This is a genomic window from Aliivibrio wodanis, from assembly GCF_052920805.1.
The window spans coordinates 1,730,139-1,960,824 of record NZ_JBREXA010000002.1; the positions used below are offsets into that span (position 1 = coordinate 1,730,139).

Here is a 230,686-nt window from a genome sequence, read left to right on the forward strand (position 1 = left end):
TTAGGATTGGAAGCGACTTTCTGTAATCGGTTGATAAATTCGGTCAAAATACAATCTCGCTATTAGGTTCGCTCAACATTGTGTTGATTTATATCATGAGATATTAACAAATTTTAATGACTATTGGATACGAAAAACGGCAATATCCACTTGATATTACCGTCTTTCTAACAATAGCTACTTCTTAGGTGCGACTAGTTCAATCGACAACCCTAGTGTCTTGAGTTTTGGCATTAATGATTTTTTATCTCCTACAACAATAATTTGATATTGTGTTGGATCAAACCATTTTGTTGCTAATGCATTTAGTTCATTACGATCTAATGTTGCAACTAACTCATTCTGCTCCTCAATAAAGTCTTCATTTAATGAATAAGTTAATATTTTTCCTAATAAACTTGCTTTCTGACTTGGCGTTTCATACTTTAAAGCATCCTTTTGGCCTACAGCTAAACGCATAAAATTCAACTCATCCATTGTCATACCATCATCTGAATATTTTTGCATCTCTGCAATAAATTCATTTATCGATTCTAACGTCACATCGGTGCGGACTTGAGCATAAAAGATCGACATTCCGAACTCTTTATTGCCCATCAAATAACCACCTGCACCATAGGTATAGCCTTTATCTTCTCGCAAGTTTTGGTTAATTCGGCTGTTAAAATTACCACCTAAATTAAAATTAGCTAGCTGCGTTTGAAATAATTCACCAGTGGCATCAAAAGAAACACCTTGACGAACAAAACGAATAACACTTTGAGGCGCATTTGGTTTATCAACTAAATATACTTTCTGTTGATTTAATACCGGTAGCTTCTGCGGTGCAAGTAGTTGCGGAGCTTCACCTTGCCAATTAGCTAAGAAAGACAGTTTCGATGCTAAATCAGATTTGCTCATATCCCCAACAGATATAACTTGAGTTCCTACTGGTGTGTAGTTTTCTTTATAGAATCGTTTAACGTCGTTGACAGTTAACCCCTCAATCGAAGCTAGAGTACCGTCTGATGAACGAGCAAAAACAGTCCCTTTAAATAGGACCTCACGAGTCGCTTGAGAAGCTAACCAAGATGGCTTCTGGTGAGCATAAACCAGCCCTTCTACGGCTTGTTTCTGTAATCTTTTAAAATCAACGTCTTTAAAAGCCGGTTCAAAAAGCATTTCATTCACTATCGCGAGCGTCTGATCAATATTTTTAGTTAACGACGCAATTGAAATCGTTGTTGTATAATTTCCAGTATTGAATGAGATTGAACTACCTAATTTATCAAGTTGCTTTTGAATCTCTTCTGCCGTTTGTTTTTGTGTTCCCTCTTCCATCATTGCGGCTGTCAGCTCTGCTAGCCCTTCTTTTCCACGAGGAATATAACGATTCCCGGCAGGAATAGATATTTGCAATTGAACTGTAGGTGTTTCAATTGCTTCAGTGCCTAGAACTTCAATACCATTATCCAGTTTAGTACGATAAATATCTGGTACTTTTGCCGTTACCGCTTGCGATGGCTGAGGCATGATCGAACGATCAAAATCATCTATGGCTTTACGTATTTCTAAACTGTTTTCACTTAACTTTCCATAATCAGGAAGAGTACGCTTTGGCGTAGTAAAAGTCGGCAACTTAACTTGAAGCTGAGTTTTACCTTTAGGAATAACGCTTAGTGTTACTTTATTTTTATTTTCAATATAGGCATCAAATACTTGAGATACTTTTTCTGGTGTAACAGAGTTTAGAGCTGCTAACTGCTTTTCTAATTGATTTGGATTACCATAAAACGTTTGATTCGACGCTAACTGAGATACTTTTCCTGATACTGATTGCAAACCAAATATCGCTCCAGCCTCAGTACTACCTTGCACTTTCTTCCAAATCTTCTTGAGAAACACCTTCTTTCCCAAACTTATCCAGAACATCCATCACTTCTGTATATACAGTAGCTAATCCATTATTATCACCAGAATCCGCCATAGCATAAACGTACATAGTACATGACAGTTCAGCACAATCATGAAATGCACCAGCATCGACTACTTTTCCTGTTTTTACCAACTCTTGATACAGTAAACTTGTTTTACCATCACCTAGTAGTGTCGCTAACATATCCAGACTTGCTTCTTTGTCGTTACCACGATAAGTGGTTGGCCAGCCAATCATCACCATTGGTTGCTGAATTCTATCTTCTAAGGTAATAAAACGATCTTCAGCCAAAGTAACAGGTTGCTTAGGTGCATTTTCAACTTCAGGACCACGAGGTATTGAACCGAAGTATTTATTCACCCACTCAAGTGTTTGTTTACTGTCGAGATCACCACCAATAGTAATAACGGCATTATTTGGTCCATACCAACGCAGGAAGAAGGCTTTTAAGTCATTAACATCAACTCGGTCTAGATCTTCAACATAGCCGATTGTTTGCCATGAATAAGGATGATCTTGTGGAAATAAAGCTTCGCCCATACGTTCATAAATTAATCCATAAGGGCGATTGTCATAATTTTGACCACGTTCGTTCTTAACTGTACTGCGCTGAATTTCAAATTTCTTTTGAGAGACAGCATCAATTAAAAAACCCATACGATCAGATTCTAACCAAAGCATTTTCTCTAATTGATTAGCCGGTACAGTTTCAAAGTAATTGGTTCTATCGCGATTAGTAGTACCATTTAATGTACCACCCGCTTCAGTGATAATTTTAAAGTGTTGCTGATCTCCTACATTTTCAGATCCTTGAAACATCATATGTTCAAAAAAATGTGCAAAACCTGATTTTCCAACTTCTTCACGAGCAGAGCCAACATGATAGGTCACATCTACATGAACTAGAGGATCTGAGCTATCAGGGCTCAAAATAACGGTTAAACCATTTTCTAATGTATATTTTTGGTATGGGATGACCACAGAGCCCTCTTGAGGTAGTACTTGCTCAATTAAAGTGACGCCTTGTGGTAAATCTGATAATTTTGGAGCCTCAAATTGGGACTTACTGCAACCAGTAAGAGCCAAAGCTATCGATAGGCTTAATATTTTTTTCATTGTAATCCCTATAAAATCCCATTTACTGCGAGTGACAATAAGAGGTAGCGTAACGCCTTACCTACTCCAATTAAAATAATACATGGCCAGAATTTCATTCTTAACCACCCTGCGGCTAAACACAGTGGATCACCAATCACTGGTAACCAACTAAATAATAATGTCCAGTAACCGTATTTTTTTATCCATAGAATGGCTCTATGACCATGTTTTTGTGAAGAAGTTTTATCAGGGAGTAACAAACCAAGCCAATAATTTGTTATGCCACCAAGTGTATTCCCCAATGTTGCTACAGCAATAACTGTCCACATTGAAAAACTGTCTAATTTTAACGTTGCAATTAAACTGGCTTCTGACGCTCCTGGTAATAAAGTAGCACTTAAAAAACCAGAACTAAATAATACCCACAATGCAGAATCAGCATTAAACCAATCAAACATAATTGCATTAATTCCATTAACTAAAATATATGCAATAAGCATAAAATAAAAAAGGGCGCATCTGCACCCTTTTATTGTTAAGTTTTATTTAGAATTATCCAACAAGAGCTAAAAGGATACCAGCAGCAACAGCTGAACCTAATACCCCCGCCACGTTTGGCCCCATTGCATGCATTAGTAAAAAGTTCTGAGGATTAGCTTCAAGCCCCACTTTATTAACCACTCGAGCGGCCATTGGTACCGCAGATACCCCAGCAGCACCTATAAGTGGGTTAATGTCTTCTTTTGAATACTTGTTTAAGATCTTCGCCATAATTAAGCCACCAGCAGTACCTACACTGAAAGCTACAGCACCTAATAATAAAATACCCAACGTCTCTACATTTAAAAATGTTTCTGCTTTTAGTTTTGACCCAACTCCTAGGCCTAAGAAGATAGTCACTACGTTAATCAATTCATTTTGTGCAGTATTAGATAATCGGTCAACCACCCCTGACTCTTTCATTAAATTACCTAAACAGAACATACCAACAAGTGGTGTCGCTGATGGTAAAAATAAAATGGTCATTAATAAGACAGCCAGAGGGAAAATAATCTTCTCTGCTTTACTTACATGACGTAATTGAGCCATTTTAATTTGGCGCTCTTCTGGTGTGGTTAATGCTTTCATTATTGGTGGCTGAATAATCGGAACCAATGCCATATAACTATAAGCAGCTACCGCAATCGCCCCTAGTAAATCAGGAGACAATTGACTAGCTAAGAAAATAGCGGTTGGTCCATCTGCACCACCAATAATCGCAATTGAAGATGCGTCAGCTAAGGTGAATTCCATTCCCGGAACATAGTTAAGTAAGATTGCACCAAACAACGTTGCAAAAATACCCACTTGAGCCGCGGCACCTAACCATAAGGTTTTTGGATTCGCAATAAGCGCACCAAAATCTGTCATCGCCCCTACGCCCATAAAGATCAGTAATGGAAATATTCCAGTTTCTATCCCTACGTAATAAACGTAATACAACAACCCACCAGGCTCTGTAAAGCCTGCATTTGGAATATTCGCCAATACTGCACCAAAACCAATTGGTAGTAGTAGTAACGGCTCAAATCCTTTTTTAATTGCTAAGAACAAAAGACCACAACCCACTAAAATCATAATAAGTTGTTCAAACTTAAAATTAGCTATTGAAGTTTCATTCCATAATATTAATAAACCATCCATGTTTAACTTACCTTACGCTAGAGAAAGCAACGGTGTACCAACAGCTACCGCATCGCCTTCCTTAGTTAAAATATCCTGCACTGTACCGTTACGTGATGCTCTGATTTCAGTTTCCATCTTCATCGCTTCAAGAATAAGTAATACATCACCTTCTACCACTTCTGCACCTGGCTGAACCAATACTTTAAAAATATTACCGGCTAATGGTGCATCTACAGATTCAGCATCTACCGCTGACAATTGTGCTGATTGAACTGGTACTACTTGAGTTGATATAGGAGAAACAGAAGAAATTACACCTTGAGGTCCAACTTCAACATTATAAACTTGGCCATCAACTTTCACGCTATAAGCCTCTACACTTCCTGTTGAAGGTACAGTTTTAGTGATAGTTTCTTTTGCTTCTTCTAAGCTTGGAGCAGGTTCAAATGCATCAGGGTTATTACGATTACTTAAAAACTTCAGGCCAACCTGTGGAAATAATGCGTAAGTAAGAACATCATCAACTTGTTGTTCAGCTAATTCAATGTTGTCTTCTTTTGCTTTTTCAACCAATTCGTCTGTTAATGTATTTAATTCAGCTTTCAATAAATCAGCAGGACGGCATGTAATTGCTTCTGCACCATCAAGTACCCTTGCTTGTAGTTCTGCATTTACTTGAGCAGGAGCAGATCCATATTCACCTTTAAGCACACCGGCTGTTTCTTTGGTAATACTCTTATAACGCTCACCCGTTAATACATTAATAACCGCTTGAGTGCCTACTATTTGAGACGTAGGAGTCACCAGTGGAATATAACCAAGATCTTTACGAACTTTTGGTATCTCCAGTAATACCTCATCCATCTTATCTGCAGCGCCTTGCTCTTTAAGCTGGCTTTCCATATTAGTTAACATACCGCCAGGAACTTGAGCGATAAGAATGCGAGAATCTACACCTTTCATTTTTCCTTCAAATTTCGCATATTTCTTACGAACTTCACGGAAGTAAGTTGCAATAGGCTCTAGTTGCTCAAGATTAAGGTTTGTATCACGACCAGTACCTTCTAACATAGCAACAACCGTTTCTGTTGGCGTATGCCCATAAGTTTGACTCATCGAAGAGATAGCAGTATCTAAAATATCAATACCAGCTTCTACTGCTTTTAAGGCTGTTGCTGTAGATAAACCTGTCGTAGCATGACTATGTAAAGCAAGAGGCACATCACATGACGCTTTAATTCGCGTGATTAACTCTTCAGCCTCGTAAGGCTTAAGTAGACCTGACATGTCTTTAATACATAGAGAGTGACATCCAAGATCTTCAAGACGTTTTGCAAGATCAACCCACGTATCTGAATTATGTACGGGACTAGTCGTATACGAAAGAGTTCCTTGAGCATGGGCACCAACATCAATTGTCGCTTTCACAGCTGTTTGAAAGTTTCTTACATCATTCATCGCATCAAAAATACGGAAAACATCCATACCATTTGCGTGTGATCGCTCTACAAATTTCTCGACAACATCATCAGCATAGTGACGATAACCCAATAGATTTTGACCACGTAATAGCATTTGCATTGGCGTGTTAGGCATCGCTTTTTTTAATAAACGTAAACGCTCCCACGGATCTTCACCTAAATAGCGAATGCATGAATCAAATGTAGCTCCACCCCAGGTCTCTAATGACCAATAACCGATTTTATCTAGCTGCTCTGCAATTGGCAGCATATCTTCAACACGCATACGTGTAGCGAATAATGATTGATGTGCGTCACGAAGTACCACATCAGTGATAGAAAGTGGTTTAGACATACTTACAAACTCCTTGTAATAAATTTCCTAAAACAGTTTATTTATGCTTTGCTCGATGTAATTTAACCGCAGCAGAAATCGCAGCAATAATTTGAGGTGACACTGTTGTTTGATCGAGATCTTGATTTTTTTGAATAGCTAATGCCGGTTTAGGAGCAAGCTCCACAGGCAACAACTTAGACATGAATTGTACGAGGTAAACGAGGATGGTCAGGAATAAAAATACAACACCCATGCCTGTTAGCATTAGTGTTGCTGCTTCTCCTAATAGACTTCCAATGTCTGTCATCTTAATATTCCTTTTCTGATGAGAGTGACAATGTAAATATAACTAACTAATTATGTTCTTTTATTCTAAAAAGAAAGAGTGATTATCTCGACATCAAAAAATTTGTCAAATACGAAAAGAGCACTATTTATATAAAAAGTGTTTTATGGCGAGATATATCCATACACTGCCATTAATCACTTAAAAATAAACTGATTACAATCAAGTTACCTAATAATAACCTGCAATTCAATCTATTTAATAAAATTATCAATTAATTAACTAGGTTTTCTATAGGCATAAAAAAACCCGATCATAAAGATCGGGTTCTTTTAAAGAATGGTGCGCCAGGGAGGATTCGAACCTCCGACCGCCTGGTTCGTAGCCAGGTACTCTATCCAGCTGAGCTACTAGCGCACAGTAATTCTAATTGTTTTTGTAACTATCGTATTGTAACCAATAAACAGTTACAAAAAGAAAAAATGGTGCGCCAGGGAGGATTCGAACCTCCGACCGCCTGGTTCGTAGCCAGGTACTCTATCCAGCTGAGCTACTAGCGCACAGTTAATTCTGATTGTCTTTGCAACTACGTATCGTAACCGATAAACAGTTACAAAAAGAAATATGGTGCGCCAGGGAGGATTCGAACCTCCGACCGCCTGGTTCGTAGCCAGGTACTCTATCCAGCTGAGCTACTAGCGCACAGTATAATTCTAATTGTCTTTGTAACTATGTATTGTAACCAATAAACAGTTACAAAAAGAAATAATGGTGCGCCAGGGAGGATTCGAACCTCCGACCGCCTGGTTCGTAGCCAGGTACTCTATCCAGCTGAGCTACTAGCGCACAGTTAATTCTGATTGTCTTTGCAACTATGTATCGTAACCGATAAACAGTTACAAAAAGAAATATGGTGCGCCAGGGAGGATTCGAACCTCCGACCGCCTGGTTCGTAGCCAGGTACTCTATCCAGCTGAGCTACTAGCGCACAGTATAATTCTAATTGTCTTTGTAACTATGTATTGTAACCAATAAAAAGTTACAAAAAGAAATAATGGTGCGCCAGGGAGGATTCGAACCTCCGACCGCCTGGTTCGTAGCCAGGTACTCTATCCAGCTGAGCTACTAGCGCACAATAATTCTTTTGTGTTCTTACTGAACTAAATCAACATGAACAAATAATGGCGGTGAAGGAGGGATTCGAACCCTCGATGCGGCTATAAACCACATACTCCCTTAGCAGGGGAGCGCCTTCAGCCTCTCGGCCACCTCACCGTGTTGTTTTGCTTATCCGTAATTGTCTGCAAACAATTACTATTATTGACAAATAAATTCATCAATAAAAAGAATGGTGCGCCAGGGAGGATTCGAACCTCCGACCGCCTGGTTCGTAGCCAGGTACTCTATCCAGCTGAGCTACTAGCGCACTGTAATTCTTTTTTATTCTTGCTGACCAAACTGATCAACATGAATCAATAATGGCGGTGAAGGAGGGATTCGAACCCTCGATGCGGCTATAAACCACATACTCCCTTAGCAGGGGAGCGCCTTCAGCCTCTCGGCCACCTCACCGTGTTGAGGAGGCACATATTACGGTTTACCAAAAATATGTCAATAACTTTTTTAGTAAAAAATAACGCTTTTTGCTCAACAGCTTATGAAACAACCAAAATGAACAAAAATAGAACGTTAACCGTGATTTATACCTCTGTTTCTATTCATTATTATCAAACTAAATCGATAATAATGAATAAGGCTGACAGTGTCAGCCTTATTCATACGGAATTAAAAGTTACCTTGTGAAGCCGCTGGAGCTCCTTTTTCCGCTTGAATGCGCATATAAATCTCTTCACGGTGTACAGATACTTCTTTAGGTGCATTAACACCAATACGTACTTGGTTACCTTTAACGCCTAGTACAGTAACTGTTACTTCGTCACCAATCATTAGAGTTTCACCTACACGGCGAGTCAAAATTAGCATTCGAATGCTCCTTGAGTTATCTCAGTTTTATAATAAATGTATGTATTGTCCGTCATCGCTTATTTTCATAAACGTCTCTGCTCAAGAAACAGCGATCATAAGGTTATTATCTTGTGATTGCTCTGTAATAACAAACGTTTTATGTAAAATTTCGGCCGCTAGTTCTAAATCAGCCTGATTAACGATCACCGACACACTTTTAGGCTCTATATTGTGCTGATAAATATCAACATTATTCGCCATTAGTTGATTGCAAGCAGATTCTGCCATCCCTTCAACTTTATCTCCAACTAACGTCAGAATTGATAAGCTCCTAATATTGCGTATTTTTGTATTAAATGCCAGTTTCAATTGTAAAAAATCTGCTTTTGGCACAACAATTTGAAAACAATCACACCTTTCAGATAACACTCTATACCGTTTGACCAGTTCTATTCGTTCGCTATCTAACAAATTATCGCTTTCAACTAAAAGTAAATCCTGCTTTAAAGCTAACCCTGTCACCGCTTTACTTTTAACTGGTTGTGCACAAATTAAAGTGCCCTCTCCATCTTCAAAAGAAGATAACACTCGCAAAGTAACAGCTTCATCCCAAGCATGAGCAACGGAATGCTCTTGCAGTACTTTTGCTCCCGCTTTTGCCAATATATACATATCAGAAAAAGAGACTTCATTTAAACGCTGAGTAGCGGAAACGTATCGGGGATCTGAAGAATAAATACCATCAACATCAGTAAAGATCTGGCATTCATCTGCATTTAAAGCAGCAGATAACGCAACGGCTGTCGTGTCAGAGCCACCTCTACCTAATGTGGTGATATTACCGTGGACATCACGACCTTGAAAACCAGCAATAATTACCACATAGCCTTTATCAACCCATTGAGTAATTAAATCAGTTTCAATATGCTCAATAGTTGCGTCATTAAAGGTGCAGTTAGTATAAATACCCGCTTGGTCAGCCGTTAGAGAAATGGCTTTAACGCCTTTCTGATTTAAAGACATAGCTAGTAGCGCAATAGAAACCTGTTCACCTGCAGAAAGTAGCATATCTAGTTCACGAGGCTCAGGGGCCTCACTAATTTGATTTGCTAAACTCATTAAACGATTGGTTTCTCCGGCCATAGCAGAAACAGCAACAACGACATCATGCCCTTGTTGCTGCGCTGAAATGATACGTTCAGAAACAGATTGGATCCGTTCAACGGACCCAACTGATGTACCACCATACTTTTGTACGATTAATGCCACTGATACGACCTATTACAGACGCTCAGTTAGCCAAGCTTCAACAGAAGCTAATGCTGCTGGTAATGCATTTGCATCAGTACCGCCAGCTTGAGCCATATCAGGACGACCACCGCCTTTACCACCGACTTGCTGTGCAACCATATTCACTAATTCGCCCGCTTTCACTTGGCCAATAAGATCTTTAGTAACACCTGCAATTAAACCAACTTTACCGTCATTCACATTACCTAGCATGATAACGCAGCTGCCGATTTGATTTTTAAGCTCATCAACCATGCCACGAAGTGCTTTACTTTCTGCGCCATCTAGCTGAGCAATAAGTACTTTTGTTCCTGCAATGTCTTGAACTTGATTGATCAGGCTTGCACCTTCTTGAGACGCTAGCTTATCTTTAAGCTGTTGGATCTCTTTCTCAAGTTGTTTTGCTTTTGATGCAGCTTCATTCAGCTTTTTATCTGCTGATTTTTGTTGTGCTTCAATCGCATCTAATGCTGCTTCACCAGTAACGGCTTCAATACGGCGGATACCAGCGGCAATGCCACTTTCTGACGTAATTTTAAATAAACCAATATCACCAGTGCTTGATGCGTGAATACCACCACATAACTCTGTAGAAAATTCACCCATAGAAAGTACACGAACTTCATCGTCGTATTTCTCACCAAATAGAGCCATTGCGCCTTTTTCTTTAGCAGCATCAATGTCCATTAGGTTTGTTTCAATCTCATGGTTTAAACGTACTTGTTGGTTAACAATACGCTCAACTTTACGTAATTCTTCAGCTTTAACGCCTTCAAGGTTAGAGAAGTCAAAACGTAAACTTTCCGCTTTAACTAATGAACCTTTTTGAGTTACGTGCTCACCTAGTACTTCACGAAGTGCTGCGTGTAATAAGTGAGTTGCTGAGTGATTTAACGTAATCGCAGTACGACGCTCTTCATCAACTTGAGCCATTGCACTATCAGCCGTTGATAATACACCTTCAACTAACTTACCGTGGTGACCAATCGCATTACCTACTTTTTGAGTATCAGTAACAACAAACTTACCCGCCTCTACGGTAATAATACCCGCATCACCAGATTGACCGCCTGACTCAGCATAGAATGGTGTTACATCTAAAATAAGAATCGCATCATCACCAGCAGAAAGAGCTTCAACAGCTTCACCTTCGCGGAAAATTTCTAATACTGTCGCTTTTGCTTCAGTAGAATCATAACCGTGGAATACTGTTTCAGATTCAACTTTAATAACGGCATTATAATCAGTACCAAACTGGCCAGCTTCACGAGCTCGTTGGCGTTGTTCTTCCATCGCCTTCTCAAAGCCATCTTCGTCGATAGTTAATTCACGCTCACGAGCAACATCGTTCGTTAAATCTGCTGGGAAACCGTAAGTATCGTAAAGCTTAAATACTGTTTCGCCATCAAGAACGGTACCTTCTAGGTTATCTAATGCTTCGTTTAGAATTACCATGCCACGCTCAAGCGTACGACCAAAGTTTTCTTCTTCAATCTTAAGTACTTTTTCTACTAGTGCTTGCTGTTTCTTAAGCTCTTCACCAGCCGTACCCATGATTTCTGCCAATGGGCCTACTAATTTATAGAAATAAGAACCTTTAGCGCCTAACTTGTTACCGTGACGTACTGCACGACGAATAATACGACGTAATACATAACCACGACCTTCGTTTGACGGCATAACACCATCAACGATTAAATAAGAACAAGAACGGATGTGATCAGCAACAACACGTAGAGATTGGTTTGAAAGATCATCATAACCAACAACTTTTGCCGTTTCTTTAATTAATGTTTGGAAGATATCGATTTCATAGTTTGAGTGAACGCCTTGCATAATTGCTGCGATACGTTCAATACCCATACCTGTATCTACTGATGGTTTTGGAAGTGGTTCCATAGTTCCATCCGCTTGACGGTTGAACTGCATGAAAACGTTGTTCCAAATTTCGATAAAACGGTCGCCATCTTCTTCAGGAGTACCCGGACGGCCACCCCAAATATGCTCACCGTGATCGTAGAAAATTTCAGTACATGGACCACAAGGACCTGTATCACCCATCTGCCAGAAGTTATCTGATGCGTAAGGTGCACCTTTGTTATCACCGATACGAACGATACGATCTGCTGGAATACCCATTTCTTTATTCCAGATTTCGAATGCTTCGTCATCTGTTTCATAGATAGTCACTAACAAACGATCAGCAGGAAGCTCTAAACGCTCAGTTAAGAATTCCCATGCATATTTAATTGCATCTTGCTTAAAATAGTCACCAAAACTGAAATTACCAAGCATTTCAAAAAAAGTATGATGACGAGCTGTAAAGCCTACGTTTTCTAAATCATTATGCTTACCACCAGCACGAACACAACGTTGTGCTGTCGTTGCACGAGTGTAGTTACGCTTCTCTGAACCTAGGAAACAGTCCTTAAATTGGTTCATACCGGCATTGGTAAATAGAAGAGTTGGATCATTTGCTGGAACTAGAGAAGAACTCTCAACAATTTGGTGTCCTTTGCTTTCAAAAAAAGCAAGAAACGCACGGCGGATCTCGTCAGTGCTCATATACATGTGGATATTCCTGATTGAATCGTAGGTTAACTCACTCTTGTACTCAGTTAAGACAAGCAGTGTTTTTTAGACAGAATTTCGAACATTGTATACTCAAATGAGAGTGAAATATAGATTGAGAACAGCGATCAAGTAAGGAAAGAGAGATAATTCTATTAGTGATTAGGGCTGCCTCTTTTTGTAGGCATAAAAAAGCCAAACATAATAGTTTGGCTTTCTATCATTTCAATAAGAATCGGATTGATTAAAACTCTTCGTTTTCTTCTTCAATTTTCTTATCAGCTTCTTCAAGCAATTCTTCTGCTGGCGTTAATAACATTTCACGTAATCTGCTATCAAGCTCTGCACCAATGGCTGCATTCTCTCGCATAAATTTAGAGGCATTTGCTTTACCTTGGCCAATTTTATCGCCATTGTAGCTGTACCAAGCACCTGCTTTATCTACTAGCTTGTGCTTAACACCTAAATCAATTAACTCACCTTCACGGTTAAAACCTTTGCCATACAGGATTTGAGTTTCTGCTTGCTTAAACGGTGCTGCAATTTTGTTTTTAACTACTTTAATTCGAGTTTCATTACCAACCACTTCATCGCCTTCCTTAACTGCGCCAGTACGACGAATATCAAGACGAACAGAAGCATAAAACTTAAGTGCGTTACCACCAGTAGTCGTTTCAGGATTACCAAACATCACACCAATCTTCATTCGAATTTGGTTGATAAAGATACACATACAATTCGATTGTTTTAGGTTACCCGTTAACTTACGCATTGCTTGAGAAAGCATACGAGCTTGAAGACCCATGTGGCTATCGCCCATCTCGCCTTCAATCTCAGCTTTTGGCGTTAGTGCCGCAACTGAATCGACAACAATCACGTCAACAGCACCAGAACGAGCTAGTGCATCAACGATTTCTAACGCTTGCTCACCAGTATCAGGTTGAGAACATAATAACTGGTCAATATCAACACCCAACTTTTGAGCGTAGATAGGATCTAGAGCATGCTCCGCATCGATAAATGCACAGGTTTTACCTGCTTTTTGTGCTTGAGCAATCGCTTCCAAAGTTAGTGTTGTTTTACCTGATGATTCTGGACCGTAGATTTCTACGATACGTCCCATTGGTAAACCGCCAGCACCTAGAGCAATATCAAGAGATAAAGAACCAGTAGACACAGTCTCAACATCCATTGTGCGGTTATCGCCCAACTTCATGATAGAACCTTTACCAAATTGTTTTTCAATTTGACCTAATGCTGCGGCCAGTGCTTTTTTCTTGTTATCGTCCATTTGATTCTCCAGAATTCTAGATCACTAAATCAGTTAATGAACAGTAGTATACTGTCTATTCATACAGTGTCTATAGGCTTGTGGTATTTTTTATACTTCCTCGACAAAAAACGTCATGGTAAAAGCAAATAACCAATTGAATTAAAATACGTTTTTCAACCTATTCTTTATTGTTAGAAATGCATATTCGATCGCACTTCGTCTTACTTCACTTCGATCTCCAGTAAAATACACAGTAGTTTCTTGATGCCAGTTAGTGGTGTCTGCAAAACCAAAACAGACGGTTCCAACAGGCTTTCCTTCTGTTGCTCCACCCGGACCTGCAATCCCACTAATTGAAACACTAATATCAGCATAACTGTTATTTAATGTTCCTATCGCCATCTCTTTTACTACCGCTTCACTTACAGCCCCAAAAGCAGTTAATGTATCTAGGCTAACACCTAATGACTCTTGCTTCGCTTCATTACTGTAAGTTACAAACCCTCGCTCAAACCATACGGAACTGCCTGCGTTTTCTGTCGCACAAAAAGCAACACCACCACCAGTACACGATTCTGCACAAGCCATAGTTTTACCTTGTTGCATCAATAGTTCGCCAACTTCTTGTGCGAGTTGAGCATTTTTTGTCATATCCATGAAATTCTTCCCATCTTGATTCGAATTTTATTCATTCTATCTTTGATTGCAGTCTTGATTCACGTATTCTTAACGGCAAATATTCTCTCCATCTATTAGGTCTCGTTGTGGCAATAAAATCAACTGAAAAACACACCCCAATGATGCAACAGTACTTGCGTTTAAAATCTGAAAATCCGGATATCTTACTGTTCTATCGTATGGGCGACTTTTATGAGCTTTTCTATGATGATGCCAAACGAGCCTCTCAGCTTCTTGAAATATCTTTAACTAAACGAGGCTCCTCAGCAGGTAAACCAATCCCAATGGCAGGTCTTCCATATCATGCCGTTGAAGGTTATTTAGCAAAATTAGTTCAACAAGGAGAGTCTGTTGCTATCTGTGAGCAAATAGGCGATCCCGCAACCAGTAAAGGCCCAGTAGAACGCAAAGTGGTTCGCATTGTCACTCCAGGCACAGTGACGGATGAAGCTCTTCTTCCTGAGCGCTTTGATAACCTGATTGCCGCTATTTTTCATCATAAAGGTCGCTTCGGTTATGCCACATTAGACATTACTTCTGGCCGATTTAAAGTATCAGAACCAGGCACAGAAGAAGCAATGTTGGCTGAGTTGCAACGAACCTCCCCTACAGAGCTTTTGTTTAGTGAAGATTTCGAACCTGTTCATTTATTAGAGAAACGTAGCGGTAACCGTCGTCGTCCAGTATGGGAATTTGAATTAGAAACCGCTAAACAACAATTGAACCAACAATTTGGTACACGTGACCTAATTGGTTTTGGGGTAGAAAAAGCTGAATTTGGTTTATGCGCGGCTGGTTGTCTTATTCAGTATGTAAAAGATACACAACGTACAACCTTGCCTCACATTCGCTCCATTGTAATGGATCATCAAGATGACTCAGTGATCTTAGATGCCGCAACGCGTCGTAATTTAGAGATAACCCAAAATTTAGCGGGTGGCTTTAATCATACGTTATCAGAAGTTCTCGATCACACATCAACTGCGATGGGTAGCCGCCTTTTAAAGCGTTGGTTACATCAACCAATTCGAACTCATCAAGTACTAAACCAGCGTCTTGATGCGATTGGAGAATTAAAAAAAAGTGGGCTATTTACAGAGCTTGCTCCACAGTTAAAACAAATTGGTGATGTTGAGCGGATCCTTGCTCGCTTAGCATTGCGCTCGGCTCGCCCAAGAGACTTAGCTCGTTTACGTAACGCATTACAGCAATTGCCTGAATTGGCGCAAAGCACTAAAGAATTTGAACAAACTCATTTATTAGAGCTTGCTTCACTTGCACAGCCTATTGACTCTATTTGTGAATTATTAGAACGCGCAGTAAAAGAAAATCCTCCGGTTGTTATTCGTGACGGTGGCGTCTTAGCTGATGGTTATAATGAAGAATTAGATCAATGGCGAGATCTTGCTAATGGTGCCGCTCAATTCTTAGACAAACTAGAAAAAGAAGAACGTGAACGTCATGATATTGATACCCTAAAAGTTGGCTATAACAACGTTCATGGTTTTTATATCCAGATAAGTAAAGGGCAAAGCCACAAAGCGCCAGCTCACTATGTTCGTCGTCAAACATTAAAAAATGCAGAGCGTTACATTATTCCTGAGCTTAAAGAACACGAAGACAAAGTATTAAGCTCAAAATCAAAAGCACTAGCAATAGAAAAGAAACTGTGGGAAGAATTGTTTGATCAACTTCTTCCTCACTTAGAGCAACTTCAATCAATGGCCAATGCGATTTCTGAATTAGACGTACTAAGCAACCTTGCTGAACGTGCTGATACCTTAAATTATTGTCGCCCTACCTTATCATCAGAGATAGGGATGAAAATTGAAGGCGGTCGTCACCCTGTTGTTGAGCAGGTTATGAGCAACCCGTTTATTGCCAACCCAATCAATTTAAACGATAACCGAAAAATGTTGATCATTACTGGGCCAAACATGGGTGGTAAATCAACCTATATGCGCCAAACAGCATTGATTGCTTTAATGGCACATGTTGGTTGTTATGTTCCTGCGGATTCAGCTCAAATAGGTACGTTAGATCGTATTTTTACCCGTATTGGAGCATCCGATGATCTTGCATCTGGCCGCTCAACATTTATGGTTGAAATGACAGAAACAGCAAACATCCTTCATAATGCCACCAAACACAGCTTAGTTTTAATGGATGAAATTGGTCGCGGTACAAGTACTTATGATGGACTATCTCTTGCTTGGGCCAGTGCAGAGTGGTTAGCTACAAAGATTAATGCAATGACGCTATTTGCTACCCATTACTTTGAATTGACTGAATTACCAAACCTATTTAATGGTTTAGCCAATGTCCATCTAGATGCAGTTGAACATGGAGATGAAATTGCCTTTATGCACGCTGTCCAAGATGGTGCAGCCAATAAATCTTACGGTCTTGCTGTCGCTTCTCTTGCGGGCGTACCAAAGACGGTAATCAAAAAAGCAAAACAAAAACTTCAACAACTTGAAAATGGTCAAGCTAAAAACCAACCATTAACGACAACTCAAGTAAAACAAGAGCATCAACTGTCTCTTATTCCTGAGCAAAGTGAAGTTGAAGAAGCACTAGCAAATGTAAACCCAGATGATCTAACACCACGCCAAGCGTTAGAAGAGTTATATCGTCTAAAAGCATTACTGTAATCATACAAAGTAAGGCAGTCACTCTACTGCCTTACTTTTCCTTCACCTCTTTTTCTCCTCCTTGAATCCCCCTAAGCAACTAATGCTTAAACTCACGCTAGAAATAAAACAATAAACAAATCACCTCTCATTATTTCGAACCAAATTTGACTATTTACTCAAAAGGCATTTAACTTAACATAAAATTAACAATAATAATTACAACAACCTGCAGGATGCCGCCATGAGTCAGCCACTATTCGATCACAATACCAACCCTCAACTCCCTCATGAAGCGATGCTTGAATGGGCCGAGAAAAAACCAAATTCAATTTTCCTTCGTCAAATAAAGGAGAGGCACTTTGTTGACTATACCTTCTCTGAAGTGGTTGATAAGGCGCTACGCTTAGTTACCGCATTACAAAGTATGGGGATACAACCAAAAGATCGGGTTGCCTTAATTTCTAAAAATTGTGCAGAATGGTTTATTACTGATTTAGCTTTAATGCTTGGGGATTTTGTTAGTGTCCCTATTTTTCCAACCGCAGGGCTAGATACCATTGAACACTGTTTAACGCACAGTGAAAGTAAAGCTCTCATTGTAGGTAAACTCGATAATAATGAAGCGACTACTCAAGCAATAAAAAATCTTCCTCATCTTTCGACTATTGCTTTTGATTATGACTCTGCGGCTCAATCTCAGTATCAATTTGAAGACCTAATTAAAGAGCATCAGCCTTCAGAATTCAGACCTGACCATAATGACAATACGTTAATGTCTATTGTATATACCTCAGGTACATCAGGGTTACCAAAAGGTGCCATGTTAACCTTTGGTGGCTTTAGCCAATCGTCCAAACATCTAGTTAACCATATTGGGATGCAACCAGATGATCGTTTATTTTCCTACTTACCCCTAGCTCATATAACAGAGCGTGTATACATCTTAGGCTCTGCATTTTTCGGAGGTATTCAAACCGCCTTTCCTGAATCCTTAGATACCTTCATAGATGATGTAAAAATGCACCGCCCTACCTTATTTATATCAGTTCCCCGATTATGGACAGTCTTCCAACAACGAATTCAAGATAAATTGCCTCAGAAAAAACTCAATATATTACTCAAGATCCCATTTGTTAATGGCTTAATCAAACGTAAATTATCTGATGGTTTAGGCTTAGATAAAGCTCGTGTTCTAGGTTGTGGCTCCGCACCCGTCTCTGCTGGATTATTGAAATGGTATGAAAGCATTGGTTTAAATATTACTGAAGCGTGGGGAATGACTGAGACTTTTGCCTATAGCACGCTCAACCATCCTTACCGTTCAGATAAAGTTGGAACTGTTGGCTCAGCAGGCCCTGGAGTTGAACTCAAAATAGCAGCAGATGAAGAGATTTTAGTTCGAGGTGACGGACTCTTTGCTGGCTACTATAAAAATGATGAAGCAACAGCAGAAACCTTTAATCAAGAAGGTTGGTTACATACTGGAGATATTGGCTCCATTGACTCTGAAGGGTTCTTAACAATACAAGGTCGCAAAAAAGATACGTTTAAAACAGCAAAAGGAAAGTTTGTCGCCCCTGTACCTATTGAAAAACGAATTTTTGATCTTAGTAATTTAGAGATGATGTGTCTTATTGGTTCAGGGCTTCCTGGTCCAATTCTATTAGCTATCCCTCACTCATATCCTAATTTTGACCAAGAACGTTACGAAAGAACAGCACTCAAAAACTTAGAGACGATTAATAGTGGTCTTGAATCTCATGAGAAGCTAAAAGGTATCTTAATGATCAAAGAACCGTGGAGTATAGAAAATGGTATTTTAACTCCAACATTAAAGATAAAACGTCATATTCTAGAGAAAAAATACCATGATTTTGCATCTACTTGGCCAAAAGATAAAAAAATTATTTGGGAATAACCTATAGCAGCTTAAAGTTAACAAGTATAAATAGACAACTGATCTAATTAATTGCCTTAAAACCCTATAAATGGGTCCTTAAGGCTTTTTTTTTACTAAAAAATACAAGGTACCATTTCAATTAACAATACTAGACTATAAAAACACCACATCTAACTCTTTAGATTTCATTTAACACTAAGTAACAGGGTTAATATCTACTTAACCTTATAAGAACCCTCTTTTTTATAAAATAAAACAAGAGCAATCGTTTGCTGTTTAAATGAATAAAATAAAATAGATTTACTTAAATTGTTATTTATCAAATAGATAAAATAAAAACACATCAAATAACACAATATCGTTATTGACATTATTGTTAATCCATTTAGACTTCCGTCCGTTTATCAAAATATTGATAAAAAAATTCAATACAGACGAGGGTTCCACATGTCTCATGACAATGATTATAGCTTAGGCGCAGTACCAAAAACCGCAAGGAAAGGAGCGGTATCACTAACATTAGTAATGTTAGGATTAACCTTCTTTTCAGCAAGTATGTGGACAGGAGGCTCTCTTGGTACTGGACTTTCATTTGACGACTTCTTCCTTGCTGTTCTTATTGGTAATTTAATCCTCGGTATTTATACTTCTTTTCTTGGTTACATCGGTGCCTCAACTGGTCTTTCTACTCACCTTCTCGCTCGTTACTCTTTTGGCTCTAAAGGCTCTTGGCTGCCATCACTTCTTCTTGGCGGTACTCAAATTGGTTGGTTTGGTGTTGGTGTTGCAATGTTTGCTATTCCTGTACAAAAGGCAACGGGTATTGATACGAATACATTAATCGTTATCTCAGGCTTGCTAATGACTGTGACCGTTTATTTTGGTATTTCGGCCTTAATGGTACTTTCTATGATTGCGGTTCCTGCTATTGCCATCCTTGGTGGTTACTCAGTGTTTACCGCTGTTGATAGTATTGGTGGTATTACAGAGCTTCAAAAAATCCAACCAACAGAACCAATGGACTTCTCTATTGCACTTGCAATGGTTGTAGGTTCATTCATAAGTGCTGGTACATTAACCGCAGATTTTGTGCGATTTGGTAAAAAACCATTAGGTGCCGTCGCTATCACAATGATTGCTTTCTTTATTGGTAACTCATTAATGTTTATCTTTGGTGCAGCAGGGGCTGCCGTAACAGGTCAGTCTGATATTTCTGAAGTTATGATTGCACAAGGTCTATTAATTCCTGCAATCATTGTTTTAGGCCTAAATATTTGGACAACCAACGACAATGCACTTTATGCTTCTGGGCTTGGTTTCTCAAACATTACAGGGCTACCAAGTAAGTATGTTTCAATGCTTAATGGTTTAATCGGTACTATTTGTGCTCTATGGTTATATAATAACTTTGTAGGTTGGTTAACCTTCCTATCATTAGCAATTCCACCAATCGGTGGCGTTATCATTGCCGATTTCTTCAGTAACCGTAAGCGTTACATGAACTTTGAGAATACAAAATTTCAAACGATTAATTGGGCAGGCATCATTGCTGTTGCCATTGGTGTTGCTGCGGGAAAATTCCTACCAGGTGTCGTTCCTATCAATGCTGTATTTGGTGGTGCTCTTAGCTACCTACTATTAAATCCAATGCTTAACAAAAAAACTCTTTCTGATACAGAAACAGCATAGAAGATATCATTATGACTAATTTATTAATTAAAAATGTAGCACTACGAGATCAAGAAGGTTTATTCCAAATCTTGATCCAAAATGGTCAATTCAAAACTATCGTATCAAATGAACAAGACCTCGATTTTTCAGGTGAAATATTAGATGCAGAAGGTGGTCTTGCCAATGCTCCATTTTGTGAACCTCATGTTCACTTAGATACGACTCAAACTGCAGGTGAACCAAGCTGGAATATCTCAGGTACTCTTTTTGAAGGGATTGAACGTTGGTCTGAGCGTAAAAAACTTCTAACTATTGAAGATGTTAAGAGTCGTGCTAAGCAGACACTTAAATGGCAAATCGCTAACGGCATTCAACATGTTCGTACCCATGTAGACGTATCTGATCCAACATTGATTGCATTAAAGGCAATGCTTGAAGTAAAAGAAGAGATGAAAGAGTGGGTTGATATCCAAATCGTCGCTTTTCCTCAAGAAGGCATTCTTTCTTACCCAAATGGTAAAGAGTTATTAGAAGAAGCGGTTCAACTTGGTGCTGATGTTATTGGTGCAATTCCTCATTTTGAATTTACTCGTGAATACGGTATTGAATCTCTACATTACGTTTTTGAACTGGCACAAAAATACGATCGTTTGATCGATGTTCATTGTGATGAGATTGATGATGAACAATCACGTTTTGTTGAAACACTCGCTGCACTTGCTCATAAATTTAATATGGGTGAAAAAGTAACAGCAAGCCACACCACAGCAATGCACTCTTACAACGGTGCTTACGCTTCGCGCTTATTCCGTTTATTAAAAATGTCAGGCATCAACTTTGTTGCAAACCCATTAGTAAATATTCACTTACAAGGGCGTTTTGATGACTATCCGAAACGTCGTGGGATTACCCGCGTTAAAGAGATGCTTGCAAGCGATATCAACGTCTGCTTTGGTCATGATGATGTGTTTGACCCATGGTATCCACTAGGTACAGCAAATATGCTACAAGTACTGCATATGGGGCTGCATGTATGTCAAATCATGGGTTATGAACAGATTAACCAAGGCCTTGACCTAATTAGCTATAAATCAGCAAGAACGTTAAATATTCAAGATAACTATGGTATTGAAGAAGGTAAGCCAGGTAGCTTAATTATTTTACCTGCAGAAAATGGATTTGATGCACTGCGTCGCCAAGTGCCTGTTCGTTACTCTATTCGCCAAGGTAAAGTAATTTCAGAAACTCAACCAGCAACAACGACCATTACTTTAGATAAGCCAGAAGTGGTTTCATTTAAGCGTTAGTTGAAAGTGAAATAATCAGATCTAGATGGGAGCCTTTGAGCTCCCATTTTTTATGAATATTCTTTAAGGGTGAATGCTATACTTACTCTAATTCAAGATAAATGGCGATATTATGACACAGCAAAATAACCCGCTTCACGGTTTGACCCTTCAGGCAATCTTAACAGAATTAGTTGAACACTACGGTTGGGAGGAATTAAGTTACATGGTTAATATCAATTGCTTTAAATCTGATCCAACCATTAAATCAAGTTTGAAATTTTTACGAAAAACCGAGTGGGCGCGAGTGCGAGTAGAGAATATCTATTTGAAACTTCAACGTCATAAAGAAAAAGCAGAAAAATTAAATTAATCTGAATAATACCATTCTGGATAAGTAGTTGTTCAGATAATTGCGTAGGAAAAATCGATTAGAGCAAGACATAAATTACAGTAACTAGTGGATCTAATTACAAAATTTATAACGCAGATGTAATCGATTTTAACAAGCAAGAATGATCAAATACTTATGTAGATTGGTATAATACCAATTCCAGTAATTATCTAAGCGTTATTACTGGTTTAAACCGCAATCTAAATATTCAATCAATTAAAAACAAAAAGCCCCGTAAGTTTGCACTTATGAACTGACCCCCAATAATTGGACAACCAATTACTGAGGGTCTTTTTTATGTCCAAATATAGTCGTGAGCTAAAACTAATTATTGCTAAGCAGTGCTTAGTTAGTCGTACATCAATTCAATTATCTAAAGAATATTCGATATCTGCTCGTCAGATACGATATTGGACTCAAGTATTTTCTATCCATGGTAAAAACTCATTTTTACCAACTACACATGCCGATAATGCCAAAACAAAATTACAAGCATTGAAATTAATGTGGACTAACAGTTGGTCTCTCACTCACACTAGTGCAGTATTAAACTTATTCCTCCCCTGGCACGCTATCAGTCTGGCTTAAAACATATAATGAAGCGGGGTTTAAGGGACTCAAGAATAGCAATATAGGAAGGCCTTCAATGAAATCATTATCCAATACTACACAAAAATCAGATGACGAAATGACCATTGAAGAGCTAAGAGAAGAGTTAAGTTATTTACGAACAGAGAATGCTGTTCTAAAAAAGTTCGAAGAGCTGAAACAGAAAAAACGCCAACAAACAAAGAAAAAGCGTTAATTGTTTTAGCTCTCAAAGCTAATTACCCTTTAAAATATTTACTTCGTATCACCAGTTTGGCAAAAAGTGTCTTCTATTATCAGGCTCAAATAAGTAGAAGGCCTGATACTTATGAGCATGAGTTAGAGATGATTGAGTCTATCTACCATGAACATAAAGGACGTTATGGCTATCGACGGATCCATTTAGCTATGCGAAGAAAAGGTGTAGAGCTGAATCATAAAACAGTACAAAGGCTGATGGCGCAACTAAACCTAAAATCTATAGTAAGACCCAAAAAATATCGTTCTTATCGAGGAGAGGTGGGTAAATCAGTCCCAAATGTACTTGAAAGGGATTTTAGTGCTACGAAACCAGATGAGAAATGGGTAACCGATGTAACAGAATTTAAAGTTAACGGACAAAAAGTTTACCTATCGCCAGTGGTTGATTTATTCAATCAAGAAGTTATCGCTTATAAAGTGACAAAGAATGCACGTTTACCGCTAGTCACAGATATGCTTAAAGAAGCAATAGGCAAACTAAGTAAGGGCTCGAAGCCAATTTTACACAGTGATCAAGGTTGGCAATATCGACATAAGACTTATCAACAGGAACTTGTAAAGCATAGGCTTCAACAAAGTATGTCTAGAAAAGGAAACTGCTTAGATAATGCAGTAGCTGAAAATTTCTTTGGTTTACTTAAAACTGAAATGTATCATGGATACATCTTCAAGGATGCAGATGAGTTAATAGAAAAGATCGAAGAATATATCGAGTATTACAATACGAAGCGGATTAAGGTAAAACTAAAAGGCCTGACTCCGATAGAATATCGAAACCAGGCCTTACAAGCCGCTTAACTAAAATGTCCAACTTAACGGGGTCACTTCATTACGGGGCTTTTTTAATTAAAGAGCGTTAGCCAGAATTACTTCTTAGCGTTAGCTTCTTTAACGTCAGCAATTACTTGCTCTGCTACGTTCATTGGACAAGGTGCGTAGTGAGAGAACTCCATAGAGAACTGACCACGACCAGAAGTCATTGTACGTAGTGAACCGATGTAACCAAACATTTCTGAAAGAGGGATGTCAGCTTTAACACGAACACCAGTTACGCCAGCCATTTGGTCTTTGATCATGCCACGACGACGGTTAAGGTCACCGATTACATCACCAACGTGATCATCTGGAGTAAATACGTCTACAGCCATGATTGGTTCTAGAAGTTGAGCACCAGCTTTTGGCATAGATTGACGGAATGCGCCTTTCGCTGCGATTTCAAATGCTACTGCAGATGAATCGACTGCGTGGAAACCACCATCAATTAGTTCGATTTCAACATCAAGAACAGGGAAACCAGCAAGAACACCAGTATCCATCATGCCTTTGAAGCCTTTCTCGATTGCAGGCCAGAATTCTTTAGGAACGTTACCGCCCACAACAGAAGACTTGAACGAGAAACCTGAACCAACTTCACCTGGCTTCATAACGTAGTCGATCTTACCGAACTGACCAGAACCACCAGATTGTTTCTTATGCGTGTAGCTATCTTCAACAGGTTGAGTAATAGTTTCACGGTAAGCAACTTGAGGTTGACCAACAGTAAGGTCTACACCGTATGTACGCTTAAGGATATCAACCTTAATGTCTAGGTGAAGTTCACCCATACCTTTAAGGATTGTTTCACCAGTTTCTTCGTCAGTTTCAACTTGGAAAGATGGATCTTCTGCAACCATTTTACCGATAGCAATACCCATTTTCTCAGAACCGCCTTTATCTTTAGGCGTTACTGCGATAGAGATTACAGGTACAGGGAATACCATTGGCTCAAGTGTTACTGAATGCTTAGGATCACATAGAGTGTGACCAGTTTGAACGTTTTTCATACCAACGATAGCGATGATATCACCAGCTTGTGCGCTAGTTAGTTCTTTACGTTCATCAGCTTGCATCTCAACCATACGGCCAACACGCTCAGTTTTACCAGTGAACGAGTTAAGGATAGTATCACCCTTGTTCAGTTTACCAGAGTAAATACGTACGAACGTTAGAGCACCAAAACGGTCATCCATGATTTTGAATGCTAGTGCTTTAAATGTTTCTTCTGTAGAAACGATAGCGTGTTCGCCAGTTTCTGCGCCTTCTTCATCCATTAGAGGTTGTGGATCAACTTCAGTTGGAGAAGGTAGGTAATCAACAACAGCATCAAGGATTAGTTGCATACCTTTGTTCTTAAACGCAGAACCACAGTAAGCTGGGAAGAAATCCATTGTGCGAGTACCCTTACGGATACATACTTTTAGTTGCTCAATAGTTGGCTCTTCGCCTTCCATGTAAGCTTCCATTAGGTCGTCGTCTTGCTCTACAGCAGTCTCAACTAGCATCTCACGGTATTCTTCTACTTGATCAACCATATCCGCAGGGATATCAGTGATTTCGTAGTTTTCTGGAAGACCAGTTTCGTCCCAAACATATGCTTTACGAGTTAGAAGGTCAACAACACCAACGAAATCGTCTTCGATACCGATAGGAAGAACCATAACTAGTGGGTTAGCACCTAGTACGTCTTGAGTTTGCTTAACAACACGGAAGAAGTCAGCGCCCATACGGTCTAGTTTGTTAACGAAGATAATACGTGCAACTTCTGATTCGTTCGCGTAACGCCAGTTAGTTTCTGATTGAGGTTCAACACCACCAGAACCACAGAATACACCGATACCACCGTCAAGTACTTTAAGAGAACGGTAAACTTCAACTGTGAAGTCAACGTGTCCAGGAGTATCGATAACGTTAAAACGGTGATCTTTCCAGAAACAACTTACAGCTGCTGACTGGATAGTAATTCCGCGCTCAGCTTCCTGTTCCATGAAGTCAGTCGTAGATTCGCCGTCATGAACTTCACCAGTTTTGTGGATAGTACCAGTAAGTTTTAGGATACGCTCAGTTGTGGTAGTTTTACCCGCATCAACGTGCGCGAAAATACCAATATTTCTGTATTTAGATAAATCAGTCATTGTTTTACTCTATTAATAGGATAGAAAATGCGCGCAGAGTATAACACAAACTGTCAATTGGTATATGCTTTGTTCTATTTTTGGATAGAATTTAGCCCAATTTGGCTCTGCTTACTTTCTGCTGTTGCAAATTATAGTCGAATTTACACAATTTCAAATACAAAGAATAGTGTAAATCCACAATTATTATAGTTTATAGCTCATCAAAGGCATTAATTGCTTCTGATAATTTCTTTACACCATGTATTTGCATGCCTTCAATACCACCTTTAGGCATATTTGCCGCGGGTACAATTGCACGTTTAAATCCATGTTTGTAGGCTTCCATCAATCGCTCTTGGCCGCTAGGTACAGGGCGAATTTCGCCAGCTAAACCTACTTCACCAAATACCACCACATCTTTGGGTAATGGACGATCTTTAAAACTAGAAAGAAGCGCCATTATTAATGCTAAATCAGCACTGGTTTCCGCGACTTTGACACCACCAACGACATTCACAAAAACATCTTGATCCGCCATTTGCAACCCACCATGCTTATGCAGCACAGCCAGTAACATAGATAATCTATTTTGATCTAACCCTACCGATACTCGACGCGGATTTGATAATTGGGAGTAATCAACTAACGCTTGAATTTCTACCAATAAAGGTCGAGTCCCCTCCCATACCACCATAACAGAGCTGCCAGAGGTCTCTTCCTCGCCACGAGACAAGAAAATAGCGGAAGGATTACTGACTTCTTTAAGCCCCTGTCCTGTCATCGCAAACACACCAAGCTCATTCACTGCACCAAAACGGTTTTTATTACAGCGTAATGTCCTGAAGCGGCTGTCGGCACTGCCATCAAGTAATACAGAACAATCAATGATATGTTCCAGTACTTTTGGCCCCGCAAGTGAACCATCTTTAGTAACATGCCCAACAAGAAATATAGAGACATTATTCTGCTTTGCATAACGCGTTAATGTGGTTGCTGATTCTCTCACCTGAGAGACACTGCCAGGAGAAGACTGTACATCATCAACATGCATTACCTGAATTGAATCGATCACCATAATCTTAGGCTTTTCTTTTTCTGCAATTTGACAAATTCGGTCAATACTTGTTTCAGAAAGCATCTTTAAATTATCTTTTGGCAAACCAAGGCGTGATGCTCTCATCGCCACTTGTTGTAAAGATTCTTCTCCCGTAACGTATAACGTTGGCATTTCAGCAGCTAATCGACACATCGTTTGTAACAATAACGTTGATTTTCCTGCTCCGGGGTTACCACCAATTAAAATAGCGGCTCCAGGTACAATACCACCACCCAAAACACGATCGAACTCTTTAAACGTAGTACTAAACCTAGGGACTTCTTGCAAATCAATACTTGATAAAGACTGTACTTCTGACTCAGTGGCTGAACCAGCATAACCACCGGTTAAACGTTCATTCCTAGCAACTTGAGGCGAAGCAGCTAATCGAACTTCTGTTATCGTGTTCCATGCCCCACAAGCACTACACTGCCCTTGCCAACGAGGGAAGTCTGCCCCACAATCATTACATACGTAGGCACGTTTTGCTTTTGCCATATATCACCGAGATAAAATGTTATTAAAGTGAAGGGGATTACTATTTAACGTATAGCGTTAAATATTTTAGCAAATCTGCCGATAAACCCATTAGATTGTCATTACTGTACCAGAAATCATGCAGCAAGAAGAATATCAAAGCTACGTAGAGCAACTCATCCCTGTTTTTGGCGAACCTGATTTTGAATTGGTTTGCGAACAAGTCATGGCTAATGAACACCCTTCTGTTCACTTGATTGTTAAAATTGAGCTGAAACGTATAATGACACCTTGCACTAAAGCCATTGATTTACGTGGCCGCGTGAAAGGTGAATGTCATCAATACGACTTAGATGGATACAATCATTGGCTAGATGATGTTGCCATCAATACCTATCATAAAAGTATCAAACGTTTTGGAAGCTATACCGAAGGTGTATGGGAAGCATTAACGAACACCCGAAATAATTTTCGTGTTCTACATAAAAATAAAAACATCATCATTGCATCAGGTGATACAAAAGAAAGCAGCCCATTTAATACTAAATTAATTCGATTTGGTCACTATCTCACACGTAGTGAAAACCGCTTACGAATGTCAACTCAGGTCGCTGTTCTATTACCTAATGGTAGCCTGATTCACGGTACAAGCAGTGATTTGTCATCTTCTGGTGCTCGTATTAAAGTGCCAACAGCTTTTGAATATGGCTTAGGGCAAATTATTCAAGTTAGCTTTCCAAGTCTTGCTAAAGATACTGGTATTAAGGAGCTTAATGGTGATTTCCCTTACCGTATACTTGGTGTTCACGACAGTGACGAAAATGACAGCTACCGTTGGCTTCGCCTTAAAATGGAAGCGAATCACGATATCATTGCTACCGCTATTGACGAAAAGTTAAATAAAACTAAGCGCCGAACACTGCATGATCAAAAAGACCAAATAGTTCGCTCGAGAACTCAAGGTTATGAGCACTGTTTTTTAAAACATACCACCAATATTCCTCTATTTTTCTCTAATGACACCCTAAAATATGCAGTCATTACTGATCATAATGAAGCTTTATGGAAACATTGGCACTGATGAAAAAAACCAACTGGTTATTAATCATCTATTTAAACCTGATCGTATGCAGTTTTTAATCAAACCTGGATTAAAAGCCAGTCGCACTCATTTTTATACATTTAAGCACGATCACGAAGACAAAGAGCTCTTCTATTCAATGATGTCATCAGAAGGAACTCAAGAAGAGCGACAGCTATTTTGGCGTATTGGTGCGAAAAGAAAAAGTTGGAAAGTAATTCGACTGTCTTTGTTTGAATTAAATAAAGATGATAAAGAACGACTTTTAACAGTTGCACCTGAGATGGAAGGTGTACTTTCAACGATGACTCATATGGGGATCTTAACCGAGATCAGTTTACCTGAAACTCAAAAAGATTACTTACTAACAGATAAACCGAATCTTTCTGCAAAGGCATTAAATCCATATCGTCATCCACTAACATCAAATAACTCAGCTCACTCTCTTTATTTTGATTCTGCTCCTCGTCGAGCTGAACCAAGATTTAATTACGAAACATCGGTGACTTTATCCCATCCAGCCACTCAAGAAGGGATCATTGGAAAAACCATAGATATTTCAACCAACGGGCTATCTATTACTCTAAGTAAACCAGTGCAATTAACCAAAAAATCTGATGTGAGCATCACGTTTGATGACCTTCAAAATTTAGATAAAAATACACCACTCAGTCGTATTACTTATCATGTACTCAAGATAGATGCTAACGGGTTAAATGTTCAGTTACAGCTCCAAGATAGTTTACATAACCAAAAGAGTAAGGCTTTCTTAGGCCGTCTAATTGAGCACAACCGTGAAAAGCTTTCGATTGATTATGAACAATTACCATCAATGGATATGCTAAGGATAATGCATCAATTATTACTTAATAAATTAACAACAAGTCCATTTTTTATTGAAAAAGATAATCATAAAATTAGGCCTCGTTATATTGGTGTAAACTTTCCACTAAGCCGATTAAATAAAATTTGGCAGCATTTAGGGGATAATGATAGTTTAAATTTAGAGCCTATTTTTAAATCTCGAGTGCAACAATTGCTCGTAGACCCAATACGCTCCTCAGCAAAGAATAGCTCTCAGCATCATGAGATCTACATAGCAATAGTCATTAAAGAAGGGAAGATACGTTCAATCCTAACGCGAATGTTACAAGAGTTCTCCTCTTACAATGATCGTTTAACCTTTATTAGAAAAGCCAAGGAACACGGCGAATTCTTAGCTATTCGCGTGACAACGACAGCTGTGAAGAATGCTTTATCTACCACTTCTGAAATTGAATTAAGCCAACTTGCTCAATCAGCTATTCATTATGCTAGAGCGTTAGAAGATGAGCTATCAAGCATTGTAGGATGTGGTGAAATAGCCGATATCACAGATGAAGTTCTTATTCGTTTAGAGCTCGGGTAAATTTAAGCGTTCATATTTACTAAAGCTCATAAAACATGAGCTTTAGTTTCTTCATTACTACCAACTCAATTTATTATTCAATAACAATGAAGCAGAAAGAATACAAACAACTCCACCTAAATCAGCATGACGAATAGCAGCTTGAGCTTGTTGTTGAACCTTAGGTTTTGCATGATAGGCAATACCAAGGCCAGCAGCCTCCATCATTACCAGATCATTGGCACCATCACCGACAGCGACCGTATTACTGATCTCAATGTCATATTTATCAGCTAGTTCAACTAAGATCTCTGCTTTTGTTTCAGCACTAACAATGTCTCCAATAACTTTCCCTGTCAGCTTTCCATCAAGGATTTCAAGTTGATTGGATTGTGCGTGTACTAAATTTAATTCTTCTTTTAGATAATCGGAGAAATAAGTAAACCCGCCAGAAGCAATTGCGGCTTTCCAACCATACTTCTGCATCGTTGCGACCAATTCTCTAATTTCAGGCATAAAAGGAAGTTCAGACTTTACTTTAGCTAGAATAGTTTCATCTGCACCTTCAAGTGCTCCTACTCGTTGAATTAAGCTTTCTTTAAAATCTAATTCCACCTTGCATCGCTCTCTCTGTCACTTCAGAAACTTGCTCACCGACACCTGCTAATATAGCTATTTCATCGATACATTCGATTTCAATAGCCGTAGAATCCATATCAAATAAAATGACCCCAGGTTTCGATAAATCTGGAATATTCTTTATTTCAGCATAATCTAAGCCAAGTTCATCAATAATTATTTTATGTTCTGGTGTGAGTTCACCAGCAATTGCAGCAACTTCATACGATCCAACTTTCCAAGTACGAACTATTTCGGTATCAGTTCCAACAAAGAAATCTATATCTTTAAAATGAAGAGGAGAAAGATGTGAGCCGTAGATTATCCAACCTACTGATTTTATATCTAATTGAGAAGTCGTCACCGAAGTAATAAATCGGCTAACAAGTGTTATATGTTTCTTAATCGAGAGTGGGGTTATCGTATCCATGATATGTATCCTTACTAATCCTAATTTAAAAATACCGATTGCAGCTCAGATGAGCAAGGCTAAAACGACATAAACTGCTATTTTTATTTAAATTGAGTATAATTCCTTCATTCTAATTTCAGTGGTATTCGCGATGCTATCTCAAAATTTTGCCATCAAAGGTCTAATGCTACTTTCTCTTATGGCATTTAGTTACTTTATTTTAATCAATAGTACGGTGATCAGTGACAGCAACCAAGTGATTCAAAATAAACAATTGCAAGACTTAAGTCGGATTATGGTACGCCAAGCTGCACTTTTTTCTGTTGATAATATTAAGCAAGATAATCATGAAGGCTTACTGCAACTCACCAATAATTTAGCTAAAGAATCATTAGTGTTTGATGCGACGATTTATGATGCAGAAGGAGGTATTTTAGCCAAAAGTGACAATGCGCTTACCGCCTCTCAGATTACAGGATTAAACACCCCGCTTTCTATCGATGGTATTGGCCGCCAACAATTAATAGAGCCAATCATAAAAGATAATCATTTAATGGGCTTTTTAAGAATTACCTTTGAGAAATCAACGCTGACAGGATTTGCTAATCACCACTATCGTAAAAGTGACCGTTTGATGTTTGGTATGCTGGCAATCAGTCTTGTATCTGGAATGCTAATTATGGCTTTACTACGTAAAAAGAAAAAATCAGCTAAACCACCAATTACTACCTTGTTTGGTGGAAAATCATAAAAAAAGGCGATGAAGTTATCCTCATCGCCTTTTTTATTTCTAACTATTGCTACTTAGATTCTATCTAAACATTACTTGTCGCCAAGCAATACTGAATCAAGAGCAATTAACATCATTTCATCAAATGTCGTTGCACGCTCATCTGATGTTGTTTGCTCACCAGTTTTGATATGATCAGATACAGTGCAGATTGCTAATGCTTTTGCACCGTATTCAGCAGCAACACCGTACATACCCGCAGCTTCCATCTCGACGCCTACAACACCGTATTTGTCTAGTAAATCAAACATACTTGGATCTGGCGTGTAGAAAAGTTCAGCAGAGAAAAGATTACCCACTTTTACATCGATACCACGAGCTTGAGCTGCTAACTCTGCATTACGAACCATTTCATAATCAGCAATCGCAGCAAAATCATGGTCTTTAAAACGAATACGGTTAACCTTTGAGTCAGTACATGCACCCATACCAATCACAACATCACGTAGTTTGATGCCATCATTCACTGCACCACAGCTACCTACACGGATCACTTTTTTAACGCCAAAATCTTTAACTAACTCAGTCATGTAAATAGAGCATGATGGAATACCCATACCATGGCCCATTACTGAGATTTTGCGTCCTTTATAAGTACCTGTAAAGCCGTACATATTACGAACGTCACACACTTGAACTACATCATCAAGAAAAGTCTCTGCAATGTATTTCGCACGAATAGGGTCTCCAGGCATCAGTACTACGTCTGCAAAATCACCCATCTCAGCATTAATATGTGGAGTAGCCATAATTTGTATCCTTTCTTTTAACTTTAAATAGAAAAAAAGCAGCAGAGCGAGCTCTACTGCTTATTATTTTTTATAGGAAAGATTTTCCATATTCCATATCAGAGGTTTCAAAGTACTCTGCTAAGGTTTGACCAATATCTGCAAATGTCTCACGACGCCCTAATGAGCCAGCAGGTACTTTATGACCATAAACAATAACAGGAATATGTTCACGTGTATGATCGGTTCCTGGCCATGTTGGATCACAACCGTGATCAGCCGTTAGGATAAGAATATCATCTTCTTTTAGCATATCCATGATCTCAGGAAGACGACCATCAAAATATTCTAACGCTGCGGCATAACCCGCCACATCACGACGGTGACCATACGCTGAATCGAAATCGACAAAGTTAGTAAATACGATGGTGTTATCACCTGCCGTTTCAATCGCATCTTTAGTTGCATCAAATAATGCTGGAATGCCCGTTGCTTTGGTTTTTTGTGTAATACCGCAGCCTGCGTAAATATCAGAGATCTTACCAATTGAGTGAACTTGACCGTTTTTCTCTTCAACTAATTTTTGCAGAACCGTTATTGCAGGTGGCTCTAGTGATAAATCACGACGATTACCTGTACGCTCAAATTTACCTTTACCTTCACCAATAAATGGACGCGCAATTACACGGCCAATGTTGTAATCAGCAAGCTCTTCACGAGCAATCTGACAAAGCGTTAGCAAATTATCTAAACCAAATGTCTCTTCATGACACGCAATTTGGAATACTGAGTCAGCAGAAGTATAGAAGATTGGCATGCCTGTTTTCATGTGCTCTTCACCCAAATCATCAAGTACTTGAGTTCCCGATGCATGGCAGTTACCTAGATAACCAGAAAGATTTGCACGAGCAAGAATGCGATCAGTCAGTTCTTTAGGGAAGCTGTTTGTTTTATCAGAAAAGTAACCCCAATCAAACAATACTGGAACACCAGCGATTTCCCAGTGGCCTGAAGGCGTATCTTTACCTGAAGACAACTCAGCTGCGTGACCATAAGCACCAATGATCTCTGCATTTGCATCTAAACCTGCTGCAAATTGACCTGTTGATTCTTTACCTGCCATCGCTAAGCCAAGCTTAGAAAGGTTCGGAAGAGTTAAAGGACCTTTACGATTACTGTTATCAGCTAGGCCTTTATCACATTGCTCAGCAATATGACCCATAGTATCTGAGCCTACGTCGCCAAATTTTTCAGCGTCGCCTGCGGCACCGATACCAAATGAGTCTAGTACTAAAATTATTGCACGTTTCATGTTTTCTTCCTTACACATCTTCAGGGCGAATTTTGCGATAAACTTCCGGAGTCATTTCTGGTTGTTCATCACTAATCACGATTGCTGCTTTTACAGCATCCGCGGCTTGTTGCCATTGTTCTTCACTGCGAGCATGGATCATCGCTAGTGGTTGTTCTGTATCTGCTGTTTGACCAAGGCGGATCATATCACTTAAACCAACCGCATAATCAATAGTATCGGTTGCAACACGACGACCACCGCCCATACCTACCAACTGCCATACCTAAATCACGAGTATCCATTGCATTAACAAAACCGGCTTTATCTGCAAATACAGGTTTAATAATTTGTGCGCTTTCTAAATGATTATCGTAATTTTCAATAATGTCACTTGGACCGCCAAGACCAAATACCATTTTACCAAAGCATTCTGCTGCTTTGCCATTATCTAATACCGTTTGTAATTTAGCTCGCGCTTCTTTTTCATCTTTTGCTAAGTTAGCAATTACTAGCATCTCTGCACATAGTGCCATCGTTACTTCGTATAAACGAGGGTTACGATATTCGCCAGTTAAGAAACGAATCGCTTCACGTACTTCTAATGCATTACCGGCTGTAGAGGCCAATACTTGGTTCATATCAGTAAGTAATGCTGTTGTCTTAGTTCCTGCACCGTTTGCTACTGCAACTATCGATTTTGCTAACTCTTCTGATGCTTCGTAAGTTGGCATAAATGCACCAGAACCCACTTTAACATCCATTACTAACGAGTCTAAACCTGCTGCTAATTTCTTAGATAAGATAGAGGCCGTGATCAATGAAATATTATCAACCGTTGCTGTTACATCACGAGTCGCATACACACGTTTATCAGCCGGTGCTAAATCACCTGTTTGGCCAATAATCGCCACACCTGCTTCTTTGGTTACTTTTCCAAAGATATCGTTGCTTGGCATAATGTTGTAGCCAGCAATTGACTCTAATTTATCCAATGTGCCGCCAGTGTGACCTAAACCACGACCAGAGATCATTGGAACATAACCACCACATGCCGCCACCATTGGGCCAAGCATTAATGAAGTCACGTCACCAACGCCACCGGTTGAATGCTTATCAACAATAGGGCCATCAAAGTTCATGTGACTCCAATCAATTACCATTCCTGAATCACGCATTGCACATGTTAATGCTATACGCTCAGGCATTGTCATTTCATTAAAGTAAATCGCCATTGCAAATGCTGCAATTTGACCTTCAGATACGGTATTTTTTGCAACACCTTGAATAAAAAAGTTAATTTCTTCAGTTGTTAGTACTTTATTGTCGCGTTTTCTGCGAATAATCTCTTGTGGTAGATACATTAGTGCCTCCCCAATCTTGGTTGGGTAATTAAAATAGGTAGGGTTGAGGTAGATGAGGCGGTAATGCCTCATCTAAGTCGATTTATTTCTTACTTATAAACCGAGTAACAAGAAACTAGTATGCAGTTGGATCTGCAGTTTCTTCTGTTACTTCTAATGTATTTAAAAGATTAGTCAGTAGACTTGATGCACCAAAACGGTAGTGCATGTTATCAGCCCAATCGCCACCTAAAATATCATCAGCCATTGCTAGGTATGCTTGTGCATCTTCAGCAGTACGAACACCGCCAGCAGGCTTAAAGCCAACTGTTTTAGCTACGTCCATATCACGGATAACTTCTAGCATCATGCGTGCATATTCAGGTGTTGCATTAACAGGTACTTTACCTGTTGATGTTTTAATAAAGTTAGCGCCTGCTTCGATACAAATTTGAGATGCTTTCTTGATTAACGCTTCTTCTTTTAGTTCACCCGTTTCAATGATTACTTTAAGAAGAATATCACCACATGCTTCCTTACATTGCTTAACTAGTTCAAAACCAACGGTTTCATCACCAGCCATCAATGCGCGGTATGGGAATACCACATCAACTTCATCAGCACCGTAAGCGACTGCTGCTTTAGTTTCAGCAACGGCGATAGCAATATCATCATTACCATGTGGGAAGTTAGTTACTGTTGCAATGCGTACTTCTGGTGTACCTTGTTCGCGCAGCGTTTTCTTAGCGATAGGAACGAAGCGTGGGTAAATACAAACTGCTGCTGTATTACCTACTGCTGATTTTGCATTCTTACATAATGCAATTACCGCTTCATCTGTGTCGTTATCATTAAGCGTCGTTAAATCCATTAATTTTAATGCACGTAGTGCCGCTGCTTTTAAATCGCTCATTGTTATCTCCAAAATAGAATAAATTTTTTGATAGTTTTGCTGTTCATATATTAAGTTCAACAGCAAATGAGCGGACTTGATTCCTTGAAGACTTGAGCGCATAACGCCCAATCAATATCCATTTTGCCGCCAGTACTTACTTCAATATAATGAATGAGTACCGCTCTAACGTCTCATCATGAGACACCGTTGAAACATGGTTCATCTTATCAATACTTCTTTAGAGGCACTAGTGAAACCATGTTTCCATATAAACACACTGATATTACGAAAAGAAACGCTCAATAATCCATTGATAGCCAACAGCACCAACGTAAACACCGACGATCCCCATTACGCCTGATAATACTGGTGGAGCTGGAATTGGTAATTTAATTGCTGAAAAAACAACGCCAACAATTAAACCTGCAAAGATAGACAATAGAACTTCATTCATAATTTACTCTCAACTTTTCTTTATGTGTATGCATTAACCATAGTTTATTTTCCAAACCTAGCTATTTGTTTTTTTATTATGGATTCATTATATCAATATAATAATTAGGTATTGTTTTTCTCTGGTAACGCAATCGGTTTGCATCTCAATCTTTTTACATAAAAAATGTGAAATTGATTCATTTTTTCATCACAAATTTAAATTTTCTAACAGGTACAAAAAAACCCGCAATAAATGCGGGTTTTTAATTGCCTATCTATACTATTCTATAAAATTACATAGATAAGAATAGACCTGCAATTGTTGCAGACATTAGGTTAGACAGTGTACCAGCAGCAACGGCTTTCATACCCATCTTAGCGATGTCATGACGACGTTCTGGTGCAAGGCTACCAAGACCACCAAGAAGAATTGCTACAGAAGATAAGTTAGCAAAACCACATAGTGCGAATGAAATGATTGCTTTCGTTTTATCAGAAAGAACAACTTCAGCGCCTTCAGCTAGGTATGGTGCAAAGTTTAAGTAAGCAACGAATTCGTTAACTACTAATTTTTGACCTAAGAAAGAACCTGCGATTGTTGCCTCTTCCCACGGTACACCGATAAGGAATGCAAGTGGAGCAAATACGTAACCAAGAATAAGCTCTAACGTAATTTCTGGCATACCGAACCAACCACCAATACCACCTAAGATACCGTTGATTAGAGCGATTAGACCGATGAAAGCAAGAAGCATTGCACCTACGTTTAACGCAAGTTGCATACCAGTTGCCGCACCAGCAGCAGCTGCATCGATAACGTTAGCTGGTTTATCGTCGCCAGTGTTCTCAAGTGCATCAAGTTGATCGATTGGAGTTTCTGTTTCTGGTTTGATAATTTTAGCAAACAGAAGACCACCAGGTGCAGCCATGAATGATGCTGCAATTAGGTATTCTAGAGGCACGCCCATAGAAGCATAACCAGCAAGTACACCACCAGCCACAGAAGCTAGACCACCACACATTACTGCAAATAGCTCAGATTGAGTCATTTTTGGCACAAACGGACGCACAACTAGAGGTGCTTCAGTTTGACCAACAAAAATGTTTGCTGTTGCAGACAGTGATTCCGCACGAGATGTGCCAAGTCCTTTTTGTAGCGCGCCACCTAGGAAGTTAATAACTACTTGCATGATGCCTAAGTAGTAAAGAACTGCTGTTAGTGAAGCGAAGAATACGATTACAGGAAGTACACGTAGTGCGAATACGAAACCGCCGCCACCAAATACTTCAAACATTTTACCTGATACTAGGCCACCGAATAAGAATTCGATACCTTGGTTACCATAGTTGATTACATTCGCAACGGCTTCAGATGCACCGTAAAGTACATCACGACCCACAGGTACATAAAGTACAAATGCGCCAAGGAAGAATTGGATAGCAAATGCACCACCCACAGTACGTAAATTAATTGCTTTGCGGTTGTCAGAAAGAAGTACAGCTATACCTAGCAGTACTACGATCCCAACCAAACTCATTAGCAGGCTCATAGTTAAAGTTTTCCCTAAATTATTTGTTGGCGTGTTTCAAATTAGCGGAGGCGATTATACTCATTGAACCACCAAGAAAGTAATGCTGTTGTCACATATTCGTCGTCCATACATCATGTATTCACTCATAATTGTGAGCTTTATCACTAGTTGAATTCTAAATATTCATCAATTGCACCTAAAGTAATGACTATTAACTCAAATTGAAAACAAAGAGGTGGTATTTTTATAAACAATATTCGCAATCGTTTGCTTAGGTTCTTTTCTAATCACAGATAAATATTCGAACAAATTTACGACATTATCTGGCGTATTTACCTCTCCTTGAAATCCATTTAATGGCATGTCAGGCGAGTCTGTTTCTAATAAAATTTTCTCAAGAGGGATCTTAGATATCGCATTTTTTGTCTTAATTGCTCTCTCATAACTGATCACACCACCAACACCAATGTAAAAACCTAAACGAATAAATTGCTCTGCTTGCTGAAGGCTGCCACTAAAACCATGGATAACACCGCCTTTCTCTGGCTTTATTTCTCGCAATATTTTTAATACATGATCATGACTTTTTCGACTGTGGATAATTAAGGGAAGCTGGTAGTTTTTGGCTAAAAAGCATTGCTCTCGAAATACATCAATTTGAACATCTCGATTGCTTTCTTTATCCCAAAAATCCAAGCCGCACTCACCAATGGCGACACACTTACCTCTATGCTCGCTAACAAGTTGCTTTAAAGAAGTCACTTCAGCTTGATGATCACTTGAAATAAAAAGAGGGTGAATGCCTAAAGCATAATAAATCGATTCATGTTGCTCCGATAAGGAGACAACGTTAGCCCAATTGAATTGATTAACACTAGGAACAATAAATTTGCTGACACCTTTCGCTTGGGCTTTCTGAAGATAATGGGCCTCATTTCCAGAAAAAGGAGAAAAATCCAAGTGACAATGAGAGTCAATAAATTCAAATGACATTATTCACCTTCTTTCTTATATGGAACACAACTGCGTTTATTTTCAGGCGTTAATCCAAGAGATGTGCACCATGCATCATATTTTTTAATCCATTGTTTAATTATTTTCCACATAAGTAACCTTCTAAATTCAAAAAACTAAAAACATCGACTAACTAAACTATAGATACAAAAACGGAGCCCGCTAAGACTCCGTTTCATTTATTTGATAAACACTCTATTAGTGTTCACGAGTTGCTCTGAATTGAACATCAGGGAAACGTTCTGATGCCAAATTCAAATTAACCATTGTTGGCGCAATATACGTTAAGTTATTACCACCATCTAAAGCGAGGTTAGTTTGGTTTTTACGTTGGAAGTCATCTAACATCTTACCGTCAGAGCACTCAACCCAACGTGCTGTTGCTACACTAATGCCTTCGTAAATAGCTTCAACGTTATATTCAGATTTCAAACGAGAAACAACCACGTCAAATTGAAGCACACCTACCGCACCAACAATAAGATCGTTGTTTTGTAGCGGACGGAATACTTGTACCGCGCCTTCTTCAGAAAGCTGAACAAGACCTTTAAGCAATTGTTTTTGCTTTAGTGGATCTTTTAGTCGGATACGACGGAATAATTCAGGAGCAAAGTTTGGAATACCTGAGAACTTCAAGTTTTCACCTTGCGTGAAGGTATCACCAATTTGAATCGTACCGTGGTTATGCAAACCAATGATATCACCCGCATAAGCCGTTTCAGCACGAGCACGATCACCCGCCATAAAGGTTACTGCATCAGAAATACTAACGCTCTTACCTGTACGGACGTGATTCATTTTCATGCTTTGAGTATAAGTACCTGACACGATACGCATGAAAGCAATACGGTCACGGTGTTTAGGATCCATATTTGCTTGGATCTTAAATACAAAGCCTGAGAACTTCTCTTCTGTTGCTTCTACTGGACGCTCAATCGCTTCACGCGTTTGTGGTGCAGGAGCCCATTCAGTCAAACCTTCAAGCATATGATCAACACCGAAGTTACCTAGTGCCGTACCAAAGTAGACTGGTGTTAGCTCTCCTTTAAGGAATAGCTCTAAATCAAACTCATGCGCTGCACCAATAACCAGTTCAAGCTCTTCTCGAACACTGCTCGCAAGTTCGTTACCGATTGCAAGCTCTAGTTCTGGGTTATCAAGACCTTTGATCGTACGAACTTCTTGGATCTCATGGCCATGGCCAGATTGATACAAGATCGTTTCATCACGATGAATATGGTAAACACCTTTAAATTCTTTACCACAACCGATAGGCCATGAAATAGGAGCACAAGCCATACCTAGCTCGCTTTCTACTTCATCAAGCACTTCCATTGGGTCTCGTACTTCACGGTCCATTTTGTTCATAAACGTAACGATTGGCGTATCACGTAAACGCGTTACTTCCATCAATTTACGCGTACGATCTTCGACACCTTTCGCTGCATCGATAACCATCAAGCAAGAATCTACCGCTGTTAATGTACGGTAGGTATCTTCCGAGAAATCTTCGTGTCCAGGAGTATCAAGAAGGTTAACAAGGCAACCATTAAATGGAAATTGCATTACTGACGTAGTTACCGAGATACCACGTTCTTTTTCCATTTCCATCCAGTCTGATTTTGCGTGCTGGTTTGAACCACGACCTTTTACCGTACCCGCTTTTTGGATAGCGTTTCCGAATAATAATACTTTTTCAGTAATGGTTGTTTTACCCGCATCCGGGTGAGAAATGATGGCAAACGTTCTGCGTTTACCCACTTCTTGTAAAAAAGACATAAGCGTTGATAATCCTGTAAGATTTCAGAAAGGATGTAATTAGGCGAGATTATACTCAAAGACGTTGATTATCTAAAGCGCCGAATTAAAAGAATATATAACTCATGATAATCGCGTCTTCTTTACCATTAGTCGTTGGGTAGTAATCGTGGCGTCGAGTCACTTCATTAAACCCTTCAGATTCATATAAAGAAATCGCTTTAACATTACTTTCACGTACTTCAAGCCAAGCTGACTCAGCACTTTGCTCCATACACATATCAATAAAAAACTCAGTCAATTTACGACCAAATCCTTTCCGTTGATATGCAGGATCAATAGCCACATTAAGCAAAGTCACTTCACCTACTACGTTTTGAGCGTAGAAGTAACCCACAACTTGATCATTATCTAGCATCACTCGATGTTGTGCACAGCGACTATTTAGGTCACGGATCATCGACTCTGCCCAAGGGTGAGAATGTGCGGCTCTCTCTATTCGCCAAATATCATCAAGATGTGTATCTGAAATAGGTTGAATATTAATGGTCATAAGAACAAATCTGTCGCCATAAATCACGTCGTGATTGAGTATTTGTATGCATTTCAGAAAGAAGCGGGGAGCTTAATGCTCTAACCCCTTCCAATTCAGTAGGTGCTACACCAGAAAACCAACACCATGTTAAATGATGCTCGCCTAAATACTCTAACGACTCAGAAGGAAGAAATAGCGCCTGCTCTGGAATCAACTTCATACTCGCAAGCACTTTTCCAAATAGAAAAGCATCACGATCTGTTGGAATGGCAGGAGCAATAAATAATAACTGACAAGTTTTAGGCACAGAGAGCGTATTTGCTTCTAATGTTGGAAAATATTGTGTTTGACGTACTTGCCAAACTGAAATATCCATTTCATTTAAAAACTGTAACGCTTGCTGTGGCATATTGATTCACCTGTCAATTTAAGGTAACGGATATTATCAATATTATAGAGTTGATGCTACTTGATGTGCTTTAAATATGCATATAGATAAATAAAATAAAGCCGTAATAATAAATGCTTATTAATGGTAATAAGCATTAATCTAATACATATGATTCAAAAATTACAACGAGTCAAACTCAAAGCAATACTCAATCAAGCCGTGTTTTCCTTCAAGAAACTCTGATGCACAAGCTTTTATCATAAACGCACTTTCAGTTTCTTCCCACTTGCACTTCATACCGTATTTATTCGCTGGCTCAAAACCAAAACGATGATAATAAGCAGGATCACCTAATACCACAGACACTGGATAAACCAAGCTCTGCGAGAGTTTCTAATCCTTCAGTCACCAAAGATTGAGCAATACCTTGCTTTTCAAATTCCTTTTTTACGCATAAAGGAGCTAATCCCTGCCAATGAAGATCTTCACCATTTAAGGTAACAGGACTAAAAAGACAATGACCGACTACTTCACCTTCATCTGTACAGGCAACTAAAGAAAGTGTTAAATGACTATTTTCACGTAAAGACATCACTAATCGAGCTTCTGCTTCCGTTTCAAATGTCTCTCGAACCAATCTATCAATGGTTAAAATATCCGCTGGAGCTTCAGTTCTAATAAGCATTTATCGTCTCTTTTACTTCCGGCTTTTGCAAGCCTTGTTGGACAAAGTTGGCCAACGACATTAATGCTTGGTTTAAAGGTTTTGGTAATGAATCAAGATCAACACTATCCATTAAGTTTTTTACTTCAAGACCAAGCTCTGTATCACCTTCAATTTTAAGGCGACGTTGAAAAAACAGAGTATCAGGATCTTCTTTACGGCCCGCAATTAAAATCAAATCATTAAGCGGTCCACTAAAGCTAACATCTTCGACTTCTGCTTTGTTCGAGACTATCAGTTTTTCATTTTGATAACTGATAAACCAGTGCAATTCGAGATCAATAATTGAAACTTTTAGCCACTTGTCTTCCAAAAACTCAAAATCTCCCTCATCAAGTGCTTCATGAAACACTTGTTTTAGCCCTTCTAATAGCACTTTCTGTTGTACTGATACAGGAACTAATTTAGTAGGTACTTTTAGAATTGATGCCGCATTTTCTACGAGTTTTGAACGAAATTGATTAATCACTCTTAAATTTCCATTACATTTGGCCGATAAGATAGATAAGTATAAATTGATTGAGTGATATCTAACCTGTTTCTTATCAAAAAAAAGACTTATTTTGATTTAGGGTAGAAAATAGGGATTAATTCAATGTATATTTTATTGTTCGACTTATAAATACTGATAGTTATTATTAATTCTGGAAGTTATTTGTCTTCTTTTACTAAAAAGCGGTAACACTATGTCACTTTCTCAAATACAACATTGGCTTCCTTTGCTTACAGACAACAGTCCATTTCTGTTTGCTATTTTGGACACAGAACATAACTACGTTAGCGTCAATAATCGCTACTGTGAAATCAGTGGGTTAACTCGTGAAGAGCTTTTTGGTCGTTGTGATTCTGATATTTTAGGTGCCCATTTTTACTCTTCATTAAAAGAGTATTATTGCCGAGCATTAAATGGAGAAAAGATTGAAGCGGAGATTACTTTAGATGATCATCGCTTTGAAACTAGTCTACATTTTAGTTTATTTCCGATAGAACAAGATGATAAAACCTTCATCGTCTTCCATGCTGTAGACACTTCGGAACGACAACAATTGCTAAATTCTTTAAAAGAAAGTGAGACTAAGTATCAAAAATTAACAGAATTACTGACTGATGCTGTCATTTTAATTGAAGGCGATACCATTGTTTCTGCCAATAGTGCATCAGCCAAGATACTTGGGTTTAATAAATCAACAGAATTTGTCGGTGAAAATATTGAGCAACTACTAGTGTCAACTAATGATACAGATTCTCTATCCGAGGTCATTACAGCACTCACATCAGATCAAGAAATCATAGTACAAACAACCGTCAATTGCGCAATAAAAAAAGAAGTATCTCTCACCGTTGAAAAAACTCACGTGCTAGGTAGCCCTGCTCATTTAATTATCTTAAAAGAATATAAAAAACAAGAAGAGAGCACTCAAGTTTCAACTTTTTCTCAAGTTGATCTACTAACCGGTATTTATAATCGACACGGCTTTACCCATGTTATTGAAAAAATGATTAAAGAAGATATTCCTTTTTTCATGCTCTATTTAGATATCGATAATTTCAAAAATATTAATGACTCTTTAGGCCACCATATCGGTGATCGGGTTCTAAAAGAGATCTCAACTCGTTTGCAAAAGCTACTACCAAAACATGCTATTGTCGGACATTTAGGGGGGGATGAGTTTGGTATTCTTTTCCCTAAACCAGAGCATAACCAAATCCTTGATCAACTAGCTGAAAAAATCATTAAACTAATAAACCAGCCTTTTGATTTAGTTCACTTTTCAAAACGTCTTGCTTGCTCTATCGGTAGTGTTCAATACCCAACGGATGGCACAGATGCTCGCAGCTTACTGCAAAATGCAGATACAGCGATGTATGAAGCAAAAGATCGTGGTCGAAATCGTTTGATAAAATTCCATGACCAAATGAATAAAGAAGCGAGAATGCGCCTCTGGCTTGAAATTGAACTTCAAAAAGCCCTGCAAAATAATGGCTTAGAAGTTTGGTATCAGCCAAAAGTTAGTGCTCGTGACTTCAGAATTAATGGCGCAGAAGCTTTAGTCCGTTGGAAGCATCCTGTTGAAGGTTATATCAGTCCTGCCCGTTTCATTCCTGTTGCTGAGCGCTCAGGGTTAATTGAAACGCTAGGAAAAGTAGTCATGCGTGAAGTTTTTCAAACAGTTAAAGAATGGAAAAGCCAAGGGATTTTACCTGGTCGAATTGCCATCAACTTATCTCCAGAGCAGTTTGGTAACCCTCTACTCCTTGAATATATGGAGAGATTACTAAAAACGACTCAAGTAGACCCAAACGATATCACTCTCGAGTTAACCGAAAGCGCAGTAATGAGCGATGGAGAGCATGCGATTCAAATGCTTGATGCAATCAAAAAACTTGGTTTTACTTTATCAATTGATGACTTTGGTACAGGTTACTCTTCCTTAGCTTACCTTGCACGCTTCCCACTTGATGAATTAAAAATTGACCGTGGGTTTATTAATGAGATTGATACATTGCCAAAACAGATCACGATTATTGAAAATGTGATTAATTTAGGAAAAAACCTTGATATGGATATTGTGGCAGAAGGAGTAGAAACACGACAACAAGCAATGCTTTTATCTAGCTTAAATTGTGATTCCATTCAAGGATTTCATTTCCACAAACCCCAACCAAAACATGAGATTGAAGCGTTATTAGTACAAAGTAAACGCTCTAGATAGTAATAAAAATTGATACTTAATACCTAGGAGGTACCCACCACTTTCTAGGTATTACAGTCTATTAGCGACTAATAAAGAATAAATATCTATATTTAATCTTATTTCATTCCAAGTCTTTACTTAGATAACAAAACAACTAAAAACCTGCCTTATATCAAGTTTACAAATCATCTTATCATTATCATAGAGCATCAGATTTTTGTAACTAGGTATTCTTATGGAACTCCTCTGCCCAGCTGGTAATTTACCTGCTCTAAAAACCGCGATTGATTGCGGTGCCGATGCCGTTTATATCGGTTTTAAAGACGATACAAATGCTCGCCATTTTGCAGGCTTGAACTTTACAGGTAAAAAGCTTGAGAAGGCCGTGCAATATGTTCATGATAATAGTAAGCATATTCATGTTGCATTAAATACTTTTGCTCATCCTGATGGGTTCAATCGTTGGACAAAAGCGGTGGATAATGCCGCAGCGATGGGGATTGATGCATTAATCATTTCTGACATTGGCGTTCTAGAATACGCTGCGAATACTTACCCAGAGCTAGAGTTACATTTATCTGTTCAAGCCTCTGCTACTAACGTTGCTGCTATTGATTTCTATAAAAAGAACTTCAATATTAAACGCGTTGTATTACCTCGTGTATTATCTATTCATCAAGTTAAGCAACTATCACGCAATTTAACTTCTAATGTTGATCTTGAAGTTTTCGCTTTTGGTAGTTTATGCATTATGTCTGAAGGCCGCTGCTATTTATCTTCTTACATGACAGGCGAATCACCAAATACCGTCGGAGCTTGTTCTCCTGCTAAATACGTCCGCTGGCAAGAAACAGAAAATGGTCTAGAATCTCGTTTGAATGATATTCTTATTGATCGTTACGGTGAAGGAGAGAATGCTGGTTACCCTACTCTATGCAAAGGTCGCTTTGAGGGTTCAAGGTAAAACTTTTCATGCACTAGAAGAGCCGACCAGTTTAAATACTCTGTCCCTGGTTCCTGAACTATTTGCTGCTAATGTTGCTTCTGTAAAAATTGAAGGCCGTCAACGTAGCCCAGCTTATGTCGAACAAGTAACTCGAACTTGGCGAGCAGCCATTGATCGCTATAAAGCAGATCCTGACAGTTACTCTGTTGAACCGAAATGGGATGCAACTCTCGCAAATGTATCAGAAGGGACTCAAACAACCCTTGGTGCTTATCATAAGAAGTGGCAATAGGAGAACATTATGAAATATGCATTAGGTCCACTTTTGTATTTTTGGTCTAAAGAAAATATTGAATCGTTTTATCAAAAAGCGATCAATAGCGAAACTGATATTATTTACTTAGGTGAAAGTGTTTGTTCGAAACGCCGAGAAATGAGACCTAAAGATTGGTTCTCTATTGCAAAAGAGATCTCTGACTCAGGCAAACAGGTTGTTCTATCTACTATGGCACTACTAGAGGCACCGAGTGAAGTCAATGTAATGAAAAAATACATAGATAACGGTGACTTCATTATTGAAGCTAACGATGTATCAGCTATTCAACTTGCCTCTGAAAGTAAAATCCCTTTTGTTGTTGGTCCTGCCATTAATTGCTATAACGCTCAGACACTCAATCTGTTTTTAAAGCAAGGCATGACTCGTTGGTGCATGCCTGTAGAGCTTTCTCGTGAATGGCTACAAAACGTATTAATGCAATGCGATGATTTAGGAATTAAAGGGAAGTTTGAAACCGAAGTATTTAGTTATGGCTATCTTCCTTTAGCTTATTCTGCACGTTGCTTTACCGCAAGAGCTGAAAATAAGCCTAAAGATGAATGTGAAACCTGCTGCATTAAGTACCCAAATGGCATCACGGTAAATAGCCAAGAAGGGCAAGAAGTGTTTACGCTAAATGGCATTCAAACCCAATCAGGTTATTGCTATAACTTAATTAATGATCTACCAAGCATGAATGAACTTGTTGACGTTGTTCGTTTAAGCCCATTAAGTGTTGAAACCTTTAGTGAAGTATCAAAGTTTAAAGCTAATGAGACTGGTACTGAAAAATTTGCGTTGAAGGATGCCCGTCACTGTAACGGCTATTGGCATAATATTGCAGGCCTTGATATTAAAATATAACCTAACAAAAAAGCCCTTACTTCTGCGATTAAGGGCTTTTATTTAGATTGTTCAATTATGTTAAGGACTGAGCTTATTCAGACTTTAAAGCTGCTTGCTCTTTTATCTTCTGTTCTTGCTGCTCACGTAAAGCTTTATAGATATTACCTAACTCAACAAACGCATAACGATGTTCGACAAACTCATACACATTACCTGCCATCGCTAGTTTATATAAAGCAATAGCATCTGAATAATCACCTTCATATTGATAACGTTTTGCTAAATAAAAATACCCTTCCGTCAGTTTCTCCGCAAGAGCAAGGTTAGTTCGAGTTCCACTTATAATTTCTTTTAAAAATACATCATCTGGTGTTTCTTTCAGGATCACCCCTGCAAGCTCCCAACCAAAATCTTCACCAACTCTTTGCAGATATTGCGTTCTAAATTGTTCTGTTGCCTTAATCGGATCTATTTCAAGACCAATCCAGTAAAGCCAAACTGCACGATATGGATCCATTGGGGCATCATTATAGTGTTTTAGTGCGATCTCATACGCCTGATCATAACGCTGACCGTAATAGAGCGCGATAGCTAAATTACGCTCTGCAAATTGATTTGTTGGGTCAAGCTCTAATGCAGAGTCGAGCGCCTCATAAGCTCCATCAAAGTCGGTATTTTGAGTATAATAAACACCCAAAATATTAAAAACATTACTTTGATCTGGCTTTAAATTTAGTGACTGAGTAAAATCTACACGAGCAAGATCTCGCAATCCTAAACTATCGTTTATTAAGCCACGCTCATAAAACATCTTTGAGCGGGTTATGTCATCAATATCAGAACGTAATAAAAGCTGATCCAAGCGTGAAAGTTGAATCTCTTGCTGAATACTGGCTTGTAAAGGAACAGCCATTGGTGGATAAATCCAACTAGAAGAATTCTCCGTAGACGCACACCCTGATAATACTAATACTGCGCCCATACACGCAACTTGAATCCAATTCACTCATTCTCTCCTAATGATAAACCTAATCTTTTAACTATAACGATACCTTTTTTAGAGTATCAATTAAAAGAAAAGGGAGCATTTCTGCTCCCTTTATAACACGCTTTAAATCAAAAGACTGTAATCAATCAGATTATTCTGCGTCTTTAACTTCAGCAGCAGCTACTGGGTTTAGCTCAGCATTTGCTTCTTTAATACTTAGACGGATACGACCTTGACGGTCTATTTCTAGTACTTTAGTTTGAACTTCTTGACCAACTTGTAGGTGATCTGCCACTTTCTCAATACGCTCTTCTGCAATTTGAGAAATGTGAACTAGACCTTCTTTAGGACCAAGAACCGTTACGAATGCACCGAAATCAACGATACGCATAACTTTACCTGGGTAGATTTTACCCACTTCAACTTCAGCAGTAATTTCTTCGATACGACGGATAGCTTCTTTAGCAGCAGTTCCTTCAGTCGCAGCGATTTTGATTGTGCCATCGTCTTCGATTTCGATAGTTGTACCTGTTTCTTCACAAAGAGCACGAATAACTGCGCCGCCTTTACCGATAACATCTTTGATCTTATCAGAGCTGATTTTCATTGTGTGGATACGTGGAGCATATTGTGAGATATCTTCACGAGCGCCAGAGATTGCTTCATCCATAACAGTAAGGATGTGCTTACGCGCACCTTGTGCTTGGTTTAGAGCGATCTGCATGATCTCTTTAGTGATACCTTCAATTTTGATGTCCATTTGAAGTGCAGTAATACCTTCGTTAGTACCCGCTACTTTAAAGTCCATGTCACCTAGGTGATCTTCGTCGCCAAGGATGTCAGAAAGAACAACGAAATCGTCGCCTTCTTTAACAAGACCCATTGCGATACCAGCAACAGATGCTTTAATTGGAACACCAGCATCCATAAGCGCTAGAGATGTACCACATACAGAAGCCATTGAAGATGAACCGTTAGATTCAGTGATTTCCGATACAACACGTACTGTGTATGGGAATTCTTCAACAGAAGGCATAACTGCTGCGATACCGCGTTTAGCTAGTTTACCGTGACCGATTTCACGACGCTTAGGAGAACCAACAAAGCCAGTTTCACCTACACAATATGGAGGGAAGTTGTAATGTAGAAGGAAGTGATCTTTCTTCTCACCCATTAGGCTGTCGATGATTTGTGCATCACGTTGTGTACCAAGCGTTGCAGTAACAAGTGCTTGAGTTTCACCACGAGTGAATAGAGAAGAACCGTGTGTACGTGGAAGTACACCAGTACGTACGTCTAGCGCACGAACCATGTCTTTTTCACGGCCATCAATACGTGGGTGACCAGCAATAATGCGGCTACGTACAACGTTTTTCTCTAGAGAACCAAGCATGCCGCGGATTTCGCGCTCGTCTAGTTCTTCATTTTGAGCTAGAAGTGCTTCAACAGCTTCAGTTTTGATAGCACCTACTTGCTCGTAACGTGCCATTTTCTCAGTGATTTGGTACGCTTCAGAAAGACGAGTTTCTGCAAGTTCAGCAACTTGAGCTTTAAGCTCAGCGTTAACTACAGGTGCTTCCCAGTTCCAAGACGGAGTTGCAACTTCAGCAGCAAATTCGTTGATAGCTTTGATTACTACTTGTTGTTGATCGTGACCAAATACAACAGCAGAAAGCATTTCTTCTTCAGATAGGTTATCAGCTTCTGATTCAACCATTAATACTGCGCCTTCTGTACCAGACACAACTAGGTCTAGTTTAGAATTTTCAAGCTCAGTGTTTGATGGGTTCAGAACTAACTCACCGTTGATGTGGCCAACACGTGCAGCACCGATAGGACCGTTGAATGGTACACCAGCGATAGAAAGTGCAGCAGAAGTTGCGATCATAGTGATCATGTCTGGGTTTACGTCAGGGTTGATAGAAACAACCGTAGCGATAACTTGAACTTCGTTTTTAAACGCACTTGGGAAAAGCGGACGAATTGGACGGTCGATTAGACGAGCCGTTAGTGTTTCGCCTTCAGAAGGACGACCTTCACGTTTGAAGAAACCACCAGGAATTTTACCAGCAGCGTAAGTACGCTCTTGGTAGTTTACTGTTAGTGGGAAGAAATCTTGGCCTGGTACTGCGTCTTTTTTAGCTACAACAGAAACGAATACTGAAGTATCGTCCATGCTTGCCATAACAGCAGCAGTTGCTTGACGAGCCATTACGCCCGTTTCTAGAGTTACGGTGTGGTTACCGTACTGGAATGATTTTACGACTGGATTCGCGAACATTATTTTTCCTTTATTCCTAATTATCTAACTATTTCTAGCTAAAATTAAGAAAATTTAAGTGATAATTCACCTATTACCAATCGCGACTAGTACAAACTTACTTAGCTAAAGATAACTTGTAATAGTCGCGACCTAGTGGCCGACTTCGGTGACTGTAATAGCTGAATGAAATTATAAAGTTAAAAACGCACACTGCGATTTCAACCGCCATAGTATACCCCAATCAGGGCAATATGCGAGGTTCAGAAATGAAAAAGGGGAATTGCAGACACAAAAAAAGGAGCGATAAACGCTCCTTTTTGTCAAACTGTCTTTACAGACATCGCAAATTAGCGACGTAGGCCTAGACGTTTGATTAGATCTTGGTAACGAGTACTGTTTTTACCTTTAAGGTAATCAAGAAGCTTACGACGGCTTGAAACCATACGTAATAGACCACGACGGCTGTGGTGATCGTGCTTGTGATTAGCAAAGTGACCTTGAAGGTGGTTGATAGAAGCAGTAAGTAGTGCTACTTGTACTTCTGGTGAACCTGTATCGCCTTCAGATTGTGCGTATTCTGCAACGATTGCTGCTTTAGTTTCTGCATTCAGAGACATAAATCTCTCCTGAGTAAGAGTGTTTAATATTTGCAGCAGCCAATCTCTGATTCAGCCACTACGTGAAGGGCGAATTATACGGATGAACAATAATAAAGCAATAAAAAAAAGAGTAAAACCGCAAGGCTTTACTCTTTCTCAATCAGGACACTTCAAAAGTGTTTATTTATCTTCTTCGACTTCATCTCTGAAAACAACTAAACGCTTCGGTGCAACACGACCGTCATTATCAATATGTCCAATACCAATAAATAAACGTTCTTCACCTGAAGTCATTCGCACGATACCCTCTTGAGGAGCACCAAACACTTGAACTGGTTGTCCATGTAAAACATGGTCAGCCAATTCTGGGATCATGTTTACTTCTGGTAAATCTTGAACTGCAGAATCCATAGGCATTAGTAACGGATCAAGTAGCTCACGAGGTGCAATTTCTTCACGATGTGCTTGTTCCAATAAAGCTTCAAGATACTCAATTGTTACCATATTCTCATATGGGTAATTTGATACACCAGTACGACGTAAATACGTAACGTGAGCACCACAGCCTAACATTTCACCAAGGTCATCCGTAATTGTACGAATGTAAGTGCCTTTAGAGCAATGCACTTCCATCTCAACTTCATGGCCTTCAAAACGAATTAATTCAATTGAATAAACCGTGATTTTACGAGATTTACGAGGAACTTCAATGCCTTCTCGTGCGTATTCATACAAAGGGCGACCTTCATGTTTTAACGCAGAAAACATTGATGGGATTTGATCTGTTGTGCCACGAAATTTAGCAATGCAACGCTCAAGCTGACCACGGTCAACCTTCACTTCGCGTGTTTGAACAACTTCACCATCAGAATCTGATGTATTAGTACGTTCACCAAGCTTCGCAACCACACGATAGCGTTTATCAGAATCTAATAAAAACTGAGAGAACTTCGTCGCTTCACCAAAACAAAGAGGTAGCATACCTGTCGCAAGAGGATCAAGCGCACCAGTATGGCCTGCTTTCTCTGCAAAGTAGATGCGTTTTACTTTTTGCAATGTATCGTTCGACGTAATTCCTGCCGGTTTATCAATTAAGATAACACCATCAATAGGACGACCCTTACGACGACGAGCCATTACTCTTCTCCTTCGTCAGATTCAGTGCGACCTGATTCTGCCATTTTACGCTTATCGCTATTCATCACATCGGTTACTAAATTAGACATACGCATACCTTCGACAAGAGTATTGTCGTAAGTAAAACGAACTTCTGGAGTTAGACGGTGGCGAATACGCTTACCAAGCATCATTCGAACAGGTACTTCATGCTCTTTCAATGCAGCTAGGCATGTTTCAGGTGTTTGATCACCAACACAGAAGAAAGTAACGAATACTTTTGCATAAGCAAGGTCACGAGATACTTCAACATCTGAAATAGTAACCATTCCGATACGAGAATCACGAACTTCACGCTGTAGGATTACCGCTAATTCTTTTTGTAATTGTTGCGACACACGTTGTGCGCGGCTAAATTCTTTTGACATATCATTTCTCACTTAGAAAGATGGGGGGCGTGGTAATAACCAGCCCCCCATGGTGTATTTAACAACCGATTACCCTATTACTTCATTGAATAATAGGCGTAATTATAGTCAATTAATCAAGAGTACGTTGAATTTCAACAATTTCAAATACTTCGATTTGGTCACCAACGCGAACATCATTGTAGTTCTTAACGCCGATACCACATTCGTAGCCATTCTTAACTTCTGGCATGTCATCTTTAAAGCGACGTAGTGACTCTAGTTCACCTTCGTAAATTACGATATTGTCACGTAAAACACGAATTGGGTTGTTACGCTTAATAGTACCTTCAGTAACCATACAACCAGCAACAGCACCTAGTTTCGGTGATTTAAATACTTCACGTACTTGTGCAAGACCAATGATTTCTTGACGGAACTCAGGAGCAAGCATGCCACCCATAGCTTGTTTAACTTCGTCAATCAATTGGTAAATAATTGAGTAGTAACGAAGGTCTAGGTTTTCATTTTCAATCATACGGCGAGCAGTTGCATCAGCACGTACGTTGAAGCCTAGAAGGATTGCATTAGACGCTGCTGCAAGTGATGCATCAGTTTCTGTAATACCACCAACACCAGAACCTATGATGTTCACTTTCACTTCGTCAGTAGACAGTTTAAGTAGTGAATCAGCAATCGCTTCTACAGAACCTTGAACGTCCGCTTTAAGTACAACGTTACATTCAGCAACTTCACCAGCTTCCATGTTTGCAAACATGTTTTCTAGTTTCGATTTCTGTTGACGTGCTAGTTTGATATCACGGAATTTACCTTGACGGTAGTTCGCTACTTCACGAGCTTTACGCTCATCACGAACAACTGTTGCTTCGTCACCTGATGCTGGAACACCAGAAAGACCAAGGATTTCTACCGGAATAGAAGGACCCGCAGTTTCAATGTCTTTACCGTTTTCATCGCGCATAGCACGAACACGGCCATACTCTTGACCACAAAGTACGATATCGCCTTTGTTAAGAGTACCTGATTGAACAAGAACAGTAGCAACTGGGCCACGGCCTTTATCTAGACGAGATTCAACAACAACACCTGACGCCATACCTTCTTTAACAGCTGTTAATTCAAGTACTTCAGATTGAAGAAGAATAGATTCTAGAAGACCATCAATGTTAGTACCTTGCTTCGCAGAGATATGTACAAAGATGTTCTCACCGCCCCACTCCTCTGGAATAACGTCATATTGAGCAAGCTCATTTTTAACGTTATCAGGGTTAGCGCCTTCTTTATCGATCTTGTTTACTGCAACAATCAGAGGTACACCAGCCGCTTTTGCGTGTTGGATAGCTTCGATTGTTTGTGGCATAACACCATCATCTGCAGCAACTACAAGAACAACGATATCTGTCGCTTGAGCACCACGAGCACGCATAGCTGTAAACGCGGCGTGTCCTGGAGTATCAAGGAAAGTGATCATTCCGTTGTCAGTTTCAACGTGGTATGCACCGATGTGTTGTGTAATACCACCAGCTTCTGCGTCAGCAACATGTGCACGACGAATATAATCTAGTGTAGAAGTTTTACCGTGGTCAACGTGACCCATGATAGTAACTACAGGAGCACGGCCTTCAACCGCTGCACTGTTATCACGATCAGACAGTACCGCTTCTTCTAATTCGTTTTCTTTACGAAGAACCACTTTGTGACCCATTTCTTCAGCAACTAGAGCCGCTGTTTCTTGGTCAATAACTTGGTTGATAGTCGCCATAGCGCCCATCTTCATCATAACTTTAATAACTTCAGTTGCTTTAACTGACATTTTATTTGCCAGTTCAGAAACAACAATAGTTTCGCCAATCGCAACATCTTGCTTAGCAACCGTTGCTGACTTATCAAAACCATGCTGCATTGAACTTGGCTTATTAACTTGAGGTTTCTTGTTACGACCGCCACGTTGATTACGACCACCGCGAGATGTTTCTGCAGGTTTTGCTTTCTTTTTACGACGACGAGGCTGTTGCTCATCCTTGCGGTCAGCTGCATCTTCTGCTTCACGAGCATGAGATGAAGTTGTAATGTGGTAATCGGCAGTTTTTTCAGCTGCTGATTTCTTCTGCTCTTCTTCTTTCCAACGGCTTTCATTTTCTTCAGCCAATTTACGAGCATCTTCAACTAGTTTTGCAGCTTCTGCTTCTGCTTTACGAGTTGCTTCTTGTTCCTGACGTAGTTTAAGTTCGTCAGCTTCTTGTTTTACTTGATTATTTTTAGTAGTCATTTCTTTTTTAGCCTTTTCAGTCTTAGCACGCTTCGCTTTCTCTTCAGCTTCACGCTTCGCCTTAACCTCTGCTTCAGCATCGCGTTTAGCTTTCTCTTCCGCTTCACGTTGTGCTTTCTGTTCAACTTCGCGAACTGCAGCATCCTCTGCATCACGTTTTTCTTGCTCTTCAGCTTCTATTTTCAGCTGCTCAGTCTTTTTCTCTTCTTCAAGCGTGCTTGCTTTTACATAAGTACGTTTTTTACGCACTTCAACTTGCACATCTTTACTTTTTCCGCCAGTACTCGCAACACTTAATGTACTACGAGTCTTACGTTGAAGAGTTAGACGGGTTGGCGATGCGCTTTCATCAGCGCTACCATGCTCTTTCTTTAGGTGAACAAGCAATGATTGCTTTTCACCTTCAGAAACAGAATCTCCATCTTCTTTATTAATACCGGCATCTGAAAATTGCTGAAGTAAGCGGTCAACTGGAGTTCCAATTTCGTCACTAAGTGCTTTTACTGTAAGCTTTGTCATACCGCCTCTCCTTGCTGAAATAATTATGCTTCGTCGCTGAACCAACAAATATTACGCGCAGCCATGATTAATTCACCAGCACGCTCTTCTGTAAGGTCTTCAATATCAGATAGCTCATCAACACCTTGGTCTGCAAGATCTTCAAGAGTAACAACACCTTTAGCTGCAAGTTTAAATGCTAATTCGCGTTCTAAACCTTCAAGAGCAAGTAAGTCTTCTGCTGGTTCAATACCATCAAGAGATTCTTCTTGTGCTAGTGCAAGTGTTGTTAATGCTTCTTTCGCGCGAGTACGAAGAAGATCAACGCTCTCTTCGTCTAAAGCTTCTACTTCTAATAGTTCGTTTACAGGAACGTAAGCGATCTCTTCAAGCGTAGTAAAACCTTCTTCAACTAATAGTTGAGCAAAATCTTCATCGATATCTAAGTGTTTAACAAATGCATCAATAGAACCTTGCGCTTCTTCTTGGTGCTTTTTGTTAAGATCGGCAACTGTCATTACGTTCAGCTCCCAACCTGTTAGTTGAGATGCCAGACGTACGTTTTGACCACTACGGCCAATCGCTTGTGCTAGGTTATCAGCTTCAACAGCAATATCCATAGTATTGTTGTCTTCATCAACAATAATAGAAGCTACTTCAGCAGGAGCCATTGCATTGATAACGAACTGCGCTGGGTTATCATCCCAAAGCACGATATCGATACGCTCGCCGCCAAGATCATTTGATACAGCTTGAACACGTGCGCCACGCATACCAACACACGCACCAACTGGATCAATACGTTTGTCGTTAGTTTTCACTGCTATTTTAGCACGAGAACCAGGATCACGAGCAGCTGCTTTTAATTCAATTAGCTCTTCGCCAATTTCTGGCACTTCTACACGGAACAGTTCCGTTAACATTACGCCTTTTGAGCGAGTCATGAACAACTGGAAGCCACGAGCTTCTGGTTTAACTGCATATAACAGACCACGAACACGGTCACCTGGACGGAAGTTTTCACGTGGAAGTTGGTCTTCACGTAAAATTACCGCTTCAGCGTTACTACCAAGGTCAACGATAATTGCATCACGATTTACTTTTTTAACGATACCAGTGATTAACTCACCTTCGTTATCAATAAACTGTTCAACAATCATTGCACGCTCAGCTTCACGTACTGTTTTGTACGATAACTTGCTTTGCTGTTTGTGTAGTAATACGGTCAAACGTTACTGACTCGATATCATCCTCGATAAAACCACCGATTTCGATAGTTTCATCTTCAAACTGTGCTGCTTCAATAGAAATTTCAAGCGTTGGATGTTCTACTGTTTCTACAGCTTCCCAACGACGGAATGTTTCAAAGTTACCTGTTTTGCGATCAATCGCAACACGCACTTCAATTTCTAGTTCAGATTTTTTCTTTGTTGCCGTTGCCAGCGCAATTTCTAATGCTTCAAAAATTCGCTCACGAGGAACAGCCTTTTCATTTGATACTGCTTCTACAACAGCTAAGATTTCTTTGTTCATTTTAGCCTCTATAAGCCTTAAAATTTAGGAACTAAGTTCGCCTTTGAAATGTTGCTTAACGCAAATTCTTCATTGTTACCATCAACTGTAACCGTAACAATTTCACCGTTAACTTCAAGGATATCCCCTTTCCATTTACGACGGTTATTCATCGGCATCTTTAATACAAGGCTGACCTCGTGACCAACAAATTGTTGATAATGTGCTGCTTTAAACAGTGGACGTTCAAGACCTGGAGACGAAACCTCTAGGTTATATGCAACTGTAATTGGATCTTCTACATCCATTACTGCACTGATTTGACGACTGGCTTCCGCACAGTCCTCCACAAAGATGCCATTTTCATGATCGATAAATACACGTAGCGTTGAATGCTCACCCGCACGAATAAACTCTAAACCGACCAATTCATAACCTAAAGCACCAACAGGAGCCTCAAGCATTTCTGTTAGTTGTCTCTCTAATCCTGTCATTGATATCCCCTGAAAACAAAAAAAGGGCACTAAAAGGCCCAATTCTTTAAAAACAGTCTGTTTCAGATAGCAAAAAACCCCGATAATTGCGGGGTTTAGTACTGCTGGACCCTGAATGCCACTTGCGTAGCTTATCTAATAATAGCAATTACTCTTATTAGATAATTGGTTGCGGGAGCCGGATTTGAACCGACGACCTTCGGGTTATGAGCCCGACGAGCTACCAAACTGCTCCATCCCGCGTCCGAAAAGAACAAAGAAAGTATAGTTTCTTTGCCCTTTTATTACAAGAACTAGGTTCTTGTCTGAATATGGTGCCGAGAGAGGGACTTGAACCCTCACACCCTAAGGCACTAGCACCTCATGCTAGCGTGTCTACCAATTTCACCATCTCGGCTAAAGTTGTTTAAAGAGGAACGTCGCTGTCTTCAGTAGCAGGAACATCACTCATTTCACCAGTTACTTGCTCTGCTGCTTGATCAAGTTGAAGATCAAAGCCTTCAGATTTATGCGTAGACATATTGCCTAGCGCTAAACTGATAATAAAAAATACTGTTGCACAAAGTGCAGTCATTCGGGTCAAAAAGTTTCCAGAGCCACCAGAGCCAAATACTGTATTTGATGCTCCAGCCCCAAATGAAGCTCCCATATCTGCGCCTTTACCGTGTTGTACCAATACTAGGCCAATTACACCGACTGCGGCAATCAGATAAATCACAAGTAGAATAGTATGCATTCCGTCACCCATGTATCTAATTAATGTACCGGTAGCCCATTGGCAACACCAGCGCCCTCTCAATTAAGAGGCCGAGGGATATTAACCAAACTAGGCTACTATGACAAGTTAAAATTAACAAAAAACGTTCAATTTCATTTAATTGCTCAAATTAACAGCTTTCCTTTACGGCATCTGCAATTTGAAGCGCGTATTGCTGAACAAGCTCTGCATCCTCTCCTTCAACCATAACGCGGATTAACGGTTCCGTACCTGATTTACGTAATAAAACTCGACCGTTATCACCTAATTTTGATTCAACATCAGCTTGAGCGGCTTTTACTGCATCAGATTCTAATGGGTTATTATCACCGACAAAACGAACATTTTCTAAAACTTGTGGGAACATGCTCATTCCATCACATAATTCTTTTAATGACATTTTACTACCAACAATCGAAGCTATAACCTGAAGAGCTGCAACAATTGCATCACCTGTAGTCACTTTATCTAAAAGGATAACATGCCCTGAGTTCTCAGCACCAATTAACCAATTATTTTTCAGCAGCCTCTCCATTACATAACGATCACCCACATCTGAGCGCTCGAATGGGATCCCAAGATTTCGTAATGCAACCTCCATTCCCATATTCGTCATTAGTGTTCCAACAACACCGCCTTTCAATTCACCTCGACGAAGGGAGTCACGAGCAATAATATATGCAATTTGATCACCATCCACTTTATTTCCCAATTCATCAACCATGATGATACGGTCACCGTCGCCATCAAAAGCGACACCAAAATCTGCTTTTTCTTCTAATACTTTGGCCTGTAGGGCGCGTACGTCTGTTGCGCCCACTTCGTGGTTGATATTAGTCCCATTTGGTTCACAACCAATAGTAATAATTTCTGCACCAAGTTCTTTAAATACGTTAGGGGCAATATGATACGTTGCACCATGAGCACAATCGATGACCATTTTAACACCAGCCAAACTTAACTCTTTAGGAAAAGTACTTTTGCAAAATTCGATATATCGCCCAGCGGCATCATTTAAACGCGATGCTTTACCTAATAGAGCTGACTCAACGCATGTCATTGGCTTATCGAGCTCTGCTTCAATTGCCATTTCAATATCATCAGGAAGTTTTGTACCCTCTGATGAGAAAAATTTAATGCCATTATCATAATAAGGATTATGAGAAGCTGAAATAACGATGCCAGCTTCAGCACGAAATGTCTGAGTAAGGTAAGCCACAGCGGGAGTTGGCATTGGTCCCGTAAACTTCGCTTGTAATCCTGCAGCAGCTAAACCTGCTTCTAATGCAGATTCAAGCATATAGCCAGAAATACGCGTATCTTTACCGATAATAACTTTTTTGGTTCCTTGCTTAGCAAGTACCTTACCTGCAGCCCAACCCAGTTTCATTATAAAGTCAGGGGTAATAGGTGCTTGCCCAACGAGACCTCTAACACCATCGGTTCCAAAATATTTACGCTCAGCCATGTTGTACTCCATGTTTTAATTTTAATAATTTGTTTAAATGATTACTAACGAGCACTCTGCTCTAGAGTTGCCTGGCATATTTTTACTATATCCATCGTTTGTTCAAAATCATGGACTCGAATAATTTGTGCGCCCTTCATTGCTGCAATAGTGGCACACGCCAAGCTACCAGACACCGCGTTTTGCGGTTCTGTATTTAGTAATTTAAAAATCATTGATTTACGAGACATTCCCGCCAAAATAGGAAAACCTAATTGATGAAAACGCTCTAATTCAGCAAGTAATTGGTAATTATGCGCTAAGGTTTTACCAAATCCAAATCCAGGGTCAAGAATTAACTTATCTTTTGCGATACCAACCGATTGGCATGCCGACACTCTTTCCTCTAGAAAGCGGGAGACATCAACTAATAGATCATCATAGGTCGGATTAGATTGCATGGTTCTAGGCTGACCTTGCATATGCATAAGGCACACTGGCACATTTGCTTTTGCTGCAATCTCTAATGCGTTTGGCTCTTGCAGTGCACGTACATCATTAATTAAATCAGCACCAGCCTTTACCGCTTCATCCATCACTATTGCTTTACTTGTATCAATTGAAACCCAAGTATCCAAACGTTGATTGATCGCTTCAACAATAGGAATAACACGATCCAATTCTTGCTGAATACTCACATCAGGAGCGCCAGGCCTTGTCGACTCTCCGCCAACATCAACAAAGCTAACACCGGCATTCACCATTTTCTCAGCTTGTTTTAAAGCCGTATCTAAATGTATAAATTTACCACCATCAGAAAAAGAATCAGGCGTAATATTAAGAATTGCCATCACATGAGAACGGTCCAATATTAACGTCTTATCTTTACTTATCAATTTCATGATCAGTTCCCTTTAAATACAAAAACCCCGAGCATAACTCGGGGTTTGTTTTTTACTTAATTGATCTTACTTTTCAGAGGAATCTGAATCAGTTTTAGTCTCTTCAGTTGCTTGAGGTTTTTCTTCCTCAGGCTTCTTTTCAACTTTTGATTCATCTTCAGTTGCTGGTTTTTCGCTTTTCTCTTCAGGTTTGGCTTGATTTTCATCACCCCACCCTTGAGGCTCGCGGATTTCAGCTTTACGCTCCATTAAGTCATCAATTTGACCGGCATCAATGGTTTCAAATGTCATCAAAGCATCTTTCATTGAATGCAGTACATCCATATTTTCTTCAAGGATCTGTCTAGCGCGAGCATAGTTACGATCAATGATGGTACGGATTTCAGCATCAATAAGCTGTAATGTTTCAGGTGACACGTGTTTAGATTGATGAGAGCCACCGTGACCTGAGAATGGGTCACCTTGATCTTCTGCATAAAGTAATGGGCCAAGTGCATCCGAGAAACCCCATTGGGTTACCATCTTACGTGCAATATCAGTTGCTCGTTCAATGTCATTTGATGCACCAGTTGATACTTTATCAACACCATAAATAAGCTCTTCAGCCAATCGACCACCGTATAAACTTGAAATCATAGATTCTAAGTGCTGACGGTTCATGCTTACTCGGTCTTGTTCAGGTAAGTACATCGTTACACCTAGCGCACGGCCACGTGGAATAATTGATACTTTATACACTGGATCGTGTTCAGGAACTAAACGACCAACAATAGCATGACCAGCTTCATGATAAGCAGTCGAGGCTTTCGTCTCTTCTGTCATTACCATTGACTTACGCTCTGCACCCATCATGATTTTGTCTTTCGCAAGCTCAAACTCAACCATTGATACAACGCGTTTATTAGTTCGAGCAGCGAATAACGCAGCTTCGTTAACTAAGTTCGCTAAGTCAGCACCAGAGAAACCAGGAGTACCACGTGCTATTAATGACGGCTCAACACCACCAGCTAATGGCACTTTACGCATGTGGACTTGAAGAATTTGCTCACGACCACGAATGTCAGGTAAACCTACAACAACTTGGCGGTCAAAACGGCCAGGGCGCAATAACGCAGCATCCAGAACATCTGGACGGTTAGTTGCAGCAACAACGATGACACCTTCGTTACCTTCAAAACCATCCATTTCTACTAGCATTTGGTTCAATGTTTGTTCACGTTCATCATTACCGCCACCAACACCAGCGCCACGTTGGCGACCTACAGCATCAATTTCATCGATAAAGATAATACAAGGTGATGATTTTTTCGCTTGTTCAAACATGTCACGCACACGAGATGCACCAACACCAACAAACATTTCAACGAAATCAGAACCTGAAATTGAGAAAAAAGGTACTTTTGCTTCACCAGCAATTGCTTTTGCAATTAATGTTTTACCAGTACCAGGAGGACCAACCAATAAAACACCTGTTGGAATTTTACCACCCAATTTCTGGAAACGGCTTGGTTCACGTAAGTAATCAACCAATTCTTTAACGTCTTCTTTTGCTTCATCACAACCAGCAACATCATCGAATGTTGTGTTGATCTGCTCTTCCGTCATCATCTTAGCTTTGCTTTTACCAAAGGACATTGCCCCTTTGCCGCCGCCGCCTTGCATCTGACGCATGAAGAAGATCCAAACACCAATAAGAAGAATCATTGGGAACCACGAAATAAAGATAGACTCAAGTAAGCTCTGCTCTTCTGGTGGAGTTCCTTTAACAATTACGTTTTGGTTGATAAGATCATCAAGCAATTTAGGATCTTGAAATACAGGCATATATGTTACATAACGAGTTCCGTCACGCTTCATTACCTTGATTTCACGATTATTAAATGTTGCTTCTTGAACTTGGCTATTACCTACTTGTTTTACAAAAGTAGTATAGTCAATCGAACGACCAGAGCTATCGCTCGGCCCAAAGCTTTGGAATACCGACATTAAAACAACAGCGATAACCAGCCACAATATTAGATTTTTTGCCATGTCACTCAAGGTGTTAACCCCGCGTTAACTAAATAGATGAAAGATAGAGTACTACAGTTTATAACCTGTAGCTACTACGTACGACTTATCCTTTGTAACCAGTGGCTACAATATACACTTCACGAGAACGTGCACGTGATGAATCTGGTTTTCGAATCTTAACAACTTTGAATATATTACGTACTTCTTGCAAGTACTGATCAAACCCTTCTCCTTGGAATACTTTCACGGTAAAGCTGCCATTTTCAGCCAATACTTGACGACACATATCCAACGCCAGCTCAACAAGATACATAGCTCTTGGTTGATCTACCGCTTGATTGCCACTCATATTTGGCGCCATGTCTGACATTACTACATCTACCATATCTGGTTGTATGCGTTCAAGCAATGCGTCTAATACTGCTTCTTCCCTAAAGTCCCCCTGTAAAAAGCTTACACCTGCAATTGAGTCCATCGCTAAAATATCACAAGCAATAACTTGACCTGAATCACCGACTTGTTCAACTGCATATTGTGACCACCCACCAGGAGCAGCACCAAGGTCAACAACGGTCATTCCTGGTTTTAGTAACTTATCTTTATTTTGGATCTCTTCAATTTTGAAAATAGCACGAGAACGATAGCCTCTTTTCTGCGCTTCAAGAACGTATTTATCATCAAAGTGTTCTTTTAACCAGCGGCCAGAGCTTGCTGAAAGTTTATTTTTACTCATGCATTACCTAAAAATACTTAATTAAAATTAGAAGACTGAAACAAAAAATAGTCTTCCGGAATAGATGGCGTTAGAATAGGCTGTTTTCAACCCTTAATATAGAAAAAATCGGGTATATATGAACCTAAGCACAAAACAGAAGCAACACCTTAAAGGCCTTGCTCACAATTTAAAACCCGTTGTAATGATGGGCTCAAATGGTCTAACTGAAGCTGTAGTAGCTGAAATTGAGATTTCTCTTAACCACCACGAGCTTATCAAAGTTAAGATTGCTTCTGAAGACCGTGACACTAAGCAATTGATTGTTGACGCAATCATTCGCGAAACAGAAGCAGAAAAAGTACAAGTTATCGGTAAGACTCTTGTTCTATACCGCGCTAGCGAAGCTCGTAAAATTGAGATCCCTAGAAAATAATTTCTCTACTAATTTGTTAAGAAATTAAAAAGGCCGTTTTAGTTCTCTTTAAAGGATAACTACACGGCCTTTATATTTTATCTCAATAGTTACAATTAAATGTACTCTACTTCTTCAATTTCAAATTCTTTGGTTCCACCAGGTGTTTGAATATTCACTTCATCACCAGCTATCTTACCAATAAGGCCACGAGCAATCGGTGAATTTACTGAGATACGACCCTCTTTAATATTCGCTTCATCATCTGCAACGATTTGATATTTCACTTCATCATCAGTATTTACGTCAATCAAAGTTACCGTCGAACCAAAAATAACTTTTCCTGTATTAGTCATTTTTGTGACATCGATTACTTGAGCTACAGATAGCTTATATTCAATGTCGCGGATCTGAGCTTCGCAGATCCCTTGCTCTTCACGTGCAGCATGGTACTCTGCATTTTCTTTCAAATCGCCTAGCTCTCTCGCTTCACCAATTGCTTTTGAAATGACAGGGCGACGCTTCAATAGTACGTCTAATTCATCACGCAGTAGCTTCTCGCCACGTACCGTCATTGGTACCTTATCCATATTTTCCTACCTCTAAAGCCGAATTCACAAATTCAGCAAATAAAAAAACCACCAAAGTAAATTTAATAATAGTTATTATCAAATTAATGCCTCAGTGTTTTTGTTCAAGTTTCATTTACTCTAGTGTAAACAAAGAAATGCTTTTAATCACCTATCTATTGTTTGTTTCTACAAAGAAGTTTTAAAAATGACGCCACACAGAACGCGAAGCCTCTCTCAAAAATATGATTTCATAGTATTCAAACAGAACATAAAAGATAAAATTGCGATTGACGTCACAATTTTTTCAAAATCAAAATACAAAAAAATATAAAACAATATTTAATTAAAACTAGAGGAAAACTTTAACTAAATGATGTAAACAACTGATAGGAAAGGAAGTAAATCACAACTTAAAAATAAAAAACAGTGTTCAATTGTGATTTTTAGATTGTTTTACTAACCTTTCGTTGTCGTTATCCCTGAAAATAGCTTCATTGAAACGATGATAGTAACTACCAACTATTCTTAATAATAAGAAGTCACATACGGTTACTTTCATTTAAACTGGATGACTACCTCCTCCACCCTTATAGGAATTAGAAGCATGATGAATAAAAAAGTATTGGCTTTAGCAGTAGCAGCAATTACTTCAGCTAGCGCAGTAAATGCAGCAGAAATCTACAAAGGCGAAGACCAAACTCTAGAAATGGGTGGCCGTGCTGAAGCGCGCCTATTCATGCAAGACGGTGATGCAGTAGACAATAGCCGTGTACGTTTAAACTTTAAAGGTACAACTCAAATTTCTGATGGTCTATACGGTGTTGGTTTTTACGAAGGTGAATTCACTACAGCTGAAAACGGCGGTGTTGATAGCGATGCTACTTCAAGCGTAGTAAACCGTTACACATACGCAGGCCTTGGCGGTACATTTGGTGAAGTAACTTACGGTAAAAACGACGGTGCTTTAGGCGTAATTACTGATTTTACAGATATCATGGCTTATCACGGTAATTCAGCAGCAATGAAAATTGCAGTAGCTGATCGTACTGATAACAACCTAGGCTACAAAGGCACATTTGGTGATTTTTCAGCAAAAGCTAACTACCGCTTTGATGATTCTGCAACTGAAGATAACAGCGGTTACGCACTTTCTGGTATCTACGCATTTGGCGATACTGGCTTTAAAGTAGGTGCTGGTTACGCTGATCAAGACGAGCAAAACGAAGCAATGCTTGCTGGTTCTTACACTATGGGTAACTTATACTTCGCTGGTACATTCACTAATGGTGAAGTAGCGAAAAAAGATGGTGATTACACAGGCTACGAAGCTGCTGTAGCTTACACTATGGGTAAAACAGTATTCACATCTACATACAACAACGCTGAAACTAACAATGAAACATCAGCGGATAATTTTGCTGTAGATGCAACTTACTTCTTTAATTCTAATTTCCGCACTTATGTATCTTACAATTTCAACTTACTAGATAAGAATGATGTTACAGTACAAAAAGAAGCTGAAGATTCTCTAGCTCTAGGTATGCGTTACGACTTCTAATCGAGCCCTAACTCTTACTTAAATAAAACGCTCGTCTCGGTGGGCGTTTTTTATTTGTGACATTCCATTAATTTTTTCCTATTCATTACACATCACTCGCTGCAAACGCTAAGATAGTCTCAATTACCTTTACATTGAGTTCATCATGTCTTTTTCTCGCTTTACGCTATTGGGCCTTGCCCTACTCTCATGCTCCAGCTTTGCCAGCATTCAACACGCACTTAATACACTCCCAGCAGGAAGTCGAACCGCTATTGTGGTTGAAAACCTCACTTCGCAGGATATTGAGTTTCAACAAAAACAAGATGAACTGCTTCCTCCTGCTAGTACATTAAAAATTGCGACTGCATTATCCGCTCGATTAGCTCTTGGAAAAGAATTCACTTTCTCAACAAATCTAAATAAAATCGATAACGATGTTGTTCTGACTTTTTCTGGTGATCCTTCACTTTCACGTAACGATTTGTCCTTAATATTTGATGAAAGTGATCTAAAAACGATTCAAGGTGATTTATGGATTAATGATACTATTTTCACTGGATATGAAAGAGCTGTAGGTTGGCCATGGGACATTTTAGGAGTTTGTTATAGCGCGCCATCGAGCGCACTAAGTATTGATGGTAACTGTGTACAGGCCTCGATTACGACTCATACAGATGGTACCACTAAGGTATTTGTACCTATCCACCAACCGATTTTATTTTCAAGTACAGCTCTTAGCGTGACACGTGAAGAACAAAAAGCATCTTTCTGTGATTTAGAATTAACGACTCAAGGGAATTATTATCAATTAGATGGTTGCTTGGTTGAGCGCCGTAAACCATTACCACTTAAGTTTGCCATACAAGACACCCAAGATTTCACAAAAAAGACAGTACTAAAAATCTTAACCGAAAATAATATATCTTTAAAAGGCAAGGTTCGTTTTGGAAACCCAGTGATGCCCCTCGAAAGCTCTTTATTACTTGCTCAACATAAATCGAAACCATTAATGGAATTGATTTCTCATATGTTAAAAAAATCAGATAATCATTATGCTGATAATTTAATAAAAATGATGGGGCACTTAACTTACCAACAAGCAGGAAGCTTTGCTAATGGTACGGCTGCAATGAAAGATATATTATTAAACCAGGCAAATGTCGATTTAAGTAATGCTGTCTTAGTCGACGGTTCAGGGCTTTCTCGTAATAACCGTATGACTGCAAATCAAATGAAATCTATTTTGCAGTTTATATACAAATACGATAATGAATTAGATTTAATTGCCTTATTACCAACTTCAGGTATTGATGGCACTTTAAAATACCGTAATAGTATGAGAACAGAACCAATAAAAGGCAATATAACGGCAAAAAGCGGATCTCTATTCGGCAGCTATAATATGGCAGGTTTTGTTGGATTAAAAACCAATAAAGCACACTTATTTGTTCAGTTTGTAGCTGACTATCATCCAAAAAAAGTAAAGGAAGCGAGCATTCCTGTTGAGCGTCCTATCGATACTTTTGAGAAAGAATTTTATTTAGAGATAATTAAATTATCAACTAAATAAAATTAGCTAAAGTATGTTGATACTAATCACTTTTCTTTAGACAAAAAATCCCTAATCTTTCGATTAGGGATTTTTTGGTATAGTGGCTACGTTAACGGGACTTTCTATCAACCTTGAAAGCGACACGTCCCCCGGCGTGACTGGCCGCTAAGCTCTCCAATAAAAAGCCTAACCAACTGAACTACCACTTCGCAGTGTCTATTCTGCATCATTCAACTTTTAAACAGACGTAAAAAAGCCCTAATCTTTCGATTAGAGCTTTTTTGGTATAGTGGCTACGTTAGCGGGACTTTCTATCAACCTTGAAAGCGACACATCCCCCGACGTGACTGGCCGCTAAGCTCTCCAATAAAAAGCTTAACCAACTGAACTACCACTTCGCAGTGTCTATTCTGCATAATTCAACTTTTATACGGACGTAAAAAAGCCCTAATCTTTCGATTAGGGCTTTCTTAGTATAGTGGCTACGTTAACGGGACTTTCTATCAACCTTGAAAGCGACACGTCCCCCGGCGTGACTGGCCGCTAAGCTCTCCAATAAAAAGCCTAACCAACTGAACTACCACTTCGCAGTGTCTATTCTGCATCATTCAACTTTTATACAGACGTAAAAAAGCCCTAATCTTTCGATTAGAGCTTTTTTGGTATAGTGGCTACGTTAGCGGGACTTTCTATCAACCTTGAAAGCGACACATCCCCCGGCGTGACTGGCCGCTAAGCTCTCCAATAAAAAGCTTAACCAACTGAACTACCACTTCGCAGTGTCTATTCTGCATAATTCAACTTTTATACGGACGTAAAAAAGCCCTAATCTTTCGATTAGAGCTTTTTTGGTATAGTGGCTACGTTAGCGGAACTTTCTATCAACCTTGAAAGCGACACGTCCCCCGGCGTGACTGGCCGCTAAGCTCTCCAATAAAAAGCCTAACCAACTGAACTACCACTTCGCAGTGTCTATTCTGCATCATTCAACTTTTAAACAGACGTAAAAAAGCCCTAATCTTTCGATTAGGGCTTTCTTGGTATAGTGGCGGAGTGGACGGGACTCGAACCCGCGACCCCCGGCGTGACAGGCCGGTATTCTAACCAACTGAACTACCACTCCGCAGTGTCTATTCAGGTGTATCTAACTTTTTGTCTTTATCTTTTTTATAAAAAGATGAAAACGAATTTAAAGCCTGGCGATGTCCTACTCTCACATGGGGAAACCCCACACTACCATCGGCGCTATTACGTTTCACTTCTGAGTTCGGCATGGGATCAGGTGGGTCCATAACGCTATGGTCGCCAAGCAAATTCTTTCTATCTACCTCACTAAGAGATAAATAATAATCTGGAAAGCCGTTTCTCTATATAAAGAGTTGTTCTTAATCACATTCAATCTGTTTCTTGTCACTTTAAATCCGTTCAAAACCCCTTGGGTGTTGTATGGTTAAGCCTCACGGGCAATTAGTACAGGTTAGCTCAATGCCTCGCAGCACTTACACACCCTGCCTATCAACGTCGTAGTCTTCAACAACCCTTTAGGATACGTATAGTATCAGGGATGACTCATCTCAAGGCTCGCTTCACGCTTAGATGCTTTCAGCGTTTATCGATCCCGAACTTAGCTACCGGGCAATGCTACTGGCGTAACAACCCGAACACCAGAGGTTCGTCCACTCCGGTCCTCTCGTACTAGGAGCAGCCCCTTTCAATCATCCAACGCCCACGGCAGATAGGGACCGAACTGTCTCACGACGTTCTAAACCCAGCTCGCGTACCACTTTAAATGGCGAACAGCCATACCCTTGGGACCGACTTCAGCCCCAGGATGTGATGAGCCGACATCGAGGTGCCAAACACCGCCGTCGATATGAACTCTTGGGCGGTATCAGCCTGTTATCCCCGGAGTACCTTTTATCCGTTGAGCGATGGCCCTTCCATTCAGAACCACCGGATCACTATGACCTACTTTCGTACCTGCTCGAATTGTCATTCTCGCAGTCAAGCGGGCTTATGCCATTGCACTAACCACACGATGTCCAACCGTGTTTAGCCCACCTTCGTGCTCCTCCGTTACTCTTTGGGAGGAGACCGCCCCAGTCAAACTACCCACCAGGCACTGTCCGCAACCCCGATAAGGGGCCAACGTTAGAACATCAAGCATACAAGGGTGGTATTTCAAGATTGCCTCCACCAATACTAGCGTACTGGTTTCAAAGGCTCCCACCTATCCTACACATGTAGGGTCAATGTTCAGTGCCAAGCTGTAGTAAAGGTTCACGGGGTCTTTCCGTCTAGCCGCGGGTACACTGCATCTTCACAGCGATTTCAATTTCACTGAGTCTCGGGTGGAGACAGCGTGGCCATCATTACGCCATTCGTGCAGGTCGGAACTTACCCGACAAGGAATTTCGCTACCTTAGGACCGTTATAGTTACGGCCGCCGTTTACTTGGGCTTCGATCAAGAGCTTCGACCGAAGTCTAACCCCATCAATTAACCTTCAAGCACCGGGCAGGCGTCACACCGTATACGTCATCTTACGATTTAGCACAGTGCTATGTTTTTAATAAACAGTTGCAGCCACCTGGTATCTGCGACTCCCGGCAGCTTAGAGAGCAAGTCTCATCACCGCTAGGAGCGTACCTTCTCCCGAAGTTACGGTACCATTTTGCCTAGTTCCTTCACCCGAGTTCTCTCAAGCGCCTTAGTATTCTCTACTCGACCACCTGTGTCGGTTTGGGGTACGATTTCTTATAATCTGAAGCTTAGAGGCTTTTCCTGGAAGCATGGCATCAATGGCTTCACATCCGTAGATGCTCGACATCGTGTCTCAGCCTAACAAGAGTCCGGATTTACCTAAACTCTTAGCCTACGCACTTGAACTTGGACGACCGTCGCCAAGCCCACCTAGCCTTCTCCGTCCCCCCATCGCAATTATAAGAAGTACGGGAATATTAACCCGTTTCCCATCGACTACGCTTTTCAGCCTCGCCTTAGGGGTCGACTTACCCTGCCCCGATTAACGTTGGACAGGAACCCTTGGTCTTCCGGCGAGGGGGTTTTTCACCCCCTTTATCGTTACTCATGTCAGCATTCGCACTTCTGATACCTCCAGCATGCCTTACAGCACACCTTCGACGGCTTACAGAACGCTCCCCTACCCAGCACAATAAATTGCACTGCCGCAGCTTCGGTGTATAGCTTAGCCCCGTTACATCTTCCGCGCAGGCCGACTCGACCAGTGAGCTATTACGCTTTCTTTAAATGATGGCTGCTTCTAAGCCAACATCCTGGCTGTCTGAGCCTTCCCACATCGTTTCCCACTTAGCTATAACTTTGGGACCTTAGCTGGCGGTCTGGGTTGTTTCCCTCTCCACGACGGACGTTAGCACCCGCCGTGTGTCTCCCGGATAGTACTTACTGGTATTCGGAGTTTGCAAAGGGTTGGTAAGTCGGGATGACCCCCTAGCCTTAACAGTGCTCTACCCCCAGTAGTATTCGTCCGAGGCTCTACCTAAATAGATTTCGGGGAGAACCAGCTATCTCCAAGTTTGATTGGCCTTTCACCCCTAGCCACAAGTCATCCGCTAATTTTTCAACATTAGTCGGTTCGGTCCTCCAGTTGATGTTACTCAACCTTCAACCTGCCCATGGCTAGATCACTTGGTTTCGGGTCTATATCCAGAGACTGAACGCCCAGTTAAGACTCGGTTTCCCTACGGCTCCCCTAAACGGTTAACCTTGCCACTGAATATAAGTCGCTGACCCATTATACAAAAGGTACGCAGTCACATAACAAGTATGCTCCTACTGCTTGTACGTACACGGTTTCAGGTTCTATTTCACTCCCCTCACAGGGGTTCTTTTCGCCTTTCCCTCACGGTACTGGTTCACTATCGGTCAGTCAGTAGTATTTAGCCTTGGAGGATGGTCCCCCCATATTCAGACAGGATATCACGTGTCCCGCCTTACTCGTTTTCACTGATGATGAGATGTCGGTTACAGGGCTATCACCTTGTATCGCGCCACTTTCCAGAGGCTTCACCTGTCTCATTAAAAGCTTAAGGGCTAACCCAATTTCGCTCGCCGCTACTTTCGGGATCTCGGTTGATTTCTCTTCCTCGGGGTACTTAGATGTTTCAGTTCTCCCGGTTTGCTTCGCTGCGCTATGTATTCACGCAGCGATACTAGCTTATGCTAGTGGGTTTCCCCATTCAGAAATCCCAGACTCAAAAGGTTTTTACTACCTAATCTGGGCTTATCGCAAGTTAATACGTCTTTCATCGCCTCTGACTGCCAAGGCATCCACCGTGTACGCTTAGTCACTTAACCATACAACCCCAAGAGGTTTCGTATGGACCATTTGCTTTCACTTTTCAAAAGTGAAGACAAAACAGCAACCAAGGTTGAACTCGTCATTGCGAGTTCTGGTTTTTCGCCGGATTCAAAATACAAGAACACTTGAATGTGTTTTTAATTTGTTTATCTAAGATAAACAAAAGATATTAAGAACTTTTAAATTTTGATTTAACTTAATTACAGCCTGAGCTGTTTTGTTTTACTTTTTAAAAAGTAAAAATAAATTAAGCTAAATCAGTCAGCTTTCCAAATTGTTAAAGAGCGATTTCACGCTAATGCGTGTAACCATTTTTAAAGACTCTTAAAGGCATCGCCTAAAAGAACGTTTAAAGATGGTATCCCGTAGGGGAGTCGAACCCCTGTTACCGCCGTGAAAGGGCGGTGTCCTAGGCCTCTAGACGAACGGGACACTAAGATACTCTAAATTAAAACCTTATTAATCTGTGTGAACACTCATAAATCGTAATCTATCGTTTAAGGAGGTGATCCAGCCCCAGGTTCCCCTAGGGCTACCTTGTTACGACTTCACCCCAGTCATGAACCACAAAGTGGTGAGCGTCCTCCCGAAGGTTAAACTACCCACTTCTTTTGCAGCCCACTCCCATGGTGTGACGGGCGGTGTGTACAAGGCCCGGGAACGTATTCACCGTGACATTCTGATTCACGATTACTAGCGATTCCGACTTCACGGAGTCGAGTTGCAGACTCCGATCCGGACTACGACGCACTTTTTGGGATTCGCTCACTATCGCTAGCTTGCAGCCCTCTGTATGCGCCATTGTAGCACGTGTGTAGCCCTACTCGTAAGGGCCATGATGACTTGACGTCGTCCCCACCTTCCTCCGGTTTATCACCGGCAGTCTCCCTGGAGTTCCCACCATTACGTGCTGGCAAACAAGGATAAGGGTTGCGCTCGTTGCGGGACTTAACCCAACATTTCACAACACGAGCTGACGACAGCCATGCAGCACCTGTCTCAGAGTTCCCGAAGGCACTAAGCTATCTCTAGCGAATTCTCTGGATGTCAAGAGTAGGTAAGGTTCTTCGCGTTGCATCGAATTAAACCACATGCTCCACCGCTTGTGCGGGCCCCCGTCAATTCATTTGAGTTTTAATCTTGCGACCGTACTCCCCAGGCGGTCTACTTAACGCGTTAGCTCCGAAAGCCACGGCTCAAGGCCACAACCTCCAAGTAGACATCGTTTACGGCGTGGACTACCAGGGTATCTAATCCTGTTTGCTCCCCACGCTTTCGCATCTGAGTGTCAGTGTCTGTCCAGGGGGCCGCCTTCGCCACTGGTATTCCTTCAGATCTCTACGCATTTCACCGCTACACCTGAAATTCTACCCCCCTCTACAGCACTCTAGTTCACCAGTTTCAAATGCGGTTCCGAGGTTGAGCCCCGGGCTTTCACATCTGACTTAACAAACCACCTGCATGCGCTTTACGCCCAGTAATTCCGATTAACGCTCGCACCCTCCGTATTACCGCGGCTGCTGGCACGGAGTTAGCCGGTGCTTCTTCTGTCGCTAACGTCAAGATGTACAGCTATTAACTGCACACCCTTCCTCACGACTGAAAGTACTTTACAACCCGAAGGCCTTCTTCATACACGCGGCATGGCTGCATCAGGCTTTCGCCCATTGTGCAATATTCCCCACTGCTGCCTCCCGTAGGAGTCTGGACCGTGTCTCAGTTCCAGTGTGGCTGATCATCCTCTCAGACCAGCTAGAGATCGTCGCCTTGGTGAGCTCTTACCCCACCAACTAGCTAATCTCACCTGGGCTAATCTTGACGCGAGAGGTCCGAAGATCCCCCTCTTTGGTCCGAAGACATTATGCGGTATTAGCTATCGTTTCCAATAGTTATCCCCCACATCAAGGCATATTCCCAGGCATTACTCACCCGTCCGCCGCTCGTCAGCGAATTAGCAAGCTAATTCCTGTTACCGCTCGACTTGCATGTGTTAGGCCTGCCGCCAGCGTTCAATCTGAGCCATGATCAAACTCTTCAATTAAAGTTTTTTGGTTGCTCTGTCTTCTTAGTTAAAAGAGGGCAGAAACAAAACCGGCTCAATGATTAATACTGATTTCTTACATAAAAGTAATTTTGTGTAGTCACTCAGTTCATTGATTATTTTTGTTTGAATTCACTTCGAAAAGTAAAAGCAAACTAGTGATTATCAACTCACAAGTGCCCACACAGATTAATAGGTTTCAAATTTTTAAAGAGCAAACTAACAAGGCATACTGTGATTTGAATCACTCGCTCCGTGTCAGTGGATGCGCAGTATAGGCAATTCAGATTTTCGTGCAAGGCTTTTTATGAAAAAAAATACCGTTCGAGCGAGAATTAAACAATGCGGGTAAATATCCACCTAAAAATACCATTTTATACGTGATAAACCTCATTACTCTTAGCTCCTCACTCTTTAATAGCTATGTTACAATTATCATCTATTCAAACTTTATTGAGATATACACATGAAAATCGGCATTATTGGTGCAATGGAACAAGAAGTTGCCATTCTAAAAGAACAGATTGAAAGCTTAACAACCACAATAAAAGCAGGATGTACTTTCCATACAGGTACATTAGCTGGCGTAGACGTTGTATTGCTACAATCTGGTATTGGTAAAGTTGCTGCTGCAGTAGGTACAACATTACTTATTTCAGATCATAATGTAGATCTTATACTAAACACAGGTTCAGCTGGTGGGTTTGATTCATCACTAAACCTTGGTGATGTCGTTATTTCAACAGAAGTGCGCCACCATGATGCAGACGTAACTGCTTTTGGTTACGAAATGGGGCAAATGGCACAACAGCCAGCCGCTTTCAAAGCCGATGAGAAATTAATGTCAATTGCAGAACAAGCATTAACACAGATGGAAAATAAACACGCTGTACGTGGCTTAATCTGTACTGGTGATGCTTTTGTATGTACTCCAGAACGCCAAGCATTTATCCGCACTCACTTCCCATCAGTTATCGCAGTTGAAATGGAAGCATCAGCAATTGCTCAAACTTGTCATCAGTTTGAAGTCCCATTTGTTGTTGTTCGTGCAATTTCAGATATAGCTGATAAAGAATCACCAATGAGCTTTGAGGAGTTTTTACCTCTTGCAGCGCAAAGCTCATCAGAAATGGTGACTAAAATGGTTGCATTGCTAAAATAATTGCAACGTAATTGAGCTAACAAATTAGTTAGCTCAATTCTTTCCCTCTATATATAGTAAACATATATGTCTGAAAAATTATCTCTACTCATTGCTGATTACTCTCTATTGGTTTTATGGGGAGCATTATTATTTCATTTACTTCTACCTATTCCCGTACATGCCCACCCAATGACCATTTGGCGAAAATTTGCTGAATTGTTAGCCACAAAAGTAAATACCGCTCGATCTTACCAACAACGGGGGCTTTCTGGCTTCTTAGCTTGGACTTTAATGGTCATTCCTGCATTTATTGTATGTATCGCTGCTCAACCAATCGCTTGGAATCTTCCTCTATTTAATTTAGGCCTATTACTTATCTCATTAGAGTGGCGAGGAGTTGAAAAACTCTGTAAAGCAACGATCCAGGCAATTAATCAGGATAATAAGAAAGATGCTAAAGAAGCGCTACAACCATGGGTTAATAGAGAGGTTGAGCCTTTATCCTTATTAGGATTAGGTAAAGCCAGTGCAGAAACGATAATTTTAGGTTACGCGAGAACCGTTATCGGGGTTCTATTTTGGTACGGTATTGCAGGAGGGATTGGCGCATTTATCTATCGCTTATCATTAGAGTTAGCGAGAGCTTGGTCTCCTTCAAGAGATTCATTTAGACCTTTTGGTATTCCCGCATTAACTATACAAACTTTTCTTGATTTTATTCCTCTCAAACTTTTTAGTTTGCTGTGCCTTCTTGGAAAAAACTTTCAAATAACGCTTCAAGCACTAAGCCAACAACGTAAGAGTTGGGCAAATACAAATAATGCGTGGCTACTTATCATAATTGGGAAAAAATTTGAGCTTTCTCTAGGTGGACCTGTTATTTATCAGGGCAAGAAAATTAGCAGACCTAAATTGGGGGGACAAATTGCTCCTTCTGCAATTCATCTTGCTCAGGTACACCGTTTCTTAAGCTGGAGAATTGCTATCTGGATAATAATTCAAAGCATCCTTATGGTTATAATAAAGCAAGGGTTATAACTTTTTATTTCAACGACATCATGCAGTAAGTCATAGAGGACAAGATGTTAATCTATATAATTGATATGTTCGGCACCGCTATTTTTGCTATTTCAGGCGTATTATTAGCTGGACGACTAAAAATGGACCCTTTCGGGGTCACTGTACTAGCCAGTGTTACCGCTATTGGAGGAGGGACTATTCGTGATATGGCATTGGGAGCGACCCCTGTTTTCTGGATCAATGATACTAACTATTTATTAGTCATTTTTATTACCTGTATTTTAACTATGTTAATAATTAGAAGACCTAAACGACTCCCTTGGTACGTTCTTCCTGTTTCTGATGCAATTGGTTTAGCTGTTTTTGTTGGTATCGGGGTTGAAAAAACATTGAGTTATAATGCCGATCCAATGGTTGCCGTTATAATGGGAGTGATTACTGGTTGCGGTGGCGGCATTATTCGAGATGTTCTTGCTCGTGAAGTTCCTATGGTATTACGTAGTGAAGTGTATGCTACTGCTTGCATTTTAGGTGGCATAGTTCATACATCAGCTCTCGAATTCAACATTGAAAGCTCAACCGCGATGCTTATTGGGGTTGCAGCAACCTTAAGTATAAGATTAGCAGCAATTCGATGGCATTTATCTTTACCAACCTTCGCTCTTAATAAGTAATTTAACCAGTAATAATGCACAAATAATTGCTGGAATTATGATCATATATCTAAACCAAGCAATGGAATAACTTCTATTTCTTGGTTTTTTCATATAAAAAGATGACAAAACTATAACCTCATTACGTGGTAGTTAAGTCAAAAACAAGCTAAACTTCTACGTCGTAATTTTAATGAATTCTTACCAAACTTATTCGAATGATATTATCTAAATTAACTCGCATTCCTGTAATCCATCGCATTCTGATTGGTATTTGCAGTGCAGGAGTAGTCGCCACCATCGCAACTATTCCAAGCTCTGTGACTCCAGAATCTGGATTTTATAAACTATCCATTGGGCAAGCTTATCCTCTAGAACTTCACCAAGAATCTCTTATTTCTCACGAACCAACAGCAACTAATAAACAGTTATCTTGGGAAACATATACTGTAAAGTCTGGTGAAAGTGCTTCTGTTTTATTTAGCCGAGTCGGACTAACTGCTCGTCAGCTCTATAGCTTAACCAGCAGTGATAAGGAGATAGAAAGGCAATTAACTCGGCTTCGTCCCGGAGATAAACTCAAATTTGGGTTTAATCAAGAGCAAGAAATTGTTCAGCTTATTCGTCCTATCAGTAAATTTGAAACCTACCGTATCAGTAAGATAGGTGATAGTTATCTTGGGTTACTTGAAAAACAAGAAATCGACACTCAATTAAACTACACCAAAGCGACTATAACTTCTAATTTTTGGAATGCTTCTATTAGCGCGGGCTTAAATGCAAATCAAATTATGGAGCTTGCTGGTATCTTTGGTTGGGATATCGATTTTGCGCTTGATATTAGAGAAGGTGATAGCTTTAAAGTTCTCTATGAAGATAAATATGTAGAGGGTGAATACGCAGGAAAAGGGAATATTATCGCAGCCTCATTTACAAACCGTGGAGACACCTTTACCGCTATTCGTAATGATAAAAATGGTAATTTCTACGAACCAAATGGCCGAGCAATGAAAAAAGCTTTTTTACGCTCTCCAATTAATTTTCGCTATGTCAGTTCTAACTTCAACCCTCGTCGCTTGCATCCAGTAACTGGCCAAAGAAAAGCACATCGAGGCACTGATTATGTAGCACCAGTAGGAACTCCTATTTGGGCTGCTGGTGACGGTGTTGTTGATAGAGCTGGTTATAATAAATTTAATGGTAACTATGTTTTTATTCGTCATAGTAATACCTATATTACTAAATACCTACATATGACCAAACGTTATGTAAAAACAGGACAAAGAGTGAAACAAGGTCAAACGGTTGGAACTCTTGGTAGTACAGGGCGAGTCACTGGCCCTCATTTACATTATGAATTTTTAGTAAATGGTGTACATAAAAATCCAAGAACTGTCTCTTTACCACAATCAAAATCTTTAACAGGTAGCGATAAAAAAGAGTTTGAACTGATTGCTAAAAAACGCCTGAAGCAATTAGAGCAATACAGTCAATTTATTGTTGGTAATCATCCTGTTATAACTCACTAACGATAAATAATACTATAATAAGCGCTCTAATAATTACTATTAGGGCGCTTATTGTCTTAACTCTATTCCTTTACTGGCTTGTCTCTACCTAACATCAATAAGCATGGGGTTAACACTAACGTTAATACCGTTGCAAATGCTAAACCCCCTGCGACTGCCGTGGCTAGTTGTGACCACCACTGAGTACTAGGCGCGCCAAACTCCACTTTTTGACTTACCAGATCGATATTCATTTCCAGTACCATTGGCATTAAACCTAAAATCGTTGTCACCGTAGTTAACAGCACTGGACGTAAACGTTGAACACCGGTTTGTAATATCGCATCTACTTTTTCAAGCCCTTCTTTACGTAACGTATTGTAGGTATCAATAAGTACAATATTATTGTTTACAACGATTCCCGCTAAAGAGATAACTCCTATCCCTGACATGATGATCCCAAACGGGCGCTGGAATATCAGTAAGCCAGCAAAGACACCAACAGTTGAAAATAAAACCGCACTAAGAATAAGAAAAGCCTGATAAAAACTATTAAATTGCGTTACCAAGATAATTGCCATTACAGCCAGAGCGACAATAAAGGCATTTTGAAGAAATTTAGCTGAATTATTTTGCTCTTCATTTTGCCCTCTTAATTTAAACTCAACGTCCTCAGGTAAATCTAAAGAATTTAATGCTGATTCAATCTTTGGTAACTCAATACTTAAGTTATAGCCATCACTCATGTCAGCTTTAACAGTTAAGATCCGATGGCCATCAATTCGATGAATCGTATCTTGTTTATGAGTCGGAATGATCCGCGCAAAATTTGTAATAGGAACCAGCCCATTTGCCGTTTTTACTCTTAACTCATCAAAGCGCCCAATATCTCGATGCTCTTCAGGAAAACGCACAAGAATATCGACTTGTTCATCATTATCATCTGGTAAGTAATCACCAATTTTGAGCCCATTAGTAACAAATTGCACTGTATTACCGACAAGTGTCGCATCCGCACCAAAGCGCGCCGCATCATCTCGACGAATATCTATTTTCCAATCAATTCCTTGTTTATTCGAGGTATCACTCACATTGGTAAAAGCGGGATTAGCATCTATCCACTCTCTAACTTTCGTTACTGATTGATTAAGCTGTTCGCCATTTCTAGCACTAAGTTCGATAACTAAATCATGCTCACTCGGAGGCCCTGCATTTGGCGTACTAAACTCTAACTCAATACCTGCAATGTCTTGAGTTTGTACTCTTAAGTCACTAATAATATCTTTAACTGGCCGACGATATTGCCAATCCACAGGGGTAATTTGTATTTGTCCAATCTCATCATCCCCTCCAGTTCGGGTGTAAATACTGTCTAACTCTTTCATTCCTAAGATTTGATTTTGTACCTCAACCATTAATTTATCTTTTTCATTAATAGAGAGATCACCATGAGAGCGCACCTTAACCGTTAGGAATGGAGGATCAACATCAGGGAAGAAGACGACACCTAAACCTGCTTTAGCGTAAGTAAAACCAATCCCAACCGCTAGCACAATTGCCAATAATAAAATTTTAAACGGATGTTTTAATGCCATCGATAACGTATGGTAATAAAGTTTTGTTATTCCTTCGGTTTGACGAAAATCGCCTTGACTCAGTGCATACAATTTATCTTTTTTCTGTGGCAAAACTTGCTGTGGTTTACCAAATAAACTACCCAAAACAGGGACAAATAACAGAGCCATAGCAAGAGATGCACTCAATGTCGCGATTAAAGTAAGAGGCAAATACTTCATAAACTCGCCAGTAACATCAGGCCAGAATAACAAAGGTGCAAAAGCGGCCAATGTGGTTGCTGTAGAAGCAGTGATCGGCCATGCCATTCGCTGTGCAGCTTCTCGATACGCATCAATACGATGCGAGCCTTCCTGCATTCGTCGATCAGCATATTCCGTAACAACAATTGCGCCATCAACAAGCATTCCTACCGCCATAATAAGCGAAAATAACACTACGATATTAATGGTTAACCCAGACAGAGCTAACAGTAATAATCCAGTTAAAAATGAACCAGGAATTGAGATCCCAACAAGAAGCGCAGTTCTTGCTCCTAAAATTGCAATAATGACAATCACAACTAATAAAATGGCTGATAAGATATTATTTTGCAGATCGTTAAGCATGATCTTAACGTCTTTTGACTCATCCCACGTATATTTTACCAATAAATTATTTGGCCATGAATCAAGCTCTTGAGCACCCGCTAAGACCGCTTTTACTATCTCAACCGTTTCAATAATATTTTCGCCAGAGCGTTTTTTGATGTCTAAAACAATCGCTTTTTCACCATTTAGCCGAGCGTAACTGTTTGGATCTCTAAAGGCTTTTCGAACCGTTGCAATATCTCCAAAAGTCACAACTTGCTTACCATCCACTTTAATTGGTAGCTCAAGGACATCTTTAAGTGAATCAAAAACAGAAGGCACTTTAACTGAAAATCGCCCATAACCGGTATCAACAAACCCTGCGGCTACCACTCGATTATTCAGTGCTATAAGGTTATAAATAGCGGCTTGATCTAATCCGTAACTTTCCAATAAAAGAGGATCGACAATAATTTCGACCACATCTTCCCGATCACCAGCAATATCAACTTCTAGTATTTGCTTATAGCTTTCAAGCTTATCTTGTAATTTTCGGGCAATTTGTACTGCAGTTCGCTCAGGAACGGTTCCGTATAGCACCACAGATAATACAGCTTGCTCTGCTGCTAAAGTGACTTCATTAACTGTTGGTTCATCACTTTCTTCCGGTAAATCTGGTTTAACCAAATCAACCGCATCTCTTACATCAGTAAGTGACTTATCCAGATCCGTTCCAACATTAAATTCTAATGTTACTGAGCCATACCCTTCGCCAGCAACGGCTGTCATTTCTTTTATCCCCTCAATAGAGCGTAACCCTTGCTCCATTGGACGAACTAATAAACGCTCTGAATCTTCAGGCGAAATGCCTTGGTGACTCATTGATACATAAATAATAGGGATAGTGATATCAGGGTTCGATTCTTTTGGGATAAGAATATAAGTGTAAACACCGGCCACAAGCAGTAAAACAAGTAGCATCAACATAGTTCGAGCACGACTTAATGCCGCATTAATAATAGCTAACATATGACGTCCCTATTTACGTTGAGCGTGAATAAAATCACCATCACGAACAAATCCTTGCCCAACGGTAATAATGTCGACTTCAGCACCAAGTCCTGTTAACCAAATACCATCATCTTCTGCTTTTACTAATTGAATAGGCACAAATTTTACTTTCTGATCACTCTCAGAATTCCCCTCGCTTTGAATAACCGTTTTAACCCCTAAATCTCCAGCTTCATTTAATGCCAACATTGCTGGCGATACTTTTAATGCCGGTTGAAGATCAAGATTTATCTCAACTTCAGCACTCATACCAGCATAGATCTCGGCACCAACATTCGGTATTTCAATCTCAACTGAAAAGGTATTAGTCGACGATGAAGAAACACTAGATATATAACGAACATAACCCTCAACTGAAGACCCATTAATAAAAAAGACTTCTGCTTTTTGGTTTTTATCAATCTGTTCAATATGTCTTTCACTGACATTAACTTCGATAACTAAAGGATCTAATACCACTACCTTTGCCACAGGATCACCACGGCTGACAAAGTCACCGACTTCAACAAAAAGGTGCTCTACAATGCCGTCAAAGGGTGCAGTAATAGTTGTATTCTTTAAGATAAGTTCAGCATTTCTTACACTTGCTCTTGCTTCAGCTAAAGATGCTTCAGCTTGACTAAAAGCAACCTCTCCTTGTAAGCCTTTTCGACGAAGTTCTTTTGCTGCTTTAAACTCTTTCATTCGTACGGAATATATGGCTTTAGCTTGGCTTAAGCGTAAATCAAGATCTGCCATATCTAAATGAGCAATTGGCTGATCTTTTTTTACTCTAACACCCTTTCTAACTAAGAGACCCTCAATTTGAGCGCCAACTTGAGCCCCTAATATCGTTTTACGATCAGGCGCTGTTCGACCATATAATGAAATAGTTTTGTGCGTAGGAACTGACTCGAAATGCTCAACGATGACATTTGCTAGAGGAACTTTTAAGGCTGAATTATCTGACTTTACTTCTGTATTTTCGGCATAGGAAGGGCCACTCATTATCCAGAGAAATAAGCTCAAAAATAAAAAAGAAGAAATAATCCAAGGGCGATGAATAAGATAGAAAAAAAACGCAGATGTATATTTACCCATAGCAATAATCCTTAGTGCTTAGGAGGCCGGTAAACAGTAATACATCCTGATTTACTGTAAGTTTGATTCTCTTTTATACCGTAAATTTATAAAAAAAGGTAAGCAGAGAATACTCAACTTACCTTTTTGTCTCAGTTATTACACACTAAACGATGCGCCACAGCCGCATGTTGTAGTGGCATTTGGGTTGTTAATAAAGAAGCGAGAACCCTCTAGACCTTCTGTATAATCAACAACACCGCCAATCAAATACTGCAAACTCATTGGGTCGACAACTAAAGTTACGCCATCATTTACTAGCGTCATATCGCCTTCGTTTACGTCTTCATCAAAAGTAAATCCGTATTGGAAACCGCTACAACCACCACCTGTAATATATACACGCAGTTTTAGATTTGGGTTTTCTTCTTCTGCTATTAACGTTTTTACTTTTGCTGCAGCAACATCAGAAAACGTTAACGGCACAGATACATCACTCATTTCAACCTCTCAGATTGGTTTCCAATTCTATTTTAATTCTGATTATCTAATACCTGACTGTTTCATTCAAGTATTCAATCTATTGATCATGTCAAACAACGTCTATCAACTCTCATTCAACATAATTATTTAGTTATTAGATGGGGATTAATACGATCAACTCAAGCATTCTGATTCAATTTAGGTACAATAACCGCCAACTGGTCCAATTGATTACTATGAGGATATAAGTAATGACCAAATCAGCAGAACTATTTGCAAAAGCGCAAGAGAAAATTCCTGGTGGCGTTAACTCACCTGTTCGTGCTTTTGCTGGCGTTGGTGGCTCACCAATTTTCATTGAGCGTGCCGATGGCCCATTAATTTTTGATGCCGATGGAAAAGCTTATATTGACTACGTTGGCTCTTGGGGTCCAATGATTCTTGGTCATAACCATGCCGCTATTCGTGAAGCTGTAATTTCTGCTGCACAACGTGGTTTAAGTTTTGGTGCTCCGACTGAAACTGAAATCAATATGGCTGAACTTGTTTCTGAATTAGTACCATCAATGGAACAAGTCCGTATGGTAAGTTCAGGCACAGAAGCAACAATGAGCGCAATCCGTCTTGCTCGTGGTTACACTAGCCGTGATAAAATCATGAAGTTTGAAGGCTGTTACCACGGTCATGCTGATAGCTTATTAGTAAAAGCAGGTTCTGGGGCATTAACGCTGGGCCAACCTAGCTCTCCTGGCGTACCTGCTGATTTTGCTAAGTACACACTAACAGCAACGTTTAATGACTTAGAATCTGTTCGTGAACTATTTGCTGCAAATAAAGGTGAGATCGCTTGTATTATTGTTGAACCTGTTGCAGGTAACATGAATTGCATTCCACCAGTAGAAGGTTTCCATGAAGGTCTTCGTCAGATCTGTGATGAAGAAGGCGCATTACTGATTTTTGATGAAGTAATGACGGGTTTCCGTGTTGCTGAAAACTGTGCTCAAGGTTACTACAACATCAAACCTGACCTTACTTGTCTTGGTAAAGTTATTGGTGGCGGCATGCCTGTTGGCGCTTTTGGTGGCAGCAAAGAAGTAATGCAGTACATTGCTCCAACGGGCCCTGTATATCAAGCGGGTACACTTTCTGGTAATCCTGTTGCAATGGCTGCTGGTTTTGCTTGTTTGAAAGTACTAACAGAAGAAGGTAATGAAAAACGCCTTGCTAGTACAACAAAACAATTAGCTCTAGGTTTAAAAGAACTAGCAAATAAACATGATATTCCAATGGTTGTAAATTACGTTGGTGGCATGTTTGGTTTCTTCTTTACAGATCAAGAAACAGTAACAACTTACGAAGACGTAACTAAGTGCGACATCGAACAATTCAAACGTTTTTTCAATCTAATGCTAAAACACGGTGTTTATCTTGCTCCTTCAGCATTTGAAGCAGGCTTTACTTCTTTAGCTCATGGACCAAAAGAGATTGAAGCAACACTAGAAGCCGCTGAACGTTGTTTTGCTACAATGGCTTCAGAAGCGAAATAAATCTAGAACTATGTAAATTAATGAATGGTCGACTCTGTATTGAGAAGGCCATTTTTATTGCCAGAAATACACAACCATTACTATTAATCCAATAATAATCACAGGAACTACTGGTAATTTTCTTTTTTTATTACTACTGCACGTCTCTTTATCACAACAGCCCATCGTTACTCTCCATTATTCTTGCTAAGCTAACCAAGTACCTATATAACTTAACTAACAATCATTATTTATAAATAGTTAACCGCATCATAAGGGAATAATGTGTCTCATTTCAATAAACTAAATTCTAGCCATTGGGTTTTAATTGCTGCTTTACTTGCCGCTGGTTATGCGTGTTTTCTATTAATTCAGCCTTATTTAAACCCTATTATCCTCGCCTTTATTATGTCTCTTTTATTTGCACCTCTGCATAATAAAATCAGCGAAAAGCTACCAAGTAGTCCAAACAGCGCTGCTATTTTGTCCTGTATGGCATTAACCTTTATCATTGCTATTCCTCTATTTTTTGTATTTGTGGCTATTATTCAACAGGGTGCTACTTTCTCAAAAGATGCTTATCATTGGGTTATTGATGGTGGTATTCAAACGTTATTCCAGCATCCTATTGTTGCCAAAGTGCTCTCTTTTATTAATGAATATTTACCTTTTGACGCAATTGACCCTAATGAAGTGACACAAAAAGTAGCTCAAGTCGCCTCTCAAGTAGGTACTCAAATTGTCGGAATGAGTGCTCAAATTGTTGGTGATGTTACTAACGTTTTAATGAATTTCTTTTTAATGCTATTTGTTCTTTTCTTCTTATTACGAGATCAAGAAAAAATTATTACTGCATTTCGCCATGTACTTCCGCTTTCAAGAAGCCAAGAAGACCGCTTACTTGATGAAATTGAAGAAGTCTCAAAATCAGCAGTTCTTGGTTCGTTTTTAACCGCAATAGCTCAAGGCCTAGCGGGTGGCTTTGCAATGTGGCTGGCCGGCTTTCCTGGTTTATTCTGGGGTACAATGATGGGCTTTGCTTCATTTATCCCAGTAGTTGGTACTGCGTTAATTTGGGTTCCTGCGGCTATTTATTTACTACTAACGAATCAATGGGAATGGGCTCTTTTCTTAACTATTTGGGGAGTTATTATTGTTGGTTCGATTGATAACATCGTGCGACCATTATTGATGCAAGGCAATTCAGGGATGAATACATTACTTATTTTCTTCTCTCTTCTTGGTGGTATTCAGTTATTTGGTTTAATCGGCTTGAATTTATGGCCCTATAATTTTCGCATTAACACTGGTGCTATTTAATATGTATGAGACTGAATTTAAAACATTTTTAGACCAACAAGATAACAATTAATGCATTAACCCTTATCAGATAGAGGCTGTATTTTTTTACTCACATAAACAGCCTCTTACTTTTCTTTTCCTTCCCCTTCCTTTGTGGGACAATCTCGTCAGTTTTTGTATTCTTTCGAGGCCATTATGTCTTACTCAGCTCCAAGTCAAATCACTCAACGTCAACTTGCTTATTTCGAAGGCAAACACGTTCTCATTGCTGGTGAACTTACTGATGATTTCCCACTTGAGTTAGTCAAACATTGTGCTTCAACGTCAATTTTTACTACTAACTACGGCTACTACAAACAGTTTGAAAATAATGACAGCATTGACTGCTATTTTGGTTCAGAGTTAACTGAAGATACCAATGCCGATATGATCTTACTTTATTGGCCAAAAGCAAAAGCTGAGGCTGAGTATCTACTGACTATGCTTCTAGCCAAGCTAGGTAAAGATACTGAAATCGCTGTCGTTGGTGAAAACAGAAGTGGTGTAAAAAGCATTGAAAAAATGTTCGCCGATTTTGGACCTATCACTAAATTTGATTCAGCTCGTCGCTGCAGTTTTTACTGGGGTCAATGCACTGAATCAGTACCAAGCTTTAATCAACAAGATTGGTTTAAAGAGTATCAAGTTCAATTTGAAGAGCACACAATAGAAGTAAGAAGTCTGCCTGGTGTATTTAGCCATGGGGAATTTGATAAAGGATCTGAGTTACTACTACAAACACTACCATCATTGCGTGGACATGTTCTTGATTTTGGTTGTGGCGCCGGTGTTTTGGGATCAGTAATGAAAACATTAAATCCTAAAATTCATTTAGATATGGTCGATATCAGTGCCCTTGCCATTGCCTCGTCAATTGAGACTTTAAAAGCAAATGGTCTTGAAGGTAATGTATTTTCCAGTGATGTTTATTCTAATACTAAAGAAAATTACCAGTTTATTGTGAGTAATCCTCCATTTCATGCTGGCTTAAAAACTCACTATTCTTCAACAGAAGAGTTACTAGAAAAAGCACCACAAAATTTAACTCATAGAGGACAATTAATTTTAGTGGCAAATAGCTTCTTACAATATCCTCCAATTATTGAAAAAGCATTTGGTGAATGTGCAACATTAGCTAAAAATAATAAATTTAAGATCTACTCTGCACAAAAATAATCTAGCACCCCGCCGCAACTTACCATTCTGCTGCTTGATTTTTAACGTAACTTACGTATAAGAAGCAGCAGAGTTTCTCGTTAAAATTTCACTATCACATACTTACTGACACGTTAATTGTGTCAATTCCGCTGAATGGACAACAGTGTAAATCAGGCTTAACATGGATAAAAAACAACACTTTAAACGTCTTCAAAATACGTTAATGATTGCATTTCTTGCATTAAGTATCACCCCCCTATCAATTATCGCTATCTTCTTTCTTCAATCGCACAGCCAAGATCTAGCTACTCAAAGTACTGCTCATCTTGTGTCATTAAGAGATAATAAAGAACAACAAATTACCAATTACTTCAAAGCCAAAAAATCTGAAGTTTTAGGATTCGCTCGTTCAGAGCTTGCCAATGCCAGTGGTGGACGATTTTATGGTTTAATCAGTGCATTCCCACACTTAGGTACTTCTATTGAAGATGCTAGAAAAAATGCACAACTAAGATATATTAAAGGTTCAGGAAACAAAATACGAACTAGCATTCTTCCAGAATTTGATTCATATCTGGGTAGTGAGCGCTATCGCCTTCTTCATAAGCGTTATCATTGGGCATACCAAGAGTTACTCAAGCGATCTGACTTTACTGATATTCTCTTGGTTGATATTGAAGGTAATGTTGTTTATTCGACAAAAAAAGAAGATAACTACGGTACTAATTTATTAACTGGAAAATACAAAGGCACGACATTAGAAGAAACGTACAGCAAAGTACGTGACATAATGGATAAGCCAAATAATAAAGATAACATACCTGTTATATTTTCAGATTTTTCTAATATTAATAATGAAACTATTTCTTGGTTTGCTGCACCTATCGTTCAGCAAGGTTATTTGCATAGCTTTGTATTATTTAAACTACCAAATACAGGTTTAGCGGCTCTTTTAGATAATAAAAAAGAAAACAACTCAACCAAGACCTATTTTGTCGGGGAGGATTCCTACTCCAGAATTAATAATAGTGACACAGAAAAAAACCTATCGAGTAACATGATATCGGCTCTTTCTGGGGAGACAAGTGTCGGTAGCTTTACAAATAAACATGGGGAAAAAGTATTGGCTGCCTTTACGGCAATCATTATTGATAATCACATTTGGGGATTATCTGTTGAATTACCTGAAAATGAAGCCTTTGCACGTATTCAGCAATTAGAGCACATTTTTATTATTGCAATGATCATAGCTATTGTGAGTGTAGTAATTGCTTCTCACTATTTATCTAACTCTATTACCGCTCCTTTATTAAGATTAACTTGGGCCGCTGAGAGAGTATCGGCAGGAGATCTCGAGCAAGATATGATCAGTACAGATCGTAAAGATGAGATTGGGCGCTTAGCGGTTAGTTTTGCTCGGATGCAACGCTCTATTCGAGATAAAATTCAACTAATTAAAGCTCAAAATGAAGAATTAGAAGCCAACATTACGCTAATTCAAAATAAAAATCATGAATTAGAAGCTGCAGATAAACTAAAAGATGAATTTCTAGCAACAACATCTCATGAACTGAGAACGCCATTACATGGCATGGTTGGAATTGCAGAAGCTCTTTATACGGGAGAAAATGGTCCAATTGCCGCTTCTCATCGACACCAATTAGAGATCATCATAAATAGTGGTCAACGTTTAACTAATTTGGTTAATGACCTGTTGGATTATCATAAAATGCGCCATGGTAACCTAGATATTAATCGTCATGTTGCTGATCTCTCATCTGCAACAAGTCTAGTTTTAGAGTTATCACAACATTTACTTGGGCATAAGTCGATCCGTATTATCAATCAAGTAGATAAATCCTTGCCATCAGTTTACGCCGATGAGCAACGTCTTGAACAAGTCCTATATAACTTAATTGGCAATGCTATTAAATATACCTCAGAAGGTAAGATTGTTATTTCAGCTAGCGTCGTTGACCAATTTCTACGAGTGCAAGTCGTTGATACTGGGCACGGTATTCCAGCCAACGAATTAGAACATATTTTTGAACCATTAATTCAAGCAGGACATGACTCGAATCGCTATCGTCAAGGCTCAGGGCTTGGTTTATCTATTAGCCGCCAACTGATTGAACTAATGGGTGGTTCTCTATATGTAAGCAGTCAACCAATGGTGGGAGCGACTTTCAGCTTTACTATTCCTCTGGCCACAAAAGAGCAGATCCAACAACACAAATTACTTTCTAAAGAAGATATTGCACATTACCAGACACCTGAAAACCTAGAATACAATCTTGAAGAATTAGCAGAAGAACTTCCAGAAAATCCAAATGGACCTCTTCTACTGGTCGCTGATGATGAACCAGTAAACTTACAGGTCTTAAGCAGCTTTTTGAAGCTAGAAGGCTATCGTGTAAAAACAGCCAATGATGGGCCAGAAACCTTACAAGTCTTAGAAGAAGAAAAACCAGAATTACTTCTTTTAGACGTAATGATGCCTGGTATGAGTGGCTATGAAGTTTGTCAGACTTTACGAAAAAAATACGACCATTCACAGCTTCCTATTATTATGTTAACAGCCTTAAATCAAACTCAAGATCGTATTAGAGGGTTTGAATCAGGCGCTAATGATTATTTAAGTAAGCCGTTTAATAAACAGGAATTAGCAGCTCGTATTAAAGCCCACCTTCAAGCAAGCCAAGCTGAGGTCTTCCTTAATGAAAATAGTCGATTACAACAAGAAATACGCCACAGAGAAAAGGTAGAAGCTAGTTTACTAGAAACTCAATCTCATATACTTGAACAACTAAACCTTGCTCATGAAGCCATTATTTGTGCTAAGAATGATGGCAATATTCAGTATGTGAACCAATCTGCGGCTAAGTTATTCCAACGAACTGAAGAGCAGCTTTCTCGTTATTCTATTGACGAACTTATCGCCAAACGAAGTTTACTTGAAAGTAAGCAAAATTACCGCGGTAATATTGATGTCTATATTGATGGTGGTATAGAACAAATTAATGCTGACCTTTTGCATTTGCCAGCAGAATCAGGGCTAGCATTAATGCTTATTGTTAGTCATAAACATGAAGCTAGTGAACAACGTATTCATGACCTAGAAAATGCAGTAGAAGCACTCTCTGCATTTGCCTTTGAAGGGGATAAACAAAAATTAAATTCTTTATCTTTGGTTGATGGAGACATAGCTCAGCTTGTGACAAAAGCAAATGAGAATAAAGAAGATAAAGGTGTAATCATGCGAGAACTGATTGTTGATGGTATGACTTCAGGGCTAGTTTACTGGGAAGATTCAACCGGACATACTAAATATACGCTCGCAGAAGAGAGTGGATTATGGCGAGTCTATCTGGATAGAAGTACACTACAAACTCGTACGCTTGATAAGTATTTACGAGTAGAAACACTACCTAAGACACCAAGGTGGCGCACGGTAATAAGTACATTAGAATATATATTAGAGCATTGTGACAAACAAAACCCACAACGGGATAAACTAATTAGAATAAAAGATAAGCTGCAAATTCTTATTTTATCCAATTAGAATCTTATTCTTTAGTGAACAAAACCTGCACTTTTTAGTGCAGTTTTTTTTATTCCAAACTATCTTTACGACTAAAATTAAGATGGTTAACTCTCATCTAGCTTGCATAGAAAAACTCTTTATTCCTACATAAAATCACTTCATCCTACTTTTGTCGTAATAATGAGAAGCCACTCACAACAAATCTTCACCCATAATTTTAGCAATTAAATTAATGACAGAGATCACAAGTGACGTCTATCACTCAATCAAAAGATTGATCGACAAGCCATATAAAAAAAACAACCGTAGGTAAGTAACCACTAACAAATCAACTTATGGTACGGTGTTTGTGTGGCTATTGTCACACTACAAATTTAGAGTAAAAAACGAGCTACAATAAAGAAAGTAACGTTTTTAACGTTAAAGTTGGGTGTTTTGCCGTTTTTAACGGTAATGGAAATTGACGTTTTAGTACGAAAACGGTTTCCTATACATGCCCAAGGCCTACAGGCCACTCAAAAAACATTTAAAGGTAATTTGAAAAATGGATTTGAGGTAGGTCTTAAATGTGTGTTTATCAAATTGATAAAGACGTACATATCGTGAAACTAAAGCAAAGAGTAAGGAACAGCTATGCTTGCCAATATTAAAAAAACTACACTAGCTGCTGCAGTGCTTGCAGCAACAACGGGTTTTGCAGCTACAGATGCTGCGGCACGAAGTGAGCTAACAGTAGTGCCAGATTTCTACCCTACAATGATCCAAAACTTTAACCCATACCTTGCAACTAATCTTCGTACAACAACAGATTTTGTTTACGAACCATTAGTCATCTTTAATGAGATGCATGGTAATAAACCAGTAATGCGTCTTGCAGAAGATTTCCGCATGTCTGATGACCTTATGAGTGTTACTTTTGACATTCGTAAAGGCGTAAAATGGTCTGATGGTGAAAAATTCACTGCTGACGATGTTATCTATTCTTATCAACTACTGAAGAATAAGCCTGAGCTTGACCAACGTGGTATTAACAAGTGGGTTACAAAAGTTGAGCGCCTGAATGAATATCAAGTGAAATTCAGCCTAACAGAAGCTAACTCAAACGTACCTTATGAAATCTCTTTAGTACCTATTGTTGCTGAGCATGTATGGTCAAAGGTGAAGAATCCTACAACCTTCACCAATGAAAACCCTGTTGGTACTGGTCCATTTACAGAAATCGATACATTTACACCACAACTTTATATTCAATGTCGTAACCCTAATTACTGGGATAACGATAACCTAGATGTTGACTGTTTACGTGTTCCTCAAATCGCGAACAATGACCAACTACTAGGTAAAGTCGTTAACTCTGAGCTTGATTGGACTTCATCATTCATTCCAGATATTGATCGCACTTACGCTTCAGCAAGTCCTAATCACCAATACTGGTACCCACCATCAGGCACACAAGCATTCATGGTGAACTTCAAAAACCCTGATGCAGCAAAAAATGAAGCACTAACTAATGTTGAATTCCGTCGTGCTATGGGTATGGCACTTGACCGTCAAACAATTATTGATATCGCATTCTACGGCGGCGGTACTGTGAATGACTTCGCTTCAGGTCTAGGTTATGCCTTCGAAGCATGGTCAGATGAAACAACACATAATAAATATAAAAAATTCAACACTTACAACGTTGAAGCAGCTAAAAAGCAACTAGCTAAAGCTGGCTTTAAAGATGTGAATGGCGATGGATATGTTGATACCCCATCAGGTAAAACATTTGAACTTCTAATTCAATCTCCAAATGGTTGGACTGACTTCAACAACACAGTTCAACTTGCAGTAGAGCAACTTGATGAAGTTGGTATAAAAGCAAAAGCTCGTACTCCTGAATTTGCGGTTTATAACCAAGCAATGCTAGAAGGTACATATGACCTAGCTTACACCAACTACTTCCATGGTGCCGATCCTCACCTATATTGGAACAGTGCATACAACTCTGCACTACAAGACGGTGATGGTATGCCACGTTTCGCAATGCATTACTTCAAAGATGCGAAACTAGATGCTCTACTTGATAGCTTCTACAAAACAGCGGATAAAGACGAGCAAATCGAAATTGCTCATGGTATTCAGAAGATCATTGCTGAAAATCAAGTAACTATCCCAGTAATGTCTGGCGCTTACATGTACCAATACAACACAAAACGCTTCACTGGTTGGTGGAACGAGAAGAATCCTAAGGGTCGTCCAAACATCTGGGCTGGTATTCCTGAGCGTCTTCTACACGTTCTTGACCTAAAACCTGTTAAGTAATATGTAACAACTTTTGCGGTGCATCTCTTGTGCACCGCCTATTCCCCCTTCCCTACTAGCTAAAGGATTGGCGCTTGTCGTCAGGGGATTTTACGTCCTGATTTCCAGGTCAGGCAAATAATATCTGGATGAGTAAGGTGTGAGTTATGGGATTTTTTCTAAGACGTTTATCGTTCTATTTTATTGCGTTGGTCGTTGCTGCAACGATTAACTTTATTATTCCGCGAGCAATGCCAGGTGACCCAGTTACCATGATGTTCGCTAATGCAACAACTCAGGTTACTCCTGAGCGTATCGAAGCTATGAAACAATTACTAGGTTTTGTTGATGGTCCACTTTATCAACAATACTTTATTTATATTAAAAACATACTAACTTGGGAACTAGGTACTTCAATCAAATTTTACCCACTAAGTGTAAATACACTATTAGGTGGCGCATTTGGTTGGTCTCTTTTCCTAGCTGGTACTGCAGTTATTTTATCTTTCTCTCTAGGTTCAATCTTAGGTATTTTCGCTGCATGGAAACGTGGTAGTGCTTATGACACCTTCATTTCTCCAGGGATGCTCGTTATTCAAGCTGTGCCGCAAGTGGTTATCGCCATGCTTGCTATGTTTACCTTTGCCGTCGGATTAAAATGGTTCCCAACGGGTTATGCTTATACCGCAGGAACAATTCCGGACTGGACAAGCTGGGCATTTATTAAAGACGTTGCTTATCATGCAATCTTACCGCTGTTCTGTGCCGCTATTGTACAAATAGGTGGTTTCTTAATTAACATGCGTAATAACATGATTAACCTACTTGGTGAAGACTATATCACCATGGCTAAAGGGAAGGGATTAAGCGAAAACCGAGTTGTATTCAACTACGCAGCACGTAACGCAATGCTTCCAAGTGTTACCGCTCTATCGATGTCTCTTGGTATGGCAATTGGTGGTCAGCTTATTGTTGAAATCATCTTTAACTACCCAGGTCTTGGTTCAGTATTATTCAATGCGATTACTTCTCGTGATTACCAAGTTCTTCAAGGTCAGCTACTTATCATGACTCTGTTCATGCTGTTCTTTAACCTTCTTGCTGACATGTTATATGTTGTTCTAGACCCTCGCCTACGCAAGGGAGGAAAATAATAATGAAAGGCTTAATTAAACTTCTTTCTGGTAACCCTAAATCACTTTTTGGCTTAGGTATCCTATTCATGTTCATCTTCATTGCTGTGTTCGCACCATTTCTTAGCGACCACGCTCCAGATAAACGTACCGGTAAACCACATGAATACCCAAGCTTCGTTGTAACGTCTGCACAAAATAATCCAGATGGTTGGGTTTCTGAAAACTTAGCAACCGATCGTCGTACATTACAGATGTCTAAAAAAGCAGATCACATAATGGGTACTACTCGTATGGGTCGTGACGTTTGGTCTCAACTTGCTCATGGTGCTCGTGTATCACTAGCGGTTGGTTTTGGTGCTGGCTTAGTTGTATGTTTTTTAGCAACTATTATCGGGATCTCTGCTGGTTATTTCGGTGGCAAGGTAGATGATATCTTAACTGCTGCGATGAATATCATGCTAGTAATTCCTCAATATCCATTACTGTTTGTATTAGCAGCCTTTATTGGTGAAGCTGGCCCAATGACTATAGCCCTCATAATTGGGTGTACATCCTGGGCTTGGGGCGCACGTGTTATTCGCTCTCAAACCTTAGCATTACGTGAAAAAGAATTTGTAAGAGCAGCAGAAGTACTAGGTGAATCATCATGGCGCATCATCTTCGTTGAGATTCTTCCAAACCTTATCTCAATCGTAGGTGCAAGTTTCATCGGTTCGGTAATGTACGCAATCATGATGGAAGCAACAATTTCATTCCTAGGTCTAGGTGACCCAAGTACGATCAGTTGGGGCATCATGTTGTACAACGTACAAACGTCTTCATCTATCTTAATTGGCGCATGGTGGGAACTCATTGCTCCTTGTATGGCATTAACACTTCTTGCTGTCGGTCTTGCAATGCTTAACTTCGCTGTTGATGAAATTGCTAACCCACAACTTCGTTCTCACAAAGGAATGAAGCGTTGGAAAAAATTAGCAGCTCAAGATACGACTGAACGTAAACCAGATTTAGCTAAACCAGAATTAAATTGGAACAGGGAAGATTGATATGACTGACCCACAAATTTCTATCCGCAATCTATGTGTGGATTACATTACAGAATCAGGTGATGTACGTGCTGTAAACAATGTGAGCTTTGACATTGGTAAAGGTGAAGTCTTTGGTCTAGCAGGTGAATCAGGTTGTGGTAAATCAACAATTGCATTCTCTTTAATGCGCCTGCATAAGCCGCCAGCATTCATCACAGGTGGTGAAGTTATATTTGATGGTCAAGACATCTTAAAATATAGCGATCCACAAATGCAGGCTTTCCGTTGGAGTGAAATGTCAATGGTATTCCAAAGTGCCATGAACGCATTAAACCCTGTACTTCCGATGGAAGAGCAGTTTTGTGATGTGATCATGCGCCATACCACAATGACTCGTGAACAAGCGATTACTCGTGCTCAAGGCCTATTAGAAATAGTAGATATTCACCCAAGTCGTTTAAGTGATTATCCTCACCAGTTCTCTGGCGGTATGCGTCAGCGTTTGGTTATTGCCATCGCATTAGCACTTAACCCTAAAATGATCATCATGGATGAACCAACAACGGCACTTGATGTTGTTGTTCAACGTGAAATTTTACAGAAGATTTATGCGCTTAAAGAAGAGTTTGGTTTCTCTATTCTATTCATTACGCATGATTTATCACTAATGGTTGAGTTCTCTGATCGCATTGGGATCATGTACTCAGGTGAATTGATCGAGGTTGCTTCTTCAAAAGAGATATTAACCTCTCCTTACCATCCATATACAAAAGGGCTGGGTAGTTCATTCCCACCACTAACGGGACCAAAAACCAAATTAACCGGTATCCCTGGAAACCCTCTTAATTTATTAGAGATTCCGCAAGGTTGTCGCTTCCAGTCTCGTTGTGATCGTGTACACGAAGCATGCCGTACGATTCCTACGCAGCTTCGTCAGATTGAGCCTGGTCACTTGTCAAATTGTCATCTTTACGGCGAAACAATTGCACAAGCAAAAGCATAAAACGGATTTTCTGGAGTAAATTATGAGCAAAGCATTTGGCGAACTACTGATTGAAGGTAAAAATCTAGTTAAAGATTTCCCTGTAAGTAGCAACGCACTTAAAAACCCAATGATGCGAGCAATCAATGACGTATCATTCAAAATGTACAAAAGTCGTGGTCTTTCTGTTGTTGGTGAATCTGGTTCTGGCAAATCCACCACAGCAAAAATGATCGCAAAAATGTACGCACCAACAGACGGCGTTATCGAATATAAAGGCCGTGATATTCAAGATATCGTTAAGAAAAATGATCTCATGAAATATCGTGAAGGTGTACAGATGGTATGGCAAGACCCATTTGGATCTTTAAATCCTACCCACAATATTTTCCACCATATTGCCCGTCCTCTTCTTATCCATAAGAAAGTGACTCCTGGTAATAAAAAGGAACTTGAAGAACGTGTTTACGATCTTCTAGAACAAGTCGGTTTAATCCCACCAAAAGAGACGGCAGAAAAATATCCGCATCAGCTTTCAGGTGGTCAGCGCCAACGTGTAAACCTTGCTCGTAATATTGCAGTAGGTGCTGAAGTTGTTCTTGCTGATGAACCGACATCAATGCTTGATGTTTCGATTCGAGCTGGTGTTCTTAACCTAATGGAAGAGATGAAGTTTGAGAAAGAAATGTCTCTACTTTACATCACTCATGATATTGCAACTGCTCGTTACATCGCAGAAGACTTAGCGGTAATGTATGTCGGACATATGGTTGAATGGGGTGATACTGATGAGATTATTCATGACCCTCAGCATCCATATACTCAACTATTAGTATCAGCGGTACCCGATCCAAGCAAATCGATTCATACCAAGCTAAAAGGTAATAAAGGTGAAATTCCTCTTTGGACACCGGAGTCGGCTGGTTGCCCATTTGCAGGTCGCTGTACTCACGTAACAGAAAAATGTAAAGAACGTATGCCTGGCGTAACAAAACTGTCAGACAACCACTTTGTTCGTTGTTACTTGTACGAAAATTAATTTCATACAAGTTAACCTCAAACTGCAGTAATTGGTATTTTGGAGAAGAAATAGATGCAACTGTTAACAAACCACATTGGCTACGAATTTGATGGCCCTAAGTCAGCCGTATTATTAACTGACTCCCCTCTTAGTAAAGAGCTATTAGGACAAATTGTTTGTACTCAAACGCAACAGGTAAAACATCAGTTTTCTATTTCTTCATCACTCCAAGTAGCGAATTGGCACCAAGGATACTTTTCAGAAATTCATTTTTCTGATTTTACACAACACGGTGAATTTACTTTAGTAATTGGTGAGATAGCCTCTCATCCTTTCACTATCGGTACTGATTTATTAATGAAAAATACCTTTTCTGATGTTTTACATTATTTTAAATCTCAACGCTGCAGTGGCATTTTTGATAAGCAAGATAAAAGTGCGTCTGTATTAAACAGTGATGAAACCGTCGATGTTCATGGTGGTTGGTACGATGCATCTGGTGATGTAAGTAAATATTTCAGTCACCTTTCTTATGCTAATTACTTAAACCCTCAGCAAATTCCAATGGTTGTTTGGAATATGCTAAAAGGATTAGAACTAACACAAAACCTATCGGATTTTGCCGCATTCTCTCGCACCCGTCTTACGGAAGAGGCATTGTTTGGTGCTGACTTTTTAGTTCGAATGCAAAATCCGGCAGGTTTCTTTTACATGACCGTATTTGATAAGTGGAGTAAAGATATCAATCAACGTGATATCTGCGCTTACGCAACTCAAGAGGGTCTTAAGTCTGATGATTACCAAGCAGGTTTCCGTCAAGGTGGAGGCATCGCAATTGCGGCTCTTGCTTCTGCTTCTCGCTTAGATATTGATGGTGAATTTACTCGTGAAAACTATTTAGAAGCAGCGGTAAAAGGTTATTGGCACCTAAAAGAACATAACCTTAATTATTTAAATAATGGCGAAGAGAATATCATTGATGAATATTGTGCTCTTCTTGCTGTTATCGAGCTATTCAAAACAACTCAAGATAATGCCTTTTTACTGGAAGCTCGTTCATGGGCAGAAAGATTATCAGCTCGCCAACAAAGTGATGAGCAGCAAAGCAATTTTTGGTCTGCAACTCAAAATGGCGAACGTCCTTATTTCCATGCAGCAGAAGCAGGTCTTCCTACGATTGCACTATCTCAATACTTAGAAATAGAAACTGACAATAGTCGTAAAGCTCATACTCAATTAATTATCAACCAAGCTGTTGAATTTGAATTAACTATCTCTTCAGAAACATTCAATCCATTTGGTTATCCAAAACAATACGTTAAGCCTGTTAATGGCAAAAAACGCAGTGCCTTTTTTGTCGCTCATGACAATGAGTCTGGTTATTGGTGGCAAGGAGAGAATGCTCGCCTAGGTTCTTTAGCTAGCATGAGTTACTTAGTGTTACCTCATATTACCTCTAATGAAATTAAACAAAAATTAGAGAACTTTGCTCAGAATAATTTGAACTGGGTATTAGGGTTAAATCCTTATGATATGTGCATGTTAGATGGTCATGGTCATAACAACCCTGATTACCTTCCTCATCTTGGCTTTTTTAATGCTAAAGGTGGTGTTTGTAATGGCATTACCGGTGGTTTTGACGATGAAGAAGATATCGCTTTCAATCCTGCACCACACGGTGAAGATATGCTACAAAACTGGCGTTGGGGTGAACAATGGATCCCTCACGGCGCATGGTATTTATTAGCAATTATGACTCAATCATCTTACCAAGCGAAACTAGGAGAATAGTCATGAGCTATTTATATGTTGGAATTGATGGTGGTGGTACTTCTTGTCGCGCTCGTATTCGCAATGCACAAGGTGACTTATTAGGTGAAGCGAAAAGCGGCAGTGCAAATATCTTATTAGGTATTGAAGTTGCTATGGATTCAATCATTACTGCGATTACCCAAGCGGCAGTACAAAGTAAATTATCAGAAAATGATTTTGCCACAATGCACGTTGGTCTTGCCCTTGCTGGTGCAGAGCAAAAATCAGCTTGGCATGAGTTTATGCAACTAAAACACCCTTTTGCCTCAATGACATTAAATACAGATGCTTACGGCGCATGTTTAGGAGCTCATAAAGGAAAAAATGGAGCAATCATGATTGCAGGAACTGGCTCTTGTGGTATCTACATCCAAGATGGTCAACAGCATGTTGTTGGAGGCCGAGAGTTTCCAATATCAGATCAAGGTGGTGGCGCAATTATGGGGCTTCATTTAATTCAACGCACCCTTTTAGCTTCCGATGGTATAAAACCTATGACAGCTCTAACCGAGCATGTCTTAGCGCACTTTAATCATGATATCGATAGCATTGTTGATTGGTCTAAAACGGCTCGTCCATGTGATTATGGACAGTTTTCTCCAACTATCTTCGCTCTTGCATTAAAAGGAGATGATCTTTCTATTGAGCTGTTACAACAAACAGCTAGCGATATAGAAATGTTCTTAACTGCTTTAAATAAAAAAGGCGCAACACAAATTGCGTTAATGGGAAGTATTGGCGAACGCATTGTTGAATGGTTATCCCCTTCTATTCGCCAGTATTTAGTACAACCACAATGTGATGCGATTGAAGGTGGCATCATGATGGCAGGAAAAGCAGAACATAACCTGTTCTAGCATTTTATAGGGAAAATATGATGGATTATCGTGTAGATCTTGTTGTTTTGTCAGAAAAAGACAATCTAAGCCGCTTTGGCTTAACGTTACACAATTTAAGCGATGTGGATCTTCATCATTGGCAGTTTCATTTTACGGTTGATCGCTTCATAGCTCCACACAGTAATACACAAGGGACTTTGGAGCAAATCGGTAGCTTCTGTAAGCTCATTCCAAATGCTAACCAAATACTAAAAGCCAATAACCATTATTACGTAGAATTCAGTATTGGAACCGCCCCTTTTCGTTTTATTTCTGATGGTCTTGATGATGCTGCTATATTCATTGCCAATAGCGAAAAACCTCAATTTTTGGAGGTTTCAATCTCTCCAATAGTATTAGCGTCACCACATACAGCACGAACTCAAATACCAAGAGTCGCACCTGCAGAATTATCATTAATTCCAAAACCAGAATCAGTTCAACGTCTTGATGGTTTGTTTGATTTAAATGATATTTCACTCGAAATCCAAACTCATCTAGCAGATGGGGCTGCAACTTGGTTAAGTGAAGAGCTTCAATTAATCACATCAAAAAACTATCCTATTAATGCTGATGGCCAAATTATATTTATTGCCAACCCAACGTTAGATAAAGGGGCCTATCAACTTACCGTAGCTGAAAAAGTAATTAAAATTAAGGCAGGGTCAAATGAAGGTTTTACCCACGCTTGTGCCACATTATTGCAGCTAATAAATGAACATACTTTGCAAATCCCATGCACCAAGATTAAAGACCAACCTCGATTTCATTATCGCGGTATGATGCTTGATTGTGCTCGCCATTTTCACCCTCTTGAGCGAGTGAAAAGACTAATAAATCAATTAGCTCAATATAAATTTAATGTTTTCCATTGGCATCTAACTGATGACGAAGGCTGGCGTGTTGAAATTAAAGCGTTTCCAGAATTAACTGACATCGGAGCTTGGCGTGGGCCTGAGGAAATAATCGAACCTCAATATACTCACGTAGCAAAAAAACACGGTGGTTTTTATTCTCAGAAAGAAATAAAAGAAGTCATCGCTTATGCAGAAATGCGCGGTATTACTATTATTCCTGAAATCGATATCCCTGGACACTGCCGTGCAGCAATTAAAGCATTACCTCATTTATTAGTTGATAAAGACGATTACTCAAACTACCGCAGTATTCAACATTACACCGATAATGTTTTATCTCCGGCAATTGAAGGAACCTACACCTTTATTGATACCGTATTAGAAGAAATTGCTGAGCTATTTCCTGCTCCCTTTATTCATATTGGCGCAGATGAAGTACCAAAAGGCGTTTGGACAGACAGCCAAAAATGCCAAGCATTAATGCAAGAACAAGGCTATACAGACCCAGTAGAGCTACAAGGGCATCTATTACGCCATGCAGAAAATAAATTAAAGCAGCTTGGTAAACAAATGCTGGGTTGGGAAGAAGCTCAGCATGGAAACAAAGTAAGTAAAGATACCGTTATTTACTCTTGGTTAAGTGAAGAAGCTGCGCTTAATTGTGCAAAACAAGGCTTTGATGTCGTTCTTCAACCAGGACAAACAACGTATTTAGATATGGCTCAAGATTATTCCCCAGAAGAACCTGGTGTTGATTGGGCTAGCGTCCTTCCTCTTGAAGATGCATATAACTATGAACCATTAGCAGAACTTGCTGATAACGACCCTATTCGTAAACGAATTCTTGGCATTCAATGCGCCCTTTGGTGTGAAATCATCAATAACCAAGATCGTATGGACTACATGATTTTCCCACGGATTTTAGCGATGTCTGAAGGAATGTGGACACAAAAACAACACAGAAACTGGACAGACTTTTTATCAAGGTTAAATGGACGATTACCAACCCTAACACGTCAGGGTATTAATTTCCGTCAACCATAAGTCACCCAATTATTAGTATTTTAGTTAAGGATAGAACAATGAAATACGGCTTTTTTGATAACGATAACCGTGAATATGTAATCACACGCCCTGACGTACCAGCTCCATGGACTAACTACTTAGGCACAGAGAAATTCTGTACGGTTATTTCTCACAATGCTGGCGGTTACTCTTTTTATAACTCTCCAGAGTATAATCGTGTTACTAAATTCCGTCCAAACGGCACATTTGATCGCCCTGGACACTATGTTTACCTTCGTGATGATGAAACTGGCGATTACTGGTCAATCTCATGGCAGCCTGTAGCAAAAAGTTTAGATGAAGCAAGCTACGAAGTTCGTCACGGTTTGTCTTACTCTAAATTCAAATGTGACTACAACGGTATTGAAGCAACTAAAACTTTATTTGTTCCAAAAGGTGAAGATGCTGAAGTGTGGGACGTGGTTATTAAGAATACTAGCGATAAGCCTCGTGTTATCTCTGCATTCTCTTTTGTTGAATTCTCATTCAGCCATATCCAATCAGATAACCAAAACCACCAAATGTCATTGTACTCGGCAGGTACGTCTTACAATGAAGGCGTAATCGAATACGATCTTTACTACAACACCAATGATTTTGAAGGTTTCTACTACTTAGCGTCTACATTTGATCCAGACTCATACGACGGTCAACGTGACAGTTTCTTAGGTGCATACCGCGACGAAGCAAACCCAATTGCAGTTGAAAAAGGCCAGTGCTCTAACTCAGCACAAACCTGTTACAACCATTGTGGTTCTCTTCATAAACAATTTACTATCCAACCAGGTGAAGAAGTACGTTTCGCTTACGTGCTTGGTCTAGGTAAAGGCAATGGTGAACGTCTACGTCAAAAATACCAAGACGTTGCTAATGTTGATGCCGCTTTCCAAGAGATCAAAGATCACTGGAGTGAGCGTTGCGATAAATTCCAAGTAAAATCACCAAACGAAGGTTTGGATACAATGATCAACACTTGGACACTATACCAAGCTGAAACGTGTGTGGTTTGGTCTCGTTTCGCTTCATTCATCGAAGTAGGTGGTCGTACAGGCCTTGGTTATCGTGATACCGCTCAAGATGCAATCTCAGTGCCTCACGCTAACCCAGAAATGACTCGTAAACGTATCGTTGACTTATTACGCGGCCAAGTGAAAGCGGGTTACGGTCTACACCTATTTGATCCTGACTGGTTCGACCCTGAAAAAGCAGATGTTGTTCCATCGAAATCACCAACAGTGGTTCCTACTCCATCAGATGACGATAAGATCCACGGCATTGAAGATACCTGTTCTGATGACCATTTATGGATCGTTCCGACGATCATCAAATATGTAATGGAAACTGGTGAGCACTCTTTCTTTGACGAAGTGATCCCATACGCAGATGGCGGTAACGCTACGGTTTACGAACACATGAAAGCAGCACTAGATTTCTCTGCCGAATATGTTGGTCGTACTGGTATTTGTAAAGGTTTACGCGCTGACTGGAATGACTGTCTGAACTTAGGTGGTGGCGAATCATCAATGGTTTCATTCTTACATTTCTGGGCATTAGAAGAATTCTTAGATTTAGCTAAATTCCGTAACAATGATGCTGACATAACTAAATACTCTGAAATGGCAGCGAACGTACGCGAAGCCTGTGAAACTCATCTTTGGGATGAAGAAGGTGGTTGGTACATTCGTGGTCTAACTAAAGATGGCGACAAAATTGGTACAGCACAACAAACTGAAGGTCGAGTTCACCTTGAATCAAACACATTAGCAGTTTTATCTGGCGCGGTATCTCAAGAACGTGGTGAAAAAGCAATGGATGCAGTTGATGAGAACTTATTCTCTGAATACGGCCTACACCTAAATTCACCTTCATTCTCAACACCAAATGATGACATCGGTTTTGTTACTCGCGTTTACCAAGGCGTAAAAGAGAATGGCGCAATATTCTCTCATCCAAACCCATGGGCTTGGGTAGCAGAAGCAAAACTAGGTCGTGGTGACCGTGCAATGAAATTCTATGATGCACTAAATCCATATAACCAAAATGACATGATTGAAAAGCGTGTTGCTGAACCATACTCATACGTACAGTTTATCATGGGTAAAGATCATCAAGATCATGGTCGTGCTAATCACCCTTGGTTAACTGGTACTTCTGGTTGGGCTTACTTCGCGGTAACTAACTTTATTCTCGGTGTTCGTGCTGGCTTTGAAGGCTTAACTATTGACCCTTGTATTCCAACAGATTGGCCAGAGTTCTCAGTAAGTCGTCAATGGCGTGAAGCGACTTACAACATTCAAGTTAAGAACCCGAACTCAGTAAGTAAAGGCGTTCAATCAATCACGATTAATGGCGAAGAAATTAACGGTGCTGTTCCAGTTCAAGCGGAAGGCAGTGTTAATGACGTTATCGTTATTATGGGTTAGTTCGTTTAATTAGCGACCTAATGTAAAGATAAAAGTAAGGAGCTTATAGCAAGCTCCTTACTCTAAAAGGAATTTACAATGATTCAATTTGGTACTGGCGGATGGCGTGCTTTTATTGGTGAAGAATTCACTAAAGACAATGTACGTCTTGTCGCACAAGCGTTATCTAATATTATGATCAATGAACAAGCGCAAGAAAAAGGTTTTGTTATTGGTTATGACCGTCGCTTTCTTTCAGATAAAGCAGGGAAATGGTTTGCTGAAGTCGTGGCTGCAAACGGTATTAAAGTAAGCTTTATTGATCGATTCGTCCCAACTCCGATTGTTATGTTCCAAGCAAAAGAGATGGGGTGTATTTACTCAGCTTGTATTACAGCTTCTCACAATCCAGCAGATTACAACGGTATAAAAGTATTTATTGAAGGTGGCCGTGACGCTGATGAAATAATCACTCAAAAGATTGAACAACAAATTGCACATTTAACACAGCAAGATGTAAGCAGTGTCGATTTTGAAGAAGCCTTAAATGATGGTTGCATTGAAATAATCAACCCAATGAATGCATTTGTTGATTCTATCATCGATAAAATTGACATGGGTTCAATTAAAAAAGCCAACTTACGTGTATTAATTGACCCAATGTTTGGTGTAGCAAAAAATGCCTTACAAACCGTATTAATTAGTGCTCGCTGTGATGTTGATGTTATCAATGACGGTGAAAATCCATCTTTTGGTGGCCTTATGCCATCACCAAATGCAGCAACGCTATATCGCTTAAAACACTTGGTTGCTCATGATGGTTATGACATTGGTATTGGTACCGATGGTGATGCTGACCGTCTAGGTATTATTGATGAAAAAGGTCATTTTATTCATCCAAATGAAGTGTTATTGCTGCTTTATTATTACCTACTTGAGTACAAAGGTTGGAAAGGTTCTGTTGTTCGTAATATCGCCACCACTCATTTATTGGACAAAGTTGCAGCCGATCATGGTGAAAAGAGCTTTGAGGTTCCTGTAGGCTTTAAGCATATCAGTTCACAAATGGAAGCGGATGATTCTTTACTTGGTGGTGAAAGCTCAGGTGGTTTAACTATTCGTGGTCACATTAAAGGTAAAGATGGCGTATTCGCTTCTAGTTTATTAGTTGAAATGATCAGTGTGACGGGTAAAAAACTCTCTGAAATGCTTGATGAAATTTATGCTAAATATGGTTATGCCTACACTGCCGAAGGCGACTGTACTTTTAAACCAAGTGAAAAAGAAGCACTTTATAATAAAATTTATATTGAAAAACAATTACCTGAATTTGAGTATGAAATAGAAAAAGTCAGCTATGAAGATGGCGCTAAAGTTTATTTCAAAAATGGTGGTTGGGTAATTGCTCGCTTCTCAGGAACAGAACCATTACTAAGAATTTTTGCTGAAATGGAAGACCAACTAACAGCAGAAAAAGTGTTGAATGAAATGAAAGCTTTCCTTTCTCTTTAGTTTCCTGCGTATTTTAAATAAAAATACGTCTCTAAAGACTTAACCCAGCTAATACTTGAGTCGATTAGCTGGGTTCTTTTTATCTAAAAATCTTAATTGTTTTCTTGGAGGAATACGATTGGACAATGAGGCTTTATATCGACCCTTACTCTCTCACCATTTGATAAAGAATCATTAGATACGCCAATTAATTGAGTACCATCATCTTCAATTACATATCGGCATGTATCACCCATAAATTGTAATTCTTTAACAATAGCACTACCTGTTGAATCTCTATACAGAGTAATGTTTTGTGGACGAAGTAAAACATCCGCTTTCTTATTTGCATCTTCAGTACTACGACCACAAGAGATCAAACCAACCGCAGTTTCAATATTTCCATCGTGACCAATTAGACCTGATACATAAGAACCACCACCTAAGAAATCAGCAACGAAGCGGCTATTTGGTGAATAGTATAAATCATTTGCACTGCCGAATTGCTCAATCACACCATGATTCATTACTGCTAACTTATCAGAAAAAGCAAACGCTTCCTCACGGCTGTGAGTAACAAAAATAGCAGTAACACCTTGAGCTTTAAAAATACGGCGTATCTCTTTAATTAGATCATGACGAACTTGGGTATCAATATTAGAAAATGGTTCATCCAATAACAGAAGATCTGGTTCGCTGGCTAGCGCCCTTGCAATCGCAACACGCTGTTGCTGACCACCAGATAATTGGTGTGGGTAACGATCACCAAAACCATTTAAGTGAACAAGATGAAGCATAGATTCTACTTTATCTATTGCTCGCTGTTTTTCCCATTTTTTTAAGCCAAACCCGATATTTTCGCTTACCGTAAGATGTGGAAACAACGCATAATCTTGAAAAATCATACCTATATTGCGCTGCTCTGGTGGTAACCACGTATTACTGTCAGTAATCACCTTTCCATTAAGGTTCATCTCACCTTCAGATAAAGGCAAGAGGCCTGCAATCGCCTTGAGAAGAGTTGTTTTTCCACAGCCACTCGCACCTAGCAAACAAACAATTTCACCTGATTCAACATCTAAAGATAGCTGAGATAAAATATCCTGATCATGATAACGACAGGTTAAATTAGATATAGATAATGCAGAGTTCATTAATGCTGTTGCTCCAAAGAACGGTTAACAATGATCAATGGGATCAATCCAACCAATACCAATAATACCGCAGGCATGGCTGCAATCTCTAATTGCTCGTCAGAAGCAAAATTAAATACATATGTTGCTAGTGTTTCAAAATTAAATGGGCGCAATAACAATGCTGCATTTAACTCTTTCATCGTTTCTATAAACACCAATAAACCAGCGATTAAGCAACCACGGCGAATTAATGGAAAATGCACTCGACGTAACATTTCCCATGTTCCGCAACCTAATGTGCGTGATGCCATATCCAATGAAGGGGGAATTTTATTAAGGTTACTTTCAATCGAGCCAATAGCCACTGCTGAGAAACGCGTTACAGAAGCAAAAATTAACGCAAAGATTGAACCAGAAAAAATTAAACCAACCATCCCTAAACCCAGCTGTTTTGAAATATCATTCACTAAATGGTCTAAGGCTATCATTGGCAGCATAACACCAATCGCTAGCACAGTTCCGGGAACCGCATAACCAAGTGACGCTAAGCGCATCGGGAGCACGCTCCACTTACTACTAGGTTGTAGTCGATGTAAAAAATTAACCACAACTGCAATAATAACAGCAATGATCGCAGCAACCGATGAAACGTATAAACTGTTTAGCGCATATTCTTGAAATTCTGCGGTCCAACTTTCTTCAAAGTAATGAAAAGAATAACTAATTAATTGTAATAATGGAAAAATAAAAGCAATAGACACCAATCCCCAACACCAACTAAATACACCCCATTTCTTCCATCCATGAAGTTCATATTGAAACTCTTCGTTGGTATTAAACTTCTCTTGGAACATTTTTTGTTTACGACGACTATAACGTTCACCGCTGATCAACAATAAAATACCCATCAGCATAAATGCAGACACTTTAGCGGCAGCATTCAAATTCGAATAGCCTAACCACGTATCATAAACTGCTGTCGTTAATGTATTTACTGCAAAATAGCTAACGGTACCAAAATCTCCTAACGCTTCCATCGCTACTAAAGATAAAGCAACCGCTATCGAAGGTCTTGCAAGAGGTAGCGATATGCGCTTAAAGCTCTCCCAAGGCGTACATTTTAATAAGCGCGCCGACTGCAGCAAACTGATGTTTTGCTCCATGAATGCAGCACGAGCAAGTAAATATACGTAGGGGTATAGCACCAAAGACATCACAAGAATGGCGCCAGTTAAGGTTCGAATATCTGGGAACCAATAATCACCGTAAGATTGCCATCCAGTAATATCTCGGAGTAATACTTGTATTGGTCCTGCAAAATCAAGCCAATCTGTATAAATATAACCGACAATATAAGCAGGCATAGCTAAAGGAAGAACTAAGGCCCATTGCAAAATCGATGAGGAAGGTACACGACACATGGCCATAAACCATGCAGAAGGAACACCTAAAATTAAGGAAAAGAACATCGCACCAAATACTAATAACACCGTATTTAACGTATAGGTTGGTAAAACGGTATTAAACAGATGAGTAAAGATATCATCGGTATTACCTAGTGCGGTATATAGGATCGCTAAGATCGGCAAAACCAGCAGTAGAGATATACTCCAACTACTGGTTTTCCAGAATAATAATTTTTTCTTTCATTGCCTAAACTACAAGGCTCTTTTTAAAATGGTGAGGTATTGTTACCTCACCAATAGTAAATATCAAATTAAAGATCAAATTTAACTTCATCTAAAAGTTTAATTGCTTTAGTGTGGTTATCTGCAATCGCATCTAAAGATAATGTATCTGCTTTGAAATCACCCCAAGATGCAACTAACTCAGAACGCTTAACACCAGGTTTTACTGGGTATTCGTAGTTCACTTCAGCATACATTCCTTGAGCAACATCACCCGTTAAGAATTCCATTAATTTTACTGCATTATCTTTATTTGGCGCGTATTTAGCCATCGCCATGCCACTGATATTTACGTGAGTACCATCAGTGTTTTGGTTAGGGAAGTTAATGTATACAGACTCTGCCCATGGTACTTGCTTAGGATCATTAACCATTTTACCTAGGTAGTAACTGTTACCTAAAGCAACATCACAAAGACCTTCTTTAATTGCTTTAACTTGTGCACGGTCATTACCTTGTGGCTTACGAGCAAGGTTATTTTTTACGCCTTCTAACCATGTTTTTGTTTCTGCTTCACCATGATGAGCGATCATTGATGATACAAGAGAAACATTGTAAGGGTGCTTACCGCTACGAGTACAAATCTTACCTTTCCACTCAGGGTTTGCTAAGTCAGCGTAATCAAAATCAGCACCTAACTTACCAACACGGTCACGAGATGAATATACATTACGCGCACGTAGAGTTAATGCGAACCACTCATCGTCTGAATCACGGTATTGAGAAGGAACATTTGCATCAATCGTTTTACTATCTACCGATTGAACTAGATTTTTATTTGTTAGTTCAGCAAGGCGACTAATATCAGTTGTTAAAATAACGTCTGCAGGGCTTAATTCACCTTCTTGAGCTAGCTTTTCTGCTAAGCCTTTTTTAGCAAACTTCACGTTAACTTTAATACCAGTTTCTTTAGTAAACTCTTTAAACATTGGCTCAACTAAGAACGGTTGGCGGTAAGAGTAAACGTTAACTTCTTCTGCTGCCATAACACTTGGTGCAAACATACCTGCGATTAGTGCAGAAACTGATAATAATTTTTTCATGATATTCCTTTAAACTTTCTCTAGTTACAAATGGTAATAAGAATACTTATCAATATCGCTATTATACAAATCAATTCTCAAATGGCAATGATCTCACGCATTTTTTACAAGAAAAAGCCTCAATACTATTCGTATGAGGCCTTATAATTTGTAAAATTTTATTAACCGCAGTGTTTACTTCACACTAACAAATTCTGGATAAGCATCTATTCCACAATCATGAACATCCATACCTTCAAGCTCTTCATCTTCTGATACTCGGATCCCCATGGTTGCTTTTAATATTGCCCAAACCACAAGACTTGCACCAAATACCCAAGCAAAGATAACGGCAGCACCGAACAATTGAGCGCCAAATGTTGCATCTGCATTGTTTAGTGGAACAACCATTAAACCAAACAATCCACACACACCATGAACAGAAATCGCACCGACTGGATCATCAATCTTGATTTTATCAAAAGCAACAATACTAAAGACAACCAATGCACCAGCCACAGCACCGACACTCACAGCGGCTAATGGAGACGGGGATAAAGGATCCGCGGTAATCGCTACAAGCCCAGCTAATGCTCCATTTAATACCATGGTTAAATCCGCTTTGCCCCACGTAGTTTTGCACACGAATAATGCTGTGATTGCACCAGCGGCAGCTGCTGCATTGGTATTCAAAAAGATTTGGCCAACTGCGGTTGCATTCTCAAAATCTGAAATCATTAATTGAGAACCACCGTTAAATCCGAACCAACCAAACCATAAAATAAAAGTACCTAATGTTGCCAATGGCATATTAGAGCCAGGAATTGGGTAAATTTGACCTTTCTTACCGTACTTACCTTTACGAGCACCAAGTAATAGGACGCCAGCTAATGCGGCTGAAGCACCAGCCATATGAACAATGCCAGAGCCAGCAAAGTCACTAAATCCTGCTTCAGATAAGAAGCCACCACCCCATGTCCAATATCCTTCCATTGGGTAAATAAAGGCAGTTAAAATGGCAGAGAACACAAGAAAAGACCAAAGTTTCATACGTTCAGCCACTGCACCAGATACTACTGACATTGCGGTAGCAACGAAAACCACTTGGAAAAAAAAGTCAGACTCTAGAGAATGATCAGCCCCTTCTGATTGAGTACCAATTAAAGCCCCAATAGAAGGCATGATCCCACCCGCTGTATTATCGACATACATGATGTTATAACCGACAACTAAATAAGTTGTACAAGCAATCGCATACAAACATAAGTTCTTAGTTAAAATCTCAGTGGTGTTTTTTGAGCGAACTAAACCAGCCTCTAACATGGCAAAACCTGCTGCCATCCACATAACCAAAGCACCTGACATTAAGAAGAAAAAGGTATCTAGGGCATAACGAAGTTCTGATACGGTTGTTGAAAGTTCCATAATATTGTCCTCTATCCTTAAAGTGCTTCTGTATCAGTTTCACCAGTACGAATACGCACTGCTTGCTGAAGGTCATAAACAAAAATCTTTCCGTCACCAATTTTCCCGGTATGTGCAGCTTTTGTAATCGCCTCAATAATATTGTCTACATGCTCAGCTTGAACTGCTATTTCAAGTTTTACTTTAGGTAGAAAGTCGACTTGATACTCTGCACCTCGATACAATTCAGTATGTCCCTTCTGACGTCCGAACCCTTTCACTTCCGATACTGTCATTCCATCGACGCCTGCTTCTGCGAGAGCCTCACGAACATCGTCTAATTTAAATGGCTTTATAATGGCATTGATTATTTTCATGCTTCAGTCCTTGAATTATTTGTAACTTATAATTAACAATCCAATTCGTGTGCCAACTTTAAAAACATAAAAAATTCAATGAGTTAATTAATCCCCATCAAAAAAACGAAAAAAGGCTGCACTAAATAAGTGCAGCCTTTCCCTAGTATTGAGCAATAAATGGCTCAGTTTAGAAGCGTCGAATAAACGCCTCCCAACTTTGGAGCATGGTTTCAAAATCTTCTAATCCGCATACAGAAATACATTCATCGTCATACATATGAATATCTTCTTCAAATTCTTCTTCTGAATTTTCAAATAATGCGTTTTCTTGGACGATAACTTCTTGATCGGTCAGAATTAGAGTCATTACCTGACCTGAACGTCTCCATTCGTCTTGAGTATTTTTTACTGCTGCTATTTGCTGATACAGCTCCGCCAATAGTTCGGTATCTTTTGCTACATCTTCTACCAACCAACGTCCCATGGCTTCATGCCCCATAGAAAAGTTTGCATGATAAGTGCCATCGAGTGTATTTTTCTTAAATTCGTAATCCATCGGAAACCCTTACGATAATTGACGTTAGCTCACACGTTTTTAACCAAAGACAATGCTGAGCTATTTTCCTCCAGTATAATCCTATCCCTAGTATTTTTATAGTTAAGCACCTTATCCATGATGAAAGAGATTCAACCATGCAATTAACCAACGTGATCGCAAAGCAAATCGTTGAACGTTCAATGAAAATCATTAAGCATTCTGTCAATGTAATGGATGAGTTTGGTGTGATCATTGGCTCTGGTGATCCATCTCGACTCAATTGTCGTCATGAAGGTGCTATTTTAGCCATTAATGAAAACCGTATTGTCGAGATAGATCACTCTACAGCTCAGCAATTACGAGGGGTGAAAGCAGGGATCAACCTGCCTATTATCTTTCAAAATCACATTATTGGTGTGGTCGGTATTTCAGGCCAACCTTCTGATATTCAACAATATGGTGAATTAGTCAAAATGACAGCTGAATTGATCATTGAACAAGCCGCATTGATGACAGAGATACAGTGGTCAAAACGACACAAAGAAGAGTTAGTTTTACAGCTTATTCAACCTTCGGATCTCAACACTCAACAACTGTATTCGATTGCTGAACGCTTAGAGCTCGATCTTCATCAACCTCGGATCGCTACTATCATTAAGGTTGATTCATTTAACGGAGAGAATCTATCTCTTACTCACCTACAAAAGCTCGTTCATTTACTTGAATACCCTGAACGCGATAATTTAGTGGCGATCAGTTCAGTGACATTAAATGAAGTTGTGGTGTTAAAGCCAATTACACTGACGGATACAGGGTGGAATAGATCTCACGAAGAAAAACGTATTCGCCAACTTTTCCAACGAATATCTCATGACGAGAAATTCACGATAAAAATCGCACTTGGTGATTACTTTCCTGATTTAGAAGGTCTTGCACAATCTTATATGACGGCAAAGGCCACCATGAATACCGCAGACTCCAAAAGTCGTATTCTTTTTTACCAAGATAATATCTTACCCGTTTTAATCGATGGCTTACGACCTGATGCATGGCGAACGGAACAATTAGCGCTTCCGATTCAAAAGCTGATGGCCAGTGATACAAAACATATTTTAATTAAAACACTACGTGCCTTTTTTACTCATAATTGTGATTCAGCTCAAACCTGTAATGCGCTTCATATACATCGTAATACACTCCGCTATCGACTAGACAAGATACAACAAGAAACCAACTTAAATATCAATAAGATAAGCGATCGCACTTATTTATATTTAGCAATACTATCAAGCAATAAGTAAATGTACATTTGTGCAACGGCACAATCAAAGGTACACCCCGGCGATAAAATTTGTTCATTCGTCTAAAGCTTATTTCGACTCTTAAAGATAGATTACTGGCATCTTAATTATTAAATGGAACATTAATATGATCGAAGTATCGACTTTAGGTGCACTCGCCGCCTTGACCGTTGCAATTACACTCATTTTGAAAAAAGTACCGCCTGCTTATGGCATGATCATTGGTGCTTTAATCGGTGGTATTGTTGGTGGCGTATCACTCACAGATACCGTTAACTTAATGATAGGTGGTGCGCAAGGTATCGTTACTGCTGTACTTCGTATTCTAGCTGCTGGTGTTCTTGCTGGTGTTCTAATCGAATCGGGCGCGGCAACCTCTATTGCTGAAACCATTGTAAAAAAAGTCGGAGAGACTCGTGCTTTATTTGCTTTAGCCGTCGCGACAATGATCTTAACAGCCGTTGGGGTTTTTGTGGATGTTGCTGTTATCACCGTAGCTCCTATTGCACTGGCTATTGCTCGCCGAGCTGATCTTTCAAAAATGGCGATTCTATTAGCTATGGTTGGTGGAGGTAAAGCGGGTAACGTTATGTCTCCTAACCCAAATGCCATTGCAGCTGCTGATGCCTTTAATGTTCCTTTAACTTCAGTAATGGCAGCAGGTGTGATCCCAGGTCTATTCGGCTTAGTTTTTGCCTACTTCATCGCTAAGAAGTTAGTCAATAAAGGCAGTAAAGTTCAAGAATACGAAGTCGTAGCAGTTGACCATTCTCGTTTACCAAGTTTCGTTACTTCAATCGTCGCTCCTCTTGTTGCTATCAGCCTTCTTGCTTTACGTCCTATCGCAGGGATTAACGTTGACCCACTCATTGCACTTCCACTTGGTGGTTTATTAGGTGCTGTTGCTATGGGACGCTTTAGAGACACCAATCACTTTGCAGTATCAGGCCTTTCTCGTATGGCTCCAGTGGCGGTAATGCTACTTGGTACTGGTACTCTTGCTGGGATTATTGCGAACTCCGGACTTAAATCAGGCTTAATTGAAGTATTAACCGCCTCTGGTCTTCCTTCTTATTTATTAGCGCCGATTTCAGGTGCAATGATGTCACTTGCAACAGCATCAACGACCGCAGGTACAGCGGTTGCAGCAAGTGTGTTTAGCCATACTATCTTAGAGCTTGGCGTTCCTGCTCTCGCTGGTGCTGCAATGATCCACGCGGGTGCGACAGTATTAGATCACATGCCACATGGTAGCTTCTTTCATGCAACAGGTGGCGCAGTTCACATGGACATGAAAGAACGCTTAAAACTTATCCCATATGAATCAGCGGTTGGTCTTATGATCGCAACTGTTTCAACTCTCATCTTTGGTGTCTTCGGTTTATTTGTTTAATAAGGCTTTATTATGAAAATTGTTATTGCTCCTGATTCTTACAAAGAAAGTTTAACAGCGATGGAAGTCGCTACGGCAATTGAAGCTGGATTTAAACAGGTATTACCTAACGCTGAATATATTAAATTACCGATGGCCGATGGCGGTGAAGGGACTGTTCAATCTCTAATTGATGCTACTGGTGGATCTATAATTGAACATACGGTTACCGCTCCTCTTGGTGAGAAAGTAACTGGATTCTATGGATTACTTGGCGATGAACAAACCGCAATTATAGAAATGGCAGCGGCATCAGGCTTACATCTTGTTGAACCAAGTTTACGTAACCCTTTACACACAACAACCTATGGAACTGGCGAGTTAATTAAAGCCGCATTAGATAAAGGGGTTAAACATATCATCGTAGGTATTGGTGGCAGTGCTACCAACGATGGCGGCATTGGCATGGCTCAAGCGCTTGGTATTAAACTGTTAGATAAAAATGGTAATGATCTTGCTTTTGGTGGAGGCTCATTAGCACACCTTGCAACGATCGATACATCAAATAAAGATCCCCGCCTTAATGATATTACGCTTGAAGTCGCATGCGATGTTGATAACCCATTATGTGGTCCTAAAGGTGCTTCTTATATTTTTGGCCCACAAAAAGGGGCAACTCCAGAAATGGTAAAAACATTAGATTCAAACCTAAGCCATTACGCTGATGTGATGAAATCACAATTGAATAAAGACGTAAAAGATACTGAAGGCGCAGGGGCTGCTGGTGGTCTTGGTGCTGCGTTACTTGGTTTATTTGATGCCACTCTTCGACCTGGTATCGAAATTGTAATGGATGCTGTTAATTTAAGTAAAGTGTTATCTAAGGCAGATTTAGTGATTACAGGTGAAGGACGAATTGATAGCCAAACCATTCATGGTAAAACTCCTATTGGTGTAGCAAGAGCAGCGAAAAAATTCAATTTGCCTGTTATTGGGATTGCTGGTTGTTTATCGGATGACTGTGCGATTGTTCATGATTACGGTATTGATGCGGTATTCAGTGTCGTTCCTCGCTCTGTATCATTAGAAACAGCACTAAAAGAAGCCGCTATTAATGTTGAAAACACAGCAAGAAATGTCGCTGCAATTTACTCGATGAATATTAAAAAATAACATGATTTTTTATTGAGTACGTTATTAATATAAAATTATACGCAATAAAAAAGCAGCCGATTTGGCTGCTTTTTTCATTTATAAACAAAGATTAAGCGGGTTCTTGGAAAATCACCGTATCTGCTTTCTCTGTATATTGACCCATTTTATGGAAATTTAAGTAACGGTATGTATCCGCTGCTGTTGCATCAATTTTTTGAGCGTACTCTAGATACTCAGCTTGCGTTGGTATTCGGCCTAGAATAGCACCAACAGCAGAAAGCTCAGCAGAAGCTAGATAAACGTTCGCACCTGTCCCCAAACGGTTCGGGAAATTACGAGTAGAGGTAGACATTACTGTCGACTTGTCAGCAACGCGCGCTTGGTTACCCATACATAGTGAACAACCAGGAGTTTCGATACGTACCCCTGCGCGACCGAAGATGCCGTAGTAGCCTTCTTCTGTCAGTTGGTCTTTATCCATCTTCGTTGGCGGAGCAACCCATAGACGAGTATTTAGTGAGCCGTTAAACTCCTCTAGCATCTTACCTGCAGCACGGAAATGACCGATATTGGTCATACAAGAACCAATAAATACTTCATTAATTTCTGTACCTTGAACTTCTGAAAGTAAACGAGCATCATCAGGATCATTTGGAGCACAAAGAATTGGTTCTTTAATATCAGCAAGATCAATTTCAATCACGTGCGCATATTCAGCATCTGAATCCGAAGATAGCAATTCAGGATTCGCTAACCACTCTTCCATTGCCGTGATACGACGCTCGATAGTACGAACATCACCGTAACCTTCAGCAATCATCCACTTCAGCATAACGATATTCGAGTTCAAGTACTCAGAGATAGACTCTTCAGAAAGTTTCACTGTACAACCCGCAGCTGAACGTTCAGCCGATGCATCTGAAAGCTCAAATGCTTGTTCTACAGATAAATGGTCAACACCTTCGATCTCTAGTACGCGACCAGAAAATTCATTAATTTTCCCCGCTTTAGCTACTGTTAATAGACCTTGCTGAATACCATAATATGGAATTGCATGAACAAGATCACGTAGTGTGATACCCGGCTGCATTTCACCTTTAAAACGAACCAAGATTGATTCAGGCATATCCAGAGGCATAACACCTGTCGCTGCTGCAAAAGCAACAAGACCAGAACCTGCAGGGAAAGAGATACCAAGAGGGAAACGTGTATGAGAATCACCACCAGTGCCAACGGTATCAGGTAGAAGCATACGGTTTAGCCACGAGTGAATTACACCATCACCAGGACGTAGTGAAACACCCGCACGATTCATAATGAAATCAGGCAGTGTATGGTGAGTGTTTACATCAACAGGTTTTGGGTATGCCGATGTATGACAGAAAGACTGCATAACAAGGTCAGCAGAGAAACCAAGGCACGCTAAATCTTTAAGTTCATCACGCGTCATAGGGCCGGTAGTATCTTGAGAACCTACTGTCGTCATTTTAGGTTCGCAGTACTGACCTGCTCGTACACCTTCTACGCCACACGCTTTACCAACCATCTTTTGAGCTAATGTATAACCTTTATCAGAAGCTAAAGGATCAATAGGTTTAGCAAACAAGTCAGTTTCAGCTAAACCAAGAGAATCACGAGCTCGGCCTGTTAAGCCACGACCTATAATCAGAGGTATACGACCACCAGCACGTACTTCATCTAGAAGAACTTTGCCTAGTTCAAAACTTGAGATATCTGCGCCGTCTTTACGAACAACACCTTCATAAGGGTAGATATCAATAACATCACCCATATTCATGTCTTGTACATTTAATTCAATCGGTAGTGCACCCGAGTCTTCCATTGTGTTGTAGAAGATTGGTGCAATTTTACCACCTAGACAAACCCCACCAGTGCGCTTATTTGGTACGAATGGAATATCTTCACCCATAAACCAAAGTACTGAGTTTGTTGCTGATTTACGTGAAGAACCTGTACCAACAACATCACCAACATAAGCCAGCGGAATGCCATCTTTTTGCATTTCTTCAATTTGAGTAATTGGACCAACATTACCTTGTTCGTCAGGAGTAATGCCTTCACGTTCCATTTTCAACATCGCTTTTGCGTGTACTGGAATGTCTGGACGTGACCAAGCATCTGGTGCTGGAGATAAATCATCGGTGTTAGTTTCACCAGTTACTTTAAATACTTTAACAGTTATTTTCTCAGCAACTTTTTCTTTTGATGTAAACCACTCTGCATCAGCCCAAGATTGAAGCACTTCCTGCGCGAAGCTATTACCGGCTTTTGCCTTCTCTTCAACATCATAAAATGAGTCAAACATAAGTAATGTATGAGATAGAGCTTTAACGGCAATAGGAGCTAACTCTGTATCATCCAGTAGAGAAACTAGCGACTCGATGTTATAACCACCTTGCATTGTACCAAGTAGCTCTGTCGCTTTTTCTTTACTAACTAATGGAGATTCCACTTCGCCTTTTGTGATTGCGGTTAAAAAACCAGCTTTAACATAAGCAGCTTCATCAACGCCTGGGGGAATGCGATTTTCTAGTAAATCAAGAAGGACTTCTTCTTCACCTTGTGGCGGATTTTTTACTAGTTCAACTAATGCTGCTACTTGTTCAGCATCTAATGGTCTAGGGACCACACCTTCAGAAGCACGTTCTGCGACGTGTTTACGATAAGCTTCAAGCACGACTTAATTCCTCACTTTCTGGTCTACTCTTAATGAGTAAACATCCTTGGAAACGATTCAGTTTATATCCTTTGACTTTTTAATTCTGTTATAAATCTCAATAAAACAAGAGAATATATGTCGGTATAGACTAAAAATGTGGCGAAATGATACCAAATTTAACTTAAAATTAAAATCTCATCACATCAAACAACATACGACTTATGGCGCACTTTTACATATTATAGGATTGCTCCAATACTTAAATATATCGATTCATGCTGCTGCTCAGAGCGCCCATAAGCAAAAACAACAGGGCCTACAGGGCTATCGACCCCTATAAATAATGATCCTGCCGTATAAATTGGCGCATTTTTAATTCCTTCTTCCTCCCAAAGGCCTCCATTTTCTAACGAAGCCCCTAAATAAATAGGTGATTGGAATAGTCCGAAGTCGTTATCCATTAATCTATAACGATAAACAAAGCTACCAAAAATTAAATTTTGTCCTGTTAAACTGTCTTTTGGGGTTCCTGATAAACGTAAAAAACCACCTAGAGATTTAGGTTCTAATTGTAAATCTCCATTTTTATTCTCTACAACACCATACTCAAAATTACCTGACGAAAGTATGACGAGTATAAGTCCAAGCTGCTCTCGTATTTAGCGTTATCTCTATAACTGAATCCGTTATTGAGTCACTAACTGCACTGTTTTTGACATTATCATGCGAATATAAATATTCAGAATTAATATAAAAGCCTTTAGTTGGGAATGTATAGTCATCTAATGTATCTAATCGATATTGAGCAAACATTCCTTCTCTTGTGTAATCAGCATCAATTTTAAAAAAAGTTTTAGAGGTTATCTCTCCTTTGGTATACCTTCCACCAACTCTAAAATCACTCCATAAATGCCCCTGAAGACCAACGGCACCTTCAAATATAAAATTGCTGTACTCTAGTGAGAAATCATTATCAATAGAACCTAATTCATTCCCTGATAATGAAAATTTCTTTTTCTCAACGCTGTATATTGATTTTAAAGAAGTAAAAAGCAATTGGTTCACTAAAAATGGGGTATATAACTCTGCTGATATTAATTTATCGGTTCCTAGCTCAAAGTTAGTTCTTAGTTCCGAACGATTATCTCTTAAACCTGTGAGCTCTATATCTGTAAAGTTAATCGACATCCCTAATGAATATTTACTTTGATTATCAAAGTCATCTTCTAAAGCAAATCTAAAATCTAGATAGTTAGGCCCCCAACTTTTTTCTTTTATCTCAACAACAAGATCATGATTCCCTTTGCTGTTTTTTTCATAATAATAATCGACTCGTTCAAATCTATCGATAACGTATAAATTTCTTATATGCTCTTCTAACTCATTAGCGCTATAAGTACGATCTTCCTTTAAATTTAAACGGTCTAACAACATTTTTTCTGTATATAAACTATTATTTTTAATTTCTATGTTATCAACATGGAGCTCTTCACCACGCGAAAGTTGAATTGTTTTTTTCTCTTTTTCATCTAAGTACTCTTGGTAATCATCAGCGGATAACACTAATTTATCGAGCACTTTATGTTTTTCATATGCGATGTCATATCCCTTTCCATAAGCAAAAGGCATCTTATTAAACTCTGCGGTTTCCATTTTCCCCACATGAGGTGAAAGCAAAATATCTTGTGCCTCTAATAATTTTTCTTGCTGAAGAGTACTGTTTTTTACTATGTAATTAGTTAACTGCCCCATAACAGATAAATAACTAGAGATATCTTTCGCTTCTAAATAATCAGAACCAATATCAACGGCAATAATAATATCTGCACCCATTTCTCTTGCGATATCAACAGGCATGTTATTAACACTACCTCCATCTACTAATAAGCGCCCTTCGTACTCGACTGGTGGTAATGCACCAGGTACAGACATACTAGCCATCATCGCTTTTGATAAATCACCTTTATCCAAAATGACAGGTTCAAGTTTTTCAATATCAGTTGCAACAGCTCTAAACGGAATAGGAAGATTGTCAAATGATTCTAAATAAGGAACATTACCCGACGTTGTTCGAAGAATTTTTGCCATATTTTGGCCTTGAACAAAGCCTTTAGGCGCTTTTAGTTCTGTAAATGAGAAACCAATATCGGTTCCTATTTGGTAACGGTCTTCATATTCTTTATCTCTAATTTGCCTTTCACTGCGCTCCACCTTATCAACAAAACCACTATTCCAATTAACGCTATCAATGAAAACTTCTATTTGATCAGCACTCAGCCCTGAAGCATATAAACCACCAATATAAGCCCCCATACTTGTACCAGTAATATAGTCAACTGGAATCTTCATTTCTTCTAATGCTTTAAGTACGCCTATATGTGCAGCCCCTTTAGCACCACCGCCAGCAAGGACTAAACCAACTTTAGGGCGAGATTCGCCAGCAAATGAGATTGATGAAAATAAATAAAGAGCAGCAGAAGAAAGTAAAAGAGGCTTGAAGCGCATGATGTCATCCTTAAAATAGCAATATGAAAAGAATACAGGATGAGAGTGTTTAGAGGAAGCCTAACCAACTGTACTACCACTTCGCAGTGTCTATTCTGCATCATTTTACTTTTAGACAGACGTAAAAAAGCCCTAATCTTTCGATTAAGGCTTTTTAAAATAGTGGCGGAGTAGACGGAACTTTCTATCAACCTTGAAAGCGACACATCCCCCGGCGTGACTGGCCGCTAAGCTCTCCAATAAAAAGCTTAACCAACTGAACTACCACTTCGCAGTGTCTATTCTGCATCATTCAACTTTTATACAGACGTAAAAAAGCCCTAATCTTTCGATTAGGGCTTTTTAAAATAGTGGCGGAGTGGACGGGACTTTCTTATCAACCTTGAAAGCGACACGTCCCCCGGCGTGACTGGCCGCTAAGCTCTCCAATAAAAAGCTTAACCAACTGAACTACCACGCCGCAGTGTCTATTCTGCATCATTTTACTTTTAGACAGACGTAAAAAAGCCCTAATCTTTCGATTAGGGCTTTTTAAAATAGTGGCGGAGTGGACGGGACTTTCTTATCAACCTTGAAAGCGACACGTCCCCCGGCGTGACTGGCCGCTAAGCTCCTCCAATAAAAAGCCTAACCAACTGAACTACCACTTCGCAGTGTCTATTCTGCATCATTCAACTTTTATACAGACGTAAAAAAGCCCTAATCTTTCGATTAGGGCTTTTTAAAATAGTGGCGGAGTGGACGGGACTCGAACCCGCGACCCCCGGCGTGACAGGCCGGTATTCTAACCAACTGAACTACCACTCCGCAGTGTCTATTCAGCATAATGCTATTACTTAAATAAAACATATTATGTTTTATTCTGTTTTTATCTTTAAAAAGATAAAAACGAATTGGAAGCCTGGCGATGTCCTACTCTCACATGGGGAAACCCCACACTACCATCGGCGCTATTACGTTTCACTTCTGAGTTCGGCATGGGATCAGGTGGGTCCATAACGCTATGGTCGCCAAGCAAATTCTTTCTATCTACCTCACTAAGAGATAAATAATAATCTGGAAAGCCGTTTCTCTATATAAAGAGTTGTTCTTAATCACATTCAATCTGTTTCTTGTCACTTTAAATCCGTTCAAAACCCCTTGGGTGTTGTATGGTTAAGCCTCACGGGCAATTAGTACAGGTTAGCTCAATGCCTCGCAGCACTTACACACCCTGCCTATCTACGTCGTAGTCTCCAACAACCCTTTAGGATACGTATAGTATCAGGGATGACTCATCTCAAGGCTCGCTTCACGCTTAGATGCTTTCAGCGTTTATCGATCCCGAACTTAGCTACCGGGCAATGCTACTGGCGTAACAACCCGAACACCAGAGGTTCGTCCACTCCGGTCCTCTCGTACTAGGAGCAGCCCCTTTCAATCATCCAACGCCCACGGCAGATAGGGACCGAACTGTCTCACGACGTTCTAAACCCAGCTCGCGTACCACTTTAAATGGCGAACAGCCATACCCTTGGGACCGACTTCAGCCCCAGGATGTGATGAGCCGACATCGAGGTGCCAAACACCGCCGTCGATATGAACTCTTGGGCGGTATCAGCCTGTTATCCCCGGAGTACCTTTTATCCGTTGAGCGATGGCCCTTCCATTCAGAACCACCGGATCACTATGACCTACTTTCGTACCTGCTCGAATTGTCATTCTCGCAGTCAAGCGGGCTTATGCCATTGCACTAACCACACGATGTCCAACCGTGTTTAGCCCACCTTCGTGCTCCTCCGTTACTCTTTGGGAGGAGACCGCCCCAGTCAAACTACCCACCAGGCACTGTCCGCAACCCCGATAAGGGGCCAACGTTAGAACATCAAGCATACAAGGGTGGTATTTCAAGATTGCCTCCACCAATACTAGCGTACTGGTTTCAAAGGCTCCCACCTATCCTACACATGTAGGGTCAATGTTCAGTGCCAAGCTGTAGTAAAGGTTCACGGGGTCTTTCCGTCTAGCCGCGGGTACACTGCATCTTCACAGCGATTTCAATTTCACTGAGTCTCGGGTGGAGACAGCGTGGCCATCATTACGCCATTCGTGCAGGTCGGAACTTACCCGACAAGGAATTTCGCTACCTTAGGACCGTTATAGTTACGGCCGCCGTTTACTTGGGCTTCGATCAAGAGCTTCGACCGAAGTCTAACCCCATCAATTAACCTTCAAGCACCGGGCAGGCGTCACACCGTATACGTCATCTTACGATTTAGCACAGTGCTATGTTTTTAATAAACAGTTGCAGCCACCTGGTATCTGCGACTCCCGGCAGCTTAGAGAGCAAGTCTCATCACCGCTAGGAGCGTACCTTCTCCCGAAGTTACGGTACCATTTTGCCTAGTTCCTTCACCCGAGTTCTCTCAAGCGCCTTAGTATTCTCTACTCGACCACCTGTGTCGGTTTGGGGTACGATTTCTTATAATCTGAAGCTTAGAGGCTTTTCCTGGAAGCATGGCATCAATGGCTTCACATCCGTAGATGCTCGACATCGTGTCTCAGCCTAACAAGAGTCCGGATTTACCTAAACTCTTAGCCTACGCACTTGAACTTGGACGACCGTCGCCAAGCCCACCTAGCCTTCTCCGTCCCCCCATCGCAATTATAAGAAGTACGGGAATATTAACCCGTTTCCCATCGACTACGCTTTTCAGCCTCGCCTTAGGGGTCGACTTACCCTGCCCCGATTAACGTTGGACAGGAACCCTTGGTCTTCCGGCGAGGGGGTTTTTCACCCCCTTTATCGTTACTCATGTCAGCATTCGCACTTCTGATACCTCCAGCATGCCTTACAGCACACCTTCGACGGCTTACAGAACGCTCCCCTACCCAACACAATAAATTGCATTGCCGCAGCTTCGGTGTATAGCTTAGCCCCGTTACATCTTCCGCGCAGGCCGACTCGACCAGTGAGCTATTACGCTTTCTTTAAATGATGGCTGCTTCTAAGCCAACATCCTGGCTGTCTGAGCCTTCCCACATCGTTTCCCACTTAGCTATAACTTTGGGACCTTAGCTGGCGGTCTGGGTTGTTTCCCTCTCCACGACGGACGTTAGCACCCGCCGTGTGTCTCCCGGATAGTACTTACTGGTATTCGGAGTTTGCAAAGGGTTGGTAAGTCGGGATGACCCCCTAGCCTTAACAGTGCTCTACCCCCAGTAGTATTCGTCCGAGGCTCTACCTAAATAGATTTCGGGGAGAACCAGCTATCTCCAAGTTTGATTGGCCTTTCACCCCTAGCCACAAGTCATCCGCTAATTTTTCAACATTAGTCGGTTCGGTCCTCCAATTGATGTTACTCAATCTTCAACCTGCCCATGGCTAGATCACTTGGTTTCGGGTCTATATCCAGAGACTGAACGCCCAGTTAAGACTCGGTTTCCCTACGGCTCCCCTAAACGGTTAACCTTGCCACTGAATATAAGTCGCTGACCCATTATACAAAAGGTACGCAGTCACATAACAAGTATGCTCCTACTGCTTGTACGTACACGGTTTCAGGTTCTATTTCACTCCCCTCACAGGGGTTCTTTTCGCCTTTCCCTCACGGTACTGGTTCACTATCGGTCAGTCAGTAGTATTTAGCCTTGGAGGATGGTCCCCCCATATTCAGACAGGATATCACGTGTCCCGCCTTACTCGTTTTCACTGATGATGAGATGTCGGTTACAGGGCTATCACCTTGTATCGCGCCACTTTCCAGAGGCTTCACCTGTCTCATTAAAAGCTTAAGGGCTAACCCAATTTCGCTCGCCGCTACTTTCGGGATCTCGGTTGATTTCTCTTCCTCGGGGTACTTAGATGTTTCAGTTCTCCCGGTTTGCCTCGCTGCGCTATGTATTCACGCAGCGATACTAGCTTATGCTAGTGGGTTTCCCCATTCAGAAATCCCAGACTCAAAAGGTTTTTACTACCTAATCTGGGCTTATCGCAAGTTAATACGTCTTTCATCGCCTCTGACTGCCAAGGCATCCACCGTGTACGCTTAGTCACTTAACCATACAACCCCAAGAGGTTTCGTACAGTAAACAGCAACCAAGGTTGAACTCGTCATTGCGAGTTCTGGTTTTTCGCCGGATTCAAAATACAAGAACACTTGAATGTGTTTTTAATTCGTTTCATTAAAAATGAAACAAAAGATATTAAGAACTTTTAAATTTTGATTTAACTTAATTACAGCCTGAGCTGTTTTGTTTTACTTTTTCAAAAGTAAAAATAAATTAAGCTAAATCAGTCAGCTTTCCAAATTGTTAAAGAGCTTAAAGCAAAAAGCTTTAATCAATAATCGAAATCATTAATTAAAGCTCTGTCACTTCAACTTATTAAAACCTAATCAATCTGTGTGAACACTCATAAATCGTAATCTATCGTTTAAGGAGGTGATCCAGCCCCAGGTTCCCCTAGGGCTACCTTGTTACGACTTCACCCCAGTCATGAACCACAAAGTGGTGAGCGTCCTCCCGAAGGTTAAACTACCCACTTCTTTTGCAGCCCACTCCCATGGTGTGACGGGCGGTGTGTACAAGGCCCGGGAACGTATTCACCGTGACATTCTGATTCACGATTACTAGCGATTCCGACTTCACGGAGTCGAGTTGCAGACTCCGATCCGGACTACGACGCACTTTTTGGGATTCGCTCACTATCGCTAGCTTGCAGCCCTCTGTATGCGCCATTGTAGCACGTGTGTAGCCCTACTCGTAAGGGCCATGATGACTTGACGTCGTCCCCACCTTCCTCCGGTTTATCACCGGCAGTCTCCCTGGAGTTCCCACCATTACGTGCTGGCAAACAAGGATAAGGGTTGCGCTCGTTGCGGGACTTAACCCAACATTTCACAACACGAGCTGACGACAGCCATGCAGCACCTGTCTCAGAGTTCCCGAAGGCACTAAGCTATCTCTAGCGAATTCTCTGGATGTCAAGAGTAGGTAAGGTTCTTCGCGTTGCATCGAATTAAACCACATGCTCCACCGCTTGTGCGGGCCCCCGTCAATTCATTTGAGTTTTAATCTTGCGACCGTACTCCCCAGGCGGTCTACTTAACGCGTTAGCTCCGAAAGCCACGGCTCAAGGCCACAACCTCCAAGTAGACATCGTTTACGGCGTGGACTACCAGGGTATCTAATCCTGTTTGCTCCCCACGCTTTCGCATCTGAGTGTCAGTGTCTGTCCAGGGGGCCGCCTTCGCCACTGGTATTCCTTCAGATCTCTACGCATTTCACCGCTACACCTGAAATTCTACCCCCCTCTACAGCACTCTAGTTTACCAGTTTCAAATGCGGTTCCGAGGTTGAGCCCCGGGCTTTCACATCTGACTTAACAAACCACCTGCATGCGCTTTACGCCCAGTAATTCCGATTAACGCTCGCACCCTCCGTATTACCGCGGCTGCTGGCACGGAGTTAGCCGGTGCTTCTTCTGTCGCTAACGTCAAGATATGCAGCTATTAACTACACACCCTTCCTCACGACTGAAAGTACTTTACAACCCGAAGGCCTTCTTCATACACGCGGCATGGCTGCATCAGGCTTTCGCCCATTGTGCAATATTCCCCACTGCTGCCTCCCGTAGGAGTCTGGACCGTGTCTCAGTTCCAGTGTGGCTGATCATCCTCTCAGACCAGCTAGAGATCGTCGCCTTGGTGAGCTCTTACCTCACCAACAAGCTAATCTCACCTGGGCTAATCTTAGCGCGAGAGGTCCGAAGATCCCCCTCTTTGGTCCGAAGACATTATGCGGTATTAGCTATCGTTTCCAATAGTTATCCCCCACACTAAGGCATATTCCCAGGCATTACTCACCCGTCCGCCGCTCGTCAGCAAATTAGCAAGCTAATTCCTGTTACCGCTCGACTTGCATGTGTTAGGCCTGCCGCCAGCGTTCAATCTGAGCCATGATCAAACTCTTCAATTAAAGTTTTTTGGTTGCTCTGTCTTTTCTATAAAGAGAAGCAGAAACAAAACCGGCTCAATGATTAATACTGATTGTTACATAAAAGTAATTTTGTGTAGTCACTCAGTTCATTGATTATTTTTGTTTGAATTCACTTCGAAAAGTAAAAGCAAACTAGTGATTATCAACTCACAAGTGCCCACACAGATTAATAGGTTTCAAATTGTTAAAGAGCTTTTCTTCTACTTTTAAAGCTTACTAGCCTTTCAGTGAAGAGGACGGCCATTTTATCTATTTAAGTCTCAGTGTCAAGCACTTATTTAAAACTTAATTTCTAAACCATCTTAACTAACTCTGATTGCTAACCCCTTATGGGATGGGCTCTCCGTGTTAGTGAGGTCGCATTATAGAGAGTTCAACTACATTGGCAAGCTTTTTATATTTTAATTATGTAATAACTATAAATTCGTATATATAGCCATCAAAATGTATATTTTACCTACAAATTATTATGAAAAATGAAAGCTAGTGGCCTAAAATTACTTTAGTAGATAAATATAAGAGGCATAGCTACTTTTATATTACTCACAAATTAGTGATTTAGATCTATTCATTCAGAGAACAACTATTATATAAAACAAGGTATATTGACTATATCTTTATTTTCCACCGTTATCATTTTATCAGACGCGACATAATTCATATCAAAATAATTCTTCTTGAGGTAAATCAGCATGAAGTTAAAAACACAATCTTACGTTCTTGCCACTATTATTTTATGTTCGCTCATAATAATGACTGCAAGTGGTTTATGGACATTACGCATTGCAAGTACCATTGATAATAAAACACGAGTTACAGAGATCTTTCAAACAACTTATAACTTAATTAACAACATGGAAGAAATGGTTCGACAGGGAAAAATTGAAGAGAGTAAGGCTAAAGAGCTCACAATTACAATACTGCGAAATAATGTATATAAAGATGATGAGTATGTTTATGTAGCTGATGAAAATTTAATGTTCTTAGCTGCTCCTCTTGACCCTCAACTTCATAATACTAGTTTCCATGAATTTCGAGATAGTGAAGGAAAAAGTGTCGGTCAAATCTTAGAAAATGCTATAAATAAAAATCCAAATGGTATTGCAGAATATACATGGTCTTTAAAAATGCCAGACGGCAGTATAGATGAGAAACTCTCTATTGCAGAAAAAACAAAAGACTGGAATTGGATCGTAGGTACTGGCATTGGACAAACTGAAGTTAATGCTCGTTTTTGGTCTACCGCTCAGTGGCAATTTGGTTTAGCTTTTCTTATTGCAAGTTTAATTTTTAGCATTTTAATGATTTCAATGAAACGTATGATTTCATTACTTGGTGGAGAGCCTCGTGATGTCCATGCAGCCATTCAAACAGTTGCTGCAGGAGAGATCGTAACTCAGTTTGAAAAAAAAGCACCAGAAGGCAGTATTTATCAAGCGGTTCAAACAATGAATATCTCATTAGCTGATCTAGTTCAACATCTAACTCAATCAATGTTAGCGTTAAAGTCAGAACTATCAGATGTACACTCGCGAGCAGGTACGGTTAGCCAATTAACAGAGAGCCAACACCAATCTACAGAGATGATTGCAACGGCAATCACTGAAATGTCTTCATCTGCAAATAATGTTGCAGCATCAGCACAAGAAACTGCAACCAATACAGACGAGGCAGACAAACAAAGCGTTCGAACTCAAGAGTTAATTAATGCGACGGTTTATAATATAGAGGGGCTAGCAGGCCAACTTAATACCGCTAGTACTGCCGTAGCTGAATTAGATAGTGAAGTAAATAGTATTGTTAAGGTTCTTGATGTCATTGGTGATATTGCTGAACAAACAAATCTACTTGCTTTAAACGCTGCAATTGAAGCAGCTCGTGCTGGAGAGCAAGGACGAGGTTTTGCGGTTGTTGCTGATGAAGTTCGCAATCTTGCTGGAAGAACTCAAGGTAGTACAAAAGAGATCCAACAAATGATCTCTAATCTACAAGAAGGTTCTCGCAATGCTATCTCAACGATGAAAATCTGTGCTGAAACAAGTAAGAGTACTGTATCAGAATCTCAACATGCTTCAGATGCTCTACAGCAAATAGTTACTGCACTTGAATCAATATCAAGTATGAGCCATCAAATCGCCACCTCTTCTGAAGAGCAGAAACACGTCAGTGAAGATATAACTCAACGTGTCAATATGATTGAAGAAAGTGGTCAGCAATTAGCGAGTGTTGTTGCAGAAAGTAAAAGCAGCACTCACACATTAACAGAGTTAGCTGATGACCTAGAGACTTGGTTAAACAAATTTCGAGTAAAAAGTTAATTAATCCAAAACTCAATAATAAATGGCACGCTACTTTAGTGTGCCTTTTTTATAACTGGACACATATTGATCACTAGCTAGTAGATATGGAAACTGGTTCTTCTGGTCGTTTATATGATGAATATAAGTCGTCATTTTATAATCACCAAAACGAAAAAAGCCTCGTCATTTCTGACGAGGCTTTCGTATATGGCTCCCTTTGCTGGACTTGAACCAGCGACATACGGATTAACAGTCCGGCGTTCTACCAACTGAACTAAAAGGGAACAGGTGTTGCGTCTCACTAGGAGAATTAATGGTGCCGACTACCGGAGTCGAACTGGTGACCTACTGATTACAAGTCAGTTGCTCTACCTACTGAGCTAAGTCGGCACACTAATTTATTATTGCTCGTGTTAATAATCTACTAGCACCAACAATCTAATATGGTGCCCGGAGGCGGAATCGAACCACCGACACGAGGATTTTCAATCCTCTGCTCTACCGACTGAGCTATCCGGGCAACGAGGTGTATTAAACGGGTTTTGGTCCCTTAGGTCAACCTCTAATTACAAATAAATGTTCGTTTGGTGAAAATATATGCTGAATGCTTGTTTTTATAACGTTTTGCTCGACAAAATACTGATAAAAAACATCAAACATCATAAAGACTCACAATTACTTTCAAAAAAAACTCAAATTTAAAGACCAAAAATATCAGTTAACCATGCCGCTGGTGTATTTTTCCGCTCACAATCCAATTTATACTGCCCTCTCTCATCCCAAATAGGTAATTGAGCTTTACCTGAGCAATCCGGCTCTAATGTTTTATTGGTATTTATATTAAATTTAGCCGCTGTGATTTTATCAGCCCATGGTAATTGCAATACTTCTGGTGTTCGCATACTTAAATACTCTGCGTATACCCTTAAAGCGCCGCTAGAACCTGTCAATTTCATTGGTTTGTTATCATCTCTACCTAGCCAAGTAATAACGACTTCACGACCATCAACCCCTGCATACCAACTGTCTCTTGAGTCATTACTGGTTCCCGTTTTTCCTGCTAATTTAGCCCAACTGTATTTACTATTTAAAAACCTCGCAGTTCCCTCACTAACCGTTTTCTTCATTCCATAAATGGTTAACCAAGTGGCTTGTTCGGATACTACCCTCGAAGACCTAGGAAAATTCTCATAAAGTAGAGTACCTTCATTATCAACAACTGCTTTTAATGCTGTTAACGTAGCTTTCTTGCCACCATTACCTAAGGTTTGATACATTTGAGCTACTTGATATGGTGATAAATTTATTGAGCCAAGTAACATCGAAGGCACTTGATTTATCTCTTGAGCATCAACACCTAGCTTAACTAAAGTATCGGTAACCTTTCCCAAACCTACCATCAAACCTAAATTAACAGTGGGGACATTTAAAGAGCGAGAAAATGCGTAATAAAGAGGAACTTGCCCTCTGAATTTACGATCAAAATTTCGAGGAGTCCATGTTGTCCCTTTACTGCCTTTTAATGAAATAGCCTTATCATCGAGTGTGGTTGCTAATGAGAACTTATCTGGCTCTTCTAAGGCCGAAAGATAAATTGCTGGCTTCACCAAAGAACCAATTGGACGTTTAGCATTAATCGCTCGATTAAAACCATCAAATCCAGTTCGACTACCACCGATCATAGCTCGGATTTCACCACTCTGACGATCTACTATCACCATTGCAGCCTCTAGACCTTTACCTGCTCGCTTTTCTAATTGCGGCACTTTTCTTTCTATTGCTTGTTCTGCTTTTTGCTGAGAAAGAGGATCAAGGGTTGTAAATACACGTAAACCCTCACCTTTTTGATAAGCGTCTCCTGCTTTATCTTTTAATTCCCATTTTAACTGTTGAAAATACGCAGGCTGCCTCGTTGCAATCGATGCTCTCTTTTTTACATCTAGAGAGCGACTTGCTGCCATCTCATACTGGCGAGGAGATAAAATATCCTCTTGCATCATCATACGTAACACTAAATCACGACGATCTTTTACTCGTTCAGGGAATCGCATTGGATTATAATAAGAGGGGCCTTTTACCATCCCCACTAACATAGCAAGCTGATCTATCCGTAACTCTTCAATTGGGCGTCCAAAATACACTTGAGCAGCCAATCCAAAACCGTGAATAGCCTCTCCTCCAGTTTGCCCTAAATACACTTCATTTAGATAAGCTTCTAAAATACGATCTTTGCTATAACGATAATCTAAAATCAAAGCAATATAGGCTTCACGAACTTTACGCCATAGTGTTCTCTCACGAGATAGAAATAGGTTTTTCGCCAATTGCTGAGTTAATGTGCTCCCGCCTTGAACCGTTCTTCCTGCTTTTGCATTCACAACAATCGCACGAGCAATTGCTAAAGGTGATACACCATCATGCTGATAAAAATCTCTATCTTCTGTTGCTAATAGAGCATCAACCATCACTTCAGGGAATTGCTCTCTGCGTAAAAATAGACGTTGTTGATCGTCATCAGCATCCAACATACCCAAAAACTGAGGTTCAATTTGTAAAAAGCCCATTTGCTTTTTCACTGTTCTGTTTTCAATTTTTTGTAAGCCTTCATTATTAAAATACAGCATCACATGACGGTCAGGTTCAGGCCCTTGTTGAAATTCAAATGGACGACGAATTAATTCAATTTTTGTTGACGATGACGAATACTCACCAGATCGCTGAGGTTGACGAACTTTCTGATATTTTAATAAATCTAACTCTCTAGTCACAGTTTGTAAGCTAATATTCTGTCCAGGCGATAACGTCAATACTCGGCTATAGACTACCGTTGGTAAGCTAAATAACTGACCGTCAAAGCGCTTCTTAACTACAGTATCTAAATAGATCCCTGCAATAAGCAAAATAGCGAGCATGACAAGGCTTAATTTAAAACCGAGTATCATCAACCCTTTCCAAAAAGGACGTGACGTTGGTGCTTTTTTCTTACTCGCTGATTTTCTTTTTGTTGGCGCTTTCTTTTTTACGGTCGCCTTTTTAGGCGCAGCCTTTGCTGGTGCTTTTTTCTTTTCAGCCATGAGAGATCTTTTTAAGTTAGATAATTAATTAAAGTGACGTTTTGTTTTTTTAGTCGCTTGATGAGTAGCAGGATCATCAGGCCAAATATGTTTTGGATAACGCCCTTTCATTTCTTTTTGTACTTCTTTATACGAACCTTGCCAAAAACCCGCTAAATCACTGGTTGTCTGTAGTGGCCTTTGTGCTGGAGATAACAGTTCCATCACCAGTTTCTTTTTCCCTTGAACCAATAACGGGGTTTGAGCTTCGCCATACACCTCTTGCATTCTAATAGAGATCTTTGGCTCAGATTGTAACTCATAACAGATTTTTGCTTTTGTCCCTGTCGGTAATAAATAATGAGTAGGAAAATATTCATTAATACGTTTCATTTTATCCCAACCAACATACGCCTCTAACGCATCGATAATATTGAGGTTCTTAAGTTGTTTATCATTTTTGATGCCGTTCATAAATGGCAGTAACCACAACTCAGCACTCTCAAGCAATTGAAATTCCGCCATAGGAGGAAGACCAATATCTGGTAGCCACTCTTCACAACAGATAAGACGAGAATGCAAAGATTGCACTTCTTTATTCCAATTTAAAACCATCACTCCTTTGCGCTTGAGCATACTAATCAATGCTAACGATATTTTGTCAGGATCCGGTGAACTCATCCGCTCTTTATGAAGAATGATTCTCCCTAAATACGTTCGTTTCTCCGCGAGCATTCTGCCTGATTTTTCATCCCAATCTACGTGCTCTTTTTCTGTTATCAAATGAGATGAAACATTCATTAAAGATGTTTTAGATAATGGCGCAGCAAGAAAGACGTAGCTGCGATTTTGATTTCCTTTTAATAAATCCACCACTACCAAGCAATCACTTTGTGCTATAGATTCAACGCCATCAACTTGGACACCATGACCATTAGCTAATTGAAACTGACCTAATTCACCTTTTGCTATTGCTAACCTATCAGGAAAGCCTGCCGCTAATACCTCGCCAATAAGTTCAACAGATACCTGCTTCATATCTGGTTTAACTGAAAGAAAATGGGCTAAACGCTGAGCTCTTTGTTGGTAGTAACTCTGTTTTGGGTATCGACCATCAAGGAGTAATGAAAGGTGGTAACCAAGATCTTTCGATGAAATTGATTTTGCTGCTTCTTCTATTATCGGTAGTGCATACAAAGCCGTTTGTAAGTGTGCCGCTGATTGGGTATTCGCTTGCAATAACACCGTAGCAAGACGTGGCTCTATCGCCAATTGTTGTGATTTTTCACCAACAGCAGAAAGCTGAGCAGACTTATCAATAAGCCCTAGCTGTGATAATAATGTACGAGCTTGTTGAATATTGGCATTAGGCGGTGGTGTTAACCATTGAAGAGATTGAGGGTCCGTCACTCCCCATTTAGCCAATTCTAAAACTAAGGAAGAAAGATCTGATGATTCTATTTCAGGAGTTTGAACAACGGCTTGTTGCTGATATTGAGACTCACTGTATAAACGAATACAGACACCAGGTTCTAAACGCCCAGCACGCCCTTTTCGTTGTTCTGCAGAAGATTGCGCGATCCGCTTTTGTTCTAATTTCGTAATTCCCGTTTTGGCATCAAACGTAGCCTTTTTCTCATAACCACTATCAATGACAATTCGAATGCCTTCAATAGTTAAACTGGTCTCAGCCACATTGGTTGCTAATACAATTTTTCGTGTTCCTTTCAATGCAGGCTGCAACGCGTGTTGCTGCTTTTTCGCATCAAGTTGTCCATATAAAGGGGCAACGATTATCCCTGATGGCAAATCTTTCAATCGTTCTTCAACTTGCCTTATTTCCCCAACTCCCGATAAAAACACAAGCATCGAGCCAGTTTCATTTAACAACGCCTTACGAATTGCTTGCTCAGTTGCTTCAACAATTCGTTGGTTTGTTTTAAGAGAGCTATAAGACGTCGTCACTGGGAACATTCGCCCATCAGATTCAACATACGCGGCATTAGGAAGTAACTCCTGTAATGCCGTCTGGTCTAATGTAGCCGACATCACCAACAACTTAAGATCATCTCTTAACGCATCTTGTACTTCTAAAGCAAAAGCTAAAGAAGTATCAGCATGAACACTTCGCTCATGATATTCATCAAAAATGAGTAATCCAACCCCTGTCAGCTCGGGATCAGATTGGATCATTCGAGTCATAACCCCTTCAGTGACAATTTCTAATCGTGTTTGAGCACTAACTTTAGTCTCACCTTTGATCCGAAAGCCAACTTGCTCCCCCACTTTTTCTCCCAATTGAGATGCTAGATAGCTCGCAATATTTCGTGCAGCCAATCGTCTTGGTTCTAGCATAATAATTTTGCCTTCAATCACCTTCTCTTTTAAGAGCATTAAAGGCAGGTGGGTTGACTTACCAGCCCCTGTCGATGCTTTTAAAATAAGCTGAGAATAGCGTTGTAATTTATCAATCAGTGATGGGATCACTCTTTCAATTGGTAACTGTGACAATGGGTTCGCCTTGTGGCATTATCTCGAATTAAACCATTGTACAAAAAAACAGTAGTTAAATGAAATTTGAACCTGAATTAGAATCTGGAATATTAATAAAACGCTATAAACGCTTTTTAACTGATATCAAATTACCAGATAACAGCGAGCGAACTATCCACTGCGCAAACACTGGCGCGATGACGGGTTGTGCAACTCCTGGAAATACGGTGTTTTTTTCAACATCCAATAACCTAAAACGTAAATACCCTAATAGTTGGGAGCTTAGCGTCACAGAAAATACCCACACAATATGCGTTAATACCATTCGAGCAAATCAATTAGTCGTGGAAGCAATTAACAATAAGCAAATTGATGAGTTAAATGAGTACAGCACACTCAAAACAGAAGTGAAATATGGTTCAGAAAACAGTCGTATTGATATACTACTTAGTGAAGAATCTCTACCTGACTGCTATATTGAAGTAAAGAGCGTCACTTTATTAGGTAAAGACGGTCAGGGTTATTTTCCTGACGCAGTTACCACTCGAGGACAAAAACATCTACGAGAACTGAGTGAAATGGCACTAAATGGAAAAAAATCCGTTTTATTTTTCGCTGTTTTACATTCAGGCATTGAAAAAGTATCAATCGCACACCATATAGACCAACAATATAATTCTTTATTAATAGATGCGATTGAAAGTGGGGTTACGGTTCTCTGTTACCAAGCAGAGATGTCACCAAAAGAGATGAAGATCGTACGAAAGCTACCTTTTAGTATTTAGTTGCTTTAATCAGCAATCATTACGTTCTTTTTAAGAAAAGTGCTACGTTCTTGCTACTAGATCTCAATTGGTGTATTCAATATTTGATCGCCCCTTTTCTTTCTGTTATAGATAGCGCCCTCATTGGCTAGTGAGAGTCAAAGACGTTTAGGAGAAGCTGTAATGCCAGAGAGCAATACAAAAAGAACGCTAGGTATTCTAGCTATCGCTGGTGTTGAACCTTACCAGGAAAAAACTGGTGAAGAGTACATGGGCCCAGCTCAAGTTGAACACTTTACTAAGATTCTAGAAGCTTGGCGTAATCAACTTAGGGAAGAAGTTGAACGCACAGTAAATCACATGAAAGATGAAGCTGCTAATTTCCCAGATCCTGTTGATCGTGCAGCTCAAGAAGAAGAATTTAGTTTAGAACTGCGTAATCGTGATCGTGAACGCCGTCTAATCAAAAAGATAGAAAAGACACTAACTAAAATCGAAGAAGAAGATTTCGGCTTCTGTGATTCTTGTGGTGTTGAGATTGGTATTCGTCGCTTAGAAGCACGTCCAACTGCTGATCTTTGTATTGACTGTAAAACACTTGCAGAAATCAAAGAAAAGCAAATGGCTGGCTAAAACCAATTAAAAATAATGAAAAGGGAGCACAGGCTCCCTTTTTTACGTTTATACAGTGAAATTCTATGACTACCCAATACATAGGTCGCTTTGCACCATCACCATCAGGTCCATTGCATTTTGGTTCTCTTGTTGCTGCTTTAGGTAGCTATTTACAAGCTAAATCACAACAGGGAAAGTGGTTGGTTCGCATTGAAGATTTAGACCCTCCACGAGAAATAGCAGGAGCCTCTTCCTTAATAATTCAAACCTTAGAAGCTTATGGCTTTGAATGGGATGATGACATTGTTTACCAAAGTCAACGCCATGATATTTATCAGTCTCAAATTAACCAATGGGTTGATAAGGGCGATGCGTATTTTTGTCAATGTACTCGTAAACAAATAAAAGAAGATGGTGGCTTTTACTTAGCGCATTGTAAACATAAACACCTTTCAGAAAAAAATGCTTCTGTACGTTTAGCGATGCAACACCCTGTTGAATCATTTTATGATATAAAGCATGGGACGATTCAAATACCAACACAGCTTGCTCAAGAAGATTTTATTATAAAACGTCGCGATGGGTTATTTGCTTATAATCTTGCCGTTGTATTGGATGATATTGAACAAGGTATTACTGAGGTGGTTCGTGGTGCCGATTTAATTGAACCAACTGGACGTCAAATTTCACTTTATCGTCAATTAGGTGTCAAAGAAGTCAGTTATCTTCATTTACCACTTGCTGTAGATGATTCTGGAAAAAAGCTATCAAAACAAAACTATGCCCCAGCAATTGATAACGACAATCCAAAACCGACATTGCTTGAAGCTTTAAGGTTTCTAGGATTTACGTTACCGAAGGACATAGAAACCGTCACATTGAATGAAATTCTTCAATGGGCAATCAAAAATTGGCACCTAAAACAGCTCCCAACTGGGCTCGAGATCACTACCCCATTCTCAAAACCCACAATTTAAGCTATGATGCACGCCTATTTTTGACTGCTCACTTGAATATCGAGGTCATTATCTTTAATCAAGTTGTCCGTTTTTGTCGTAATTTACTCAAAAACAACAGTGATATTTGCTCTACAGAGGATTTGAAACTGAACGTTATCACACGCCAAGAACATAATATTTCACGTAAAGATCTCAGCGATAATGCGCTAAAAGTTCTTTACCGTTTAAGTAATGCAGGATACGACGCCTATCTCGTAGGCGGAGGTGTGCGCGACATTCTTCTAGGCCAAGAACCTAAAGACTTTGATATCGCCACTAATGCAACACCAGAGCAGATCAAAAAGCTGTTTCGAAATTGTCGATTAATCGGCCGTCGATTCCGTTTAGCTCATATTCTTTTTGGCAGAGATGTCATTGAAGTGGCGACTTTCCGTGGTCATCACAAAGAAGAAAAAGAAGAAGAATCTGAGAAGAAAAATATCTCAGCACAATCAAAAGAAGGCATGCTGCTACGTGATAATGTCTACGGCACTGTTGAAGAAGATGCTCAACGTCGTGACTTTACGATTAATGCTATGTATTACAACATTGCTGATTATTCAATCCACGATTATGCTAACGGCATTGAAGACTTAAACAATAAGGTTGTCCGTTTAATTGGTGATCCAGAAACCCGTTATCGTGAAGATCCTGTTCGTATGCTTCGAGCGGTTCGTTTCGCTGCTAAATTAGACATGACTATTTGTGATAAAACAGCCGAACCTATGGTTGAGTTGTCTTCCTTATTACAAGATATTCCTGCGGCTCGCTTATTTGAAGAATCATTAAAATTATTGCAAGCAGGCAAAGGGCTCGATACTTATTATATGCTGCGTAAATTTAATTTATTTCAGCAACTGTTCCCAGCACTAACTCCTTACTTAACAGAAGAAGGGAATAGTTCAACAGAGCAGATGATAGAATTAGTATTACGCTCAACAGATAAACGCATTAATAGTGGAAAACGAGTAAATCCAGCCTTTATGTTTGCTGCAATGCTTTGGTACCCATTAACGGTTAAAGCGCAAGAGATTCAAGATGAAAATCCAAAGTATGACCATTATGAATCTATCATGGAAGCGTCTAATATCATGTTGGATCTTCAAGTCAAAAGTACCGCTATTCCACGTCGTTTAACTGCTACTATTCGTGATATTTGGCAGCTTCAGTTACGCTTACCTCGTCGTAATGGCAAACGTGCTTTTGTACTTATCGAACAACAAAAATTCCGAGCTGCTTTTGATTTCCTTGAAATGCGCGGAAAAGTTGAAGGCAAAGATGTAAAAGAACTTGCTGATTGGTGGACTGAATTTCAAGATTCACCAGCACCCCATCGTAATAATATGATCCAAAATTTACATGGTGGTCGTTCAACAGGAACACGTAAACGTCGTAGCCCATACAGAAAGAAAAAAAGAGCAAATAACGACTCATGATCAAAGTAATTATTGCTATTGGGAGTAATCTTGGAAACCCAATTGAACAAGCAAGAGTTGCTATTGAAGCGCTGCATCACTTGCCTGATTCAACAGTAACTGCCGTATCTTCACTTTACAGCAGTTCACCCATGGGTCCTCAAGATCAACCAGATTATATTAATGCTGTCGTTGAGATTGAAACCAGTCTTAAGCCATTAAACCTACTCGATTTCACTCAAAAGATTGAACTTGAACAAGGCCGTGTGCGTAAGGATGAACGTTGGGGACCAAGAACCCTCGATCTTGATATTATTTTATTTGGCGATCAAGTGATCGACAATGAGCGATTAACCGTGCCTCACTATGGCATGAAAGAACGAGAGTTTGTTCTTTATCCGCTCGCAGAAATTTATAACGATTTTACCTTTCCAGATGGAACAACGCTTTCTCAACTACTTACACAAGTAGATAGAAATGGACTAACCATCTGGCAAGGATAATTGCTTTTAGTAAGGATATTTTATGAAAAAAATCTCTATTAATGACTTAATGAAGTGGAAACAAGAAGGTCGTAAGTTTGCTACCGTAACTGCTTATGATGCAAGTTTCTCACAACTATTTGAACAGCAAGAAATGCCAGTTCTATTAGTCGGTGATTCATTAGGTATGGTGTTACAAGGTAAGCATGATACGTTACCTGTAACAACCGAAGAGATCGCTTACCATACTCGTTGTGTTCGCGCAGGGAGCCCAAATAGCTTGGTAATGGCTGATATGCCATTTATGAGCTATGCAACCCCTCAACAAGCCTGTGAGAACGCTGCTAAATTAATGCAAGCTGGTGCTAACATGGTGAAGATTGAAGGAGGGGAATGGATAGCTGAAACCATTAGTATTCTTGCTGAACGCGCAGTTCCAGTATGCGCACACCTTGGTTTAACCCCTCAGTCTGTTAATATTTTTGGTGGTTTTAAGGTACAAGGTCGTGATGAAGTCAAAGCAGAACAAATGATTAAAGATGCGCTAACCCTTGAAAAGGCCGGTGCTCAAATTATTTTATTAGAGTGTGTTCCTGCTTCTCTAGCAGAACGTATCACTAAAGCTTGTACTGTTCCTGTTATTGGGATTGGAGCAGGAAATTCAACGGATGGTCAAATTTTAGTTATGCATGATATGTTTGGCATCTCAGCCAACTATATGCCTAAATTCTCTAAGAATTTCTTAGCGGAAACAGGGGATATGCGCACAGCTGTAACTAAATATATTCAAGATGTTGAGCAAGGTATTTTTCCTGCTGCTGAACATACATTTAATTAAGGACCTTTAATGGATATTTTTGCTGATATTCTGCCATTACGTGAGCAGATTAAAACTTGGAAGCGCGAAGGCAAGCGTATTGCTTTTGTTCCTACCATGGGCAATCTGCATGAAGGTCACCTTACGCTTGTTCGCACCGCCCGTGAACATGCAGATATTGTTATTGCTAGTATTTTCGTTAATCCGATGCAATTTAACAATAACGACGACCTAACTAACTATCCTCGTACTATCGACGAAGATATCGAAAAGCTAACCGCTGAAAAAGTAGATATCGTATTCACACCAACACCTGAAATTATGTACCCAAATGGACTAGATAAACAGACTGTTGTTGATGTGCCAGTTATTTCAACTATTTTAGAAGGCGCTTCACGCCCTGGACACTTTAAAGGTGTCTCTACAGTTGTAAATAAGCTTTTCAATATCGTTCAGCCTGATGTTGCTTGTTTTGGCGAGAAAGACTTCCAGCAGCTTGCTCTTATCCGTCAGATGGTCATTGATATGGCATTAGATATTGAGATTGTAGGCGTTGCTACGGTACGTGAAGCTGATAGCTTAGCAATGAGCTCTCGTAATAACCTTCTGACATTAAATGAACGTCAGCGAGCTCCAGTTCTAGCGCGTACAATGCGCTGGATCAGCAGCCAAATGCGTGGCGGTCGTACTGATTATGAATCGTTAATTGAAGATGCCAGTGATCAACTGCGTGCGGCTGATTTGCAACCTGATGAAATCTTCATTCGTGATGCAAGAACGCTTCAAGAACCAACAGAAGAAACAACTCAAGCTGTAATCTTAATGGCAGCCTTTCTAGGTCAGGTACGATTAATCGATAACTTGGTTGTTGAACTTCATATTGCAGTAAGCGAAGAAGAGACAGAAGAGTAACTCTGACTCTATTTATATTTTAAAAAAGGGCTGATGATTCATAATCATCAGCCCTTTTTTTAAGAGATTTACTTTAGCTTCGTAAGCCAGTTCCCTTTGATATCAAATGTAAAGCTATCGCATATAAAGCAAGAATGAAGATTGATAAGACTGCAAAAGCAGTTCCAATCCCTACATCCGACACCCCTAAAAAACCATAACGGAATGCATTTACCATATAAACGATTGGGTTTAGTTTAGAAACCCCTTGCCAGAATTCAGGCAATAAATTAATCGAGTAAAACACCCCACCCAAATACGTTAATGGCGTTAAAATAAAGGTAGGTATAATACTAATGTCATCAAATGTTCTCGCGAACACCGCATTAATTAATCCACCTAAAGAGAACACAATGGATGTCATTAATACGGTTAGCATAATGACACCAAGATGAGCTATTTGAATGTCTACAAAAAATAGTGATACACAAGTAACCAAAGCACCAACTAGTAAACCACGTACAACACCACCACCAACAAAACCAGCAATAATGATATAGTTAGGCACAGGAGCAACTAATAATTCTTCTATATTCTTTTGAAACTTAGCACTAAAAAATGAAGAAGCCACATTAGAATAAGAGTTAGTGATAACAGACATCATGATCAAGCCAGGAACAATATATTCCATATAGCTAAAGCCACTCATTTCACCAATGCGAGAACCAATCAAGTTACCAAAAATAATAAAATAAAGAGTCATGGTGATCGCTGGTGGTACTAGTGTTTGTACCCAGATACGAGTGAATCGATTTATCTCTTTAGAAATAAGACTTTTAAATGCTGTCCAATATAAGTCCATCATTATTTAGCTTCTCCATTACGAACGATGCTGACAAATAACTCTTCTAATCGATTCGCTTTATTTCTCATAGAAAGTACATTAACACCTTGATGATTTAGTTGCTCAAAAAGGTAATTCAATCCTTGAGATTTATCGATTTCTACCTCTATCGAGCCTTCTTTGCTGTTTGTTACTTTAGCGCCTTCCAGTTGAGGAGCAGGGCTACCTTCTGCTAGATCTAAAATAAAAGTTTCAACCTGAAGTTTATTAAGTAACGATTTCATTGACGTATTTTCAATGACTTCACCTTTATTAATGATACCTATATTTCGACACAACATTTCCGCTTCTTCAAGATAATGCGTAGTGAGAATAATAGTGACACCTTGTTCGTTAATCTGCTTTAAGAATTCCCACATAGAACGACGTAGTTCAATATCAACACCCGCTGTTGGTTCATCAAGAATTAATAGCTTTGGCTCATGCATCAATGCGCGAGCAATCATTAAACGACGTTTCATACCACCAGATAAATTACGTGCACGGTCATCTTTTTTATCCCAAAGATCGAGCTGAGATAAGTATTTTTTGGCTCGCTCTTTAGCAAGGGTACGAGAGACACCATAATAACCCGCTTGTTGTATTACTATCTGTTGCACAGTTTCAAATGGATTAAAATTAAATTCTTGAGGTACTAATCCAATCTGTTGCTTTGCTTGAACCAAATGGGTATCAATGTCATAACCAAACACCTTAACTCGGCCAGAGGTTTTATTCACAAGCGAACTGATAACCCCAATGGTTGTTGATTTACCAGCCCCATTCGGTCCTAACAAAGCATAAAAATCACCTTGTTCAACAGATAAATCAACGCCCTTTAGAGCTTCAAAGCCCCCTGCATAAGTTTTTCGTAATTGTTCTATTTCTAATGCGTACATATTTTACCCATCACTTAAATTAGCATCTATTAATATACCTAGCTTATCGTTGAATGACGATTAAAGCAAATTTGAAAAACACCCTGATAATAAAAAACCGCAGAGTTCATCACTCTGCGGCTTAAATTAAAACAATAAAATTAATGAGTTACTCTTCATTAGGCGAAACGTATTTAATCGCAGACTTAAGTGCCTCATAACGGAATTTAAACGTATTTTCATCAGGAACTAAGTCCGTAACATGAAACTTCTCTAATTGTTCTCTGGTTTGCTCATTTGGGCACAGTAAGTAGACTCTACAATTGGCATCCAATGCATCATTAATCGCATTCTCTAATGCTAATCCTACTGTGACATCAATCATGGGAACGTCGGTTAAATCCAAAATCATCACTTCATAATCAGAAATACTTGTATGCTGACGTGAGATAGCTTTTGATACACTGAAGATCATTGGGCCTGATAAATAGAAGAATAGAACTTTTCCATTAGCCTTATCCAGCAAAGCTCTCTCGCTCTCAGTAAGAGGCACATCATCTTCATCAGCATCACTGATAGCTTTAACTTGGCGAGCTTGCTCACGACTTAAACGTTCAATAATAATGATATTTGAAATAAAGACACCAAGACCAACCGCCACAATTAGATCAACAAACACGGTCAATAACATTACACCATACATAATGGCCATGCCCTGAACGCTCACTTTATGCGCGCGTTGAATAAAACTCCAATCAAGAATATTAAAACCAACATAAACGGCAATACCAGCGAGTACAGCCATAGGGATCGGTTCTGTCAGCCCTCCAGCAACTAATACCACAAGAGCTAACACTGCCGCTCTAAATACACCAGACAATGGTGATCGCGCACCCACTTGAATATTCGTTACCGTCCCCATAGTGGCACCCGCACCAGGTAACGCGCCAAACAATCCTGAGATCATATTTGCTAAACCTTGACCTCGTAATTCTTTATCTGAGTCGTGTTCTTGGCGTGTTAAAGAGTCCCCGATAACAGCAGTTAATAAGGTATCAATACAACCCAATGTACCTAGTACCAGAGCATCGATGACCATGGTCATAAACATATCACTATTAATCGTAGGAATAACGATAGAAGGTAAACCTGCGGGGATTTCTCCAATACGGCGAATAGAATCCATATCAAAAATGATGACAGATATAAGTGTTACCGCAACTAAAGCAACGAGTTGAGCAGGGACATATTTACGATAATGCTGAGGAAAAAGAAACAGAACTGCCAGAGTTAGTAAACCAAGAAATAATTCTTTAATGTCTAAGTTAGCTAGTGTATCTGGTAAAGCGCTGAGTGTGCCCATCACGCCACCAGATGGTGCAGCATGACCTAGTAAAGGTGAAAGCTGCAAAATAATAAGAATAACCCCAATCCCAGACATAAAGCCTGAAATAACACTGTAAGGCATTAATGTTATGTATTTACCTAGTTTTAATGTACCAAGTAGAATTTGAAATGCACCAGCCATCATTACAACGGTAAATGTCATTGCAATACCAGTCTCAGGGTATTTAGCGACCATACTGGTTAAGACAGCAGTCATAATTACCGTCATTGGTCCAGTTGGTTCGGAGATTAATGTAGAAGAACCACCAAATAAAGAAGCAAAAAGCCCCACCATGATAGCTCCCCAAAGCCCTGCTTCAGCCCCTGCTCCTGAAGCAACACCAAAGGCTAATGCCAAAGGCAGTGATATGATGGCCGTCGTTACCCCACCAAAAAGATCACCTTTAAAATTTATGTTTTCAAATCGTTGCCCAAACACCATTAGCTCCTTGCTATAAACACATTCACTTCATTAATTTAACAAATGTTATTCTTCTCTCATAACAGTTAATTAGCACCAATAACTTCTGCTTATGCCGTATTTATCTAATTCGTATTAAAATTGAACTTTTTAAAGCTACTACACGTCAGATGAGTACTTTTAAGACTACTTTTTAGCAGATTGCAATTGTAACATTGTGTATAGTTAATAAACCTGTTGACGTTTTTAACAGAAATAAGTTTAGCGAATACCGACTTATTCGTAAGTATTTAAGGGATGAAAATTTAAAATGCCGGAAATTAAAGAGCTCTTTGAAAATAATTCTAAGTGGGCAAAATCAATTAAAGCAGGACGTCCTGAATATTTTGCTCAACTTGAAGAAGGACAGAACCCAGGTTTTTTATGGATTGGTTGTTCAGACAGTCGAGTTCCAGCAGAGCGCTTAACTGGGTTACATTCAGGAGAACTCTTTGTTCATCGAAATGTAGCTAACCAGGTAATACATACTGATTTAAATTGCTTATCTGTTTTACAATATGCTGTTGATGTACTTAAAATTAAACATATTATTGTTTGTGGCCATTACGGCTGCGGTGGAGTAAATGCGGCAATCGATAATCCACCGTTAGGCTTAATCAATAACTGGCTACTTCACATTCGTGATTTATACCTAAAACACCGAACTGTATTTGGCAATTTACCTCGTGAGAAATGGGGCGATAAATTATGTGAAATCAATGTCGCAGAACAAGTATATAACGTAGGTAATTCAACCGTGATGCAAACCGCTTGGGAACGAGGACAAGACGTTCAGGTTCACGGTGTCGTCTATGGTATGGGTGATGGCGTTTTAAATGATCTTGGCGTTAAAGGGCATAGCCGTGAATCTTTAGAGATCTCCTACCAAGCAGCAATGTCTGTTATAACACAGACCAATGGTGAAAAATAAAAGGGCAATAGCACGCCCCTTTATTATAAAAATATAGCCAGAGAAAAATTCACCTCTACTTTCTCTGGCTTAGTATTACGTTGCTATTCTCAAACGGACGAGTCGACGAAGATGACGAATTTGGCGTTCAGTCTTGATTGCCGGAACCTCAAGATCACTTATTGTTCGACCATCAATATGCAAACCAATATCTTTAAGTAGATACTCATTTCCCCATGGGATCTCATACTGAACTTTACGTACTTGTCGTTTCCATTCTCGCTCTTCTCGTGCAAGATCAGCTTGAATTAATACTGTAGCTAAACGTAGGTATAATGAATGACGCATAATATTTCTCCAAAATAAGGCTAGAAATAGTGCGACAAAATAATAAAGATAGGAATATCCCTTCTTAAGCAGCCGCAATATTCGCAGCCAGAAAGGTTACGAATTAATTAATCGTTTTTATCGTTAACGGGTGTAAACGACATAGTGATGGCACAACACATTTTGTATGAATGAATAACTGTCATGTTGACCTCCTAAAACTTAAAATTAATTCTCTAAATGGGTAAGTTGTAAACTATATTTACGCTTAAATTGTAACCACTACAGGTTAATAATCAAGCACAAATTAACAACATTTTAAATACAAAATAAACATATAATGAAAGTGATATAGCCAAATATTCACAGAATAAATATCTGATTTTATAATACTCTTCCATATATTTAGCCATACCCCGATATTAATACATATATCAATAGCAAAGAGTCAAAGTATATTTGATACTTTGACTCTTTATTTTAATCATTAATACGGGTGAACCTTACGGCTTATTCTTGTGGTACCACCTTACCGATATAAGGTAGGTTACGATATTTTTGTGCGTAGTCGATACCAACACCAACAACAAACTCATCCGGAATAGAAAAACCAATCCAATCCACTTTAACATCAACTTCACGTCGAGAAGGTTTATCAAGCAGTGTACAAATCGTAATTGAGTTTGGCTCACGAATAGACAAGATCTCACACACTTTACTTAGTGTATTACCGGTATCGATAATGTCTTCTACTAATAGGATGTCTTTACCTTTTATATCATCATCAAGATCTTTCAAAATTCGTACGTCACGCGTACTTTCCATGCTATTTCCATAGCTTGATGCTGTCATAAAATCAACGGTCATTGGTGTATCAATCGCTCGTGCTAAATCAGCCATAAATACAAATGAGCCACGTAATAAACCAATCATCACTAAGCTATCAGACTCTTTATAATGTTCAGAAATCTGTTGACCTAATTCTTTAACACGTTGAGCAACCTCTTGTTCAGAGATCATCACTTCTACTGTATGTTTCATACTGTCTCACTTATTCGTTGAGTCTACCTGCGGCAGGATTTAGATCTATACAGTTTACAACAAAAGCGCACCTGAGATAGGGACAATTATAAAAGTTTTTCATACCTCTTTAGGATTAAAAGAAATTATCTGATAAAATTAGTTAAAATAAAATGGTTTATACGGTAAACAACTGTAATTTTTTAAAATAACCTTTAACCACGTCATATTTTTAATTGATAACATGAATAGTTGTTGAATATATAAACAGCCTTATGTAAGGTTACTGAGTAGAATAATAATAAAACCCTATATAAAATAATAATTTGTTGGCAAGGATATAAATAAATATGGATACGATCCAAAAAAGACCGAGAACAAGGCTATCTCCAGAAAAGCGTAAAGAACAACTTCTTGATATTGCTATCGAGGTATTTTCACAACGTGGTATCGGCCGTGGCGGTCATGCTGATGTTGCTGAAATAGCACAAGTATCAGTAGCAACTGTGTTTAACTATTTCCCTACAAGAGAAGATCTTGTTGATGACGTATTAAACCGAGTAGAAGATGAGTTCCATTTATTTGTTAAGAATTCAATCTCTCTAGAGCTTGACGTTCGTACAAATCTTCACTCACTTTTAATGAATATTATTGATGCTGTTCATTCAGAAAATAAATGGATTAAAGTGTGGTTTGAATGGAGTACATCAACGCGCGAAGAAGTTTGGCCTTTATTCTTAAGCAGCCATGTGAATAATCAAAAGATCATTCGCACAATGTTTGCTGAAGGTATAGAGCGAAATGAAGTGTGCAATGACCATACTTCTGAAAATTTGGCAAAAATGCTACACGGGATTTGTTATTCTGTATTTATTCAAGCGAATCGTAGCTCTTCATCTGAAGAACTTGAAGAAACAGCTAATTGCTTCTTAAATATGTTATGTATTTATAAATAACATTCAGAACTCAGAAAGTAGATAATAAAAAACCGCTGACTAATCAGCGGTTTTTTTATATTTAAATTCTAATGGTTTAAGAGAAATTATTTCTTTCTCTTTACTGCTTTTGCATTTGGAAGGTCAGTAATAGAACCTTCATAAATTTCAGCAGCCATACCAATTGATTCATGTAATGTTGGGTGAGCATGGATAGTTAGTGCGATATCTTCTGCATCACAACCCATTTCAATTGCAAGACCGATTTCGCCAAGAAGTTCACCAGCGTTAGTACCAACAATTGCACCACCAATAACGCGGTTAGTGTCTTTATCAAAAAGAAGCTTAGTTAGACCATCAGCACAATCTGAAGCGATTGCACGGCCTGATGCAGCCCAAGGGAAGCTTGCTGCTTCGTAGTTAATGCCTTCAGCTTTTGCTTCTTTTTCTGTTTTACCAACCCAAGCGACTTCTGGCTCAGTATAAGCAATTGATGGAATTACTTTAGGATCGAAGTAGTGCTTCTTACCAGAAATAACTTCAGCAGCAACGTGGCCTTCATGCACACCTTTGTGAGCAAGCATAGGTTGACCTACGATATCACCGATAGCGTGAATGTGAGATACGTTAGTACGCATTTGCTTATCAACGTTAATGAAACCACGTTCATCAACAGCAACACCCGCTTTCTCAGCGTCTAGTAAACTACCGTTTGGAACACGACCGATTGCAACAAGAACAGCATCATAGCGCTCAGCTTCTGCTGGTGCTTTTTTACCTTCCATTGAAACGTAGATACCATCTTCTTTCGCTTCAACCGCTGTCACTTTCGTTTCAAGCATTAGGTTAAACTTGTTTTTGATACGTTTAGTATAAACTTTAACGATATCTTTATCTGCTGCTGGGATAACTTGATCAAACATCTCAACAACATCAACTTGAGAACCTAGTGCATGATAAACCGTACCCATTTCTAGGCCGATAATACCACCGCCCATAATAAGCAGTTTCTTAGGTACTTCTTTAAGCTCAAGTGCATCCGTTGAATCCCAAATACGTGGGTCTTCATGCGGAATGAATGGCAGTTTAATTGGACGAGAACCAGCAGCAACAATCGCGTTATCAAAGTTGATTGTTGTATTACCATCTTCACCAGTTACTTCAATAGTGTTAGCGCCAGTAAATTTACCAAGACCATTTACTACTGTTACTTTACGCATCTTAGCCATACCGCCAAGACCGCCAGTCAGTTGAGTAACTACTTTTTCTTTCCATAAACGGATCTTATCGATGTCCGTTTGAGGCTCACCAAATACGATGCCGTGATCTGCCATCGCTTTTGCTTCTTCAATAACTTTAGCTACGTGAAGTAATGCTTTTGATGGGATACAACCAACGTTTAAACATACACCACCAAGTGTGTTGTAACGTTCAACGATAACTGTTTCTAAACCTAAATCTGCACAACGGAATGCGGCAGAGTAACCAGCAGGACCGGCACCAAGTACCACAACTTGTGCTTTAATTTCTTTGCTCATTTTGACCTCGTTATAGTCATTTCCCTAACAGGCTGACCGATGTTCTATTATTGTTTTCAGACTGAGTTTATTTTACATAGATGTTAACAGTGTGAAAGCAAGATTAGGTTAGCCTGTGAGCTAGACAACAATTCACGTTACAACGGTTCTTCAAAAGAAGCGCTGTACTCGTAAATTGTATTTAATTTAATTCAAAAAACTGAAGTTATCTCTTCAATTTATGACGCAATAAGGCGGCTTATTTGCCACCTTATTGTTTATTTCAATTACCGCTAATTACAGTACTAGGCGACGAATGTCTGATAATGCACTGTTTAGGAAAGTAATGAAACGAGCACCTTCTGCGCCATCAATCACTCGGTGATCGTAAGACAGAGACAGAGGAAGCTGTAGGCGTGGAGCGAACTCTTTGCCATTCCATACTGGTTTGATTTCAGACTTAGATACACCAAGGATACCTACTTCTGGTGCGTTTACGATTGGGGTAAACGCTGTACCACCGATACCGCCAAGGCTTGAGATTGTGAAACAACCACCTTGCATATCAGAAGCCATTAACTTACCAGCACGTGCTTTCTTAGAAATAGCCATTAGCTCTTCAGATAGCTCGTAAATGCCTTTTTTGTTCACGTCTTTAAATACTGGAACAACAAGACCGTTTGGCGTATCAACAGCGATACCTACGTTTACGTACTTCTTAAGGATAACGCTTTCGCCATCATCAGATAAAGAAGAGTTAAACGATGGGAATGCTTCAAGTGCTTTCGCAACTGCTTTCATGATGAACACAAGTGGTGTGATCTTCATACCAGTATCATTTTTCGCTTCGATTGCATTCTGTTCTTTACGGAATGCTTCTAGCTCTGTGATATCAGCATTATCCCACTGTGTAACGTGCGGGATCATTACCCAGTTACGGTGTAGGTTAGCACCAGAAATTTTCTTAATCTTAGAAAGTTTCTTAACTTCTGTTTCACCAAACTTGCTGAAGTCAATTTTTGGCCATGGAAGTAGACCAAGAGCTGAACCGTCACCGCCTTTAGCTGATGCAGTAGCACCAGATTCAAGACGCTTAAGTGCATCTTTAACAAAGCTTTGAACATCTTCTTTTAGGATACGGTCTTTACGGCCAGTACCTTTAACTTTAGCAAGGTTTACACCAAACTCACGAGCAAGACGACGAACAACTGGAGATGCATGTGCATACTCGTTGTTTGCTTCAAACTCACCTGTAGCTGCTGGAGCAGAAGCCGCTGCAACTGGTGCAGGAGCTGCTTGTGCAACTGGTGCTGCTGTCGTTTGTGCTGCAACTGGCGCTGCGCCTTCAACAACAAATGTCATGATTAGAGAGCCAGTTGATACTGTATCGCCAGCTGCAATCTTAATCTCTTTGATAGTACCAGCAAAAGGAGCAGGAACTTCCATCGATGCTTTGTCGCCTTCAACAGTAATTAAAGATTGCTCTTCTTCTACTGTATCGCCAACCGCTACCATGATTTCAGTTACTTCAACTTCATCACCGCCGATATCAGGAACATGAACTTCTTTCTCAGCAGAGACTGCTGGAGCTGCTGCAACTGGTGCTGCTGCCGCTTGAGGAGCAGCTGCTGGAGCAGAACCTGCAACTTCAAAGATCATAACTAGAGAGCCAGTTGACACTGAATCACCAGAAGCGATTTTGATTTCTTTAACTGTACCAGCGAATGGTGCAGGAACTTCCATTGATGCTTTGTCGCCTTCAACAGTTAAAAGAGATTGCTCTTCTTCTACTGTGTCGCCAACCGCTACCATGATTTCAGTTACTTCAACTTCATCACCGCCGATATCTGGAACATGAACTTCTTTAAGCTCAGCAACAGATGCCGCAGCAGGAGCAGCTACTGGAGCCGCTTCAACTGCTGGAGTTGCAGGTGCAGCAGCACCCTCAGCTTCAAAGATCATGATTAGAGAACCAGTTGTTACTGAATCGCCTTCAGAAATTTTAATTTCTTTAACGATACCCGCTTGAGACGCAGGAACTTCCATTGAAGCTTTATCGCCTTCAACAGTGATCAGTGACTGCTCTTCTTCAACTCGGTCACCGACCTTAACTAGAATCTCAGTTACTTCAACCTCATCTGCACCGATGTCAGGTACATTAATTTCGATTGTCATTGTTTGTTTCCTTAATTAATGGAAGTCTTATGCGTATTGCGGGTTAATTTTGTCTGCGTCGATGCCGAATTTAGCAATTGCTTCTGCAACTACTGATTTCTCAACATCACCACGCTTCGCCAGTTCAGTAAGAGCAGCAACAACAACGTAGCCTGCGTTTACTTCGAAGTGACGACGTAGGTTTTCACGGCTGTCTGAACGACCGAAACCATCAGTACCAAGTACTTTGTAAGATTCAGAAGGCATAAATGCACGTACTTGTTCAGCGTAGTTCTTCATGTAATCTGTTACTGCGATTGCAGGTTCGTTACCAAGAACAGTTGTGATGTACGGTACTTTCTCTTCTGCTTCTGGGTGAAGCATGTTGTCACGCTCTACCGCTTGACCATCACGAGTTAGCTCGTTGAAAGACGTTACAGAGAATACGTCAGATGCTACGCCGTACTCTTCGCTCAGGATCTTAGCAGCTTTACGCGCTTCATTCATGATAGTACCAGAGCTCATTAGCTGAACTTTAGACTTAGAACCGGCGTAAGACTCAAGCTTGTAGATACCTTTACGGATGCCTTCTTCAGCGCCTTCTGGCATTGCTGGCATTGCGTAGTTTTCGTTCATTACTGTTAGGTAGTAGTAAACGTTTTCTTGGTTCTCACCGTACATGCGACGAATACCGTCTTGCATGATTACCGCTAGCTCGTAAGCAAACGTTGGGTCATAAGAAATACAGTTAGGAACTGTGTTTGCCATGATGTGTGAGTGACCATCTTCGTGTTGTAGACCTTCACCGTTTAGCGTTGTACGACCAGCAGTAGCACCTAGTAGGAAACCACGTGCTTGTTGGTCACCCGCTAACCATGCCATGTCACCAATACGTTGGAAACCGAACATTGAGTAGTAGATGTAGAATGGGATCATTGGTAGGTTGTTCGTGCTGTATGATGTTGCAGCAGCAACCCAAGATGCCATTGAACCTAGCTCATTGATACCTTCTTGAAGAACTTGACCAGAAGTTGCTTCTTTGTAGTAAGAAACAATGCCTTTATCTTCAGGAGTGTAATCTTGACCGTGTGGGTTGTAGATACCAACCTGACGGAATAGACCTTCCATACCAAATGTACGCGCTTCATCACAAATGATAGGAACGATGTTCTTACCAATGTTTTTATCTTTAAGTAAGATATTTAGCGTACGAACATAAGCCATTGTAGTAGAGATATCACGCTTCTGCTCACCTAGTAGAGGGGCAAATGCATCAAGCTCAGGTACTTTGAATTCTTGAGTAAACTTAGGCAGACGCTTAGGTGTGTAACCGTGTAGCGCATCACGACGAGCGTGTAAGTAGTTGTACTCAGCAGAACCTTCTTCTAGTTTAAGGTAAGGAAGCTCTTTGATTTTTTCATCAGAAAGAATGTCTTCTAGACCTAAACGATCACGTAGGTGTTGAACATGAGTCATGTCCATTTTCTTAACACCGTGTGCAATGTTCTTACCTTCAGCAGCATCGCCCATGCCGTAACCTTTAACGGTTTTAGCTAGGATTACTGTTGGCTTACCGCCTGTTTCTTTTGCATTGTTGAATGCAGCAAACAGTTTAGATGAATCATGACCACCACGCTTAAGAGCGAAGATTTCGTCATCAGTCATATCAGCAACAAGCGCTGCAGTCTCAGGGTATTTACCAAAGAAGTTCTCACGAACGTAAGCGCCATCTTTAGATTTGAATGTTTGGTAGTCACCGTCGATAGTTTCGTTCATTAACTGAAGAAGTTTACCAGTCGTGTCTTTAGCAAGTAGTGAATCCCAGTTGCTACCCCAAATAACTTTAACAACGTTCCAACCAGCACCTTTAAATAGGCCTTCTAGTTCTTGAATGATGCTACCGTTACCCATAACAGGGCCGTCTAGACGCTGTAGGTTACAGTTGATTAGGAAACATAAGTTGTCCAGTTTTTCACGAGCAGCGAAAGAGATCGCACCGCGTGATTCTGGCTCATCCATCTCACCATCACCTAGGAAAGCGTATACACGCTGAGCGCCAGTCTCTTTCATGCCACGGCCTTCAAGGTACTTAAGGAAGCGCGCTTGATAGATAGCAGAAATAGGACCAAGACCCATAGATACTGTAGGGAACTGCCAGAATTCAGGCATCAGTTTAGGGTGAGGGTAAGAAGGAATACCTTTACCATCAACTTCTTGACGGAAGTTATCTAGTTGCTCTTCAGTTAAACGACCTTCAACGAAAGCACGAGAGTAGATACCAGGAGAGATGTGACCTTGGTAATAAACTAAGTCACCACCGTCCGTCTCATTTGGAGCACGGAAGAAATGGTTAAAACATACTTCGTAGAATGCAGCTGCAGATTGGTAAGACGCCATGTGGCCGCCAAGATCCAAATCTTTCTTCGAAGCACGTAGAACGATCATGATAGCGTTCCAACGAATAATTGAACGGATACGACGCTCAAGAGTAACATCACCTGGGTACGCAGGTTCTTGCGTTACAGGGATGGTATTGATGTAGTTAGTATTGATGCCAGTTGGCATATCAACACCATCTAAACGAGCTTTATCAAGAACTTGCTCTAATAGATACTGGGCGCGTTCAACACCCTCTTCACGTACAACTGACTCAAGAGCTTCTAACCAATCTTGAGTTTCTAGTGCATCAACGTCATGCTTCATGTCAGACATGCGAGCTATCCTTTTATTTGTTGGTTCAAATAGGGTGACAATGAAATGAATCGAATTAATCCATATCATTACTTTGTTGAATTCGACGAAGCGAGCACTCTCGGCGGCTCTCTTCTTTTGTCAATTCCAACAATGTTTCTTCAATATAGGCTAAATGAGAATGAGAGGCCAAACGTGCCTTTTCAGGCTCTCCTGACACTATCGCTTCTACCATTTCAGCTCTATGTGCTCTCACCTTTTCTACCACCGCATCACGGCGATTTAATAAGGTAAAGTTTTGTAATACATTTTGTTCAAGCAAGGGCTCTAAACTGCGTACCATGTGAAGTAGTACCACATTGTGCGCCGATTCAGTCACCGTGATCAGACAGTTCATAACCGCAGACGCTTCTGCTTTTAAATCACCATCTTGTTGTGCTTGTTGGATTAACTGATGTGACTCTTTAATCCGTTTAAAATCTTCTTCATTACCACGTAAAGCTGCGTAATAGGCAGATATACCTTCTAATGCATGGCGTGATTCAAGTAAATCAAATTGCGTTTCAGGATGAGTCGCTAATAAATCTAGCAAGGGCTCTGAAAAACTTTGCCATAAACCCTTATTAACAAACGTTCCACCACCTTGACGGCGAGTTAATAAGTGCTTTGCTTCTAAACGTTGTATCGCTTCTCGTACTGATGGACGGGAAACATCAAACTGTTTTGCTAACTCTCTTTCTGCTGGCAGTTTTTGCCCAGGAGAAAGGGTTCCTTCTAAAATCAGCCGTTCAAGCTCTTGCTCGATTACATCGGACAACTTCGGCTGACGTATCCTTTGATATGTCATCGTAGCTCAACCCAATTTAAGTTGATTACTTCTCACATTACCGTGAGTCATTCGTCACTTTAAATAATTGGTATTACCAATTTTATTTGAGGTGCAATTTATCATTAAAAAAGGGAATTTGTCTAGGTAAAAGTTGATTTGAATCATAGAACAGAGTCTCTCTATATTATTAATTAACAATATACAAACATACCAAAAACAATTGGTCTGACCAATTGTGATTTAAATTAAATAATAATGTGCCAGATTTAAGAAATGCAGTTATATCACCTTTAAAGCTAACCTCTTAATTTATGGTATTTTTCCCAGTAAAATGATAAACCTGGATCTGTCTTTCTTAACGGCGCAATGTACTGATGACCAGTGATACGCTTATCAACAATCAATGGGTAAGCATCTTGTAGCACGTTTGTTACAACCGCCAAGCTATCATATTGCTCTTGAGTATAGGCAGTAAAATCAGTCCCTTCCAACTCAATACCAATACTGTAATCATTACATCGTGCGCGTCCTGCAAATGATGATACTCCAGCATGCCAAGCTCTTGCGCTAAAAGGAACAAATTGCACGACTGAGCCATCTCGTCGGATCAAGCAATGCGCCGATACTCGAAATTGGTGGATCACCTTAAAGAATGGATGTTCCGCTGGATTTAGTGTCCCCGTAAACAATTGTTCGATATAAGGCCCACCAAACTGCCCTGGTGGTAAACTGATATTATGAACAACAAGCAGAGAGATATCTTCATCATCCGGACGATCATCATAAAATGGTGATACCACATGCTTTGCTTCATTAAGCCAATGATCTGTTGATAAAGTGAATTTCATCATCTATTCCCGTTCAAATTAAACTAATCTTTGTATCTTATGATGAAATTCTGCTCTAGCGCGAGTATTATTGTCGCCATAAACTTATTTCAAAGAATTCAATGGACCTCACCATGATCAAAACCCATGATAGCGCCTCTCGTCTTGAATATTTAAAGCAACAACTTCCTACAGAAATTACTCGTGCCGTTTCAGATACACTACGTGAAGATTTAGGTGGAACATTAGATGTAAGTACTGATATTACAGCAAGCTTAATTGCTGAAGATACTCAATCTGTTGCAACAATCATCACGCGTGAACATGGTGTATTTTGTGGAAAGATGTGGGCCGATGAAGTCTTTAAACAACTGGGTGGAACCGTTGCTATCGAGTGGCATGTAGAAGATGGTGACAAAGTAGAACCAAACCAAACGCTTTGCACCTTAACAGGCCCATCACGCACACTATTAACCGGTGAGCGCAATGCGATGAACTTTATCCAAACACTCTCTGGTTGTTCTACCATCACAGCAATTTATGCTGAAAAAATTGCACACACCAAATGTCGTTTGCTTGATACTCGTAAAACAATCCCTGGTCTACGCAGCGCATTGAAATATGCAGTAGCCTGTGGTGGTGGCTTTAATCATCGTATCGGTGTATTTGATGCTTATCTAATTAAAGAAAATCATATCATTGCTTGTGGCGGCATTAAAAAAGCTATCTCTACCGCAAAAGAGCTTAACCCTGGAAAACCAGTTGAAGTAGAAACAGAAAGCCTAGAAGAGTTACAACAAGCGATTGACGCTGGTGCTGACATTATTATGTTAGATAACTTCACTACCGATATGATGCGCGAAGCGGTGAAACTAAATGCAGGTCGTGCTGCATTAGAAAATTCAGGCAATGTCACTTTAGATACTATTGCAGAGTTTGCTGAAACTGGCGTTGATTATATCTCTGTTGGTGCCCTCACTAAGCACTTAACAGCAATGGACTTATCAATGCGTTTTAAATAAGCTTTGATAACACATCATCTAATAAAAGAGCTGATGTATTATTGGCTCTTTTAATTTAAACCGCACACAAACCTCTCATGATGTCTTTGATACTGTTCACATATTTCCAATATGATAAATATCACTAGACCAACTGTTTCTAAAGTAAGAATTGCGAGCCACGTTTAAGAAAAAAATACAATATTTGACGTACGTCGTATTTAATCTCGTAAGTTACATTTACCCACAAAATAAAATGCCAACCCACTCGAGTCCTATATCTTTCATTCTACCTTCCTTCCTCTGTTAGTTTTATTATTTTGCACATCAAATAAAACATTAAATCATACGGATTTATACTGGAGATAAAAATGAAAAAACGTCAGGGACAAAAAGGCTTTACTTTAATTGAGTTAATGATTGTGGTTGCCGTAATTGGTGTTCTATCAGCAATAGCAATTCCTAAATATCAAGATTATGTACATAAAGGGGAGTTAGGTGCGGGCTTAGCTACTGCAAGTGCATTAAAAATAAATGTAGAGGATTATCTCGCAAGTAATGGGGCTTTCCCTACCGGCGGTGCAGGGCAGGCTCCGGCAGATTTAGGTGCTTCTATTTTTTCTAATGGTGGTATTACTTTTGCTAATGCAGCTAACACAGCAGGTTCAATCGTAGTTACTTTCACTAGTGGTATTGCAAGTGGTGAGACAATTCAAGTAAATAGAGATGGTAATGGCACTTGGACTTGTGCTGCAAGCGCTGGTAGTGCCAATGTAAAGCCTAAAGGTTGTAACTAATATAAATGCACACCAACCTAGCTTCTATCTTGCGTCAAGCTGAACTGATCAGTTCGGCGCAAGAAAGCACTATAGTTAAACACGTTCAAACAGGGGCACACACTGTGCCTTCTGCGCTTTTGGCTGAGTCTATTTTCACACCAGATCAACTCATTAGTCACCTATCGCAAATTTTTGGTTTAGATAATATAAATATTGAGCAGTTTGATTATGCAGATTGTTGCCAAAAGCTAGGGCTGCGCGATTTAATAACTCAGCATAATGCACTACCAATGACGAATGATGGCTTCACTATTCGTCTTGCGGTATCCGATCCTAGTATTGCTCAAGTCGAAGATGATTTTCGCTTCACCTCTGGAAAGCAGATCAGTCTTGTTTTAGCGGATCATGGCGAGCTTGAAGCTGCAATTAGAAGAATGTATGGTCGCGGTCTTTCATCTTCAGGCTCTTCACCTCGTAAAGACATTACTCAAGATGAGCTCGCTTCTTTAGTTGATGTTTCACTCGACGAAATGGCATCAACAGAAGATCTCAGCCAAGATGACGCTCCTGTTACTCGCTTTATTAATCAAATTTTATTAGAAGCTGTACGTAAAGGCGTATCTGATATTCACTTTGAACCCTACGAAGAGACCTACCGTGTTCGCTTTCGTTGTGATGGTATTTTAGTTCAAAATAGCAGTCCTTCTTCTCACCTAAGTCGTCGCCTTTCAGCTCGTTTAAAGATCATGGCTAAGCTTGATATTTCTGAGCGCCGACTACCGCAAGATGGTCGTATTAAACTCAAACTCAATAGCGAGATCTCAATAGATATGCGAGTCTCTTCTCTTCCAACACTATGGGGAGAAAAAATTGTTTTACGTTTATTAGACAGCAGTGCTGCAAGCTTAGATATTGATAAATTAGGCTACAGTGGCAAACAAAAAGAGCTTTACCTTAACGCATTAAAACGTCCTCAAGGGATGATATTAATGACCGGTCCAACCGGCAGTGGCAAAACCGTCTCTCTCTACTCTGGTTTGAACATTTTAAATACCACAGAAAAAAACATCTCTACCGCAGAAGATCCAGTTGAAATTAATCTTAATGGAGTAAATCAAGTACAAGTAAATTCAAAGATTGGGTTTACTTTTGCTCATGCTTTACGCTCTTTTTTACGTCAAGATCCCGACATCGTCATGGTTGGAGAAATCCGAGATCTTGAAACGGCAGAAATTGCAGTAAAAGCAGCACAAACAGGTCACTTAGTACTTTCAACGTTGCATACTAATTCTGCCGCTGAAACCGTCGTTCGTTTAGGAAACATGGGGGTTGAAAACTTTAATCTAGCCTCTTCTTTAAGCCTTATTATTGCTCAACGACTGGCACGACGATTGTGTAAGTACTGCAAACAGAGAGACAACATTAGCCCTGAAATTCAAAATGAATACGGCATTAACCCTTTAGCCACTATTTTTAAAGCAAATGTAGCAGGGTGTAATGAATGTACTCATGGCTATACTGGCCGTATTGGGATTTACGAAGTAATGCCGTTTACTCGAGAGCTTTCTGTTGCCGTTTTAAAAGGGGCAAGCGTAAGACAAATAGAACAACTTGCCATTCAACAAGGAATGGATAACTTAAATACTTCTGGTATTAAACGATTAGAAGACGGAACAACCAGTTTACAGGAATTAAATCGAGTCTTATTCCTTTAGCTTTAATCAATGAGTAGCATTATGTTTAAACTACAAAGCAAAGTTAAAAATTTTGGCTTAAAAAGCTTTCATTGGCGTGGTATTAATAACACGGGAAAAAGAGTATCAGGAAAATTATTTGCACTGAATGAAATTGAAGTAAGAAAAAAGTTAACCGACCAACACATTCACATAAAGAAAATTAAAAAGCGTGGTCTCTCTGGTTTTGAAAAAATGAGACATATAGTTAAACGTAAAGATATCACTCTTTTTACTCGTCAATTAGCCACAATGCTTTCCGCTGGTGTTCCTATCATTCAAGCACTTCGCTTGATTGCAGAAAACAATGTCAAAGCAGAAATGAAATCTATTCTTAACTACATTTGCTTGTCTATTGAAGCTGGCACACCTCTTTCTAAAGCACTTGCCACCAGCTGCTCTCATTTTGATTCATTTTATGTTGATTTAGTTGCCACTGGGGAAGAAACTGGGTATTTAGCACAAGCGCTTGCACGACTAGCTGAATATAGAGAAAAGAGTGATGCATTACGAGCTAAGGTAATTAAAGCGATGATTTACCCAATCATGGTTACCTTGGTTGCAATCACCGTCACCGTATTGATGCTAACTTTTGTAATACCTGAGTTTGAAAGTATCTTTAAAGGATTTGGGGCTGAATTACCATGGTTTACTCAACAAGTCATCAATCTATCTCATGCGCTACAAGCAAATGGACTTTATATACTTTTAATTATCACCTCATCCTCTTTTCTTTTTGGAGCACTCAGAAAAAAATCGTATAAGGTTCGGCTAGCTATAAGTAAACACAGTCTTAATATTCCCATTATAGGTACCGTTTTATCTAAAGCTGCTATTGCTAAATTTAGCCGAACGTTAGCAACAAGCTTTAGTTCAGGGTTACCTATTTTACACAGCTTACAAACGACCAGTAAAACCGCAGGTAATTTATACTACCAAGAAGCCATTCTTTCAGTACAACAAAATACCGCTGCTGGCATGCCTCTTTATTTAGCAATGCGTCAAACTCAAACCTTTCCTGAAATGGTGTTGCAAATGATTATGATTGGTGAAGAATCTGGTAATCTTGATGATATGCTGAACAAAGTCGCTTATATCTATGAAGAAGAAGTTGATAATACCGTTGATAATTTAGGTAAAATCTTAGAACCATTTATCATTGTTTTTTTAGGGACTCTTATCGGCGGGTTAGTCGTATCTATGTATCTTCCTATATTTAATTTAATGAGTGTTATTGGATAAATTACGAATATAAAGAGTGATATATTTAGATTTCTGATACCATTTACTAATTATTCTGACATCAATACTGGACGTCTTCTACATGGCTGCTTTTGATTACTACCCTTGGCTTTTTCCCCTTTTTGCTACTTTGTTTGGTTTACTTATTGGCAGCTTTCTTAATGTCGTTATTTATCGACTGCCAATCATGATGGAAAAAGAATGGAAAAAAGAGTGTATTGAATGCTTTCCAGATTTAAACCCAGAGTCAAAAGCATCAAAGAAATCAACAAATGAGGAAGTATTTAATTTAAGTGTTCCTCGGTCTCGTTGCCCAAAATGCAATACTCAAATCAAATTCTATGACAACATTCCTGTTATTAGTTGGCTACTATTAAAAGGAAAATGCCGCCAATGCAGTACCCCAATCAGCTTTAGATATCCTGCAATCGAACTGCTTTCTGGAGCTATGTGTTTTACTGTATCGTACTTGCTGCCATTTTCGTATTTTGCCATTGCCGCTGTCTTATTTACTTTAGTGCTTATTGCGCTAACTTTTATCGATATTGACACAATGCTTCTTCCCGACCAAATAACGCTTCCGCTATTATGGTCAGGATTATATTTAGCTTTAGTTGGTTGGAGCTCAGTGAGCTTAATTGATTCAGTTATTGGTGCAATGGCTGGTTATCTCATTTTATGGTCTATTTACTGGGGTTTTAAACTGCTGACAGGTAAAGAAGGTATGGGCTATGGTGACTTTAAACTATTAGCAGCTATTGGGGCTTGGCTTGGTTGGCAACAACTTCCTTTAGTCGTTCTTGTATCCTCTATTGTAGGCGCGATTATTGGTATCATTATGTTAAAATCGCAGAAAAAGGGACTTGATAAAGCAATTCCTTTTGGCCCTTACTTGGCCATCGCAGGTTGGATTTGTTTGCTATGGGGAGAGAAAATTGGTCAATGGTACTTCTCTGAAATTTTAGGCTTACCATTATGAGTTATGTTGTAGCTATCACAGGTGGAATTGGCAGCGGGAAAACAACGATCGCGGATACTTTTCAGAAAAATCATCGTATTGATATTGTTGATGCCGATATTGTTGCTCGTGAAGTCGTAGAACCAAACAGCATTGGACTACAAAAAATAATTAATCATTTTGGCCCCTCAATTCTATTAGAAAATGGATATTTAAATAGAAGTGAACTGCGACAGCGTATTTTTTCTCAACCAAATGAGAAAGAGTGGCTTAATAATTTGCTTCATCCTTTAATAAGAGAGGAGATGCAGCATCAGCTTTCTTTAGCAACCTCTGACTATGTATTGCTTGTTGCTCCTCTCTTAGTTGAAAATCAGTTACAATATTTAGCGAACCGTACGCTTGTTGTTGATGTTCTGGAGCAAACTCAAATTAATCGAACAGTTAATCGTGATAAAGTAACTATTAAACAAGTAAAAGCGATTCTTGCTTCACAAGCATCACGAGAACAACGATTAGCAATTGCTGATGATGTCATAAGAAATGACCAACAATTTTGTGACTTGAATAGTGAAATAGCTCTTCTACATGATAAATATCTGTTATTGTCTCAGCCTTCTATAAATAAAGAGAATTAAAAACGACTATGAATGGAGCAGGCCTGCAAAAATTTGAACACCCTTTAAATGAAAGGACTCGAATTTATTTACGAATAGAATCTCTATTTCGTAAGTTAGGACATTCTGCTGATTTAACAAGACCATTTGAGTACCAAGTATTCTTTAGCTCTCTTTTTAATATGCTAGACATCTTAGAACAGGTCCAAGTAAAAGCCGATTTAGGCAAGGATCTAGAAAAGCTTCGCTTACAATATCGAGCTTGGATGGATATTGAAGATGTTGATCAACAAGCATTACTTTCTATTTTAGAGCAAATTAGTCAAGTTCATCAGAACCTAATGAAAACCACTCGTCCAGGTCACTCTTTAAAAGAGGACCGTTTTCTTTCTGCTCTCAAGCAACGTTTTTTTATTCCAGGAGGCGATTGTTGTTTTGATCTTCCAGCATTGCATTACTGGTTACATCTTCCTTTGGAAGTTAGATGTAAAAATACACATAATTGGATGTCTCAACTACTTCCTCTTTCTGACGCCCTCTCGCTTTGGTTACGATTAACAAGAGAAACTGCACGCCTTAAACCACAGATTGCCCGTAAGGGATTTATGCAAAGTGAGATGGAAAATTCTAATTTATTGCGCCTTGAAATTCCAATTGGAATATGGAGTTTATCCAATGATCTCTGGGCATAAAAGTCGTTTTGCGTTACGCTTTATCTCCTTTGAAACAAATAAGAACTGCGAGAAAGATATTGAATTTTCACTCGCTGTCTGCTGAGGAATATATGCCAACACCAAATACTATCGAGTCAACTACGGTAAAATGTCCAACTTGTAAAAATTCTGTTATTTGGAATCAAGAAAGCCAATTTCGACCATTTTGCAGTAAAAAATGCCAAATGATTGATTTTGGTGAATGGGCTGATGAAGAAAAATCAATTCCTGGAGCTCCTGATATGTCGGACTCTGATGGTTGGTCTGAAGATCAATATTAATACCATATTATCTATTCCAATAAAAAAGCGATCATAAATGATCGCTTTTTTATTGGAATAGGACATAGAATCAAACTAACTAAAGCATTCAAGTACTTTATTTAAAATAGGTACATTTGCTTCAGGGAACTCATAAGCAGAGAGTTCTAAAATAGGAACCCATAATCCTTGTTGCCCTTCCTTTCCATAAGGTTCGCCTGCAAACTGAGTCACAGTGAAAAAATCAAAATAGAGCGATTTATCAGGGTAGTCATAATTTAACGATTCAAAAATGGCTAACTCTGTAGATTCAATGCCAACCTCTTCATATAACTCTCTGATTAACGCTTGCTCTGCGCTTTCTTCTTTTTCTACCTTCCCACCAGGGAATTCCCAAAAACCACCTTTGTGTGCTTTATCTGGACGCTTCGTAATAAATATTTGGCTCTTATCTGCGTTTAAAATAATAGCAGCAACTATATGCAATCGTTTCATTTATGGCCTTTATATCAATGCTATACCTATAAAAAAGCCGCTAACAATAGCGGCTTTCGATTATGAATCAACAGTGTATATCAACTAGATTTTACCGTGACACTGCTTATATTTCTTACCTGAGCCACATGGACAAGGCTCATTACGACCTACTTTGCGCTCATCACGCACCATTGGTGTATGACCTTCTTCAGATGTTTCACCATCATCCAACTGGTTTTCAGCATTTTGATGTTGTAGCTGCTGACGACGAGCGGCTTCTTCTGCTTGCTGGCGACGTTGCTCTTCCATACGTTCAACATCTTCTTGTTGCTGTACACGTACTTTACTTAGGATTGAAACTACATCAAATTTTAATGTATCAAGTAAACCTTCAAACAGCTCAAACGATTCACGCTTGTATTCCTGTTTCGGGTTCTTCTGCGCATAACCACGCAGATGGATACCCTGACGAAGATGATCCATCGCTGCTAGATGCTCTTTCCACAAACCATCAAGTGTCTGTAGCATAACTGCTTTTTCAAAGTTACGAAGAACTGACTCACCAACAGATTCTTCTTTGTCTTTGTAAACTTGAATTGCTGTTTCAATGATTTTTTCACGTAAGTTATCTTCATGAAGTTTATCATCACTGTCTAGCCATTCTTGAATAGGGATCTCTACATCAAAATCTGCACGTAAACGCGTTCGTTAACCCTTCAACATCCCACATTTCTTCTAAAGACTGTGCTGGAATATATTGGCCAAACAATCCTTCAAGAACATCTTGACGGTTATGAGCAATCATATCGCTGATATCATCAACATTCATTAGTTCATCACGTAGTTCATAAACCACTTTACGTTGGTCATTCGCTACATCATCGTATTCAAGCAACTGCTTACGAATATCAAAGTTACGCCCTTCAACTTTACGTTGAGCATTCTCAATCGCTTTCGTTACCCATGGATGTTCAATTGCTTCACCTTCTTCCATACCTAACTTTTTCATCATGTTAGATACACGATCTGAAGCAAAGATACGCATTAGGGCATCTTCCATTGATAAGTAGAAGCGAGAAGAACCTGCATCACCTTGACGACCAGCACGACCACGTAGTTGGTTATCAATACGGCGAGATTCATGACGCTCTGTACCAATGATATGTAGACCGCCAGAAGCTAGAATAGCATCATGAGCTCCTTTCCAATTTTCTTTAATCTCGTAGATCTGTGCATCAGTAGGCTCATTTAATTTAGCAACCTCTGCCTGCCAGCTACCGCCAAGTACGATATCCGTACCACGACCAGCCATGTTTGTAGCAATAGTTACCGCACTTGCTGTACCAGCATTAGCAACGATGTCTGCTTCTTTCTCATGGAATTTAGCATTAAGAACATTGTGCTTAATTTTTGCTTTTTTCAATGCACTTGAAAGCAATTCTGATTTTTCAATTGAAACCGTACCAACAAGTACTGGCTGGCCACGTTCTGAACAACCTTTAATATCTTCAATGATAGCTGCAAATTTCTCAGCTTCTGTCATATAAACCAAATCACCCATATCATTACGAGTCATTGGACGGTTAGTTGGAATTACTACCGTATCAAGACCATAAATAGATTGGAATTCAAATGCTTCTGTATCAGCAGTACCTGTCATACCTGACAGTTTGTCGTATAGACGGAAGAAGTTTTGGAAAGTGATTGATGCTAATGTTTGGTTTTCATTCTGAATTTTAACACCTTCTTTTGCTTCAACAGCTTGGTGTAAACCTTCAGACCAACGACGACCAGGCATTGTACGACCTGTATGTTCATCAACAATAATAACTTCATCGTCTTTTACAATATAATCTACGTCTTTTTCAAATAACACATGCGCACGTAGTGCTGCATTAATATGATGAAGTAAACTAATATTAGCTGGTGAATACAAAGTATCATCCGCTTCCATTAAGCCTTCATCTTTTAAAAGTTGTTCAACAAACTCTTGGCCATTTTCAGTCAGGTGAGTCTGTTTCCCTTTTTCATCTAGTGTGTAATGGCCTTCACCACGGTACTCTTCGCTGTCTTCTTCATCTTGTTTTACAAGTTGAGGGATCAAGGTATTAATACGGGTATACAATTCAGAGCTATCTTCAGCAGGCCCAGAAATGATAAGAGGAGTACGAGCTTCATCGATTAAGATTGAATCCACTTCATCGATTGACTGCAAAGTATCGTTCACGTTGAACACGGTCTTCAGCACGGAAAGCCATGTTGTCACGCAAGTAGTCAAAACCAAACTCATTGTTTGTGCCATATAAAATATCGCATAAATACGCTTGTTTTTTCTCTTGAGGTGGCATGTTTGGTACGTTGATACCAACAGTCATGCCTAAAAACTCAAATAATTCACGGTTGGTTTCTGCATCACGCTTTGCAAGATAATCATTCACAGTTACTACGTGAACGCCTTTACCTGTTAATGCATTTAAATAACATGGTAGGGTTGCTGTTAGTGTTTTACCTTCACCAGTACGCATCTCTGCGATTTGGCTATCATTCAGAACCATACCACCAATCATTTGAACGTCAAAGTGGCGCATACCATACAAACGCTTCGACGCTTCGCGTACCGTTGCAAATGCTTCTGGCAATAGATTATCTAAATCTTCACCTTGCTCTAAACGCGTACGGAACTCGATTGTTTTCGCTTTTAATTCTTCGTCTTGTAATGATTCGAATTGCGGTTCAAGTTTATTAATTTGATCTACGATTTTACGTAGCTTGCGTAATGTTCGATCATTACGACTACCGATAACTTTTGTTAGAATTTTAGAAAACATGATTCCGTTGCTTCTCTTATCTCTTGATCATTTCTGATCGTTCATTCTGAAATTTGAATCAATCGCCTAGAGAATTGACTCTAAGAAAAATACTTCTTTATATACTTACCTTATGGGGATGCGACTTTGATTTTTCAAGGCCTACTCTGATTATTGTGTTGCTGGTCATCATAAGTAATAATGAAAAGTATAAGCGATTATGTAAATCAATCCTAAGCTAAATCCATAGAGTTTGATTTCAATTCTGAAAAATTCAGATCTAATTGGCATTTATCACTTTTTCTAACAAAAAAATCGATTAAATCGCCCTATTTTTGTGAGACTGACTAACTATGCGAGACCATAGACCACAACCTGCAAACGACTTTTTTAATAATACACGCTTTAAAGATCTTCAAGAAAAAGCGATTATTTTATCAAAGTTGTCACATGTACTAAAAGAAACGCTACCTGTTGGCTGTGAAGATCATTGCCGTGTGGCAAACTATCGCCAAGGATCTTTAGTGATCGAGGTATCAAGTAGCGTATGGGCAACACGAATTAATTATGAAAGGATTAGTATTTTATCAACCTTTCGTCGTCATGGACTACCCGGCTTATCTAACTTGGAAATAAAGATAAACCCAGATCTTGCTCGATCTTTTGTAGGTGAGAAGCCTGAAGTATACAAAACAGAAAAACAAACAAAGCGAGAGCTATCTGCTGCTGCTGCAAGTGCTTTAGAGATGGTTGCCGAAACAGCGTCACCAAAATTAAAAAAACGTTTAGAAAGCCTCGCTGCATTAGCAAATAAGAAGTAAGAAGTAAGAAGTAAGAATATGATAGGCATAAAAAAGCCAAGCAAATAAGCTTGGCTTTTTAATTTGATGATGTATTACGCAAGTACCATTCCTGGTTGCATAAATGCAACAGGAGACTCTTGTTCATCCTCAATGGTTGTCCACTCCCATGCTTCTTGATCAGCAAGAACAGCACGCAGTAACTGATTATTTAATGCATGACCTGATTTATAAGCGCTTAACTCACCAAGAATACTATGACCACACATATAGAGGTCACCAACAGCATCAAGTACTTTATGCGTTACAAATTCATTATCAAAACGCAGACCGTCTTCATTTAGAATGCGGTAATCATCCAGTACTATGGCACAATCAAAGCTACCGCCTAAACATAGGTTTTGCGATTGTAAGTACTCAATATCACGCATGAACCCAAAAGTACGAGCACGTGAGATATCTTTGATAAACGACTGGCTTGAAAAATCAAACACTAATTTTTGATCATCTGAATCAATTGCAGGGTGATTAAAGTCAATAGTGAAATCTAAACGGAAACCGTTATGAGGACGAATTTCCGCCCATTTATCACCATCTTCAATGCGAACAGGTTTCTTAATACGAATGAATTTCTTCGCGGTATTAAGCTCTTCAATCCCAGCAGACTGTAACAGATAGATAAAAGGACTTGCACTGCCATCCATAATTGGAATTTCAGGTGCATCAACTTCAATAACAACGTTATCAATGCCCATGCCCGCTAATGCAGCATTCAAGTGTTCAACCGTTGAGATACGTACGCCTTCATCATTAACTAACGCTGTACATAACATTGTGTCGCGAACTGACTCTGGATCCGCAGGGAAATCTACTGGTGGATTAAGGTCTGTACGACGATAAATTACACCTGTATTTGACGCTGCTGGACGAAGAGTAAGTGTCACTTTACGACCGGAATGTAAACCCACCCCTGTCATTGTCACAATACTTTTCAGTGTACGTTGTCTGATCATATGCTCATCCCAACTTTAAATATGCTCAATATCAAACCAATCCAAAAATTGGTTTGGCATAGTAGCACATAATTTTCTATAAAACCAAATCGCTAAGTGGTTAATTAATCAGCTTGACGTCGTAAAAACGCAGGAATATCTAAATAATCTTCCTTCTGATCTGGTTTCGTTTGTGCTGTACCTGCATTCTGAACCCCCGCCGCTGGCGATGTAGATGGTGCAGGTTGTTGCGGTACAGGTTTAGTCACTTGCACATTTTGTGCCGATTTTTCTACCACAGGTTCTGCCGGCGTTTCAATCTTTGGCTTCACTTGAGGTGTCGGTTGTGCAATTGGCGCAGCCGTTTTATTTGTTACTAATGTGATTTCTGGTTTTTTCTCAGTTCCGATACCCGTAGCAACAACCGTTACACGAATTTCATCTGTCATATCAGGGTCAAGCGAAGTACCAATAACCACAGTTGCATTATCTGATGCAAATGCCTTCACGGTATTACCTACAGTTTCGAACTCATCAAGACGCATATCAAGACCAGCTGTAATGTTAACCAGAACACCACGAGCACCAGCAAGATCGATATCTTCAAGTAATGGACTTGAAATTGCTTCTTCGGCTGCTTGTTCTGCTCTTTCTTCACCTACTGCGATACCGCTACCCATCATTGCATGTCCCATTTCAGACATTACTGTACGAACATCGGCGAAATCGACGTTGATCATACCTGGGCGAGTAATCAACTCAGCAATACCTTGAACCGCATTACGAAGAACATCATTGGCTTTTGCAAATGCTTCTAATAACGTAATACCACGGCCAAGTACTTTTAAAAGTTTCTCGTTTGGAATCGTAATTAATGAGTCAACATGTTTAGATAACTCTTCAATACCTTGCTCTGCAAAAGCAAGACGTTTACGACCTTCAAAACTGAATGGCTTTGTTACTACTGCAACCGTTAGAATATTTAATTCTTTTGCTACTTCTGCAATAATTGGTGCAGCACCAGTTCCGGTACCACCACCCATACCAGCTGCTATAAATACCATATCGGCACCAGCTAATACTTCTTTAAGCGCTTCACGATCTTCTAGAGCTGCATCACGACCAACTTGTGGGTTTGCACCTGCTCCCAAGCCTTTTGTGATGTCTCCACCAATCTGAATAACTGTCTTTACATTGGTCTTACGAAGTGCTTGAGCATCAGTATTCACACTGATGAATTCAACACCTTCAATTGACTCACGTACCATGTGCTCGATAGCATTACCGCCACCGCCACCTACACCAACAACTTTAATTACTGCGTCGTCGGACATTTCCATCATCGGCTCAAACATCTGTTCTCTCCGTTTCTTCCTGTTCGCTTCAGGTTAAAACTCTTTTAGTATCCAATTTTTAAATTTCTTTACTACGGTTGTGAAAGATTGGCGCTTACTTGGCACATAATCTTCATCGTCATGTAATTGACTTTCTTTACCGTAATGCAAAAGGCCTACCGCTGTTGCTTGATAAGGCTCTTTTACGTAATCTGTTAAGCCTGTAACCTCTAAAGGTTGGCCTATTCTAACCTGAGTTTGGAAAACGTGCTCTGCGCAGTCTACCAAACCTTCAATTTGTGATCCGCCACCAGTTAAGACAATACCAGCAGCAAGATGGTGCTTTGTTCCTTCAGCGCGTAATTTATCTTGGATAGCAAGAATACGCTGGTTCACAAGACCTAGCAGCTCAGAATACCTTGGTTCGATAACTTCTGCTAGCATTCTTCGCTGTAAACTTCTTGATGGTCGACCACCAACACTTGGTACATTAACCGTTTCATCACGATTAATATGCTCACTGATAGCACAACCGTATTTTACTTTTAATTTCTCGGCATCGTTAAATGGCGTACCAAAAGCGTAAGCAATATCACTTGTTACAGCATTACCAGCGTAAGGAAGTACCTCAGCATGACGTAATGAGCCATCAGTCCAAATTGCAATATCCATGGTACCAGCACCGATATCAACGACACAAACACCAAGATCTCGCTCATCTTCTGTAATAACTGCATTACTTGATGCAAGACCAGAGAATATAACATGCTCAACTTTTAAACCACAACGCTCTACCGCTTTTACGATATTACGCGCCATATCATTATGACAAGTAATTAAATGAACACTTACTTCCATTCTCATTCCTGATAAGCCTATCGGGTTTCGAATGCCTTTTTGCACATCAATAGAGAACTCTTGAGGAATAACATGTAACGTACGCTGCTCATCACCAATTTTAACTGATTTTGCAGTGTGAATCACACTATCCATATCATCTTGAGTCACTTCTTCTTCCGAAATAGAGCCCATACCTTTCTCTATTTGGCTCGCTATATGTCGACCTGATAGAGAAATAAAGACGGAGGTTATTGTGCACTCAGCCATAAGCTCAGCTTGGTCAATCGCTCTTTGAACAGATTTAACCACTGATTCTAGATCGTTAACACCACCTTTATCCATACCACGAGAGGTGCACGAGCCAGAGCCAATTACACTTACTTGCCCATCAGGTAATATTTCTCCGACTAAGACGGATATTTTGTTTGTGCCAATATCTAAACCAACAATAATACTGCCTTCTGGCGTTTTGCTCATGTTAATTCTCTTCTTTATCTTCTGCTATTTCTTCAGACTTCCACCCAACAGCGGCACCTGTATCATAACGAAGATCTATATAATCTATCGAATTCATTTGTTTTTCTAACTGCTTATATAAAGCAATAAAACGCTCGACTCGCTCTTCTCGAGCATCACGGCCTAATTCTAACCGAATGCCGTTATCTAAAACAACTTGCCAAGATAAACGTTCTGTTAAAGCAACACTATGAACACCCATATTTAATGGTGAAAATTGTTTTTGTAATTGATGCCAAAAAGCCAACACATCTTTACTGTTAGACTCAGGTCCAAATAACGCTGGTTTAGATTCTAGTAAATCACTCATTGGTGCATTAAAAACTACACCTTCTGGATTTACTATCACACGATTATTCCAAGTCGCTTCAGGTTGATGCTCTACCACAAAAACTTTAATTGTCTCAGGCCACTGCTTTCGAACAGAGACTTGAGCTATCCACGGTAATGACAATAATGCATTTTGCAGCTTATTTACGTCCTGAGTCATGAAGGTTCCAATGGAATCCATCGAATCTATCGCTTCACGAATATCATCGGCAGTAATGTGCTTTAACTGTCCTTGAATGATCATATGAGATAAAGGCAATCTTTCTTCATCTGTCATCCAACTTACTGTTGAAATAACTAGCCATAATGAAAACATTGCTACTAAAGAAAGAAAACAGATACCAGGTAAATGCTTCTTTATATTTTTATTATAAAATAAACCACTCATTTTGGTAGTCTCAATCATATTAGTCCTACCATAACATTTTCAAATAACGCTACAGTGACTTGAGATTATATAAAAACATCCATCGTATGACGTCAAAAATTAATTTATCGAATAATTAGAGAGGGAAACTCCCTCTATCTAACCTTTTAACAGAATATTATTAATAGAATAAAGATTCTATCTTATTATTCGCTTTTTTATTAGGCGTTCTAACTAAATTAAGCAAGAATTACGTAAACTCTTTCATTGTTTCAATATTTAATTTCATTGAAGCTAATTGTTTTGCGAGTTTTCCAATATCACCTGCACCTTGAGTAAGAACTAAATCACCTTCTTGAATGACATTAGCCAAAACAGGAGGTAGTGCTTCAATATTTGGTACAAAGATAGGATCAATTTTACCTCGACCACGAATAGTTCGGCATAATGCTCGTCCATCGGCACCTACAATTGGGGTTTCACCCGCAGAGTACACATCAAGCATGATAAGTACATCTACATTATCCAGTACATTCGCAAAGTCATCATATAAATCACGAGTTCTACTATAACGATGAGGTTGGAAAATCATAACTAAACGCTTATCGCTCCAACCTGCACGGGCTGCTTTTATTGTTACATCGACTTCTGTTGGATGATGTCCATAATCATCCACCAACATTGCAGAACCATTACCGGTTTCAAATTCACCTAATTGGTCAAAAACGACGACCTGCGCCTTCAAAATTCAAAAGAGCGGATAGAATTGCTTCATCCTCAACGTCCTCTTCTGTTGCTACTGCTATCGCAGCTGTTGCATTCAAAGCGTTGTGTTTTCCGGGGATATTAAGAATAATATCTAAATCAGTACGATCTTTTCTCTGTACTGTAAAGAAGCTTTGTTGAGCCACTTGACGATAGTTAATTAAGCGAACATCTGCATCTTCTGCAAAACCATACGTAATAACCTGGCGGCTCACTCGAGGTAATAATTCTCTAACTACATCATCATCAATGCACATAACCGCTTGACCATAAAATGGTAAGTTATGAAGAAAATCAATAAACGTTTGCTTTAATACTTCAAAATCGCCGCCATAAGTATCCATATGATCAGCTTCAATATTAGTAACAATACTTACCATTGGCTGAAGGTGTAAAAATGACGCATCACTCTCATCGGCTTCAGCGATAAGAACACGACTTGAGCCTAAACGAGCATTAGTGCCTGCATTTTTAACCAGACCACCATTTACAAACGTTGGATCTAATCCTGCTTCTGAGTAAATTTGCGTAGTTAAAGCTGTTGTTGTTGTTTTACCATGTGTACCGGCAACCGCAATGCCATGACGGTAGCGCATCAATTCTGCTAACATTTCAGCACGACGAATCACAGGGATACGATTTTCTTTCGCTGCTACAATCTCCGGGTTTGTTGGGTCAATAGCAGTCGATACAACAACAACGCTTGCTTTTTCAACGTTACTTTCTTGATGACCAAAAAAGATGTTAGCCCCTTTTTGAGCTAAACGAATCGTGACTGCATTTTCAGCTAAGTCAGATCCACTAATATGATAACCTTCGTTTAAGAGGACTTCAGCAATACCACTCATTCCTGCGCCGCCAATACCTACAAAATGAATACACTCTACACGACGCATTTCAGGGATCATGGTTCGAATTTGCGCTAATTGCAATTTTTGATCTTTTATCATTCTAAATCTCAATTCTTTTATTTTGCTAGGTCTTTAATCGCATTGGCAACTCGTACATCAGCGTCAGTAATTGCAGATTTACGTGCATTAGATGCCATTTCTAATAATTCTTTTCGTTCTAAGCCGTTCAATACATCAACCAAACCTTGAACTGTTAAGTCTTGTTGTTCAATCATTTTTGCTGCATCACACTGTACAAGGTGATCAGCATTTAATGCTTGCTGACGGTCTTTGTGCATAAAAGGAATAAATACAGAGCCAACACCAGCTGCTGAAACTTCAGATACCGTTAATGCGCCTGAACGACAAACCAATAAATCAGCCCATGCATAAGCTGCTGCAACATCATCAATAAACTCTGTTACGTTCGCGTCTGTAATTCCATTATCACAATATGCTTGATGAACCGTTTCTTGATTGCCTTTACCTGCTTGATGCCAAATTTCAACAGAGTGATTCAGTTTCGGTAATGCTTCTGGCAACGTCGTATTAAGAATACGGGCACCTTGGACTACCTCCCATGATTAATACACGGATAGGACCGCTACGTTCAGCAAATCGTTCGCTTGGATGAGGTAATTGACATACATCTTCCCTTACTGGATTGCCAACAACGTCTGCATTTGGAAAAGCCCCCGGAAATGCTTGAAATACACGTTTAGCAATTTTAGATAACCATTGATTAGTTAAACCTGCGACTGCATTTTGTTCATGCAATACAACAGGAATGCCAGATAACCAAGCCGCAATACCACCGGGACCACTTACGTATCCTCCCATACCTAATACGACATCAGGCTGCCAAGCTTGGATATGTTTCTTTGCTTGTGAAATCGCACCTAATATTTGAAATGGTGCCGCAAGTAGCTTTTTGAAGCCTTGGCCACGTAAACCTTTTACTTTGATAAAATCGATTTCAATACCATGCTTTGGTACTAAATCTGCTTCCATTCTATCTTCTGTACCTAACCAACGAATGTCCCATCCTTCACTTTGTAGTTGTTTTGCTACTGCTAATCCGGGAAATACATGACCGCCAGTACCACCAGCCATCACTAATAAACGTTTATTTTTGTTCTTCATTTTCGCTCCGTGGTGGCTCGTTTTCTAAAAAGACACGACATTCATGATCGATACGAATAAGCAGTGACACCGCAACTGACATAATAATTAAACTGGAGCCACCATAACTGATCAATGGTAACGTTAATCCTTTGGTTGGTACAATACCAGCTGCAGCACCGACATTAACTAATGTTTGAAACGCAAACCAAATACCAATACCAAACGCAAGAAAACCACCAAAACGTTGATCATGCTGCAGGCACGTGCGCCCAATAAAAAGTGCTTTTAATACTAAAGAAAAAATAAGAATTAGAATTAAAGAAACACCAACAAAACCTAACTCTTCTGCTACTACTGCAAATACAAAATCGGTATGAGCTTCTGGTAAATATTCTAATTTTTGAATCGAATTACCAAGCCCTTCCCCAAACCAACTACCTCGACCAAATGCCATTAGCGATTGAGTGAGCTGATAACCACTGCCAAACGGATCTTGCCATGGGTCTAAAAAGGAAGTAACACGACGCATACGATAAGGTTCTGCAATAATAAGAACAATAACTAAAGAAACACCACTAACTACTAACGCAATAAACTGCCATAACTTAGCTCCTGCGATAAACAGCATACCAATAGTAGTAACAAACATTACGATGGTTGTTCCTAAATCAGGTTGCATCAATAGAAAAAACGCTAGAGTAATAAGAACAAAAAGAGGTTTAACAAAGCCTTTAAAGCTCTCTCGTACTTCACCATGACGACGAACGAGATAACCAGAAATAAAAACAAATAAGGACAGTTTTGCAACTTCTGCTGGCTGCAAGTTAAAAATCCCTAATGGAAGCCAACGAGCAGCACCATTTACTGATTTCCCTACAACTAAAACAGCTGCTAATAATAAAATAGAAATAAGCAACAGATGGCTACTGTATTTTAACCAGTCATCCAATTTAATCCGTAGAACGACTGAAGATGCCCCTAAAGCTAAGCAAACAAACAACATATGACGAAGCATAAAGTGAAAAGGCTGGTCAGTTAATCGCGTACTAATAGGAAAGGAAGCTGAGCCAACCATGACTAAACCGGTTAGCATTAAACCAAGAGCGATCCAAATCAACTGACGATCAAACATCACTTTAGGTGACGGGGTTAAGCACCACTCTTGAACAGGGAACGTCCATTGTTTAATACGATCAATTATCAAAATTAACTCTCAGCTGAATACTGTTTTGCTAGTTGAGTGAAAGCATCACCTCTAGCCATGAAATTTGTGTACTGATCAAAACTCGCACATGCTGGAGATAACATCACCATGTCACCAGCGCTTAACGTAGGGAACAGAGTGTCAATTGCTTCATCCATTGTTTTACATAAACAAGAACGAGGATCTAACGGAATAAATTGATTTCCATCTTCACCAAAGCAATACATCATTACATTTAATGCTTTTAATGCTGGCGCTAGCTCTGAGAAATCAGCGCCTTTACCAACACCACCGACCAACAGATGTAATTTTCCATCAATTTTCAAACCAGACAATGCGGCCAATGTACTTGCCACATTGGTTGCTTTGGAGTCATTGACCCAACGAATGTCATGATTATCAACGACAACTTGACACCTGTGTGTCAATCCATTGTAAGTTCTTAATGTTTCTAGGGTTAAATCAAGATTAATTCCAACCGCATCCAATAAAGCAATCGCAACTAAGCTATTCGCTATATTGTGTTTACCCACTAAGCCTAATTCATCTGTTGCAAGAATTTCGGTTGAACCTTTTGCTAAATAATGAGCTTGATTTAATTCGATACAACCATAATCACCTTGATTAAAACCAAAGCTTTTCACGGTTTTATCTTCTGCTTCTGGATAGGTAGCTCTGTCATCACGATTCACGATACACACTTCTGCGTGATCAAAAATACGTAACTTAGCTTGACGATAATCGGCCATTCCTTGATATCTATCCATATGGTCTTCAGATAGATTTAAGAATGCAGCTGCTTTTAGTTTTAGTGACGAGGTCGTTTCGAGTTGGAAACTTGATAACTCAAGCACATAAAGATCAGCGTCTTGCTCTAAAAGATCCAGTGCAGCAAAACCAATGTTGCCACCTACAGCAGTTTTAACACCGGCGGCATTCGCCATTTCACCAGTTAAGTCCGTTACTGTGCTCTTACCATTAGACCCAGTAATTGCTATTACAGGAGCAGTTACAGCCCAAGCGAAAAGTTCGATATCACCAACAACTGGCGTACCTTTTTTAATCGCTGGCTGCAATTGAGGAGAAGCAAGAGCAATACCTGGGTTGGTTACAATAAGATCTGCTTCTAAAAGCCACGCTTGCTGCCAACCACCGGCATGTAGCTCAACCTGTTCAGGCAATTTTTCTTGGCCTGGCGGTGTTTCACGAGTATCAATAACTTTTACTATTAACGCTTCTGATTGTCTAAGTAAGTGCTTCACAACAGATAAACCTGTCATACCTAAGCCAACAACGACAACATTTTTAACACCACCAAAGCCAGTCATATTAACGTACCTTCAATGTCGCTAATGCAATCAGAACCAATAACATAGAGATAATCCAGAAACGTACAATAACACGCGGTTCTGGCCACCCTTTCAACTCATAATGGTGATGGATTGGTGCCATACGGAAAATACGTTGACCACGTAACTTGTACGAACCAACCTGTAAGATTACCGATAAGGTTTCAACAACGAATACCCCACCCATGATAACTAACAAGAACTCTTGACGAACAAGAACAGCTATTGTACCTAATGCACCACCTAGTGCTAATGAACCTACATCGCCCATAAATACTTGTGCTGGGTAAGTGTTAAACCATAGGAAACCAAAGCCAGCACCAACGATTGCGGCACAAACAACAACCAATTCACTTGCTTGTGGAATATGTGGAATATGTAAGTAATTCGCAAACTGTACATTACCCGTAGCCCATGCAATAAAAGCAAACCCGCCTGCCACAAATACTGTTGGCATAATAGCTAAACCATCTAAGCCATCAGTCAGGTTTACCGCGTTACTTGTACCAACAATAACAAAGTAAGTTAAAAGGATATAAGTCAAACCAAGCTGAGGCATTACATCTTTGAAGAACGGAACTACAAGTTGGGTTGCCGCTGTATCTTTACCATAAGCATACAAAGCAAAAGCAACAACTAATGCAATAGCTGACTGCCAAAAATATTTCCAACGGGCAATAAGTCCATCGCTATTTTTACGAACAACTTTTCGGTAATCATCAACAAAACCAACCGCACCATAGCCAAGTAAGACGAAGATAACCGCCCAGACATAAGGATTAGTTAAATCAGCCCATAAGAATACTGTCACCGTGATCGCGGTTAAGATCATGATACCGCCCATCGTTGGTGTACCACGTTTACTAAAATGAGACTCAGGGCCATCATCACGTACTACTTGACCAATTTGTAGGTTCTGTAACCATCGAATTAGCTTTGGTCCCATCCATAATGAAATTGATAGGGCTGTGATAATACTTAGAATAGCTCGAAAGCTAAGGTATTCAAATAAACGAAAAAACGGAAAATATTGCTCTAGAAAGTTTGATAACCAGATGATCATTACTGACACTCCTTAAGAGCAGAAACCACTTCGCTCATACGTGAACTATTGGCACCTTTTATTAACACGGTGACCTCATTATTTTTAATTAATTGTAATTCTTGCTGTAAATATTCATTTAGCGTATCCCGAGTAGAGAAATGATGACCATTACATAGTTCACTAATCACTCGCGTATCATCGCCAAAAGTAAGTACTTGCTCAAATTGATATGGGGCAGCATATTCACCAACTTCACGGTGAAGTGCAAGACTTTCTTCGCCAAGCTCTGCCATATTACCTAAAACAAGCCACCTCTGAGCAGAAAAAGCCCCTAACAAATCAATTGCCGCTTTTACTGCTGGAACACTGGCATTGTAAGTGTCATCGATCACTTTTAATCCCGAAGCTAATGTCTCAACCGCTACGCGACCTTTCACATTTCCTAATCGTTGGAGCCCTTGTTGAATGTCATCTAATGATATATTTGCTTGTAACGATAAAGCAGAAGCCGCTACTGCATTGGCTATATTATGCTTACCAATAATAGACAAAGAAACTAAAGTACTGCCGATAGGGGTATGCAATTGAAAGCTTGGCTCACCAATGGAATTAACCTCAATATTTGATGCATAAAAATCTGCACTGGTATCGGTCATCGAAAACGATAACACTTTTTTCCCATCAAATAATTCAGACCACTTAGGTAGACCATTACTATCTAAATTGTAAATAGCCGTACCGTTTTCTTGCAATCCTTCAAAGATTTCACCTTTGGCTTTAGCAACACCTTCTAGTGAACCAAAACCTTCCAAATGTGCTGCTGCAACATTATTGACTAACGCTACATTTGGACGAGCTAAACGAGTGGTGTACGCAATTTCATGTTGATGATTCGCTCCCAATTCAATAACCGCAAAGTCATCACTTGGTTGAGAGCGTAATAATGTCAATGGCACACCAATTTCATTATTAAAGTTACCCGCGGTCGCTAAGACGTTACCAGAGGTTTGTAATATTGAAGCAAGCATCTCTTTTACTGTCGTTTTTCCGCAACTTCCCGTTAAGGCAAAAGTCAATGTATCGCACTGTTGATGGATATTTTGAGCAATTAACCCTAACGCCTTTTGAGTATCTTGAACAATTATCTGAGGAAGAGAGCATTCAACTTTACGAGAAACAAGTAAAGCAACGGCTCCTTGTTCTTGAGCTGTCACAACAAAGTTATGAGCATCAAATCGCTCACCGATTAAGGCAACAAAAAGTCCTTCACTATCTATATTTCGGCTATCCGTAGAAACGGACGATATTTGGCAATCTGCACCAATAATTCGCCCATCACAAACGACGGCAATCTGGCTTAATGTCATAGCTATCATGATAATAATCCTAATAATTTTTGCGCACTTTCACGATCAGAGTAATGAATCGTTTTATTTGCAAGTACTTGATAGTCTTCATGCCCCTTACCTGCAAGCAAAATAATATCTTTCTTATCTGCTTGAGATAAAGCAAATTGACACGCTTCAAAACGATCATGAATCACATAAGCAGATTTAGGCTCTTTTAACCCAGAGAGCATATCTTTGGTAATAATTGTTGGGTCTTCAGAGCGAGGATTATCATCACTTAAAATGATCACATCAGCTTGGTGCTCAGCAATGCTAGCCATCATTGGACGCTTACCTGTATCTCTATCTCCACCACAACCAAAAATACACCATAATTTTCCATCACAATGTACTCGCAATGCTTGAAGTGCTTTCTCTAGAGCATCGGGGGTATGAGCATAATCGACAACAACTTTTGCTTTACTTTCTGAACTAAAAAGCTCCATTCGACCAATAACTGCTGTTAGCTTTGGTGCAGCTTCAGCTAACTTTTTAATATCGTAACCAAGAGAAAGAAGTGTGGCGAAAGCGACAAGAATATTACTCGCATTGAATGCCCCAATCAAAGGTACTGACAATGCAGTATCTCCCCAATCAGAAGATAGTGACAATTGGATCCCTTCGGTAGAATAAGTAACTGATGTGGCAAATACTTTTTTACCTGCATGAAAAGATACGCTTTCTTGATTTAAAGAGACACTCACAGCATGAGGCATCTCTTTTAACCATGCACAACCAACGGCATCATCCGCATTAATAATTGAATGCGTTGGTTGATGTGACGTAAATAACAATTTTTTCGCTTCAGCATAATTTTCCATATCACCGTGATAATCAAGGTGATCACGGCTTAAATTGGTAAATACTGCAGCATCAAACGATAAGGCATTTACTCTATTTTGAACAAGCCCATGAGATGAGATTTCCAGAGCGGTAAGTTTTGCACCGACACTTTCTAATTCACTAAGTGTTTGCTGGATCTCAATTGGACTACCTGTGGTATTTAATGCAGGTTTTAAATCTGTCAGTAAACCATTGCCCGTGGTTCCCATCACGCCTGCGGGAGTATCAAGTAACGTTGCCCACTGTGCAATAATCTGTGAAATGGTTGTTTTACCATTAGTACCTGTAATACCAACTAACTGCATTGTTCTTTGTTCTGCGCGGTAAAACCGTCCTGCTATTTCACTCAATTTTTCGGCTAATTGGTCAATATAAACAACGGGAACCAAATGAATAAGTTTAATGCTACCTTGCTTATTGTTCTCATCACTTTGAGCTACAACTGCTGATGCCCCTTGCTCAATAGCAGTAGGGATAAATTGTCGGCCATCAACGGCATGACCTTTAATTGCTACAAATAAACAACCCGGTGAGACTTTGCGACTGTCCAATGTCATGGATGAAATTGCCACAGTTTGAGTTAACTCACTCCAAGGCAACAGTAATTCAGATAACTGCATCATCAATATCCTAATTCAATACATCAATATGTTTTACGGTACTTTCGTCCGGCGCTACGTTCAGTATTTGCAGCGCATCTTTCATTACCTGACCAAAAATAGGCGCAGCAACTTGTCCTGCGTAATATTCATCGCCTTGTGGTTGGTTGACGATAGTCACCAATGCTATTCGTGGATTACTTACTGGTGCGACTCCCGCGGTAACGGTCATGTATTCATCGCTGTAACCACCACGAACTGCTTTACGCGAAGTTCCCGTCTTTGCTGCAACTCGATATCCAGGAACTGCCGCTTTAGTGGCTGTACCACCAGGTTGAGTTACGGTTTCCATCATTTCTAATACAGCTTTAGCATATTGGCGATTCACCACTTGCTTGCCTGGTGTTAAACCTGTTGTTTTCAAAATTGACAACGGACGATACTCACCATAAGCACCCAATGTTGCATAAGCGTGTGCTAATTGAATTGGGGTCACAGATAAGCCATAGCCAAAAGCCAGTGTAGCTATTTCAAAATCAGACCAGCGGCGGCGATCAGGGAAGATCCCTGTAGCTTCACCAATCAAGTTCAATCCAGAAGGATCAGCAAGACCAACTGCACTATATTCTCCCAATAATTCTTGAAGAGGCATCCCTAGTGCTAACGTTGCTACACCAATATTACTGGATTTCTTTAATATGGTGGTTAAATCCGCTTTACCTACTTTTGAACTATCGCGAACCCGACTGCCACCAATACGCATAATACCATTCCCAGTATCTACTACCGTATCTAGTGTTGCTGTTCCACCATCTAGAGCGGCAAGGACCACAAAAGGTTTTACGGTAGAACCAGGCTCTAATGTGTCAGTAATAACTCGGTTACGCATTCTAAAACTTTGCAATTGTTGACGATTGTTTGGGTTGTATGATGGTGCATTGACCATGGCTAACACTTCACCGGTTTTAATATCAATCATCACAACCGACCCTGACATCGCACGATAATCAGCGACCGCTTGTTTGATTGCACGATAAGCAATGGCTTGTAAACGCTGATCAATACTTAAAACTAAAGGTTTACCTTCTTGCTTTTCTTTAAGTGAAATATTTTCTACTACTCGACCATAACGATCTTTTCGAACAGTTCGTCGACCTGGTTCGCCAGTTAGCCAACCATCATAACTGCTCTCTATGCCTTCTAAGCCACGGCTGTCGATTCCTGTTACACCAATAACATGCGCACTGATTTCACCACTAGGGTAGTAGCGACGAGACTCAGCTTTTAGTCCAATACCAGCAAGTTTTAATTTTTTAATATAAGCGGCTACCGCAGGGGATATTTGGCGCTGAAGATAAATAAAACGACGTTTCTTATTTTTCTCAATTTTAGACAGCATTTCCTTTCGCTTTAAGCCTAAAACATCAGCCAAAGCATGCCAACGCTCAACCTCAACTAACCCCCCCTCTTTATAGATAGTGACAGGATCAGCCCAAACCGCATCAACAGGGACACTTACCGCTAATTGTTCATCATTACGATCAGAGATGATCCCACGAGCTGAATGCAGAGCTTTAACTCGAATAGAACGCATATCACCTTGCTTAATAAGGTTGTCAGGTTCAATCACTTGAATATAAGCAGCTCGTGCAATTAAGATCGCTAACGCTAGAAAAATGAAGAAAACAATAACGCCAAAGCGCCACGGAATGAGAGTCGGCGGCGCTTTGGTAATTCGTTTATTATTTTTTTTTCTATTTGGTAATTTCATTGTAGTTTTATTATAACTTCTTTATCTGGTGCGGGACGTTCCATATCGAGCTCTTGCACAGAGCGTAATTGAACTCGGCTATGCTCTGCTAACGCACTCTCTTCTAAAATCAAGTTACGCCATTCACCATCTAATATATCTTTTTCAAGCAATAGGTTTTCACGTTTAACCGTCATTTGGCGGGTATTATGTGTTGCCAATACGACACTTATTGCACTGACAAATATAATAAATAATAAAATAGCGTGAAGACGACCTACACCAAAAAGGTCTAGGCCAATCATTTTTGTTAAATTAGACGATGAAAGGGAATTTTGACTCATAAGCGCTCAGCGATACGTAAAACAGAACTACGTGAACGAACATTTACATCAACTTCACTAACGGTAGGCTTAATTGCTTTACCAATAGGCTTCATTTTTGCACTACCTAATGCTTTGATTTGGTCTTCCGTTAATGGCAAGCCATGAGGTACTTGTGGGCCTCTGCTTTCTTTACGAATAAAGTGCTTAACCATGCGGTCTTCTAATGAATGAAAACTGATTACCGACAATCGACCTTCAGGTGCTAATACATCTAATGCCCCTTTTAGTGCTGTATCAATTTCATCTAATTCACTGTTGATATAAATTCGAAATGCTTGGAAAGTACGAGTCGCTGGGTGCTTCTTTTCTTTATAGTTCTTAGGAGCAACGTCCGAAATTAATTTAGCTAACTGGCTTGTACGTGTTAATGGCTCATTTTCTTCATTTTCACGATAAGCAACAATACCTTTTGCAATACGCCACGCGTGCTTGTCTTCGCCAAATTCACGAATAACCCAAGTAATATCTTCTACATCAGCATCTAATAACCACTGAGAAACGGGCATTCCAGACGTAGGGTCCATACGCATATCTAAAGGACCATCTTTCATAAAACTAAAACCACGGTCTGCATCATCGAGCTGTGGGGATGACACACCTAAATCAAGTAATATTCCATCAATTTTACCTACTAAATCAAGCTCTTCAACATATTGTTTCAAGCCTGAAAATGGACCGTGAATAATAGTAAAATTAGGATCTGTAATGGTTTTTGCTTCTGCAATTGCTTGAGGATCACGGTCTATACTATACAAACGTCCATGTTCACCTAATCGAGATAAAATTTGGCGACTGTGACCACCACGACCAAAAGTACCGTCAATATAGATACCATCAGGTTTAATCGCCAAGCCATCAATAGATTCATGAAGAAGGACAGATACGTGTTGAAATTGTTCAGACATAGTGAGTATTTACTACCGTAATTATAAGAATAAGCAACTGAGTTTTAGCTTCAAATTGTAAACTAAAAATACAGAGATGTGTGTCAATTTAGTGATAATTCTAAACCAATGTTGCAGAAAGCACAAAGCCCACCATAACACTACCGAAATAGTACTATGGTGGGCTAAGTTAGGAGCCGACATATAAGCCGGGTTCTGTCCCGCTTGCGCGGTGGTAACCATTCGTCTAGGCCTGCAATCGCTCACAGGCTCAAGCAATCTACCCGCCCCCAAACACGAGCAATGCTATGTGAGGGCCTATTTGATCTTGCTCCGGGTGGAGTTTACCTTGCAACGCACTATTACTAGACGCCCGGTGCGCTCTTACCGCACCCTTTCACCCTTACCTGTGCTTACTTCCCTACTCCGAAGAATAAAAGAAGATTAAGCCATCGGCGGTTTTCTCTCTGCTGCACTTGTCGTGGGCTTGCGCCCCCCAGGCGTTACCTGGCACCCTGCTCTATGGAGCCCGGACTTTCCTCCCCTCCATCAGTCTCCCGAAGGACATCAATGAAGCAGCGATTACCGAGTCAGCTCCTGAGGCGAATAATATAAGAGTCAGTAATAAGTTACCACCCCTTTTTCATTATTATTCTAATCTAAATGCTCTAAACCCCATTTATACAGGGCATTTTTCTTCACACCGTGGATTTCAGCCGCCATAGCTGCTGCTTTTTTAAGCGGAAGCTCTTTTACAAGAATAGAGACAGAGCGTGTTGCTTCAAATGGAAGCTCGTCTTTTACTTCACTTCTAAAGCCATGAACCAATAGAACCATTTCACCACGCTTACGGTTATCGTCCTCTTTGACCCACTCGATCAATTCACCTAATGGTGCACCATGAATGGTTTCATATCTTTTTGTTAATTCACGAGCGAGAACGACCTGTCTTTCTGCACCCAGAACAGTCAACATATCGTCCAGAGAATCCATAATACGATGTGGTGATTCATAAAAGATACAAGTTCGCTCCGCCTGAGCTATCTCTTCAAATTTATCGCGACGCCCTTTACTTTTTGGTGGTAAAAAACCTTCAAAGCTAAAACGATCCGATGGTAAACCCGCTGCTGAAAGTGCAGTGATCACAGCACAAGCACCAGGTAAAGGCACGACATTGACATTAGCTTGACGACAACGGTTAACCAAATGATAACCGGGATCACTGATTAACGGTGTTCCCGCATCTGAGACAAGCGCAATAGATTTGCCTTGTTGTAATTTACTGATCAACAGGTCTGCTTTATGCTGTTCATTATGATCATGCAATGCAAATGTTTGACTAGAAATACCAAAGTGAGACAATAACTTGCCTGTATGTCGAGTATCTTCAGCTGCGATTAAGTCAACGGATTTTAAAACCTCTAAAGCTCGCTGTGTTATATCTCCTAAATTACCGATTGGCGTAGGAACAATGTACAAAGTTGCAGTCTCTACCAACAGATAAATTGTGATCTGTCATTTGTTTACTATCTCTTCTGCGATTAATATAGGGAATATGAATAGACATCACTATAATCAAAATAATATTTTAGCTGTTCGGGTGATTAGCATCCATAGTAACAACAGCCCTTTTAATTAGGACCAGTATATTACCCATGGCAAATATGACCCTTAGAAAGAACAGTGTAACACGCCTTATTGCTCCTGTAGCCTTAGCACTCACATTGGCTGCTTGTTCAGGCTCACCAAAAGTACCGGAATATCTTGATATTACGCAGTTACCATCAGAAACCAGCAGTTCTTATATTTTAAAAGCTGATAAACAGCAAGGAGTTGTTCAAGCTGATCTTCTAATCATGGCGCTTAAAGCTTCTGTACAAGAACAAGATATAACATTAACAAAAAATCTTCTGATACGTTTATCTGGTATGCAATTGTCACCAGTACAAACTGCTGAAGTTCAATTGATTCATGCAGATATGCTTAAATCACAACACCTATATGAAAAAGCACTCCAAGAATTAAACTTTCAAGCATGGTGGAAAATAGAAAATACTCAGTGGATTAAATACCATGAAACTCGTCATGAGCTGTATTTATTCACGGCTGATAATCTTAGCGCTGCGCGCGAGCTGATAGCACTGAATGCTTTTATTTCTGATGCTCAAAAAGAACAGCTTTGGGCGCGAGTCTGGGGAAATATCTCATCATTAAGTAACACTAGCTTACAAGAAGTAAAGCTAGATGAACGCGAAACTGTATTACATGGCTGGGTGCAGCTTGCTGTCTATTTAGACACGTTAAAACACTCTCCATCACGATTACAAGAGGCGCTTAATGATTGGCTACAGGCGAACCCCACTCACCCTTCGGCAACCTATACACCTCAAGAAATTACAAATATCTTAGCTCTTGAAATAACTCGCCCAGATAACGTAGCTTTACTTCTCCCTTTAACTGGTCGTTTTGGTTCTCAAGGCATACGTGTTCGTGATGGTTTTATTAATGCCATGATGGAAGACAACGAACGTAGTGAAGCAACTATATTGAAGGTGATAGACACTCAAGCTACTCCAATGGAAGACATCATTACAAGTTTAGAAAAAGAAGAAATTCAATTTGTTGTTGGTCCACTTGTCCGTAGCAAGATTGAGGAATTCCAATCCCTAAACAAGACGAATACGGCTCAGATAGCACTCAATATACCCAATGAAATCAATAGTGAAAAAAATAGCTGCTATTTTACATTATCTCCAGAACAAGAAGCGGAACAAGCAGCGATTCACTTATTTAAACTTGGGCATAAACATCCTTTATTCCTAGCTCCACAAGGAAAAATGGGAGAGCGTTTAAGCCAAGCTTTTAGTGATAAATGGTTCCAATTAACGGCAAAAAAACCTTCAGTAAGTTACTTTGGAACTAAATCTCAGCTACAGAAAAAAGTTAATAGTGTATTTGGCATAGAAAGCAGCCAAGCTCGCATTTATCAAATGAACGCACTGACAAATATGGAATTAGAAGCACAACCTCGTAGTCGTCGTGATATTGATGCCGTTTATATGGTTGCAAAAAGTAGTGAATTGGTACTACTAAAGCCTTTTATTGATGTTGCGATAAACCCTGGAATTACACCACCAAAACTGTATGCAAGTTCCCGCAGTAACAGTGGTCGCCAAACTCAATTAGCAGAAGTTCACGGTATTGAATTTAGCGATATTCCCCTGCTAATTAATGAAGACCATAGCTTCAAAACACAATACTCTGAACTTTGGCCAAAAAGCAGCAATGGTGAAACTCGACTTCATGCTTTAGGTATGGATGCTTATCAATTAATTACTGAATTACCACAAATGAAAGCCGTTGAAAATTACCATATGGATGGTAAAACTGGCATTTTAAGCATTAATCAACACTGTGTAATTCAACGACAAATGAGTTGGGCAACACATGGAGAAAAAACAGAATAAACGAGCTAAAGGTGAATATTATGAGTTGGTTGCACAGCGGTATTTAGAACAGCACCAACTCACATTCATTGCTCGTAACTTTCATTCAAAAACAGGTGAGATCGATCTCATTATGCAAGATCGAGATACTTTGGTATTTGTTGAAGTAAAATATAGAACCAGTGCAAATTACGGTTCTGCTCAAGAAATGGTAACATGGCAGAAACAGCGTAAATTACAGCGAACCGCTCTCTTTTGGCTCATGAAAAATGGGCTCTCTGTTGAACATACATCTTTTAGATTTGATGTAGTTGCTATCCACTCTCAAGGTAAGGAAATCAACTGGATCAAAAATGCGATTGTTGAAGGGTAAACAATGCTAGAACACATCAAAGAAAGTTTTACTGAAAGTATTCAAATTCAAATTGCTGCAGCCGAAGCGCTTCCAGATCATATTATGCATGCATCTCAAGCTATGGTGGCAACATTATTAAATGGCAATAAGATTTTATGCTGTGGTAATGGCGGATCAGCTTCTAATGCACAGCAATTTGCATCCTGTTTATTAAACCGTTTTGAAACTGAACGCCCTAGCTTACCTGCGATGGCGCTAACAGCTGATACTGCAACTTTAACAGCTATCGCTAATGACTATAATTATAATGAAATTTTCTCTAAGCAAGTCCGTGCACTAGGCCAGCCAGGGGATATCCTACTTGCAATTTCCACTAGCGGGAATAGTCAAGATATCTTAAAAGCAATGGAAGCTGCTGTGAGTCGAGATATGACGATCATAGCCTTAACAGGTATGGATGGTGGCATAATTGCAGGTCTCTTAGGTGAATCAGATGTTGAGATTCGTATTCCTTCTCATCGTGTAGCTCGCATTCAAGAGGTTCATCTTTTAACTTTACACTGTATCTGCGATCTTGTTGATCAGGTTCTTTTTCCACAACATTCAGAGTAACTAAAAATGAGAACACTAAAGCTTAGTGCAATATTATTTTCTGTCTTATTACTTCAAGGTTGTGCCGGTTTATTCATTGCAGGAGCTGCAACTACTGCTTCTGTTGTTACAGATAACCGAACTATGAAAGAGCAACTAACAGATCAAAATTTATCACTAGAAGCTACTGGTTTAGCAAATAAAGCTCCCTTTCAATATAACATGCGAGTTAGTGCTGTCACTTATAATGGAAAAGTGTTGCTTATCGGGCAAGCCAAAGATGCTAATGTAAACCAACAATTTGAGAAAAAAATTAGAAATATGGACGGAGTGAATACCGTTTATAACCAAATTCGAATTCGTCCATTATTAACCTTTACTCAGATTAATAATGACAGCTGGATAACAACAAAAGTAAAGTCATCGCTATTGGCTAAATCAGAGTTGAACGGGATAAAAATCAGTGTATTCACCGAAGCTCAAGAAGTATTCTTAGTGGGTTTTGTTACTGAAGAACAAGGCAATATAGCAACAGAAGTCACTCGAAATATAAAAGGGGTTAAAGGAGTCATTAAAGCCTTTGAATATGGCCAAGGTGACAACCTTGGAGAATAACTTATTTTTGTGATCCCAATGTAGCTAGTTAGATGTGCTAATTATTATTGGAATTATACTAATCACAGTAAGTAAGTGATCAGAAATAGCGAAGATAAAATGCTTGAGAACAAGGCGAAATTTTTCGATAAGTAGTTATTCTACAATCAAAAAATTCAACGCCGTTATCGAGTATTTTAACCAGTTAGGATGATCAATTATTTACTACGATTGGTATTAGTATTATAAAGATTGCACTCAGAAAAAAGCCTGCATAATGAAGTGACCCCGTTAAGTTGGACATTTTAGTTAAGCGGCTTGTAAGGCCTGGTTTCGATATTCTATCGGAGTCAGGCCTTTTAGTTTTACCTTAATCCGCTTCGTATTGTAATACTCGATATATTCTTCGATCTTTTCTATTAACTCATCTGCATCCTTGAAGATGTATCCATGATACATTTCAGTTTTAAGTAAACCAAAGAAATTTTCAGCTACTGCATTATCTAAGCAGTTTCCTTTTCTAGACATACTTTGTTGAAGCCTATGCTTTACAAGTTCCTGTTGATAAGTCTTATGTCGATATTGCCAACCTTGATCACTGTGTAAAATTGGCTTCGAGCCCTTACTTAGTTTGCCTATTGCTTCTTTAAGCATATCCGTGACTAGCGGTAAACGTGCATTCTTTGTCACTTTATAAGCGATAACTTCTTGATTGAATAAATCAACCACTGGCGATAGGTAAACTTTTTGTCCGTTAACTTTAAATTCTGTTACATCGGTTACCCATTTCTCATCTGGTTTCGTAGCACTAAAATCCCTTTCAAGTACATTTGGGACTGATTTACCCACCTCTCCTCGATAAGAACGATATTTTTTGGGTCTTACTATAGATTTTAGGTTTAGTTGCGCCATCAGCCTTTGTACTGTTTTATGATTCAGCTCTACACCTTTTCTTCGCATAGCTAAATGGATCCGTCGATAGCCATAACGTCCTTTATGTTCATGGTAGATAGACTCAATCATCTCTAACTCATGCTCATAAGTATCAGGCCTTCTACTTATTTGAGCCTGATAATAGAAGACACTTTTTGCCAAACTGGTGATACGAAGTAAATATTTTAAAGGGTAATTAGCTTTGAGAGCTAAAACAATTAACGCTTTTTCTTTGTTTGTTGGCGTTTTTTCTGTTTCAGCTCTTCGAACTTTTTTAGAACAGCATTCTCTGTTCGTAAATAACTTAACTCTTCTCTTAGCTCTTCAATGGTCATTTCGTCATCTGATTTTTGTGTAGTATTGGATAATAATTTCATTGAAGGCCTTCCTATATTACTATTCTTGAGTCCCTTAAACCCCGCTTCATTATATGTTTTAAGCCAGACTGATAGCGTGCCAGGGGAGGATAAGTTTAATACTGCACTAGTGTGAGTGAGAGACCAACTGTTAGTCCACATTAATTTCAATGCTTGTAATTTTGTTTTGGCATTATCGGCATGTGTAGTTGGTAAAAATGAGTTTTTACCATGGATAGAAAATACTTGAGTCCAATATCGTATCTGACGAGCAGATATCGAATATTCTTTAGATAATTGAATTGATGTACGACTAACTAAGCACTGCTTAGCAATAATTAGTTTTAGCTCACGACTATATTTGGACATAAAAAAGACCCTCAGTAATTGGTTGTCCAATTATTGGGGGTCAGTTCATAATGCAGGCTTTTTAGTAGGAACTATTTAAGTAAACTCAGTTATTTAACTACTCGTAAACTTGGACGACCTGTTGGTCGCTGTGGCTCTGGTCCATCATCAGATAAGCTAGCAGTTTCTGAAGTTAATTTATCTTCTTCAAAAATACCTTCTTCTCCAGTCAACTCATAAGCCTCTTCAGGTTCAAACATAGTACCAGCGCCATTTTCACGCGCGTATATAGCTTGAATTGCATATAGAGGTAAAATCAGCGAATGTGGACGACCGCTAAAACGGGCATTAAATGTCACCGCTTCATTACCCATTTTCCAAGTTACCTACAGAGTGTGGTGCCACGTTTAAAACGATTTGACCATCTTGAATAAACTCTTCTGGTACTCTAACTCCATTCATTGTTGCATCAACAACAAGATGTGGAGTTAACTCGTTATCTACAATCCATTCATAGAATGCTCGTAACAAGTATGGGCGACGCGGCATCATTGAACTCATATCCATACTAGTTTGTTAGACGCAGTTCACGTTCAGCTTCAGTTAACGAAGCTAGGAACGAATCACGTTCAAAAACACGGTTCATGTAGATTTTTAGTTCTTTAGCGCCAGGGCCTGATAACTCGATACCCATTGACGGTAAACGCCATAATAACGGAGCTAAATAACAGTCAACTAAACTAAACTCATCACTCATGAAATAAGTATATTCAGCAAAGATTGGACCTAACATTAGTAAATCATTACGTAACTTAGCACGAGCAGCTTCTGATTCTTCAAAAGAACCTTTCACAACTTTCTCTGCTAATGAATACCAGTTAGTTTCAACACGGTGCATCATTAGACGACTGTTACCACGAGCTACAGGGTAAACAGGCATCAATGGCGGATGAGGAAAACGCTCATCTAAATATTCCATGATGATATTTGAATTGTATAGAGCAAGCTCACGATCAACTAGCGTTGGTACAGTTTTGTAAGGGTTTAATTCTACAAGTTCTGCAGGCAAGTTGGATGGTTCAACCAATTCAACTTCAACACTTACACCCTTCTCAGCAAGTACGATGCGTACTTGATGACTGTACATGTCAGAAGCGTCTGAAAAAAGCGTCATTACTGAGCGTTTGTTGGCAGCAACAGCCATTGAGCCCTCCGGTATTTATCTAGGAGCAAAAGCACCATATTGTTGGTGCTTGTCAGCTACCATTCAATCTGAAATAGTAGTGACACAAAAACAATGGAGGCTTAGCCTCCATTGCGTACAATTAACGATCTAGAATATCACGATTAGTGGACATCGCGCCAATATTCTTTCTTAAGCAGATAGCAAACAAAGGCAAATATCACTAAAAAGCCCATAACCCACCAACCTAAACGATGACGTTCAAGCTGCACAGGATCACCTGAGTATTCTAAAAAGTTAACTAAATCACGAACGGCAACATCATATTCACCAGTACTAAGTTCACCAGTGCCATCAGATTCAACCCCTACTACCACTTTATGTTCAACACCATCAACTGTTGTTGTTTCATAAATAGGAGTAGTTACGCCTTGTAGTTCTTGAAATACATGAGGCATACCAACACTAGGGAAAACCATATTGTTTACACCAAACGGACGCGTTGGATCAGCATAGAATGTACGTAGATACGTATATAACCAATCCGTTCCTCGAACACGAGCTACAAGAGTTAGATCTGGTGGCGGAGCACCAAACCAGTTCGCCGCTTGCTTTTCAGGAATTGCGTTCTCCATCAAATCGCCAATTTTAGCGTTCGGATTAAAAACAAGATTATCCATCATTAGATCAACAGGAATACCTAAATCCTCTGCTACTCGACCGTAACGTTGATACTGAGTTGAGTGACAACCAGCACAATAGTTCATGAATAACTTCGCACCATTTTGAAGCGATGCTTGGTCACGTATATCATTGTTTGCTTTATCTAATGGAACGCCAGCCCCAGCAGCCATTGCCATTGACGGCAACAAAGCAAAAAGTACTAAAATCAACTTTCTCATTTGAATGTCACCCTCTCTGGTAATGGTTTTGTCACTTCATTTTTACTGTAAACAAACAGAAGAACAAAAAACATAAAGTAAGTTAAGCTGAATATTTGTGCTAGTAACGTATACAACGCCGTTGCTGGTAATGCACCTAAAATACCAAGAGCAATAAAGCTAATAGTGAATTGGGCAATATTCAATAAGTGTAACTTACTACGGTAGCGATATGAGCGTACTTTACAACGATCTAGCCATGGTAGAAGGAACAGAACAACAATCGACGCTCCCATTGCAGCAACACCAATTAACTTATCTGGTACCGCACGCAAAATTGCATAGAATGGTGTGAAATACCAAACAGGAGCAATGTGCTCTGGTGTTTTCAGCGGATTTGCCGCTTCAAAGTTAGGTCCTTCTAGGAAATACCCTCCCATCTCTGGGTTAAAGAACAGCACATAACAGAAGAAGAACAAGAAGCCAGCAACACCGATCATATCTTTTACTGTGCCATAAGGATGGAACGGTACAGAATCAATGATGTTATATTTCGTCGTATAATATTCGTGAAATTTAAATTGAGTCTTATGGTCACCTTTATCATCTTTTGCTTTTGGTATTTTCAGCTCGATACCATCAGGGTTATTTGACCCAACTTCATGCAAAGCAAGTACGTGTAGAACAACCAATAGCAGCAATACAATAGGTAATGCAATCACATGCAGAGCAAAGAAGCGGTTGAGCGTCGCCCCTGAAATTACATAATCACCACGGATCCACAATGTCAAGTCATCACCAATAACTGGAATTGCACCAAATAGTGAAATAATAACCTGAGCACCCCAGTATGACATCTGACCCCATGGTAATAAGTAACCCATGAACGCCTCAGCCATTAGAACTAAGAAGATCAACATACCAAATAACCACAAGAGCTCACGAGGCTTCTGGTAAGAACCGTAAATCAAACCACGATACATATGAAGGTAGACGACAACAAAAAACGCTGACGCGCCTGTTGAGTGCATATAACGCAACAACCAACCGTAATCAACATCGCGCATGATGTATTCAACAGAAGCAAATGCACCTTCACCAGAAGGAACATAGTTCATCGTTAGCCAAATACCAGTCACAAGTTGGTTAACAAGCACTAGCATCGCTAATGAACCAAAAAAGTACCAAAAGTTAAAGTTTTTCGGCATCGGATATTCAGATAAATGCTTTTTATAAGCATTCATCGCGGGTAGACGTTTTTCTACCCAATCAAGTAATGGCTGCATTACGCCTCCCCTCCGTCATCAACCCCAATTAGGATTCGAGTATCACTAAGGTACATATGTTTAGGAACCACAAGATTCAATGGCGCAGGTACACCTTGAAATACTCGACCAGCCATATCAAACTTAGAGCCATGACACGGACAAAAGAAGCCAGAATTAACCCCTTCGACTTGCTCACTAAAACTGTCTGGTAAATAGGTAGGTGAACAGCCAAGGTGAGTACAAATACCAACGGCTAAAAATATTTCAGGTTTAATTGAACGATATGAATTCTGTGCATATCCAGGTTGCTGTTCTTCTCCTGAAGATGGATCTCTAAGTTGTCCATCAATTTCTGTCAACGACTGTAGAAGTGCTTCTGAACGACGAACAACCCATACAGGCTTTCCTCGCCACTCAACACGAACCATCTGTCCATCTTCAAGCTTACTGATGTCTACTTCGACCGGTGCACCTGCAGCTTTCGCTCTTGCACTCGGATTCCAAGATTTAATAAAAGGTACGGCCACCGCTGCTGCTCCTAAACCACCAACAACAGCTGTTGTTGCAGTTAAGAAACGACGTCGACCATTACTCACTGGCGCATTGCTCATCCAACTTTCTCCCATGTGCTCTTATGTAGTTTTTATTATGTCCATACATTTTTGAGCTACGGCTAACTTTCAAGGTGTGATACAACAGAATTTTGATGTTCTAAACTCTAAAACAGATCAAGGAATTCGTTCATAATTATTATGCTGTTGTTTTAACCCATAAATGATAAAGAAAACCTTACTTTTTGACAAGGTAAAGCTACTTTTTTGCAACATTTGTGAACTAGGTAGACTTTTTTAAGCGAGACGGAAGAAAAGGGAAGAAAAGATAAGATAATTCAAGTGATGAAGAGTAGCTGAACTCACAAAAACAAAAAAAGCCCAACATAAATGCTGAGCTTTTTCCACAATAACCAAAGTAGCTTTGAAACCAAAGCCACTTGGTAAGCGTAATATTAACGCTTAGAGAATTGTGGTTTCTTACGAGCTTTACGTAGACCAACTTTCTTACGTTCAACGCAACGAGCGTCACGCGTAACATAGCCAGCAGCACGTAGTGCAGGACGTAATGATTCATCGTATTGCATAAGAGCGCGTGTGATACCGTGACGGATCGCACCAGCTTGACCAGAAATACCACCACCAGAAACAGTGATGAATAGGTCTAGTTTATCAGTCATTTCAACTAGCTCTAGAGGTTGGTTAACAACCATACGTGCTGTTGGACGACCGAAGTAAACATCAAGGCTACGCTTGTTGATTACGATGTTGCCAGTACCCGGTTTAATAAAAACACGAGCTGCTGAGCTTTTACGGCGACCAGTGCCGTAGTATTGATTCTCTGCCATTGCCATAATCCCCGATTAAATGTCTAGTACTTGTGGTTGTTGAGCAGTGTGGTTATGCTCAGCGCCAGCGTAAACTTTAAGTTTACGGTACATAGCACGACCAAGAGGACCACGTGGTAGCATACCTTTAACAGCTAATTCAATAACCATTTCAGGTTTACGATCGATCAGTTTCTCGAAAGAAATAGATTTTAGACCGCCTGGGAACTCTGAGTGGCGGTAGTAGATCTTGCCAGCTGCTTTGTTACCAGTTACGCGTACTTTCTCTGCGTTGATAACGATGATGTAATCACCAGTATCTACGTGAGGAGTGTATTCTGCTTTATGCTTGCCACGTAGGCGAGATGCGATTTCAGTTGCGATACGACCAAGAGTTTTACCTTCAGCGTCTACAACATACCAGTCACGCTTTACAGCGGCTGGTTTAGCAACGAAAGTTTTCATGCTAATGATACCCGTTATTAAATAATTTCACTGATTAGGAGCTTTCGCTCCCACTGTATATTTTCGAGCCCAGTCATCACCCCTTCGAGTGGTTGGCACTCTTGGCAATTACGCCAGTACAGTAACGGTGGGTCGGAGGATTATAGGGAAGTGTGAAGAAAAAATCATCTTTTTTTTGAAGATATTTCACATATTATGCAAAAACAGTAAAAAAAATGAAATTTGACCCTCATCACATCAAATAAGACCTTTAAATTATCTAAATAAAATAAATAATGATTAAACTAAATGCTCTTTTGCTAGGTACTCATGGCTTTGCATTTCAATCAATCGAGACTGACAGCGTTTAAATTCAAACGTTAAACGCCCTTTTTCATAAATACGGGCTAAATCCACCTCTGCTGATATGATTAATTTAACGTTTCGTTCATAAAACTCATCAACCATAGCAATAAAGCGTCTCGCGGCATCATCATTTAACTCTCCCATCACTTTGACATTAGAAAGTAGCACCGTATGGTACAAACGTGATAATTCAATATAGTCATGTTGACTGCGAGCACTTTCGCAAAGAGCCGAGAAATCAAAGTGAACTACCCCATCACCTTCAGCTTTGACTTCTAGTTGTCGATGATTAATTTCAATCATTGTTGGTTTATACTCACTTTCAGAAGTAAGCTTTTCAAAATAGGTTTTCATATTCTGTTCTGCTTTTTCATCTAGTGGAAAATGAAAAATCTCAGCCTGCTCTAAAGTTCTTAAGCGGTAATCAATGCCACTATCAACATTCACAATTTCACAATGCTCTTCTATTAATGCAATAGCAGGAAGAAAACGCGCTCGTTGTAAACCATTTCGATATAAGTCCTGAGGCAATATATTTGATGTAGCAACTAAACTGATCCCTCTGTCAAATAAGGCCTCCAATAAAGTAGCGAGGATCATTGCGTCTGTAATATCCGACACAAAGAACTCATCAAAACAGATAATATCCGTTTCTTGTTTAAATTTATCCGCAACTAAAAGTAAAGGGTCAGCTTGATGGTTCAGATCCCTAAGCTCATCGTGCACACGTTGCATAAAGCGGTGGAAATGAACTCGGATTTTTCGTTCTGTCGGCAAAGAGTCATAAAAGGTATCAACTAAATAGGTTTTACCTCGGCCTACACCACCCCAGAAATAAAGTCCTTTTTCTGGGGTTAGTTTCTGCGGTTTCACTTTTTTAAAAAAGTGCCTCCACGATTTTTTAACCTCAGTTTGAGGAACTTTTGATGCCAATATGCGTCGATATAACTCATCTAAGTGTTCTACAGCATTTTGTTGAGCGCTGTCATGATGAAAACCGTCCTGCGTTAGGTCGCTATGATATTTTTCTAATGGGGTCATCAGTTTTAATCTTTTCTTTTGTTGATTGACTGTCTTCATAGTAGCATGATCTCAACACAGCAAATGAGTGGGCTAACTCACAGTTATACCTACTCATCCTATATAAACATGTTAAGGAGTACTTCATGGCTTGGATCTATGCCTTAGTTGGCTTAGCCGCTGGTATTATTATTGGTTTGTTAATTTCTCGAATTACTGTCCCTGGTATCAAACAGCAAAAATCATTAAAGCAAGATTTAGAAAAATCTAAGTATGAACTTGAGCAATACCGTCAAGAACTAGTAGACCACTTTGCTACTAGCGCAACAATGCTAGAGGCGTTAGCAAAAGATTTTAACAAGATGTATGACCACATGGCATCGACATCTAAAGAACTAATGCCAAATCAGCCAAAGCAAGATAATCCATTTTCTTCTCGTTTAGATGAAATGACCTTATCACCAGAGTTAAATAAAAAAGTTGCTCATATTAAAGCAGAAATAGACAAGCAACCTAAAGATTACGCTAATGACGCAACAGGCTTGCTAAATGACGACGTGCCAGATAAAGCTAACATAGATAAAAAAGAAGAAAAAATCGCCTAACCATAAAGTAATATAAAGCCTCAATAAGTACTCACTCGAGTGCTTATTGAGCATCTCTACTTTTTAATAACGTTCAGTGTTATCCTAGCCAATTATTGTTTTATTTTTCAAGGTTAGGAAGGCAATGCTTTCATTCTTATTGCGCTCAGCTATTATCGGTACCGCTACTGCAGCTATACTGTTACTCGCATTTCCTAATCTGCGATCTTCTGTTATTTCTGAATCAAACCAAATAGAACAAGTTCCTCAACATATTAATAATCAAATTTCATTTAATTACGCTGTTCGCCGTGCAGCTCCTGCAGTCGTAAATATCTATATAAGAAAATATAATAACGAAGACCGATTACGTCTAGATACTGAAGGGCTAGGCTCAGGGGTAATTGTTAGTGACAAAGGTTATATCATTACTAATTATCATGTAGTAGCTGATGCAGACCAAGTCATTGTCGCTCTACAAGATGGAAGGTTGTTTAACTCTCAGCTAATTGGTAAAGATAAACGTACAGATTTAGCTGTCTTGCAAATCCAAGATGCTAACCTTCCTGTTATTCCTCTAAATCCAAATTATCAAGCTGATATTGGTGATGTGGTATTAGCCATTGGCAACCCTTACAACCTAGGACAGACCACTACTTTCGGTATTATTTCAGCGACTGGACGAGCCGCATTAAGTTCTGATGGTAGGCAAGGCTTAATTCAAACAGATGCCGCTATCAATAGAGGGAACTCTGGTGGTGCATTAGTGAATACTCGAGGTGAGCTTGTGGGTATTAACACCGCTTCCTTTCAACAAGCAACAGAGTTAGAAACCTATGGAATATCTTTTGCTATTCCTTATGGTCTCGCTGATAAGATCATGCGTCGATTGATTGCTGATGGTCAAGTAATTCGTGGATATATAGGAATAGACGGTCGAGATATAAACCCAGCAATGGCTCGACTAATGAATGCCGATAACATTAAAGGTATTTTAGTATTAGGTGTTGCACCCAATAGTCCAGCAGAAAAGAGTGGGATTGTAGCGCAAGATATCATTACAAGTATTGATAGTAAAAGTGTGATTAATCGACAAAGTGTCATTGATATTGTGACTGAGCTTCGTCCGGGAACTGACGTAAATATTGATATTATCCGCAAAGGTATTGCTCAAACAATTAGCGTCACGATTGAAGCTGACCCTTCAAGTTAAGACTCTTGAACAAAAATAGCCTGAAAAAATAGCGCATTCTCATGCGCTATTTTGATATATAAATATCGAACTTAATCGTTACTCTTTATCTTCCACTTCGACCGAAGTACTTTCGCCATTAACATCAATACGAGTCACTCGTTGCAACCCTCTTGGCAACAAAGTACCACGACGACCACGTTCACCACGGAAGTTATCTAAATCACTTGGTTTCAAACCTAACTTACGCTTACCTGCATACAAGGTAATAGTTGCACCTTGTGGTAACGATAATAAATGAGATAAAAACTCTTCACGAGATTTAGAACGGGCCGCCGGAATATTAATGATTTTATTACCCTTACCTTTACTTAGTTGAGGTAAGTCTTTAATAGGGAATAAAAGCATTCGGCCTTCATTAGTAATAGCTAGAATCTCATCACGGTCTAAATCAGAAACAGTCTCAGGGTTCATAACTAAAGCACTTTCAGGAAGCGTAAGTAACGTTTTACCATTCTTATTCTTAGACAATAAATCACTGCCTTTACAAACAAAGCCATAACCTGCATCTGAACTGATTAACCACGACTGTTCTTCTTCACCCATAACAACATGAGTTATTTGGCTGCCAGCCGTAATATTCAATCGCCCTGTAATTGGCTCACCTTGGCTTCTGGCTGAAGGCAAAGTATGCGATTCCAATGCGTAACTTCGACCGTTACTGCCCATGAAGACGGCAGGAGCATTACTCTTACCTCTCGCATGAGCTAGGTATTTATCACCTGACTTATAGTTTAGCGTTGTTGGGTCAACCTCATGCCCTTTAGCATGACGGATCCAACCTTTATCGGAAAGAACAACTGTAATGGTTTCACTTGGAATTAAATCACGCTCAGTTAATGCTTTGGCTTCTTCACGTTCAATTAATGGAGAACGGCGATCATCACCAAATTTCTCAGCATCCGCTAAAATTTCTTTTTTAATTAACGTACTTAAACGACGCTCTGAACCTAATAATTTCTCAAGTTGATCACGCTCTTTCGCTAACTCATCTTGCTCACCACGGATCTTAATCTCTTCCAGTTTGGCTAACTGACGAAGTTTAATCTCTAAAATGGCTTCCGCTTGAATTTCAGACAAATCAAAGCGCGTTATTAACTCGTGCTTTGGATTATCTTCAGTACGAATAATTTCGATAACTTCATCGATATTCAAATACGCAGCTAATAGACCATCTAAAATATGCAAACGAGCTAAGATTTTATCAAGACGGTGTTGTAAACGCTTACGAACTGTCGTGCGACGGAATTCAATCCACTCATTAAGAATGCTAACCAAGCCTTTAACTTGTGGACGTAAATCCAAACCAATCATATTTAGGTTCACACGGAAGCTTTTTTCAAGATCCGTAGAAGCAAATAGATGATTCATTAATGGCTCAGCTTCAATACGATTTGAGCGCGGAACAATCACGATACGAGTCGGGTTCTCATGATCTGACTCATCACGAAGGTCTTCTACCATAGGTAGTTTCTTCGCTCGCATTTGGCTTGCAATTTGTTCTAATAATTTACTGCCTGATACTTGATGTGGCAATGCAGTAATAACAATATCACTGCCTTCTTTATGCCATACCGCACGCATTTTAATGCTGCCGCGACCAGTGCGATAAATTTTCTTAATATCAGTATGAGATGAAATAATTTCCGCTTCAGTTGGGTAATCTGGCCCTTGGATAAAGTTCATCACTTCATCTAAGTCAGCTTTAGGATTATCCAATAAGTGTACGGTTGCATTCGCCACTTCACGTACATTATGAGGTGGAATATCTGTCGCCATACCAACCGCGATGCCCATGATGCCATTCAGCAATATATGAGGAAGACGTGCAGGCAAGATCTTTGGCTCTTTCATCGTGCCATCAAAGTTTGGCTGCCATTCAACCGTACCTTGGCTTATTTCACCAAGCAATACATCAGCAAACTTCGATAATTTTGATTCGGTATAACGCATTGCTGCGAACGATTTCGGGTCATCCGGCGCACCCCAGTTACCCTGACCATCTACCAGTGGGTAGCGGTAAGAGAACGGTTGAGCCATTAGTACCATCGCTTCATAACAAGCAGAGTCACCATGTGGGTGGTACTTACCTAATACATCACCAACCGTACGTGCCGATTTTTTGTATTTTGCATTCGCAGATAAACCAAGCTCTGACATCGCATAAATAATACGACGTTGAACGGGTTTCAAGCCATCACCAATATAAGGTAATGCGCGATCCATGATTACGTACATGGAGTAGTTTAGATAAGCGTCTTCTGTAAACTTGCGTAACGGAAGCTGTTCAACACCTTCTAAGGACATTTCTGCACTCATTTGTTATACCTCTGCCTGATCGCCGTTAGATTGTAGCCAAGCACGACGATCGTCTGCACGTTTCTTGCCTAAAAGCATGTCCATCATTTCATTGGTCTTTTCATCGTCATCAATGGTTAATTGAACCAGACGACGAGTATTTGGATCCATGGTCGTTTCACGAAGTTGAAGTGGGTTCATCTCACCCAATCCTTTAAATCGTTGTACGTTTATTTTTGCGCGTTTATTGCTTAAGCGATCTAGAACGCCTTCTTTTTCTGCTTCATCAAGGGCATAAAAGACTTCTTTACCACAGTCAATACGATACAAAGGTGGCATTGCCACATAAACGTGACCGGCACGAACTAAAGAAGAGAAGTGCTTCAGATATAACGCACATAGAAGAGTCGCAATGTGAAGACCATCTGAATCGGCATCGGCTAAGATACAAACTTTACCGTAACGTAAGCCTGATAAATCGTCTGAGTCAGGGTCAATACCTAGCGCGACTGAAATGTTATGAACTTCTTGGGAAGCTAATACTTGGTCTGCCGATACTTCCCACGTGTTTAGAATTTTACCACGCAGTGGCATTACCGCTTGGAATTCACGATCACGCGCTTGTTTCGCAGAACCACCCGCCGAGTCCCCTTCCACTAAGAAAAGTTCGGTACGAGCTAAATCTTGAATTGAACAGTCTGTCAATTTACCTGGCAATGTAGGGCCTGATGCAATCTTCTTACGAACAACTTTCTTAGCTGCTCGCATACGACGGTGTGCATTGGCAATACAAGCTTCAGCAATCAGTTCTGCAATTTGTGGTTTTTCATTCAACCATAAACTGAAAGCGTCTTTAACTACACCAGAAACAAATGCAGCACATTGGCGTGAAGATAAGCGCTCTTTAGTTTGACCCGCAAATTGAGGATCTTGCATTTTAACAGATAAAACGTAAGCACAACGGTCCCAAATATCATCTGCAGTAAGCTTTACACCACGCGGCAATAAATTTCGGAACTCACAGAATTCACGCATTGCATCTAAAAGGCCTTGGCGCATGCCATTTACGTGCGTACCGCCTTGTGCTGTAGGAATAAGGTTTACATAGCTTTCAGAAACCAGTTCTCCACCTTCAGGCAACCAAGTTACCGCCCAATCTGCGGCTTCGCCTTTCCCTAAAAATGCACCAGTAAAAGGTTCTTCTGGTAATAAAGTGTAACCAGTCACGCCTTCTAAAAGATAATCTTTAAGACCATCTTCATAGCACCATTGATGCTCTTTATCGTTTACTTTATCTTTAAAAACAATCTCTAACCCTGGGCATAATACCGCTTTAGCTTTTAGATTATTAATAAGACGAGTAACTGAGAACTTCGGCGAATCAAAATAGCTTGTATCAGGCCAGAAATGTACGCTAGTACCACGATTACGACGGCCACAGGTGCCGACAACCGTTAAATCAGAAACTTTATCGCCATGTTCAAACGCAATTTCGTAGATCTCACCATCACGACGGACAGTGACTTCTACGCGCTTTGATAAGGCATTTACTACCGAGATACCAACCCCGTGCAAACCACCTGAGAATTCGTAGTTTTTACCTGAGAATTTACCACCAGCATGTAACTTACAAAGGATCAGTTCAACACCTGACACTTTCTCTACCGGGTGGATATCAACAGGCATACCACGCCCATCATCAATCACTTCAAGAGATTGATCTGCGTGTAAAATTACTTCAACTTTTTTCGCGTGTCCGGCTAAGGCTTCATCGACACTGTTATCTATAACTTCTTGCCCTAAATGGTTTGGGCGAGCGGTGTCGGTATACATACCAGGACGGCGACGAACGGGCTCAAGGCCATTTAGAACCTCTATGGCTCCTGCATTATATTGTTCAGTCATATCTCGGAAGGCTTCTTAAAATTTGTCACATAGTCTGAAAGGGAGAGAGGAAAGTCAAGCAAAGGGCTCCATTCCCCCTAAAATATGTGGCTTTGTATTAAAGATTGTATAGATACTGTATCTCTCGAGTAGAGAAACAGTAACTATAAATTTAGAAATTGAATAATTTGTTCAGGGTAACGCTCAAAATCAACAAAACTATGATCACCCGATTTTTCTATTGTCTGCTTACAACCAATGTATTTTTCTAACGCTTCACGGTAATCAAGAACTTCATCACCTTCTTGTTGCAATAGCCATAAACTATTTGGTGATTGGATCTGGTCAACTCTCAATCCTAGCAGCTCTATCATGTGTTTTTCTTCTAACACATATTCTTCTTGGGAGTATGGGTTTACTTGCTTACCTAAATAATCAGCCAGTAGTTCATAAGGCTTCACCGCAGGATTAACCAAAACTGCTTTAAATCCATATTGCTCACTTAGCCAAGTAGATAAGTAGCCACCTAGTGAGCTACCAACTAAACCTATTTGATAATCTGATTTATATTGTTCAATTAACGCGGTTAGGTATTGTGCTGACTCGTGAGGATAAGGAGGCAGCTTAGGTACGACTACATGGATGTCTGAGCGATATTCTTTACAATAACTCACCATAACCTGTGCTTTATGGGATAATGGCGAGCTATTAAAGCCATGAAGATAAAGCAATAAACTAGGCTTTTTCATCTAATATCCTCCGGCATCACTATCAGCAGAAAAATCACTGTTATTTAAACGATGAACTTGAGTCTCAATAACACCATTAGGAAACAGTTCAAACGTTCTCCACCCTGGAGCTTGAGAATCTAATGCAAAATCATCAGAGTCAGGCAGGAATTGAACACAAGTTGAAGGGGTCGCAAGTAAACGAACGCCATTAACCTTACGATCAAGCTCTTGATGAATATGACCACAAACAATGCCATTAACATTACTGTGCTGATTAAGAACATCCCAAAAATCTTGGTTATCTTTTAGTTGGTGTTGATCTAACCACGCACTACCTGCTGGTAATGGATGATGATGCAGTAATACCAATGAATGGCGATCTGGATGTTGAGTAAGAGCATTATCGAGCAATATTAGTTGTTTTGATGATAGTAAACCATGAGGAACACCTACAACCTGACTGTCTAAAATAATAATCTGCCAATGCAGACCTATAAGCACATGCTCACACGCTTGAATTTGGGAAGAAGGCAAAACATTACTCATGCTTGGCTTATAATCATGATTTCCTGGTAACCAATAGCATGGCTTTTCTAGCGGTTCAATACCATCAACAAAATGCTGATATGACTGTACAGTATGATCTTGAGATATATCGCCCGTCGCTAAAATCGCATCAAAATCTGGCGTACGCTGTTGAACTTGATCAACAACAGCTCGAAAGCTTTTTAAGGTAGGCACGCCAAGAAGCGCACCATCTTCGGGCGCAAACAAATGAGTATCTGTTATTTGTAACAACCTAATCGGGCTGTCTTCATTATTAAGTAATGTTTCCGAGAGCAAAATAGCTACAACCTTTTAATTCTTTTCTAAAAAAATGGGCTCTTGGCTTATCCCATTTTTTAAACAAAACGTCAGCCAGTCACTTAGGAACTGGTTTAATTGGTGCTTCTCATCTTTTTGAAGCATTTTTTTATTTGGATAATCATATTTCGCTTTAATGTATGAAAACTGTTGGCTAGCACACACCTCAGCCACTCTAGCGTCATGATAAAGTCGTACGGTTAACCTTGGTAAAGGATAAATTGGTTGCTCATCTATCTGATAAACTTCAACTAATGTTGTATAAACCGTTACTTCTATTATTTTAATTTGGTATTGCTGTAAACACACTTGATAGCTTAAAACAGCCCCAATTTTTTCATTCTTTGGTAATAGGGCGACTAATTTAGCATAATTTGTTTCATAAACTCTCATTAAGCTTGCTAAATTAACATGGTATTTACGCATGTTATTTACTATTCCACTGTAATCTCAGGCGCGAAACATTCAATTCTAGCCACTGTAACGCAATAATTGAGGCAGCATTCTCAATTACACCACGAGTAACTAATGCATATGCCTCTTCTCGAGTTACAACATGCACTCGAATGTCTTCCCCTTCCTCTTTTAATCCATGGACACCTGTTGCTTTAGACGCATCAACTTGTCCAACAAAAACATCGAGCCTTTCTGTGCAACCACCAGAAGATGGGTAAAAATGAGTTATTTTCTCTAAATTAGAAACACTAATGCCAGCTTCTTCTTGTGTTTCTCGAATAGCAACTTGTTCTGCTGATTGACCTTTATCTATCATTCCTGCAACAATTTCATATTGCCAAGGGGAATCAGAACCTAAAACACCTACTCGAATTTGCTCAATTAACACAACACTATCGGTAATAGGATCATAAGGTAATAAAGCGACTGCGTGGCCGCGCTCAAACAACTCCCTTTCTATAACTTCACTCCAACCACCCTTAAATAATTGATGGCGAAAACTAACTTTTGTCATTTTAAAAAAGCCATCATAAAGTGATATTTTTGACAAAAGTTCAACATCATCAGAAGTAAATTGATTATTTAATTGCGTATTTGATGGTGCTGTCATGTAGCTCTCCTTCATTTGTCGCTCTGTTTTATCATTCATCGATAAGAGCAACAATTCATTAACTCAACTTTTATGATAATGCTTACATTTTTTTAGAAGCTTTCCACAATATTACTATAATATAAATCAACAGAACGTAAAAAAACGTAATCTTTCACAGCCAGGGTATAGAGAGATAAGGTACACTCTATGAACTATATTATATAAAACAATTTTGCAGGACTGACCACAATGAGAAAACTGCTTCCACTTGTTATTGGTATCGCACTAGGTAGTTTCAGCTCTTTAGCTGCTGCTGATGACCTTGCACAAGTGTATAACCAAGCTAAAGAAAATGACCCTCAATTACTAAGAGCTGCTGCAAATAAAGACGCAGCTTTTGAAGCGGTCAACTCTTCACAAAGTTCGTTATTACCTCAGATTAATTTAACTGCGGGTTACAATATCCTACGAAGTGATATGGACTCTCGTGAAAATGATCGTTTGAATGCTGGCGTTTCTTTATCCCAAGAACTCTACCAACGTTCAAGCTGGGTAAGCTTAGATATTGCAGAAAAAAGTGCTCGTCAAGCCGATTCTGCTTATGCTGCTGAACAGCAAGGTGTAATTTTACGTGTGGCACAAGCCTACTTTGATGTTCTGCGTGCCAACGATAACCTAGAGTTTGTTCGTGCAGAAAAAGCAGCCGTTGCTCGTCAATTAGAGCAGACTAAACAACGTTTCGATGTTGGTTTATCTGCAATTACCGATGTTCATGATGCACAAGCACAATACGATAGCGTATTGGCAAACGAAGTACTGACTGAAAACCAATTGGTAAACAGTTATGAAGAACTTCGTGTGATCACAGGCCAAGGCCACACAGAACTAAGCGTACTCGACACTGATCGCTTCTCTGCAAGCCCATCTGAACAATCATCAGATAGCTTAATTGATGAAGCGCAACAAAAGAACTTAAGCTTATTAGCTGCTCGTATCAGTACTGATGTAGCTAAAGATAATATCTCTTTAGCAAGCTCTGGTCACATGCCATCACTAACGCTTGATGCTGGTTATAACTACACAGACCAAAGTAATAGTGCTCAAGATTACAATGCTAGTGACATCAATGCAGGCATCAACTTAGTTGTTCCACTGTATACTGGTGGCAACATTACTTCACAAACAAATCAAGCTCAGTTCAAATATGTTGCTGCTAGCCAAGATTTAGAAGCGACTTACCGTGATGTGACAAGAAATGTACGAGCTTACAACAACAACATCAATGCTTCTATTGGTGCTTTAAAAGCCTATGAACAAACGGTTATTTCTGCAAATTCTGCATTAGAAGCAACTGAAGCTGGTTTTGATGTTGGTACTCGTACTATTGTTGATGTACTAGATTCTACTCGCCGTCTATTCGATGCTAACCGTAACCTAGCAAATGCTCGTTACGATTACATCCTGAGTGTACTACAGCTAAAACAAGCAGTAGGTACATTAAGTGAGCAAGATGTTGTAGATATCAATATGGGCTTAAAAGCGAGTAAAACAACTCAAGCTAAATAAGCTAAATAAGCTAAAATAAATAAAGCCACATTACTTTAATAATGTGGCTTTTTTATGTAGATTCAAAGGTAACTAGCTATTTGTGCCTAGTTTCAACTAGCCTCTACCACCTTTAATCGCTTCAATAATACCAGTGGTTGAACAGCCATCTTCAAAATTCAAGACTTTTACTTCACCACCAGCGGCAATCACCTCTGCTCCACCTGCAATATCTTCCATCGCGTAATCGCCACCTTTCACCAACATCGTTGGTAATACCGCTGAGATTAAGCGTTGTGGAGTATCTTCAGAGAAAGGTACAACCCAATCTACCGCACCTAAACCAGCCAATACCGCCATACGACGATCCGTTGGGTTAATAGGACGACCAGGGCCTTTCAAACGCTGTACTGATTCATTGGTGTTAACCGCTACAATTAAGCGATCACCTAATTCTGCTGCATGATTCAAATAAGAGACATGACCAGCATGCAAGATATCAAAACAACCATTCGTCATTACCACTCGTTCACCACGAGCACGAGCTTGCTTCACTGCACTAATTAGTAATTCTTCATTGATGATACCAAAACCAGAATCTTGGCTTCCATGAATCGCTTCAGCGAGTTCAATCGTTGATAGTGTTGATGTGCCAAGCTTACCAACTACAACACCTGCAGCAGCATTAGCTAATGCACACGCTTCATCTAGTGGTTTACCTGTTGAGACTGATGCCGCCAATACAGAAATAACTGTATCACCAGCGCCAGTAACATCAAAGACTTCACGAGCAAGTGTTGGTAAATGCAATGGTTCCATATCACGACGAAGTAAAGTCATACCATGCTCACTTCGTGTTACCAATAACGCTTCAAAATCAAAATCTTCAATGATTTGTTGGCCTTTAACCACCAAATCATCTTCATCTTTTACTTTTCCTACAACCGTTTCAAACTCAAGCATATTTGGCGTTAATAATGTCGCACCGCGGTAGCGTTCAAAATCTGCACCTTTCGGATCGATAAATACAGGAACATTAACTTTACGTGCTTCTTGAATCATTAGTTGCACATGCTCTAGTGCGCCTTTAGCATAATCAGACAATACAACTGCTTTTACTTTTGATAACGTCGCTTGCATACGACTAATAAGGGGTTCAGCAGGGACATCATGGAAACTCTCTTCAAAATCAAGACGAAGGAGCTGTTGACCACGACTCATTACTCGCAATTTTGTAATCGTAGGAAAGTCAGGAAGAGAAACAAAATCACAATGTACTTTCAGTGAGTTCAACGTCGCTGTTAACGCCTTTGCTGGTTCGTCATCACCAACTAAACCTACAAGGTGAGCATCGCCACCTAGCGCAGCAATATTCATCGCTACATTGGCAGCACCGCCTGGACGCTCCTCAATATTATCGACCTTTACAACTGGTACTGGTGCTTCTGGTGAAATACGATTTGTTGGACCACCCCAATAGCGGTCAAGCATTACGTCACCAATAATCAATACACCGGATTGTTCATAATTAGGCAGTGTAGGTTTCATTTTCTTCTCCGGGTAATAAACAGTAAATTTCCACCACTATTGGTTCAGACTGTTTATAAAAATATTCTGTGTCAAATGGTAGCATTTACACAAGTTCTGCGCCAACTTAGTAATAGTAAACGAATAGTTAAGTAATACTTACTAACTAAACCAGTGATTCCAAGCAGTTACTACCGCTCTTCGTTCTTCATCAAAGCTAGTATCAGCAACATCTGCATCGAAGCCTAATAAATTACGATGATGGATCTCATTTCTCATTACACAATAAGCATGAATTAATGATTGAGATAACTCTTCACTCATTACATTCTGCTCAGCAAAGCTTTCAAAAATACGAACATTGTCAGACCAGCGAGTTAGCTTAGATGCTTGATGACTGTGATTCAAAACTAAATACTGTGCTAAAAACTCAATATCAGTAATACCACCTGCATCTTGTTTAAGCATAAAGCGTCCTGCTTTTTTTCCGCCTAAATGACCTCGCATTTTTTCTCGCATCTCAGCGACATCTTGCTGCAATTTTTTCTCATTTCTCGCTAAACAAAGAATATCATGGCGCGTTGTATTAAACGCCGATTGTAGCGCGCTATCACCATAGATCATACGAGCACGAACTAAGGCTTGATGCTCCCAAGTCCATGCATCTTCTCGTTGATATTCATCAAACGCTTCACTAGTACTAACTAATAACCCTGATGCGCCTGATGGACGCAAACGAGTATCCACTTCATACAAAATACCAGAAGAGGTACGTACAGAGAAAATATGAATAATTCGTTGTGCTAACCGTAGATAGAACTGACGACCATCAATTTCTTTTTTTCCGTTAGTGTAAGTATTCGTATCGCAATCATGCATAAAGACAATATCAAGATCCGAGTTATAGCCTAATTCCCAGCCACCAACCTTGCCATACCCGATCACAGCAAAGCCTTTACTGTCTCGACCTTCAAGATGAGTTGGTTCACCAAACTTCTCAGTCACCTGTAACCACGCTTGATTTACTACCGACTCAACTATAGCTTCCGATAAGTAGGTTAAGTGATCACTTACTTTCATTAAAGAGAGTCCACCAGCAATATCTGAAGCTGCTATTCTTAATAAACAGACTTGCTTAAATTGGCGTAAAGCCTCCATCTGCTGTTCCATATCATCTTCAGGGATACGAGCAAGAAATTCATGCAATTCAATTTTATATTGGCTCAACTCAATTGGGTTATAAAGTTGATTTATATCCAATAATTCATCCAATAATATTGGGTAACGAGTTAATTGCTCTGCAACCATTGGGCTTGCTGCACATAAGCGAACTAAATGCTGCAATGCACCACTGTGCTCATCAAGCAGCTCTAGATAAGTCGTTCTGGTGGCAATGGCTTGGATAAGCTTAGTTAAGCGCGGTAAGGTATCACTTGCATCTTCTCGGCTAATCACAATACTGAACAATTTAGGCATTAAGTGAGTGATCGCTTCACGCCCTCTAGGCCCTAATGTTTTTTTCTTCAAATCCCCTTTGAATTCAATAATATGACGGGTCAGTTGCTCCGCTTGTTCAGCGTTCAGTTCTTGTAAAATATTCTCAAGTACTTCAGGGTTATGCGCCATATCCCACAGCTCAACATACGACTTATCAATGCTACTTTCAGATTCATCTTCATCATCACCGATCAAATTTTCAAATACAGCATGAATGGTGTTCATTTGCAGTTGAATTGCATCATAGAGCTCATTCCAATCAGCCATTCCCATTGCAAAAGCAAGGCGAGATTGATCTCTCTCGTCCATTGGTAATGTCTGAGTTTGCTTATCTCCAATCGCTTGTAGTAAGTTCTCTAAACGACGTAAGAAACAATAACCCGTCGTTAAATTATCCACCTCTTGAACTGATAACTGCCCCAATTCTTTAATCGCGTCTAATGTTTCTAATAACCCTCGGCCACGTAAAGAAGGTTCCCGACCACCACGGATAAGTTGGAATACTTGAGCAATAAATTCAACTTCTCTAATTCCACCTGAACCAAGTTTAATATTATCGTTCAATCCACGACGGCGAACTTCAGTAGTGATCATCGACTTCATACGACGCAACGCTTGAATCGCACCAAAATCAATGTAACGACGGAAAACAAATGGGCGTAACATTTGACGCAGTTCTTGATAATGACTGTAGGTTTCCTTACCCATAACACGCGCTTTGATCATCGCGTAGCGTTCCCAGTCTCGACCTTGCTCTTGGTAATAATCCTCTAAAGCCGCATAGCTCATCACTAAAGGTCCACTCTCACCAAAAGGACGTAAACGTAGATCAACGCGATAACAAAACCCATCAAAGGTTGTTTGATCTAACGCTTTAATAATTTTTTGCCCTAAGCGAGTAAAGAACTGTGCATTAGCAATACTGCGGCGTGCACCTTCCGTCTCTCCATTTTCAGGATAAGTAAAAATCAAGTCGATATCTGAAGAGAAATTTAACTCACCACCACCCAATTTTCCCATCCCAATGATAAGCATAGGTTGCTCTTCACCTTGTGCGTTTTTCGGGGTTCCCCAATCAATACAGGCTTGTTTATACAGCCATTGATATGACTCCACGATTAGAGCTTCAGCTAATAAAGACAAATGAGATAAGCTTACTTCTAAAGACCAATCACAACGAGGGAAATACTCATGAGTAAAATCTCGCCATGCAATATAAGCCATTTCTCTGCGACGAAAATATCGAAGTTCTCGCATTAATCCATTTTCATCACTGCATTTTGATAAATTATCTTGTAATCGAGAACGGTAATCTTCGCTGCGATCACTCTCATCAAACATACTAGGAAAATACTGACACAAATATTCATCTTGCTGAAAAGCTTCATGTAAAAAATCACTACAGCCAAGTGCAATTAGCAGCGATTGCTGTAAAGACTCTGGCCAAGCTTGAATATGATTAAGGTGAGTTAACTCTTGATGACGACGCTCAGCTAACGAGCTTAATGATGATGGCAAAGACATGATATTCCTTATCAAAAATTCCATGATGTTCGTTACACTAAACGAACGAATCAAACTGCTTATACTGTGCCAAAATTTAGTTTTAGCCGCAAACAAAAACGCCTACAACAGAGTGCAGGCGTTAATAAGATCAAAGTAAGATGAATTAAATCTTAAATACTTTCATTTTGGCTTCTAATTCTTCTGCATTTTGCTGCATTTCTTCTGAAGTTTCAGTTAGCTCAGTCATTACCATAACCGACGCTTCCACCAGCTCACGAACATTCGCTAAGTTTTGATCCATTTCAGTGGCAACACTGCTTTGTTGATCGGCGGCACTTGCTATCTGGAAATTCATTTCATTGATATTATTCACTTGGTTTACAATACTTTCTAACTCTGTTCCCGCATTTGTTACTAGCTCAACACCTTCAGCGGCTTCAACCACACTTTTTTCCATCAGATCGACAGCTTGATTAGCACTGTTTTGTAACTGAGTAATCATCTCTTGGATCTCAACCGTTGCACCTTGTGTACTCTGTGCTAGATTTCTTACTTCATCTGCAACCACAGCAAAACCACGACCAGCATCACCGGCACGAGCCGCTTCAATCGCCGCATTCAATGCCAGTAAGTTCGTTTGTTCTGAAATCCCACGAATAGTCTCAACCACTGAGCTAATCGAAACAACGCGTTCTTCAACTTGATTCACCACTTCAGCAGAAGCGGCAATATCACCAGATAAGGCTTGAATTTTAACAATCGTACCTTCAACAAACTCTTGGCCTACTTTAGCTTGCGCTTGTGCTTGCTCGGTTCCTGCAGATGCATTACGTGCATTATCCGCTACATTTTGCACTGTTGAGCTCATCTCGCTCATCGCTGTTGCCAGTTGGTCAATTTCAGCAAACTCTTCTTGTGCTGCTTCTTTTGTTCCTTCCATGCTAATCGTCATCACTTCTGTTAACCCTGCTAACTCTTGCGATGCTGACAATTGTGCTTCTACTACCGATTTCAACTGTAAACGTGTTTTATTTAGCTCTCTTGCTAAATCACCAAACTCATCTTTACAGTTCATTTCTACTGGTTCTGAAAGGTTTTGTCCTGCAATCTGTTTCATTGAAGTATTTAAATACTTCATTTGACGTAGCATGATACTTGATGCACTCAGTAAGATAACCATGAAAGCAACAATCATTGCCAAGGTTTGCCAGATCACCTGAACTAAATAGTCTTGATAATATTGCTCTGCACTCTCTGCACTTTGAGATGCGACAACTACCCAGTTATGGTTCGGTACTTTCTTAGCAAACTCATAACGAGTGTAATCATTAATTGAATAAGCTTCTTGAGACGATAGGCTTCCAAGCATTTGCTTTAATGAAGAGCCATTATCAATAGAATCCGATAAAGAAGAGATTGATTGTGCTCTGCTGTGTCCAAACACTTTGCCGCTTTCACGATCAATTACATAAATGTAATTACCTTCAGTCCAAGCTTTTGATTGAATGGAGATAGCTTCACCTGCCAATTCTTTACCGCCAGGTTTATGATTTAAAATACCATTGATAAGTTCTGCATTAGCAATCGCTGATTCTTGCGCTCGTTCTTTCTGAATCGTAATAACCGATTGGTAAAAAGTATTCGCATCCCATAGCTGCTTAGTAACTAAAAGCACAGTACTAAACACCATTAATAGGATTAGTTTAGGAACCAACTTTACATCAGTCACTAACCTTTCCCATGGCTTAAACGCTATTGTTGTCATACTTTCCCTCATTACTTTCAGAATTAATTTTTTTAGTGCATGATACAAAGTCATATCACCCAACTAGACATCATCTACATTACAACGGCAGAAGTACATAAATAATTAATATGAATAATAACAAAATTGACCTTCACCCTATGAGCTTAATGTCATTGGTATTATCGTTTTTATCATTAATTGTGATCTCAAGCTTGCTGTTCGCACCACTGGATCACAACAGTCGAGCCATGCTTATCACACTCGACACCATTATTTGTGCGCTCTTTCTCTTCCAGTTATCTATTGATCTCTTTCGTAGTAAGCAACGAGTTCAATATTTAAAAGAGCATTGGGTTGATTTTATTGCCAGCATTCCAATTATTGAACCAGTCCGGTATGCACGTGTATTCCATATTTTGCGAGTTTTCCGTCTGCTGCGATCTAGCCAGTCTCTTTTAAAGCAGCTGCAATCAAACAGAAAAGAAGCCACGATTGCATCGATTTTAGTTTTGATGGTTACCCTTATTTCACTAGGTTCTGTCTTTATGCTAATGTTTGAAGGTCCAGATCCAGAGGCTAACATTCAAACCGCAGGAGATGCGTTATGGTGGGCTTTTGTGACAATATCAACCGTTGGCTATGGTGACCACTATCCTGTGACAGTGGCAGGTAAAATGTTAGCCGTAATCATCATTATATCTGGTGTTGGTATTTTCGGTATGATCTCAGGCTTAATCACCTCCATCATTACCGAACCATCACAGATTGAACAAAAAAAACACGAACAAAAAGAACAGCATGATCGAGATGAGAAGCTCAATCAAATTTTACAGCAGCAAGCCGAAATCCTAAAAGGATTAGAACAAATAAAAAATAAAAAAGAGAAGTAATAACCTCTCTTCTTTTAAATCACTATCTATTAACTAACGAAAATTACTGCCAATAAGGAGGATACTCTAGCCCTGCTTTACGAGTTTGCTCCATAGCATGTAAAATTGAACGCTCTTGGCGAAGAAGCCAACGTTCTAGTTGTTCACGTTCCTCTTCATTTTCCAATAGCTCAACTCGAGTTCTCAATGGCTCTAAACTCATCAAGTCATCAATGCCTTGCAATAAATCAAGCCAAGGTAAGCGGAAACCTTTTCTTCTCTCATCATCATAAATAAGAGCAAAACAAGTTCCTGTCATTAAGTTTCGACGTAAGCGCATTTTTTGCTTAAAGTAATCAACAGGCAGTAGCTGATTTGAAGAGGAAAATGCAGCGTCTAACGATTCCCATGTCCGATCGAGTAAAATACCTGAATGGCTATCTATCGACTCTTGGAGTACTTGACGTTTTTTATCATCTAAAAACGGTTGCCAATCTCGCGTTAAAATCCAACGACTTAAATCCAACAATAAACTGCAATAACGATCAGACATCAATAATGAAAGCATTTCATCTTCATTAGGTAATGCAGCAGCACTCTCTTTTAAACGAGCGACGAGAAATTTACGTGCATCTAACTTTCTAAGTACATTCCCTTTTTCTTCAATTAAATAATCTAGATGCTCTGACTTATCCAACCAATGAAGTTTCTCTTCTAGCCACTTTAATTCTTGACGCAACAACTCACTTGCGCGCTTTGGCACCATTTCACCAAATACTAAAAAGATCTGTCTTAAAAAGGCAATAGCAATACGGATTTCTTGAAGTGCAAACTTATCTTGAGTATCTATATAAATTTGCTCATGGTAATGCCAATGAGATAAAGCGTGTTCTAAGGAGTTAACAAAACACGTCTCAACACTGTCTGATGATTCTGTTCTAACTAAAGTTAGTGGTTTTACCTTATCAGCAGGAGCATCCATCGCCAGGCGATACCCTTTAGCCGCTTTACTTTGGTTTCCCAAACGCATACCACCAGAGCTACATAAATCGCGAGCTAATGTAAATAGTGCATCTGTTTGACCAGACTTAAGCTCGAGCTCTACCTCACAGATAGGTGTCGTTTTCTCACCAACAACCACTTCTCCTTGATCAAAAGCCAGTTCAATTTCACTGCCATCAGGCATAGCGACAAGCCACTGCTGGCGAATAAAATTGGTTGAGAATAGAGGAAAAAGCTGCTCTTGAAGATCATCTAAAGCAATATCATCAGGCCAAGCATCTTTAGGGTGTAAATGAACATTTGGAACATCACTATCATGCTCTGCATTGTATTCTGGACGTTGGTGCAATCCTGCTACAACACGGCCCGCCGTTTTTAATGTTTGAATACGTTCATCATTAAACCGACGAATTCGTAGCCCTGTATCATGCTTTCGAAGATGCTGTTCAGGAGTATCAAAATAGATGTTACCTAGGTTCAAGCAACTCTGCTCTATGACTTTAGCATCTGATATTTTATCTATAATTGTGTCTACAAATTCAGGAAAAACAAAAAATTTCAGTTCTATTTCAGTTTCCATAATGACCTCATAACCGTTGTCTTTCCAAGGATATGGCTTAAACTGTTCGGTATCAAGCTAGAAATAATGCCCAAACCATGATCTAAAGTAGTTTTATTGATAGTGGGATTGGGTTAACATTCGCGCCTTTATGGCCATCGTCTAACAATTCACCATTAGGTACTTGTTTTATAGGTTAAGAAACCATGCCAGTAAATACTATTATGGGGTTATTCGCAAAGTCCCCAATGAAACCTTTGCAGCGTCACGTTGTTTGTGTCAATGAATGCTGCTCACTGCTTATTCCGTTTTTCGAAACGTGTGCAACTGGTGATTGGGAAAAAGCGAGTGAACTTCGTGCTCAAATTTCTCATTTAGAGAAAGAAGCGGATGTATTAAAACGAGAAATTCGTTTGAAACTTTCCTCGTGGGTTATTCATGCCTGTTGATCGTACTGATATGCTCGGTCTATTAACTCAGCAAGATAAACTCGCAAATTTGGCTAAAGACATCGCAGGTCGCGTTGTTGGTCGCCAACTTGAAATTCCAAGTTCTATGCAGGAAGCATTTTTAGCTTATGTTCAACGTTGTTTAGATGCGGCTAGTCAAGCGCAAGAAGTAATCAGCGAACTGGATGAGCTATTAGAAACTGGCTTTAAAGGACGCGAAGTCACCTTGGTAGCAGAGATGATCAATAAGCTAGATATCATTGAAGATGATACTGACGAATTGCAAATTCAACTGCGCCAGCAACTCATGAGCATCGAGCACAAATACAACCCAATCGATGTTATGTTCCTTTATAAAATCCTTGAGTGGGTTGGCGGCATTGCCGACCAAGCACAGCGTGTTGGTTCTCGTTTAGAACTAATGCTATCTCGCTCATAAGTTTGTGATTCAGTAACAGGTAATACAATGGATATTCTTGCTAACTACGGCACGACCCTTATTTTAGTTGCGGCCTTCTTCGGCTTCCTTATGGCTATTGGTATTGGTGCCAATGATGTAGCCAATGCGATGGGCACCTCTGTAGGGTCTAAAGCACTAACAGTAAAACAAGCGATCATCATTGCTATGATCTTCGAATTTGCAGGGGCATACCTTGCTGGTGGTGAAGTTACAGATACAATTAGGAAAGGGGTTATCGACACCTCTCTTTTCGCTCACCAACCTGAAGTATTAGTTTATGGCATGATGTCAGCGCTTCTTGCTGCGGGTACGTGGTTACTACTTGCTTCTTACATGGGCTGGCCAGTATCAACAACCCACTCTATCATCGGTGCTATCATCGGTTTTGCGTGTGTTGCAGTAGGTACAGAAGCTGTTGATTGGGCTTCTGTTCAAGGTATCGTTGGTAGTTGGTTAATTACACCTCTTATCTCTGGTATTTTCGCCTATATGATCTTTATCAGTGCTCAACGACTGATATTTGATACTGATAAGCCATTAATGAATGCGAAACGTTTTGTTCCTGTGTACATGTTCATCACCACTATGGTTATTGCACTTGTTACTATCAAAAAAGGTCTAAAGCACGTTGGTCTTCATCTATCTAGCGGTGAAGCATGGGTTGCTTCTGTTGCGTTCTCTGCATTAGTAATGGTAGGTGGCTATGTTTATATTTCTCGTAAATTTGCAAATACTGTAAATGATGAAAAAGACAGCCGTGGCTTTACTGGTGTAGAAAGCATCTTCAGTACATTAATGGTAATTACCGCGTGTGCAATGGCATTTGCTCATGGCTCTAATGATGTTGCTAATGCGATTGGTCCATTATCAGCAGTTGTTTCAACTGTTGAAAATTTAGGTGAAATCGCTTCAAAAACATCTATCGCTTGGTGGATCCTTCCTCTAGGTGGTATTGGTATCGTTGTTGGTCTTGCAACATTAGGCCATAAAGTAATGGCAACAGTAGGTACTGGTATTACTGAACTAACACCTAGTCGTGGTTTTGCGGCTCAGTTAGCGACAGCTTCTACTGTAGTATTAGCATCAGGTACTGGTCTACCTATCTCAACGACACAAACTCTTGTTGGTGCTGTTTTAGGTGTAGGCTTTGCACGTGGTATTGGAGCATTAAACTTAGGTGTGGTACGTAATATCGTAGCATCTTGGGTTGTAACTCTTCCTGCTGGTGCGTTATTAGCGGTTATATTCTATTACATGATGCAAGCCATATTTGGTGTAGGCGTTAGCGCATAAGCTACTCAATTTTGAAACAATTGCACAAAGAGGAGAGTAAAATCTCCTCTTTTCTTGCATCTAAGCCCAAATATTTTTAGTATCTATAACTTAATTCGAATCGATGATAAAGCGCTCTCAATCAAATCGACGCTAGACGATTCAAGACCAATTTTCAAAGGAATAGTATTGTGAAGCATTTTATTAGTCTAATTCTACTGGCTTGGGCTATTGCTACACCAGCACAAGCTCAAACTCGTTATATATCAGATAACCTATTTACTTATATGCACTCAGGCCCTAGTAACCAATATAAAATTATTGGTAGTGTCAACGCGGGTGACCGCATTAGTCAACTATCAATAAATAAAGGGTCTGGTTTCACACAGATCATTGACTCTAAAGGCCGCAAAGGTTGGGTTGAAACTAAATTTATCTCTCGTCAAGCTGGTCTTGGTGAACGCTTACCTAAAGTTGAAGCTGAACTTACGTCAGTAAAAACACAACTGGCTAATGCTCGTAAAGCAGCAAATGATGAGAAAGCAGGGTTAGCTGATAGTTTGACTCAACGTAATCAACAAATGCAAGATTTAGAGCAAAGCTATAGCGATGTAAATAATCAACTAGTTAGCTCTCAATCTGAAGTTCGTGAGTTACGCGCAAAACTAGATACGCAAAAAGAAGATTTACTGCTTAAATACTTTATGTACGGTGGCGGTGTTGCAGGTCTTGGTCTATTGTTCGGTTTATTACTGCCTCATATGATCCCTAGTCGCAAAAAGAAACCAAACGGTTGGTCTTAATCAGTATATTGATGTAAAAAAAGCTCAGATTCGTTCTGAGCTTTTTTATATCTAACCTTCCGAAGTTACCCTCACCCCTTCCACTCATACAAAGCGGGAACTTCTATTTTTTTTCCTTGAAATTCAATCACTACATCTCTTGGGTTAATTTCTAATAATATAACTCCATTTGAAATACTCCCACCGATATTGACTTCTTTATCGTTTACTTTTACCCAACGACGACTTGGTTTTGAGGTGTAGTTATGAGTTTGAAAGTTCAATGGAGGTAAACGCCCTATAAGTTGAGAGCCCCTTTTATCTAACTCTAAATAAGATGCTTGATCTATATCTTTAGATACCACATGCGCTTCTTGCTCCTCTATTGGTTCATTCAAGACAAACTCAAAACGTGCGGCTAACTCTGGAGATAAGCCAGACAAGTCTAGATCAGCAATATCAAGTTCTGGGTTATTCTTTCTCTCCACTACTTTAGAGGTGTCATGTAGTGTTGAATTAACTCCTGACGGAATATTCTCGTTATTTGATGATGTTAACGAAAAACCATTCACTCTCATCGGTAATTTTTCTGTTTCAAACTCAGGGTATTCCAAAACAGTATAAGTTGGAGCAAAGGACTCGCTATCTTGCTGCTCTACCTGATAATAAGGCAAAGCTATATAGAGAGAGATGCTCAATGGTAGCAATATTGTCACTGCACACCAGCTCCATAATGGTAAACGTAAAAATAACACTTACTCTCCTCCTTGAAGCAATGGAGCCTTAATATTCACAACACTGTCTAGCCACATTAATGTACTTGAACCGACAATCCCATCAGTAACTAAACCAAACACTCCTTGGAACTCCTTTACTTGTTGCTCTGTATTTTTACTAAAAGAATTCGAATTTGTTATCGGTTGCTCTAACGCTGAAGATAGTAAACGATTTAGCTCTACAATGGCTTCGCCTTTATCACCACGCTTCATTGCTCTCTCTGTGATAATCGGTTTTTGCCATAATTGAAGATAAGCACCATTCCAATGCTGCTCAAACCATGGATGAGAAACTTCAACTCGCTGAGAAGGCAAGAGCAGTTCAACTCCTTTCGAATCTACTCGATAAAGAACAGCTAATAGCTCTCTTCCTGAATCAAGTTGAAGCCAAACGATAGCAGGGCGATTAATTGCTAATAAATCCTCTAAATCTCCATTATTATCTAAACAATACAGTTGTGCTTTCTGGCTATTGGTACAGTTAGCTTGAAACGACGTAGTCGAATATCCCCATATTGACAATAATTGCTGCAATGCCTGAGATTGAGAGTGAAAACCTTGAAGTGGAGCCTCAATAACAGGGAGTTCTGTAGGATATTTACTCTCTAAATAGTTAGGCAAAAAATGATAACTACCGATACTTAAGATAATAGAAAGGCTCACAGCAGTTATTACAGAAATGAACGAAAAAGAGAATTTCGGCTTTACATTAATATCTGCTATCAATTGCCAATCAAGCACAAGCTCACAGGCTCGATCTACCGCTTGAATATTAACCGTTTTATTACCATTCTGATAACTAACCCATAAGGCTTTATCACACAATAGATTAACTAAGCGTGGTATCCCATTAGAGTTACGTGCTATTTTCTTTATCACTGATGCAGGAAAGAGAGAGAGAGATCCTCCTGCAATAGTTAAACGATGAGCAATGTAATGCTCAATCTCTTGAGGTGTTAATGGTAATAAATGATAGCGAGCGGTAATACGTTGAGCTAATTGACGTAAATTAGTTTGCTGTAACTTTTGCTGTAATTCTGGCTGCCCAATAAGAAGTACTTTAAGTAGTTTATCACTGTCTGTTTCAAAGTTGGTTAATAGGCGTAATTGTTCTAACACATCTGGAGACAAATGTTGGGCTTCATCAATAACAACGATTGTTTCAAATCCTTTTTCTCTTTCACTTTTAAGGAAATGAACAATAGCATCAGTTAACCCTTTTAAAGAGGAGTTATCAACATAAGGGATCTCTAACTCATCACAAATTGCTTCAAGTAGCTCTTGTGCACTAAACGTAGGATTTAATACTAAAGCCAGATGAATTTTCTTATCCAGTTTAGAGAATAAAACTCTTGATACAGTAGTTTTTCCTGTACCCACCTCGCCAGTCAACAACGCAAAACCACCACCTCGCCCTAGCCCAGACAATAAGTAGTTCATCGCTTCTTTATGGCGTTCACTCAAATAGAGAAAACGTGCATTGGGCGTCATTGAGAACGGTAGTTCATTAAAGCCAAAAAAATCTTGGTACATAAGAGTGGGGTTTGCCTTATCAGAATAATTACAAAAATAAACATCGAATAAAAAGTCGAAAACCTATGATTCCACGGTATCATTGGAGCTAAGAAAGTAAAGAAAGTTCTCTTTATCTTGGCAACGAGTAGGGCAAAACGTGAATATTTATTTAGTTGGTGGTGCAGTTCGAGATTCGCTTCTCAATATTGATGTAAAAGACAAAGACTGGGTCGTCGTTGGCTCTACACCTAACGAGATGGGTTCACTTGGCTATCAAGCCGTTGGACAAGATTTCCCCGTATTTCTACACCCAAAAACTAAAGAAGAATATGCACTAGCAAGAACAGAGCGTAAAAGTGGTCAAGGTTATAAAGGGTTTACCTGTTATGCCGAGCCAGATGTAACTCTAGAAGAAGACTTGCTGCGCCGTGACCTTACCATTAATGCTATCGCCCAATCCGATAGTGGTGAATTGATTGACCCCTATAATGGGCAAGAAGATCTAACCAATCGTCTATTACGCCACGTTTCTGATGCCTTTGTGGAAGACCCATTACGCGTACTACGCGTCGCTCGATTTGCTGCTCGTTTTCATTATCTTGGCTTTAGCATCGCAGCTGAAACGATGACATTAATGAAAACCTTAGTAGAAAGCGGAGAGCTGTCTCACCTAACTCCTGAGCGCGTTTGGCAAGAATGGGAGAAGTCTCTATCTAGCCAGCATCCTGAGATCTTTCTTTCAGTATTAAAAGAGTGTGGCGCTCTCGCTGTTGTATTACCAGAGTTGGATGCATTATTTGGTGTACCTCAACCCGAAAAATGGCACCCTGAAATTGATACTGGAATTCACACTCTAATGGTTGCTCAACAGGCTGCATTATTAAGCCACGATTTGCCTACTCGTTTTGCTGCTCAAGTTCATGATCTAGGAAAAGGGGTCACGCCAGAATCAGAATGGCCAAGTCATAAAATGCATTGCCATACCGGAATTAAACTCATTAAAACCTTGTGTGCCCGAGTTAAAGTTCCCAACGAGTACCGAGACTTAGCATTACTGGTTTGTGAGCATCACACCAACATTCATCGAGCCTTCGAACTTCGCGCGCAAACCTTCATTAAAATACTCGATAAAATGGATGTATGGCGTAAACCTGAACGCTTAGAGCCTATCTTACTTTGTTGCCAAGCCGATCACGCAGGACGATTAGGATTAGAGTCCGAGCCATACCCACAAAAAGCGCGTTTTGAAATGGCGTTTAATGCAGCAAAAGCTGTTGAAGTTAAAGAAGTGGTTGCCGCAGGGTTTAAAGGGGCTGAGATTAGAGAAGAGTTAAGTAAAAGACGAATTGAAGCGGTGAAGGATAAGTTAGATATAAAATAAGCTATACGCTACGCTAACTAGAACGCTTCGCTCTAGAAACTATAAAAGCAAAAACTATAACTGTTGATTTGTTTACTTCCAAATCAGTTATATAGGCTCTTATAGTTTCTAGTTTCTAGTTTCTAGTTTCTAAGCAAAGCTTAACCACATAAGTAGACCAGAACCTAATAGTAAACGATAGATCACAAACGGCGTCATACCCATGCTTGAAATCAGCTTCAAGAAAAAGTGAATACAGATATAAGCACTAATAAAAGAAACCACAATACCAGTACTCAAGAAGCCAAAAATGAATGACAACATCACTGAGTGCTAATTTCAGACCAAGGTATGAACCAGCAAGAGTAATAATTGGAATCGACATCAGAAATGAAAAACGCGCCGCCGCTTCACGAGTAAAACCAAGATATAACGCAGCAGTAATTGTAATACCAGAGCGAGACGTTCCCGGGATCATCGCCATCGCTTGAGCAATACCTAGAAATAACGCTTTTTTCCACGTCATTTCATATTCCTCTTTCACAAGTTCTGAGTTTTTATCCACCCACCAAAGTAAAAGACCAAATACAATTGTCGTTGTCGCGATCACCCATGCACTGCGTAAGTACACTTCAATAAAATCTTTAAATAACAAACCACATAAAGCCGCTGGAATAGTTGCTAATATAATCAACCAAGCCAGTTTAGATTCTTTATTATGTTCTTTTTTAGTAATCGAACCTATCCACGCCGTTAATAACGTCACGACTTCTTTTCTAAAATAGATAATAACCGCCGCTAATGTACCAACATGTACTGCGACATCAAAAGCTAGCCCTTGATCTGCCCAGCCAAGCACTGCAGAAGGAAGAATTAAATGAGCAGAACTTGAGATTGGTAAAAACTCAGTAAACCCTTGCAACAATGCGAGGAAAAACGCTTCAAAATAGGTCATGATTTTCCATTAAAAAGTTAAATTTAATAAAGCCGGTTTTAGTGACTGAGAATAAGGGAACTCAGCCCAGATTTCACTGATCGTTTGTTGAGTACTTGGGATAATAATATCGGGATTCAACTCGACCATAGGCAAAATAGCAAAAGCAAATTTAAACAAGTCCTCTCGAGGTAATTTAGGATCTGATTCAGAAACAAGATCACCATATAATAGAATATCCAGATCTAATGTTCGGTCTTGATTCTTTTGAGCATTAGGCTCCCTGCCCCATTTTATTTCAATTGCACGCAATTTCGAGCCTAACTCAGTTAATGAATAAGCAACCTTTAACTCCACAACTAAATTAAAAAAACTTATGACTTGAGAATCCAACAGGTTCCGCTTCATAAACCGTCGAAACCTTGCTAACGTCACCTAATGCTTTTAATTCATCAATCGCAGCTTTTACGTGTTTTTCAGGGGCAATATTGGAACCAACGCCAATATAGGTGGTGATCATTTGCTTCCTCGCTCAATCACAACCCCAACGCTATGTGCATTTACCACAGCACCTGGTTTAGATAAATGAATACGGATCCAAGGCACTGAAAAACGCGTCATTATAAGATCTGCGATCTCTTCAGCAACACGCTCAACCAATAAGAAGCGACCGTTTTGAATATGAGCCGTCACCGCCTCACTTACTTCTGCATAATTTAAACAATGTGCCACATCATCAGAGGCTGCTGCTGGCTTATTATCATGAGCCATATCAATATCTAATACGAGCTTCTGTTTAATGCCCTGTTCCCACTCATAAACACCAATGGTTGTAATAACTTCAAGCTGTTTTATAAATACTAAATCCATCTTTGATCACACTTTTATTAAGAGGTCGGATACCCATCAAAAGAAAAACAACGTAATATTGATATTACCTTGCTCAGTAAGTTGAGCAATATACTATAAAAAACGTTACCGATCGCTCCTGATCACTTAAATAAAGGCTCATTCATGACCCCTCTTGCACTAATTATGATCATCATCGCCTATCTTCTAGGATCGATCTCTAGTGCGGTTTTAATTTGTCGATTAAAAGGCTTACCCGACCCAAGAAGCTCCGGCTCTCATAACCCAGGGGCAACGAATGTATTCCGGCTTGGTGGTAAAGGTGCCGCAGGACTAGTGCTACTTTGTGATATTTTAAAAGGGATGTTACCGGTATGGGGTGGCTACTTTCTTGAAATCAACCCTCTACTATTAGGCATCATTGCAATTTCAGCCTGCTTAGGTCATATGTATCCGCTATTTTTTCACTTTAAAGGGGGCAAGGGGGTCGCAACCGCTCTTGGTGCATTAGCTCCGATAGGGTTGGATCTGACGGGAATGTTATTTGGCAGTTGGGTTATCACAGTATTAGTGACTGGCTACTCTTCTTTAGCGTCAATGATCACCGCTTTACTTGCACCTTTATTTACTTGGTTAGTCAAACCTCAGTACACCCTCCCTGTTGCTATGCTTTCTTGTTTAATCGTTCTAAAACATCATGAGAATATTCGTCGATTTTTTGCAGGCGAAGAGAAGAAAATTTGGCAAAGAAAAAGGGACTAATGTAAGTCCCTTCTCTAATTAATAAGCAAATAAAGATCCTTTACGATCTTCGTTGATCGCTATTGTTTTGCAATCGGCTTAAGCTGATCGATAGGCCAACGAGGCTTAGCTTGAACTGCTAAATCTGTCGTCTCGCCATTCTTCAAACGCTGCATGCCGGCATAAGCAATCATGGCACCGTTATCGGTACAGAATTCAGTTCGAGGATAGAACACCTCACCGCCAATTTTTTTCATCATCGCTTCGAGCTCTTGACGCAAATAAGTATTCGCACTCACACCACCCGCCATAACAAGACGTTTCATGCCAGTTTGCTTTAATGCACGACGACATTTAATTGCTAAGGTATCCGCTACCGCTTCTTGGAAAGCAAACGCTATATCTGCACGAGTTTGCAAATCATCATCGTTAGCACGAATGGTGTTTGCGGCAAATGTTTTTAGACCAGAGAAGCTAAAATCTAAACCAGGACGATCCGTCATTGGACGAGGGAATTTAAAACGACCTTTAGTGCCGCTCTCTGCTAATTTTGACAGCAAAGGACCACCAGGGTAATCAAGACCCATTAATTTAGCTGTTTTATCAAACGCTTCACCGGCGGCATCATCCACCGATTCACCAAGAATTTGATATTCGCCAATGCCTTTTACTTCAACCATCATGGTATGACCGCCAGAAACAAGCAGTGCGACAAATGGAAATTCAGGTGGCTCATCTTCCAGCATTGGCGCAAGTAAATGACCTTCCATGTGATGAACAGGAATAGCAGGGACATCCCACGCGTACGCAATACTACGGCCAATCGTTGAACCAACTAATAATGCACCAACTAAGCCAGGACCTGCCGTATAAGCAATACCGTCAATATCATCTTTAGTCATACCCGCATCGTTTAACGCAGCTTGGATTAATGGAATTGTCTTTTTAACATGGTCACGAGAGGCCAATTCAGGGACAACACCACCGTAATCTGCGTGCAGTTTTACTTGGCTATAAAGTTGATGAGCTAATAGCCCTTTTTCATCATCATAAATCGCAACACCCGTTTCATCACACGAGGTTTCAATGCCTAAAATTCGCATATTTTTCTCAGTTACCTGTTAATTTAACGCCATATTACCTACATCACTAAGCTACCTCAAGCGACGTGATGACTAGAGAAGGTAAAATAAACAAAGAAATTACTCAATTCTTAATCAAGAATGCTTTACAAAACGCCTCGATCGGATTAAAATTCGGCACCAATTTGAATAATAGCTGGTTAATTATAACTACCAGCGAATTGACTAACACCTGAGGTGAAAGGCATATGCCAGTAGTTAAAGTACGTGAAAACGAACCGTTCGACGTTGCACTACGTCGTTTCAAGCGCTCTTGCGAAAAAGCAGGTATTCTTTCTGAAGTTCGCCGTCGTGAGCATTACGAAAAACCTACTACAGTACGTAAACGCGCTAAAGCAGCAGCTCAAAAGCGTCACGCTAAGAAGTTGTCTCGCGAAAACGCACGTCGCGTTCGCCTGTACTAATAACTTACCTAATTTAGGACTAAGTTATGGCTCTAATTGAAAAACTCAAAGACGAGCAAAAGTTAGCGATGAAAGCCAAGGATAAATTACGCCTTGGCACAATTCGTTTAGCTTTATCTGAAATTAAACAACGTGAAATCGATGGTCATACTACTTTGTCTGACGACGATATTATTGCTGTTTTAACTAAGATGGTTAAACAACGTCGTGATTCAGTATCGCAGTTTACTGCCGCTGGTCGTGATGATCTTGCTGATAAAGAGAGCGCTGAGATTTTAGTGCTTGATGACTTTATGCCGCAAGCACTGACTGATGAAGAAGTTGCTAAGTTATTAGACGAAGCAATTATCGAATCTGGTGCTGCTGGAATGCAAGATATGGGCAAGGTGATGGGCGTGTTAAAACCTCAAATCCAAGGCCGCGCTGACATGGGTAAAGTAAGTCAATTAGTTAAATCTAAACTGGCTTAATAATACTCTATTTATAAAGCAAGCCGTGCTATCTTTGATACGCACGGCTTGTTTGTATCTACAGGAAACGAAAAAATATGTCTGGACATATCCCTCGCAGTTTTATTGATGAGCTTTTAAATCGACACGATATTGTCGATATCATTGACGCAAAAGTAAAACTGAAGAAACAAGGGAAAAACTACGGCGCTTGCTGTCCATTTCATAATGAAAAATCCCCTTCTTTTTCTGTCAGCCAAGAAAAACAATTCTATCACTGCTTTGGCTGTGGCGTTCATGGTAATGCCATTGACTTCCTTATGGAATTCGACCGCCTAGAGTTTGTTGAGGCTATTGAAGAACTCGCTTCAATGCTTAGCCTTGAAGTACCACGTGAACAGCGCAGTGGTTTCAATGCTCCTTCAGGCCCTACAGCAAGCTCAGAACAAAAACGAAGCTTATATGATTTGATGGGGGGCATCAGTCAATTTTATTGCTCTCAATTAAAATCTGCCGTAAATATTCACGCAATCAACTACCTTAAAGATCGTGGACTCTCTGGTGAAATAGTTCAGAAGTTTGGTATCGGTTACATTGCAGATGAATGGGAGTTGGTAAAAAATAACTTCGGTCGCGACAAAACATCACAAGATGCTTTAGTCAGCGGTGGGATGTTAATTGAAAGCGATAATGGCCGTCGTTATGACCGTTTTCGTGGTCGAGTCATGTTCCCAATTAGAGATCGTCGAGGTCGTGTTATCGGCTTTGGTGGTCGCGTAATTGGTGAAGGCACTCCCAAATATTTAAACTCACCAGAAACACCTATTTTCCATAAAGGCAAAGAGCTTTATGGTTTATATGAAGCACTGCAAGCTTACAAAGAATTACCACAAGCATTAGTCGTTGAAGGCTATATGGATGTTGTTGCTCTTGCTCAATTTGGCGTTGATTATGCTGTTGCCTCTCTAGGCACTGCGACCACCGGCGATCACATGCAGTTACTTTTCCGTCAAACCAGTACAGTTGTTTGCTGTTATGATGGTGACCGAGCAGGTCGAGAAGCTGCATGGCGAGCAATGGAGCAAGCCCTGCCATACTTAAATGATGGGCGTCAGCTAAAATTCATGTTTTTGCCTGACGGAGAAGACCCTGACACTTACATCCGCCAACATGGTAAAACTGTATTTGAGCAAACGGTAACTCAAGCTGAATCATTGATTGATTTCATGTTTAGAACCTTAGTCGATCAAATAGATACAGGCAGTCGAGAAGGAAAAGCTAAGTTAACCACCCTTGCTGTACCTTTAATAGATAAAGTTCCAGGGGGGACTCTACGTCTTTATTTACGTGAGCAACTTGGCAAAACGCTTGGAATTATGGATGAAAGTCAATTACAGCAACTAATATCTAAACAAGGTAAGCCAGAAGCTAAACGACCATCACAACCAGAGATAAAGCGTACACCAATGCGTGAAGTTATTACTCTTTTGTTACAGAACCCAAGTTTAGTTCAATTAGTGCCTGATTTAGAGAGTATCAAAGACATTCCGCTTCCAGGATTAAGTTTATTTCTTCAATTACTTGAAAATTGTCGACATAATCCCCATATCACTACAGGCCAATTATTAGAATATTGGCGCGGTGATAAAAATGAAAAACTCTTATCACGCTTGGCTGCATGGGAACTCCCTATAGACCAAGACAATATAGAAGATGTATTTATGGATTCGCTGGACAACATTCTAGCCCAGTGCATCAATCAACAAATTGAAAATTTGCAGACGAAAGAAAGAACGCTTGGCTTATCAGTCGAAGAAAAGCGGGAGCTACTAGCCTTGATGCTAGAATTAAAAGCATAGAATCCCAGCATCGTCACCAATAAACAAATTTGTTATTATTAGTAGTCTGCATTTCGCATACTAATTCCTTCACACAGACCAGAAGTAGGATACCGTCTATGGATCAGAATCCGCAGTCACAGCTAAAATTACTTGTAATCAAAGGCAAGGAACAAGGCTATCTGACCTACGCAGAAGTTAACGATCACCTACCAGAAGAAATTGTAGATTCTGAGCAGGTTGAAGATATTATTCAAATGATCAATGACATGGGCATTAAAGTGGTTGAAACCGCTCCAGATGCTGATGATATGTCATTGAATGATGATGATGCCGTAACTGATGAAGATGCAGCAGAAGCTGCAGCAGCTGCACTATCAAGTGTAGAAAGTGAAATTGGCCGTACAACGGATCCTGTTCGCATGTACATGCGTGAAATGGGTACAGTTGAACTTCTTACTCGTGAAGGCGAAATCGACATCGCTAAACGTATTGAAGAAGGCATCAATGAAGTTCAGTGTTCTGTCGCTGAATTCCCTGGCGCAATTTCATACTTACTAGAACAGTTTGATAGAGTTCAAGCTGAAGAGATCCGTCTTACTGATATTATTTCTGGTTTTGTTGATCCTAATGATGACGGTTCAGCAGCACCAACAGCAACGCATATCGGTTCAGAACTGAGCGAATCAGATCTTGCCGATGAAGATAAAGAAGCAGAAGACGATGATGAGGACGAGGAAGAAGAAGTAGGTATTGATCCAGAGCTTGCTTTGGAAAAATTCACAGAACTTCGCACGTCTTATCACAACATGCAGCTTGCTTTTGAAGAGCATGGGCGTGATAACGCAAAAGCACGCTCTGCCATCAGTGAATTAACGGATGTATTCCGTGAGTTTAAACTGATCCCTAAGCAGTTTGACTACCTTGTTCGTGAAATGCGCGGCAGCATGGATCGTGTTCGTACACAAGAACGTTTAATTATGCGTATGTGTGTTGAATATGGAAAAATGCCTAAGAAATCGTTCATTGCTCTATTTTCGGGCAATGAAGCTTCTGACGAATGGTTTAATGAAATTATTGCTTCAGATAAGCCATACGTAGAGCGCCTAAAGCGTTACGAAGAAGACATTCGCCGTTCAATTAAAAAAATTGACAGTATTGTTAAAGAAACAGGATTACCTGTTGTAAACATCAAAGACATCAGCCGTCGTATGTCTATCGGTGAAGCTAAAGCTCGCCGTGCGAAAAAAGAAATGGTTGAAGCGAACTTACGTCTTGTTATCTCAATTGCGAAAAAATACACCAACCGTGGCCTACAGTTCTTGGATCTAATTCAAGAAGGTAACATTGGTCTAATGAAAGCGGTTGATAAGTTTGAATACCGTCGTGGTTATAAGTTCTCAACTTATGCAACATGGTGGATCCGTCAAGCGATCACTCGTTCAATTGCCGACCAAGCACGTACAATCCGTATTCCAGTTCACATGATCGAAACGATCAACAAACTGAATCGTATTTCACGTCAAATGCTACAAGAAATGGGCCGTGAGCCATTACCTGAAGAACTTGCTGAACGCATGCAAATGCCAGAAGACAAGATCCGTAAGGTTCTGAAAATCGCTAAAGAGCCAATTTCAATGGAAACACCAATTGGTGATGATGAAGATTCACACCTAGGTGATTTCATCGAGGATAACACTCTTGAACTTCCTGTTGATTCTGCAACTTCAACAAGCTTGAAATTTGCAACCAACGATGTTCTTGCTGGTTTAACACCTCGTGAAGCAAAAGTACTTCGTATGCGTTTTGGTATCGATATGAATACCGACCATACTCTTGAAGAAGTAGGTAAGCAGTTTGATGTAACGCGTGAACGTATTCGTCAAATCGAAGCGAAAGCACTTCGTAAATTGCGTCACCCAAGTCGTTCAGAAGTATTACGTAGCTTCTTAGACGAGTAATAGCCTCGCTGTTATTCATCAATAGAATCAAAAAGGTGGGCTTAGGCTCACCTTTTTTCGATCTAAAGCCACTTTTTTAACTAACTGATTAAAAAGCAAACGCTTTCTCTCTAGACACCCTTTTCATCTTCCCCTATAATCGACACCTACAACGGCCCCTTAGCTCAGTGGTTAGAGCGCACGACTCATAATCGTTCGGTCCCCAGTTCAAATCTGGGAGGGGCCACCAAATTAGAAAAGGCTGATAAGTATTTTTACTTATCAGCCTTTTTGCTTTCTCATTCTTTCGTTTTTCTCTTCATTATCAGCACATA

General features: G+C 39.8%; 164 protein-coding genes, 18 tRNA genes, 6 rRNA genes, 1 other RNA gene and 18 pseudogenes (2 of these 207 only partly in view). 75 read left to right on the plus strand and 132 right to left on the minus strand.

Annotation, left to right across the window (positions count from 1 at the left end; genetic code table 11):
• The 20 genes and pseudogenes from gshA to ACU5DF_RS16015 form a co-directional block, all read right to left on the minus strand.
• On the minus strand, nt 1-47 hold the 5' portion of the coding sequence (gene gshA, locus ACU5DF_RS15920; RefSeq protein ID WP_446713531.1) for a glutamate--cysteine ligase. The gene continues 1,519 nt to the left of window position 1, outside the view; the window shows 47 of its 1,566 coding nt (coding positions 1-47); the start codon lies at nt 45-47; its stop codon lies beyond the left edge, outside the window.
• A 130-nt stretch (nt 48-177) separates the two neighbouring features.
• Nucleotides 178-3,031: pseudogene (locus ACU5DF_RS15925) on the minus strand (M16 family metallopeptidase).
• An 8-nt stretch (nt 3,032-3,039) separates the two neighbouring features.
• The gene (locus ACU5DF_RS15930; RefSeq protein ID WP_045103261.1) at nt 3,040-3,471 is read right to left on the minus strand and encodes a YqaA family protein; all 432 of its coding nucleotides are present in this window, start codon (nt 3,469-3,471) and stop codon (nt 3,040-3,042) included.
• A 94-nt stretch (nt 3,472-3,565) separates the two neighbouring features.
• A complete protein-coding gene (locus tag ACU5DF_RS15935; RefSeq protein ID WP_045101309.1) occupies nt 3,566-4,696 on the minus strand; it encodes a sodium ion-translocating decarboxylase subunit beta in 1,131 nt (376 codons plus the stop codon).
• A gap of 12 nt (nt 4,697-4,708) precedes the next feature.
• Nucleotides 4,709-6,493 carry a sodium-extruding oxaloacetate decarboxylase subunit alpha gene (gene oadA / locus ACU5DF_RS15940; protein WP_446713532.1) on the minus strand — a complete coding sequence of 595 codons (1,785 nt, stop codon included), beginning with the start codon at nt 6,491-6,493 and terminating at the stop codon, nt 4,709-4,711.
• A gap of 37 nt (nt 6,494-6,530) precedes the next feature.
• Nucleotides 6,531-6,782 carry an oxaloacetate decarboxylase subunit gamma gene (locus ACU5DF_RS15945; RefSeq protein ID WP_446713533.1) on the minus strand — a complete coding sequence of 84 codons (252 nt, stop codon included), beginning with the start codon at nt 6,780-6,782 and terminating at the stop codon, nt 6,531-6,533.
• Nucleotides 6,783-7,101: 319 nt separating this feature from the next.
• Nucleotides 7,102-7,178 (minus strand) — tRNA-Arg (locus tag ACU5DF_RS15950).
• Nucleotides 7,179-7,244: 66 nt separating this feature from the next.
• Nucleotides 7,245-7,321: transfer RNA gene (locus ACU5DF_RS15955), tRNA-Arg, on the minus strand.
• A 65-nt stretch (nt 7,322-7,386) separates the two neighbouring features.
• A tRNA-Arg gene (locus ACU5DF_RS15960) sits at nt 7,387-7,463 on the minus strand.
• Nucleotides 7,464-7,530: 67 nt separating this feature from the next.
• A tRNA-Arg gene (locus tag ACU5DF_RS15965) sits at nt 7,531-7,607 on the minus strand.
• Between the two features lie 65 nt (nt 7,608-7,672).
• Nucleotides 7,673-7,749: transfer RNA gene (locus ACU5DF_RS15970), tRNA-Arg, on the minus strand.
• 67 nt (nt 7,750-7,816) lie between these two features.
• A tRNA-Arg gene (locus ACU5DF_RS15975) sits at nt 7,817-7,893 on the minus strand.
• 50 nt (nt 7,894-7,943) lie between these two features.
• Nucleotides 7,944-8,036 (minus strand) — tRNA-Ser (locus ACU5DF_RS15980).
• A gap of 74 nt (nt 8,037-8,110) precedes the next feature.
• Nucleotides 8,111-8,187, minus strand: a tRNA-Arg gene (locus ACU5DF_RS15985).
• Nucleotides 8,188-8,240: 53 nt separating this feature from the next.
• Nucleotides 8,241-8,333, minus strand: a tRNA-Ser gene (locus tag ACU5DF_RS15990).
• Between the two features lie 213 nt (nt 8,334-8,546).
• On the minus strand, nt 8,547-8,744 hold the full coding sequence (csrA, locus tag ACU5DF_RS15995; RefSeq protein ID WP_446713534.1) for a carbon storage regulator CsrA: 198 nt from the start codon (nt 8,742-8,744) through the stop codon (nt 8,547-8,549).
• 81 nt (nt 8,745-8,825) lie between these two features.
• Nucleotides 8,826-9,995, minus strand: coding sequence for an aspartate kinase (locus ACU5DF_RS16000; protein WP_446713535.1), 1,170 nt, complete (start codon nt 9,993-9,995; stop codon nt 8,826-8,828).
• Nucleotides 9,996-10,007: 12 nt separating this feature from the next.
• Entirely contained in the window at nt 10,008-12,587 is a 2,580-nt protein-coding gene (gene alaS / locus ACU5DF_RS16005; RefSeq protein ID WP_446713536.1) for an alanine--tRNA ligase, read from the minus strand.
• A gap of 244 nt (nt 12,588-12,831) precedes the next feature.
• The gene (gene recA, locus ACU5DF_RS16010; protein WP_045101303.1) at nt 12,832-13,878 is read right to left on the minus strand and encodes a recombinase RecA; all 1,047 of its coding nucleotides are present in this window, start codon (nt 13,876-13,878) and stop codon (nt 12,832-12,834) included.
• Nucleotides 13,879-14,019: 141 nt separating this feature from the next.
• On the minus strand, nt 14,020-14,517 hold the full coding sequence (locus tag ACU5DF_RS16015; protein WP_446713537.1) for a CinA family protein: 498 nt from the start codon (nt 14,515-14,517) through the stop codon (nt 14,020-14,022).
• A 113-nt stretch (nt 14,518-14,630) separates the two neighbouring features.
• Here ACU5DF_RS16015 and mutS point away from each other — a divergent pair, with 113 nt between their 5' ends.
• The 8 genes and pseudogenes from mutS to ACU5DF_RS16055 all read left to right on the plus strand — a co-directional run.
• A complete protein-coding gene (gene mutS / locus ACU5DF_RS16020) occupies nt 14,631-17,192 on the plus strand; it encodes a DNA mismatch repair protein MutS (protein ID WP_446714258.1) in 2,562 nt (853 codons plus the stop codon).
• Between the two features lie 223 nt (nt 17,193-17,415).
• Entirely contained in the window at nt 17,416-19,092 is a 1,677-nt protein-coding gene (locus ACU5DF_RS16025) for an AMP-binding protein (RefSeq protein WP_446713538.1), read from the plus strand.
• A gap of 429 nt (nt 19,093-19,521) precedes the next feature.
• Nucleotides 19,522-20,763 carry a cytosine permease gene (gene codB / locus ACU5DF_RS16030; protein ID WP_446713539.1) on the plus strand — a complete coding sequence of 414 codons (1,242 nt, stop codon included), beginning with the start codon at nt 19,522-19,524 and terminating at the stop codon, nt 20,761-20,763.
• An 11-nt stretch (nt 20,764-20,774) separates the two neighbouring features.
• Nucleotides 20,775-22,052, plus strand: coding sequence for a cytosine deaminase (locus ACU5DF_RS16035; protein ID WP_446713540.1), 1,278 nt, complete (start codon nt 20,775-20,777; stop codon nt 22,050-22,052).
• Between the two features lie 112 nt (nt 22,053-22,164).
• Complete coding sequence (locus tag ACU5DF_RS16040) at nt 22,165-22,404, plus strand: VF530 family protein (RefSeq protein WP_045101298.1); 240 nt, start codon at nt 22,165-22,167, stop codon at nt 22,402-22,404.
• A gap of 318 nt (nt 22,405-22,722) precedes the next feature.
• Entirely contained in the window at nt 22,723-23,013 is a 291-nt protein-coding gene (locus ACU5DF_RS16045) for a hypothetical protein (protein WP_446713541.1), read from the plus strand.
• Nucleotides 23,014-23,071: 58 nt separating this feature from the next.
• Nucleotides 23,072-23,230, plus strand: coding sequence for a hypothetical protein (locus ACU5DF_RS16050; protein ID WP_446713542.1), 159 nt, complete (start codon nt 23,072-23,074; stop codon nt 23,228-23,230).
• Nucleotides 23,194-24,072 (plus strand): annotated as a pseudogene (locus tag ACU5DF_RS16055) (IS3 family transposase); the annotation flags it as partial. The gene ACU5DF_RS16050 and the pseudogene ACU5DF_RS16055, both read left to right, overlap by 37 nt.
• 68 nt (nt 24,073-24,140) lie before the next feature.
• Here the strand turns inward: ACU5DF_RS16055 and fusA are convergent.
• Nucleotides 24,141-26,225, minus strand: coding sequence for an elongation factor G (gene fusA, locus ACU5DF_RS16060; RefSeq protein WP_446713543.1), 2,085 nt, complete (start codon nt 26,223-26,225; stop codon nt 24,141-24,143).
• A 193-nt stretch (nt 26,226-26,418) separates the two neighbouring features.
• Nucleotides 26,419-27,801 carry a DNA repair protein RadA gene (radA, locus tag ACU5DF_RS16065; protein ID WP_446713544.1) on the minus strand — a complete coding sequence of 461 codons (1,383 nt, stop codon included), beginning with the start codon at nt 27,799-27,801 and terminating at the stop codon, nt 26,419-26,421.
• 118 nt (nt 27,802-27,919) lie between these two features.
• Between radA and ACU5DF_RS16070 the strand changes: the two genes are divergently transcribed.
• Both ACU5DF_RS16070 and ACU5DF_RS16075 read left to right on the plus strand, forming a co-directional pair.
• On the plus strand, nt 27,920-28,861 hold the full coding sequence (locus ACU5DF_RS16070; protein ID WP_446713545.1) for a PilZ domain-containing protein: 942 nt from the start codon (nt 27,920-27,922) through the stop codon (nt 28,859-28,861).
• Entirely contained in the window at nt 28,812-30,269 is a 1,458-nt protein-coding gene (locus ACU5DF_RS16075) for a PilZ domain-containing protein (protein ID WP_446713546.1), read from the plus strand. Before ACU5DF_RS16070 ends, ACU5DF_RS16075 begins: the two co-directional genes overlap by 50 nt.
• Nucleotides 30,270-30,326: 57 nt before the next feature.
• Here ACU5DF_RS16075 and serB read toward each other — a convergent pair.
• Nucleotides 30,327-31,296, minus strand: a pseudogene (gene serB, locus ACU5DF_RS16080) (phosphoserine phosphatase).
• A 133-nt stretch (nt 31,297-31,429) separates the two neighbouring features.
• On the opposite strand from serB, the gene ACU5DF_RS16085 reads away from it, so the two are divergent.
• Complete coding sequence (locus tag ACU5DF_RS16085) at nt 31,430-32,029, plus strand: YtjB family periplasmic protein (RefSeq protein ID WP_446713547.1); 600 nt, start codon at nt 31,430-31,432, stop codon at nt 32,027-32,029.
• 71 nt (nt 32,030-32,100) lie between these two features.
• Here ACU5DF_RS16085 and deoD read toward each other — a convergent pair whose 3' ends face one another.
• The 13 genes and pseudogenes from deoD to ubiT form a co-directional block, all read right to left on the minus strand.
• Complete coding sequence (deoD, locus tag ACU5DF_RS16090) at nt 32,101-32,817, minus strand: purine-nucleoside phosphorylase (RefSeq protein ID WP_446713548.1); 717 nt, start codon at nt 32,815-32,817, stop codon at nt 32,101-32,103.
• Between the two features lie 70 nt (nt 32,818-32,887).
• Nucleotides 32,888-34,108 carry a phosphopentomutase gene (gene deoB / locus ACU5DF_RS16095; protein WP_446713549.1) on the minus strand — a complete coding sequence of 407 codons (1,221 nt, stop codon included), beginning with the start codon at nt 34,106-34,108 and terminating at the stop codon, nt 32,888-32,890.
• A gap of 10 nt (nt 34,109-34,118) precedes the next feature.
• A pseudogene (gene deoA, locus ACU5DF_RS16100) lies at nt 34,119-35,451 on the minus strand (thymidine phosphorylase).
• A 115-nt stretch (nt 35,452-35,566) separates the two neighbouring features.
• On the minus strand, nt 35,567-36,343 hold the full coding sequence (gene deoC, locus ACU5DF_RS16105) for a deoxyribose-phosphate aldolase (RefSeq protein WP_045101289.1): 777 nt from the start codon (nt 36,341-36,343) through the stop codon (nt 35,567-35,569).
• A 265-nt stretch (nt 36,344-36,608) separates the two neighbouring features.
• Nucleotides 36,609-36,779, minus strand: coding sequence for a XapX domain-containing protein (locus ACU5DF_RS16110; RefSeq protein ID WP_045101288.1), 171 nt, complete (start codon nt 36,777-36,779; stop codon nt 36,609-36,611).
• A gap of 274 nt (nt 36,780-37,053) precedes the next feature.
• Nucleotides 37,054-38,310 carry a NupC/NupG family nucleoside CNT transporter gene (locus tag ACU5DF_RS16115; RefSeq protein WP_446713550.1) on the minus strand — a complete coding sequence of 419 codons (1,257 nt, stop codon included), beginning with the start codon at nt 38,308-38,310 and terminating at the stop codon, nt 37,054-37,056.
• Nucleotides 38,311-38,508: 198 nt separating this feature from the next.
• Nucleotides 38,509-39,285, minus strand: coding sequence for a TatD family hydrolase (locus tag ACU5DF_RS16120; RefSeq protein ID WP_446713551.1), 777 nt, complete (start codon nt 39,283-39,285; stop codon nt 38,509-38,511).
• A complete protein-coding gene (locus ACU5DF_RS23910) occupies nt 39,285-39,398 on the minus strand; it encodes a DUF5363 family protein (protein WP_099047699.1) in 114 nt (37 codons plus the stop codon). Before ACU5DF_RS23910 ends, ACU5DF_RS16120 begins: the two co-directional genes overlap by 1 nt.
• A 106-nt stretch (nt 39,399-39,504) precedes the next feature.
• Entirely contained in the window at nt 39,505-41,085 is a 1,581-nt protein-coding gene (gene prfC, locus ACU5DF_RS16125; protein WP_446713552.1) for a peptide chain release factor 3, read from the minus strand.
• 85 nt (nt 41,086-41,170) lie between these two features.
• Nucleotides 41,171-41,617, minus strand: a complete 447-nt coding sequence (gene rimI, locus ACU5DF_RS16130) for a ribosomal protein S18-alanine N-acetyltransferase (RefSeq protein WP_045101284.1) — start codon at nt 41,615-41,617, stop codon at nt 41,171-41,173.
• Nucleotides 41,607-42,008, minus strand: a complete 402-nt coding sequence (locus tag ACU5DF_RS16135; protein WP_045101283.1) for a DNA polymerase III subunit psi — start codon at nt 42,006-42,008, stop codon at nt 41,607-41,609. Before ACU5DF_RS16135 ends, rimI begins: the two co-directional genes overlap by 11 nt.
• Nucleotides 42,009-42,170: 162 nt before the next feature.
• Nucleotides 42,171-42,675: pseudogene (locus ACU5DF_RS16140) on the minus strand (GNAT family N-acetyltransferase).
• Entirely contained in the window at nt 42,665-43,183 is a 519-nt protein-coding gene (ubiT, locus tag ACU5DF_RS16145) for a ubiquinone anaerobic biosynthesis accessory factor UbiT (RefSeq protein ID WP_446713553.1), read from the minus strand. The pseudogene ACU5DF_RS16140 and the gene ubiT overlap by 11 nt, the downstream one beginning before the upstream one ends.
• Nucleotides 43,184-43,400: 217 nt before the next feature.
• Here ubiT and ACU5DF_RS16150 point away from each other — a divergent pair, with 217 nt between their 5' ends.
• The 3 genes and pseudogenes from ACU5DF_RS16150 (at nt 43,401) to ACU5DF_RS16160 (ending at nt 47,536) form a co-directional block, all read left to right on the plus strand.
• A complete protein-coding gene (locus tag ACU5DF_RS16150) occupies nt 43,401-45,428 on the plus strand; it encodes a sensor domain-containing protein (RefSeq protein ID WP_446713554.1) in 2,028 nt (675 codons plus the stop codon).
• 217 nt (nt 45,429-45,645) lie between these two features.
• Nucleotides 45,646-46,648: pseudogene (gene ubiU / locus ACU5DF_RS16155) on the plus strand (ubiquinone anaerobic biosynthesis protein UbiU).
• A 9-nt stretch (nt 46,649-46,657) separates the two neighbouring features.
• Nucleotides 46,658-47,536, plus strand: coding sequence for a U32 family peptidase (locus tag ACU5DF_RS16160; protein WP_446713555.1), 879 nt, complete (start codon nt 46,658-46,660; stop codon nt 47,534-47,536).
• Between the two features lie 73 nt (nt 47,537-47,609).
• Here the strand turns inward: ACU5DF_RS16160 and nlpI are convergent, their stop codons facing one another.
• The 15 genes and pseudogenes from nlpI to rlmE all read right to left on the minus strand — a co-directional run bounded on the left by nlpI (nt 47,610) and on the right by rlmE (nt 63,537).
• Nucleotides 47,610-48,524, minus strand: coding sequence for a lipoprotein NlpI (gene nlpI, locus ACU5DF_RS16165; protein WP_446713556.1), 915 nt, complete (start codon nt 48,522-48,524; stop codon nt 47,610-47,612).
• A gap of 133 nt (nt 48,525-48,657) precedes the next feature.
• Nucleotides 48,658-50,787: a polyribonucleotide nucleotidyltransferase gene (gene pnp, locus ACU5DF_RS16170; protein ID WP_446713557.1), complete on the minus strand. Its 2,130-nt coding sequence runs from the start codon at nt 50,785-50,787 to the stop codon at nt 48,658-48,660.
• A 329-nt stretch (nt 50,788-51,116) separates the two neighbouring features.
• Nucleotides 51,117-51,386 carry a 30S ribosomal protein S15 gene (gene rpsO, locus ACU5DF_RS16175; protein ID WP_045101275.1) on the minus strand — a complete coding sequence of 90 codons (270 nt, stop codon included), beginning with the start codon at nt 51,384-51,386 and terminating at the stop codon, nt 51,117-51,119.
• 162 nt (nt 51,387-51,548) lie between these two features.
• Complete coding sequence (truB, locus tag ACU5DF_RS16180) at nt 51,549-52,505, minus strand: tRNA pseudouridine(55) synthase TruB (RefSeq protein WP_045101274.1); 957 nt, start codon at nt 52,503-52,505, stop codon at nt 51,549-51,551.
• On the minus strand, nt 52,505-52,912 hold the full coding sequence (gene rbfA / locus ACU5DF_RS16185; protein WP_045101273.1) for a 30S ribosome-binding factor RbfA: 408 nt from the start codon (nt 52,910-52,912) through the stop codon (nt 52,505-52,507). Before rbfA ends, truB begins: the two co-directional genes overlap by 1 nt.
• Before the next feature lie 112 nt (nt 52,913-53,024).
• Nucleotides 53,025-55,700, minus strand: coding sequence for a translation initiation factor IF-2 (infB, locus tag ACU5DF_RS16190; RefSeq protein ID WP_446713558.1), 2,676 nt, complete (start codon nt 55,698-55,700; stop codon nt 53,025-53,027).
• A 23-nt stretch (nt 55,701-55,723) separates the two neighbouring features.
• Nucleotides 55,724-57,212, minus strand: a pseudogene (gene nusA, locus ACU5DF_RS16195) (transcription termination factor NusA).
• Between the two features lie 17 nt (nt 57,213-57,229).
• A complete protein-coding gene (gene rimP, locus ACU5DF_RS16200) occupies nt 57,230-57,685 on the minus strand; it encodes a ribosome maturation factor RimP (RefSeq protein WP_045101270.1) in 456 nt (151 codons plus the stop codon).
• Between the two features lie 166 nt (nt 57,686-57,851).
• Nucleotides 57,852-57,928, minus strand: a tRNA-Met gene (locus ACU5DF_RS16205).
• A gap of 69 nt (nt 57,929-57,997) precedes the next feature.
• Nucleotides 57,998-58,082, minus strand: a tRNA-Leu gene (locus tag ACU5DF_RS16210).
• 9 nt (nt 58,083-58,091) lie between these two features.
• Nucleotides 58,092-58,421, minus strand: coding sequence for a preprotein translocase subunit SecG (gene secG / locus ACU5DF_RS16215; protein WP_045101269.1), 330 nt, complete (start codon nt 58,419-58,421; stop codon nt 58,092-58,094).
• 151 nt (nt 58,422-58,572) lie between these two features.
• On the minus strand, nt 58,573-59,910 hold the full coding sequence (gene glmM, locus ACU5DF_RS16220; protein WP_045101268.1) for a phosphoglucosamine mutase: 1,338 nt from the start codon (nt 59,908-59,910) through the stop codon (nt 58,573-58,575).
• 44 nt (nt 59,911-59,954) lie between these two features.
• Entirely contained in the window at nt 59,955-60,791 is an 837-nt protein-coding gene (gene folP, locus ACU5DF_RS16225) for a dihydropteroate synthase (protein WP_446713559.1), read from the minus strand.
• Nucleotides 60,792-60,857: 66 nt separating this feature from the next.
• Nucleotides 60,858-62,822: an ATP-dependent zinc metalloprotease FtsH gene (gene ftsH, locus ACU5DF_RS16230; protein WP_045101266.1), complete on the minus strand. Its 1,965-nt coding sequence runs from the start codon at nt 62,820-62,822 to the stop codon at nt 60,858-60,860.
• An 85-nt stretch (nt 62,823-62,907) separates the two neighbouring features.
• Entirely contained in the window at nt 62,908-63,537 is a 630-nt protein-coding gene (gene rlmE / locus ACU5DF_RS16235; RefSeq protein ID WP_045101265.1) for a 23S rRNA (uridine(2552)-2'-O)-methyltransferase RlmE, read from the minus strand.
• Nucleotides 63,538-63,655: 118 nt separating this feature from the next.
• On the opposite strand from rlmE, the gene yhbY reads away from it, so the two are divergent.
• Nucleotides 63,656-63,952 (plus strand): ribosome assembly RNA-binding protein YhbY, encoded by a 297-nt coding sequence (yhbY, locus tag ACU5DF_RS16240; protein ID WP_045101264.1) that lies wholly within the window; start codon nt 63,656-63,658, stop codon nt 63,950-63,952.
• 95 nt (nt 63,953-64,047) lie between these two features.
• On the opposite strand, the gene greA is transcribed toward yhbY, so the two are convergent.
• Nucleotides 64,048-64,521: a transcription elongation factor GreA gene (greA, locus tag ACU5DF_RS16245; protein WP_045101263.1), complete on the minus strand. Its 474-nt coding sequence runs from the start codon at nt 64,519-64,521 to the stop codon at nt 64,048-64,050.
• A gap of 589 nt (nt 64,522-65,110) precedes the next feature.
• Between greA and ACU5DF_RS16250 the strand changes: the two genes are divergently transcribed.
• Both ACU5DF_RS16250 and dacB read left to right on the plus strand, forming a co-directional pair.
• Nucleotides 65,111-66,061: a porin gene (locus tag ACU5DF_RS16250; RefSeq protein WP_446714259.1), complete on the plus strand. Its 951-nt coding sequence runs from the start codon at nt 65,111-65,113 to the stop codon at nt 66,059-66,061.
• A gap of 145 nt (nt 66,062-66,206) precedes the next feature.
• Nucleotides 66,207-67,613: a serine-type D-Ala-D-Ala carboxypeptidase gene (gene dacB, locus ACU5DF_RS16255; protein WP_446713560.1), complete on the plus strand. Its 1,407-nt coding sequence runs from the start codon at nt 66,207-66,209 to the stop codon at nt 67,611-67,613.
• A gap of 1,028 nt (nt 67,614-68,641) precedes the next feature.
• Here the strand turns inward: dacB and ACU5DF_RS16260 are convergent.
• From ACU5DF_RS16260 to ACU5DF_RS16280, 5 genes are all read right to left on the minus strand, one after another.
• Nucleotides 68,642-68,718, minus strand: a tRNA-Asp gene (locus ACU5DF_RS16260).
• A gap of 71 nt (nt 68,719-68,789) precedes the next feature.
• Nucleotides 68,790-68,905, minus strand: a 5S ribosomal RNA gene (gene rrf / locus ACU5DF_RS16265).
• A gap of 136 nt (nt 68,906-69,041) precedes the next feature.
• Nucleotides 69,042-71,932 (minus strand): 23S ribosomal RNA (locus ACU5DF_RS16270).
• 360 nt (nt 71,933-72,292) lie between these two features.
• A tRNA-Glu gene (locus tag ACU5DF_RS16275) sits at nt 72,293-72,368 on the minus strand.
• A 66-nt stretch (nt 72,369-72,434) separates the two neighbouring features.
• A 16S ribosomal RNA gene (locus tag ACU5DF_RS16280) occupies nt 72,435-73,977 on the minus strand.
• Together the 16S, 23S and 5S rRNA genes with 2 tRNA genes alongside form the textbook arrangement of a ribosomal RNA operon.
• A 466-nt stretch (nt 73,978-74,443) precedes the next feature.
• Between ACU5DF_RS16280 and mtnN the strand changes: the two genes are divergently transcribed.
• From mtnN to shyC, 4 genes are all read left to right on the plus strand, one after another.
• A complete protein-coding gene (gene mtnN / locus ACU5DF_RS16285) occupies nt 74,444-75,139 on the plus strand; it encodes a 5'-methylthioadenosine/S-adenosylhomocysteine nucleosidase (protein WP_446713561.1) in 696 nt (231 codons plus the stop codon).
• A gap of 66 nt (nt 75,140-75,205) precedes the next feature.
• Nucleotides 75,206-76,159, plus strand: coding sequence for a cobalamin biosynthesis family protein (locus ACU5DF_RS16290; RefSeq protein WP_446713562.1), 954 nt, complete (start codon nt 75,206-75,208; stop codon nt 76,157-76,159).
• Between the two features lie 44 nt (nt 76,160-76,203).
• On the plus strand, nt 76,204-76,815 hold the full coding sequence (locus ACU5DF_RS16295; RefSeq protein WP_045101258.1) for a TRIC cation channel family protein: 612 nt from the start codon (nt 76,204-76,206) through the stop codon (nt 76,813-76,815).
• Nucleotides 76,816-77,012: 197 nt separating this feature from the next.
• Complete coding sequence (gene shyC / locus ACU5DF_RS16300) at nt 77,013-78,323, plus strand: peptidoglycan DD-endopeptidase ShyC (protein WP_045101257.1); 1,311 nt, start codon at nt 77,013-77,015, stop codon at nt 78,321-78,323.
• 62 nt (nt 78,324-78,385) lie between these two features.
• Here shyC and ACU5DF_RS16305 read toward each other — a convergent pair whose 3' ends face one another.
• The 3 genes from ACU5DF_RS16305 to erpA form a co-directional block, all read right to left on the minus strand.
• Nucleotides 78,386-81,475 (minus strand): efflux RND transporter permease subunit, encoded by a 3,090-nt coding sequence (locus ACU5DF_RS16305; protein ID WP_446713563.1) that lies wholly within the window; start codon nt 81,473-81,475, stop codon nt 78,386-78,388.
• Between the two features lie 9 nt (nt 81,476-81,484).
• The gene (locus ACU5DF_RS16310) at nt 81,485-82,597 is read right to left on the minus strand and encodes an efflux RND transporter periplasmic adaptor subunit (protein WP_446713564.1); all 1,113 of its coding nucleotides are present in this window, start codon (nt 82,595-82,597) and stop codon (nt 81,485-81,487) included.
• A gap of 138 nt (nt 82,598-82,735) precedes the next feature.
• Nucleotides 82,736-83,077, minus strand: coding sequence for an iron-sulfur cluster insertion protein ErpA (gene erpA, locus ACU5DF_RS16315; RefSeq protein ID WP_045101254.1), 342 nt, complete (start codon nt 83,075-83,077; stop codon nt 82,736-82,738).
• A 233-nt stretch (nt 83,078-83,310) separates the two neighbouring features.
• On the opposite strand from erpA, the gene hemL reads away from it, so the two are divergent.
• The 14 genes and pseudogenes from hemL (at nt 83,311) to ACU5DF_RS16385 (ending at nt 105,607) form a co-directional block, all read left to right on the plus strand.
• Nucleotides 83,311-84,606, plus strand: coding sequence for a glutamate-1-semialdehyde 2,1-aminomutase (hemL, locus tag ACU5DF_RS16320; RefSeq protein ID WP_446713565.1), 1,296 nt, complete (start codon nt 83,311-83,313; stop codon nt 84,604-84,606).
• A gap of 264 nt (nt 84,607-84,870) precedes the next feature.
• Nucleotides 84,871-85,957: pseudogene (locus tag ACU5DF_RS16325) on the plus strand (AI-2E family transporter).
• A gap of 125 nt (nt 85,958-86,082) precedes the next feature.
• Nucleotides 86,083-87,102, plus strand: a complete 1,020-nt coding sequence (gene rsmC, locus ACU5DF_RS16330) for a 16S rRNA (guanine(1207)-N(2))-methyltransferase RsmC (protein ID WP_446713566.1) — start codon at nt 86,083-86,085, stop codon at nt 87,100-87,102.
• Between the two features lie 163 nt (nt 87,103-87,265).
• Nucleotides 87,266-90,646, plus strand: a complete 3,381-nt coding sequence (locus ACU5DF_RS16335) for a response regulator (RefSeq protein ID WP_446713567.1) — start codon at nt 87,266-87,268, stop codon at nt 90,644-90,646.
• 615 nt (nt 90,647-91,261) lie between these two features.
• Complete coding sequence (locus ACU5DF_RS16340; RefSeq protein ID WP_446713568.1) at nt 91,262-92,935, plus strand: ABC transporter substrate-binding protein; 1,674 nt, start codon at nt 91,262-91,264, stop codon at nt 92,933-92,935.
• A gap of 146 nt (nt 92,936-93,081) precedes the next feature.
• Nucleotides 93,082-94,068, plus strand: a complete 987-nt coding sequence (locus ACU5DF_RS16345; protein ID WP_446713569.1) for an ABC transporter permease — start codon at nt 93,082-93,084, stop codon at nt 94,066-94,068.
• A 2-nt stretch (nt 94,069-94,070) separates the two neighbouring features.
• Nucleotides 94,071-95,096 (plus strand): ABC transporter permease, encoded by a 1,026-nt coding sequence (locus ACU5DF_RS16350; RefSeq protein WP_045101247.1) that lies wholly within the window; start codon nt 94,071-94,073, stop codon nt 95,094-95,096.
• Between the two features lies 1 nt (nt 95,097).
• Complete coding sequence (locus ACU5DF_RS16355; protein WP_060994148.1) at nt 95,098-96,081, plus strand: ABC transporter ATP-binding protein; 984 nt, start codon at nt 95,098-95,100, stop codon at nt 96,079-96,081.
• 22 nt (nt 96,082-96,103) lie between these two features.
• Nucleotides 96,104-97,099, plus strand: a complete 996-nt coding sequence (locus ACU5DF_RS16360) for an ABC transporter ATP-binding protein (RefSeq protein ID WP_446713570.1) — start codon at nt 96,104-96,106, stop codon at nt 97,097-97,099.
• 54 nt (nt 97,100-97,153) lie between these two features.
• Nucleotides 97,154-98,872: a glycoside hydrolase family 9 protein gene (locus ACU5DF_RS16365; protein WP_446713571.1), complete on the plus strand. Its 1,719-nt coding sequence runs from the start codon at nt 97,154-97,156 to the stop codon at nt 98,870-98,872.
• A gap of 2 nt (nt 98,873-98,874) precedes the next feature.
• A complete protein-coding gene (locus ACU5DF_RS16370) occupies nt 98,875-99,750 on the plus strand; it encodes a glucosamine kinase nucleotide-binding domain-containing protein (RefSeq protein ID WP_446713572.1) in 876 nt (291 codons plus the stop codon).
• 20 nt (nt 99,751-99,770) lie between these two features.
• Complete coding sequence (locus ACU5DF_RS16375; protein WP_446714260.1) at nt 99,771-101,672, plus strand: beta-N-acetylhexosaminidase; 1,902 nt, start codon at nt 99,771-99,773, stop codon at nt 101,670-101,672.
• A 38-nt stretch (nt 101,673-101,710) separates the two neighbouring features.
• Nucleotides 101,711-104,116, plus strand: coding sequence for a glycoside hydrolase family 94 protein (locus tag ACU5DF_RS16380; RefSeq protein WP_446713573.1), 2,406 nt, complete (start codon nt 101,711-101,713; stop codon nt 104,114-104,116).
• 78 nt (nt 104,117-104,194) lie between these two features.
• Entirely contained in the window at nt 104,195-105,607 is a 1,413-nt protein-coding gene (locus ACU5DF_RS16385; RefSeq protein ID WP_446713574.1) for a phosphoglucomutase/phosphomannomutase family protein, read from the plus strand.
• A gap of 92 nt (nt 105,608-105,699) precedes the next feature.
• Here the strand turns inward: ACU5DF_RS16385 and ACU5DF_RS16390 are convergent, their stop codons facing one another.
• The 6 genes from ACU5DF_RS16390 to ACU5DF_RS16415 all read right to left on the minus strand — a co-directional run bounded on the left by ACU5DF_RS16390 (nt 105,700) and on the right by ACU5DF_RS16415 (nt 111,751).
• Nucleotides 105,700-106,740, minus strand: coding sequence for an ABC transporter ATP-binding protein (locus ACU5DF_RS16390; protein WP_446713575.1), 1,041 nt, complete (start codon nt 106,738-106,740; stop codon nt 105,700-105,702).
• Nucleotides 106,740-108,320 (minus strand): ABC transporter permease, encoded by a 1,581-nt coding sequence (locus ACU5DF_RS16395; RefSeq protein ID WP_446714261.1) that lies wholly within the window; start codon nt 108,318-108,320, stop codon nt 106,740-106,742. The genes ACU5DF_RS16390 and ACU5DF_RS16395 overlap by 1 nt, the downstream gene beginning before the upstream one ends.
• Nucleotides 108,321-108,439: 119 nt before the next feature.
• Nucleotides 108,440-109,453 (minus strand): Fe(3+) ABC transporter substrate-binding protein, encoded by a 1,014-nt coding sequence (locus ACU5DF_RS16400; protein WP_446713576.1) that lies wholly within the window; start codon nt 109,451-109,453, stop codon nt 108,440-108,442.
• A gap of 174 nt (nt 109,454-109,627) precedes the next feature.
• Nucleotides 109,628-110,857 carry an ammonium transporter AmtB gene (gene amtB / locus ACU5DF_RS16405; protein ID WP_446713577.1) on the minus strand — a complete coding sequence of 410 codons (1,230 nt, stop codon included), beginning with the start codon at nt 110,855-110,857 and terminating at the stop codon, nt 109,628-109,630.
• Between the two features lie 17 nt (nt 110,858-110,874).
• Nucleotides 110,875-111,213, minus strand: a complete 339-nt coding sequence (locus ACU5DF_RS16410) for a P-II family nitrogen regulator (protein ID WP_045101235.1) — start codon at nt 111,211-111,213, stop codon at nt 110,875-110,877.
• A 169-nt stretch (nt 111,214-111,382) separates the two neighbouring features.
• On the minus strand, nt 111,383-111,751 hold the full coding sequence (locus ACU5DF_RS16415) for a YacL family protein (protein ID WP_446713578.1): 369 nt from the start codon (nt 111,749-111,751) through the stop codon (nt 111,383-111,385).
• Nucleotides 111,752-111,888: 137 nt separating this feature from the next.
• Here ACU5DF_RS16415 and ACU5DF_RS16420 point away from each other — a divergent pair, with 137 nt between their 5' ends.
• From ACU5DF_RS16420 to ACU5DF_RS16430, 3 genes are all read left to right on the plus strand, one after another.
• Entirely contained in the window at nt 111,889-113,034 is a 1,146-nt protein-coding gene (locus ACU5DF_RS16420) for a sugar diacid recognition domain-containing protein (RefSeq protein ID WP_446713579.1), read from the plus strand.
• Nucleotides 113,035-113,161: 127 nt separating this feature from the next.
• Nucleotides 113,162-114,427 carry a GntP family permease gene (locus tag ACU5DF_RS16425; protein WP_446713580.1) on the plus strand — a complete coding sequence of 422 codons (1,266 nt, stop codon included), beginning with the start codon at nt 113,162-113,164 and terminating at the stop codon, nt 114,425-114,427.
• 12 nt (nt 114,428-114,439) lie between these two features.
• The gene (locus tag ACU5DF_RS16430; RefSeq protein WP_446713581.1) at nt 114,440-115,579 is read left to right on the plus strand and encodes a glycerate kinase; all 1,140 of its coding nucleotides are present in this window, start codon (nt 114,440-114,442) and stop codon (nt 115,577-115,579) included.
• Nucleotides 115,580-115,670: 91 nt separating this feature from the next.
• Here ACU5DF_RS16430 and acnB read toward each other — a convergent pair whose 3' ends face one another.
• The 6 genes and pseudogenes from acnB to ACU5DF_RS16460 form a co-directional block, all read right to left on the minus strand.
• Complete coding sequence (acnB, locus tag ACU5DF_RS16435) at nt 115,671-118,259, minus strand: bifunctional aconitate hydratase 2/2-methylisocitrate dehydratase (protein ID WP_446713582.1); 2,589 nt, start codon at nt 118,257-118,259, stop codon at nt 115,671-115,673.
• A 221-nt stretch (nt 118,260-118,480) separates the two neighbouring features.
• A pseudogene (locus ACU5DF_RS16440) lies at nt 118,481-120,746 on the minus strand (patatin-like phospholipase family protein).
• A gap of 730 nt (nt 120,747-121,476) precedes the next feature.
• Nucleotides 121,477-121,553: transfer RNA gene (locus ACU5DF_RS16445), tRNA-Asp, on the minus strand.
• Between the two features lie 92 nt (nt 121,554-121,645).
• Nucleotides 121,646-121,761, minus strand: a 5S ribosomal RNA gene (gene rrf / locus ACU5DF_RS16450).
• A gap of 136 nt (nt 121,762-121,897) precedes the next feature.
• Nucleotides 121,898-124,788 (minus strand): 23S ribosomal RNA (locus tag ACU5DF_RS16455).
• Nucleotides 124,789-125,161: 373 nt separating this feature from the next.
• Nucleotides 125,162-126,704: ribosomal RNA gene (locus ACU5DF_RS16460) — 16S ribosomal RNA — on the minus strand.
• A 713-nt stretch (nt 126,705-127,417) separates the two neighbouring features.
• On the opposite strand from ACU5DF_RS16460, the gene ACU5DF_RS16465 reads away from it, so the two are divergent.
• The gene (locus ACU5DF_RS16465; RefSeq protein WP_446713583.1) at nt 127,418-129,043 is read left to right on the plus strand and encodes a methyl-accepting chemotaxis protein; all 1,626 of its coding nucleotides are present in this window, start codon (nt 127,418-127,420) and stop codon (nt 129,041-129,043) included.
• Between the two features lie 190 nt (nt 129,044-129,233).
• Here ACU5DF_RS16465 and ACU5DF_RS16470 read toward each other — a convergent pair.
• From ACU5DF_RS16470 to hrpB, 5 genes are all read right to left on the minus strand, one after another.
• A tRNA-Asn gene (locus ACU5DF_RS16470) sits at nt 129,234-129,309 on the minus strand.
• Between the two features lie 30 nt (nt 129,310-129,339).
• Nucleotides 129,340-129,415 (minus strand) — tRNA-Thr (locus ACU5DF_RS16475).
• Between the two features lie 54 nt (nt 129,416-129,469).
• A tRNA-Phe gene (locus ACU5DF_RS16480) sits at nt 129,470-129,545 on the minus strand.
• A 178-nt stretch (nt 129,546-129,723) separates the two neighbouring features.
• Nucleotides 129,724-132,099, minus strand: coding sequence for a penicillin-binding protein 1B (gene mrcB, locus ACU5DF_RS16485; protein ID WP_446713584.1), 2,376 nt, complete (start codon nt 132,097-132,099; stop codon nt 129,724-129,726).
• 24 nt (nt 132,100-132,123) lie between these two features.
• Nucleotides 132,124-134,589 carry an ATP-dependent helicase HrpB gene (gene hrpB, locus ACU5DF_RS16490; protein ID WP_446713585.1) on the minus strand — a complete coding sequence of 822 codons (2,466 nt, stop codon included), beginning with the start codon at nt 134,587-134,589 and terminating at the stop codon, nt 132,124-132,126.
• 59 nt (nt 134,590-134,648) lie between these two features.
• On the opposite strand from hrpB, the gene sfsA reads away from it, so the two are divergent.
• The 7 genes from sfsA to panC all read left to right on the plus strand — a co-directional run bounded on the left by sfsA (nt 134,649) and on the right by panC (nt 140,574).
• On the plus strand, nt 134,649-135,356 hold the full coding sequence (gene sfsA, locus ACU5DF_RS16495; protein WP_446713586.1) for a DNA/RNA nuclease SfsA: 708 nt from the start codon (nt 134,649-134,651) through the stop codon (nt 135,354-135,356).
• 162 nt (nt 135,357-135,518) lie between these two features.
• The gene (dksA, locus tag ACU5DF_RS16500; RefSeq protein WP_446713587.1) at nt 135,519-135,968 is read left to right on the plus strand and encodes an RNA polymerase-binding protein DksA; all 450 of its coding nucleotides are present in this window, start codon (nt 135,519-135,521) and stop codon (nt 135,966-135,968) included.
• 65 nt (nt 135,969-136,033) lie between these two features.
• Entirely contained in the window at nt 136,034-136,927 is an 894-nt protein-coding gene (gene gluQRS / locus ACU5DF_RS16505; RefSeq protein WP_446713588.1) for a tRNA glutamyl-Q(34) synthetase GluQRS, read from the plus strand.
• Between the two features lie 38 nt (nt 136,928-136,965).
• Complete coding sequence (pcnB, locus tag ACU5DF_RS16510) at nt 136,966-138,384, plus strand: polynucleotide adenylyltransferase PcnB (RefSeq protein WP_446714262.1); 1,419 nt, start codon at nt 136,966-136,968, stop codon at nt 138,382-138,384.
• Complete coding sequence (gene folK / locus ACU5DF_RS16515; protein WP_446713589.1) at nt 138,381-138,866, plus strand: 2-amino-4-hydroxy-6-hydroxymethyldihydropteridine diphosphokinase; 486 nt, start codon at nt 138,381-138,383, stop codon at nt 138,864-138,866. The genes pcnB and folK (ACU5DF_RS16515) overlap by 4 nt, the downstream gene beginning before the upstream one ends.
• A gap of 22 nt (nt 138,867-138,888) precedes the next feature.
• Nucleotides 138,889-139,683, plus strand: coding sequence for a 3-methyl-2-oxobutanoate hydroxymethyltransferase (panB, locus tag ACU5DF_RS16520; protein ID WP_446713590.1), 795 nt, complete (start codon nt 138,889-138,891; stop codon nt 139,681-139,683).
• Nucleotides 139,684-139,692: 9 nt separating this feature from the next.
• Nucleotides 139,693-140,574 carry a pantoate--beta-alanine ligase gene (panC, locus tag ACU5DF_RS16525; protein ID WP_446713591.1) on the plus strand — a complete coding sequence of 294 codons (882 nt, stop codon included), beginning with the start codon at nt 139,693-139,695 and terminating at the stop codon, nt 140,572-140,574.
• A 73-nt stretch (nt 140,575-140,647) separates the two neighbouring features.
• Here panC and ACU5DF_RS16530 read toward each other — a convergent pair whose 3' ends face one another.
• The 3 genes from ACU5DF_RS16530 to ACU5DF_RS16540 all read right to left on the minus strand — a co-directional run bounded on the left by ACU5DF_RS16530 (nt 140,648) and on the right by ACU5DF_RS16540 (nt 144,139).
• On the minus strand, nt 140,648-141,418 hold the full coding sequence (locus ACU5DF_RS16530; RefSeq protein ID WP_446702523.1) for an ABC transporter permease: 771 nt from the start codon (nt 141,416-141,418) through the stop codon (nt 140,648-140,650).
• Nucleotides 141,418-142,335 carry an ABC transporter ATP-binding protein gene (locus ACU5DF_RS16535; RefSeq protein WP_446713592.1) on the minus strand — a complete coding sequence of 306 codons (918 nt, stop codon included), beginning with the start codon at nt 142,333-142,335 and terminating at the stop codon, nt 141,418-141,420. Before ACU5DF_RS16535 ends, ACU5DF_RS16530 begins: the two co-directional genes overlap by 1 nt.
• A 148-nt stretch (nt 142,336-142,483) precedes the next feature.
• Nucleotides 142,484-144,139 carry a SulP family inorganic anion transporter gene (locus tag ACU5DF_RS16540; protein WP_446714263.1) on the minus strand — a complete coding sequence of 552 codons (1,656 nt, stop codon included), beginning with the start codon at nt 144,137-144,139 and terminating at the stop codon, nt 142,484-142,486.
• Nucleotides 144,140-144,431: 292 nt separating this feature from the next.
• Between ACU5DF_RS16540 and can the strand changes: the two genes are divergently transcribed.
• Nucleotides 144,432-145,091, plus strand: coding sequence for a carbonate dehydratase (gene can, locus ACU5DF_RS16545; RefSeq protein WP_446713593.1), 660 nt, complete (start codon nt 144,432-144,434; stop codon nt 145,089-145,091).
• A gap of 75 nt (nt 145,092-145,166) precedes the next feature.
• Here can and ACU5DF_RS16550 read toward each other — a convergent pair whose 3' ends face one another.
• Both ACU5DF_RS16550 and hpt read right to left on the minus strand, forming a co-directional pair.
• Nucleotides 145,167-145,418, minus strand: coding sequence for a hypothetical protein (locus ACU5DF_RS16550; protein WP_045101216.1), 252 nt, complete (start codon nt 145,416-145,418; stop codon nt 145,167-145,169).
• Nucleotides 145,419-145,907: 489 nt separating this feature from the next.
• Nucleotides 145,908-146,438, minus strand: coding sequence for a hypoxanthine phosphoribosyltransferase (hpt, locus tag ACU5DF_RS16555; RefSeq protein ID WP_446713594.1), 531 nt, complete (start codon nt 146,436-146,438; stop codon nt 145,908-145,910).
• 329 nt (nt 146,439-146,767) lie between these two features.
• On the opposite strand from hpt, the gene ACU5DF_RS16560 reads away from it, so the two are divergent.
• Nucleotides 146,768-147,373, plus strand: a complete 606-nt coding sequence (locus ACU5DF_RS16560) for a quorum-sensing-dependent transcriptional regulator LitR (RefSeq protein WP_045101214.1) — start codon at nt 146,768-146,770, stop codon at nt 147,371-147,373.
• Between the two features lie 86 nt (nt 147,374-147,459).
• Here the strand turns inward: ACU5DF_RS16560 and lpdA are convergent, their stop codons facing one another.
• The 5 genes from lpdA to ampD form a co-directional block, all read right to left on the minus strand.
• Nucleotides 147,460-148,890: a dihydrolipoyl dehydrogenase gene (gene lpdA, locus ACU5DF_RS16565; RefSeq protein WP_045101213.1), complete on the minus strand. Its 1,431-nt coding sequence runs from the start codon at nt 148,888-148,890 to the stop codon at nt 147,460-147,462.
• A 276-nt stretch (nt 148,891-149,166) separates the two neighbouring features.
• A complete protein-coding gene (aceF, locus tag ACU5DF_RS16570) occupies nt 149,167-151,044 on the minus strand; it encodes a pyruvate dehydrogenase complex dihydrolipoyllysine-residue acetyltransferase (protein ID WP_446713595.1) in 1,878 nt (625 codons plus the stop codon).
• A gap of 27 nt (nt 151,045-151,071) precedes the next feature.
• Nucleotides 151,072-153,735 carry a pyruvate dehydrogenase (acetyl-transferring), homodimeric type gene (aceE, locus tag ACU5DF_RS16575; protein ID WP_446713596.1) on the minus strand — a complete coding sequence of 888 codons (2,664 nt, stop codon included), beginning with the start codon at nt 153,733-153,735 and terminating at the stop codon, nt 151,072-151,074.
• Between the two features lie 55 nt (nt 153,736-153,790).
• The gene (pdhR, locus tag ACU5DF_RS16580; protein ID WP_446713597.1) at nt 153,791-154,561 is read right to left on the minus strand and encodes a pyruvate dehydrogenase complex transcriptional repressor PdhR; all 771 of its coding nucleotides are present in this window, start codon (nt 154,559-154,561) and stop codon (nt 153,791-153,793) included.
• A 278-nt stretch (nt 154,562-154,839) separates the two neighbouring features.
• Nucleotides 154,840-155,391 carry a 1,6-anhydro-N-acetylmuramyl-L-alanine amidase AmpD gene (gene ampD, locus ACU5DF_RS16585; RefSeq protein ID WP_045101209.1) on the minus strand — a complete coding sequence of 184 codons (552 nt, stop codon included), beginning with the start codon at nt 155,389-155,391 and terminating at the stop codon, nt 154,840-154,842.
• Nucleotides 155,392-155,504: 113 nt separating this feature from the next.
• Between ampD and nadC the strand changes: the two genes are divergently transcribed.
• The 8 genes and pseudogenes from nadC to yacG all read left to right on the plus strand — a co-directional run bounded on the left by nadC (nt 155,505) and on the right by yacG (nt 162,694).
• Nucleotides 155,505-156,392: a carboxylating nicotinate-nucleotide diphosphorylase gene (gene nadC / locus ACU5DF_RS16590; protein WP_446713598.1), complete on the plus strand. Its 888-nt coding sequence runs from the start codon at nt 155,505-155,507 to the stop codon at nt 156,390-156,392.
• A 344-nt stretch (nt 156,393-156,736) separates the two neighbouring features.
• On the plus strand, nt 156,737-157,168 hold the full coding sequence (locus ACU5DF_RS16595) for a pilin (protein WP_446714264.1): 432 nt from the start codon (nt 156,737-156,739) through the stop codon (nt 157,166-157,168).
• 5 nt (nt 157,169-157,173) lie between these two features.
• Nucleotides 157,174-158,865, plus strand: coding sequence for a type IV-A pilus assembly ATPase PilB (pilB, locus tag ACU5DF_RS16600; RefSeq protein WP_446713599.1), 1,692 nt, complete (start codon nt 157,174-157,176; stop codon nt 158,863-158,865).
• A 21-nt stretch (nt 158,866-158,886) separates the two neighbouring features.
• Nucleotides 158,887-160,125 (plus strand): type II secretion system F family protein, encoded by a 1,239-nt coding sequence (locus tag ACU5DF_RS16605; RefSeq protein WP_446713600.1) that lies wholly within the window; start codon nt 158,887-158,889, stop codon nt 160,123-160,125.
• Nucleotides 160,126-160,207: 82 nt separating this feature from the next.
• Complete coding sequence (locus ACU5DF_RS16610) at nt 160,208-161,104, plus strand: prepilin peptidase (RefSeq protein ID WP_045101205.1); 897 nt, start codon at nt 160,208-160,210, stop codon at nt 161,102-161,104.
• Entirely contained in the window at nt 161,101-161,721 is a 621-nt protein-coding gene (coaE, locus tag ACU5DF_RS16615) for a dephospho-CoA kinase (RefSeq protein ID WP_446713601.1), read from the plus strand. Before ACU5DF_RS16610 ends, coaE begins: the two co-directional genes overlap by 4 nt.
• 8 nt (nt 161,722-161,729) lie before the next feature.
• A pseudogene (zapD, locus tag ACU5DF_RS16620) lies at nt 161,730-162,477 on the plus strand (cell division protein ZapD).
• A 7-nt stretch (nt 162,478-162,484) separates the two neighbouring features.
• Nucleotides 162,485-162,694: a DNA gyrase inhibitor YacG gene (gene yacG / locus ACU5DF_RS16625; protein ID WP_446713602.1), complete on the plus strand. Its 210-nt coding sequence runs from the start codon at nt 162,485-162,487 to the stop codon at nt 162,692-162,694.
• Between the two features lie 75 nt (nt 162,695-162,769).
• Here yacG and mutT read toward each other — a convergent pair whose 3' ends face one another.
• Both mutT and secA read right to left on the minus strand, forming a co-directional pair.
• Nucleotides 162,770-163,168 carry an 8-oxo-dGTP diphosphatase MutT gene (mutT, locus tag ACU5DF_RS16630; RefSeq protein ID WP_446713603.1) on the minus strand — a complete coding sequence of 133 codons (399 nt, stop codon included), beginning with the start codon at nt 163,166-163,168 and terminating at the stop codon, nt 162,770-162,772.
• An 84-nt stretch (nt 163,169-163,252) separates the two neighbouring features.
• Nucleotides 163,253-165,978, minus strand: a pseudogene (gene secA, locus ACU5DF_RS16635) (preprotein translocase subunit SecA).
• A 332-nt stretch (nt 165,979-166,310) separates the two neighbouring features.
• On the opposite strand from secA, the gene ACU5DF_RS16640 reads away from it, so the two are divergent.
• Nucleotides 166,311-166,778 (plus strand): DUF721 domain-containing protein, encoded by a 468-nt coding sequence (locus ACU5DF_RS16640; protein ID WP_446713604.1) that lies wholly within the window; start codon nt 166,311-166,313, stop codon nt 166,776-166,778.
• Nucleotides 166,779-166,852: 74 nt separating this feature from the next.
• Here ACU5DF_RS16640 and lpxC read toward each other — a convergent pair whose 3' ends face one another.
• From lpxC to rsmI, 16 genes and pseudogenes are all read right to left on the minus strand, one after another.
• Complete coding sequence (gene lpxC / locus ACU5DF_RS16645; RefSeq protein ID WP_045101198.1) at nt 166,853-167,770, minus strand: UDP-3-O-acyl-N-acetylglucosamine deacetylase; 918 nt, start codon at nt 167,768-167,770, stop codon at nt 166,853-166,855.
• 104 nt (nt 167,771-167,874) lie between these two features.
• The gene (gene ftsZ, locus ACU5DF_RS16650; protein WP_045101197.1) at nt 167,875-169,104 is read right to left on the minus strand and encodes a cell division protein FtsZ; all 1,230 of its coding nucleotides are present in this window, start codon (nt 169,102-169,104) and stop codon (nt 167,875-167,877) included.
• Nucleotides 169,105-169,137: 33 nt separating this feature from the next.
• Nucleotides 169,138-170,400, minus strand: a complete 1,263-nt coding sequence (ftsA, locus tag ACU5DF_RS16655) for a cell division protein FtsA (RefSeq protein ID WP_045101196.1) — start codon at nt 170,398-170,400, stop codon at nt 169,138-169,140.
• Between the two features lies 1 nt (nt 170,401).
• Entirely contained in the window at nt 170,402-171,175 is a 774-nt protein-coding gene (locus ACU5DF_RS16660; RefSeq protein WP_446713605.1) for a cell division protein FtsQ/DivIB, read from the minus strand.
• Between the two features lie 211 nt (nt 171,176-171,386).
• Nucleotides 171,387-172,851 (minus strand): annotated as a pseudogene (gene murC / locus ACU5DF_RS16665) (UDP-N-acetylmuramate--L-alanine ligase).
• Nucleotides 172,852-172,868: 17 nt separating this feature from the next.
• Nucleotides 172,869-173,934, minus strand: a pseudogene (murG, locus tag ACU5DF_RS16670) (undecaprenyldiphospho-muramoylpentapeptide beta-N-acetylglucosaminyltransferase).
• On the minus strand, nt 173,918-175,120 hold the full coding sequence (gene ftsW, locus ACU5DF_RS16675) for a cell division protein FtsW (protein WP_446713606.1): 1,203 nt from the start codon (nt 175,118-175,120) through the stop codon (nt 173,918-173,920). The pseudogene murG and the gene ftsW overlap by 17 nt, the downstream one beginning before the upstream one ends.
• A 2-nt stretch (nt 175,121-175,122) precedes the next feature.
• On the minus strand, nt 175,123-176,448 hold the full coding sequence (gene murD, locus ACU5DF_RS16680) for a UDP-N-acetylmuramoyl-L-alanine--D-glutamate ligase (protein WP_446713607.1): 1,326 nt from the start codon (nt 176,446-176,448) through the stop codon (nt 175,123-175,125).
• A 1-nt stretch (nt 176,449) separates the two neighbouring features.
• The gene (gene mraY, locus ACU5DF_RS16685) at nt 176,450-177,532 is read right to left on the minus strand and encodes a phospho-N-acetylmuramoyl-pentapeptide-transferase (RefSeq protein ID WP_446713608.1); all 1,083 of its coding nucleotides are present in this window, start codon (nt 177,530-177,532) and stop codon (nt 176,450-176,452) included.
• Nucleotides 177,532-178,890, minus strand: a complete 1,359-nt coding sequence (locus ACU5DF_RS16690) for a UDP-N-acetylmuramoyl-tripeptide--D-alanyl-D-alanine ligase (protein ID WP_446713609.1) — start codon at nt 178,888-178,890, stop codon at nt 177,532-177,534. The genes mraY and ACU5DF_RS16690 overlap by 1 nt, the downstream gene beginning before the upstream one ends.
• Complete coding sequence (gene murE / locus ACU5DF_RS16695; protein ID WP_446713610.1) at nt 178,887-180,368, minus strand: UDP-N-acetylmuramoyl-L-alanyl-D-glutamate--2,6-diaminopimelate ligase; 1,482 nt, start codon at nt 180,366-180,368, stop codon at nt 178,887-178,889. Before murE ends, ACU5DF_RS16690 begins: the two co-directional genes overlap by 4 nt.
• 7 nt (nt 180,369-180,375) lie before the next feature.
• Nucleotides 180,376-182,115 carry a penicillin-binding transpeptidase domain-containing protein gene (locus tag ACU5DF_RS16700; protein ID WP_446713611.1) on the minus strand — a complete coding sequence of 580 codons (1,740 nt, stop codon included), beginning with the start codon at nt 182,113-182,115 and terminating at the stop codon, nt 180,376-180,378.
• Entirely contained in the window at nt 182,112-182,438 is a 327-nt protein-coding gene (gene ftsL, locus ACU5DF_RS16705; RefSeq protein ID WP_045101186.1) for a cell division protein FtsL, read from the minus strand. Before ftsL ends, ACU5DF_RS16700 begins: the two co-directional genes overlap by 4 nt.
• Entirely contained in the window at nt 182,435-183,385 is a 951-nt protein-coding gene (gene rsmH / locus ACU5DF_RS16710) for a 16S rRNA (cytosine(1402)-N(4))-methyltransferase RsmH (RefSeq protein ID WP_446713612.1), read from the minus strand. The genes ftsL and rsmH overlap by 4 nt, the downstream gene beginning before the upstream one ends.
• Before the next feature lie 168 nt (nt 183,386-183,553).
• Nucleotides 183,554-183,962, minus strand: an RNA gene (gene rnpB, locus ACU5DF_RS16715) — RNase P RNA component class A.
• Nucleotides 183,963-184,018: 56 nt separating this feature from the next.
• On the minus strand, nt 184,019-184,876 hold the full coding sequence (gene rsmI / locus ACU5DF_RS16720) for a 16S rRNA (cytidine(1402)-2'-O)-methyltransferase (protein WP_446714265.1): 858 nt from the start codon (nt 184,874-184,876) through the stop codon (nt 184,019-184,021).
• A 143-nt stretch (nt 184,877-185,019) separates the two neighbouring features.
• On the opposite strand from rsmI, the gene ACU5DF_RS16725 reads away from it, so the two are divergent.
• The 4 genes from ACU5DF_RS16725 to ACU5DF_RS16740 are packed head-to-tail and all read left to right on the plus strand — an operon-like array spanning nt 185,020 to nt 188,371.
• On the plus strand, nt 185,020-186,831 hold the full coding sequence (locus ACU5DF_RS16725; protein WP_446713613.1) for a penicillin-binding protein activator: 1,812 nt from the start codon (nt 185,020-185,022) through the stop codon (nt 186,829-186,831).
• Nucleotides 186,812-187,183, plus strand: coding sequence for a YraN family protein (locus ACU5DF_RS16730; protein WP_045101182.1), 372 nt, complete (start codon nt 186,812-186,814; stop codon nt 187,181-187,183). Before ACU5DF_RS16725 ends, ACU5DF_RS16730 begins: the two co-directional genes overlap by 20 nt.
• A gap of 3 nt (nt 187,184-187,186) precedes the next feature.
• Nucleotides 187,187-187,777 (plus strand): phosphoheptose isomerase, encoded by a 591-nt coding sequence (locus ACU5DF_RS16735; protein ID WP_045101181.1) that lies wholly within the window; start codon nt 187,187-187,189, stop codon nt 187,775-187,777.
• Between the two features lie 6 nt (nt 187,778-187,783).
• Complete coding sequence (locus ACU5DF_RS16740; RefSeq protein WP_045101180.1) at nt 187,784-188,371, plus strand: BON domain-containing protein; 588 nt, start codon at nt 187,784-187,786, stop codon at nt 188,369-188,371.
• 288 nt (nt 188,372-188,659) lie between these two features.
• On the opposite strand, the pseudogene ACU5DF_RS16745 reads toward ACU5DF_RS16740, so the two are convergent.
• The 10 genes and pseudogenes from ACU5DF_RS16745 to zapE all read right to left on the minus strand — a co-directional run.
• Nucleotides 188,660-189,538 (minus strand): annotated as a pseudogene (locus ACU5DF_RS16745) (IS3 family transposase); the annotation flags it as partial.
• Entirely contained in the window at nt 189,502-190,008 is a 507-nt protein-coding gene (locus ACU5DF_RS16750; RefSeq protein WP_446711479.1) for a helix-turn-helix domain-containing protein, read from the minus strand. The pseudogene ACU5DF_RS16745 and the gene ACU5DF_RS16750, both read right to left, overlap by 37 nt.
• Before the next feature lie 89 nt (nt 190,009-190,097).
• Nucleotides 190,098-190,554, minus strand: a pseudogene (sspB, locus tag ACU5DF_RS16755) (ClpXP protease specificity-enhancing factor).
• Between the two features lies 1 nt (nt 190,555).
• Entirely contained in the window at nt 190,556-191,191 is a 636-nt protein-coding gene (gene sspA, locus ACU5DF_RS16760; RefSeq protein ID WP_045101178.1) for a stringent starvation protein SspA, read from the minus strand.
• A gap of 143 nt (nt 191,192-191,334) precedes the next feature.
• Nucleotides 191,335-192,072 carry a cytochrome c1 gene (locus ACU5DF_RS16765; protein WP_045101177.1) on the minus strand — a complete coding sequence of 246 codons (738 nt, stop codon included), beginning with the start codon at nt 192,070-192,072 and terminating at the stop codon, nt 191,335-191,337.
• The gene (locus tag ACU5DF_RS16770; RefSeq protein ID WP_045101176.1) at nt 192,069-193,337 is read right to left on the minus strand and encodes a cytochrome b; all 1,269 of its coding nucleotides are present in this window, start codon (nt 193,335-193,337) and stop codon (nt 192,069-192,071) included. The genes ACU5DF_RS16765 and ACU5DF_RS16770 overlap by 4 nt, the downstream gene beginning before the upstream one ends.
• Nucleotides 193,337-193,930 (minus strand): ubiquinol-cytochrome c reductase iron-sulfur subunit, encoded by a 594-nt coding sequence (petA, locus tag ACU5DF_RS16775; RefSeq protein ID WP_045101175.1) that lies wholly within the window; start codon nt 193,928-193,930, stop codon nt 193,337-193,339. Before petA ends, ACU5DF_RS16770 begins: the two co-directional genes overlap by 1 nt.
• A gap of 395 nt (nt 193,931-194,325) precedes the next feature.
• Entirely contained in the window at nt 194,326-194,718 is a 393-nt protein-coding gene (rpsI, locus tag ACU5DF_RS16780; protein ID WP_045101174.1) for a 30S ribosomal protein S9, read from the minus strand.
• Nucleotides 194,719-194,733: 15 nt separating this feature from the next.
• Nucleotides 194,734-195,162 carry a 50S ribosomal protein L13 gene (gene rplM / locus ACU5DF_RS16785; RefSeq protein WP_045101173.1) on the minus strand — a complete coding sequence of 143 codons (429 nt, stop codon included), beginning with the start codon at nt 195,160-195,162 and terminating at the stop codon, nt 194,734-194,736.
• Between the two features lie 279 nt (nt 195,163-195,441).
• Nucleotides 195,442-196,548, minus strand: coding sequence for a cell division protein ZapE (gene zapE / locus ACU5DF_RS16790; RefSeq protein WP_446714266.1), 1,107 nt, complete (start codon nt 196,546-196,548; stop codon nt 195,442-195,444).
• 125 nt (nt 196,549-196,673) lie between these two features.
• Between zapE and zapG the strand changes: the two genes are divergently transcribed.
• On the plus strand, nt 196,674-197,132 hold the full coding sequence (gene zapG / locus ACU5DF_RS16795) for a Z-ring associated protein ZapG (RefSeq protein WP_045101171.1): 459 nt from the start codon (nt 196,674-196,676) through the stop codon (nt 197,130-197,132).
• Between the two features lie 124 nt (nt 197,133-197,256).
• Entirely contained in the window at nt 197,257-198,324 is a 1,068-nt protein-coding gene (gene degS, locus ACU5DF_RS16800; protein WP_045101170.1) for an outer membrane-stress sensor serine endopeptidase DegS, read from the plus strand.
• A 78-nt stretch (nt 198,325-198,402) separates the two neighbouring features.
• On the opposite strand, the gene parC is transcribed toward degS, so the two are convergent.
• The 6 genes from parC to nudF all read right to left on the minus strand — a co-directional run bounded on the left by parC (nt 198,403) and on the right by nudF (nt 205,206).
• Nucleotides 198,403-200,682, minus strand: coding sequence for a DNA topoisomerase IV subunit A (gene parC, locus ACU5DF_RS16805; protein ID WP_446713614.1), 2,280 nt, complete (start codon nt 200,680-200,682; stop codon nt 198,403-198,405).
• A 3-nt stretch (nt 200,683-200,685) separates the two neighbouring features.
• Complete coding sequence (gene parE / locus ACU5DF_RS16810) at nt 200,686-202,566, minus strand: DNA topoisomerase IV subunit B (RefSeq protein WP_045101168.1); 1,881 nt, start codon at nt 202,564-202,566, stop codon at nt 200,686-200,688.
• Nucleotides 202,567-202,709: 143 nt separating this feature from the next.
• Nucleotides 202,710-203,294, minus strand: a complete 585-nt coding sequence (gene yqiA / locus ACU5DF_RS16815; protein WP_045101167.1) for an esterase YqiA — start codon at nt 203,292-203,294, stop codon at nt 202,710-202,712.
• A complete protein-coding gene (gene cpdA, locus ACU5DF_RS16820; protein ID WP_045101166.1) occupies nt 203,295-204,119 on the minus strand; it encodes a 3',5'-cyclic-AMP phosphodiesterase in 825 nt (274 codons plus the stop codon).
• A gap of 15 nt (nt 204,120-204,134) precedes the next feature.
• Complete coding sequence (locus tag ACU5DF_RS16825) at nt 204,135-204,566, minus strand: DUF1249 family protein (protein ID WP_045101165.1); 432 nt, start codon at nt 204,564-204,566, stop codon at nt 204,135-204,137.
• A gap of 1 nt (nt 204,567) precedes the next feature.
• The gene (nudF, locus tag ACU5DF_RS16830; protein WP_045101164.1) at nt 204,568-205,206 is read right to left on the minus strand and encodes an ADP-ribose diphosphatase; all 639 of its coding nucleotides are present in this window, start codon (nt 205,204-205,206) and stop codon (nt 204,568-204,570) included.
• A gap of 231 nt (nt 205,207-205,437) precedes the next feature.
• Between nudF and tolC the strand changes: the two genes are divergently transcribed.
• The gene (gene tolC, locus ACU5DF_RS16835; protein WP_045101163.1) at nt 205,438-206,754 is read left to right on the plus strand and encodes an outer membrane channel protein TolC; all 1,317 of its coding nucleotides are present in this window, start codon (nt 205,438-205,440) and stop codon (nt 206,752-206,754) included.
• A 96-nt stretch (nt 206,755-206,850) separates the two neighbouring features.
• Here tolC and hldE read toward each other — a convergent pair whose 3' ends face one another.
• The 3 genes from hldE to ACU5DF_RS16850 form a co-directional block, all read right to left on the minus strand.
• Complete coding sequence (gene hldE, locus ACU5DF_RS16840) at nt 206,851-208,281, minus strand: bifunctional D-glycero-beta-D-manno-heptose-7-phosphate kinase/D-glycero-beta-D-manno-heptose 1-phosphate adenylyltransferase HldE (protein ID WP_446713615.1); 1,431 nt, start codon at nt 208,279-208,281, stop codon at nt 206,851-206,853.
• Nucleotides 208,282-208,422: 141 nt separating this feature from the next.
• Complete coding sequence (gene glnE / locus ACU5DF_RS16845) at nt 208,423-211,281, minus strand: bifunctional [glutamate--ammonia ligase]-adenylyl-L-tyrosine phosphorylase/[glutamate--ammonia-ligase] adenylyltransferase (protein WP_446713616.1); 2,859 nt, start codon at nt 211,279-211,281, stop codon at nt 208,423-208,425.
• A gap of 145 nt (nt 211,282-211,426) precedes the next feature.
• Nucleotides 211,427-213,028, minus strand: a complete 1,602-nt coding sequence (locus ACU5DF_RS16850; RefSeq protein WP_446713617.1) for a methyl-accepting chemotaxis protein — start codon at nt 213,026-213,028, stop codon at nt 211,427-211,429.
• A gap of 110 nt (nt 213,029-213,138) precedes the next feature.
• Here ACU5DF_RS16850 and ACU5DF_RS16855 point away from each other — a divergent pair, with 110 nt between their 5' ends.
• The gene (locus ACU5DF_RS16855) at nt 213,139-213,900 is read left to right on the plus strand and encodes an ion transporter (RefSeq protein WP_446713618.1); all 762 of its coding nucleotides are present in this window, start codon (nt 213,139-213,141) and stop codon (nt 213,898-213,900) included.
• Between the two features lie 43 nt (nt 213,901-213,943).
• Here ACU5DF_RS16855 and ACU5DF_RS16860 read toward each other — a convergent pair whose 3' ends face one another.
• Nucleotides 213,944-215,461, minus strand: a complete 1,518-nt coding sequence (locus ACU5DF_RS16860) for a CYTH and CHAD domain-containing protein (protein ID WP_045101158.1) — start codon at nt 215,459-215,461, stop codon at nt 213,944-213,946.
• Nucleotides 215,462-215,646: 185 nt separating this feature from the next.
• On the opposite strand from ACU5DF_RS16860, the pseudogene ACU5DF_RS16865 reads away from it, so the two are divergent.
• The 3 genes and pseudogenes from ACU5DF_RS16865 (at nt 215,647) to ACU5DF_RS16875 (ending at nt 218,424) form a co-directional block, all read left to right on the plus strand.
• Nucleotides 215,647-216,328: pseudogene (locus ACU5DF_RS16865) on the plus strand (TIGR00153 family protein).
• Nucleotides 216,329-216,355: 27 nt separating this feature from the next.
• The gene (locus ACU5DF_RS16870) at nt 216,356-217,642 is read left to right on the plus strand and encodes an inorganic phosphate transporter (protein WP_446713619.1); all 1,287 of its coding nucleotides are present in this window, start codon (nt 216,356-216,358) and stop codon (nt 217,640-217,642) included.
• A 170-nt stretch (nt 217,643-217,812) separates the two neighbouring features.
• A complete protein-coding gene (locus ACU5DF_RS16875) occupies nt 217,813-218,424 on the plus strand; it encodes a TIGR04211 family SH3 domain-containing protein (protein ID WP_446713620.1) in 612 nt (203 codons plus the stop codon).
• A gap of 71 nt (nt 218,425-218,495) precedes the next feature.
• Here ACU5DF_RS16875 and ACU5DF_RS16880 read toward each other — a convergent pair whose 3' ends face one another.
• Both ACU5DF_RS16880 and ACU5DF_RS16885 read right to left on the minus strand, forming a co-directional pair.
• Complete coding sequence (locus ACU5DF_RS16880; protein ID WP_446713621.1) at nt 218,496-219,158, minus strand: general secretion pathway protein GspB; 663 nt, start codon at nt 219,156-219,158, stop codon at nt 218,496-218,498.
• Nucleotides 219,159-220,712: an AAA family ATPase gene (locus tag ACU5DF_RS16885; RefSeq protein ID WP_446713622.1), complete on the minus strand. Its 1,554-nt coding sequence runs from the start codon at nt 220,710-220,712 to the stop codon at nt 219,159-219,161.
• A 139-nt stretch (nt 220,713-220,851) separates the two neighbouring features.
• Between ACU5DF_RS16885 and ACU5DF_RS16890 the strand changes: the two genes are divergently transcribed.
• Complete coding sequence (locus ACU5DF_RS16890; protein ID WP_446713623.1) at nt 220,852-222,075, plus strand: multifunctional CCA addition/repair protein; 1,224 nt, start codon at nt 220,852-220,854, stop codon at nt 222,073-222,075.
• Between the two features lie 129 nt (nt 222,076-222,204).
• On the opposite strand, the pseudogene ACU5DF_RS16895 reads toward ACU5DF_RS16890, so the two are convergent.
• The 3 genes and pseudogenes from ACU5DF_RS16895 to folB all read right to left on the minus strand — a co-directional run bounded on the left by ACU5DF_RS16895 (nt 222,205) and on the right by folB (nt 223,858).
• A pseudogene (locus tag ACU5DF_RS16895) lies at nt 222,205-223,009 on the minus strand (undecaprenyl-diphosphate phosphatase).
• Nucleotides 223,010-223,018: 9 nt separating this feature from the next.
• Nucleotides 223,019-223,508 (minus strand): annotated as a pseudogene (gene folK / locus ACU5DF_RS16900) (2-amino-4-hydroxy-6-hydroxymethyldihydropteridine diphosphokinase).
• Entirely contained in the window at nt 223,505-223,858 is a 354-nt protein-coding gene (gene folB, locus ACU5DF_RS16905; protein ID WP_446713624.1) for a bifunctional dihydroneopterin aldolase/7,8-dihydroneopterin epimerase, read from the minus strand. Before folB ends, folK (ACU5DF_RS16900) begins: the two are co-directional and overlap by 4 nt.
• Nucleotides 223,859-224,002: 144 nt before the next feature.
• Here folB and plsY point away from each other — a divergent pair, with 144 nt between their 5' ends.
• Nucleotides 224,003-224,599: a glycerol-3-phosphate 1-O-acyltransferase PlsY gene (gene plsY, locus ACU5DF_RS16910; protein ID WP_045101148.1), complete on the plus strand. Its 597-nt coding sequence runs from the start codon at nt 224,003-224,005 to the stop codon at nt 224,597-224,599.
• Between the two features lie 59 nt (nt 224,600-224,658).
• Here plsY and tsaD read toward each other — a convergent pair whose 3' ends face one another.
• The gene (gene tsaD / locus ACU5DF_RS16915; RefSeq protein ID WP_446713625.1) at nt 224,659-225,681 is read right to left on the minus strand and encodes a tRNA (adenosine(37)-N6)-threonylcarbamoyltransferase complex transferase subunit TsaD; all 1,023 of its coding nucleotides are present in this window, start codon (nt 225,679-225,681) and stop codon (nt 224,659-224,661) included.
• Nucleotides 225,682-225,908: 227 nt separating this feature from the next.
• Between tsaD and rpsU the strand changes: the two genes are divergently transcribed.
• From rpsU to ACU5DF_RS16940, 5 genes are all read left to right on the plus strand, one after another.
• Nucleotides 225,909-226,124 carry a 30S ribosomal protein S21 gene (gene rpsU / locus ACU5DF_RS16920; RefSeq protein WP_005421025.1) on the plus strand — a complete coding sequence of 72 codons (216 nt, stop codon included), beginning with the start codon at nt 225,909-225,911 and terminating at the stop codon, nt 226,122-226,124.
• A 26-nt stretch (nt 226,125-226,150) separates the two neighbouring features.
• Nucleotides 226,151-226,594 (plus strand): GatB/YqeY domain-containing protein, encoded by a 444-nt coding sequence (locus ACU5DF_RS16925; RefSeq protein ID WP_045101146.1) that lies wholly within the window; start codon nt 226,151-226,153, stop codon nt 226,592-226,594.
• Between the two features lie 77 nt (nt 226,595-226,671).
• Nucleotides 226,672-228,432: a DNA primase gene (dnaG, locus tag ACU5DF_RS16930; protein ID WP_446713626.1), complete on the plus strand. Its 1,761-nt coding sequence runs from the start codon at nt 226,672-226,674 to the stop codon at nt 228,430-228,432.
• 98 nt (nt 228,433-228,530) lie between these two features.
• Entirely contained in the window at nt 228,531-230,372 is a 1,842-nt protein-coding gene (rpoD, locus tag ACU5DF_RS16935; protein WP_446713627.1) for an RNA polymerase sigma factor RpoD, read from the plus strand.
• 153 nt (nt 230,373-230,525) lie between these two features.
• Nucleotides 230,526-230,601: transfer RNA gene (locus ACU5DF_RS16940), tRNA-Ile, on the plus strand.
• 49 nt (nt 230,602-230,650) lie between these two features.
• On the opposite strand, the gene ACU5DF_RS16945 is transcribed toward ACU5DF_RS16940, so the two are convergent.
• A protein-coding gene (locus tag ACU5DF_RS16945) for a hypothetical protein (protein ID WP_099047693.1) crosses the window boundary here: on the minus strand, nt 230,651-230,686 show its 3' portion. 114 nt of this gene lie beyond the right edge of the window; the window shows 36 of its 150 coding nt (coding positions 115-150); the start codon falls outside the window, past its right edge; the stop codon is at nt 230,651-230,653.

Coding starts and splice junctions, on each gene's coding strand:
- deoD (WP_446713548.1), bottom strand. CDS start 32,817: ATGGCTACTCCACATATTAATGCTGAGATGGGTGATTTTGCAGACGTA.
- csrA (WP_446713534.1), bottom strand. CDS start 8,744: ATGCTAATTTTGACTCGCCGTGTAGGTGAAACTCTAATGATTGGTGAC.
- ACU5DF_RS16360 (WP_446713570.1), top strand. CDS start 96,104: ATGAGCAAAGCATTTGGCGAACTACTGATTGAAGGTAAAAATCTAGTT.
- ACU5DF_RS16110 (WP_045101288.1), bottom strand. CDS start 36,779: ATGAATGAAGTTCTATTGTCTATCTTTGCAGGTTTAATTGTTGGCGTT.
- yqiA (WP_045101167.1), bottom strand. CDS start 203,294: ATGAAAAAGCCTAGTTTATTGCTTTATCTTCATGGCTTTAATAGCTCG.
- ACU5DF_RS16345 (WP_446713569.1), top strand. CDS start 93,082: ATGGGATTTTTTCTAAGACGTTTATCGTTCTATTTTATTGCGTTGGTC.
- ACU5DF_RS16160 (WP_446713555.1), top strand. CDS start 46,658: ATGAAATATGCATTAGGTCCACTTTTGTATTTTTGGTCTAAAGAAAAT.
- ACU5DF_RS16150 (WP_446713554.1), top strand. CDS start 43,401: ATGTCACTTTCTCAAATACAACATTGGCTTCCTTTGCTTACAGACAAC.
- ACU5DF_RS16860 (WP_045101158.1), bottom strand. CDS start 215,461: ATGGAAACTGAAATAGAACTGAAATTTTTTGTTTTTCCTGAATTTGTA.
- ACU5DF_RS15935 (WP_045101309.1), bottom strand. CDS start 4,696: ATGGATGGTTTATTAATATTATGGAATGAAACTTCAATAGCTAATTTT.
- folP (WP_446713559.1), bottom strand. CDS start 60,791: ATGAAATTGATAAGTAAAGATAAGACGTTAATATTGGACCGTTCTCAT.
- ACU5DF_RS16660 (WP_446713605.1), bottom strand. CDS start 171,175: ATGATTGAGACTACCAAAATGAGTGGTTTATTTTATAATAAAAATATA.
- ACU5DF_RS16370 (WP_446713572.1), top strand. CDS start 98,875: ATGAGCTATTTATATGTTGGAATTGATGGTGGTGGTACTTCTTGTCGC.
- ACU5DF_RS16340 (WP_446713568.1), top strand. CDS start 91,262: ATGCTTGCCAATATTAAAAAAACTACACTAGCTGCTGCAGTGCTTGCA.
- hpt (WP_446713594.1), bottom strand. CDS start 146,438: ATGAAACATACAGTAGAAGTGATGATCTCTGAACAAGAGGTTGCTCAA.
- tsaD (WP_446713625.1), bottom strand. CDS start 225,681: ATGCGAATTTTAGGCATTGAAACCTCGTGTGATGAAACGGGTGTTGCG.
- ACU5DF_RS16765 (WP_045101177.1), bottom strand. CDS start 192,072: ATGAGAAAGTTGATTTTAGTACTTTTTGCTTTGTTGCCGTCAATGGCA.
- rpoD (WP_446713627.1), top strand. CDS start 228,531: ATGGATCAGAATCCGCAGTCACAGCTAAAATTACTTGTAATCAAAGGC.
- nadC (WP_446713598.1), top strand. CDS start 155,505: ATGATCAAAACCCATGATAGCGCCTCTCGTCTTGAATATTTAAAGCAA.
- oadA (WP_446713532.1), bottom strand. CDS start 6,493: ATGTCTAAACCACTTTCTATCACTGATGTGGTACTTCGTGACGCACAT.
- ACU5DF_RS16400 (WP_446713576.1), bottom strand. CDS start 109,453: ATGAAAAAATTATTATCAGTTTCTGCACTAATCGCAGGTATGTTTGCA.
- ACU5DF_RS16610 (WP_045101205.1), top strand. CDS start 160,208: ATGGCTGCTTTTGATTACTACCCTTGGCTTTTTCCCCTTTTTGCTACT.
- ACU5DF_RS16115 (WP_446713550.1), bottom strand. CDS start 38,310: ATGAGCCTGCTAATGAGTTTGGTTGGGATCGTAGTACTGCTAGGTATA.
- ACU5DF_RS16375 (WP_446714260.1), top strand. CDS start 99,771: ATGGATTATCGTGTAGATCTTGTTGTTTTGTCAGAAAAAGACAATCTA.
- radA (WP_446713544.1), bottom strand. CDS start 27,801: ATGGCAAAAGCAAAACGTGCCTACGTATGTAATGATTGTGGGGCAGAC.
- ftsH (WP_045101266.1), bottom strand. CDS start 62,822: ATGGCAAAAAATCTAATATTGTGGCTGGTTATCGCTGTTGTTTTAATG.
- yhbY (WP_045101264.1), top strand. CDS start 63,656: ATGAACCTAAGCACAAAACAGAAGCAACACCTTAAAGGCCTTGCTCAC.
- sfsA (WP_446713586.1), top strand. CDS start 134,649: ATGAAATTTGAACCTGAATTAGAATCTGGAATATTAATAAAACGCTAT.
- ACU5DF_RS16040 (WP_045101298.1), top strand. CDS start 22,165: ATGACACAGCAAAATAACCCGCTTCACGGTTTGACCCTTCAGGCAATC.
- ACU5DF_RS16335 (WP_446713567.1), top strand. CDS start 87,266: ATGGATAAAAAACAACACTTTAAACGTCTTCAAAATACGTTAATGATT.
- ACU5DF_RS16770 (WP_045101176.1), bottom strand. CDS start 193,337: ATGCAGCCATTACTTGATTGGGTAGAAAAACGTCTACCCGCGATGAAT.
- degS (WP_045101170.1), top strand. CDS start 197,257: ATGCTTTCATTCTTATTGCGCTCAGCTATTATCGGTACCGCTACTGCA.
- parE (WP_045101168.1), bottom strand. CDS start 202,566: ATGACTGAACAATATAATGCAGGAGCCATAGAGGTTCTAAATGGCCTT.
- aceE (WP_446713596.1), bottom strand. CDS start 153,735: ATGTCTGACATGAAGCATGACGTTGATGCACTAGAAACTCAAGATTGG.
- dacB (WP_446713560.1), top strand. CDS start 66,207: ATGTCTTTTTCTCGCTTTACGCTATTGGGCCTTGCCCTACTCTCATGC.
- panB (WP_446713590.1), top strand. CDS start 138,889: ATGAAAAAAATCTCTATTAATGACTTAATGAAGTGGAAACAAGAAGGT.
- ACU5DF_RS15930 (WP_045103261.1), bottom strand. CDS start 3,471: ATGTTTGATTGGTTTAATGCTGATTCTGCATTGTGGGTATTATTTAGT.
- zapG (WP_045101171.1), top strand. CDS start 196,674: ATGGCTTGGATCTATGCCTTAGTTGGCTTAGCCGCTGGTATTATTATT.
- ftsL (WP_045101186.1), bottom strand. CDS start 182,438: ATGAGTCAAAATTCCCTTTCATCGTCTAATTTAACAAAAATGATTGGC.
- ACU5DF_RS16380 (WP_446713573.1), top strand. CDS start 101,711: ATGAAATACGGCTTTTTTGATAACGATAACCGTGAATATGTAATCACA.
- rpsU (WP_005421025.1), top strand. CDS start 225,909: ATGCCAGTAGTTAAAGTACGTGAAAACGAACCGTTCGACGTTGCACTA.
- deoC (WP_045101289.1), bottom strand. CDS start 36,343: ATGAGCGATTTAAAAGCAGCGGCACTACGTGCATTAAAATTAATGGAT.
- rsmH (WP_446713612.1), bottom strand. CDS start 183,385: ATGTCTGAACAATTTCAACACGTATCTGTCCTTCTTCATGAATCTATT.
- rpsI (WP_045101174.1), bottom strand. CDS start 194,718: ATGGCAGAGAATCAATACTACGGCACTGGTCGCCGTAAAAGCTCAGCA.
- ACU5DF_RS16430 (WP_446713581.1), top strand. CDS start 114,440: ATGAAAATTGTTATTGCTCCTGATTCTTACAAAGAAAGTTTAACAGCG.
- ACU5DF_RS16075 (WP_446713546.1), top strand. CDS start 28,812: ATGCAGTCATTACTGATCATAATGAAGCTTTATGGAAACATTGGCACT.
- dksA (WP_446713587.1), top strand. CDS start 135,519: ATGCCAGAGAGCAATACAAAAAGAACGCTAGGTATTCTAGCTATCGCT.
- can (WP_446713593.1), top strand. CDS start 144,432: ATGCCGGAAATTAAAGAGCTCTTTGAAAATAATTCTAAGTGGGCAAAA.
- ACU5DF_RS16425 (WP_446713580.1), top strand. CDS start 113,162: ATGATCGAAGTATCGACTTTAGGTGCACTCGCCGCCTTGACCGTTGCA.
- ACU5DF_RS15945 (WP_446713533.1), bottom strand. CDS start 6,782: ATGACAGACATTGGAAGTCTATTAGGAGAAGCAGCAACACTAATGCTA.
- ACU5DF_RS16850 (WP_446713617.1), bottom strand. CDS start 213,028: ATGACAACAATAGCGTTTAAGCCATGGGAAAGGTTAGTGACTGATGTA.
- rsmC (WP_446713566.1), top strand. CDS start 86,083: ATGTCTTACTCAGCTCCAAGTCAAATCACTCAACGTCAACTTGCTTAT.
- mrcB (WP_446713584.1), bottom strand. CDS start 132,099: ATGGCTGAAAAGAAAAAAGCACCAGCAAAGGCTGCGCCTAAAAAGGCG.
- secG (WP_045101269.1), bottom strand. CDS start 58,421: ATGCATACTATTCTACTTGTGATTTATCTGATTGCCGCAGTCGGTGTA.
- rlmE (WP_045101265.1), bottom strand. CDS start 63,537: ATGAGTAAAAATAAACTTTCAGCAAGCTCTGGCCGCTGGTTAAAAGAA.
- erpA (WP_045101254.1), bottom strand. CDS start 83,077: ATGAGTGATGTATCTGTGCCGTTAACGTTTTCTGATGTTGCTGCAGCA.
- ACU5DF_RS16120 (WP_446713551.1), bottom strand. CDS start 39,285: ATGTCATTTGAATTTATTGACTCTCATTGTCACTTGGATTTTTCTCCT.
- recA (WP_045101303.1), bottom strand. CDS start 13,878: ATGGACGATAACAAGAAAAAAGCACTGGCCGCAGCATTAGGTCAAATT.
- ACU5DF_RS16410 (WP_045101235.1), bottom strand. CDS start 111,213: ATGAAAATAATCAATGCCATTATAAAGCCATTTAAATTAGACGATGTT.
- amtB (WP_446713577.1), bottom strand. CDS start 110,857: ATGGAACTTTCAACAACCGTATCAGAACTTCGTTATGCCCTAGATACC.
- ACU5DF_RS16825 (WP_045101165.1), bottom strand. CDS start 204,566: ATGCGTAAATACCATGTTAATTTAGCAAGCTTAATGAGAGTTTATGAA.
- panC (WP_446713591.1), top strand. CDS start 139,693: ATGGATATTTTTGCTGATATTCTGCCATTACGTGAGCAGATTAAAACT.
- rplM (WP_045101173.1), bottom strand. CDS start 195,162: ATGAAAACTTTCGTTGCTAAACCAGCCGCTGTAAAGCGTGACTGGTAT.
- ACU5DF_RS16750 (WP_446711479.1), bottom strand. CDS start 190,008: ATGTCCAAATATAGTCGTGAGCTAAAACTAATTATTGCTAAGCAGTGC.
- ACU5DF_RS16420 (WP_446713579.1), top strand. CDS start 111,889: ATGCAATTAACCAACGTGATCGCAAAGCAAATCGTTGAACGTTCAATG.
- ACU5DF_RS16550 (WP_045101216.1), bottom strand. CDS start 145,418: ATGCGTCATTCATTATACCTACGTTTAGCTACAGTATTAATTCAAGCT.
- mraY (WP_446713608.1), bottom strand. CDS start 177,532: ATGATCATCTGGTTATCAAACTTTCTAGAGCAATATTTTCCGTTTTTT.
- ACU5DF_RS16025 (WP_446713538.1), top strand. CDS start 17,416: ATGAGTCAGCCACTATTCGATCACAATACCAACCCTCAACTCCCTCAT.
- rimP (WP_045101270.1), bottom strand. CDS start 57,685: ATGACAGGATTAGAGAGACAACTAACAGAAATGCTTGAGGCTCCTGTT.
- pilB (WP_446713599.1), top strand. CDS start 157,174: ATGCACACCAACCTAGCTTCTATCTTGCGTCAAGCTGAACTGATCAGT.
- aceF (WP_446713595.1), bottom strand. CDS start 151,044: ATGACAATCGAAATTAATGTACCTGACATCGGTGCAGATGAGGTTGAA.
- ACU5DF_RS16250 (WP_446714259.1), top strand. CDS start 65,111: ATGAATAAAAAAGTATTGGCTTTAGCAGTAGCAGCAATTACTTCAGCT.
- ACU5DF_RS16535 (WP_446713592.1), bottom strand. CDS start 142,335: ATGTACGCATTAGAAATAGAACAATTACGAAAAACTTATGCAGGGGGC.
- lpxC (WP_045101198.1), bottom strand. CDS start 167,770: ATGATCAGACAACGTACACTGAAAAGTATTGTGACAATGACAGGGGTG.
- ACU5DF_RS16355 (WP_060994148.1), top strand. CDS start 95,098: ATGACTGACCCACAAATTTCTATCCGCAATCTATGTGTGGATTACATT.
- ACU5DF_RS16415 (WP_446713578.1), bottom strand. CDS start 111,751: ATGGATTACGAATTTAAGAAAAATACACTCGATGGCACTTATCATGCA.
- rpsO (WP_045101275.1), bottom strand. CDS start 51,386: ATGTCTCTGAATGCAGAAACTAAAGCAGCAATCGTTGCAGAATACGCA.
- ACU5DF_RS16390 (WP_446713575.1), bottom strand. CDS start 106,740: ATGAACTCTGCATTATCTATATCTAATTTAACCTGTCGTTATCATGAT.
- glmM (WP_045101268.1), bottom strand. CDS start 59,910: ATGGCTGAGCGTAAATATTTTGGAACCGATGGTGTTAGAGGTCTCGTT.
- gluQRS (WP_446713588.1), top strand. CDS start 136,034: ATGACTACCCAATACATAGGTCGCTTTGCACCATCACCATCAGGTCCA.
- parC (WP_446713614.1), bottom strand. CDS start 200,682: ATGAGTGCAGAAATGTCCTTAGAAGGTGTTGAACAGCTTCCGTTACGC.
- ACU5DF_RS16605 (WP_446713600.1), top strand. CDS start 158,887: ATGTTTAAACTACAAAGCAAAGTTAAAAATTTTGGCTTAAAAAGCTTT.
- ACU5DF_RS16560 (WP_045101214.1), top strand. CDS start 146,768: ATGGATACGATCCAAAAAAGACCGAGAACAAGGCTATCTCCAGAAAAG.
- deoB (WP_446713549.1), bottom strand. CDS start 34,108: ATGAAACGTGCAATAATTTTAGTACTAGACTCATTTGGTATCGGTGCC.
- ACU5DF_RS16640 (WP_446713604.1), top strand. CDS start 166,311: ATGCGAGACCATAGACCACAACCTGCAAACGACTTTTTTAATAATACA.
- ACU5DF_RS16085 (WP_446713547.1), top strand. CDS start 31,430: ATGCTATCTCAAAATTTTGCCATCAAAGGTCTAATGCTACTTTCTCTT.
- ACU5DF_RS16135 (WP_045101283.1), bottom strand. CDS start 42,008: ATGCCACAGCAAGCGTTACAGTTTTTAAATGAAATGGATATTTCAGTT.
- sspA (WP_045101178.1), bottom strand. CDS start 191,191: ATGGCTGTTGCTGCCAACAAACGCTCAGTAATGACGCTTTTTTCAGAC.
- ACU5DF_RS16015 (WP_446713537.1), bottom strand. CDS start 14,517: ATGGATATGACAAAAAATGCTCAACTCGCACAAGAAGTTGGCGAACTA.
- alaS (WP_446713536.1), bottom strand. CDS start 12,587: ATGTATATGAGCACTGACGAGATCCGCCGTGCGTTTCTTGCTTTTTTT.
- folB (WP_446713624.1), bottom strand. CDS start 223,858: ATGGATTTAGTATTTATAAAACAGCTTGAAGTTATTACAACCATTGGT.
- coaE (WP_446713601.1), top strand. CDS start 161,101: ATGAGTTATGTTGTAGCTATCACAGGTGGAATTGGCAGCGGGAAAACA.
- ftsZ (WP_045101197.1), bottom strand. CDS start 169,104: ATGTTTGAGCCGATGATGGAAATGTCCGACGACGCAGTAATTAAAGTT.
- ACU5DF_RS16690 (WP_446713609.1), bottom strand. CDS start 178,890: ATGATAGCTATGACATTAAGCCAGATTGCCGTCGTTTGTGATGGGCGA.
- shyC (WP_045101257.1), top strand. CDS start 77,013: ATGATATTATCTAAATTAACTCGCATTCCTGTAATCCATCGCATTCTG.
- ACU5DF_RS16530 (WP_446702523.1), bottom strand. CDS start 141,418: ATGATGGACTTATATTGGACAGCATTTAAAAGTCTTATTTCTAAAGAG.
- ACU5DF_RS16725 (WP_446713613.1), top strand. CDS start 185,020: ATGGCAAATATGACCCTTAGAAAGAACAGTGTAACACGCCTTATTGCT.
- prfC (WP_446713552.1), bottom strand. CDS start 41,085: ATGTCTTTTTTACAAGAAGTGGGTAAACGCAGAACGTTTGCCATCATT.
- mtnN (WP_446713561.1), top strand. CDS start 74,444: ATGAAAATCGGCATTATTGGTGCAATGGAACAAGAAGTTGCCATTCTA.
- tolC (WP_045101163.1), top strand. CDS start 205,438: ATGAGAAAACTGCTTCCACTTGTTATTGGTATCGCACTAGGTAGTTTC.
- fusA (WP_446713543.1), bottom strand. CDS start 26,225: ATGACTGATTTATCTAAATACAGAAATATTGGTATTTTCGCGCACGTT.
- ACU5DF_RS16050 (WP_446713542.1), top strand. CDS start 23,072: ATGAAATCATTATCCAATACTACACAAAAATCAGATGACGAAATGACC.
- mutT (WP_446713603.1), bottom strand. CDS start 163,168: ATGAAACGATTGCATATAGTTGCTGCTATTATTTTAAACGCAGATAAG.
- ACU5DF_RS16855 (WP_446713618.1), top strand. CDS start 213,139: ATGAATAATAACAAAATTGACCTTCACCCTATGAGCTTAATGTCATTG.
- rbfA (WP_045101273.1), bottom strand. CDS start 52,912: ATGTCAAAAGAATTTAGCCGCGCACAACGTGTGTCGCAACAATTACAA.
- ACU5DF_RS16385 (WP_446713574.1), top strand. CDS start 104,195: ATGATTCAATTTGGTACTGGCGGATGGCGTGCTTTTATTGGTGAAGAA.
- folK (WP_446713589.1), top strand. CDS start 138,381: ATGATCAAAGTAATTATTGCTATTGGGAGTAATCTTGGAAACCCAATT.
- ACU5DF_RS16365 (WP_446713571.1), top strand. CDS start 97,154: ATGCAACTGTTAACAAACCACATTGGCTACGAATTTGATGGCCCTAAG.
- murD (WP_446713607.1), bottom strand. CDS start 176,448: ATGACTGGCTTTGGTGGTGTTAAAAATGTTGTCGTTGTTGGCTTAGGT.
- glnE (WP_446713616.1), bottom strand. CDS start 211,281: ATGTCTTTGCCATCATCATTAAGCTCGTTAGCTGAGCGTCGTCATCAA.
- rimI (WP_045101284.1), bottom strand. CDS start 41,617: ATGACCATTAATATTCAACCTATTTCAGATACACATCTTGATGATATT.
- hemL (WP_446713565.1), top strand. CDS start 83,311: ATGACCAAATCAGCAGAACTATTTGCAAAAGCGCAAGAGAAAATTCCT.
- truB (WP_045101274.1), bottom strand. CDS start 52,505: ATGGCTCGTCGTCGTAAGGGTCGTCCTATTGATGGTGTTATCTTAATT.
- petA (WP_045101175.1), bottom strand. CDS start 193,930: ATGAGCAATGCGCCAGTGAGTAATGGTCGACGTCGTTTCTTAACTGCA.
- ACU5DF_RS23910 (WP_099047699.1), bottom strand. CDS start 39,398: ATGTGGAAAATAATTAAACAATGGATTAAAAAATATGATGCATGGTGC.
- codB (WP_446713539.1), top strand. CDS start 19,522: ATGTCTCATGACAATGATTATAGCTTAGGCGCAGTACCAAAAACCGCA.
- ACU5DF_RS16295 (WP_045101258.1), top strand. CDS start 76,204: ATGTTAATCTATATAATTGATATGTTCGGCACCGCTATTTTTGCTATT.
- ACU5DF_RS16925 (WP_045101146.1), top strand. CDS start 226,151: ATGGCTCTAATTGAAAAACTCAAAGACGAGCAAAAGTTAGCGATGAAA.
- murE (WP_446713610.1), bottom strand. CDS start 180,368: ATGATGCAGTTATCTGAATTACTGTTGCCTTGGAGTGAGTTAACTCAA.
- ACU5DF_RS16350 (WP_045101247.1), top strand. CDS start 94,071: ATGAAAGGCTTAATTAAACTTCTTTCTGGTAACCCTAAATCACTTTTT.
- ACU5DF_RS16070 (WP_446713545.1), top strand. CDS start 27,920: ATGCAGCAAGAAGAATATCAAAGCTACGTAGAGCAACTCATCCCTGTT.
- pdhR (WP_446713597.1), bottom strand. CDS start 154,561: ATGACATATCAAAGGATACGTCAGCCGAAGTTGTCCGATGTAATCGAG.
- ACU5DF_RS16700 (WP_446713611.1), bottom strand. CDS start 182,115: ATGAAATTACCAAATAGAAAAAAAAATAATAAACGAATTACCAAAGCG.
- dnaG (WP_446713626.1), top strand. CDS start 226,672: ATGTCTGGACATATCCCTCGCAGTTTTATTGATGAGCTTTTAAATCGA.
- ACU5DF_RS16310 (WP_446713564.1), bottom strand. CDS start 82,597: ATGGGTAAATATACATCTGCGTTTTTTTTCTATCTTATTCATCGCCCT.
- ampD (WP_045101209.1), bottom strand. CDS start 155,391: ATGAAATTCACTTTATCAACAGATCATTGGCTTAATGAAGCAAAGCAT.
- ACU5DF_RS16465 (WP_446713583.1), top strand. CDS start 127,418: ATGAAGTTAAAAACACAATCTTACGTTCTTGCCACTATTATTTTATGT.
- greA (WP_045101263.1), bottom strand. CDS start 64,521: ATGGATAAGGTACCAATGACGGTACGTGGCGAGAAGCTACTGCGTGAT.
- hldE (WP_446713615.1), bottom strand. CDS start 208,281: ATGAAACCTACACTGCCTAATTATGAACAATCCGGTGTATTGATTATT.
- infB (WP_446713558.1), bottom strand. CDS start 55,700: ATGACAAAGCTTACAGTAAAAGCACTTAGTGACGAAATTGGAACTCCA.
- yacG (WP_446713602.1), top strand. CDS start 162,485: ATGCCAACACCAAATACTATCGAGTCAACTACGGTAAAATGTCCAACT.
- ACU5DF_RS16035 (WP_446713540.1), top strand. CDS start 20,775: ATGACTAATTTATTAATTAAAAATGTAGCACTACGAGATCAAGAAGGT.
- ACU5DF_RS16730 (WP_045101182.1), top strand. CDS start 186,812: ATGGAGAAAAAACAGAATAAACGAGCTAAAGGTGAATATTATGAGTTG.
- ACU5DF_RS16740 (WP_045101180.1), top strand. CDS start 187,784: ATGAGAACACTAAAGCTTAGTGCAATATTATTTTCTGTCTTATTACTT.
- nudF (WP_045101164.1), bottom strand. CDS start 205,206: ATGACAGCACCATCAAATACGCAATTAAATAATCAATTTACTTCTGAT.
- plsY (WP_045101148.1), top strand. CDS start 224,003: ATGACCCCTCTTGCACTAATTATGATCATCATCGCCTATCTTCTAGGA.
- ACU5DF_RS16885 (WP_446713622.1), bottom strand. CDS start 220,712: ATGTACCAAGATTTTTTTGGCTTTAATGAACTACCGTTCTCAATGACG.
- zapE (WP_446714266.1), bottom strand. CDS start 196,548: ATGACCCCATTAGAAAAATATCATAGCGACCTAACGCAGGACGGTTTT.
- ACU5DF_RS16290 (WP_446713562.1), top strand. CDS start 75,206: ATGTCTGAAAAATTATCTCTACTCATTGCTGATTACTCTCTATTGGTT.
- lpdA (WP_045101213.1), bottom strand. CDS start 148,890: ATGAGCAAAGAAATTAAAGCACAAGTTGTGGTACTTGGTGCCGGTCCT.
- ACU5DF_RS16305 (WP_446713563.1), bottom strand. CDS start 81,475: ATGTTAGCTATTATTAATGCGGCATTAAGTCGTGCTCGAACTATGTTG.
- ftsA (WP_045101196.1), bottom strand. CDS start 170,400: ATGAGCAAAACGCCAGAAGGCAGTATTATTGTTGGTTTAGATATTGGC.
- ACU5DF_RS16045 (WP_446713541.1), top strand. CDS start 22,723: ATGTCCAAATATAGTCGTGAGCTAAAACTAATTATTGCTAAGCAGTGC.
- pnp (WP_446713557.1), bottom strand. CDS start 50,787: ATGTTCGCGAATCCAGTCGTAAAATCATTCCAGTACGGTAACCACACC.
- ACU5DF_RS16735 (WP_045101181.1), top strand. CDS start 187,187: ATGCTAGAACACATCAAAGAAAGTTTTACTGAAAGTATTCAAATTCAA.
- ACU5DF_RS16870 (WP_446713619.1), top strand. CDS start 216,356: ATGGATATTCTTGCTAACTACGGCACGACCCTTATTTTAGTTGCGGCC.